Genomic DNA, 198,020 nt, shown 5'->3' on the forward strand with positions numbered 1-198,020 from the left:
GTCGTCCACCGCCTGCAGGAACGCAGGGTAATCCTGGGTCGGCGTGGCCACGCGCTGGCGGTGCTGCACGGCCAGCGTGGCGTCGCACGCCACCAGTTCGATCTTGGTGCCCCCGATGTCGATGCCGTACCAGGTGTGCATGCGTGCTCAGCCGTGGGAGTGGATGGTCACGCCCTGCACCACCCGGTTCACGGTGCCGTCCGGGAACGGATTGTCCGGGGTCAGGCCGAGCGCGGCGGAACGTTGCAGCGCGTAACACTGCGGCACCAGCAGCCACAGGGGCGCCAGCCACGGATCGGGCAGGTCGGCGACGTCGAGCACGAAGTCGCCCTCGGCGCGGTCGTCGCCGTCCGGTCCGATCGAGATCACCCGGCCGGCAATGCCGTCGCGGCGCAGCTCGTTCAGCAGGTCCTGCTCGTAACGGCGCGACAACGGTTGTGCGCTGCGCAGCATCACCACCAGCGTGTCGGCGTTGAGGGTGGACTTGGGACCGTGGCGGAACCCCAGCGGTGTATTGGCCAGGGCCAGCACGCGCCCGGCGGTGAGTTCGAGCACCTTCAGCGCGGCTTCGCGCGCGGTGGCTTCCAGCGGGCCGCTGCCGAGGTAGATCACACGGGTATACGGTGCCTGTGCCAGTGCTCCCACAGCGGCGTCCCACGCGTGCAGGGCCTGTCCGCCGTGCGCGGACAGCTGCCGCAGGCGCTGCAGCCGCTGCGGCCACGGCGCGCGATCGAACGCACTGAGGGCGGCCAGCAGCATGCAGGTCAGGCTGCTGGTCATGGCAAATGCACGGTCGCAACTGGCCGGCGGCATCAGCAGCGACAGGGTGTCGCTGCGGCCCTGGCCGCGCCGGGCCAGTTCGCCATCGGCGTTGCAGGTGATGTCCAGAAAGCGCGCCTCGTCCACCTGGCCGCGCACCAGGTCCACCACCGCTACGCTTTCCGGGCTGGAACCGCTGCGCCCGAACGACACCAGCAGTGTCGGGCGGTCGCGGCGCAGGTACAGCGCCGGATGGGTGAGCAGGCTGGTGGTATGGATCGCGCGGATCTCCGCCGGCCACTGCGCGTTGAGCTGGTCGGCCACCATCTCGGCGATGAAACCCGAGCTGCCGGCGCCGGTGAAGATCACCCGCTGATCGGCATGGCCCAGGCGTTCGCCAAGGAAGGCATCGATGTCGGTCTGGCGGCGATCGAGCAGATCGGCCAGCGCGGCCCACAGGCCGGGCTGCTGGGCGATTTCTTCCGCCGTGTGGGCGCCGCCGAGGCGCTGCCAGGCGGGCAAGTCAGGGAGCAGAGAAGCGTCCATTCGCAATTCCTGTTGGGCGACCGCACCTTCTGCGCTTTCTTTCGAAATGTCAAATATCGAAAGAAAAAGAAAAGCAGGGTGCGTCACAATTTTCGATCGGAATCGGTTGAAACTTGGCGCAGATGGCGCACTGCATCAAGGTTTCAGGCGATACAAACCCAGTATTCAGGTGGTGTTTGGAAAGTGTTGCTTTGCATCATCTTTCGTTTATGAGAAAATATCCTTCATTTTTCTTTGCAATTTATTGACATCTTTCGAGCCCCTGCCCTAGAGTCGGCCGCAATGGTTTCGGATACCCGCCGAACGCGGGCTTGGGGGCAAGGTGGAAACCCGTATACGTCATGCCGGTCTGTCGGTGGCTGTGGTCGCTGCCTTGGCGCTGGCCACCGCGCCGGCCATCGCCGAGCCGCTGGGCAATCTGCGTACGATCGCCGCCGCCCCCGCCCGGGACGGCAGCCCCGGCTGGGAGATCCGCACCGATACCGGCGCGACGCTGCGCGTGGACCTGCTGCGCACGGATCTGCTGCGCGTGCAGGCCGGTCGCAACGGCACGCTGCGCCCGGCGGGCGACAAGGCCGCACCGATCGTGGTGCCGCAACCGGCCGCGAACGTCGCCTTCAAGCTGGAAGAAGATGGCAACGAAGTGCGCATCCGCACCGACGCCCTGGTGCTGCATATCCAGCGGCAGCCGCTGCGGCTGGCGCTGGATCGACGTGACGGCGATCGCGACGTGGCGCTATGGCGCGAGCTGCAGCCGCTGGACCTGGACACCGCACAGAGCGTGCAGGTGCTCTCCAGCGAAGCCGGCGAGCACTTCTACGGCGGCGGCCAGCAGAACGGGCGCTTCGAGTTCAAGGGGCGCGAGCTGGAGGTGTCCTACTCCGGGGGCTGGGAAGAGGGCGACCGGCCCAACCCGGCGCCGATGCTGCTCAGCGCGCGTGGCTGGGGCATGCTGCGCAACACCTGGAGCGATGGCACCTACGACCTGCGCCAGGCCGACCAGGCCACCCTGCTGCACCGCGAAGACCGCTTCGACGCGTACTACTTCGTCGGGCCTGACCTGCACACGCTGCTGGACCGCTACACCGCGCTGACCGGCCGCGCCGCGCTGCTGCCGCGCTGGGCGTTTTCGTATGGCGATGCCGACTGCTACAACGACGGCGACAACCGCAGGAAGCCCGGCAGCGTGCCCGACGGCTGGAGCGACGGCCCGACCGGCACCACGCCGGACGTGGTGGACAGCGTGGCCCGGCAGTACCGCGAGCACGACATGCCCGGCGGCTGGATCCTGCCCAATGATGGTTACGGCTGCGGCTACACGAAGCTGCCCGAAACGGTGCAGGGCCTGGCGAAGTACGGCTTCAGGACTGGCCTGTGGACCGAAAACGGTGTCGACAAGATCGCCTGGGAAGTGGGCACCGCCGGCAGCCGCGTGCAGAAGCTGGACGTGGCCTGGACCGGCAAGGGCTACCAGTTCGCAATGGACGCCAACCAGTCCGCGTTCAACGGCATCCTGCACAATTCCGACTCCCGCCCGTTCCTGTGGACGGTGATGGGCTGGGGCGGCATCCAGCGTTATGCCGTGGCCTGGACCGGCGACCAGAGCAGCAGCTGGGACTACATCCGCTGGCACATCCCGACCCTGATCGGCTCGGGCCTGTCCGGCATGGCCTACGCCAGCGGCGACGTCGATGCGATCTTCGGCGGCAGCGCCGAAACCTTCACCCGCGACCTGCAGTGGAAGAGCTTCACGCCGGTGCTGATGGGCATGTCCGGCTGGTCGGGCAACGCGCGCAAGCATCCGTGGTGGTTCGATGAGCCCTACCGCAGCGTCAACCGCGACTACCTCAAGCTGAAAATGCGCATGACCCCGTACATGTACGGGCTGGCGCACGATGCGGCGACCACCGGCGCCCCGCTGCTGCGCGCGCTGATGTGGGACTACCCCGAGGACCCGCAGGCCTACACCGAAGCGCACAAATACCAGTTCCTGCTCGGCCGTGAGCTGCTGATCGCGCCTGTCTACCGAAGCCAGGCGGCCAGTCGTGGCTGGCGCCGCGACATCCACCTGCCGCCGGGTCGCTGGATCGACTACTGGGATGGCCGCCAGCTGCTGGCCGGTGCGCAGGGCCGTTCGCTGGACCGCCCGGTCGACCTGGCCACCATCCCGGTGTTCGTGCGTGCCGGCGCGATCATTCCGATGTACCCGGAGATGCTCTACGACGGGCAGAAGCCACTCGATGAAGTGACCTTCGATCTGTATCCACAGGGCACCTCGCAGTACACGCTGTACGAGGACGACGGTGCCACCCGTCGCTATGAAACGGGGGAGTCGAGCACGCAGGCGATCACGGTGCAGGCCCCGGCGCAGGGCAGCGGGCCGGTGCAGGTGCGCATCGATCCGGTGCAGGGCCGCTATGCCGGCCAGTTGCCGCAGCGCCGCTATGCGCTGCGCGTGCTCAGCCGTCAGCGACCGGCCGCGGTCACGCTGGACGGTCGTGCGCTGCCGAGGCTGGCAGACCTGGCCGCCTGGCAGGCAGCGGGCGAGGGCTGGTATTACGACGCGGCCGAACGCCGCGGCACCCTGCATGTGCGCACCGCGCCGGTCGACATCCGCCAGGCGCTTGCGCTGCAGCTGGATCTGCCCGCCACCGCCGCAGCCGCCGACGATGCCTTCCCGGCCGCCCCGGCACTGGGCCGCGCGCTGCCCTCCGACAGCCTGCTGGTGGTCAACCGTCCGGCCGAGGAACCCGGCTACGAGCTGGAGAAGGCGTTCGACGACGATCCGGCCACCTGGTTCCGCACGGTGCGCAATCAGGCGGTGAAGACCGGTGCGCACGAATGGGTGATCGGCTTCGGCGAACGCAGGCTGATCGACGGCATCGAACTGGCGCCGCGCAACGACCAACACTGGAAGCACGGCCAGGTGCGCGACTACGAGATCTACCTGGGTGACAGCAATGGTGAGTGGGGCGAGCCGATCAAGCGCGGCAGCCTGACCCTGCAGCAGGGCACGCAGCAGATCGACTTCCCTGCCCATGCCGGCCGCCTGCTGCGCTTCCGCGTGCTGGGCACGCAGAACCCGGACGGCGACGGCGCCAGCGGGGCCGACCCGATGGTCACCGCCGCGCAAGGCAGTGTGGCGCGCGCGGTCGATGCGCTGCAGCCCCGCGATGTCGGCCCGATCGTGCTGTCCACCTTCCGCGTGCTGGAACATCAGCAGACGGAGAAGCCCGCGCAGCAGCTGTACCTGTCCGCATTGCCGCTGCCGGCCGGACTGGCGTCGCAGGTCGCAAGCGACCACGCCTTCGGTGGCCAGGCCGACATGCGCATGAACGGCCTGCACTTCCGCCGCGGTCTGGGCGTGGGTGCGGCCAGCCGGATCGACCTGCAGCTCAAGGGCAACTGGCGCCTGCTGCGCGCCGACCTGGGCATCGACGACCAGTGCCGCGCCGCCGGCGGCATGCAGTTCCAGGTCTGGGGCGACGGTCGGCTGCTCTACGACAGCGGTCTGGTGAAAGCGCCTGGTGTGGTCAAACCGGAGCTGGACGTGCGCGGCCTGCAACGGCTGAGCCTGCGCACGCTCGGGGCGCAGGGCGACATGCCTGCGCAGGTCTGTGGCAACTGGGCCAACGCGGCCCTGATCGGACAGGAGGGCGATACCGCCAGCATCGTGTCGCCCTGACGCCGCACCCCGCGCGCGACCCACCCGTTTCTGAACTGCTCTCTCCGTTTCCCGTCTGCGGCCCTCCGGCCGCGGCACGGGGGACGTTTGCCTGACATCCACCCATCCACCGCCAGCCCCACGCTGCGGATCGAACAAGGAGACACAGATGTTGACCGAACGCCATCGCCATCGCTGCATCCCCGCCACGCCCTTGTCCATCGCACTGGGCCTGGCCCTGGCCGCCGCCGGCAGCGCCGCTGCGCAGGATGCCACGCCCGATCCCACGGCCACCGAGCTGTCGCGGATCGAAGTCACCGGCTCCAACATCCGCCGCAGCGATGTGGAAACCGCCTCGCCCGTGCAGGTGATCAGCAAACAGGACATCGAGAACATGGGCGCGCGCACCCTGTTGCAGGTGCTCGACAACCTGCCGGCCGCGCGGCCGGGCCAGCAGGATTCGCGCTCGCTGTTCACCGGCTCCGACGGTGCCTCGCAGGCCAACCTGCGTGGCCTGGGGGCACAGGGCACGCTGGTACTGCTGAACGGCCGACGCCTGTCGTACTACGGCGCACCGGCGGGTTTCCAGACCCAGTTCGTCAACATCGATGCGATCCCGGCGGCGGCGATCGAACGCATGGAAGTGCTCACCGACGGCGCCTCGGCCGTGTACGGTACCGACGCGGTGGCCGGCGTGATCAACGTGATCACCAAGCGCAACTATCAGGGGGCGGAAGTCAGCCTCACCACCGATACCTCTTCGCGCATCGATTCCTATGGCGAACACCAGGGCAGCATCACCGCCGGTTTCGGCGACCTGGACGAGGACCGCTACAACGTCTACGCCTCGGTCAACCTGTACCGGCGTGACGCGATTCCGCTGAGTGACTTCTACAACAAGCGGCCGCCGCAGTATTACGTCAACAACCCGAACTATATTCCCAACCTGCGACTGGGCACCGGCAGCAAGCCGGGCGAGTTCAATCCGGGCAGCTACTTCGCCTTCGACCCGGTCACCGGCCGGCGCGTGCAGGAAGCCGCACCGGGCTGCAACAACGTGCTCACCACCGAAGCGGCCGGCCCGCGGTGCATCTGGGAAACCTGGATGAACAACGAGATCGACGCCGGCGCCAAGTCCGAACGCAACACCGCCTACGTCAACGCGCACTTCCTGATCGGCGACAGCACCGAAGCCTTCGCCGAAGCGACCTACACCGACATCGACCTGACCGCCAACGGCGGCACGCCGCGCGCCTATGGCACCACCACCGGCAACCCCACCAGCTGGTTCTCCCGCAACACCGGCACCACGGTCAACCAGTTCCTGTACCCGTACCTGGGGCCCAACAACGAGTACAACCATGCCAGCCCCGAGCTGAAGGCATTGATGGGCGGTGTGGTGGGCCTGCAGTACCTGCTGCAGGACGTGGGCGCCAACCACTTTGGCCAGCGCAATACCGACCAGAGCTACCGCGTGGTCACGGGCCTGCGCGGCACCGCCGGCGACTGGAACTGGGAAACCGCTTTCGCCACCGCCGGTTCCCATTCGGTGACCTACCAGACCACCAACGTCAACCTGGCCGGGTTCCAGAAGGCCTTCGGCCCTTACACCATCGATCCGGGTACCGGCCGGGTGATCATCTCCGACCATCCCGCCTACAAATTCGGTGAGATCAGCGACGCCAACGCCGCACTGATCCGCGAGGCCTTCCCCACCTTCGACATCGAGTCCTGGACCCGCCTGCACACGCTGGACGGCAAGATCGAAGGCCCGCTGTTCACCCTCCCGGCCGGTGAAGTGCGCGCGGCCTTCGGCTTCAACGCCACCCGCGAAACGTTCTACACGCCGGGCAACCCCGACGCGGCCAATGGCCTGATCACCCAGCAGGGCGGCTCGTGGTTCGACGGCAGGCGCAACACGTACGCGCTGTTCGCCGAAACCGTGGCGCCGCTGACCGACAAGCTGGAACTGGAAGCCGCGCTGCGCGTGGACAAGTACCCCGACTTCAGCGCCAACCTCGCCCCGAAGCTCGGCCTGACCTACCAGATGTTCGACCAGCTGATGCTGCGCGGCACCTATTCCGAAGGCTTCCGCGCGCCGAGCCTGGCCGAAGCGGGTACCGGCGGCGTGTTCGCGCAGATCGGCGGCTACCGCGACGAACTGCGCTGCAACGAAACCAACGCGATCGCCAACCTGCTGCGCCGGTCCGCGCGCCCCGGCGATGTGGACCTGGGCAATTCACTGCTCAACAGCGACTGCAGCCGCAACGTCGCCCGCATGACCCAGCCCAACCAGGACCTCAAACCGGAAAAGGCCAAGATCGCCACCGCCGGCGTCGTGTTCGAACCGACCCAGTGGCTGTCGGTGTCGGCCGACTACTGGTTCATCTACCGCCGCAACGAGATCGCCGCACCGGACTACAGCAAGGCTGAAGACATCCAGTCGATGACGCGCTCGCCAATCACCGAGGCCGACCTGGCCAACCAGGCGGCGCTGGCGGCCATGTGCGCCGACCCGGCCAGCGGCGTGGCATGCCCGGCCACCCTGCCGGGCTACAGTGCAGGCAACGTGCTCAGCGTGGTCGGCCAGTACAAGAACCGCGGCCGCACCCTGATCGACGGCTTCGACATCGACGCGCGCACCCGCTTCACGCTGGGTGACTGGGGCACCCTGAACGTCGGTGTTGCCGCCACCATCCAGCGTCGCAAGGAGACCTACACCGACGACGAGCTCGGCTGGTACTACGGCAACACCATCGGCTACTACGGCAACCCGCGCCTGCGCGCGACGTTGAACGCCGACTGGAACTACCAGGCCTTCACCACCAGCTTCTTCATCAACTATGTCGGCGGCACCAAGTGGGCGTGGGACCGTATCGATGCCGAGGACAACAATCCCGAGACCTGCACCGGTGGCTACCTGGCACTCAATCCAGCCCAGTGCGACGGCGTGCCGTCGTGGTGGACCGCCAACCTGAGCGTGGCCTGGCGTCCCGACGCGCACTGGAACATCGGCTTCACGGTCAAGAACCTGTTCGATCGCATTCCGTTCTACGATCCGAACAGCTTCCTGGGCGACTCCAGCGATTACGCCACCATCTACGGCCGTGGCTACAGTCTCACCGTCGGCTACAAGTTCTGACGTTTCCACCGCGCCGGTGCCTGCCGGCGCGGTCTTTCGAGGAGGGTTTTTCATGCAACGTAGGGAATTCATTCTGGCCAGTGCCGCCGTGGCGGCCACCAGCCTGCTGCCGCAGACGCCGGCATGGGCGCGCGGTCGCAAGGTACGCCTGGGGGTGATCGGCACCGGCATGCGCGGTCAGGTCCTGCTGAAGGAACTGGTGCGCCGCGACGACGTGGAGGTGGTCGCGCTGTGCGACATCGAACCGATCATGCTCGGCCGTGCCGTGGAGATGGTGGCGAAGGCAGGCAAGCCTGCGCCGAAAACCTACGGCCAGAACGGCGACGTGAACGCCTGGAAGCGTCTGCTGGAACAGCGTGGCCTGGACGGTGTGATCATCGCGACCCCGTGGGAGTACCACGCGCCGATGGCCATCGCCGCGATGCAGGCCAAGGTCGCGGTCGGCTGCGAAGTGGTCGCCGGCATCACCCTGCAGGACCACTGGGACGTGCTCAAGACCCAGCTCGACACCGGCACGCCGTACATGCTGCTGGAGAACGTGTGTTACCGCCGCGATGTGATGGCGGTGCTGCAGATGGTACGCGCCGGCCTGTTCGGCGAACTGGTGCACCTGCAGGGTGGCTACCAGCACGACCTGCGCGGGGTGAAGTTCAACTCCGGCGATCCGTCCCAGCCTTACGACAGCGGTGTGGAGTTCGGCGCCAAGGGCTGGTCCGAGGCGCGCTGGCGTACCGAGCATTCCGTGCAGCGCAACGGTGAGCTCTACCCCAGCCACGGCATTGGCCCGTGCGCGATGTACACCGGCATCAACCGTGGCAACCGCTTCACCCACATCAACGCGTTCGCCAGCAAGGCACGCGGGCTGCACGAATACACCGTGGCCAAGAGTGGCGGCACCACTCATCCCAGCACCAAGGTGGCGTTCAAGCTGGGCGACATCGTCACCACCACGCTGGCCTGCGAGAACGGCGAGACCATCCTGCTGCAGCACGACACCTCACTGCCGCGTCCCTACTCGATGGGCTTCCGCGTGCAGGGCACCAAGGGCCTGTGGATGGACGTCAACCAGTCCATCCACATCGAAGGCCGCAGCCCGCCACACAAGTGGGAGCCGATCCAGGCCTACCAGGATCAGTACGAACACCCGCTGTGGAAGCAGCACGCCGCTACTGCCGCCAGCGCCGGCCACGGCGGCATGGACTGGTTTGTGATCCACGCCTTCGTCGAGGCGCTCAAAGCCAAGGCGCCGATGCCGATCGACATCTACGATGCCATCACCTGGAGCGCGATCACCCCGCTGTCCGAGCAGTCCATCGCCAACAGCTTCCAGACACTGGAGTTCCCGGACTTCACCGCCGGCCTGTGGAAGCAGCGCAAGCCGATCTTCGCCTTCGACGGCACCTACTGAGCCCGCGCCGTCACCGCGACGGCCACCACCAGAACCACAGCGCTGCCGCGCCGGTGCCCATTGCATGGTCGCCCCGGCCGGCGGCGATGTCGTTCACGCCCTGCCTGAGCAGGGCCAGGGCACCGGCGTTCAGACGCAGATGAGCCCGGTCGCCCTCGTGCTGCCACCCCCAGCCGTCCACAGTGGCGTCGTGTCCGATCCGGACCGAGACGGGTGCTTCCCACGCGGCACGGCGGTTGTTGGGGACGGCGAGCAGCGGCGGGGACGGCGGCGTCACCTGCACCGTGCGCGCCGCGCCGGTGCCATCGGCCAGTAACGCATCGATCAGCCTCTGCAACGACGCGCAGCCGGCCGCATCACAACTGAGGTGCCAGCCGGGGAAGTTGCGCTGATGACCGGTGTAGCGCCACAACGCGGTCGTGCCGTGCTGCTGCCAGGCGTGTGAGGTTCTCATTGGCGCATTCTGCCCCAGCGACCGGCCCACCGTGTCCGCGCGGACGCTCCCACTGGAGCGGGGTTGGAAACGAGCGTCCGTTGCTTTGTTCGGGCTGATTCGGAAAAACGCCTACCTGCAGCATGATCCATATATCACCGCTCCTTTCCTTAGGGCGAGTGAAAGCTGCTGTGAACTCATCTCCTTTTCAAGGCCTTTGATCTGCTGGACCGGTACCAACGATGGATCGGACAGTCGCACGGCCTCGAAATAGGCCCTGCTTGCAACAAGGTCCTCGTTCACCAGAACGCCGGCCTGATAAGCATTGCCAAGTTGCAACAGCGCGTCCGCACTCCCTTGCGAAGCCAGGCCTTCCAGGTAGCCTGTGGCCTTTCGCTTGCACTCCAGCGTGGCGTCTGGGTCGCGAAGCATCGCCGCTTCTCCGCCCAAGGCGGATGCAGGATCCATCGAATAAAAAAGCTGCGCTCCGATATTTCCCTGCTCAGCGGCCAGGCTCAGCCATTCTGTAGATGTGATTCCGTCGGCGGCCGAAAGCGCTTCGCATTGCTCAGCCGCGTCGTTGTCGCGAATCGGCAAGCCCTTTGCAGCGCGCATGTTGAGGGTGTTGCATTCGAACAACTTGAGGAAGATTGCGTAGGATGCCGCGCCGTCACCGGCCAGGGCCTGAGTTTTCAGCTGGGCAAGTACTTCGTTCACCGGCCCATTGGGGGCGGATCCGAAATCCCGGACTGCAAAGGCGCGCCCCGACAGGGGTTGAATCGTCACGTTCCTGTTGGCAGGCGAGGCGCGGGCGGAAGCGTTGCGGACTGCGGAGTCGCTCTCCGGCTCTGCGGCCAGCAACGTCTGCGCCGGCGCATCGGTGTGTTGCGGACGTTCCTGTTTGCATCCAGAGGCAAGCCACAACGTCGCCGCCAAAGGAAAAATCAGTATCCCTAATCTGTTCACGATCTGATTCAATTCAAAGAGCGCGCTTCCTGTCTCTCATGCACGTGGGACCCTGTCAATCAGCCTCCTGGATCTGCGTCACTCTGCAGGTGGTGGTGGAAGTCACCTCATCGGCTTCCAGCAACAGCTTTCAATCCGGCATGGCCACGGTCGGCTTCGATCTGTCTTCTCGACAGCTACACATCCAGCGGGTCCGATGGGACGAGCCAAGAAAGGCCGACATCCCGGACTGAAGGCAGGACCCGGTCATTCAAATGACGGTGTAGACGTTCAGATGGTGCGCCCGGAGGAAGTTACATAATCCTCGAAATCCATTGGCATTAAAGGGACTGAAGGTCAGCGGCTACCCGTATTACCGCCATAGTTGCCACCACGGTACAGGCGCCAGGTAGGTTGAGTCAGCATCAGCGCGGCCTTGGTGACGTGGAGAACTGCTCGACCAAGAGGCGAGGAAGCGGCACAGGACGCTGAGTCCCCATACAAGCGTGACGCCTACCGTCGCAAGCAGCAGGAGCGCGATGAGCGCGAAGATCAGGTGTTCCATAGGGGGCAATCTACCAGCGCCTGACGGCATACGGGGCATGCGCCCGCGTCTGCGGCTGGCGACGAGCATGGCGACCGTCCTGGGGCGATTCAGCCGGGCGAAATGGCATCAAGAACATTACGCCGTACCCCAGTTGCCTGCGAAGGATCTGCACCCGGCGCGCGCACTCGCTTCCCCGCCACGCGTGCGTTCTTCATGGAGTCTTCTGTGCACCATCTGCAAACACCGCAGTGCCGACGCAGCAACGCTATCGATGACACTGCAGGGGCATTCACCTACTTGGGAATCCCTGTGCCCAAGGCGTCACCGAGGATGCCAACCAAGTGCCAGGCGGACAGCTGAAAGCGGTGATCGGGAAGGAGCCGACGTCCCCCCACGATTCTGCGTCCATCGAAAATACTCTCGGCCGCCCATCCCCTGACCTTCGATGAATTCAGGCATGCTTTGGGTCAGCAGGGATGCAGCGGTGAAGGCCTAATGAGGCCGCGGCTAACGTCCCTGTGGGCGAAAGAAGCAAGACGAAGATGAACGGCGGATTGGAGCGTTGCAAATGATCAAGATGGTCGATGAGAACTTTCAGTATTTCTATCAAGAGAAGGGCTTTGGCCCTGCCATTGATTCGCGACCTGTTCCGCGTGCAAAAATTGAGTATTACCAAGGAAGATTGCCCAACAAGCTTCTGGAGTACTGGGATGCCTACGGATTCGGGGGATACGGCAACGGCCTGATCTGGATGACCGATCCGGATGAATATGCTGACGTTCTCAGCGCTTGGCTTTACCCGACCCGGCTCCACGCGACGGACAAGTTCTATGTGATTGGCCGCACTGCATTCGGCGAACTGATCGTTTGGGGCGCAAAGACCGGACCAAGCCTGACAATTCATTCGGTGCGGGGAATGATCTTTCCTTCTGATAAATCCCGCTGGATGAGTGAGGGCAAGGGCGACCTCTTGCTGGGCAACTGGATAGGGGGCATGCAGCGATCTCTCCTTGAGCAGAACGATGAAGGCGATAAGCCACTGTTTGATCGCGCACTAAAGGAGTTGGGTCCGCTGGGGCACGACGAAATGTATGGCTTCGTCCCCGCACTTGCGATGGGCGGGCCGTGCCGCCTCGATCATTTGAAGAAGGTCAAGGCCGTCGAACACCTGATGTTCCTGGCCCAGCTTGGAGAGCCTCAGATCATGCTGGACATCGTGAAGGAAACGAAGGACCGTGGGCTTTGGAAGTAACGGCTCTCTCGTTACTGTTGCCCGGCGTGGTGGAGGCTGCCCATCGGCTGCCAAGCAGCCGCCGTTGAGCGGCGGCGGTTAGCTACATCAGGATTGGACGCAAACAGACACAAAAAAAGCCGAAATCCTTGATGTGAAAGGAAAGTTCGGCCTTCATGGGATGGTGTAGACGTTCAGATGGTGCGCCCGGAGGGATTCGAACCCCCGACCAATGGCTTCGGAAGCCACTACTCTATCCGGCTGAGCTACGAGCGCGTTGTCTGCTGCTTCCCGCCGGGCAGCCCGTTGCGGGCGACCGGACCGTCGAGACGGCGCGGGAGTCGCATTCTAGCGGTAAACGCGGCGCAGGTCTCCCCCCTCTGCGATTGTGCCGTCCGGCAGCGCTCCGGGCGGGCCCAGGCGGTATCCTTTACCGATGGCTTACGAACGTTTTGAAACGCCCGGGCAGGCGGCACCGCCGCGCTGGCGGCACTACTGGAAACTGATGCGCGCCGATCGCCCGATCGGCACCCTGCTGCTGCTGTGGCCCACCTGGTGGGCGCTGTGGCTGGCCGCTGGTGGCCTGCCGCCGCTGTGGACCCTGTTCGTGTTCACTGCCGGCGTCTGGCTGACGCGTTCGGCCGGCTGCGTCATCAACGACTACGCCGACCGGTGGCTGGACCCGCACGTCAAACGCACCAAGGACCGTCCCCTGGCCAGTGGCGCCGTGTCCGGGCGCGCGGCGCTGGTGCTGTTCGCCGTACTGATGCTGGTGGCCTTCGCGCTGGTGCTGACCCTGAACGCGCTGACCATCGGGCTGAGTTTCATCGGCGTCTTTCTGGCCGCCAGCTACCCCTATCTGAAGCGTTACACCCACCTGCCGCAGGTCTATCTGGGCATGGCCTTCGGTTGGGGCATTCCGATGGCCTTCGCCGCCGTGCAGGGCGAAATTCCGGTGATCGGCTGGCTGCTGTATGGCGCCAACATCCTGTGGTCCACCGCGTACGACACCTGGTATGCGATGGTCGACCGCGACGACGACCTGAAGATGGGGTCGCATTCCACCGCGATCCTGTTCGGCGATCTCGATCTGGTCATCCAGGGCATCCTGTACGCGCTGTTCCTGGGCGCGATGGCGCTGGTCGGCGTACGTGCCGGGCTGGGGGTGGCCTACTGGGCGGGCGTGGCAGTGGCGGCCGGGCTGATCGCGTACGAATTCTGGATCGCCCGCAAGCGCGAGCGGGAGCCTTGCTTCAAGGCCTTCCTGCACAACAACTGGGTCGGCGCGGCCCTGTTTGCCGGTATCGCTGCGGCGTTGGCGCTGGGCTGAAGCCCCACCGGCCTAAGACCAATAGGCGACTGACAGCATCGCCGGCAGCGCCCAGAATCGGCGCCATTGAGACCTGGGAGGGTAACGATGGGTACCTCGACGACAGTGCAGGATGGGTGGATGGCGCGCGCGGCGCTGCGGTCGGCCGCATGGGCCGAGAAGTGGTTCCCCGATGCCTATGTGTTCGCCGTGCTCGGCGTGGTCATCGTGGCCGCCGCCGCGATCGGTTTCGGCGCCACCCCGCAGGCCACCGCCCGCGCTTTCGGCGACGGCTTCTGGAGCCTCATCCCGTTCACCATGCAGATGGCCTTCGTGGTGATCGGCGGCTATGCGCTGGCGACCGCGCCGGTGGTGGCGCGCTTCATCGACCTGCTGGCCCGGGTGCCGCGCACCGGTCGGGGGGCGGTGGTGTATGTCGGCTTGATCAGCATGCTGGCCTCGCTGCTCAGCTGGGGCTTCTCGCTGGTGTTTGGCGGTCTGCTGGTGCGCGCGCTGGCGCGCCGCGACGACCTGGCGATGGACTACCGCGCCGCCGGTGCCTCGGCCTACCTCGGACTCGGCGCGGTGTGGGCGATGGGGCTGAGCTCGTCGGCCGCGCAGCTGCAGGCCAACCCGGCCTCGATGCCGCCGGGGCTGGTGGAGATCACCGGCGTGCTGCCGTTCACCGACACCATCTTCCTGTGGCAGTCGATCGTGCTGACCGCCGCGCTGATCCTGGTCTCCCTGCTGATCGCGTGGCTGACCGCCCCCGGTGCGGCGACGGCCCGCACCGCAAAGGAATTCGAGGGCGCCGCCCAGGCCGAGGCGGTGCCGATGCAACCGCGCACGCGTCCGGGCGAATGGCTGGAGTACAGCCCGCTGCTGACGGTGCTGCTGTCGCTGCTCGCCTTCGGCTGGCTGTTCGGCGAATTCGCCAGCAAGCCGCTGGTCACCGCGATCGCCAACCTCAATACCTACAACTTCCTGTTCATTTCGCTGGGCCTGCTGCTGCACTGGCGGCCGCGCAGCTTCCTCAATGCAGTGGCCAAGGCGGTTCCGAGCACCACTGGCGTGCTCATCCAGTTTCCCCTCTACGGCGGCATCGCGATGATCCTCACCCATGCCACCGGGCATGGCGATGAAACCCTGGCGCATCGGCTTTCCAGCCTGTTCGTGCACGTGGCCACCACCGATACGTTCGCGCTGGTAATGGGCGTGTACTCGGCGGTGCTGGGCTTCTTCGTCCCCTCCGGCGGCGGCAAGTGGATCATCGAGGCGCCGTACGTGATGCAGGCCGCCAATGAGCTGAAGGCGCATCTGGGCTGGGCGGTGCAGGTCTACAACGCGGCCGAGGCGCTGCCGAACCTGATCAATCCGTTCTGGATGTTGCCGCTGCTGGGCGTGCTGGGCCTGAAGGCGCGCGACATCGTCGGCTTCACCTTCATCCAGCTGCTGGTGCACATCCCGCTGGTACTGGGCCTGCTGTGGTTGCTGGGCATGACCCTGACCTACGTGCCGCCGGTCATGCCGTGAGCCAGGCCGGCAGGCCGGTCATGGCGCCGCGTCGGCCGGCAGGGTGAGGGCCACCTCGATCAGGCCTGCCAGCACGGCGTCCGCCCCGACCGGGCCGACCAGATAGGTCACGCGCGCATGCAGGCACCGGTGCAGCGCCACCCGGAACAGGTGCGGCAGGCGCGGCAACTCACGGCGGACCTTCTGCACCACGGCGTCCAGTTCTTCGGCCAGCGCCAGCAGCGGGGCGGCTTCCGGATCGGCGATGGACTCTTCCAGGGCCAGCCTCAGCACGCCATAGCAGGCACGGACCCCGCGCGCGGGTGACAGCGCTGCGGGCAGATCGGGGCGCTCGTTCTGCGCCCAGGCCGCGGCGACGGCCAACAGCTCACCATAGGCCGAAGGACCCGACAGCGCCGTCGCCAACGCCGCATCCCACTGACGGCGCGCGAAGGGATCGCCGGCCAGTGCGACGTCGCCCTCGCGGAGCAGCCGCTGATACAGGGTGGCCACGGCGTCGCGCTCCGCCTCGGGCGGCGTGGCCGCCTGCTCCAGCTCGCGCAGGGTGGCGTAGTCCATCAAGGGTTCGCGGATTTCCGGTACGTGGTGGCGCGCCCAATGCCGGATGCGGATGTCCGCTGGTGTGTAGCCGGCATCGTCGGCAGCCGCGGCGTTGACGGCGTCGCGCAGCACCGAGCAGAAGTGCAGGTCGCGTGCGTAGCGCTGCGCACCGGTATCGTCGACGCCATCGGCATCGCCACGCGGACGAGGGGCAGACGTGCTCTGCGCGGCCTGCAGCGATTCGCCGAACCGGGTCACGCGTTCGTGGAACAGACGCCGTGACCGCGCGACGGCCGGGACGGGTGGCGCACCGGCAGGTGACGGCGCCAGACGGCGGCGCGCGGCATGGAAGTCTCGGCCGTTGTCGCCTGCCACTGGCGCGCACATGCGGGCGTGCAGCCGGGGCAGGCCGGCGCTGGCGGTGTCGGTGGACTGCAGGGGCCATACCCCCAGGGACGTGGCTGCCGCGACCAGCGGTTCGGCGTCCTTCGGCACGCCTTGATAGTCGATCACCACCGCGTGGTGCTTGTCCGCATGCGGCGCATTGATGGTGGAGATCGCAGCGGCGAGCGCCTGCGCCGACAGCATCGCATCCACATACAGCAGCGCCTGTCTGGCCCGCGCCGGCACGGTGGGCATGTGCGCGGCCACCAGCTCCACCCCGGCCTCTCCCACGGAACGGGGGCGGGTGTCGGGCACGATGCCGCGCACGTGCACGGCGCGCCGCAGCGCGGCCTGGTACGCCGACCGCTGTTCATCGCGCACGATCACGCGCGCCAGCAGATCGCGCTCGGCCCAGCGGGTCTGTTCGGCATGGTGCCGGGCAATGTCGTTGGCAATGCCAACGACGCGTGCGGTGCCTGCCGCAGCGCTGTCGCCCGCTGTTTCCGGCCACGCATCGGCGCGCGACGCATGGAACACCGGCACGGTTACCCCGTCATCCACTGCGTCGGCAGCGCTGTAGACGTACAGCAGCTGGTCCGAGGTGTCGCCGCCCACGGATGCCGCCACGGGCAGAGACGCCAGTGTCACCCAGGCCGAACGCGGCAGTGCGGCGCGCAACCGCGCGCGCGCTGCCGCTGTTGCCGACCAGAAACCGGAGTCCATCCACAGCACGATCGCGTGGCCGCCATCGTCGGCGGGCAGTTCGCGCTGCACCCGCAGCACCTGATGCAGGCTGGCACTGACCGGACCGGATTCATCGCCCAGCAGGAACCGCGCCAGGGTGGCCGAGCCCACCCGAGGTGGCACCGGCCAGGCGGCGCTTCGGTGCCGGTCGATGCGCACCGCAGGGCCGGTGGCCACATGCAGTACCCGGCACCCACGCAGCCGTGGGTCCTGCCGCAGTGCGTCCAGCAGCCAGTGCGCGGTCAAGCGCAGGCCGCTGCCGCTGGACAGACAGACCTGGCCACCGTTGCGGCGCCCGCCCGCATCGTGGGTGCGCAGCTGCGAGAGGACCGCCTGCACGGCGCCGAACTGGCCGGCGTGGGCGATATGCCGCTGCCCGTCAGGCCCGATGTGCGTGAAGCACCGCAACAGCGCCAGCAGCCGGGCTGGGGCCATCAGCCCGCGCAGCAGCCCCGCATGGGCGCCTCGCAGCACCGGATCACCGATGCCGTGCAGGCCATCGCGCGCGAGCGCCGCCTGCACGCTCGGGCGCACCACCAACCGCCCGGTACGCAATGGCCGCGCGGGGCGTTCCTGCCAGCGCCGCCAACCGGTTGCCGGCGTTCCCGCGGCGGCATAACGGCCGCCACGCCGATCCAGTGCAAGCAGCACCTGCGCGACGTCGTACAGCGCCCGGGTGGTGGCCCCCCGCTGGACGCCCAGGTGGCGTGCGATGGCGTCGTCATCGCGCGCCCATCGCCCCAAGGCATCGCGCCCACTGCAGGCCATCAGCGCCACCGGCACGCCGTTGATGTAGGCCACCAGGTCCAGCGACCGGGGGGCACCTGACGGTGACGAGCCGAGCGGCACGTTGGCACGGACATCGAAGCAGTTGGCGGTGACATCCTCCCAGTTCACGAGGGGCACGGCGACGTTGATGCGCTCGCCATCTGCAAGCGTGTCCTCCACGGTGAGGCCATGCAGGAGCCTCGGCATGTCGCCGGTGGCGGCGACCAGCACCGCCGCCACGACCTGCTCGATGGCGGCCTCCGACAACGGCCGGTCACCCGCGCCGTGGATGAAGCGGAACACCTGCAGGTAGCGGCGCAGCCGGTGCGTCAGCACGCTGCCGTCCTGCCGATGCCGGCGATCGTGCGGCAGATAGCGCCAGCCAAGGTGCAGCATCCAGCCCAATGCGGAGCGCTGCACCAGCGTGTCGAGGGAGTGGGAAGAAGGCGGCATTGACGCAGTGTGGACGACGCTGCGCCATGCCTGTTGTGTGCATCATTCCGATTCCTGCCGTCGCATCGCGCCGGTTCGAACTGGTTCCAGATTGATCTTCGCATCTTGATTGCATGCATCAATCCATACCCCCTCACCGCCGGCACGCGCCCCTTTGCCACCGCGCCCACGCAACGGTGTCACGGCCGGTCAGGTGCAAGCCCACGCAGGTCCGCGTCGATATGCTGGCCGATCTGCGACAGGGTGCGGCACAGTGCCCTGCGCTCGTCGCGCAGGGCAGCCGTGTCGGCCGGTGCGGTGTCCTGGGCGTCGGCGAGGTAGCGGGCGATGCTCAGCGAGCCCTCGTGCCGGACCAGTTCGTCGGGCGTTGCACGGTGGGAGAATCCCGGCAGCGATACCCGCTGCTGGCAGGTGCTGATGACCCGTGCCACAAGGTCGGCCGGCAGCTTCGGGCCACGCCGGCCGCGGCACGCGGCCCCACGTGCGTCGATGAACAGGACATCGGTGTCGTCGCGCGTTCGGCGCAGCACCAGCAGCGCCGTGGCCACCGGCTGCCCGGCGAACAGGCGGTCGGGAAGACCGATCACCGTCTCCAGCAGGTGGGCGTCGAGCAGGCGCTGGCGGATGGCGGCTTCTTCGCCACTGCGGAACAGCACGCCATGCGGGACGACGATCGCCATGCGTCCCTGCTGCGGGTCCAGCGCGTGCAGCATGTGCTGGATCCAGGCCAGGTGGCCGCGCTGACGTGGCGGAAGGCCGAAGGCGAATCGTCCGTGCGGGTCGCGCGCCGCGATCGTCGGGTTCCAAGAAAGGTCGAAGGCCGGCCGCGACAGGCAGACCTGGACACGTTGCGGACCACCGTCGCCCGCCAGCGGTTGCTCCAGCGGCTCGCCGCGGATGAGGCCGTGAGTGTCTTCTCCGTGCAGCATCAGCCGCATGCGGGCGCGGGCCCACTGGACCTGGTCGCGCTCCCGCCCGTACACCACGTGCCGACAGGCGCCGTGGTGCGTGCGCGCCCACTGTGCGCAGGCCAGCAGCAGTGCGCCGCTGCGGCTGCCGGGATCGCAGATCGTGTCGTCCTCGCCAGGGTCCAGCAATGCGGCCATCAGGTGCGCCAGCGGGTCGGGTACGTGCCCGTCGGACGTCTCGGCAGGCGAACTGGCGGTGCGGTCCAGAAGGCGATCCACCGCTGCGCCGATATCGCCGCGATGGCCACCGCGCAGGCATCGGAAGTCCAGCGCCGGCACCGCCATGCGACCCAGCAGGTGTGACAGGGCCGCCTCCTGGTGATCCTGACCGGGCGGCAGCGCGGCCTCCAGCCGCAGTGGGGTAAGGACGCCGGCCAGCGCAGCTGGATTGGCGGTTGCCAGGTCCTGCAGGGCAGCAAACAGCCGCTGGCGGTTACCGGCCACGAACCGTTGCCGATGCAGGCGTTCGAAGCGCGCGTTCGCGGGCACGTCGAGCTGCTGGGCACCGGGCGCCAGTGGGCTCCAGTCGAGCGGTGACAGCGCACTGGCGACCGGAGTGCTCGCCAGTGCCTGGTTGTCGCTGGCGATCTTGAGCATCAGCAGGGCCAGCACCAGGTGAACCGTGGCCTGCCTGTCCCTGGCGTCGCCAAGCGTGTCGCAGGCCGAGGTCAGGGCGGCAAGCGTGGCATGGGGACCTGCACCACGGGCAGCGGGGATCGCGTTCACGCGATCACGCCGGTCAGCACGTCCGCGGCGACGGCGGCGAACTGTTGCTGACGGTTGCGGATCAGGGCTTCCAGACACGCCTGTTCATCGCGTACACGGCGCGCCAGGGCAATGATCCGTTGTTGCTGGGGCAAGGGCGGCACCTGCACCGGCAACTGGTCCAGCACGCTGCGGCGGATGCTCCGCTGCCGCGACCCTGCCGACTGCCGGCGCAGATACTGTTGAGCCGGCGGCTGGTTGAGCTGCCAGGCCAGGAACGCCGGCAGCACCTGCTGCGGTTGCTCGACCCGGAGCACGTACAGATGGGGGCTGCACAGCGTGGCAGGAGGAGGATCACGCAGCAGCATGGCCAGCGGATGATTGCCTCGACCGGCAATCAGGATGTCCTGATCGCGCACCCAGTCCGGTGTCTTGCGGGCGCGCACTACGGTGCGCAGAAGCGGAACGCCGGGACGCAGTGCATCCACGGTGAGGTCCTTCAACTGGATCACCTGCACGTCGCCCTCCGCAATGGCACGGATGGCGCCGCGGAAGGGATGTCCCTGGCGGATGGTGGCGAGAGTGCCGAGCGGGTGGGGAGCGGTGACGGCGTGCATGTCGTGCACCATCGCGTGGCGCGTTCGATAGCGTCAACACGTGAAAGTGCAGCCTTTCGAATGGTGCAGAGTTGTAGCCACTCGAGCCTTGGAAGTGCGATGAAGCTCGCAGGAACGGGGCGTGATTTTCAACAGTTTCATCTCTTGATCTGTGCTTCACCCAATGCGGCATCAATTGAAATGACGCGACTGCGCAACGGCTGGTCCCTCACGCCGGTGCGGATCGGAGACCGCGGCCCTGTTCAGCACGTGTGCGGTCGCCGGGCATGACGACATGGCAAGGGGTGATCAGCCGTGGACACGCCTTGTGGCGCAAGGGTTCTTCGCGTTTCGTGGCGCGCAGGCAGGCGAATTGACGCCGTTGTATGAAAACGGCCACGCACCGTTAACCTCCCTCTGCACAGCATGGTCCCGACCGCGGCATTCCGCCTGCGGCACCCGGAGACCGGACATGGCACAGCAGCGCAATCAGACCCCGCAGCAGGACCAGGAACGCGGGCGCAATCAACAGCAGCAGCAACAGCAGGAACAGCAGCAGCGCAATCAGAACCAACAGCAGGGTGGGCAGGACGAAGAAGAGTGATGGCCTCCGGCCATGCTCGCCTGCGAAGCCCCGCATGACGCGGGGCTTCATGTTTCAGCGCGCCGTCACTCGCTGCGGAGCTGCCAGCCGAGCGCCGCGTCACCCAGCGTCGCGCCGGGTGTGATCCCGCCCAGATGCACCTGGATGCAATCCGCATTGGGCAGCGCGCGCTGTTCAGGGAACCAGCGGCGCGTGGCATCGACAATGATCAACAGGCCTTCGTCATCGCCCATCGGCGCGAAGTGCGGTGTAGGCGTAGAGAACGGTGCAAGACCGAACGTGGCCTCCACCTGGGCCTGCATGGCCTCCACGCTCAGCGCCGGCAGGCCGACCTCGCTGATGCAGGTCATTTCGCTGCCGTGGAAGATGCCGGTCCGCGCCGATGCGGGCAGGCGGCGGCGCGCGATCAGTTCCAGAATCAGCCCGTCCGGGCCGGTGAAATAGATCGACTCGGCATCCCAGCTGCCACCGAAGTCGAAGTGCTCGCGCCCCTCGGCGTCGCGCTGCCGCTGCGCGCGCGCGTCCAGCCAGGCGGTGGCCGCGACGAAGCGGTTGTGCGGCACGGTGAAGGCCAGATGCACGCCGCCCACCGGGCGATCCCCGGCGGGTTCGAGCTGGAGCGTGCTCCAGCCGATGCGGACCTGGTCCGCGTCGGTGTCCAGCTCCAGTACGGTGCTGAAGTAGCGGGCGACGGAGCCGGGGTCGGATACCGGCAGCAGGAGATGTTGGATGCGCATGCGGACAGGGTGCGACCGCGTTGCGCGCCTGTCCAGCGCAGGCGGCTACCGGCGGTCAAGAAATTGCAACAGGCTGCACCGTGACGCCTGCCCTGTGCTGCCACGCTGTGCCTGCCGTGCCTGCGTTGCGCAGTGCGGTGCAGGCGCGCGGTCTCCCCACCCCTTGAGGATGCCGCGCGACCTGCCTTGTCCACGGAGGAGGGAGCAGGATGGGCATCATCGATGGCAGGCCGCTGGGCCTGGCGGCGGAGGACGCCGCGCAGGCGCGGCTGGAATCGGACGTGATCTTCGGCTGCGTGTTTCTCGGCTTCCTGCATGACGCGCTGCGACAGGGCGTGGTGCTGTGCTGGGATGTGGACCCGGCCGATCCGCCCGCGCAGGTGGAGCAGGGCATCCAGGCACTGCAGGCGGTGCTGGAGCGGCTGGTGGCACTGACCGGCATCCACACCGATACGGTGCGCGTCGGCCAGAGCCCGCGCTACGAGCCGGCCCGCCACCAGATCGCGATCGCGGCCGTCTCGCGCCCGCACGGCGACGATGCAGCGCGGCAGGCCCGGCGCCAGATCCAGTGGACGCCCGAGGTGGAACAGCGCATCACCGAGCTGCTGGACAACGATCCGCTGATGGAACAGAACCTCGACGCCGAGTTCGGGGCGTACTACGGCATCGTCGATCATCCCGACAACACCAACCCCTTGGTGATCAGCTCGGTACGCCGGTTGATTCCGTATGCGGATGAAGGCGGTCGCTGGAACCGTCGCGTGCCCGGGCATGGCCTGATCCACTACGACGACCCGGCATGGACGCTGGAACAGGCCAGGCAACTGCCCAAGCAGGCCGGCTCGACCGAATCCGCGGCGCGCATCGCCACGTGGGACGGCAGCGGACACGTCTGCGGCTACTGCCACGGCATGGTCTGGGCGGTGGCCCAGGTGCGGTGCAACTTCCCCGATGGGCGTCCGTTCGAACTGGGGCTGGGCAGGAACACGCACAAGCTGGCGTCGTGCTTCGGCTGCAGCACGTTCCTGCACGCCAATGGCCTGGCTCCCAGTTCGATGCATCTGGGACGGTCGGATTCGTGGGTGCCGCTGCCCGAAGGGGAAGACGGCGTGGCCGTGTTCAACCTCGGGCTGGGCAACGAGGCGCGGCACCCCGGCATCGTTGCCGGGTTGAACGCGGCATGGGCGACGCACGTGGCCGGGTGGCTGGTGGCCGGTACGCGCATCGCCGCGCAGGACACCGCGCGGGTGCCTGCCGAGGTGCGTGCCGTGGCGCGCACGCTGCAGCGCGAGGCCATCGCGCGCGGGCGCGATACCCGTGCCGTGGCGAACCTGTTCCTGGATGCGCTGACGGTGCACCAGAAGGATCTGCATCGGCTGATGCGGTTTGTGGGATAGCGGGCCGTCCTCGGCATCATTGTGATCTTCTTCCCGCCCGGTATCGTGGCAACCATCCATCCATGCATGCCGCGTGTCGTCGCAGTTTCTGGCCGGCAACGTCGAGCGGGCCAATGCATCGTCGCGCAAGGCATTGCGCTGGTCGGTCGCCTCGCTGCTCACGATGCCGGCACTGCTGGTGGCGCTGGTTGCGTACGCGCTGCCGACGCGCGCATTCGCCTGAGCGCGCCGCATCACACACGCGCCCTGGCGGTCCGGCGGCCGGCATGGGGCAGGCCATCGGTGAGCGCCACTTGGATTCGCGCCCCCCTGTCTCACGTTCACGAGGAGAATGGCGTTATTCTCGGTCGCAGGACACAGGAGAATTCATCGGATGAAGAACAGACAACAGTACGTTGTGGTGGGCGTGGCAGCTCTCGCGTGGTGTCTGGTCGTCGGCGGCTACTGGGTGGGCAAGCGCCTGGCATTGGCCGAGAACTGTGACTCCGGCGCCAACGCGGTGGTCACGTGCCCGTCCCCTGCCGATCAAGCTGCCGGTAGCCGATAGCCTCGGCCAGGTGCGCGCGGCCGATGGCGGCGCTGCCCTCCAGATCGGCGAGAGTGCGCGCCACGCGCAGGATGCGATGCATTGAGCGTGCCGAGAGCTGCAGGCGCTCGACGGCGTCTTCGAGCAGATCCTGCTCCCTGCTGTCCAGCCGGCAGTGGATGGCGAGCAATGCCGGTGGCAGTTGTGCGTTGGGCATGCCGCCGCGCGCGAGCTGCACGGCGCGTGCGGCGATCACGCGCGCACGCACGCTGGCGCTGTCTTCGCCGGCCGGCGCGTCGTCGCGCATCGCGCGGGGTTCCAGTCGTGGCACATCCACGTGCAGGTCGATGCGGTCCAGCAGCGGGCCGGAAACGCGGCCGCGATAGCGGGCGATGGCATCGGCGCTGCAGCGACAGCGGCCACTGCGGTCCCCGGCCCAGCCGCAGGGGCAGGGATTCATCGCGGCGATCAGCTGGAAACGGGCAGGAAACGTCTCGCTGCGTGCGGCCCGGGTGACCACCACGTGCCCGGATTCCAGCGGCTCGCGCAGCACTTCCAGCGCATGGCGGCTCCACTCGGGCAGTTCGTCGAGGAAAAGAACGCCGTTGTGCGCGAGCGAGATTTCGCCGGGGCGCGGATGCGAGCCACCGCCCGCCAGTGACACCGCGCTCGCAGTATGGTGAGGCGCGCGGAACGGACGCTCGCGCCAGCGTGACGGATCGATGCCGTGGGCGCTGCACGAGGCCACGGTGGCGGTTTCCAGCGCATCGGCGTCGCTGGGCGGTGGCAGGATGCCGGGCAGCCGCGAGGCCAGCAGGGTTTTGCCGCAGCCGGGCGTGCCAAGCAGCAGCAGGTGGTGGGCGCCGGCGGCGGCGACCTCGAGCGCGCGGCGCGCCTGGTGCTGCCCGCGCACGTCACGCAGGTCGGCGCTGGCCGGTGCGGGCGCGAAGGCGAACGTCGCGGCGGGTAGCGACCGGCCATCGAGGCCGGCGCAGACCTCCAGCAGGGTGCGCGCGACGCGCACATCGGCATGCGCGGCGAGGGCGGCTTCGGCGGCGTTGGCCGGCGCAATCACCAGGGCGCGCTGCTCGGCAGCGGCGGCGAGCGCGGCGGGCAGCACGCCGTCCACGCCGCGCAGTTCCCCGGTCAGCGCGAGTTCGCCGAGGAACTCATGGCCGTCGAGCGTGCGTGGATCGATCTGCCCGCTGGCGGCGAGGATGCCCAACGCGATGGCGAGATCGAAACGTCCACCTTCCTTGGGCAGGTCGGCCGGTGCCAGGTTGATGGTGATGCGCCGCTGCGGGAACTCGAACTGGGCGCAGAGCAGCGCGGCGCGCACGCGGTCGCGCGATTCACGTACGGCAGCGGCCAGCCCGACGATCTGGGTGTGCGGCAGCCCACCGGTAAGCATCACTTCGATGCGCACCGCAGGCGCATTGACACCGGCACGGGCGCGACTGTGCACCAGTGCCAGGCTCATCTGCGTGCGTTCCAGTCATCGGCCATGCCGCCCACGATGGCGGGGCACGCCGGCATCGTCCATCAGCGCTTGCCGCGCCCGCGGGTAGGCAAGCGCGTCGGCTCAGGCGGTCGGCGGTGCCGGGTCGCGTGCTTCCAGCTCGGCCACGACTTTTTCCAGCGCTTCCAGCTTCTCGCGCGTTTTCAGCAGCACGGCGCGCTGGACGTCGAATTCCTCGCGGGTGACCAGGTCCAGCTTGCCCAGCCCGGCCTGCAGGGCGGTCTTGAACGTGGCCTGCAGTTCCTCGCGGGACTGGCGCAGGCCCGGCGGGACCATGTCGCTCAGGCGGCGGGCCAGGTCATCCAGATGGTTGAGGTCGATCATGCTGTGCTCCGCAGGGTATACGCTAAGGATAATCCGCCGCGACCGCGCCGGCACCGGTACGGGTGCATCGCGTTCACCGGCGGACAGGCGTTATCCTCGCTCGCCGGAAATACAGGAGCCCAGCAGATGAAGATGGTCATGGCGGTGGTCAAGCCGTTCAAGCTCGACGACGTGCGCGAAGCGCTGGCCGAGCGTGGCGTCACCGGGATCACAGTGACCGAAGTCAAAGGCTTCGGGCGGCAGAAGGGCCATACCGAGCTGTACCGCGGCGCGGAATACGTGGTCGACTTCCTGCCGAAGGTGAAGATCGAGGTGGCGGTCACTGACGGCCAGGTCGACGAGGTGGTCGAGGCCATCGTCAAGGCGGCCGGCACCGGCAAGATCGGCGACGGCAAGGTGTTCGTGTACGACCTCGGCAGCGTGGTGCGCATCCGCACCGGCGAGCTCGACGCCGACGCGCTGTAATGCCGGGCCCTGCCCGGCAGCTCATAACGCCAGACGCTGCCCGGCAACCGGCCCTCAGGCCGACTTGAACCAGCGATAGAAGCGCTTCCAGCCCACACGCAGGCTGGCCACCCAGCGCGGGTCGGCCACCAGCGCGGCCTGTGAGGGCGTGGGCTTCAGCCCGGTCAGACGCTGGCGCATTTTCAGCAGGTTCTTCATGTCGCTGCGGCGCAACTGGCGCGAGACCGGGTGCACCGGCAGCCAGCGCGGGCTGCGCCATGCCGAGGTGAAGTCGACCAGGACCGGCACGCCACCGCTGACCATCACATTGGTGCCGTGCAGGTCGTTGTGCGTGATGCCGGCCGCATGCAGGCGGCTGAGGGCGTACTGGAGCTGTTCGAACACCTCGACCCCCACCGACTGGGCGGCGCTGAGCGTCTGGCCGGGAATGAACTCCATGCCCAGGGCCAGGCCACCGATGGTGCCGAGCAGGGCCGGGGCGTGTTTCCAGCCGCTCAGGCGTTGCAGGATGCGCGCTTCGCGGCGCACCAGCAGGCGCGCCAGCAGCGACAGCGGGGTGCCGCGGTAACGGGTGTAGTCCTTGACCACCGCCGGCTGGCCGTTGAGGCAGGTGCGGTAGACGTCGGGTTCGAGAAGGCGTTCGCCGCGCTTGAGCAGCTCGGCGGGGGCGGTGTCATCGACACACGGGGAGACGAAATTGTTCATGGGGGTCTGGGCGACCCGGCGGTCGGCGCGATGCGTCAGGCGTACCGGTGCTGCTGTCTAAGGCGGGAACTAAAGATTTCGTTAATTTTAGTACTGGCGAGTACACCAATCCAGCGTTTGTCGGAGAAATGTCGTAGGCGGGCGTAGAACAGTTCGTCACGCAGACGCGGACAAAAATGTCTCAATTGGAAATAAATCGTTTGTGGATCAGCCGGTTGCAGCCTCCGCCCGCAGGGGGCATCGGGCGCGCGCCGGCCCGGCGCCGGATGCGGATCGGTGTCGGCAGCGCTGCACATCGGCCAAGTCCAGGGCGCTGTCGGCCCCCGGCACGCTGAACCGGAGGCGAGGCCCGCTTGACCCCGACGCAGGCGCTGCCGACCATACGCTGTTGATTGCGACATCGGCGGCCGCCCCTCTACGGCACGTCCCCGCCCCCTGCCGCCTTGCCGGTGCCGGATTCTCCCGTGCCCCGTCCCCCCATTTCAGGTCCGGCCCTGCCGGAGGAACACTGATGATCAAGATTGTGCTGGCCGTGCTGTTCATCGCCTGCGTGCTGTACATCCATTACCGCGGCAAGGTGCGTGCGCGCTGGTCGCGCCAGCTGCTGGACCATTCCAGCTTCATGGCTCCGATCAACGTGATCATGTACATGTTCTCCAAGGTCCCGACCACGCCGTTCCTGGACCCGGGCAAGGCGTTCCCGCAGCTCGAACCGCTGCGCGAGAACTGGCAGATGATCCGCGACGAAGCGCTGGCGCTGCGCGATGCGGACAAGATCGCTGCGTCGAGCACGTTCAACGATGCCGGCTTCAATTCGTTCTTCCGCCGCGGCTGGAAGCGTTTCTACCTGAAGTGGTACGGCCCGTCGCACCCGTCGGCCAGGACGCTGTGCCCGAAGACCACCGCCTTGCTGGAGTCGCTGCCGGACGTGCGCGCGGCGATGTTCGCCCAGCTGCCTTCGGGCAGCGAGCTGCGCCCGCACCGCGACCCCTTTGCCGGCTCGCTGCGCCTGCACCTGGGCCTGGCAACGCCGAACGATGACGCCTGCTACATCGAAGTGGACGGCATCAGGAAGAGCTGGCGCGACGGCGAGTGGATGATGTTCGATGAAACCTACATCCACCATGCGCACAATGAGACGCCGGACGACCGGGTGATCCTGTTCTGCGACATCGCCCGCCCGCTGCGCTTCGGCCTGCCGGGCCTGTTCAACCGTGCGGTGGCGTCCACGCTGCTGGCCGGTGGCGCCTCGCCGAACCTGCCGGGCGATCCTACCGGTGGCGTCAACAAGGCCTTTGGCGGCGTCTACAAGGTGCGCCTGAAGGCCAAGGCGCTGCGCGAGCGCAGTGTGGTGGCCTACCAGGTGATCAAGTGGGGCCTGGTGGTGGCGGTGATCGCGGGGATCTGGGCGATCTGAGGCCTTGCTGCCTGGGGGGCCGGTCAGCGGCCTGGCACTACCGGACACAGAAAACCCGCGCTGTTGCCAGCGCGGGTTTTTGTTGGGCCACAGGCCACCGGCAGAGCCGACCAACGGTCGGCGTCCAACGCATCAGCCCTTCAGGGCGGCCGCGACGAACGGCGGGGTGACCAGCACGCCGGTATGCAGCGCGGCGGTGTAGTACAGCGTATCGAACGACTTGGAGGCCGAATCGGCCTGGCGGAAGTCGAAGCTGCTCTGGCCCTTGCGCGCCAGCGTCACGCTCCACCAGCCGGTGGGGTAGCACGGCTGCGGGAAGGGCAGGGTCTTGAACGAACCGAAGCCGGCCTTGCCCATTTCGGTGCGCATTTCGTTGATCAGGTCCAGCTGCATCAGCGGCGACTCGGACTGCTGCACCAGGATGCCGTCGTCCTTGAGCGCCTTGAAGCAGCTCTCGTAGAAGGCCTTGTTGAACAGGCCTTCGCCCGGGCCGACCGGATCGGTGGAATCGACGATCACCACGTCCACGCTGCCGGCCGGGCAGTTGGCCATGTAGGCCACGCCGTCATCGAACATCAGCTCGGCGCGCGGGTCGTCGTTGGACTCGCACAGTTCCGGGAAGTGCTTGCGGGCCATCACGGTGACCTGCTCGTCGATGTCGCACTGGGTCACGCTCTCCACGCCCGGGTGCTTGAGCACCTCGCGCAGGGTGCCGCAGTCGCCGCCGCCGATGATCACCACGCGCTTGGGCGCGGCATGGGTGAACAGCACCGGGTGGCTGATCATCTCGTGATAGAAGAAGTTGTCCTTGCTGGTCAGCATGATGGCGCCATCGATGGTCATCAGGTTGCCCCAGTCGCTGGTCGCGAAGATCTCGATCTTCTGGAACGGCGACTGCACTTCGTCCAGCTTGCCGGTCAGGCGGTAGCCGATGGCCGAGCCGGTGCGCTCGAAGTGCTCGATGTACCAGTTGTTGTTGTCAGTCATGGAGAAACGGTCCTGTTCGGGGTGTTGGAGCCGGGCTGGCGGCGGAAGCCGCGTGGCACTAGCCACATCCGGACGGGTCGGCCCGTTCAGGTTCTGACCTGGGCACGGGCGCGGGCGCGCATGATAACGGAGCTGTCGCCATATAGGCGTTATCATGCACCCCCTTTTTTACCAACCAGGCCCACTGAAATGACCGATTGGTCCCTCGACCAAGCCCGCAAGACCTACTCGATTCCGCATTGGGCGGATGGTTACTTCGACGTGGATCAGGCAGGACACATGGTGGTGAGACCGACTGGCCAGGACGGCCCGGTGGTGTCCTTGCCGAAAATCGTCGACGCCGCCCGCGAGGCCGGCGCGAAGCTGCCGCTGCTGGTGCGTTTCCCGGACATCCTGGGCCAGCGGCTGGGCAAGCTGCAGGCGGCCTTCGCCCAGGCGCAGGCCGATTGGGAGTACCCGGGCGGTTACACCGCCGTGTACCCGATCAAGGTCAACCAGCACCGCGGCGTGGCGGGCACCCTGGCCAGCCACCACGGCGAGGGCTTCGGCCTGGAAGCGGGCAGCAAGCCGGAACTGATGGCCGTGCTGGCGCTGTCGCGCCCGGGTGGGCTGATCGTCTGCAACGGCTACAAGGACCGCGAGTACATCCGGCTGGCCCTGATCGGGCGCAAGCTGGGCCTGCAGACCTTCATCGTGATCGAAAAGCCATCCGAGCTGAAGCTGGTGCTGGAGGAATCCAAGGCGCTGGACGTCAAGCCGGGCCTGGGCGTGCGCATGCGGCTGGCCTCGCTGGGTGCGGGCAAGTGGCAGAACAGCGGCGGCGACAAGGCCAAGTTCGGTCTGTCCCCGCGCCAGCTGCTGGACCTGTGGAAGTCGCTGCGCGACACCGAATACGCCGACTGCCTGAGCCTGCTGCATTTCCATATGGGCTCGCAGATCTCCAACGTGCGTGACATCGCCAACGGCATGCGCGAGGCCACCCGCTACTTCGTGGAGCTGTCGCGCCTGGGCGCGAAGATCACCCACGTGGACGTGGGCGGTGGCCTGGGCGTGGATTACGAAGGCACCCGCTCGCGCAGCTTCTGCTCGATCAATTACGGGCTGAACTCCTACGCCAGCAACATCGTGCAGCCGCTGGCCAACGCCTGCGAGGAGCACGGCCTGACCCCGCCGCGCATCGTCACCGAATGCGGCCGCGCGATGACGGCGCACCATGCGGTGCTGATCGCCAACGTGTCCGAGGTGGAAGAGGCGCAGGAAGGCCGTGTGCCGGACCAGCACGATGACGAGCCGGCGGCGATCCGCCACCTGCGCGAGATCCATGCCGAGCTCGACGAGCGCCCGGCGGTGGAACTGTTCCAGGAAGCCCAGCATTTCCATGCCGAAGGCCTGTCCAGCTACGCGCTGGGCCAGATCGACCTGCCGCAGCGTGCGCGCATCGACGACCTGTTCTATGCCATTGCCCACGCCGTGCGCGCGCGCCTGAGCTATGACGAGAAGAGCCATCGCCCGGCGCTGGACGAGCTGAACGAGCGGCTGGTGGACAAGTACTTCGTCAACTTCAGCGTGTTCGAGTCGATCCCCGATGCATGGGCGATCGACCAGGTGTTCCCGATCGTCCCGATCGAGCGCCTGAACGAGCAGCCGGCACGCCGCGGCATCATCGCCGACATGACCTGCGATTCGGACGGCATGGTCAAGACCTATGTCGAAAACGAGAGCCTGGACAGCTCGCTGCCGCTGCACGCGATGAATCCGGGCGAGAGCTATCGCATCGGCTTCTTCATGGTCGGTGCGTACCAGGAGATTCTGGGCGACATCCACAACCTGTTCGGCGACACCGACGCGGTGGAAGTGCTGGCCGACGCCGATGGCTACGCCATCACCCAGCAGCGACGCGGCGATACCACCGATGTGATGCTGGACTACGTGGGCTACAGCCTGGCCGATCTGCGCGCGAGCTATGCCGCACGCGTGGCGGCGGCGAACCTGTCGCCGGCGCGTGCGCAGGAGCTGTCCGATGCGCTGGAAGCGGGTCTGACCGGCTACACCTACCTGTCCGACGAGCCGCTGGTCTGATCGGCGCGGTCCACCGCATCCGGGTCTGTGGCGCGGCGGCACGATGAGCAGCCGCGCCATCATTCACCTGTTGCTGCATGCCGCCGTGCCGGCGCTGCTGGCGTGGCTGTTCTGGCGCAAGCGGTTCGCCTCGGCATGGCTGTTGCTGCTGCTGGGCTGGATCATCGACCTGGACCACCTGCTGGCCGACCCGATCTACGCCCCCAACCGCTGCAGCATCGGCTTCCATCCGTTGCACACCGCGCCGGCAATCGCTGTGTATGCCGGGTTGTGCGTGCCGAAGAAGACGCGGTTGTTCGGCATCGGGTTGATCGTGCACATCGTGCTGGATGCCATCGACTGCTGGTGGATGCACGCAGGCAGGTGAGGGCAGCGCCGCCGTATCCCGTCGCTCAGCCTGCGGGCAGTGTCAACGTCGCGCGCAGGCCGGGATGTCCATTGCGCAGTACCAGCGTACCGCCGTAGCTCTCGGCGATATCGGCCACGATCGCCAGGCCCAGTCCGCTGCCGGGCATGCGTTCGTCCAGACGCACGCCACGGCCGAGCGCGCGCGCCAGATCGTCCTCGGGCAGGCCGCTGCCGTCGTCGTTCACGTCGATGCGCATGCGGTTGCCGATGTGCGCCACGGTCACCTCCACCCGATGCGCGGCCCATTTGCCGGCGTTGTCGAGCAGGTTGCCGAGCATTTCCTCCAGATCTTCGCGCGCGCCGGCGAACAGCCCCTGCGCGTCCGGATCGTAGTGGAAGGACACCTCGCGCCCGACGTGCACGCGCTGCATCAGCCCGCACAGGCTGGCCAGCACCGGCGCCACCGGCGTCCGCTGCTGGCTGTCCGCACCGATGCCGGCGGCCAGGTAGCGCTCGATGCTGGCCTGCATCCGCGCGGTTTCGCTGCGCAGGGTCTGCCGCCAGTCGCTGCCCTCGCTTTCGGCCTCGGTGGCGAGCACGGTCAACGGGGTCTTCAGGGCGTGGGCAAGATCCTCGGCACTGCGGCGCGCGCGCAGCACCATGCGTGCATGGTGGTCGAGCAGATCGTTGAGCTGCGCCGCCAGCGGGGCGACTTCCTTGACCAGACCCTGCTGCGGGAAGCGCACCTGTTCGCCGTTGCGCACCTGCCCGGCAATGCGGCCGAGCTCGGACAGCGGGCGCAGGCCGTAGTGCACCTGGGTGACCAGCACCGCGAACCACAGGGCGATCAGCACGGCCAGGGCCAGCGCGGTGCGCTTGCGGAACGCGCTGACCTGGGCGTCGAGTTCACTGCGGTCGGTGGCCACCACCACCTGCAGCGGTGTCGACATGCGCGGCAATGTCACCTGCTGCGCCAGGGCGCGCAGCGGCTGCTGCAGCGGCCCGGTGGTGTCGTAGGCCTGCGCTGGGCCGGTCCGCAGCGTGGCGGGTGTCAGCAGGGTGTCGTCCCACAGCGAACGCGACTGGCCCAGCGGCTGGCCCTTGGCATCCTGCACCTGCCAGTAGGTGCCGGAGAACACCCGCTGGTAGCGCTCGTCCGACAATGCCCGGCGCAGCTGCAGGCCGCCCTGCGCGTCGCTTTCGGCCAGTGCCAGCACCGCGATCAGTTCGTTGCCCAGGCGCTGGTCCATCGCTGCGCGCGCCGAGCGCTCGAACATCGCGCCCAGCCACCAGGTGGCCACGGCCGAAACCAGAATCAACCCCAGTCCGCCGGCGAGCAGCAGGCGGGTGCGCAGCGAGCCGCTGGTCATGGCGCGGCCGACAGCCGGAACCCCTGCCCGCGGTGGGTGTGGATCAGCTCGGCGCCGAGCTTGCGGCGGATCCGCCCGATCAGCACGTCCAGCGTGTTCGAATCGGGGTCGAAGCCCGCGTCGTAGACGTGTTCGCCCAGGCGCGACCGGCTGATCACGATGTCCGGGTGATGCATGAAGTAGCTGAGGATGCGGTGCTCCTGCGGGCTCAGGTGCAGCAGCTCGCCGCCCAGCTCGAAGCGGCCGGCATTGACGTCCAGCAGCAGCGGCCCGCACTGCAGGCGCGGGCTTGCGTGGCCGGCGCTGCGGCGGATCAGGGCGCGCAGGCGCAGCAGCAGCTCTTCGGGTTGGAACGGTTTGGTCAGGTAGTCATCGGCGCCGGCGTCGAAACCGGCCAGCTTGTCGTGCCAGCGGGCCCGCGCGGTCAGTACCAGCACCGGGAACCCCTGGCCGGCCTGGCGCCAGCGCTCGATCACGCTCAGGCCATCCAGGCCGGGCAGACCGAGATCGACCACCGCCGCGGCAATGTCCTCGATCTGCCCCAGTTCTTCCACCGCGCGGCCCTCGGCGCTGTGCAGGACGACGTAACCGGCGTCCTCCAGCAAACGCTGCAGGCGGCTGGCGAGCAGGGCGTCGTCCTCGGCAAGCAGGATCCGCATCAGTCTTCTTCCATCTTCAGCAGGCGCCCGCTGCGGGCATCATAGTCGAGCTCCATCACCACGCCGCTGGGACCGAGAATCTCGATCTCGTAGCGGTCATCGTCCAGCTCCACCTCCACCAGCGTGCCCGGATAGCGGCGCATCGCGTCGGCGACGACCTGCTCCAGGGGCACATACCGGCCCTGGCGGACCGCCTGGCGTACCGCGTCCTGCTGGCGCGCGCCGCCGTCGAGCACCCGTGCGGGGTCCTGCGGGGCGATACCAAGCAACAGCGGCAACAGCAGCGGGAGGGCGGACATGGTCAATGATCGTGGGCGGATGCATACGGTATACGGTGCACGTCTAAACGCTGCCTAACAACCGGCCTCATGGTGCGGTTAGGCCCGCTTGCCAGACTGGCGGTGCCGGAATCGCCCGGCCACCCCTGGAGCCTCCCATGAACATTCCGATGCTGACTGCCGCCCTGACGGCGGCGCTGTTCTCCGCCCCGGCTTTCGCCGCCGATCTGACCGCTGCCGATGTGCAGGCCAAGCTGCGTGCGGCCGGCTACACGCAGGTGCATGAGCTGGATCGCGAGGACGGCGTGTGGGAAGCCGACGTCACCCGCGCCGATGGCACCGTCGACGACGTGATCGTCGATCCGTCCAATGGCGAGATTTTCGATGCCCGCGGCGGGCGCCCCGTGCTCGATGCCGGGCAGATCCTGGCGCTGGCCGGCAAGGCCGGTTTCCGGAAGATCGAGTCGTTCGAACGCGACGGCGCCACCTGGACGCTGGACGCCCGCAATGCCCGCGACCAGCGCGTGGAGGTGCGCATGAGCGGTTACGACGGCCGCGTGCTGTCGAGCCGTCGCGACCGCTGGTGGGACTGACCGCGCACGGCGGAAACGAGAACGGCCGGGGTGCCCCGGCCGTGGATGCTGGTGTCGCTGGCCGGCTTACCAGCCGATCGGCGGCGGGTCCCAGTAGCCCGGGCCACGCCCGTAGCCATACCCGCCATACGGACCGAAGAAGCCCGGCCCCTTGCCTTCGCTGACCTGGATGTTGACATTGACCCCGCGGGTCTTGCCTTCATCGTTGGTGTAGTTCTTGCTGAGGTTGAGTTCGGCGGCGTTGAAATGCGTGTTGCCGTAGTTCTTCGCGTAGCCGATCCCGGTGGTGAAGCTGCCGTTGATGCGCAGCTTGTCGTCGGTGACCTCGGCGATGCCGTTGCCGGCGCGCTCGCTGACCCGGCGGCCGCTCTTGTCACCGTAGAAGGTGCCCGGCGGATCGCCGCGCAGCGACGGGTCGCCCAGATACTGCAGCGGCTGGTCGGGGATGGTCAGGTCCAGGCCGGTGGCCGACTGGGGGCCGGTGGCGCCTGCAGCGGACTGGGCCAACGCCACACCGGGCATGGACAGGCACAGCAGCAGGGCAAGCAGGCGGATCATGGGAAGCTCCGGGGCGGACAGGCGGGACGGCCGACAGCGCTGACGCTAGCAGCCGATTCTTGAATGATGCCTGTCATGCCGCCAGTTGCAAGGGGAACTCAGCCGAGGCGGTCGAATCCGAACAGCGCCGCCAGTGGATGCCCCCGGCGTTCGATCCGGGCCCGCAGCAGCCCGGCGCCGATCATCGAGTAGGTAATGCCGTTGCCGCCGTAAGCCATCGCGAACTGCACGCGCGGCCCCCACTGTTCATGCGGACCGAAGAACGGCAATCCGTCGGCGGTCTCGGCGAAGGTCCCGGCCCATGAGAATGCCGGCGTGGGGGCGAGCCGGGGGAACCAGTCCAGCAGCTGCTTCATGAGCTTGTCTGCCTTGCCTTCCACCCGCCGGTCGCGCCGTGCCGGAATGTCGATGGCATCGTCCAGCCCGCCCACCAGCAGGCGGCGGTCGCCGGTGGCACGCAGGTACAGATAGGGGCGTGCGCTTTCCCACACCATCGTGCGCTGCAGGGGACCCAGCACCGCGGCATCGACAGGATCGGTGATGAAGGCATAGCTGCTGCGGTTGCGTGCGACGCGCTGCCTGATCCAGCGCTGGTTGGCGTATCCCATCGCCAGCACCACATGGCCCGCGCGGATCGTCGCCCCGGATTCGGTCTGGGCCGTGACGCCCCGCGTGCCCGGCGTCAGCGTGTGCAGGACCGTGCGATCGTGAATGTGACCGCCGCGCCGGCGCACCCGCTTCAGCAGTCCATAGGTGAGGCAGTACGGGTCGACCCGCGCCGCCTGCCGGGTCAGCAATGCGCCGCCGGCATCCACATCGAAGCGCTCCGCCAGCGCCTCCGGGCCGAGCCAGCGGGCGTCCAGGCCGGCACTGCGACGTGCCTGGCCCTCAGCCATCAGGCGGGGTACGTCGCGGCGGCGACTGGCCAGGTACAGGCTGTCCATGCGCCGGAAGTCCACGTCCTTCAGGCCGCGCGCCACGTCGCCCAGTGCCGGGATCGCCTCGGCACAGGCGCGGTAGGCCAGCGTCGCCGCCTCGTGACCATAGCGCTCGGCCAGTTCCAGCAGATGGGTGTCGATCTCGTACTGCAGCAGCGCGGTGCTGGCGGCGGTGCTGCCCCAGCCGATGTCGCGCTGCTCGATCAGGGCGACCTCATGGCCGTGCCCTGACAGCTCATCGGCGATCAGCGCGCCGGTGATGCCGCCGCCGACCACCAGCACATCGCAGCGCAGGTCGCGCTCCAGCGGGGGAAATGCCTGGATCAGTCCGTTGCGTACAGCCCACCAGGGATAACCACTTTTCAGATCCATGCGCTGCCTTTTGCAGAGTTGGTTTCATCCATGTCGGCTGGCTGAGCGTCCACGCCTGCCAGCCCATCAGGCGGTGGGATGGCCGGTGTGCGGCGTGTGGATCAGGTCGGTGAGGTCGAAGCCCTGTTGACGTGCACAGGCCAGGTAATGGTCCTGCACGGTGCGGTCCAGCGTCGGCGTGCGCGAGAGCAGCCAGAGGAACTTGCGGTCCGGGCTGCCAACCAGCGACACGCTGTAGTCCGGGGCGATCTGGATCACCCAGTAGTCGCCCTTGGTGAATGGCAGCCAGCGCAGGCCCTTGGGCAGGAAACTGACCGCCAGCCGCGCGCTGTCGTCACCGGTCACGCTCGCCTCGCCGATGGCTTCCTCGACCTCACCATCCATCCGGCACCGATTGCGTACCTGCACGTTGCCGTTGTCCTGCAGCGTGTAATGCGCCGAGACGTCGGTGCAGCCCTCCGGCTCGTGCCGCATCGGCAATCGCGCGATTTCGTACCAGGTGCCCAGGTAGCGCGGCAGTTTCAGGTGGGGCACGGTCTTGAGGTCGTCGGAGGTGTTCATCGCGGCCAGAGAAGGGAAGAGGCCTCCACGATGCCCACGCCACCGCCACGGGCGGGTGAAGCCCGGGCGAGCGGGGCGTCGAGACAGTGCGTTGTCGCGGTGGGGTGCTGCGGCCTGGGGGGCGGCGCTATGCTGTGGATGGACCAGAGCGAGGGAGGTGCGGATGTATCAGGTGATTCTGCTCACGAGCGACAGCGGCTTCGTACGCGACCGCTGGGATACGGTGGACGACGTGGTCGAGCACCAGGGCATCAGCTATTCGCTGCGCGCCGGGCCGCGCCAGCCGCTGCCCACCGACCACGCCTGGGACCCGATCGCGGTGTACGCCCCGGAAGAGATCACCGAAGAGGAATTCCAGGACTGGTACGCCCGTCTGCAGCCGCAGGTGGAAGAGCTCCGGCTGAAGTACTGAGCCGCGCATACCCGGTCTGAACGACGCCGGGTTTATAGTTCGCGCAGGCGCGGTGGTCCGCGCGAAGCCCGTGGTGCGCCGGTTTGTCTTCCCGTTTCCCTTCTTTCCTGTCGCGGCCACTGGCGTGGTTGCTGCTGCTGGTCTGGCTCGGCATGGCGCCGGTGGCGCTGGCCCAGAACGACGACCCGGCCGAGCCCGACCCGATCGCGCAGCTGGCGCAGGCCGACAAGGACCTCAAGCAGATCCAGGCGTCGCTGGACGACGGCGATACCCTGGACACCCTCAAGACGCTGTCCGACCGCGCACTGGCGGTACAGCGTGATGCGAAGGCGGCGCGCGACGCGCTCGATCCGCAGCTCAAGCAGGTAGACGGACGGCTGGCGCAGCTGGGCGAGGTGCCCGAAGGGGCGACCGAAGCGCGCGACATCGCCCAGCAGCGCAAGGCCATGACCCAGCAGCGCGCCGATGTCGCCTCGGCCATCGCACGGGCCAACCTGCTTGCCGACAACGCCAAACAGCTGAGCGCGGACATCGAAAAGATGCGCGTGACCCAGTTCAGCGAGGAACTGGCGCGCAAGGTCAATTCACCGCTGTCGCCTTCGCTGTGGCGGCAGTTCGCCACCCATGTGCCGGCCGACATCCACCGTCTGGTGCTGCTGTACCGGCAGGGTGAGACCACCGCGCGCAAAGCCATCGCCCGGCACGGCTGGAGCGCACCGCTGACGGGGCTGGTGCTGGCGCTGCTGATGTTCTTCCCGCTGCGCCTGTGGTTGCGCGCGCTGGGCCGCCGCTATGCCGCGTCCGAGCGGGCGCCGGATGGCCGCCTGCGCCGCTCCGGGCTGGCGGTGTGGCTGCTGGCGGTGGGAACGCTGCTGCCGGGGTTCGCGGCAGTGGTGCTGGTGGCCTCGCTCGAGTCGATCGGCGCGATTCCGCCGCGCCTGCAGCAGTTGGCGCTGCACTTCCAGGTCGCCACCTTCGTTGCCGCCTTCATCACCGCGCTGAGCGCCTGCCTGCTGGTGCCCAAGCGACCCTCATGGCGGTTGTTGGCGCTCGACGACAGCGCCGCGTGGCGCCTGCGCAAGTACGCCTGGGGCGCGGCAGGGCTCACCTTCATCGGCATTCTGCTGGTGGAGATCAACCGCGCCTCGCGCACCAGCGAGATCACCACCGTTGCGGTGGATGGGCTGGTGGCCATCACCTACATGGCGCTGATCATCGCCATCCTGGTGTCGCTGGCGCGGTTGCACCGCCGCCAGGCCGCCGAGGCGGCCGCCAAGCTGGACGCGCAGGAAGGCGACGGCAAGCCCAAGGGCGTGCCGCGCCGGAGCGGCTGGATCGTGCTGGCGCGCGTGGCCGGGCATGTGGTGGTGGCCGCGGCCGTCATCGCGACCCTGCTGGGCTACCTCAACTTCGCGCTGTTCGTGGCCCAGCAGCTGGTCTGGGGGGCGGTGGTGCTGCTGGCGGCCTCGCTCCTGCTGAAATTCGCCGACGACCTGGCCACCACGATGCTCTCGCCCAACAGCCGGGTCGGGCAGACCATCGTACTGACCACCGGGCTGAGCGGTGCCCGGGTGGAGCAGGCCGGCGTGCTGCTCTCGGCGGTGCTGCGTATCGGCGTGATTCTGCTGGCGGTCCTCGCGCTGGCGGTGCCGTTCGGCAACCTCAATGCGTTCTACGGCGGGCTGGATGCGCTGTCGGGCGGATTGAAGATCGGTGAAACCACGCTCAAGCCCAGCAGCGTGGTATATGCGCTGCTGGTGTTCCTGGTGGTGTGGGCGGTCATGCAGGCGTTCCAGCGCTGGCTCACCGAGACCTACCTGCCGAAGACCGAGCTGGATGCCGGCGCGCGCAATTCCATCAGCACCGTCACCCGCTACCTCGGCATCATCGCCGCGGTGCTGTGGGGGCTGACCGCGCTGGGCATCGGGTTCGAGAAGCTGGCGCTGGTGGTCAGCGCGCTGTCGGTGGGCATCGGCTTCGGTCTGCAGGCGATCACCCAGAACTTCGTTTCGGGCCTGATCCTGCTGGCCGAGCGGCCGGTCAAGATCGGCGACTGGGTCAAGCTGGGCGACCAGGAAGGCGACATCAAGCGCATCAGCGTGCGCTCGACCGAAATCCAGGTCGGCGACAAATCCACCCTGATCGTGCCCAACTCGGAACTGATCACCAAGACCATCCGCAACATGACGATGGGCAATGCGCAGGGGCGCATCCAGATCCAGTTCTCGGTACCGCTGAGCACCGATGTGGCTGCAGTGCGGCAGATCCTGCTGGATACCTATGCCGCCCACGTGGCGGTCCTCGCCGATCCGGCGCCGTCGGTGTTCATCGATTCGATCGCCAACGGCCAGATCGCGATCAACAGTTTCGCCTACGTCTCCGGCCCGCGCGCGGTGTACGGCGTCCGCAGCGACCTGTACTTCAACATGCTGCAGAGCTTCGCCGCCGCCGGCATCGCGTTGTCCTCGCCGACGGACATCCACCTGGTCCGCGACCGGTAATGCCGGTCGCTGGCCGGCAACTTCCCACCGTCGCCGGGGTCCGTCAGCCGCGGTTGCCGCGGCGCGACGGCACCAGCGCGAAGGTATCCACGGCGAGCTTCTCGGCGTGGTTCAACCAGGCGCGGATCTCCAGGTCGTCCACTTCGTGATCCAGCCCGAACGGCACGTTGATACGGCCATCGGCATCGGGCTGCACCCACTGCTGGGCGACCACCACCTTGCGCTGCGATGACACCGCCTCGATCCAGAAGCCGCGGTCGGGCGACTGCCTGGCCACCATCTGCAGCATGTACTGGCCGGCGCGGGTGCGGCGGCCCTTCTGCGTGATCATGTGCGCCTGGCGGATGCTCGGGCGCGGGCCGGTGCTCGGGTCGAGCGGACCGTCCACGGCGATCCCGGTACGCAGCTGCTCATCGCGGAACAGTTTGATGCCCTTGTCCTGGTTGACCAGCATCGCGCACCAGTCACCATCGGCCGAGCCATCTTCGAAGGCGGTGCAACGATCCACATAGGCCAGGGTGTTGGCCGGGTCGGCCAGGTCGAACTGCTTGGAGGTGTTCTCCAGGTACACCGACTTCAGGTCCCACTGCTTGTCGTATTCCAGCAGCACCGGCGGTTGCACATGCTGCAGCCCGACCACGACCTGGTTGTCATCATCGATGCGCAGCTGACGGGTCTTGTCCCCCAGCCACAGCGAGCGTGAGAACGCCAGGTAACGCGGGTAGTCCCGTCCGTTGTCGCGGAAGGCCGCCGCGCTCGCACTGGCGCGGTCTGCCCGCTTGGGATCAAGCAGCGACCGGCCGAAACCGATGGCGTTGATCTGCGGTTCGAGCAGACTCAGCAGGGTGGCACCCGAATCCAGCGTGGAGGCATCGGTGGCGGCCAGCTGGCGCGGGGCGATGTCCTTGCCGAGGAACAGCAGCAGGTTCTCGCGCGACTGCCTGGCCAGCACATGGCTGAGATCGTTGGGCATGGCCAGGTGGTCCGAGGCGATCACGATCAGCGTGTCCTCGCCATACGGGCTGGCCTGGATGCGGTCGACCAGGCGGGAGATCAGCCCATCGGTGCACTTGAGGGCGTTGAGCAGGCCGATGTTGCCGTAGTCGCTCTGGTAGCGGGTGCGCTTGCAGGCCACCGGCAGGTGCCCGGCCGGGTGATGGGTATCCATCGTGAGGGTGGTCAGCATGAACGGCTCGCCCTTGCGGGAGAGCTGCATGAAGCGGTCGTAGGCCTTGTCCAGCAGCACGTCGTCATGCACGCCCCAGGTGGAGAAGTGCGCGCGTGCGATCTTCTGCTGTTTGAACCAGGCCAGGTCGTCGACCGCATCGAAACCGTGCGTGGCCAGGAACTGGCCCTTGCCGGCGAACTGGCCGTTGGCGCCACCGAGATAGTGGTTGGTGTAGCCCTGCTGCTTGAGGTAGTCGCCCAGGCACACCGCCTCGGGCAGGAAGCTGCCCATGCGGCCCATGCTGTTCTCATCGCCCTGCGCGGTGGTGAGTGGTACGCCGCACATCGACGACACCAGCCCGGCGATGGTCCAGCCGCCGCCTTCGGCCGAGGCCAGCCCGCGCACGTCCAGCGACTGCGCCGCCAGGCGGTTGAGGTTGGGCATCAGGCCGGGGAAGGTGGCCTCATCCAGATAGGTGCGCTCCAGACTCTCACCGTAGATCCACACGATGTTGCGCGGCTTGCGCAGCGGCTGCTGCGGCACGCGGTACTCCGGCGCGACCATGCTGTAATCGACCGGGCGCATCTGCTGATAGAGACGCTGGCCATCGTGATACAGCGGGCTGACCAGGATCGCGCCGAACCACACCACCACGAAGCCGCCGAAGATGGCGCCGCCGTGGCCGCTGCGCTGCCAGCGGCGGATCCGCGTCATCGCCAGTGGCAGCAGGGACACCAGCGCCAGCACGATGAAGCCGGCGATGTAGCGCTTGAAGTCGGCGATGCCTGCGCCCTCCATGTCCGCACCCAGGTGATACAGGGTGGCGGCATTGAGGCCGTCGCCGGAGAGCTTGTCGATCAGCCACCACGCGCTGAGTGCCAGCATCAGCAGTGACATCAGGCCGGCTTTCCACCACACCCACGTACGTGATGCGAGCAACAGCCAGGCGAGCAGCAACAGCGACAGCAGCAGGATCCAGAGCATAGGCACATTTGGCAGCGGAGACAGGTGGTGATGGACGTCATGACGACGTGATTCCCATCCGACCGGCTGTCCAACCACATGTGCATGACAGGCCGATGACCCGATCATGCCTGCACGAACCTGACTGAAATGTTTGTTTGGAACGACAGCAGATGTCGTTTATCGCACTGCCATCTGCGATGTAAAACACGCGTGAAAACGCGCGTCGCGTGCGGGTGCGCTGTCACGTCCAGTCGGGTGCCCACCGCAGGTGGGCAACACCTCAACGATGCCCGCGTTCTTCCCTGGAACGTGCGCGACGATCGAATATCAGCGCACTGAGGATGATGCCAAGCCCGAGGAACACGCCGATCAACATCAGCGTGAATGCGATGGCCGGGTAGCCGAACAGGTGCCAGCCGGTGTCCACCTTCATCATCATTGCCGCCGCCAGGATCAGTGCGGCGGTGACGATGCCGGCAGAGACCCGGTTGGCGATTTTCTGCAGGTTCTCCATCAACCGCGATTCTTCCAGCCCCGTCACTTTCATCTGCAGGCGGTTCTCGGCCAGCAGGGCGAGAATGTCGGTCATCTTGCGGGGGCCGTCGCGCAGCAGCTGCTGCAGCTCCATCGCCTCGCTGGCCAGGTTGGCCGCCGACAGCGACTTCTTCAGGCGTGCGCGCATCACGTGCTGCAGCTGGCGCTCGACGATGCGGCGTGTATCCAGATCCGGGGACAACAGCCGGCACACGGTTTCCAGGTTGAGCAGCGCCTTGCCGAGCAGGCTCAGTTCGGGCGGTGTGCGCAGGCCGCTGGCGGTGGCGATGCGGACCAGGTCGAGCACCACACGGCCTTCGGAGAAGCTGCTGTTGGCGGCGTAGCGGGCGATCACCTGGCCGGTTTCGCGCAGGTAGCGCTCTTCATCGAACGACTCCAGCCGCGTGCTGATGCCGATGATCTCGTCGGCCACTTCTTCACCGCGACCGTCGACCGCAGCAAACAGCAGCTTCAGCAGCCGCTCGCGCAGCCGCGGCGGCATGTGCGCCACCATGCCCAGGTCGAAGATGGCCAGACGTCCCTCCGGCGTAACGCGCAGGTTGCCTGGATGTGGATCGGCGTGGATCTCCCCATGCACGAAGATCTGGTCGACATAGCCGCGGATCAGCGCCGCCGCCAGCGGTGCCATCGGTTGTTCGGTCCGGCGCACATCAGGAATCATGTCCACGCGCACGCCCTGGGCCAGCTCCATCGTCAGCACGCGATGGCTGCAGTAGTCCCAGATCGGCTGTGGCACCCACAACGGTTTGAACGGACGCAGATGCTGGCCAAAGCGCTGCAGGTTCTCCGCTTCGGCCTGGTAGTCCAGTTCCTGCATCAGGGTCTTGGCAAACTCGTTGAGCCAGTCGCGAAGGCGCACCCGGCGCCCGACCTGGGTGAGATGATCGGCGGCCAGCGCGAAGCTGCGCAGCACCTCCAGGTCCGAGCGGAGCTGCGCGGCCACTTCCGGCTTCTGCACCTTGACCGCCACCTCGCGCCCGTCATGCAGCGCGGCGCGGTGCACCTGCGCGATCGAGGCACACCCCAGCGGCACCGGGTCGAATGAGGAAAACAGTTTGGACACCGAGGCGCCCAGTTCCTGCTCGATGATCGCGTAGATGCGCTCCACCGGGATCGGGGCGACCTTCTCCTGCATCCGCTCCAGTGCGGTGGCGAACTCCACCGGCACCATGTCGGGCCGGGTGGAGAGCATCTGGCCGAGCTTGACGAAGGTGGGGCCCAGCGCCTCCAGATCGGTCACGAACTGCTCCGGATTGCCTTCGGGCGGCAGGTCGTGCACGGCGCGGGCATCCAGGTTCATGCCCGAGAACACGCCGGAATGGCGGTAGCGAAGCAGCAGCCGCAGGATCTGGCTGCGGCGGCTCATGCCCTTTACCAGCGAGGGCGAACCGGGGGCGACAGGTGGCGTATTCAAGCAGGACTCCGGCAACGGCGATCCACCGCAGTGTGGCCGGGTCCCGGTGGTGGAGCGGTGAATCCGGCGGCATCTACCGCGAGCGGGGCTGGATAAGTCAGAATCGGCGCTTCGATCGATCCTTTGGAAGCCTCATGGCCGGTGCCAGTCTGTTCGCGTTGCTCGATGACATTGCGTCCCTGCTGGACGACGTGTCGGTGCTGACCAAGGTGGCGGCCAAGAAAACCGCCGGTGTGCTGGGCGACGATCTGGCGCTGAACGCGCAGCAGGTCACCGGCGTCAATGCCAACCGCGAACTGCCGGTGGTGTGGGCGGTGGCCAAGGGCTCGCTGGTCAACAAGGCGATCCTGGTGCCGGCCGCGCTGGCCATCAGCGCGCTGGAAGCCTGGCTGCGCGGCAAGGGCTTCCCGGTCCCGATCGTGGTGCCGCTGATGATGATCGGCGGCGCGTTCCTGTGCTTTGAAGGCGTGGAGAAGCTGGCGCACCGCTTTCTGCATTCCAAGGAAGAGGATGAGCAGAAGAAGGCCGAGCGGGTGAAGGCGCTGGCCGACGAGAAGGTGGACATGGTGGCGTGGGAGAACGACAAGGTGAAGGGCGCGATCCGCACCGACTTCATTCTCTCGGCCGAGATCATCGTGCTGTCGCTGGGCGTGGTCTCCGCTGCGCCGTTCCTCAACCAGGTGACCGCACTGGTGGTCATCGCGCTGGCGATGACCGTGTTCGTCTATGGCCTGGTGGCCGGCATTGTGAAGCTGGACGACCTCGGTCTGTACCTGTCGCGAAAGGGCGCGGCGCTGGCCGCGTTCGGCCGTGGCCTGCTGGTCGCTGCGCCGTGGCTGATGAAGTTCCTCTCGGTCGCCGGCACCGCCGCGATGTTCCTGGTGGGTGGCGGCATTCTGGTGCACAACGTGCCGGCGCTGCACCACCTGGTGCTGTCGCTCGGTGGCGAGGGCCAGTGGGGCTGGCTGGTCAACGCGCTGGGCAACATGGTCGTTGGCGTGATCGCCGGTGCGATCGTGCTGGCTGCAGTCACCGCCGTCCAGAAGCTGCGCGGCAGGCACGCCGCGCACTGATCCCCGCAGCGCGGGGTGGAACCCGGCGCTACGACCAGTCGCGCAGTCCGTCCAGCTCGGCGCGTGCCTGTGCCAATCGGCGCCCGGAAAGGGCGTCAACCGCGCGCTGCAGGCGAGGTGACTGGGGATCGCGGGCGAACCAGCGCCGCGCCAGAAGCAGCAGCGCCACCATCAGCGCCGTGCCGGCCACCAGTGACACCAGCAGCCAGCGCGCGGCATACACCGCCAGGTCCACGCCCCAGGCCTGCCAGGCCAGCAGTACCGGCACCGCCAGCCACAACCAGCACCAGGGCAGCCCCAGCAGCAGCTCGCCGAAGGCGGTGTGCATGCGCAGCGACGCCAGCACGCGCGACTGCTCCACCACGGGCTGGTCGGGCTGCAGTTGCCGGCGCAGGTGCAGCCGCGCGGCGCTGGCGATGATCACCGCCACGCTGTAGGCATGCAGCGCGAGCGCGCTGACCATCACCGCCAGCGGCGGCTGCTGCCACCACACGCTGCCGCAGTAGATCGCCAGCGCCAGCCAGAACAGCAGCTGCACGACCTGCAGTGTCCCGAAGGCCGACAGCTGGCGCTGCACGGCGTGCTGCCGGTGGCGGCGCCAGGCATCCATCGCGGCGGGGCCCTCGTTGCCGTCGGTGCCGGCGTACTGCTGCCAGAGATGCTGGAGCGGGTCGTTGTGCATGGTGGTGCCCTCAGAGAGTGGGGTCGAACCGCGCCCGCAGCTGCTGGCGCAGGCGGTGCAGGCGGGTGGAGACATTGGCGCTGCTGATGCCCAGGATCTCGGCGATCTGGCGGTGGTCGTGGTCATCCAGGTGCAGCAGCATCAGCGCCCGGTCCAGGGGCGGCAGCGCCCGGATCGCCGCCTCCAGCTGCCGCAGCGTCTGCCGGTGTTCAGCCGGCACACCGTCGTCGGCGGCCAATGCCGCCTCGTCCAGCACCGCGTGGTGGCGCTGGCGCAGCTGCCGGCGGCGCAACTGCGAGATGGCCACGTTCAACGCCACCCGGTACAGCCAGGTGGAGAAGCGGGCGCGCGCCGGATCGAAGCTGTCGAAAGCATCCCAGGCCTGCACGCTGATGTCCTGGATCAGGTCCAGCCGGTCCTCGTGGTGGGCGCAGTAGCCGCGGGCGATCTTCAGCACGATGCCGCGGTGCTGGGCCAGCAACGCGGCGAACTGGGCGCGGGGATCGGCAGGGGCGGTGGCAGTCATGTCCATACCCGGATGATTCGCAGGGACGCGGCCGATATCACACGGTGCGCTCAGCGCGGAGGATCGGCCGCCTGCACGCGGTTCTTGCCAACCCGCTTGGCCGCATAGAGGGCCGCATCGGCCCGGCGCAGCAGCGTGTCGGCGTCCTCGCCCGGCTGCCACTGCGCGATGCCGGCGCTGAAGTGCACCGGCACCCGCTGCTGGTCCAGAGGCAGCGGGTGCTGGGCCAGCGAGCGCTGCAGGCGCAGCAGGGTGGACATGCTGTCCGCACCCGGCGTTTCCGGCAGCAGCAGCACGAACTCATCGCCGCCCAGGCGCGCGATCGCATCGCTGCTGCGCAGGTGCAGCTGGCAGACCGCGACCAGGTGCCGCAGGACCGCATCGCCGCCGGCATGGCCGTGCGTATCGTTGGTCTGGTGGAAGTCGTCCAGGTCGATCAGGGCCAGCGCCAGCGGGTGGGCCTGCCGGGCGGCCCGGGCCAGTTCGCGCTCCAGCAGTTCATCGAAGCCACGGCGGTTGAGCGCGCCGGTCAGGGGATCGGTGCGGACCAGTCCGGAAACATCGCGCAGTTCCTGCTCCAGCTCGGCGATGCGCGCTTCGGCCTGTTCGACTTCGCGGCGTGCGTTGCCCAGGTGGTCGCGTGCCTGCAGGGCCTGTTCCTGGACCCGGCCGGTGTCCTGCAGCACATCCTGAAGCAGCAGGTTGAGGTCGGCGATGCTGCGTGCTTCCTTCAATGCCAGGGCATAGCTGCTGATCCGGTCGTGGTACTCGCCGGTACTGACCGCCATGCCGTCCAGGCGTTCGATGAAGCCTCCCATCAGGTGTTTCATGGCCGCCTTGGAGTCGCTGATGCCCTGCTTGAGCAGCCCCTGCTTGTAGATCACCTCGCGCAGGTTGGCGCGCGCCTGTTCCACCGAGTCGCGGTCCAGCGGGCCACCGATCAGGGCCCGCACCGCGTGCACCTGGCCGTGCAGCCAGCTGCTGTCGTCGAGCAGCTCGCCGATGTTGTCCAGCAGCAGGTCGAACAGGCTCAGCAGCAGCTCCTGCTGCTCCTGCCAGCCATCGCTGCGCACGCCGATCTGGTGGGTGAGCTCGCGCAGGCGCTGCTCGATCGGCTGCAGCGGCTGGCCGGGATGCCAATGGCGCAGGTCGCCGGCGATGCGCGCCGGTTCGTCCTTCAGCTCGGGCATGTTCTGCAGCAGGCTGGCCACCGTGACCCCGAGCGTGTGCCGCAGCAGCTCGCGCAGGCGCAGGCTGTCGGGCTGCCCGTCCGGGCTTTCCTGCTCGATGGTGCGGATGTACTTGTCGATCAGCTGGCGCATCGCGCGGCCGTAGCTGACCCAGTCGGCGCTGCGCTGCGCCGATTGCAGGCGCAGTCCCATGTCGCCCAGCTCGCCCGGCAGCGTGGACATGCCGTGGGCAAAGGCAGCCAGCAGCGGCTCGGGCTGCTCGGCCCCGGCGAACAGGCGCTGCAGCATCGCGCTGCTGCCGCCCTTGGGACCGGCGGCAGCGACGCCGGCCTCCTCGATCACGCGGGTGTCGACCTGGCGCCGCGACAGCAGCCGGCCCACGGCGGTACCGGGGCTGGGGGGAGCGTCGTGCGGGTCGGTCATGCGCAGGTCCTTGGCGGGTTTCCGGCGCGCGGGCCGGGCGGGTGGGAGGTTGGAACAGTATCGGCGCCGGGAACGCCGGCTTGAACCCACGGACCGGGCACGGCCGGTATGCCACGATGGTAGGCAATCGGAAAGCAGGAGCGTGCGATGAAGGTGATGCTGGCAGGGGCGACCGGGCTGGTCGGCGGGCAGGTCCTGCTGCAGCTGCTGGACGATGCGCGCTGCGATGCGGTGGTAGCGCCCACGCGCCGTCCGCTGGAGCAGAGCGACCCGGTCCTGGTCAATCCGGTGGTCGATTTCGAGCGGCTGCCCGTCGACGCGGACTGGTGGGCGGTGGATGCGGTGATCTGCGCGCTGGGCACCACCATCAAGCAGGCCGGGAGCAGCGAGGCATTCGCCCGCGTCGACCACGACTATCCGCTGCAGGTGGCCACCCTGGCGCAGGCGCATGGCGCCCACGCCTTTGTGTTGAATTCGGCGATGGGCGCCGACGCAGGCTCGCGGTTCTTCTACAACCGGGTCAAAGGCCGGCTGGAACAGGACCTGCGCGGCCTGGGATATCCGTCGCTGACGCTGGTGCGCCCAGGGTTGATCGGGGGCGAGCGCGCCGAGCGGAGGGCCGGCGAACACCTGGCCAGCATCGTGCTGGGCGCACTGGGCCCGGTCCTGCCGCGAGGCTGGCGGATCAACCCGGCGCACACCATCGCCGGAGAAATGCTGGAGGCGGCGCTGTCGCCGCGTCCGGGCGTCCACGTCATCGACTCGGCGCGGCTGGCGCCGCGCCGGTAGTGTCGGGCCGGGCTGACGCGATGAAAAAAAAAGCCGGGCAATGCCCGGCTTCTTCGTGGTACCGACCTGCGGCCGGTACCTCTTCCTACCTGTGGATCAACTGGCCAAGGCCAGGTCGTCCAGCATCGCGCGCAGGAAGCGGGCGGCTTCGCCGCCGGTGGCCGCGCGGTGGTCAAAGGTCACCGACAGCGGAATCACCTTGTGCGCTTCCACGCCACCCATCACCGGGGTCATCTGGTGGCGGGCACGGCCGGCACCGACGATGGCCACGCAGGGCGGCACGACGACCGGGGTCGCATAGCGGCCGGCGAACATGCCGAAGTTGGACAGCGAAATGGTGTAGCCACTCAGTTCGGAGGCGGCGATCGCGCGGGATTCCACCTGCTCGCGCAGGCGGTTGACGCCTTCGCGGATGCCGCGTGCGTCGAGCACGTCGGCATTGCGCAGCGCCGGCACGAACAGACCGTCGTCGGTGTCCACCGCGATGCCCACATCCACGTGCGCGTGCAACGTGCGGGTCAGGGCGTCGCCGTCGAACCAGGCGTTGAGCGCCGGCACCTTCTGGCAGCCGACCACGATCGCACGGACCAGGCGCGCGGTGACGTCGTTGCCCGGCACCCAGGCATGGATGTCGGCGTCGTCGTTCAACGTGGTCGGGACGACCTTGCTGTGCGCGTCGGCCATCACCCGCGCCATGTTGCGGCGCACGCCCTTGAGCTGTTCCGGCTGGCCCTTGGCGACAACGCCCGGCGGCTGGGTGCGCATCGGCTTGCCTGCCGCGGACAGCGGGGCGCGGGCCTCGCTCTGGCGGGCCACCGGTGCAGCGGCGGCAACCGGCGCGGCGGCGACCGGCGCCGGTGCGGCACCGACCTTGGCGCTGCCGTCGGCAGCAGCCTGCTTCACGTCGGCCATCGTCACCGCGCCATCGGCGCCGGTGGCGCGCACGCGGCTCAGGTCCACGCCCAGCTTGCGGGCGGTGGCGCGCACGGCCGGCACGGCCTTGACCCCGCCCACGGCCAGTGCCTGTTCGGCATGCACGGCGTTGGAACTCTGCATCGCACCGACCACGGTGCCGGCGTCATCACGCTCGGCGGCGGGCTTGGCGTCTTCCACCGCTGCCGCTGCCGGGATCGGCGGCGGAGTCGGGGCGGCGGCAGGTGCGGCATGCCCGTGGCTGTGGCCGGTGTCCTGGCCATCGGCGCGCTGCGGCAGGTTCGGGTCCAGCTGGAACTGCGCCAGCACGCTGCCGGTGGGGATGATGTCGCCCGCGCCGCCGGCCAGCTTCAGCACCGTGCCGGAAAACGGCGAGGGCACTTCGACGACGGCCTTGGCGGTCTCCATCGAGACCAGCGGCTCGTCCAGCTTGATCACATCGCCTTCCTTGACGAACCACTCGACGATGGTGGCGTCGGGCAGGCCTTCGCCGAGGTCGGGCAGGTGGAAATTCTTGTTCTCACTCATGTGCAGTTCTCTTCCAGCAGTTCGAGATCGCGGGCCGGCAGCCAGCCCGTCGCGCCGTTCGCGCGTTCGGACCACCACCAGCCACCGTGTTCGTGATGCAGTTTGACCAGTTCGCCGCTGTCCACGTCCAGTTCGCGGGCGTCATAGTCGCGCAGAGCCTCTGCGCGACCATCGTCCAGCCGCTGCAACCATGCCACCGGTGCCCACCCGGCACGCCCGTCATCGGTGCGTACCCAGGCGAACGCCGGCCATTCCTCGTCGCGGACGCCCAGTTCGACGATCTGGCCGGCGCGGAACCGGAGCGGGTTGGGATACTGGCTGCGGTACGGGCCTAGGAGGCGGGCCCGCATGTCAGCCCGCCGCAACCGCGCGTTTGGCCGCGCTCACGATCCGGTCCACGCTCGGCAGGTACTTCATTTCCAGGCGGAACAGCGGAATGTGGGTGTCATAACCGGTGACGCGTTCGACCGGTGCCAGCAGGTCGTACAGCGATTCCTCGGCCAGGCGCGCGGCGATTTCCGCGCCGAAGCCCGCCGTCTTCGGCGCTTCCTGCACGATCACGCAGCGGCCGGTCTTGGCCACCGATTCGGCGATGGTGGCGAAGTCGAGCGGACGCAGCGTGGCCACGTCGATCACTTCGGCGCTGATGCCTTCGCCGGCCAGTTTGTCGGCCGCTTCCAGCGCTTCCTTGACCTGTGCGCCCCAGGTGACCAGGGTGACATCGGTACCGTCGCGCAGCACGAAGCACACGTCCAGCGGCAGGGCTTCGCCGTCATCGACGACGACTTCCTTGTACTGGCGGTAGATGCGCTTGGGCTCCATGTAGATCACCGGATCCGGTTCGCGGATCGCGGCCAGCAGCAGGCCGTAGGCGCGTTGCGGCGACGACGGCAGCACCACGCGCAGGCCCGGCACGTTGGTGAAGATCGCTTCGTTGGCTTCGCTGTGGTGCTCCGGCGCACGGATGCCGCCGCCCCACGGCACGCGCAGCACCATCGGGCAGTGGAGGCGGCCACGGGTGCGGTAACGCAGGCGTGCGGCGTGGCAGACGATATGGTCCACCATCGGGTACATGAAGCCATCGAACTGCGCTTCGGCAACCGGCTTCATGCCCTGCGCGGCCAGGCCGATGGTCAGGCCGGCGATAGTGGTTTCGTCCAGCGGGGTGTCCAGGATGCGGTCGGCGCCGAAGCGCTGCTGCAGGCCGGCGGTGGCGCGGAACACGCCGCCGTTGACGCCCACGTCCTCGCCCAGCACCAGCACCGACTTGTCGTGCTCCAGCTCCCAGGCCAGCGCCTGGGTGATGGCTTCGATGAGGGTGATCGGGGTGGTGGTCATGTTCGGTTCTCCGCGCGCGATGGCGGCGCTGTCGGCGGCATTGGTCTGCGCGCCCGAGGCGCTGGTGTGCTTGATCTCATCCATGACGCTGCTCCAGGGCGATCGCCTGTGCGCGCTGGGCCAGCAGATCCTGCGGCGGATCGGCATAGAGGAAGTCGAACATCGCTTCGACCGGCTGCACCGGGGTGTTGAGGTACAGGTTGACCTCGTCGTCCACGCGCTTGCCGCAGTCGACGGTCCACGCCGCTTCCTCTTCCTCGCTCCACACACCGGCATTGATGAGGTACTTGCGCAGGCGCAGCATCGGCTCGCGCTGCCAGGCATCCTTCACCTCGGCGTCGTCGCGATAGCGGCGCGCGTCATCGGCGGTGGTGTGGTCGGACAGGCGGTAGGTCATCAGTTCCAGCACGGTGCCACCGTCGCCGGCCAGCGCGCGCTCGCGCGCCTGCAGCATGGCCGCCATCACCGCGATCAGGTCGTTGCCGTCCACCTGCAGGCAGTGCAGGCCACCGGCCAGACCCTTCTGTGCCAGCGTTTCGGCACCGGTCTGGGCCGAACGCGGGACCGAGATGGCCCAGCCGTTGTTGACGATGCACAGGATCAGCGGCAGCTTGTAGGCGCCGGCCGAATTCAGTGCGGCGTAGAAGTCGGTCTTGGAGCTGCCGCCGTCGCCGCATACGGCCACCGCGATCTGCTTCTCGTTGTTGAGCTTGAACTTCAGCGCAGCGCCGGCGGCATGCAGGCACTGGGTGGAAATCGGCACGCAGAACGGGAAGTCCCTGGCGGCATTGCCACCGTAGTCGTTGCCACGCTCGTCGCCGCCCCAGTACATGAGGACGTCGCGCGGGCGCACGCCACGCATGAACATGGCGCCGTACTCGCGGTAGGACGGCGCGAACACGTCGTCCTTCTGCATCGACGCGCCGATGCCCACGTGTGCCGCTTCGTGGCCCAGGCAGGCCGCGTAGGTGCCCAGCTTGCCGGTGCGCTGCAGTGCGATCGACTTGCCGTCGAACACGCGCACGAACAGCATCTGCTTGAACATCGGCAGCAGGGCGCGCGGATCGCGCAGGGCTTCGGGCAGGTCATCGCGGACGAGCGTGCCGTCCGTGTCCAGGTACTGCAGGTATTCGATCTTGAACTCAGCGGCAACCGTCATTGCGTACTGCACCTTCGACAGGAAGTTACAAATGATATGAATTGCCATGTTAAGGAAGGCGTACGAAAAAGCCGTCCTGCGGCGCAGCAAGTGTCCCGGTGGACAGCGCCCCGGTATACCGCAGACAGGTGACGCAATGCCAATGACTACAACGTATTCAGTTGCCGGAACCGGGCATGAGCGACCCCCGGCAGCGCCCCCGCCAGACCGGCCTCCGCGCGCGGACCGCGCAGAAAACCGCCCCCGGACGCCGGCGTAGGGAGTCCCCCGGGCGGGCGATGCGGCGGTGCGCTACCCTTTGTCCCCCTTCTGCGGCGCCCGCCATGTCTGTCGACAAGAACCAACGCGATCTCGAAGCCGGTATCCACACCGATCTGGAGGGGCGCCTGACCTACGGCGGCTACCTGCGGCTGGACCAGCTGCTGTCGGCGCAGCAGCCGCTGTCCAACCCGCCGCACCACGACGAGATGCTGTTCATCATCCAGCATCAGACCTCCGAGCTGTGGTTGAAGCTGCTGGCCCACGAACTGCGGGCGGCGATCGGTTTCCTGCAGCGCGACGAAGTCTGGCAGTGCCGCAAGGTGCTGGCGCGCAGCAAGCAGGTGCTGCGCCAGCTGACCGAGCAGTGGTCGGTGCTGGAAACCCTGACCCCGTCCGAGTACATGGGCTTCCGCGACGTGCTGGGCCCGTCTTCGGGCTTCCAGTCGCTGCAGTACCGCTACATCGAGTTCCTGCTGGGCAACAAGAACGCGCAGATGCTGCAGGTGTTCTCGCATGACCCGGCCGGCCAGGCGCAGCTGCAGCAGGTGCTGGACGCGCCCAGCCTGTACGAGGAATTCCTGCGCTACCTGGCCCGGTTCGGCCATCCCGTACCCGCCGCCTACCAGGGCCGCGACTGGCAGCAGCCGCACGTGGCCGACGATGCGCTGCACCCGGTGTTCGAGCGGATCTACCAGAACACCGACCGTTTCTGGCGCGAGTACTCGCTGTGCGAGGATCTGGTGGACCTGGAAACCGCCTTCCAGCTGTGGCGCTTCCGCCACATGCGCACGGTGATGCGGGTGATCGGCTTCAAGCGCGGCACCGGCGGTTCCAGCGGGGTGGGCTTCCTGCGGCAGGCGCTGGAGCTGACCTTCTTCCCGGAGCTGTTCCAGGTGCGCACCACCATCCGCAACGACGATCCGATGCCGCCGGACGCCTGATCCGGCTGGGCGCCCCGGGCGCCCATTCATCATGACGCGATGATGACCGCCGGCGCGGGCGCAGGCCCCGCCGTTGCTGCGCCGACCGTCCGCCCCGGGGTCCGGAGCGTGCAAGTTCAGCGAGCGCGCGGCGAGCTGCACGAATCGGCGTGTATTTGACGTGAACGTGGTTGGTCTGGGATTCTCCCGCGCTGTTTCGCACATCGGACGTGCATGTCATCCACCGAACCCAGGAATCCCGCATGAGCGTAGACGCCGCCGCGAAATCCGTTCCCGAACCGGCGCTGCCGGAGTTCAAGACCACGCTGGGCCATCCACGCCCGTTGTGGATGCTGTTCATGACCGAATTCTGGGAGCGCTTCGCGTTCTACGGCATCCGCTGGGCGCTGGTGCTGTACATCGTCTCGCAGTTCTTCCAGGGCGACGCGGCCGGCCAGGCGGCCGCCAGCCGTACCTACGGCGCCTACCTGGCGCTGGTCTATGCCGCTGCGATCTTCGGTGGCTACGTCGCCGACCGGGTGCTGGGCTACCAGCGGTCGATCCTGACCGGCGCGGTGATCATGGCCGCCGGCCTGTTCATGGTCGCCATGCCCAACAAGGAGATCTTCGAACTGGGTCTGGCCACGATCATCATCGGCAACGGCCTGTTCAAGCCCAACATCTCCACGATGGTCGGCAAGCTTTACGGCCTGAAGGATGAGCGCCGCGATTCGGGCTTCACCATCTTCTACATGGGCATCAACATCGGCGCGATGATCGCCCCCGTGCTGACCCAGTACCTGGCCGAAGCGGTCTTCGGTACCCAGGCGATGCCGTCCTACAAGATGGTCTTCATCGCGTCGGGCATCGGCATGCTGATCAGCCTGGCATGGTTCTACGTCGGCCGTGCCGGCCTGAAGGGCATCGGCGCTCCGCCGGCAGGTGCCGATGGGTTCGGCCGCATCATCATGGTGCTGGTCGGCTCGATCGTGGCCATCCCGGTCGCCTACTTCCTGCTCTCCACCGGCGCCACCGCGCTGGCCTGGATCCTCGGCGTGATGTTCGTGGCGCTGGGCGTGCTGCTGCTGGTCGAGGGCATCCGTGAGGGCAAGGTGCAGCGCGACCGCGTGATCGCGATGCTGATCATCTTCATCTTCAACGTGATGTTCTGGATGTTCTTCGAGCAGGCCGGCAGCTCCTTCACCTTCCTGGCCGACAACATCGTCAACCGCAACCTGGGCGGCTGGACCTTCCCGACCGCGTGGTTCCAGTCGGTCAACTCGGTGGCCATCATCACCCTGGCCCCGATCATCGCCTGGATCTGGATCAAGCTGGGCCGTGCCAATCCGTCGATTCCGCGCAAATTCGGCCTGGGCCTGCTGTTCAACGGCGCTGCCTTCGCCCTGCTGATGCTCGCGCTGTCGACGATGGTGGTGGACGGCAAGATCCCGTTCTGGACGCTGTTCATGGTCTACGTCATCCAGTCCGTGGGCGAGCTGTGCCTGTCGCCGATCGGCCTGTCGATGGTGACCAAGCTGGCCCCGGTGCGCCTGGTCGGCTTCGGCATGGGTGGCTGGTTCCTGTCCACCGGCATCGGCAACAACCTGTCGGGCATCTTTGCCGGCGTGGTCAGTGGCGAAGGCGGCATGACCGTCGAGTCGGCGCTGAAGGGCTACACCTTCGGCTTCTGGGCATTGATCGGCTCCGGCGCGGTGCTGTTCCTGATCGCCCCGCTGATCAACAAGCTGATGCACGGCGTCAAGTGAGGTCCGCGATGCGTACGACCCTGTGGTGGTCCCCGATGATCCTGGCCGGCCTGCTGGCCGCCTGTTCGCCATCGGCGCCCACTGCCGCGCCTGCGCAGCCGCTGGATACCTCCGAGCAGAAGCCGCCGGTCGCCGATCCCGGCGAGCCGGTGGCCTCGGGCAACACCCCGGCCGCCGCGGATATCGCCGCGGTCGCCGCGCTCAACGCTCAGTTCGACCCGGGCCGCGATCCGGTCGCGGACCTGGCCACGGCCAAGGTCGAAGCCCAGCGCGGCGGCAAGCGCATCGTGCTGGACGTGGGCGGGGAGTGGTGCTCCTGGTGCCACCTGATGGACGCCTTCATCGAGGGCGATGCGGAGATCCGCAGCTTCCGCGATGCCCACTTCGTGTGGATGAAGGTCAACTACAGCGAAGACAACGAGAACACGGCGTTCCTGTCGCAGTTCCCGGCGATCAAGGGCTATCCGCACCTGTTCGTGCTCGACGCGGACGGCACGCTGCTGCACTCGCAGTTCACCGGCGAGCTGGAGGCTGACAAGGGCCAGCCGAAGGGCTATGACCGCACGCGGTTCTTCGCCTTCATGAAGGACTGGGCGCCGCCGAAGGCGCCATGATCGACAAGGCCGCGGATTCCGCGGCCTTTTTTGTTGCCGGTGGCGCGTCGCCTGCTGCCGGCCCTACAGGTTTCAGCCGGGCTGCCGTTACCTCCAAGGACGACATGCCGCGCAGTTCGTGGCGCGCACCCAACGGATTGAAACGCATGCAGCCGGGCACCAGCGACAGCAGTTCCGATATCTCCCCCGACGGACCGGCCGGCGTGAGCCTGCCGCCTGTCGATGTCCTGCTCGACGATCACGGCACGCTGGACACCCCGGACGCCGAGGCCGATACCCCTGCGCCCGGTGCGATACGTTACCGCCTGCCGCTGGTCGCGGTGCCCGACAATGTGCTGCTCAAAGCCGCGGTGCAGAAGCTGGTGGAGCAGAAGGCCCAGCTCGATGCGCTGGCCCGCAACCCGGCGCTGGCCGGGCTGCTGCCGGCCGAGTGGCTGGGCAGCGGGCTGCGCGCAGTCGATCTGCAGGGCTTCGTGCTCTCGGTGCTGCCGTTTCTGCACAACGCGGCCAAGGCCGAGACCGCACCGGCGCGGCTGCCGCTCAAGCACGTGCTGGGCGACGCCGGGCGCTGGGACCGCGACGATGTGGCCGAGCCCAAGTCGCTGGCGTTCTTCCTGGCCAGCGACGACCGCGCCAGTGCGGGCGTGAAGGATCCGGCGGAGGCCTACCTGGTCGGGGCGCTGGGGTTGGCGTGGGCCCACGAAGGACGCACCCGGCCAGGCTTCCTGCGCCAGATGGGCTACGACAGCATGGCGGCGCGGGTCAGCATGCTGGCCTACCCCGAACCGGGGCAGATGGCGCTGTACAGCGTGACCGCCCACGGTGTCAGCCAGATCTGGTGCGTGCTGGACCGGCGCAAGTTGCGGCCGCTGCTGGCGCCCTGGATCAGCGTGCCGCTGCTGACCGCCTACGGCGTGGCCGCACCCGTCGCCTGGCCCACGTCGTTCCCGGCGGTGGACGAAGTGGCGCAGATGCTGGCCACGGCACGCACCGGCAAGGGGCCGGTGGAAGTGGACCTGGGCAAGGTCGCGGCCAAGATCGCGCAGGACGCCTCGGCGGAAACCTGGATGCCGGTCAGCCTGCTGCAGGTGGGCACCTGGGCACCGCGCTGGCGTTACTTCATGGCCACCTTCATCGGCCTGCCCTCGCTGCTGCTGGTGGTGGCCGCCCTGGCGCTTCCCGGCGCCATCGAAGCGGCGGCGGTCGCCGCCTCACTCGGCTTCGCTGGCGGCGCCATCGGGGCACTGGCGGCCCCGTGGGTGCATGCGCGCCGCAAGCACCTGAGCTAGCAGAGCCCGGCTCTACCCTTCGTCCATGCGCTGCAGGCCTTCCCCGGCCAGGCGCAGGATCAGCGTTTCCAGCATCTGCTCCTCCTCCTCGCTGAGCACGGACATCAGCTTGCGGGTGATCTCGATCACCAGCGGCGCGATGGTCTCGTAGACCTCGAACCCGGCCGCCGACAGCGCCAGCACCGAACGACGGCGGTCGTCGCCGTGGGTTTCACGCTTGATGAAGCCCCGTTCGAGCAGTCTGGCCACGGCGCGGCTGACGGCCACCTTGTCCATCGCGGTGCGATCGGACACCTCGCTCGCCGACGACCCCGGGTACAGGGCCAGGATGGTGATGACCCGCCATTCCGGGATCGCCAGACCATACCGGTCCCCATACAGCTTGGCGATGTTGCCGCTGACCCGGTTGGACAGCACGCTGAGCCGATACGGCAGAAACTGCTCCAGATCGAGCAGGGCGTGCGAGGCGCGGATGCTGTGGCTGGTGGGATCGGGCGGGCTCATGCTGCGGTGCACCTTGATGGTGGTTTCATGTGAAACTATAAACCTTCAGTCCGGACTCCGCATTCTCGCGGGTCTGCCTTCCTCCCGCACCTGGTTTTTTCCGATGCGGACTTGCTTTGGAGCCACATCATGAGCAGCCAACTGAGCACCGCGTCCCACGCACCCAACCCGGGCATGCAGGTCACCACCTTCGAAAACCCGATGGGCATCGACGGTTTCGAGTTCGTCGAATTCGCCGCACCGGCCGGCCGTGGCGCCGAACTGCACGCCTATTTCCGCAAGATGGGCTTCTCCGCGGTGCTGCGCCACAAGCAGCGCGCGATCACCGTCTACCGCCAGGGCGACGTCAACTTCCTGGTCAACGAGGAGCCGGATTCGTTCGCTGCCGACTTCGCCGAAAAGCATGGCCCGTGCGCCTGCGGCTTCGCCATCCGCTTCCAGAAGCCGGGCGAGGAGGTGTTCCAGATGGCGCTTGGCAATGGTGCCGAGGCGATCGACTTCAAGCCGGAGACCAAGGCGGTGCCGGCACCGGTGATCAAGGGCATCGGCGACTGCATGCTGTATCTGGTGGATCGCTACGGCGCCAACGGCAGCATCTTCGATACCGACTACGCGCCGATCGACGGTGCCGAGCAGCGTCCGGTCGGGTTCGGCCTGACCTTCATCGACCACCTGACCCACAACCTGTATTTCGGCAACATGCAGCAGTGGTCGGACTACTACGAGCGCCTGTTCAACTTCCGCGAGATCCGCTACTTCGACATCAAGGGCCTCAAGACCGGCCTGGTGTCCAAGGCGATGACCGCGCCGGACGGCATTGTGCGCATTCCGCTCAACGAATCCTCCGATCCGAAGAGCCAGATCAACGAGTACCTCGATGCCTACAAGGGCGAAGGCATCCAGCACATCGCCTGCTTCACCGAGAACATCTACGAGACCGTCGAAGCGATGCGCGCGCAGGGCGTGGAGTTCCTCGATACGCCGGAGACCTACTTCGACGTGATCGACATGCGCGTGCCCGGTCATGGCGAAGACGTGGCGCGCCTGGCCAAAAACAAGATCCTGATCGACGCCGATCCGGAAACCAAGCAGCGCAAACTGCTGCAGATCTTCACCACCAACTGCATCGGTCCGATCTTCTTCGAGATCATCCAGCGCAAGGGCAACGAAGGCTTCGGCGAAGGCAACTTCACCGCGCTGTTCGAGAGCATCGAGCGCGACCAGATGAAGCGCGGCGTACTGTAACGTGGAACGGGGCGACCCGGTCGCCCCACCGCCGCCGCACCGGGCAGCCGAGCGCGTCGCAACGCGCCGGGCTGCCGACGTGCACGAATGAACATACCGCCGGGAGCCGCCCGGCACCATGAGAGCCCGACCATGTCCACCTCCATCGCATCACGCGGCTACCAGACCGGCTTCGGCAACGAGTTCGCCACCGAAGCGGTACCCGGCGCCTTGCCGGTCGGGCGCAACTCGCCGCAGCGGGTCGCGCACGGGCTGTATGCCGAGCAGTTGTCCGGTACGGCCTTTACCGCGCCCCGTGGCAGCAACCGTCGCAGCTGGGTCTACCGGATCCGCCCGGCGGTGACCCACGGCGAGTTCACCGCCTACGCACAGCCGCATCTGCACAGCGACTTCGCCCACGGTGCGGTCTCGCCCAACCAGCTGCGCTGGAACCCGCTGCCGCTGCCGACCACGCCCACCGACTTCATCGACGGCCTGTACACGATGGGGGGCAACGGCGCGCCGGATGCGCATCACGGCGTGGGCATCCACCTGTACGCGGCCAATGCGGACATGCAGGGCCGCTACTTCTACAACGCCGACGGCGAGCTGCTGATCGTGCCGGAGCTCGGCCGCCTGCGCCTGCTCACCGAACTGGGCGTGATCGAGATCGAGCCGCAGCAGATCGCGGTGATGCCGCGCGGCGTCCGCTTCCGGGTCGAGCTGCCCGACGGGCAGGCACGCGGCTATATCTGCGAGAACTTCGGCGCGCTGCTGAAGCTGCCCGACCTGGGGCCGATCGGTTCCAACGGCCTGGCCAACCCGCGCGATTTTGAAACTCCGCATGCCGCCTTTGAAGACATCGACGGGGCGTTCGAGCTGATCGCCAAGTTCGGCGGACAGCTGTGGCGCGCGGACATCGATCATTCGCCGCTGGATGTGGTCGCCTGGCACGGCAACTACGCCCCGTACCGCTACGACCTGCGCCGCTTCAACACGATCGGTTCGATCAGCCATGACCATCCGGACCCGTCGATCTTCCTGGTGCTGCATTCGCCCAGCGACACGCCCGGGACCAGCAACATGGACTTCGCGATCTTCCCGCCGCGCTGGCTGGTGGCCCAGGACACCTTCCGCCCGCCGTGGTTCCACCGCAACATCGCCAGTGAATTCATGGGCCTGATCCACGGTGCCTACGATGCCAAGGCCGAAGGCTTCGTGCCGGGTGGTGCATCGCTGCACAACTGCATGAGCGGCCACGGCCCGGATGCGGCCACCTTCGACAAGGCCTCGGCAGCGGACCTGAGCAGGCCGGACGTGATCAAGGACACGATGGCCTTCATGTTCGAGACCCGTGGGGTGATCCGCCCCACCGCGCAGGCAATGGACGCTGCGCACCGGCAGCGCGACTATCAGCACTGCTGGCAGGGGTTGAAGGCCAACTTCCCCCGGCAGTAACCGCACGCGCCTCCACGCCGGTGTACGCCGTGGAGGCCCAATGAAGCCCGCGCCGCGCAGGTGACGGTCATGCGTTCCTAGCGTTTCTCGCCTTCCGCGACGGCATCGCGGGGTTACGCCAGACCGTGCTCGAAGCCGCCCGCGTGCGCCGCCGGCAGTACTTCCAGCAGGCGCTGCCGCACCCGTTCGGCGTAGCCGGGCGAGGTCAGTGCCGGTAGCGCCTGAAGAGCGCCGTGCAGCCCCTCGATCACGCCTTCATCGCTGCGTGCCTGCTGCAGGGCGTGGAACAGCGCTGCCGCGCGTGGATGACGCTGCAGTTCCAGAATGCCGAGCAGATAGATGCGCGCGGCCACCAGCGAGCGGCGGCGCTCGACCGGGGCTGCCGCCCCGGTGCCGCGCGGCGCGGCGTTGGTGGAAGCCGGCACCGGTGCAGCCGCCGCAGGTGTGGAGACCAGGTACCCGGCCTGGATCAGCTGGATCACCATCGCCGCTGCCTCTGCGCCGACCAGGGCGGTCAGCTGCGGCAGGTCGCGCTGGCCGTCGCACAGGATCAGCAGGCGGCGCTGGCGCATGTCCAGGGGCGCACGGTGGGCCTGCAGGGCGGTGCGGGCGAGGTCGGTCTTGCGCGGTTGCATGGGCGAGGGGGTCGATGCGGTGCAGGCCGAGCCTGAACGCGGCAGGTGAAACGGCGATGACAGCCCTGCGCCCGCATGCAGCCACTGCACGGCGATCGCGCTAGGCTGCCCGACATCGACCGGAGGACACCGCATGAAGCAGCTGGGAAGCGTTCTGGCCCTGGGCCTGGTACTGGCCGTGGGGGCCTGCGGGCGAACCGCGGATTCCACCCCCACCAGCCCCATCGCTGCACCGGCGGCCGTGCCTGCCCCCGCGGCCGGGCCGGCGCGCCTTGACGGCTATGGCCCGGTGAGCCTGGACAGCACGCTGGACCAGGTGCGTACGGCCTGGAAGGAACCCCTGGACGGCGCGGTCCCCGATGACTACTGCCACTCGCTGCGGCCACAGGGCGCGCAGGCCGACGACGTGGTGTTCATGATCGAGGGCCGGCGCCTGGTCCGCTACGACGTGCACAACGACCGTATCGTCGCTCCGGGGGGTGGCAAAGTCGGGATGTCGCTGGGCGAGCTGCAGACGCTCTATCCGGACCGCGGCGACGTCACCCCGCACAAGTACGACGAGCAGGGCCACAACCTGCGCGTGCGCCCGGCCACCGAGGGCGGCGCGCTGATCAACTTCGAAATCGACCGCAACGGCACCGTCACCGACTGGCGGGTGGGGCTGCCGCCGCAGGTCGATTACGTGGAAGGCTGCCTGTAGGCCCGCCGTGGCTCTAGAATCGGCCCACGCCTGCCACCGGGGGATTTACCGATGATCGCTGCTGCCACATGGTTCGTACTGGGTCTGGTGCTGCTCGCGCTGGGCGGCGATTCGATCGTCAAGGCGGCCTCCGGGCTGGCGCAGCGCTTCGGCGCCTCGCCGTTCGTGGCTGGGTTGCTGCTGGTTGCCTTCGGCACTTCGCTGCCCGAACTGGTGGTCAACGCACGCGCGTTCGTGGTCGGTGCCGAGGCGCTGGCGCTGGGCAACGCCGTGGGCAGCAACATCGTCAACGTCGGCCTGACCCTGGGCATGGCCGCCCTCGCGGCGCCGCTGCTGGTGCGTGCACGGCTGCTCTCGCCGCTGCTGGTGCTGCTGGCGGTCTCCAGCCTGGCCCTGATCGTGTTCGGGCTGGATGGCGTGATCGCACGCTGGGAAGGCGCGGTGCTGCTGCTGGGCTTCGTGGCGGTGCTGGTATTTGTGCTGCGCCGCGCGCCGCACGAGTCCGAGCCTGTCCGCGAGGCGATTGCCGGCTACGCGATGACCCGTACCGGCCTGTTTCTCAACGTGCTGCGCGTGGTGTTCGCGGTGGTCTGCCTGTACTACGGCGCGCGCTGGATCGTGCAGGCGGCGCCGGTGTTCGGCGCGGGCCTGGGCTGGTCGCCGTTGCTGGTTGGCCTGCTGCCGGTCGCCATCGGCACCGCGCTGCCGGAAGTTGCCGCCGCCATTGCGGCCGCGCGCCGCGGGCAGGGCGACATGGTGCTGGGCCACGTCATCGGCTCGAGCCTGTTCAACCTGCTGGTGGTGGTGGGCGGCATGGCCGCGCTGCGACCACTGGCACTGCCCGAGTCGTTCGTGAAGCTGGAGCTGCCGGCGGCGATCGCCTTCGTGCTGGTGCTGTACCCGATGCTGCGCGGCGACCTGACCATCAGCCGCCGCGAAGGCGGCGTGCTGCTGGTGGCGTTCCTGGGCTGGGTCGCGTTGGAGCTGGCGCTGGCCACCGCGGGCTGACAGCGCGCGGCCACGGCCCTTTCACTGCGGTGTCAGGGGGTCTCGTCGCGGCGTGGTTCCGGCGGCGGCAGCGCTTCTTCCTTGGCCGTTTCATCGCCCGGCAGAGTGGGGCGCTTTTCCATCATCAGCGACAACGCGGCCTTGGCCATCATGTGCGCGCTGATCGGCGCGGTGATGAACAGGAACACGGTGATCAGCAGCTCGCGCGGCTGCGGGTCTTCGCCAAGGAAGATGTGGTAACACACCGAACCGACCAGCACGCAGCCCACGCCCAGCGTGCTGGCCTTGGTGGGGGCATGCAGACGCTTGAAGAAACTCGACAGTTTCACCAGGCCCAGCGCGCCGACCAGGATGAAGAAGCAGCCGAACAGCAGCAGGAGCGACAGCACGATCTGGATGAAGGTGATCATTCGACGATGTCCCGGCGCAGCACGAACTTGCTCAGCACCACCGTGCTGCCGAACCCGAGCATGGCAATGATCAGCGCCGCTTCGAAGTACACCGCCGAATTGAGGTACATGCCGAACAGCATCAGCTCGGCGATCGCCGTCACCGACAGGGTGTCCAGCGCGAGGATGCGATCAGGCACGGTCGGGCCGCGCAGCAGGCGCCAGGTGGCCAGCAGCATGGCCACGCCGACCACGTGCATGCACACCACCATCGTGGTCTGGATGAACATGTATCCGGTCATGGGAAAATCTCCATCAGCGGGGCTTCGTAGCGGGTCTTGATCTGCCGGATCAGCGCGTCCGGGTCGTCCAGGTGCAGTACATGCACCAGCAGGTAGCGGCGGTCGTCCGACAGCGCGGCCGAGACGGTGCCGGGGGTCAGCGTGATCATGCTGGTCAGCGCGGCGATGCCGTGGATGTTGGCGATGTCCAGCGGCAGCCAGATGAAGCCGGGGTGGATGCGTCGCTCCGGCCCCAGCACCTGGATCGCCACGCGGATGTTGGAGACCAGGATGTCCCACAGGGTCACCATCACCAGCTTTGGCAGCGGCCGCAGCGACCCGATGCGGGCGAACTCGCGGTCCAGCCGCGCCGCGAACAGCGGCACCACCAGACCCAGGAACATGCCGAGCACGAACTGGCCCACGGTGAAGCTGTCGGACATCAGCAGCCAGAACGCCACCACCATCACGCTCAGCGAGGGCGAGGGCAGCACGCGCTTGTACAGCGAAGGACGGGCGCTCATGGCTGGCGGATCTCCGGCGGGGTCGCGCGCAGGCCGTTCACATACTCCTGCGGCTGAAGCAGTTGGGTCGCCATCGCGTCGGTGTGCTGCATCAGCGGGCCAGCGAACAGGCTCATCGCGATGCCGTAGCTCAACAGCAGGGCCGCAGCGATGAGTTCGACGGTACGGGTGGGCGCCTTGCGCGCGGGCGGCGCGCCGTCCTCGGCTGCCGGCACGCGCCAGAACAGGCGGATGCCGGCGCGGGTCAGACCGACGATCACCATCAGGCTGCTGCCCAGCACTGCCGTCCACACCACGCCGGTGTAGGCGGGGGGCATGCCGGCCAGCAGCGCGGCCTTGGCCAGGAAGCCGGACAGTGGCGGCAGGCCGGCCACGGCCACCGCGCCGATCAGGAACAGCACCGCCGGGGTCTGCTTGCCCGGCATTGGCGCGATGATCTCCTTGCGGTCGCTGGCGCCGCCTCGACGGCGTCGGATCAGGTCCGCCACCAGGAACAGTGCTGCGGCGACGAAGGTGCTGTGCGGCAGGTAGTACAACCCGGCCGACAGCACCTGCGGGGTGCGCACGGCGAAGGCGATGAACAGCGTGGCCGCCGACACCACCACCAGGTAGGAGACCAGCACCCGCAACCGTGCCGCTGCCATCACGCCCAGTCCGCCGAGGACCAGGGTGGCCACGCCGGCCCACAGCAGCCAGTCGCTGCCGTAGCCGGCCATCGCGCCGGCATCGTCGCCGAACCACAGCGTGCTCACCCGCAGCACCGCATACAGCCCAACCTTGGTCATGATCGCAAACAGCGCCGCCACTGCGGCCGGCGCGCGCGCATAGGCCTCGGGCAGCCACAGGTACAGCGGCATCAGTGCGGCCTTGCTGCAGAACACCAGCAGCAGCAGGCCCATCGTGGCCTTGACCAGCAGCAGGTGCGAAGGGGGCACCTCGGCGATGCGCTGGGACAGCTCGGCCATGTTGAGCGAGCCGAGCGAGGCGTACAGCAGGCCCAGCGCAATCAGGAACAGGGTCGAGGCGGTGACGTTGAACACCACATAGTGCAGGCCGATGCGCATGCGCAGGCCGCGCCCGCCACTGAGCAGCAGGCCGTACGAGGCGATCAGCATCACCTCGAAAAACACGAACAGATTGAAGATGTCGCCGGTCAGGAAGGCGCCGTTGAGGCCGACCAGCTGGAACTGGAACAGCGCGTGGAAGTGCGGCGCGCGACGGTCCCAGCCCGAGCAGGCGTGCATCAGGCAGGGAATGGCCAGCAGCAGCGTGGTGACCAGCATCCACGCCGACAGGCGGTCGGCGACCAGCGCGATACCCAGCCGTGAGGGCCAGTCGCCGAGCAGGTACACCGCGATGCTGCCATCGGCGGTCTGTGCGAACAGCAGTGCGACCGCCGCTGCCAGTGCCGTCAGCGTGATCCATGCCACGCTGCGCTGGACCTTGGGCCCGAAGCGGCGGTGCTCCACGAACAGCGAGCAGGCCGCGCCGAACAGGGGAATCAGGATCGGCAGGATCACCGCATGGTTCATGCGTCACCCTCCCGGCCAGACGCGGTATCGGTCGGCCCGCTGTCGGCGTCGTCTTCGTGCGCATCGACGTGGTCGCTATGGTTGTCGCTGCGGCTGCGCATGGCCAGCACGATGCTGACGGCGGTCATCGCGAAGGCGATCACGATCGCGGTCAACACCAGCGCCTGCGGCAGCGGATCGGTGTAGTTGCCCAGATCGCTGTCGATGCCCTCGCGCAGCACCGGCGCCTTGCCCGTGACCAGGCGTCCACCGGCGAAGATCAGCAGGTTGGTGGCGTAGGAGAGGAAGGTCATGCCGAGGATGACGTCGAAGCTGCGCGCACGCAGCAGCAGGTAAATGCCTATCGCGGCCAACACACCGATCGCGCTTGCCAGGGCCAGTTCCATCAGTGCATCTCCCCGGTTTTTGCCGAACGACGGTTGGGATCGATCTCGCCCTTGCGGGCGCTGCGGGTGCGTGACGGCTTGATGGTGCCCATCATCGACAGCATCAGCATCGCCCCGCCGAACACCACCAGGTACACGCCGGTATCGAACCCGATCGCGCTGGCCAGCGGCACCTCGCCGATCAGCGGGAGGTGCAGGTCCAGGTGGCCGCTGGTCAGGAACGGCACGCCGAACAGCATCGATGCGCTGCCGCTGATGATGGCGATCAGCAGGCCGGCACCGATGCAGCGGATGTAGTCGAAGCCGAAGCGCGATTCCACCGACGCGGTGCCCTGGATCACGTACTGGATCAGCAGCGGCACGGCCAGCACCAGGCCGGCGATGAAGCCGCCCCCCGGCGCGTTGTGGCCGCGCAGGAACAGGAAGATCGAGACGGTCATGGTCAGCGGGAACATGATCTGGGCCAGATCGGCCGGCACCGGCAGTTTCATCGGCGGCCCGGGCATGATCTGCTCCGGGGCCATCCGCGAACGCCGCAGCATCGCGTGCACCACCAGCGCAGCGATGCCGAACACGGTGATCTCGCCGAAGGTATCGAAACCGCGGAAGTCCACCAGGATCACGTTGACCACATTCTGGCCGTACGCTTCCGGCAGAGCGCGGGCGAGCAGCTCGCCGGCCATCGTATTGGGCGGCAGGGTCATCGCCGTATAGGCCAGCGCCGCCAGGCCGCCGCCACCGAGCACCGCGATCAGCACGTCTCGACCCTTGCGCCAGCGCGAGCGCTCCCGTGGCGACTGCGCCGGCAGGTAGTTCATGCCCAGCAGCATCAGCACCAGCGTGACCATCTCCACCAGCAGCTGGGTCAGGGCCAGGTCGGGGGCGGACAGGAACACGAAGGTCAGCGACACGATCAGGCCCACGCCACCGACCAGCAGCACGGCCAGCAGGCGCTGGCGGTACTTGGCCAGCGCACCGAACGCGCAGGCCATCATCACCAGCCACAACCCCCAGCCCAGCAGCGGCAGCGGCTGCGGCGAAGGCCAGTTGGGCGAGACCGGCGTGGCCACGAACGGGGCCGCTGCGACGATGATCGCCACGACCACCAGCCCCAGCAGCATGCGCTGCAGGCTGCCGTTGGCCAGCGCCTGGGTCAGGCGATGGGCGAAGCCGAACACCAGATCCAGCTGCTTGTGGAACAGGTTGCGGCCGGTGGCGCGGGTGACCACCCCATGCAGATTGATCAGGCGGCGCAGGCCGAAATACAGGGCGATACCGCCCAGCACGCCAACCGCGCTCATCGCCAGCGGCAGATTGAAGCCATGCCACACCGACAGACTGTAGGCCGGCATTGCCGGGCCGAGGATGGAGGCGGCGGCCGCATGCAGCACCGGTGCGACGGTGATGGCGGGGGCGACGCCGACCGCCACGCAGATCACCACCAGGATTTCCACCGGCACCTTCATCCAGCGCGGCGGCTCGTGCGGCACGCGGTCCAGATCGTGCGGCCCCTTGCCGAAGAAGGTGTCGTGCACGAAGCGCAGGCTGTAGGCCACGCCGAACACGCCGGCCAGCAGCGCGGCGACCGACATGGCGACCCGCATCGCTTCCGGTCCTTCGGTGGTCAGCGCTTCGGCAAACAGCATTTCCTTGGACAGGAAGCCGTTGAGCAGCGGAATGCCGGCCATCGCCAGCGAGGCGATGATCGCCAGCGCGCTGGTGAAGGGCATCAGACGGCGTAGTCCGCCGAGCTTGCGCATGTCGCGGGTGCCGGTTTCATGGTCGATGATGCCGGCGGCCATGAACAGCGAGGCTTTGAAGGTGGCGTGGTTGAGGATGTGGAACACGCCGGCGACCACCGCCATCGGGGCCGACAACCCGAACAGCATCGTGATCAGGCCCAGATGGGAGATCGTCGAGTACGCCAGCAGGCCTTTGAGGTCGTGCTGGAAGATCGCGTTCCAGGCGCCGATCAGCAGGGTGATCGCGCCGATGCCGCTGACCGTATAGAAGAAGAGGTCGGTGCCGGACAGGGCCGGGTGCAGCCGCGCCAGCAGGAACACGCCGGCTTTGACCATCGTGGCCGAGTGCAGGTAGGCCGACACCGGCGTCGGCGCGGCCATCGCGTGCGGCAGCCAGAAATGGAACGGGAACTGCGCGCTCTTGGTGAAGATGCCGGCCAGCACCAGGAAGAGCGCATAGGGGTAGAGCGCACTGGCCCGGATGGCATCGCCGGCCGCCAGCACCACATCCAGCTCGAAGCTGCCCACGATCCGGCCGATCAGCAGCACGCCGCCGAGCAGGGCCAGGCCGCCGCCGCCGGTCACCACCAGTGCCATCCGCGCGCCCTCGCGCGCATCCTGGCGGTGCGACCAGAACCCGATCAGCAGGAACGAGCTGATGCTGGTCATTTCCCAGAACACCATCAGCAGCAGCAGGTTTCCCGACAGCACCATGCCGAGCATGGCGCCCATGAACAGCAGCAGGTAGCAGTAGAAGCGGTGGGCGCTGTCGCGGGCGCTGAGGTAGTAATGGGCGTACATCACCACCAAGGCGCCGATGGCCAGCACCAGGCCGGCGAACATCCAGGCCAGCCCGTCCAGCCGCAGCGAGAACGCCAGCCCGATCTGCGGCAGCCACTGCCCGAAACTGCGGACAACGCCGCCGCCGAGGATCTCGGGGGTCAGGGTCGCCAGCACGGCCAGCCCACCCAGCGGAGCGGCCGCGGCCAACCAGGCGGCCGTGGAGCGGGAGGTACGTCGGAATGAAGCGACCGCCACGGCCATCAGGAAGGGCAGGGCGAGCAGCAGGAGCAGACTGGGATTCATGCAGGGAATGCGGGATTCACGAGCAGGCCGTTCAGTCTAACAGGCAGGCAATTGTCGCCGATACTCCCGAATACGCATCGAACTGCATGTAACGTGCGGTGATTCATTTTTTCAGCCTCGTCAGTGGGTCCATCCGGGACCGTCGTGGGCCGTATGGAACAGGTAGAGCGGCTTTGCCGAACGTGGCCGGTCGCAGGGGGGGCCGGGCGGGTTCCGGCCAGCAATGGCAGGGCCTGCGGAAGACAGCGGACGGTCACGGAGCTGAACGCCACCGTACCCGGGTGGGGGGCTGAAGGGGATGCTGGACGCCGACGCGTGGACCGCCGGTGAGCCTGTCGCGTCGTTCAGGAAAGTGCGTTCAGAAGCGCCAGTTCAAGCGACGGTAGACCTTGGCCATCACCCAGGCCGGGCCGATCAACAGGTAGACCAGATCGGTGAGGAAGCTGGGCTTGCGGCCCTCGAACGTGTGGCCGATGAACTGCGCCACCCAGGCCACGGCGAATACGCCCAGGCCCAGCCAGAACAGGCCGCGCAGGCCGATCTCGGCCTCCAGCAGGCGGCACAGGCAGGCGCTGACGAAGAACAGCGCCAGCATGCCGTAGCCCAGCCGGCGCGACAGACGGTTGTAGTAGCACCAGGCGGCGAACATCGCCAGGCCGGCCCATACCCCGGACTGGAACCAGGTGATCAGCGGCGGCAGGCACCACAGCAGTGCGATCACCGACCACAGGATCGCCGGCACCGCGATCACGTGGATGCGCTGGTTGATCGCATTGCGGTGGTCGTCGGAATAGCTGGCGAAGTAGCGGTCGATGGGCCGCACAAGCTGGGTCGTCGTGGACATTGAGCCTCCGGAGTGGGCACAGGATACTCCCGGAGCCCGCCCATCGCGGCGTCGCGTGTCCCCGCCCACCCACGGTCGACGTCCCCCGTCGCCCGTTGCGGCGACGGGGGGCATGCATCAATCGACCGAGATGCCGGCCAGGCGCTGCAGCGCCTCGGCATACTTGGCGCGGGTGCGCTCGATGATCTCCGCCGGGATGCTCGGGCCCGGAGCGGTCTTGCCCCAGTCCAGCGTTTCCAGGTAATCGCGCACGAACTGCTTGTCGTAACTCGGCGGGCTGGTGCCCACCTCGTACTCGTCGGCGGGCCAGTAACGCGAGGAATCCGGCGTCAGCATCTCATCCATGATGTAGAGGCGGCCATCGGCATCGGTACCGAACTCGAACTTGGTATCGGCCAGGATGATGCCGCGTTCGCGCGCGTAGTCGGCGGCGAACTTGTAGATGCGCAGGGTGGCGTCGCGCACGCGCTCGGCCAGGTCCGCACCGACCGCCTTCACCATCGCATCGAAATCGATGTTCTCGTCATGGTCGCCCACGGCGGCCTTGGTCGAGGGAGTGAAGATCGGTTCGGGCAGCTGCTCGGCCTGGCGCAGGCCGTCGGGCAGATCGATGCCGCTGATCTTGCCGGTGCGCTGGTAATCCTTCCAGCCGCTGCCGATCAGGTACCCGCGGGCGATTGCTTCCACCGGCACCGGCTTGAGCTTGCGGGTGACCACCGCGCGCCTGGCGTACAGCGCCGGGTCAACGCCCTCGGGCAGCACGCTGGCCACGTCGATGCCGGTCAGGTGGTTGGGCATCAGGTGCGCGGTCTTGGCGAACCAGAAGTTGGACACCTGGCAGAGCATTTCGCCCTTGCCGGGAATCGGATCGGGCAGCACCACGTCGAAGGCCGACAGACGGTCGGTAGCGACCATCAGCAGGTAGTCCCCCGGCGGAGTGCCGGCGGGCAGCCGGTCGCGCGGAATGTCGAAAACATCACGCACCTTGCCGCGATGGCGCAAGGGCAGGCCGGGGAGATCGGATTGCAACAACGTGGTCGGCACGGGCACTCCTGAGGCTTCGTCAAGACAGCTGTCCAGGGGACCCGGAGGGCCCGCACAGACAGCGGGCGGCCTAGTGTAAAGCGGGTTGGGCCCGCTGTGACGTAAAATGAGGCTCCTTTGTCGACCCGGCCGCCCCCACGACCATGCGCTGGTACGGAAAACTGCTCGGATTCATCGCCGGCGCCCTGCTTTTCAGGCCCAATCCGCTGTTCGGGGCCGTGGTCGGCCTGCTGATCGGGCATGCCTTCGACGCCGACTGGTTCCGCCTGAACAGGGAGAACCCCTACCGCGAGCTGGGGCTGACCTCCGAGGCGACCGATGCCGAGGTCGATCTGGCCTACCGCCGGCTGATCTCCCAGTACCACCCCGACAAGGTCGTCGGCGCCGCCCCGGAGCTGCGCCAGCAGGCCGAGCGCAAGTCGCGCCTGCTCAACGCCGCCTACGACCGCATCAAGACCCTGCGCAAGCGCTGACCCCGCGCGGCGCCTCCCCGTCCACGTCCTGAAGGCCCCGGCCATGTCCAACTGCATCATCGCCCCCTCCATCCTGTCCGCGAACTTCGCCCGCCTGGGCGAGGAAGTGGACAACGTGCTCGCCGCCGGTGCGGACTGGGTGCATTTCGATGTGATGGACAACCATTACGTGCCCAACCTGACCATCGGCCCGATGGTCTGCCAGGCGCTGCGCAAGCACGGCGTCACCGCGCCGATCGACGTGCACCTGATGGTGGAGCCGGTGGACCGCATCATTCCGGACTTCGCCGAGGCCGGTGCCACCTACATCAGCTTCCACCCGGAGGCCTCCCGCCACGTCCACCGCACCATCCAGCTGATCCGTTCGCTGGGCTGCAAGCCGGGCATCGTGCTCAACCCGGCCACCCCGGTGGACATCCTGGACTGGGTGCTGGACGAGCTGGACCTGGTGCTGCTGATGTCGGTCAACCCGGGCTTCGGCGGCCAGGCGTTCATTCCCTCGGCGCTGGACAAGCTGCGCGTCGTGCGCCAGAAGATCGATGCCAGCGGCCGCGACGTGCGCCTGGAGATCGACGGCGGCGTCAAAGCTGACAACATCGGCGCGATCGCCGCCGCCGGTGCCGATGCCTTCGTGGCCGGCTCGGCGATCTTCAACGCCAAGACCAGCTACCAGGACGTGATCGCGCAGATGCGCCACAACGTTGCCCAGGCGAGGGGCTGAGCCATGCCGGTGGCCACTGTGAGCATCCGCATGGCCACCGCCGACGATGCGGCGCTGATCCTGCGCTTCATCCGCGAGCTGGCGATCTATGAAAAGGCCGAGTCGTCGGTGCAGACCGACGAAGCCGGCATCCGCGCCAGCCTGTTCGGCGCCGATGCCAAGGCGCACGCGCTGATCTGCGAGGCCGGTGGCGAGGCCATCGGCTACGCCGTGTACTTCTACAACTACTCCACCTGGCTGGGCCGCAACGGCATCTACCTGGAAGACCTGTACGTCAGCCCGCAGCAGCGCGGCAGCGGTGCCGGCAAGGCGCTGCTGCAGCACATCGCGCGTATCGCGGTCGCCGAAGGCTGTGGCCGTTTCGAATGGTCGGTGCTGGACTGGAATGAACCGGCGATCCGGTTCTATGAAGCCGCCGGTGCGAAACCGCAGAGCGAGTGGACGGTGTACCGCATGGAAGGCGATGCGCTGCGGGAATTCGCCGCCGGCTGATGCAAAAAAAAGACCGCACCCTCTCGGATGCGGCCCTGGGAATATTCGGAGGCTGATCCTGCCTCCATCCGTCGTCCCTGCTATGGCCTTCCATTCTCCGGGCGCGCGATGACGCTTTGATGACGCATTCCCCGCTGCGTGCAGACGACGCAGAATCCTGTACCGCGGCGTCTATGTCGAAAGCGACAGCGCCACTCGCCCGCGCCGTGCTGGGCCACGCAGGCCATGCATGCACCGGCAACTGCGTGCATCCACGCGGCGTGCAGCGCATCGAGGCACGTCCACACGTTCCCGCTGCGGTTCGCGGGTACTCGTGTGAAAGGGGCGCGCCCTGTGCCATTTCAGCAGCGACGTCGCACTATCGAGAAAAGCAATCAACGGGCTTCAGAAGACGGCCTGACGGGCTGCTACAAGGGAGAGGCGACCGGCGAACGTCCGCCGTTTGCTTCACTGCCACACAAGGAGATCAACATGACGCTTCGGACTGCGATGGTATCTGTGGTACTAGGAGGGGTGCTTGCCACGGCACCGGTTGCCGTATTGGCGCAACGCGCTGACCACCCTGTCAGCATCACCACGAAAACGACCTATCCGGCGGGGTCGGTTGACGCGGCATCCTGGCTCGACTGGATCGCGGCACGCTCGCCGGCCTACGCGCCGGTGTCCAGGCGCGGCACGGTCCAGGTGCTCACGACACGAGCAGGCTTGACCGGATCGAGCGTCGCGCGCGCGCCCAGCGCAGGCCCGCCCACGCCGCTGCCGAACGGCGGCAACCAAGGCGACGGGATGACCGTTACCTCCCGGGACGCGGCAGTAAGTACCGAAACCTGGGGCTACACCTTCCACAACGGCGCGTGGACACTGGTGGAGTACCACTACAAATCCGTCACCGTCGGCAAAGAGGATGCGCCGGAAAACCCAGGCGGCTGAATCGACGGTGTCCGGTTTCGTCGACACAGGGTGGCCCCGTGGGGCCGCTTTCCCACGCGTGATCGCGGCGTTCACCGCCCCCGACACAGCGCACTGCTAGCCTGCGCCTCCCTGATCCGTGGAAGTGCTGCATGCGTGGCAAGCGATGGCGTCTGATCCTGAACGGCAAGTCCACCGGCAATGCCGAGCTGCGCGAGGCGGTGCACGCGCTGCGTGAGCGCGGGGCCACGCTGGAAGTGCGGGTGACCTGGGAAGAGGGCGATGCCGAGCGCTATGTGGCCGAGGCGATCGCGCACGGCGTGGACACCATCATTGCCGCCGGCGGCGATGGCACGCTCAGTGAAGTGGCCGAAACGCTGGCGCACCGGGACGAGGATGCCGATGCGCTGCCGTCGCTGGGTCTGGTGCCGCTGGGCACCGCCAATGACTTCGCCACTGCGGCGGAGATTCCCGACGACCCCGAACAGGCGCTGGCACTGATCGAGCATGAGCCGCCGCGCCCGGTGGACCTGTTGCGCATCGACGCCGACGGCGAGCGCTGGTGGTGCGCCAACGTGGCCAGTGGCGGCTTCGGTACCGAGGTCACCGTGGATACCGACGAGGGCCTGAAGAAGATGCTGGGCGGCCTGGCGTACCTGGTCACCGGCATTTCGCGGCTGGGCCGCATCGAGCCGATCCAGGCGCGGGTCCGCGCGCCCGGCTTCGACTGGGAAGGGGGCTTCATTGCGCTGGGGGTCGGCAACGGTCGCCAGGCCGGGGGCGGGCAGGTGCTGTGTCCGGACGCGCACATCGACGATGGCCTGCTGGACCTCACCCTGATTCCCGAGCTCAGCGGCGAAGTCGCGTCCACCTTCACCGCGCTGGTCACGGGCGGCAAGCGTGGCGCGCTGGAACAGGTGGCCGAACGCGTCCAGGCCCCCTGGGTGGAGATCGAGGCGGCCCAGCCGCTGACCCTGAACCTGGATGGCGAGCCGGTCCGTGCCCGCCGCTTCCGCATCGACTGCGTGCCGGGCCGGGTCCGGCTGCACCTGCCGCTGGACAGCCCGCTGCTGTCGCGGCGCTGACCTTCATGGCGGCGCCGGGTTCCATCCGGTGCCGCCAATGCGGTACAGTCGCCGCGTGTCCATTCTGACGACCCCGCATTCCCTTTCTTCCGCTCGCCGCTGGTGGCGATGGTGGCCTGTTGCCGTCGTCCGTCCCGCCACCGCCGTTTCCCGGAAGGAAAGTCGTCTTGATCACGCTCGAGCAGTTCCAGCAGCAGGCCGCTGAAGGCCACACCCGCATCCCCGTCGTCCGCGAAGTGCTGTCCGACCTGGACACGCCGCTCTCGGTCTATCTGAAGCTCGCCGACGGCCCGCATACCTACCTGTTCGAATCGGTCGAAGGCGGCGAACGCTTCGGGCGCTACTCCATCATCGGCCTGCCGGCGCGCCGGGTGTATGCCTTCCACGGCCACACCCTGACCGTCAGTGAGGCCGGCCAGGTCGTGGAAACCCGCGAAGTCGCCGACCCGTTCACCGAGGTCGAGGCGCTGCGCAGCGCCCACTCGGTGCCCAAGCTGGCGGGCCTGCCGGGCTTCACCGGTGGCCTGGTCGGCTGGTTCGGCTTCGAGTGCATCGGCTACATCGAACCGCGCCTGGCACCGCCGCGCGGCCGCGACGAGCTGGGCACCCCGGACATCCTGCTGCTGCATTCCGAAGACCTGGCGGTGTTCGACAATCTCAAGGGCCGTCTGTACCTCATCGTGCACGCCGACCCGGGCCAGCCCGGGGCGTGGGACGACGCACAGGCCCGGCTGGATGCGCTGGTGGCCAAGCTGCGCGCGCCCGGCGCGGGCTATCCCGCGCCGATCACCCGCGACGTGCTCGACGAGAACGATTTCGTGTCCGGCTTCACCCGCGACGGCTTCATTGCCGCGGTCGACAAATCCAAGGAATACATCCGCGCCGGCGACATCTTCCAGGTGGTGCTGAGCCAGCGCCTGAGCGTGCCGTTCAAGGCGCGCCCGGTGGATGTGTACCGCGCGCTGCGGGCGCTCAATCCGTCGCCGTACATGTACTTCCTGGATACCGGCGATGTGCAGGTGGTGGGCTCCTCGCCTGAAATCCTGGTCCGTCTCCAGGACGGCGAAGTCACCGTGCGCCCCATTGCCGGTACGCGCCCGCGTGGCGCCACCGTGGAAGAAGACAACGCGCTGGAAGCCGAACTGCTGGCCGATCCGAAGGAACGTGCCGAGCACCTGATGCTGATCGACCTTGGCCGCAACGATGCCGGTCGCGTTTCCCGGGCAGGCACGGTGGAAGTGGGCGAGCAGTTCGTGATCGAACGCTACAGCCATGTCATGCACATCGTCAGCGAAGTCACCGGCCAGCTGCAGCCCGGCCTGAGCTACGCCGACGTACTGCGAGCGACCTTCCCGGCCGGCACCGTCAGCGGGGCGCCGAAGATCCGCGCGCTGGAAGTGATCCGCGAGCTGGAGCCGATCAAGCGCAACGTGTATGCCGGCAGCATCGGTTACATCGGCTGGCACGGCGACGCCGATACCGCGATCGCGATCCGTACCGCCGTGATCAAGGACGGCCGCCTGCACGTGCAGGCCGGCGCCGGCATCGTCTACGACTCCGATCCGGGCAAGGAGTGGGACGAGACCATGAACAAGGGCCGCGCGCTGTTCCGCGCCGTTGCGCAGGCTGCCAAGGGCCTGTGAGTTCCTCTGCCGTGGCGCATGCCACGGCGTCCGCTGCATCATCCAGACAAGGAATACCGCATGAAGCTGCTGAGCGCATTGCTGTTGTCGACGACACTGGCCGCCGTCGCCCCTGCGTGGGGCCAGGCCAACACCATTCCGTCGCAGCCGCATCTGCTGGTGAAGGGCAGCGCCACCCGCACGGTGATGCCGGACCGCTTCACGGTGAAGGTCGAACTGGAGTCGGTCGACATGCAGACCGATGTCGCCCGTGCCCGCGTGCAGGCCAATGCCGAACGCGTGCTGCAGCTGTTCGCCCGGCACGGTGCCATCGAGGGCACCGTGAGCGCCGCCAATCTGCGCATTGCCCCCTCCACGCGCTATCGCAACGATGAGGAGGTGTACAACGGCACCGCCGCCAGTCGCGACCTGAAGGCGGAATTCGCCGATGCGCAGGCGCTGAAAGCCTTTCTCGGCGATCTGAAAGCCAGCCGCGAGGTGCAGGTCAGCACCGCTGAACCGACCTACTCGGGCGAAAGCCGCCTGCGGGGTGAACTGAAGGCCGAAGCCGCCGCGCAGACGCGCGAATCGGCCAAGGGCCTGGCCGGCGCGTACGGCACGAAGATCACCGGCCTGTACAGCATTTCCGACGTCGCACCGAACTTCGCCTATGGCGTGCAGGCCGGCACCTGGGGCACGGCCGTCCGCGATGGGTTCGGCGGCGGCGAAAGCACAACGCTGGACAAAATAGCCGTGACCGGATCGCGCTACCGCGCGGCGTCGGGCGGCGAGCTGCTCACCGCCGCGCCCATCACGTACACCGAGAACGTGTACGCCATTTTCCTCATCCAAGACGGACCCTGACCATGTTGTTGATGCTCGACAACTACGACAGCTTCACCTACAACCTCGTGCAGTACCTGCAGACGCTGGGCGCCGAGGTCAAGGTGGTGCGCAACGACGCGCTGAGCGTCGATGAGATCGCCGCGCTTGCCCCCGAGCGCATTGTGATCTCGCCCGGCCCGTGCACGCCCAACGAGGCGGGCGTGTCGCTGGAACTGATCCGCCGGCTGGGCCCGACCACGCCGATCCTCGGCGTCTGCCTGGGCCACCAGAGCATCGGCCAGGTGTACGGCGGTGATGTGATCCGCGCCGGCACCATCATGCATGGCAAGACCTCGCCGATCCGGCATGAAGGCAAGGGCGTGTTCGCCGGCCTGCCGGACCGCTACCAGGCCACGCGCTACCACTCGCTGGTGGTGGACAAGACAACGTTGCCGGCATGCCTGGAAGTGACCGCGTGGACCGAGAACGAGGATGGCACGGTCGAGGAAATCATGGGCCTGCGGCATCGCGAGCACCCGGTTGAAGGTGTGCAGTTCCACCCCGAGTCCATCCTCACCGAGCACGGCCACGCCCTGCTGAAGAATTTCCTGCAGCGCTGAGCGCGCCGCCCCCGCACCGCAAAGGACCCCACATGACCTTCTCCCCCCAGGAAGCCCTGCAGCGCACCATCGAGCACCGCGAAATCTTCTTCGACGAAATGGTCGATCTGATGCGCCAGGTGATGCGTGGCGAGGTGTCGCCGGTGATGACCGCGGCGATCCTCACCGGCCTGCGGGTCAAGAAGGAAACCGTCGGTGAGATCGCCGGTGCGGCCACGGTGATGCGCGAGCTGGCACTGGCGGTGCCGGTCGAGGACCGCACCCACCTGATCGACATCGTCGGGACCGGCGGCGACGGCTCGCACACGTTCAACATCTCCACCTGCGCGATGTTCGTGGTGGCCGCCGCCGGGGCCAAGGTGGCCAAGCACGGCAACCGCAGCGTGTCGTCCAAGTCCGGCAGCGCAGACGCGGTCGAGGCGCTGGGCGCGATCATCGAACTGCGCCCGGAAGAAGTGGCCCGTGCGATCAGCGATACCGGCATCGGCTTCATGTTCGCGCCGATGCACCATCCGGCGATGAAGGTGGTCGCCCCGGTGCGCCGCGAAATGGGCGTCCGCACCATCTTCAACATCCTCGGTCCGCTGACCAACCCGGTGGGCGCCACCAATGTGCTGATGGGCGTGTTCCACCCCGACCTGGTCGGCATCCAGGCGCGCGTCCTGCGCGAGCTGGGGGCCGAGCGCGCGCTGGTGGTGTGGGGCCGCGACAACATGGACGAGATCTCGCTCGGTGCCGGCACGCTGGTGGGCGAGCTGCGCGACGGCAAGGTGCGCGAGTACGAGATCCATCCCGAAGACTTCGGCATCGCCATGTCGGCCAGCCGCAACCTCAAGGTGGCCGACCCGGCCGAATCGATCGCGATGCTGCGCGGGGTACTGGACAACCAGCCGGGCCCGGCGCTGGACATCGTGGCGCTCAATGCCGGTGCGGCGCTGTACGTGGCCGGCGTGGCCAACAGCATCGCCGATGGCCTGGCCCGCGCGCGGGCGGTCATTGCCGATGGCAGTGCGCGGCTGCGCATGCAGCAGTACGTCGAGGCCACCCACCGCATCCGCGCCGGCGGCTGAGCCGTTTTCGCTCCCTGTTTCACGCATTGCCCGCGCCTGGCCGATAATGGCCGGCCTGAAGGACCCCGACCGACATGAGCGACAAGAGCGACATCCTCGACACCATCCTGGCCCGCAAGGCCGACGAAGTCGCCGCGCGCCGTGCCCAGGTGCCGCTGGAGGCGCTGATCGCCCGGCTTGAGCAGGCCCCGCCGGTGCGCGGCTTCGCCGATGCCCTGCGTGCCTCGATCGCCGCGGGCAACCCGGCGGTGATCGCCGAGGTCAAGAAGGCCAGCCCCTCCAAGGGCGTGATCCGCCCGGACTTCCATCCGGCCGACATCGCGGTGAGCTACGAGTTCGGCGGTGCCAGCTGCCTGTCGGTCTTGACCGATGTGGACTTCTTCCAGGGTGCCGACGCCTACCTGCAGCAGGCCCGTGAGGCCTGCACGCTGCCGGTGCTGCGCAAGGACTTCGTGATCGACCCCTACCAGGTGTACGAGGCGCGCGTGCTCGGCGCCGACTGCATCCTGCTGATCGTGGCCGCGCTGGACGACCGCCAGCTGGCCGAGCTGTCCGACCTGGCCATGCAGCTGGGCATGGATGTGCTGGTTGAAGTGCACGACATCGATGAACTCGAGCGCGCCCTCCAGGTGCCGGTGCCGCTGGTGGGCATCAACAACCGCAATCTGCGCACCTTTGAGGTGTCGCTGCAGACCACCCTGGACATGCGCCAGGCCGTGCCGCGCGACCGCCTGCTGGTCACCGAGAGCGGCATTCTCGGCACGGATGACGTGCGGGTGATGCGCGAGGCGGGTATCCACGCCTTCCTGGTCGGCGAAGCCTTCATGCGCGTCGAAGAGCCCGGCGAGGGCCTGCGTCAGCTATTCTTCAGCGCATGACTGCGATCTACCCAACGCCGCGCGACGACGCCCCGCTGGTGGTCTTCGATTTCGATCACACCCTGTACGACGGCGATTCGGGCAGCCACCTGTTCGCCTCGCTGATCAAGCGCAACCCGCTGCGGCTGCTGGCCGCGCTGCTGGTCACGCCGATCGCCGGGCCGCTGGTGGCGATGCTGCCGACCCGGCGCGCCGGCATCTCGGTGTATGTGTGGATCGCCACGTTCGGCCTGCACCGCGCGCGCGAATTCAACCGCGTGATCGACGCCTACGTGCTCAAGCATGAGCCCGAACTGCGCGCCAAGCTGCTGCCGAAGGCGCTGGACGTGTTCGCCCGGCACCGTGCCAATGGCGATCGCGTGGTGGTGGCCACCGGCGCCCCACCGGAACTGGCGCGCGCGATCCTGGCCTTCGTCGCCCACCAGGGCGTGCCGGTGATCGGCAGCGAAGTCGGGCCGCGCCTGGGCGCGGTAGGTGCCACCCGCCACTGCCACAACGAAGAGAAGATGCGCATGCTGCGCGAGCGCGGCTATGGCGACATCGACATCGCCTACTCGGACAGCACCGCCGACCTGCCGCTGCTGCTGGCGGCCAAGGCGCCGGTGGTGGTCAATCCGAAGGTGTCGCGCGTGGCGTATTTCCGCCAGGTGCTCAAGCCCGGCACGCCGATCCTCAACTGGGGCTGCGAGGACCGCGGCGGCGACCGGTAGGGCGCATCGACCAACGGTCGACACCTGCCCGTGCTGCGTCGGTCGCTTACGCTCCCAGCCACCCGTGCACGGCGTGGCCGATCTGGAACAGGCTGATCGCCAGCACCAGCACGCCCACCGCCACCAGCACCCAGCGCTCCTTGACCTTCTTCACCAGCAGCGCCGCGACTGGCGCGGCCATCATGCCGCCGACCAGCAGGCCGGCGACGATGTTCAGGTACTGCAGGCCCATCGAGAGCAGGAAGGTGATCGACACCGCCAGGGTGACCACGAACTCGGCCGCGTTGACCGTGCCGATCGTGGTGCGGGCCTGGCCCCCGCGGGCCAGCAGGGTGGAGGTGGCCACCGGCCCCCAGCCGCCGCCGCCGCTGGCATCCAGCAGGCCGGCCACAAAGCCCAGCACCGGCACGCGCTTGACCTCCCGTGTCGGCATCAGCCGCCCGGCTGCGCGCAGCAGGATGAAGACCGCCAACACCAGCAGGTAGGCATAGATGAACGGGCGGATCACGTCTCCGGGGAGCTGGGTCAGCACATAGGCACCGAGCACGCCGCCGACCGCACCGGGCAGCGCCAGGCGCAGGAACAGCCGGCGATCCACGTTGCCTGCCACCAGGTGGGAGACCCCGGAGGCCCCGGTGGTGAAGACTTCGGCGGTATGGATGCTGGCGCTGACCGCAGCCGGTGGCAGGCCCATGCTGAGCAGGACCGAGGAGGACACCAGCCCGAAGGCCATGCCCAGGGCGCCGTCGACCAGCTGCGCGCCGAGGCCGATCAGGATGAACCAATAGAATTCGCTGCCAGGCTCCATCCGCCCAGCCTAGCCTGAACGGGTGAAAGGTGCGGTAGTGCCGGCTGCGGGCCGGCACCCAGCGTCTGCCGGGCTCATCGGGTGCCGTAGAGGACGACCGTCTTGCCGCGGGCGTGAAGGAGCCCGTCGCTCTGCAGCTTCTTGAGCACGCGGCCGGCCATTTCACGCGAGCAGCCGACCAGGCGTGCCAGTTCCTGGCGCGAGACGCGCAGCTGGGTGCCTTGCGGGTGGCTCATGGCCTCCGGCTCGCGGGACAGGTCGTGAAGGGTGCGCACGATGCGGTCGGTGACGTCCAGGAACGCCAGGCGGCTGGCCTTGCGGCTGGTGTCGAGCAGGCGCTTGGAGATCTGCTGGCCGATGGCATACAGCAGCCGCGGCGCATCGGTGGACAGCGGGCCCAGGAACAGCTGGTGGAGGCGCTCGTAGCTGATTTCGGCCAGTTCGCACGGGGTCCGGGTGCGCAGGATGACCTCGCGCCGGTCCGATTCCACGAACAGGCCCATTTCCCCCACGAACTCCCCGGAGCCGAAATAGCCCAGGACCAGCTCACGGTCGTCATCTTCCTCGGCAATTATAGAAACAGAGCCGCTGATCACGTAATAAAGGGTGCCTGCGGGGTCCCCCGGCCGGAAGACGTCCGTGCGGGCAGGGTAGCGACGGCGATGGCTGTGGGCCAGAAAGCGGTCGATGGTGGCGATATCCAGGGCCAATGGACTTGTGGCAAGGCGCACAGATGACACGTTACGGCGCTCCCTTTGCTCATGAACAATTCACGGCTATGTCCCGGCAGCTTAACGATCACAATTGTTAAGGGCAAACAAAGCACAGGCAAACCTTTCAATGCAAGTTTCGCCCCCGATCACTTTGCCCCATAATTGTTCCTTTCCCACCACACACAGGATCGACCGCCGTGGTCAAGCCGTTGCCTCGCCTGAGGTTGCAGGGTTTCAACAACCTCACCAAGGCGCTGAGCTTCAACATCTATGACGTGTGTTACGCGCGCACCGAAGAAGAGCGTCAGCGTTACATCGAATACATTGATGAAGAGTACAACGCCGATAGGCTTACTCAGATCTTGACCGATGTCGCCGAGATCATCGGCGCCAACATCCTCAACGTCGCGCGCCAGGACTACGATCCGCAGGGCGCGTCGGTGACGATCCTGATCTCCGAAGAACCGGTGATCGACAAGAAGCTGGCCGGCAAGGAGCTGATCTCCGACGCCGTGGTCGCGCATATGGACAAGAGCCACATCACCGTCCATACGTACCCGGAAACGCATCCGCAGGAGGGCATCGCCACGTTCCGCGCGGACATCGATGTGGCTACCTGTGGCGTGATTTCGCCGCTGAAGGCGCTGAACTACCTGATCGAGAGTCTGGAATCGGACATCGTGATCATGGACTACCGCGTGCGTGGCTTCACCCGTGACGTGAAGGGCAAGAAGCACTACATCGATCACAAGATCAACTCGATCCAGAACTTCCTGGCCAAGAACATCAAGTCGCGTTACGAGATGTTCGACGTCAACGTCTACCAGGAAAACATCTTCCACACGAAGATGCACCTGAAGGACTTCGACCTGGACCAGTACCTGTTCGAGGAAAAGGCCAAGAACATCTCGTTCAAGGAACGCATGAAGATCGAAGCGCTGCTCAAGCGCGAGATCGAAGAGCTGTTCCACGGCCGCAATCTGTCCGAGTAAGACCCAGCGACCGCGTCCGGGGAGTCCCCGGACGCGCCGCAGAAGGCGGGACGGCCCGCCCTGTGGAACATCCGGATCTGCGCAGATTCGTGTTCCACGGATGCAACCCGACGACGGTCCGGTGTGAAAACACCGGGCCGTTGTGCGTTTTTACGGCCGCCTCGCGGGGCGACCGGTATCTGTTCTGTTCATGATGAGGAGTACCCCCATGCCCTGGATCTATCTGCTGCTGGCCGGCCTGTTTGAAATCGGGTTCGCCCTGGGCCTGAAGTACAGCGATGGCTTCACCAAGCCCTGGCCGACCGTGGCCACCATCATTTCGGCGGCGATCAGCCTGTATCTGCTGACCCAGGCACTGCGGACCATCCCGGTCGGCACCGGCTATGCGATCTGGACCGGCATCGGCGCGCTGGGCGTGGCCACGCTGGGTATTTTCCTGTTCGGCGACAGCGCGTCGCTGCCGCGCCTGGCCTGCATCGGCCTGATCGTGGCCGGCGTGATCGGCCTGAAGCTCGTTTCCGGCTGAGGTTGCCCCACCGGCGCCAGGCCGCTGCCGAGGGGCCTTACAGCCGGTAGGCGATGGTCTTCATGACCTTGGATGCCAGCGCCATCACGCCCGGAATCGGCGGGGGCAGCGTGCGGGCGCCGGCATGCTCGGCGTGGTCGGCATGGCGGGCCTCGTCGATTTTCATCACCTTGAGGATCTCGCGGCTGCGCAGGTCTGCCGGCGGCAGGGTGTCCAGGTGTTCGTCCAGGTGCGCTTCCACCTGGCGCTCGGTCTCCACCACGAAGCCCAGGTTCCAGCCGTCCCCACGCAGGCCGGCCAGGGTGCCGATGGTGTAGCTGCCGGCGTACCAGATCGGGTTGAACAGGCTGGGACGACTGTCCAGCTCGCGCAGGCGCTGCGCGCACCAGGCCAGGTGGTCGGTCTCTTCCTGGGCGGCGTCCAGCAGGTGGGCGCGGGTCTGCGCCTCGCGGGCGACGGCCGCCTGGCCGAAATACAGGCCCTGGGCGCAGACCTCGCCGACATGGTTGATCCGCATCAGGCCGGCGGCATGCCGGCGCTCGCGGTCGTCCATCTGCACGTCCGGGGTCGCCGCGGCCGGATACGGGCGGCTGGCCGGCGGATTGCCGAACACCGTGTCCAGCGCGCGTTGGGCTTCGGTGAGCAGGTGGTCGAGCGGGGTGGTCTGGCGGATCGCGGTCATGCGGGGGAGAGGCGTCGCGGCGGGGGTGGTTGATTCTCGCCCCCTGGGGCCGATGTGCCAAGCCGCGTGGCGGGGCGGCTTGCATGTGGCAGGAAGGGCCAGTACAATCCCGCCTCTTCACAACGCGTGGCAGAGTTCCGGCCGTTCAGCGCCGCAATGAGCCCGACCTACTTGAGTTCTTTCATGAGCACTTTCACTGCAAAGTCCGAGACCGTCCAGCGCGACTGGTATCTCGTCGACGCTTCCGGCAAGACGCTTGGCCGTCTGTCCACCGAACTGGCCCGCCGTCTGCGCGGCAAGCACAAGCCGGTTTACACCCCTCACGTTGATACCGGTGATTACCTGGTTGTCATCAATGCAGAAAAGATTGCCGTCACCGGCAACAAGCTGCAGGACAAGCTGTACCACCGCTTCACTGGCTACATCGGCAACCTGAAGACCGAAACTCTGGCCCAGGCGCTGGAGCGCCACCCGGAGCGTGTCATCGAGACCGCCGTCAAGGGCATGCTGCCGAAGGGCCCGCTGGGCCGCGCCATGTACCGCAAGCTCAAGGTGTACTCGGGTTCCGAGCACCCGCACGCCGCTCAGCAGCCTCAGGTTCTGGATATCTAATCATGGCTATCACGCAAAACTACGGCACCGGCCGCCGCAAGTCCTCCACCGCCCGCGTGTTCCTGCGCAAGGGCGCCGGCAACATCACCGTCAATGGCCGTCCGCTGGACGAGTTCTTTGGCCGTGAGACTGCACGCATGATCGTGCGTCAGCCGCTGGAACTGACCAAGAACACCGAATCGTTCGACATCATGGTCACCGCCGCTGGCGGCGGCACCACCGGCCAGGCCGGTGCGATCCGCCTGGGCATCGCCCGCGCGCTGGTCGAGTACGACGAAACCCTGAAGTCCGAGCTGCGCAAGGCTGGCTTCATGACCCGTGACGCCCGTGAAGTCGAGCGTAAGAAGGTCGGCCTGCACAAGGCACGTCGCGCCACCCAGTTCTCCAAGCGCTGATCCATCGCGCCTGGTGTGGGATCCCTCGGGATCCCCCTGGGAAAAGCAAAAGCCCGGCTTCGGCCGGGCTTTTGTCGTTCTGGATGACGGGGGGTTGCGGGTCGCTGGCCGGCCACCAGGGGTTGCCTTCGATGTCCATGATGCGCCGGTCGCGGGCGGCAACCGGAACGTGCTGCCGATATTGCCCATTCAATGCGCACAAAACAAAAGGCCTGATCTTTCGATCAGGCCTTTTGTCATATTTGGCTGCCCCGGATGGATTCGAACCACCGAATGCCTGAGTCAGAGTCAGGTGCCTTACCGCTTGGCGACGGGGCAATATGTGCGTGCAAGTATTGCACTTTTTCCCTACAAAACCAAGCAGAACTTGGTGGCTATGGGTGGACTCGAACCACCGACCCCAGCATTATGAGTGCTGTGCTCTAACCGGCTGAGCTACATAGCCTAGGGAGCCGGTAATTCTGGAGATGTATTCGGAATCTGTCAACACTTTTTCACCGTGCTTGTGAGTGGGCAGCCACCGTGGCACAGTCCCGGCCAGTAGATTTTTCTAGGAGTCCGCATCGTGATCGATCCGGACGGCTATCGACCGAACGTCGGCATCGTGCTGATGCGGCAGGACGGGCAGGTGTTCTGGGCACGACGTGTGCGCCGGGATGGCTGGCAGTTCCCGCAGGGCGGCATGAATACCGATGAGACGCCGGTGGAAGCCATGTATCGCGAGTTGCAGGAAGAAACCGGGTTGTTGCCCGAGCACGTCGAAGTGCTTGGTGCCACGCCAGGGTGGCTTCGCTATCGGTTGCCGGCACGGGCCATCCGCCGCAATGAACGTCAGGTCTGCATCGGCCAGAAGCAGGTCTGGTTCCTGCTGCGCCTGGCCGGCGACGAATCCCATGTGAAGCTGGACCACACCGACAGCCCCGAGTTCGATCAGTGGCGGTGGGTGGATTTCTGGTACCCGGTCGAGCACGTGGTGATGTTCAAGCGGGGCGTCTATGCGCGCGCGCTGCGGCACCTGGCGCCCCTCGCGCGGGGAGTGGCAGGGACCGGGGTGGAATCGATGCCCAAGACCGCACAGGAGGCCTGGATGCCGGGCAATGCGGCGGGCCATGACCGGCCCCGCAAGCGGTTGCCGAAGCGGGGCTACTGGCCGCGCAAGGCCAAGGGCGAGCCCGGGGCCTGACCCGGTACACTGAACCGTATCGAGAATGATTCAGCTTCGAAATTGACAACCATTCTCGTTTCGATTGGAATGGCGGCAGGCCATCCCGGCCTGCCTGCCGAGTCCGCACGTGTACGTCTGCATCTGCAATGGGGTAACCGACCACCAGATCCGCGAAGCCGCCCATAGCGGTGTCGCCAGCGTGTCCGAACTGACCATGCGCACTGGCTGCGGCGCCACCTGCGGTTCCTGCCTGGACATGGCGGCGGACCTGCTGGCCAAGGCCCGGGCCACCCACGACCTGCCGCTGCCGGTACTGGGTCTGGCGCAGGTCGCCTGACCGCGTCCGCCAGGCCGCGGCCTGGCTCCTCACGCACCTTCTCCACGCCGCACACACGCCCGCGCAACTGGGGTTGATTCGCGTTCCTTCATGAGTCGCCGCGAAGCGCTACAGTGCGCGCGTTTCCACGCAGCAGGAGCACGCTCATGAAGGGCGACGCCAAGGTCATCGAATTCCTCAACAAGGTCCTCTACAACGAGCTGACCGCGATCAACCAGTACTTTCTGCACGCCAAGATGCTGAAGAACTGGGGCCTGAAGGAGCTGGCCGACCACGAGTACAAGGAATCGATCGAAGAGATGAAGCACGCGGACATCCTGTCCGACCGCATCCTCTTCCTCGAAGGGCTGCCGAACTTCCAGGCGCTGGGCAAGCTGCGCATCGGCGAGAACCCGCGCGAGATCCTGCAGTGCGACCTGGCGCTGGAGCGCGATGGCGTGGTCACGCTGCGCGAGGCGGTGGCGTATGCCGATTCGATCGCCGACTACGTGAGCCGCCAACTGTTCGTGAAGATCCTCGAATCCGAGGAAGAGCACATCGACTGGCTGGAAACCCAGCTGGATCTGATTGACCGTATTGGTGAGCCGAACTACCTGCTGACCAAGATCGAGGACTGAGCTGCCGGCGGCACGCGCCTCAGTGACCCTGGGGAGCGTGCAGGCGGGCCAGATACCCGCCCAGCGCGATGCGGGCGCGGGCGAATTCCGCGATGAGCAGCGCCACGGCCACGGCCGGGCGCTCCAGCGTGCCGGCGCGTGCGTCGTGTTCGATCCGGCGCGCGGCCGCCGACAGCGCCAGTGCACCCACATTGGCGCTGGCCGACTTGAGGCTGTGCGCGAGCGCGCGCAGTTCGGGCAGGTCGGCTGCCACCGAGGCTTCCTGCAACTGGCGGATCAGTGGCGGCGTATCGTCGAGGAAGACGCCGATGATCTGCGCAGTGCCGGCGCCGATCACCTCCAGCAACTCATCCAGCACCTGGGCATCAAGGACGGGCAGGGCGGCGGACTCTTCGGCCGGATCGGCCGCGATGGCCGACAACAGCGCCGCGTCATCTTCCCAGGCCTGGGGCACGTCGGCCGGCGGCGCGATGGCGACGACGGCGTCCCCGAGCGATGCACGCGGCGCGTGCCAGCGCAGCAGGCAGGCCTGCAATGACTCGCGCTGGATGGGCTTGGAGAGATAGTCATCCATCCCGGCCTGCAGGCAGCGCTCGCGGTCGCCGGCCATCGCGTTGGCGGTCATCGCCACGATCGGCAGGCGCGCGGCATGGCTGCCGGCTTCATGTTCGCGCCAGCGCCGGGTTGCGGTGTACCCGTCCAGCACCGGCATCTGGCAATCCATCAGCACGATATCCACGGCATGCGCGTGCAGGTGGCGCAGCGCCTGTTCGCCGTCCTGGGCGGTGCTGACCTCGCAGCCCAGCACCTGCAACAATCGCTGCGCGACCAGCAGGTTGACCGTGTTGTCCTCCACCAGCAGCACGCGCAGGCCGAGCGGCGACTCGCTGGGCGTGGCCGGGGCCGGCGCGGCATCGGCCAGCAGCGGCGCCGGGCGTGCCGAGGCGGCCTGGGGGCGCAGCAGCGCATGCAGGGCGGTGTCGGCGGCCTCACGTGGCAGGGCGTGTGCCTGGACCATCAACGCGGCGCCGGGTGGCTCCTGACCGTGCAACCACAGCAGCTTCACGGGGGGCGTACGCACACCGTGGACCACTTCGCGATGCAGCGCCGCCGCACTGTGGCGCACCGCGTCGAGATCGGCGATTACCCATGCGAGGGTCGGGTCGATGCCCGGGCGCTGCGGCGCGCGCAATGCGTCCACTGCATCGGCGGCTGATTCCATCGCGTGCAGGCGGATGTCGTGGTGCTCGAGCACGCGCTCCAGCCGCTGGCGCTGCAGCGGGTCGCGACCGACCAGCAGGGCACGGGTGACGGTGATGCCTGCGGCGGGCAGGTCGCCCAGCACCTTGAGCAGGGGAATCTCGCACCAGAACGTGGCGCCGCGCCCGGGCGTCGAGCTGACCCCGATGCGGCCGTGCATCAGGTCGATGATGCGCTTGCAGATCGCCAGCCCCAATCCGGTGCCGCCGTACAGACGGGTGGTGGAGGCATCGGCCTGGCTGAAGGACTGGAACAGCCGCGCCTGCAGGGCTTCGTCGATGCCGATGCCGCTGTCCACGACCTCGAAGCGCAACTGGTGCTGGGCGTTGGTTTCGCCCTGCCGCAGGACGCGCAGCCGGATCTGGCCGCGCTCGGTGAACTTGATGGCGTTGACCAGCAGATTGCTCAGCACCTGCCGCAGCCGCACCGGATCGCCGCGTACCGACAGGCGCACTGCCGGGTCCAGCTCCAGCGAGACGCGCAGGCCTTTGGGCTCGGCCGCGCGCTGCATCAGCTGCACCAGCCCGTCCAGCAGCTCGCGCAGGTTGAAGGTGGTGATCTCCAGGTCCAGGCCGTTGGCCTCCAGCCGGGAGTAATCGAGGATGTCGTCGACGATGCGCAGCAGCTGCTGTGAGCTGGCCGTGGCGGTCTGCAGCATCTGCCGCTGGTCGCTGCCGAGCTGGCCACGCGCGATCAGGTCCAGCATCGGCAGAATGCCGTTGAGCGGGGTGCGGATCTCATGGCTCATCGTGGCCAGGAACTCGCCCTTGGCCAGGGCGGCGGCTTCGGCGGCCTGTTTGGCGGCGAGCAGCTCCTGCTCCAGCAGCTCCTGCTGCTGCATCCGCTGCTGGATACGGTCGCGCTCCTCGCCCAGTGCGTCGCTCTGGCGCTGCAACCGGGCAAGGCGGTCCTGCGCATCGCGCCAGCGATGGACGCCGACGATGGCCGCACCCAGCGTCAGCGCGGCGGTGGCGGCTGCGATGGCGGCCCACGGGCCGTTGGCACCGGCCACGGTCATCGCACTGGCGGTGGCCGACAGGGCCGCGGACATCGCGGCGATCCACAGGGCCACCGGCACCTGCAATGGCGTTGCCCGTCCGTGGGGCGCCATGATCACAACGCCGCGTTGTGGAAGTCGAAGTTCAGGTCGCTGCCCGCCGACTGCACCATGTTGCCCTGGATGAAGTCCACGCCGCCCATCCACATCGCGGCGGCGGCCTGCGGGTCTTCGATCTGCTGGCCGATGATCTGCAGGCCGGCACGGTGCGCCATCTCGATCGCCGCCCGCAGTTCGTCACGGGTCGTCTGGTTGGCGTGGCTGCTGGAGAAGCGCGCGGCCATGCGCACGAACGCGATCGGCAGCTGGGTAAGCAGCGCATTGGCCTCGCTGCCAGGCTCGAACTGGCTCAGGCAGAAGCGCACGCCGGCCGCGCTCAGGCGCAGGCAGAACTGCTGCAGGGTGACGGTGTGGATCAGGGCATCGGGCAGGCGCACATCGATCACCACCGCATGGCCCGGGAGCTGGCGCTGCGCCAGCGATTCGAGCAGCCAGTCGGCGAAGGCGTCGCGCGCCAGCGTACGCAGCGACTGCGACACGAACAGGTGCAGCGGCTGGGTGGCATGGCGGTACAGATCGAGCAGGCCCAGCGCATGGTCGAGCACCTGCTGGTCGAGGTCGGCGATGCGCCCGGCCGCTTCGGCCGCCGGGATCACCTGGCCGGCGGCCAGAACGGTGCCGTCGGCCTGGCGCAGGCGCAGCAGCACCTGGTACTGCGCGGTGTTGCCCCCGGCCACGGCCACGATCGGCTGGTAGGCCAGTTCCAGCTGGCCCTCGAGCAGGGCCAGGTGCTCCTGTGCGGCAACGTCCTCGCGACGCACGTAGGCGGCGATGCCGGCGCTGAGCAGGCGGGCCTGCAGCGTGGTGCGCTCGACCGCTTCCAGTGCGCTGCCCGCATCGGCGAAACCGGGCGAGAGCTGGGCGTGGCCGACCACGCCGCGCAGGTGCACCGACTCGTCGTCGCGGATCACGAACGCGCGGGCCGACAACTGCTCGCGCAACGCGTGGGCCAGGCTGTCCAGATCGTCTTCATCGATGCCGCGTGCGAGGACCAGGAAGCTGTTGTCGTTCAGGCGTGCCAGCAGGTGCGGTTGGGCGGCATCGGCCAGGCGTTGTCCGGCCTGCACCATCAGGCGCTCGAACGCGGCATAGCCATAGCGCTCGCGCAGGCCCAGCGCGCTGGCGATTTCAATGAAGTACAGGCCGCCACGGTCGCGGTGCGACAGCGACGCCGCCAACTGCTGCATCACGTGGTGGCGCGTGGGCAGGCCGGTCTCGGGGTTGTTCATGGCCGGCGCGCCGTGCGCACCCGGCAGCGTGGCGGCCTGTGCCCTCGCGCGGCGGATGCGGTTGGACACCGCCGCGATCAGATGACGTGGCCGGATCGGCTTGCTGAGGAAATCGTCGGCGCCGCTGTCCAGCACCTCGAACTGGCGCTCCGGGTCGGGATCGCCACTGAGGAAGACGATCGGCAGCAGCTGCTGGCCAGGCTGCTGGCGGATCAGCGCGGTCAGGCGCATGCCGTCCAGGCCGGGCAGGTGGAGGTCCATCAGGATCAGGTCGGGGCGGTGTTCGGCGATGGCCTGCTGCACGCCTTCCGCATCGGCGTGGACCAGTGCTTCCATGCCCGCGCCATGCAGCACGCTCTGCGCGAAGAGCGCCTGCGAACGGTCGTCCTCGACAATCAGCACGCGGTAGGGAGCCTCGGCGGCCAGCGGCAGTGCGTCGGGTTCGACCGGGTGCAGCGGCGGCGTCGCTGCGCCCGGCCCGCCGGCAGGCATCAACGGCACCACGTTGCTGGGCAACGGTGGGGGTGCCGAAGCGCCCGGCGCATCGACCCAGCGCTGCCAGTGATCGGCGGGCGGGGTTTCGGCGCGCGTGGCGCGGGCGGATGCAGCGTTGTCGTTGACGGCCATCGGTACTCCCAGTGTGCGTCGCAATTATGCGACGAACCATCGCGTTGGTTGCGCGTCGCCCTGGCCGTCAGCCACCTGGCCCCGGGGGCAATACGCCGGGATGTGCGCTGCTGCCCGTTTTGTCGGCGGGCTGACCGAGCAGCCAGCGCATGCCACGCCACAGGGCGCGCCACACCCACCACACGATCAGCGCCCCGATCAGACTGCAGGCGATCACCACGATCAGCGCCAGCCACGGATGCGCCAGGGCCAGTGCAAGGCCGCCCACCACCACGGTGTCTTCTGCCGCCGAGGCGATCCAGTTGCTGGCCGGCTCGGGCGAGGTGTTCAGCAGGGCGCGGGTGCCGGCCTTCAGGCCGTGGCTGGCCAGCGCGACCCCGGCACCGGCGGCCAGGGCGGTGCCGCTCAGCTCACCGTTGGGCGAGAGCGTCGCGGCGGCCAGGAAGGCGCCCGCCGGCACCCTGGCCAGGGTCTGGACCAGGTCCCAGGCCGAATCCACCCCGGGAATCTTGTCGGCGAAGAACTCGGCGATGGCCAGGGTCGCCGAGGTCCCCAGCACCCAGTACGACTCGGTGGCCTGCAGCGCGGGGGGCAGTTCCACCCACCCGAGCAGCCCGGCCAGGCCGACGCCGAACACGGTCAGGTACACCCGGATGCCGGCCAGCCAGGCCAGCAGGATGCCGATCACAAACAGATGGGCGTCGGTCACGGCACGTGCTCCCGCTGCGAAATGTGCACAGGGCCACACTATCGTGGATGACGACGATGAACGCCACCGCCGCCTGTCCCGCCGGGTGGGGGAATTGGCGGCGTCCTGACTTACACTAGCCCGTCGATCGTTCCAACAGGGGCCGTGGCGGTGTCGCCGGACAGGCGGCGCAGCGGAAACAGCCATGAACAACCGCACACCTTCCCGTATCCAGATCCGACTGCCGGGCCGTCCGCCCGTGCAGGACCGCAAGCGCCTGCTGGTGCTGGGCGGCATCTGGCTGCTCAGCCTGGTCCTGGCCGTGCTGGCCGGCCGCTGGCTGGGCGCGCCGCATGGCGATCCCGGTCGCCAGCTCGATGCCGCCGAGGCGCGAGCCGAGACGCTGCAGAAGCAGGTGGTGGAGCTGCAGCAGCGGCAGGCCACGCTGCAGGCGTCCGACCGCATCAGCCGCGCGGCCAACACCGAAGTACAGGCCTCGCTGGCCGAGCGCGACGAAGAGATTGCCGGCCTGCGCGCCGATGTGGCGTTCTACGAGCGCCTGGTGGGCGCCACCAGCCAGCGCAAGGGCCTGAACACCCACTCCATTGAATTTTCCCCGGAAGCCGGCGGCACCTGGCAGTACGCCGTGGTGCTGACCCAGAACCTCAACCGGGGCGCCATCAGCCAGGGCCAGATGCGGTTCTCGGTGGAAGGCGTGAAGGGCGGAAAGCTGACCACGGTCAGCTGGGACGAGCTGCACCAGCGCACCAAGGTGCCGGGCCAGGACTATTCCTTCCGGTACTTCCAGCAGCTCACCGGCAGTGTGATCCTGCCGAAGGACTTCACCCCGCAACGTGTGCGGGTCACGCTGGGCAGCGCGGGGGGCGTTACCCAGGTATTCGATTGGAAGCAGGCGGGGACGCCGGCGAAAGGGGAGTAAGCATTCATGTTCGGAAGCAACAAATCCAACCGCGATGGTCATCTGGTGGTGGACGCCCTGATCGGCGCCCAGGTGGTGATCCGCGGTGACGTCGAGTTCAGCGGTGGCCTGTATGTGGAAGGCACCATCCTGGGCAAGGTGATCGCCCAGGACGGCGCGGCCAACGCCACCCTGACCGTGGCCGAGCACGGCACGATCGAGGGCGAGATCCGCGCCCAGGTGGTGGTCATCAGCGGCCGCCTGGACGGCGATGTGCATGCCACCGAGCGGGTCGAGCTGACCCCGACCGCCCGGGTCACCGGCAACATCCACTATCAGGTGGTGGAAATGAACGCCGGCGCGCAGCTGACCGGCCGCCTGATCCACGCCAGCGCGCCGCAGATGGCCCTGCCGCCCCCGGCCGACGAGGCCCCGGCCGGCAACGGCAAGGACGGCAGCGCCCGCAGGAAGCTGGCCGAGGCGATGGCCTGAAGGGCCTGCGCTTGAAACCGTGCTCATGCACCCCCATGCTGGTGGCATGAGCACGCTTGTTTCCCTGCCCGGCGCCCCCGCCGCCGCGCCGAACTACCAGTCGCTGGACCGTCCGATGAACTTCACCGAAGCCGCCGCGGCCAAGGTCAAGGAACTCATCCAGGACGAGGACAACGCATCGTTGGCCCTGCGGGTGTACATCCAGGGCGGCGGCTGTTCCGGGTTCCAGTACGGGTTCGAGTTCGACGAGAACCGCGCCGACGACGATCTGGCCGTGCAGACCAACGGCGTTACGCTGCTGGTGGATCCGTTGAGCCTGCAGTATCTGATGGGCGCCGAGGTGGACTACACCGAAAGCCTCACCGGTGCGCAGTTCGTTATCCGCAATCCGAACGCGAAAACCACCTGCGGGTGCGGCAGCAGCTTCAGCATGTAATCCGCGCCCGGGTGCCGATGCCGCTTGCCAGTATCGGCGAATGTGGGCAGGCTCTTCGGATGTCCAGACTTCCTTCGCAGCTTTCCGGTTTCGCCTTTGTGAGCGAACCGTTGGAGCGCGCCGATCCGCTGCGCGATGACGCCGATGCGTTGTCGCGGCTGTGGCCGGACGCGCGCATTCTCGTGCTCGACCAGGACGGCACCGCGCTGGCCGGCGATGACGGCCAACCCCTCGCGCTGACCGGTGCGCAGGTCGGTGGTGGCCCCGGCACGGCGATCTTCCTCGGCCTGCGCGGGCAACAGGCCTGGTTCTCGATGGAAGCGGCGGCGGTGGATGTCACCGCGCCGCAGCGCGTTGACCTGCGCCAGTCGGCCGTGACCTGGTCGGCCGCCGATGCCAGCGCGTTCTGCTATGCCCGCGGCATGTCCTATTGGCAGTCGCGCACGCGCTTCTGCGGCGTGTGCGGCGGCGGCATCACCTTCTCGCGCAGCGGCTTCATCGGCCGTTGCGGCCAATGCAGCACTGAGCATTACCCGCGGGTGGACCCGGCGGTGATCGTGGCGGTGGAAAACCAGGGCCGCCTGCTGTTGGGCCGGCAGGCCAACTGGGCGCCGCGCCGCTATTCGGTGCTGGCCGGCTTCGTCGAGCCGGGCGAGTCGCTGGAGCAGACGGTGGTGCGCGAAGTGTTCGAGGAAAGCCGCGTGCGCGTGCGCGACTGCCGTTACCTGGGCACCCAGCCGTGGCCGTTCCCTGGCGCCTTGATGCTGGGCTTCAGCGCAACCGCCGAGGACGACGTACCGACCGTGGACGGCGAGCTGGAGGACGCGCGCTGGTTCACGGCCGAGGAAGTGGGGGCGGCCCTGGCGCGCGACGTGCACGACGATGGCGAGGGCATCCGCCTGTCGCCGCCGATTTCCATTTCGCGCAGTCTGATCGAGCACTGGTACCGGCAGCAGGTGGCCTGATCCCGCCGGGCGTTGCCGCTGGCTGAACACGTGCCGGCGTACATTACCAACGGCCCGGGGAATTCCCCGGGCGCAGGGCATAGTAGCGGCGCGTTCCAGAACCCGAGCCGGAGGCTTACATGTTCACCACCCTGGTAGCCGTGCTGGTTGCGTTGGCGCTGGGCCACGTCGCGCCTTCGGCGGCGGTTGCGCTGCGCCGGTTCGGCCTGTTCCGGCGCTGGCTGCAATGGCTGGATGCGCATGCCGCCGACGGCGGCGTCTGGCGTGGCCGCTACGGCGCCATCGTCGCGCTGCTGCCGTTCGTGCTGGCGTTGGGGCTGCTGCAGTGGCTGCTGCACGACCGCCTGTTCGGCCTGCCCTCGCTGCTGTTGGGGGTGCTGGTCCTGGTGGTGTGCTGGGGCCCGCGTGACCTGGACCGGGACGTGGAAGCGGTGATCGACGCAGACGATGCGCACACCCGCCATGCGGCGATCGCGCAGTTGCAGGCCGCCGGAGGCAGCCTGCAGGAGGATGTGTCTTCGCTGGTCGAAGCGACCGTGGTGAACGCGCTGCGGCGCTGGTTCGCGGTGCTGTTCTGGTTCCTGCTGCTGGGGCCGGTCGGGCCACTGCTGTATCGCCTGCTGGCCCTGATCGCGGTGGGGCCGATGCGGTCGCTGGCCAGTGCCGAGAGCGTGGCCGGCGCGCGCGTGGCGCTGTCGTGGCTGGAATGGCCGGTGGCGCAGCTGATGTCGCTGTCGATGGCGCTGGTCGGCAACTTCGATACCGCCTTCAAGGCCTGGCGCAGCGCGCACGGCCATCAATGGACGCTGTCCACCGTGTTCCTCGGAGCGGTGGCGCGCGCCAGCGTCAGTGCCGAGCTGCGCGAGGATGCGCATGACTACAGCGATGCGGGCATGGTGCCGGTGTGGCGCCGCCTGCCGGAGCTGCGCGATGCGATGAGCCTGGTGTGGCGGATGCTGCTGCTGTGGATGGTGGTGCTGGCGCTGCTGGTGATGGCCGGCTGGGTGACATGAGCCGTACCCACCGTAGCGCCGGGCTCTGCCCGGCTAGCTGATCGGCGCAAGCGCGGTGAACGGTGCCCACGGCAGGTTGCGCAGCACGGCATAGCCGATCAGCAGCACCAGCCAGAACATCGGGCTGGCGAGGACGCGCATCAGCGGGTCCAGCGCACGCATGCGCACACCGGCACCGTTGAGCAGCATCAGCAGCAGGAACGGCAGCGAAATCACCAGCAGGGGATTCATTGCCATCGCGCCCTGCCAATCCAGGTGCACCAGCGAATAGAGGCAGCGGGTACTGCCGCAGCCCGGGCAGTACAGGCCGGTCAACGCGTACAGCGGGCAACCGGGCAGCGGGCTGTTGCTCGCGTACGGGCTGACGTGGCGCAGCACGACGGCCGCACCGGTGGCCAGGCTGGCGGAGATCGCCAGCGGCGCCCAGCGGATCAGGCGGGACCGGGAAAGGGATGGGGACATCGGAAACGGCATCCTGCAAAGACGAACGGCCCGGTCCGGGCACCCTGCGGTGCACGGAACCGGGCCGTTGCGACCACGATCAGTAGCTCGAGCCGCTCAGCGCGCCCAGGCCGCCCATCGCCATGATGAAGCCGAAGTACAGCACCATGCCGACGACGGCGATGATGGCCGACCACATGGCCCACTTCTTGGCCTTGTCCGACGATTCACGGGCACCGGCGATGTCGCCAGCGGCCAGTTTGCCGTTGACCTGGGCGGCATACACGATCGACACAATGCCGGCCGGCAGGCAGCAGAACAGCGTGGTCAGGATGGCCTAGACGAGGTTGTTGGGTACTTGGGGTGAGGTGGCATTCATGGGTGAAACTCCATTTTTCTTGGGTGGGTTGAGCGAGGGTGGATCACAGGTCGGAAAGAGCGCCCAGCGCGGCCATGCCGCCGAACAGCCCGAACCACAACAACAGCAGTACCGGCGCGACAAGTGCGGACGCCAATGCCCACCACCCCGCCTTGCGGGATGCGTCGTAGGCGCCTTCCAGATCGCCGACCGCACGACGGCCGTCCACCTGTGAGGCGTACACGATCGACACCACACCCAACGGCAGGCAGCAGAACAGCGTCGTCAGGATCGCCCAGACCAGATAGTTGGGGACCACGACGGCCGGTGGGGTCAGTGGTGGCGGGTGGTTCAAGTGCTACTCCATTCCTTTGGTAGTCCGGCAACATCACCAAATGCCGTCCGGACACCCCCTATAGGGGGGTAATCTACCCGATGTTGCGACGCGATGTATGCGTTTACAGCGACGCCGATGCGCGGCACGTCGACCGGGGCCGTGCCGCAGACGGCACGCTCGCGGATTTTGCCGGCATTTGCGTCGCGATCCGGGCGCGTTGCGCACGTCCCGGCGGCCGGTCGTCAGCCCTGGTTGGCGCGCAGGACACGCACCTGCGCTTCCAGCTGTTCGGCGCTGGCGCTGGCGCCGTCTACCGGGGGGCCGGCAACGACCTCGACATGGGCGCGGAACCGGCGCGGCACCCGCATCCGGCCCAGCCGCGTGTCGCGACGGCTCCACATGCTGGCCCACATGCCCCGCAACGCCATCGGCACCACCGGCACCGGGCGCCGTTCGAGGATCTTCTCGACGCCGGATTTGAACGCGGCCATCTCCCCGTCCCGGGTCAGCGCCCCTTCGGGGAAGATGCAGACCAGCTCGCCCCCGGCCAGCGCGTTGTCCACCTCGTCGAAGGCCGCCTGCATCAGCGCGGGATCTTCGCGGGCGCCGGCAATCGGAATCGCTTTGGCGGTCCGGAAGATCCAGCGCATGACCGGAATGTTGAAGATCCTGTAGTACATGACGAAACGCACCGGACGCGGAATCGTCGCCGAGAGGATCAGCGCGTCCATGTAGCTGACGTGGTTGCACACGATCAGTGCCGCGCCGTCGTCGGGGACGTTGGCCTCGATGCCGTGCAGGCGCAGCCGGTACAGGGTGCGCACCATGACCCAGCTGAGGAAGCGCATCAGGAATTCGGGGACGATGGTGAAGATGTAGATCGCCACCACGGCATTGGCGATTGCCAGGGCCAGGAACAGTTGCGGAATGGTCCAGTGCAGGAACTTCTGCGTGACCAGCGCGATCATCGCCGCCGCCACGATGAACCCGGAGTTCTGGATGTTCAGCGCCGCGAACACGCGCGACATCTCCGACTTCGGCGTGCGGCTCTGGATCAGGGCGAACAGCGGCACCACAAAGAAACCGGTGAACAGGCCGATGCCGATCAGGTCGATGATGATGCGCACACTGCCCGGTTGCGCGGCGAACTCGGCCACCCCGAGGCCCGCCGCCGTGGCGGTGCCGGCACGGGCGAAGTACAGGTCGAGCATGAAAGCGGTCATGCCGAACGCGCCGAGCGGCACCAGGCCGATCTCCACTGTGCGGCCGGACAGCTTCTCGCACAGCAGCGAGCCTGCGCCGGTGCCCACCGAGAACAGTGCCAGCGCGAAGATGTACAGGGTCGGCTCGCCGCCCAGGTTGACCACCGCGTAGGTGGGCAGTTGCGAAGTGAGCATGGTGCCCACGAACCAGAACCACGACACCCCGAGAATGGCGTTGCGCACGGCCTTCTGCTTCCTGGCCAGACGCAGCACGGCCAGTGATTCGGGCAGTGGGTTCCAGTTGATCCTGAGGTCGGGAGCGCCGGCATCGACCTTGGGGATCATCCGTGCGGTGACGTTTCCTGCCACCGCCAGCGCGATCACCGCGGTGGCCGCCACTACCGGCCCGTAGCTGCCGGCCAGGGTGAAGATGATGCCGCCGCTGATCATGCCGGTCAGGATCGACATCGAGGTGCCCATCTCGACCAGCCCGTTGCCACCGGTGAGCTCCTCGGGCCTGAGCACGGACGGCAGCACCGAGTATTTCACCGGCCCGAACAGCGTGGACTGCAGGCCGGTGCAGAACAGCGCCACCAGCAGCACCGGCATGCTCTGGGTCAGGAACCCGACCGCCGCCAGCGACATGATCGCGATCTCCATCGTGGTGGTGATCACGATCAGGCGCGACTTCTCCAGCTTCTCCGCGATCTGGCCGGCCAGCGCCGAGAACAGGAAGTAGGGCAGGATGAAGATGGCCGGCGCCAGCGTGGTGTACAGCGACTGTTCGGCCTGGCTGACGCCGAGGTAGAACAACAGGCCGATGATGGCCTGCCGGTACACGTTGTCGTTGAATGCGCCCAGCGACTGGACGATGAAGAACGGCAGGAAACGACGCTGCCGGAGCAGGGCGAACTGGCTATGGCCGGACATGGGGACTCCTTGCGAACCGGCAGACTACCATTCCACGGCGCAGCCATGACATCGGCACGGCGCCGGTCCATGTGCCGCCGCCGCGCTCAGCGCAGCGTGCGTTCGGCCTCGTTGGCGGCGCCACGCAGCTTGGGCAGCAGGCGCAGCATCAATCCCATCTGGGTGCGGATGAGCTGCAGCTTGGGCGGCATCTCCTCGCCGATCTGCTCCAGCTGTTCGGCCAGGGCGCGGTCGCCGTCGTTGTCGTTCTCGGCCACCGGCTGGCGCTGCTCGAGCGCGGCAGCGATCTGCTGCATGGCCTGCTCCACGCGCTCGCCGCCGGCCAGGGCCAGCGGGTCCTGCCCGTAGCTGTCCAACTGCGCGCGGTGCGCGCCCAGCGCCGAGAGATGGCCGAGCAGGGTGTTGGACAGCGCCAGGAAGCGGAAACCCGCATCCAGGTTGCGGCGGACGTGGCCGGGCTCGCGCAGCATGTTCGACAGCGCGGTGGACAGGGCGGCATCGGCGTTGTGCATGTCACGCCGTGCGATCCGGTACGCCAGGTCGTCCTGCATGCCACTGCCGTACTGGCCGAGCACGGCATGCAGGTAGCGTGCGCAGTTGGACAGCACCCGCGCCATCACTTCGTTGAGGCGCCGGCCCTGCCAGTCGGGCAGGATCAGGAACGCGGCCGCCGCGGCAATGCCGCAGCCGATCAGGGTATCCACCAGGCGCGGCCAGATCAGCAGGAAGCCGTCGCCAATCAGGTTGAAGCAGGTCAGGGCCATGACGGTGATCGCCGCCGAGGCCACCAGGTAGCGATCGCTGCGGGTAAAGAAGAACAGCAGCGCCGACAGCAGGGCGATCAGCAGTTCGATGCGCAGGTCCTGGAAAAGCTGCATCAGCGCCCAGGTCAGCACCAGCCCGATCAGTGTGCCGGCGATACGCTGGGCCAGCCGCTGGCGGGTCGCGCCGAAATGCGGGCGGCACACGAACACGATGGTGAGCAGCACCCACGAGCCGTTCTGCGCGTTGAACAGGCGGATGGCGGCAAAGCCCACCACCAGCGCCAGGGCCATGCGCAGGCCGTGACGGAACAGCACCGACCCCGGCGTGAGCTGCTGGCGGATGCGCACGAGCATTTCGCGCAACGTATGCGGGTTGGTGTCGCGCAGGCGGGTGTCGACGTTGTCCAGCGTGGATTCGGACTGCGCCGCTTCCGACAGCCGGCGCTCGATGCTCTGCAGGTTGTGGCCAAGCAGGTCCAGCGAGGACAGCAGGCGCTGCCACTGAGGGTTGTGCTGCGCCCGCAGCCAGGCAAGCGAATCGGTGAGGTCGGCATTGGCCTGGCGGGTCCGCTCGCCATACTCGAACGGGCGGCGCATGCGGATGGCCTGGCCAAGCTGGGCGCAGGCTTCGCCCTGCAGCGCCAGCAGGCGCTGGCAGCGGTACAGGACATCGCTGTGGAAGAAGGCGTCGGTGAGCGCGCCATAGGGGTAGTGGGAGGAGCTGGCGCGCTCGTGGAAATCCTGCGCCATGTAGTACAGGCGCAGGTACAGTCCCGACTGCACGCCGGGCCGGCCGGAGCGGCCAAACCGCGCAAGGATGGCGACCTTGGCGATGTTCAGCGCTTCGACCACGCGCCGGTTCTGTTCGGCCAGGGCAAGCTGGCGCTGCTGCAGGTCGGCATCGCGCACGGGTTCGAACAGGTCGGCCTTGAGCTGCAGGTAGCGGCCGAGTTCGACGAACAGGCGGGCCAGGCGTTCGCGCACCGGACGGTTGGCGAACAGGGCGGTCCACAGGATGGACAGCAGGCCATACCAGACGGCACCGGCGAGCAGGTGGCTGACGGCGGCGATGGCCTGGGCACGGTCGCTGGCGCCATGCTGTTCCAGGCCGATCATGGTGTAGATGGCCAGGGTGACGGTGGCCTGCGCGATGGAGGCGTAGCGCTCCCCCAGCGCGCCGAGCAGGGTCAGCCCGAAGGTGGAGATGGCCAGGGCAGTGATGAACAGCCACGGCCACGGGAACAGTTCCACCACCGCGGCGGCGGCGATGACGAAGCAGAGCAGCGAGAGCGCGACCGATTTGGTGCGGCCCCACCAGTTGTCGTCGGTTTCGGCAATGGCGCTGGCGATGATGCCCAGGAACACGCCGGGCAGCGCGGGCAGCTGGTCCAGAGACCAGCACAGCCCCATCGCCGCCGACAGCGCGATGAATACCCGCAGCCCATAGCTGGCTTTCTCATGGGCCCAGAGGCGGCTGAGGCGGGATTCTCGGACGGACATGCGGACTCGTGGCGCGGGGGCGCCTCATTATTGCGTCATTGCAGTGAATGCTGCATCCCGGCGCCGTCACGCCCTTCGATTACCGATCGAACCGCACGCTGACGGCGACGCTGCGCGGCAACCCGACACCGGCGTTGGACCAGTACGTCCTGTTGGTCAGGTTTTCCACGCCCGCGCGCCAGGTGACCGGATGTCCGTTGGCCTGCATGCGGTAGCCGATACCGGCATTGAACAGGGTGTAGTCGGGCAGCTTCAAGGTGTTCTCGACGTTGTAGTAGACATCGCCGTAGTAGCGGGCCAGTGCGTACAGGCTCAGGCCATCGATCTGCGGCACGCTGTAGTCGGCGTGCACGACGCCGTTCCAGCGTGCCGCACCACTGGCACGGTTGCCTTGGTTGGCGGCATTGTCGGGCGAGAGCCTGTCGTAGATCGGGTCGAGCCACGTGACGCCGCCGCCGACGGTGAGGGCATCGCTCAGGCGCACGGTGCCGCTCACTTCCACCCCTTCGTACAGGGTGACACCGTCCTGCACCAGCTGCTTGCCGGCGCCGGTGAGCCGGTCGATGGTGGCGCCGCGCTCAAGGCGGAAGGCCGCTGCGTTTGCGTTCCAGCGCGGGGTCTCGATCTTGGCGCCGAACTCGAACTGCCTGCTGAGGGTGGGGTCGAGCACCTCGCCGGCGTTGATGTAGTCCGAACCGACCCGGCTGCCTGCTTCCAGCGATTCCACGTAACTGGCGTACAGGGTGACGGCGTCGGCCGGCTTGTACATCACTGCGTAGGTCGGGGTGACCGGGTAGGTGTGGTAGGCGCCCTTGTTGTGGAAGTCGTTGTAGCGCGCACCGGCCAGCACCGACCAGCCGCGGCCGAGTGCCACGGTGTCGCTGACGAACACGGCCTGCTGCACGGTTTCGCTGCCGCGGGTCAGCACGCGCGAGCCGACCGGGTCATGGCGCAGGGTGGGGCGCTGGTAGAGGTTGCCGCGGCCAATGGTGTTCCATTCGTACGGGCGATCCCAGCCCAGGCTGGTCTGGTGCGACATACCGGCCACCAGCTGGTGCGACAGCGGTCCCGTGCGGAAGCGGCCCTGCACGATCGCCTGGGCCTGTTTCCACTCGCTCCTGCCGCCAAGCTCGTAGGTGTTGACGTTGTAGTCACCGTTCACGTCGTCGATGTAGGCGAAGACCTTGTTGACGTCGTTCCAGGAGGTGGTCACGCCGTAATTCAGGCTGGCCTTCCAGTCGCTGTTGATCTGCCAGTCCAGGCCGGTCGACAGCAGGCTGGAGCGGGTGTCGTAGTAGGTCCCGTCGATGCTGTTGTCGACGTCGCCGGCGATCGGGCGCGGCAGGGTGGTCAAGCCGATGAAGTAGTACTGCGGCGATTCGTTGCCGAGGTCGCGCTGCTGGAACACGCCGTCGAAGGTCCAGGTGAGCCGGTCGCTCAGGCGGGCATCCAGCGACACTGCACCGACCTTGCGGTCCACCTCGCCACCGTTGAAGGTTTCGCCCTTCTCCTGGTAGGCATTGAAGCGATAGCCGAACATGTCGTCGTTGCCACCGCGGCCGCCGATATCGATCTGCCCGCTGACGATGCCCTGCTCACGCCACCCCAACTGGGCGGCGAAGGTCGGGGTATCGGTGGGCTTTTTGGTCACATAGTTGACGATGCCGCCTGGCTGGCCGAAGCCGTACATGAAACCGCCCGGACCCTTGAGCAGTTCGACCTGGTCCATCACTTCCAGCGGCCACTCCGTGCCCCACGACGAGACCTGCAGGCCGTTGACCCGGTAGCTGTCGTAGCTGAGGTCGATGCCACGGTTGCGGACCGGCGAGCTCCAGCCGCTGGCATAGGCGCTGACCTGGGTGACCACGGACGGATCGGTCAGGAAAGCTTCGCCGAGCGCGACCACCTGACGCTTTTCGAGGTCGTCGCGGCCCACAACCGAGATCGCAAAGGGGGTATCGCGCACGGGGCGGTCGCCCAGTGCGCCGGTGGCGGTGTGGGTGCGCTCGGCGGTGACCCTGATCGCGTCCAGGTCGGTGGCCGAGCGTACGCGCGGAGCGCTGTCGGGAGTGGATTGCGCGTGGGCGGCGCAGGCAGCGGACAGGGCCACGGCCAGGGCGACCAGACGGGGCAGGGGAGCGGACAGCATCGTTTTTTCCTTGGCGGACAGCACAGGACCGTCCGCGATCATGGGATGGCGGGAGAGGGGGTCGATGGCTGGATCGCGCAGGCTGGCCGCAGAGGGGCAGCGGGTGCATCGCCGAGGGATGCAGGACCGTGGCTGGAGGCGAATTGTTGTTGTTTGGCTACCCCGGCGTCAAACCACCAGGGTTCATGCAGCGCTGCCGGCCCGAGGCCGGCAGCGGGTCAGGCGGGTCTGGCCCGCTTGAGCAGCTTCTTCTCGCGGCGGCGTTCGCGGCGCGCGACCCAGCGCTCGCGCAGGCACGAGAAGATCACGTACAGCGCCGGCGTGCTGAGCAGGGTCAGGCTCTGCGAGAACAACAGGCCGCCGATCATGGCGATGCCCAGCGGGCGTCGCAGTTCGGAACCTTCGCCCAGCCCGATCGCCAGCGGTACGGCGGCCAGGATGGCCACCATCGTGGTCATCATGATCGGCCGGAAGCGCACGATGCTGGCCTCGCGCACCGCATCGCGCGGGCTCATCCCGCGTTCGCGCTGGGCCACCACGGCGAAGTCGATCATCATGATCGCGTTTTTCTTGACGATGCCGATCAACAGCACCAGCGCGATCATCGAGATCACCGACAGCTCGGTGTTGGTCACAAAAAGCGCCAGCAGCGCACCCACGCCCGCCGCCGGCAGGGTGGACAGGATCGTCACCGGGTGCACCAGGCTTTCGTACAGCATGCCCAGCACCAGATACACGGTGATGATCGCGGCCAGCACGAGGATCAGCATCGAGTTGGGGTTGAGCTGCACGTTGAAGCCGCCCCCGTCGCTGATGCGGATGTCGCCGGGCAGGCGCAGCCCGTCCACGGTGGCCTTGACGATCGCCTCGCCCTCGCCGGTGCTGACGCCCGGTGCGAGGTTGTAGCTCAGGTCCATCGTGGTGTACTGGTTCTGGTGGGTGATCTGCGGCGGTGCCAGCCCCGGGACCTGGTGCGCCACTGCGGTCAGCGGAATCATCTCGCCATTGCCGGCGCGCACGTGGATTTCGTCCAGAGCCCGCGGGGTGGCCGTCTGCTCGGGCAGCGCGTTGACCACCACGCTGTACTGGTTGATGTCCGAGTAGATGGTCGAGATCTGGCGCTGGCCGAACGCGCCGTACAACGCGCCATCGATCGCGCCCACCGACACGCCCAGGCGCGCGGCCTTGGCGCGGTCGATCTGGATGTTCTGGCGCAGGCCCGCCGTATCCACATCGGTTCCAACGTCGCGCAGCTTGGGGTTCTTCTTCAGCGCGGCCTGCACCTTGGGCAGCCATTCCTGCAGCTGGGCCAGGTCGTTGCCCTGCAGGGACACGCGGTACTGCGCGCCCTGGCTGTTGCCGCCGCCGCCGTCGCTGGGCAGGTCCTGGATGGCGCGCAGGCGCAGCTGCAGGTCCGGATAGCGGTCGGCCTTGGCGCTCAACCGCGCCAGTGCCACGGCCGTGGTTTCCTTGCGGCCTTCCTTGCGCGTTTTCAGTTCGATGTTGAACTGCGCGCTGGAGCCCTGGCGGCCGCTGCCCAGGCGCACGCCGACGGTCTTCACTGCCGGATCGGCCATCAGCATGTCGGTGATGCGGCGCTGGCGGTTGACCATGTCCTCGAAGGAAACCGTGGCGCTGGAGTTGGCGCGGCCCCAGATCAGGCCGGTGTCCTGCGCCGGGAACGAGCCCTTCTTGACCGCGCCGCCAAGCATGACGGTGGCCACGATCAGCAGGATCGGGGTCAGCGCCAGCAGCAGCGCGTGCCGCAGCGAGAAGTCTAGGCAGACGGTGTAGAGGCGCAGCATGCGGTCGTGCATGCCATCCAGGAAGCGGCCGACCCGCGACGGCGTCTCCGGCGCGGCGTGCGCGCTCAGGAAGCGGCTGCACAGCGCGGGGGTGAGGGTCAGCGAGACGATCATCGAGACCACGATCGCCGCCACCAGGGTGATCGTGAATTCGCGGAAGAACGCCCCGACCATGCCGCTGGCGAACAGCAGCGGGATGAACACCGCGACCAGCGAGGCGGTGATGGAGACGATGGTGAAGCCGATCTCGTGCGCGCCGGTCAACGCCGCCTGCATGCGAGGCATGCCCTCGTCGAGATGGCGCATGACGTTCTCGATCACCACGATCGCATCGTCGACCACAAAGCCGATCGCGATCACCAGCGCCAGCAGGCTGAGGTTGTTCAGGGTGAAGCCGAACACGTACATCACCAGCGCCGCACCGGCCAGCGACAGCGGCACGGTCACCGCGGCGATCAGGGTCGGTGCCAGCCGGCGCAGGAACAGCGCCATCGTCAGGATCACCATCGCCAGGCTGATCAGCAGGGTGATCTGCACTTCATGCAGCGACGACCGGATGGTCGGCGTCCGGTCGAAGTACGGGGTCATCGTGGTGCCCGGCTGCAGGTAGTCGCGCAGCATCGGGATCTGCGCCTTGACCCGGTCCACCGTCTCCACGATGTTGGCGCCGGCACGGGTGAACACGTACATCACCACCGCCGGTTTGTGGTCGAACCAGGCGGCCTGGTAGGCATCCTGCTGACCATCGTAGACGTTGGCCACGTCCTTGAGCCGGATCACGCGGCCATCGTCCTGGGTCTTGATGACCAGGTTGGCAAAGTCGGCGGCACGCGCCACCGAGTCGTTGGCGATGATCGCGGTGGTGGTGTTGCCGTCGGTGAGGAAGCCGGTCGGGGAGGTCACATTGGCCGCGCGCACGGCGTTGCGCAGGTCGTCCGGGGTCAGGTTGAGTGCGTTGAGCAGGCGCAGGTTGACGTCCACGCGCACCGCCGGGGTGGAGGCACCGGCGATGTCGACCGAGGACACCCCGCCGATCTGACGCAGCCGCTGGGCCAGCAGCGTATCGGCCACGTTGTACAGCTCGTCGGCCGACTGGGTCTGCGAGGTCAGCGCGATGGCGATCACCGGATCGTCGTTCGGGTTGGCCTTCTGGAACATCGGCGAACCCAACCCGGAGGGCAGGTCGGACTGGGCCGAGTTGATGGCGGTCTGCACGTCCAGTGCCGCCGAGTCGATGTCCACGCCACTCTGGAAGATCATGAAGACCAGCGAGCTGCCTTCCGAACTCGATGAGCGCATCTGGTCCACGCCCGGCAGCTGGCCGAGGTGCCGCTCCAGCGGCGCGGTGACCGTCGAGGCCATCGTGGTCGCGTCCGCGCCGGACTGGCTGGCGTGGACGAAGATCACCGGAATCTGGATGTTCGGCAGCGCCGACACGCCCAGCTTCAGGTAGCAGAACAACCCGACCACGAACAGGCCGATGGCCAGCAGCGCGGTGCCGATCGGGCGACGGATGAACGGCCCGGAGATGTTCATGCGCGCCCCTCCAGAGCGTCGGACGGCAGGCGGCTCATGCGCGGTCCCGGGCGCTGGCGTGGCGCAGCGCGCGCTGTTCGCGGCGCTCGCGCAGCCATTCGGAGAAGCGTTCCATGTACAGGTAGATCACCGGCGTGGTGTACAGCGTGACCAGCTGGGACAGCAGCAGGCCACCGACGATGGCGATGCCCAGCGGGCGGCGCAGCTCCGAGCCGATGCCGGTGCCCAGCGCCAGCGGCAGCGCGCCGAGCATGGCGGCGGCGGTGGTCATCATGATCGGGCGGAAGCGCAGCAGGCAGGCGCGGCGGATCGCGTCGTGGGCGTTGGCCCCGGCACGGCGGGCCTCGATGGCGAAGTCCACCATCATGATGCCGTTCTTCTTGACGATGCCGATCAGCAGCACGATGCCGACGATGCCATCCACCGACAGGCTCAGGCCACACACCATCAGCGCCAGCAGCGCGCCGACGCCGGCCGGCGGCAGGGTCGAGATGATGGTGATGGGGTGGATGTAGCTTTCGTACAGCACGCCCAGCACGATGTAGATCAGCACCAGCGAGGCCAGCAGCAGCCAGATCACGTCGGTCTGGCTGCCGGTGAACTCGGCGGCCTTGCCGATGAACTGGGCATGCACCTGCGAGGGCATGTCCAGGCTGTCCCTGGTCTCTTCGATCGCCTTGACCGCATCGGACAGCGAATAGCCCGGCGCGATGTTGAACGAGACGGTCACCGCCGGCAGCTGCTGCTGGTGGCTGACCACCAGCGGGGTGCTGGTGATGCGGCCTTCGGCCAGCGCGGCGAGCGGGATGATGTTGCCGGCACCGACCGTAATGCCGGTGTTCTGCGCGCCGATGCCGGTGGCGGTGGAGGAGTTGGACGAGGAGACCTGGCCGAAGTTGGTGGCGTTGCTGCCGGTCAGCGCACCGGCGCCATTGGAGGCCACCGCCAGCTGGTTCATCAGCGCGGTGCTGGTGCGGAACTCCGGCGCCACTTCCAGCACGACCCGGTACTGGTTGAGCTCGGTGAAGATGGTGGAGATCTGGCGCTGGCCGAAGGCGTCGTACAGGGTGTCGTCGATGGTCTGCATCGGTACGCCGAGCACGCTGGCCTTGTCGCGGTCGATGGTCAGCTCCAGTGCGCGGCCCTGGTTGGACAGGTTGTTGTCCACGTCGGCCAGTTCCGGGCGCTGGCGCAGCGCTTCGGTCAGGCGCGTGGCCTGCAGCGCGACCTGGGCGCCGTCCACGTCCGACAGCGAGTACTGGTACTCGGTAGCCGCCACGCGCGTATCCAGGGTCACATCCTGCACCGGCTTGAGGTACAGCGCCACGCCGGGAATGCCGGCCACGGCGTCCTGCAGGCGCGGCAGGATCTCATCGAGCCCGTCGCGGTCGCCGCGGGCCTTGAGCACGATCGACAGCTGGCCCTGGTTGAGGGTGGGATTCATGCTGCCGGCGCCGATGAAGGCCGACACGCCGGTCACCGCCGGGTCCTTGCGCAGCGCTTCGGCTACGGCCTTGGTGCGCTCTTCCATCTGCGGGAAGGCGATGTTCTGGTCGGCCTGGACCACGCCGGTGATCAGGCCGGTGTCCTGTTCTGGCAGCAGGCCCTTGGGGATGACGATGTACAGCACCACGGTCAGCACCAGCGCGCCGGCGGCCACGGCAAGCGTCATGCGCTGGTGGTCCAGCACCCAGTCCAGGCTGCGCTCGTACGCCCCCACGGTGCGCGTCCACAGGTTCTCCTTGCCGGCCGCCGCGGCGCGCTCGTGCGCGTCTTCGCCTTCGGGCAGGGCGTCGGGCTTGAGCAGGTAGGCGCACATCATCGGGGTGAGCGTCAGCGAGATCAGCATCGACAGCACCACTGCGATGCTCAGCACCCAGGCGAACTCATGGAACAGGCGGCCGGTGACGCCGGGCATCAGCAGCAGCGGCAGGAATACCGCCACCAGCGAGATGGTCAGCGACAGCACCGTGAAGCCGATCTGGCGCGCGCCGATCTCGGCCGCTTCCGGGCCGCTCTTGCCCTGTTCGATGTAGCGCACGATGTTCTCGATCATCACGATCGCATCGTCGACCACGAAGCCGGTGGCCACCACCAGCGCCATCAGCGACAGGTTGTCCAGCGACATCCCGGCAAAGGCCATGACCCCGAAGGTGCCGGCCAGCGACAGCGGTACGGCCACCGAGGGAATGATGGTCGCCCACAGGCGGCGCAGGAACACGAAGATCACCGCCACCACCAGACCGATGGTCAGGATCAGGGTGAACTGCACTTCGTGCACCGAGGCGCGGATGGTTTCGGTACGGTCGGAGAAGATCTCCAGGTGCACGTCGGCCGGCAGCACGTTCTGCAGCTGCGGCAGCAGGCTGCGGATGCGCTCCACGGTCTGCACGATGTTGGCGCCCGGCTGGCGGCGCACTTCCAGCAGCACCGCCGGCTTGCCATCGGCCCAGGCGGCGAGCTGGTCGTTTTCCACCCCGTCGACCACGTTGGCGACGTCCGAGAGGCGGACCGGGCGGCCGTTCCTGTAGCTGATGATGGTGTCGCGGTACTCGGCGGCGCTGGTCAGCTGGTCATTGGTGCCGATCGAGTAGGACTGGGTCTTGCCGTTGAGCGAGCCCTTGGGCGCATTGACGTTGGCCTGGGTCAGCGCGCTGCGCAGTTCTTCCAGGGTCAGGCCCATGTTGGACAGCTGCGCCGGGTTGACCTGGATGCGCACGGCCGGGCGCACGTTGCCGGCGATGGAGACCAGGCCCACACCCTGCACCTGTGACAGGCGCTGGGCCAGGATCGAGTCGGCGTAGTTGTTGACCTCGCGCAGCGGGCGCGTGTCGGAGGTGAGCTTGAGGGTGACGATGGCCGCGTCGGCCGGGTTCACCCGGTTGTAGACCGGCTGGTAGGGCAGCGAGGAGGGCAGGGTGGCCTGGCGGATCGCGGCCTGCACGTCCTGTGCGGCGATGTCGATGTCGCGGTCCATCGAGAACTGCAGGATGATCGTGGACAGGCCGGCCGAGGAGTCGGAGGTCATGATCTCCAGCCCGGAAATCTGCCCGAACTGGCGCTCCAGCGGGGTGGTGACCAGGGAGGCCATCGTGGTCGCGTTGGCACCCGGGTACTGGGTGGTGACCACCAGGCTGGGCGCGTCGATCTCCGGCAGCGCCGACACCGGCAACTGGCGGTAGCCGAGGATGCCGAGCAGCAGCAGGCCCGCCATCAGCAGCGAGGTGGCGATCGGGCGGCGGATGAAGATCGTCGAAAAGCCCACGGGCAGATCCTTGCTGTTACGTCATGCGGCGTTGAAGCGGGCGAACGCCGGCCAAGCGGCCGGCGTCAGGAACGGGAGACGGCCGCGATCAGCGCGGGCCGCCACCGCGGCGGCCACCGCCGCCCTGCTGCTGGGCGGCAGCCTTGAGTTCGGCGTCGGTCGGCGGGGCCGGGGTTTCGCCCGGCTTGAGTGCGGTGACCTTGCTGCCAGGCTTGAGCCGGAACTGGCCTTCGCTGACCACGCGCTCGCCGCCCTTGAGGCCTTCGGTGATCTGCACGTTGCTGTCGCCCACTTCCACGCCGCTCTTGACCGTCTGCATGGCCACGGTGTTGTCCGGCTTGACGATATAGACGTACTCGCCGTCCGGGCCGCGCATCACCGCCTGGGTGGGGATCACCACGCCACCGGCAATGGTGCGCAGCTGCATCCGCACGTTGACGAACTGGCCTGGCCACAGCAGGTTGTCGGCGTTGTCGAACACGGCGCGGGCGCGGAAGGTGCCGCTGTCGCTGCTGATCTGGTTGTCGACCACGTCCAGCCTGCCGCCATCGGTGAGTACATGCGAATCGTTGCGGTCCAGTGCGGCGATCGTCACCGGGCCGGCCTGCTGGGCCTGGCGCACGTCGGGCAGCTGGCGCTCGGGCAGGTTGAACACCACGTGGATCGGGTGGATCTGGGTCAGGGTGACCAGCGCGGTGCCGGCGCTGACCACGTTGCCGGCATCCACCGCGCGGATACCGGCGATACCGGAAATCGGGGCGGTGACGCGGGTGTACTGCAGCTGCACCTGGGCCGCGCGCATGCTGGCTTCGTTGGCGGCCACCGCACTTTCATACTGCGCCACCTGGTTGCGCTGGGTGTCCAGGTCGGTTTTGGCCACGTACTGGCGGTACTCGGGCGAGTTGGAGCGCTGGAAGTTCGAGCGTGCGGTGGCCAGCTGCGCCTGGTTCTGGCGCTTGGCCGCGGCGGCCTCGTCGTAACTGGCCTGCAGGGTGCGCGGATCGATCTGCGCCAGCAGGTCGCCCTTCTTCACTTCCTGGCCTTCCTTGAAGTTCAGGCTGATCAGCTGGCCGCCGACCTGCGGGCTGACGGTCACGGTGTTCATCGCGGCCACCGTGCCCAGCGCGCTGGCATAGACCGGCACGTCCTGGCGGGCCGCCTCGACCACGGTCACCGGCACCGGCCCGGCATTGCGCTCTTCCCCGCCGCCCCGTCCGGCGGCGGCGGCGGGCTTGCCCGCCTCGCCCTTGGGTTTGCCGCCGCCGAGCATGCGCATGCCGATGAAGGCCACCACCAGCACTGCGACCACCAGCAGCACGATCTTCCAGAAACGCGACATTCAAAACTCCTGAGGCTGGCGGAGGGCGGGGGGCCCGGTTGGCTAGGCGCAAAGCATACCCGTCGCCTGCGCGCTTTCATCCATGACGGATGGGACGGGCGATCAGACCGGACGTGACCGACCGGGTTCCGTGAATCAACGCCTGCGGGGGCAGAAAGTTACAGCGCCGGGCCCGCTGATGGCCTACATTCAGGTTCGTCCGTCCCTTGCCCCTCGTGGAGATCCGCAATGCCCCGTCTGTCGCTGCTGTTGTCCGCCCTGCTGCTGGCCTGCCCCGCGCTGGCCGCCGCCACGCCCGCCGAACGCCCGGAAGTGACCGCCGCGGCGACCCGCCTGAACGCCAGGGTGATCGACTGGCGGCGCGACTTCCACCAGCACCCGGAGCTGTCCAACCGCGAGGAGCGCACCGCCGCCAAGGTGGCCGAGCAGCTGCGCGCGATGGGCCTGAAGCCGAAAACCGGGATCGCCCACCACGGGGTGGTGGCGATCATCAAGGGCGCCAAGCCCGGCCCGCGGATCGCACTGCGCGCGGACATGGATGCGCTGCCGGTGACCGAGCAGACCGGCTTGCCGTTCGCCTCCAAGGCCACCAGCACCTACCGCGGCGAGACGGTGGGGGTGATGCATGCCTGCGGCCACGACGCCCACACCGCCACGCTGCTCGGTGTGGCCGACGCGCTGGTGAAGATGCGCGAGAACCTGCCCGGTGAAGTGATGCTGATCTTCCAGCCTGCCGAAGAAGGCGCGCCGCCGCCGGAGGAGGGCGGTGCCGCGCTGATGCTCAAGGAAGGCCTGTTCGCGGACTTCAAGCCGGAGGCGGTGTTCGGGCTGCATGTGTTTTCCAGCGTGCCTGCCGGCCAGATCGCGGTACGTGGGGGACCCTTGATGGCGGCGTCGGACCGTTTCGGGATCAAGGTGATCGGCCGCCAGACGCACGGTTCGGCGCCGTGGAACGGGGTCGATCCGATCGTGGCCACCGCCGACCTGGTCGGCACCGCGCAGACCATCGTCAGCCGACGCGCCAACCTGTCCAAGCAGCCGGCGGTGCTGACCTTCGGCGCGATCAAGGGCGGCATCCGCTACAACATCATTCCCGACGAGGTGGAGATGGTGGGCACCATCCGCACCTTTGACGAGGGCATGCGCCAGCAGATCTTCGCGGACCTGCGCAACGTGGCCGAACACACCGCCGCCGCGCACGGGGCCAAGGCGCAGACCGAGATCTACGAGTCGGAAGGCAACCCGGCCACGGTCAACGATCCGGCGCTGACCGCGCGCATGCTGCCCAGCCTGCAGGCGGTGGTGGGCGAAGCGAATGTCTACGAGCCGCCGCTGCAGATGGGCGCGGAGGACTTCTCGCTGTATGCCAAGGAGGTACCGGGCCTGTTCTTCTTCGTTGGCGCCACCGGCGAGGGGATCGATCCGGCCACCGCGCCGGCCAACCACTCGCCGAAATTCCTGCTCGACGAGAAGGCGCTGGACGTGGGCCTGCGCGCGCTGCTGCAGGTCAGCCTGGACTACCTCAACGGGGCGAAGGCCCCGGCGGGCTGAGGCCGGGCTCTGCCGGATGCCGGACGCCCTCCGTGGCGTCCGGCCGTTCTGCCCACCCCGCCCGGTTCCCCAGGCCTGCGGAACGGGGACGAGCGACGCCCGCCGGCGTAAAATGGCCGGATGAATACCCCCCAGGACTCCAGCCTCGGTCGTGAGGTTGCTTACCCGTCGCAGTACGATCCCGCGCTGCTGTTTCCCATTCCGCGCCGTGGCGCGCGCGAGGAGATCGGCCTGGACGAGGCGGCGCTGCCGTTCGTCGGCCATGACCGCTGGCAGGCCTATGAGCTGAGCTGGCTGGACCGGCGCGGCAAGCCGCGGATCGCGGTGGCCACCATCGGCGTTCCGTGCACCTCGCCGAACCTGATCGAATCCAAGTCGTTCAAGCTGTACCTCAATTCGCTCAACAGCACCCGCTTCGACGACGACGAGGCCGCGCGGCAGCGCATGGTCACCGATCTGTCGGCCTGCGCCGGCGCGGGGGTGACCGTGCAGTTCGGCGTGCCGCCGCTGGTGGAGGAGGGCGAGGGCGAGTCGCTGGACGAACGTGATGTCGCGATCGACCGCTATGGTCCGCCGGCCCCGGAGTACCTGTCCGCCGATGCGGACGCGGTGGTCACCGAAACCTTGGGCTCGGCCCTGCTCAAATCCAACTGCCCGGTCACCGGCCAGCCGGACTGGGCCAGCGTGAGCATCCGCTACCACGGTCCGAAGATCGACCGCGACGGTCTGCTCAGATACCTGGTCAGCTACCGGGAGCATGCCGAGTTCCACGAGCAGTGCGTGGAGCGCATCTTCAGCGAGATCAGCCAGCGCTGCCGGCCCGAGTGGCTCGAGGTGGAGGCCCGCTACACCCGTCGCGGCGGGCTGGACATCAACCCGTGGCGCGCCAGCCCGGGCATCGCGCAGCCCGCGCGCACCGTGCGCGACCTGCGCCAGTAACCAGGCTGGCGGCTGCGGCCGCCCTGCCCGGTGCGTGCCGACCGTGGGTCGGCACGCCGGGGTCCGGCCCCGTCTTCACATCCACGCCATGCGCCATTAACAAGGGCTGTGACACCGTGCGTTCCATGTCGTCAATGAAGACGGGAGTGTGTGGATGAGTACCGATAAGAAAGCCGATTTCTCCGGTGTCAAAACCAGCATCGACACCACTGCCGAGAAGGTCGAGAAGGCCGATTTCTCCGGCGTGTCCACGTCGATCGATACCACCGCCGAGGTGGTGGGTGGCAGCTACACCGTGCAGAAGGGCGACTCGCTGTCGAAGATCGCCAAGCAGGAACTGGGCGATGCCAACGCCTGGAAGAAGATTTTCGACGCCAATCGCGACGTGCTGGACGACCCGGACAAGATTTTCCCGGGACAGGTCCTGAAGTTGCCGCCCAAAGGCTGAGTCGCTCCGTCACTACCCATTCCAAGGGAGGAATTCCATGAAGAAGTCGTCCATCAGCACCGCTGTACTCGCCGGTCTCCTGGCCACTGTGGCCCTGGCTGGCTGCAAGAAGAAAGAAGACACTGCCGACAACAACGCCCAGCCGGCGGCGATGACCCCCGCGCCGACCCCGGCACCGGCACCCGAGCCGATGGCGGCCGCAGCGGCGGTGAATGTCTCCAGCGTCACCGTGGGCAAGACGGCCGCCGCCGACAAGACGGTTGCCCCGGCGGCACTGTTCGCGCCGAAGGATGAAATCCTGGTGTCGGTGCGTACCGACGGCACGGCCAACAACGTCACCCTGGCGGCCAAGCTGACCTACCAGGACGGCCAGGTGGCCGGTGAGCAGACCCACACGCTCAACACCACCGGCGCTGAAACCTCCAACCTGAAATTCACGAATGCCAATGGCTGGCCGGCGGGCAAGTACCGTGCGGAAGTCATGGTAGATGGCAAGGCGGCAGGAACGCCGCAGGAGTTCGAGGTCAAGTAAGCCCACGCCGACTCTCTCCCGGCAACAGGCTCACGATGGACGCAGCCGCGAGGCTGCGTCTTTTTTATGTCCGCCAGCTAGCGTTGACTCTATGGTAGAAAATCCCTTTCCGCCGAATGAAAGACGGTTCGATAAATATCGACTTTCCCAGTAAATTCACTGGCGATGCTTCTACGCCAGAGAACATTGCTGCCTTCAAGGAGCAGGTCTCCGCGATGTCCGGAACATACAGAGTAGATGGTAAGGAGACTCGCGTCACAGTTGGTGTTTCTGAGATAACCAAGAAGACGCCACGCGCCGCTCGAAATGAGATCAAGCTTGTCGAGGGAGAGACATCTCATCCGTCTGGCAGGAGTTTCGCTGAACTTGGAGGGAAACGAAGTGAGATCAACGTCTTTGATCGATTCACTCGGGGTGTAGTTCCTCATGAAGTAGGACATCTCGGCGGCGTGAATGATCTCTACGACAAAAGGACAGGACGACCAGATCCGACCAAGGGAAACGGCATGATGAATAGAGTGCCAGGCATTGTTGACGACTTCTTGATCAACGGAATGATTGACGCCAGTTCAAACATTCAGCGACGGGAGAGATAGACATGAAGGATCTGCGCCGCTACTTCTGCTTTGCCGCTGCCCTCATTCCATTGCCGTCGTTGGCCCAGGAGTCAAATCTCTGGTCTTACAGTTGCGACCACTTTCTTCATGGTTCCTGTCTGCGGATTCCCCACGGGATGTCGGTGACCTATGAGGCCCCGGCGGATTTTGGGCTCCACAGGGTGCACAGCGACGGGAGAGAGGTGGTGATGGTGTACGAGGGCGATGCGCCCAGTCGGCCGCCGGCAGGCGTTCCCGATGTGACGCTGGGCATGTCCGGTCATCTTCTTCACGCTTTCAAAGTGCGCGAGGCAGGTGGCGTCCGCTACGATCTGCATGTGTCATCGTCGGTGTCCGACGCGATGTCCTTGCATCTGACTGGGCAAACGACCAATGCAGCGGAGCAGGCCGCGCTTGCGGCGGTGCTTGGCGGATTCCGCATATGCAGTTTCAAACGTAACCGCACCGCCCAGCGGCTTGTTTGCCCCAGGCGCAGCGCGTGGGGTCAAGCACTCTCCACCTGGGTCGCAGATGAGGTCGTAGAGAAGCCACTGGCAGAGTGACTGACTCTCCGTGGACCGTCCGTGGCATGCCCCTGTCGTGTCCATTCAGGTTTGGCGGTCCCGCGATGCGCAGCGGTCTCTTCCAGGGGGGCCGGAGGGCAGTCGAAGCTTGTCCTGACCTGCCAAGGGGGAGCGGCAGGACGGGGACGTCGCCACGTCGTCGCACGAAAGCCCCCGTCCTTCCGCGCTGTCCTGACGGGCGCAGGGGCCGGCGAGCCTGGCTGAGTTTCAGACGTTACCGATCAACCCACAGGCGGGTGGCCACGATCCAGTACGTTTGCGTATGGCGCCGCTTTGCTCCGGGGGGCTGAAAACGCGACAATGCGGAGGTTTCCCGCAGCGCGCGCCATGCGGCGCGATCCACGGGAAAAGTGCGGACCCCGCCCGGCGCGGCCTGCACGCGACACGGTTGCACGCGGCCCGGCATTGCCGACGGCCATCACTCCTCAGATCCGCAAGAGAGCATCAGTCCCCCATGTCGAATACGCCCAAGATTCTCTACACGCTCACCGATGAAGCCCCGTTCCTGGCCACCCAGTCGCTGCTGCCGATCGTCGAGGCGTACACCGCCACCGCCGGCATCGCCGTCGAAACGCGCGACATTTCGCTCTCCGGCCGCATCCTGGCGCTGTTCCCGGATTACCTGAAGGACGCGCAGAAGGAAGCCGACCACCTGGCCGAACTGGGCCAGCTGGCGACCACGCCGGATGCCAACATCATCAAACTGCCCAACATCAGCGCCTCGGTGCCGCAGCTGAAAGCCGCGATCAAGGAACTGCAGGACCAGGGCTATGCGCTGCCGAACTACCCCGACGTGCCGACCGACGACGTTTCGCGCGACATCAAGGCGCGCTATGACAAGGTCAAGGGCAGCGCGGTGAACCCGGTGCTGCGCGAAGGCAACTCGGACCGTCGCGCGCCGCTGTCGGTCAAGAACTATGCACGCAAGCACCCGCACCGCATGGGCAAGTGGTCCACCGAGTCCAAGTCGCATGTGGCGCACATGGACGGCGGCGATTTCTACGGCAGCGAAAAGTCGGCCACGCTGGCCACGGCTGGCAGCCTGAAGATCGAACTGCAGCAGGCCGACGGCACCACCGTGGTGCTGAAGGAAAAGACCGCGGTCAAGGCCGGTGAGATCGTCGATGCCGCCGTGATGAGCCGCAGCGCGCTGGCGGCCTTCGTGCAGGCCCAGATCGCCGATGCCAAGGCCAAGGGCGTGCTGTTCTCGCTGCATCTGAAGGCCACCATGATGAAGGTCTCCGACCCGATCATGTTCGGCGTGGTCGTTGAAGAGTTCTACAAGGACGTGCTGGCCAAGCACGCCGACGTGCTCAAGCAGGCCGGCTTCGATCCCAACAACGGCATCGGCGACCTGTACGCACGCCTGCCGCAGCTGCCGGAAGCCACCCAGGAGGCGATCAAGGCCGACCTGGCTGCCGAGTACGGCAAGCGCCCGGGCCTGGCGATGGTCAACTCGGACAAGGGCATCACCAACCTGCACGTGCCCAGCGACGTGATCGTGGACGCCTCGATGCCGGCCATGATCCGCGACTCGGGCGGCATGTGGAACGCCGAGGGCAAGCTGCAGGACACCAAGGCCGTCATCCCCGACCGCTGCTACGCCGGTGTGTACCAGGCCGTCATCGATGACTGCCGTACCCACGGTGCGTTCGATCCGGCCACGATGGGCTCGGTGCCCAACGTCGGTCTGATGGCGCAGAAGGCCGAGGAGTACGGCTCGCACGACAAGACCTTCCAGATTCCGGCCGACGGCACGGTGCGCGTCACCGACGATGCCGGCGCGGTGATCTTCGAGCATGCCGTGCAGACCGGCGACATCTGGCGCATGTGCCAGACCAAGGATGCCCCGATCCAGGACTGGGTGAAGCTGGCCGTCAACCGCGCCCGCCTCAGCAGCACCCCCGCCGTGTTCTGGCTGGACGCTGCGCGTGCGCACGACGCGCAGGTGATCGCCAAGGTCCAGACCTATCTCAAGGACCACGACACCACCGGCCTGGACATCCGCATCCTGGCGCCGGTGGAAGCCACCGCGTTCTCGCTGGACCGCATCCGCAAGGGTGAGGACACCATCTCGGTGACCGGCAACGTGCTGCGCGACTACCTGACCGACCTGTTCCCGATCATGGAGCTGGGCACCAGCGCCAAGATGCTCTCCATCGTGCCGCTGATGGCCGGTGGCGGCCTGTTCGAGACCGGTGCCGGTGGTTCGGCGCCCAAGCACGTGCAGCAGTTCGTGGAAGAGGACTACCTGCGCTGGGATTCGCTCGGCGAGTTCCTGGCCTTGGCCGCGTCGCTGGAGCACCTGGGCAACCGTTACGACAACGCGGGTGCTGCCGTGCTGGCCAGGACCCTGGACCAGGCCAACGGCCAGTTCCTGGACAACGACAAGTCGCCGTCGCGCAAGCTGGGTGGCATCGACAACCGTGGCAGCCACTTCTACATCGCGCTGTACTGGGCCCAGGCCCTGGCCGCGCAGAACGACGATGCCACACTGAAGGCCCGCTTCGCCCCGCTGGCCAAGGCACTGGCCGACAACGAGCAGACCATCGTCGATGAGCTGATCGCCGTGCAGGGCAAGCCGGTCGATATCGGCGGCTACTACCGTCCGGACGTGGCCAAGGCGAGCAAGGCGATGCGCCCGAGCGCCACCTTCAACGGCGCGTTGGCCGCGCTGTAAACCACGCTCGGCGTCAACACCGCTTCAACGGAAAACCCGCACCTCGGTGCGGGTTTTTTTCTGTGGAGGCCACTCCCTGCAAGGCGCTGTCACAGGTGACCCCCGTGTCGATGGAAATGTGACCTCTGTCGGCCGCCGTTTTCATCCCGCGCCCGCGTCCAATCTCGTCAAGAGGGCATGAAACTTGCCTGCGTCCCGTGCAACGGGCAGGGCGTCTCTCGCCCCTCAATCTGTGCAATCCATCACGATCGGCCCGATATCGATGGCATAGCCTAGCCACGGTCGTATCCGCAGCAGTGGTGGTCCTTCAGAACGCAGGGGAAGGCAATGGCCCGGGTGCTGGTAGTGGGATCGGATATCCAAGGGGAGCACGCCCTGCTGCAGCGGCTGCGCTCGGCGGCCGCGTTGCCGGGTGAGAGCGTGCGCAGTTGCCGCGATCTTGACGAGTGCGATCTGCTGGTGATCAAGGACACCCCCGCACTGCGCAATGCGGCGCTGCGGATGGTGCGCGAACGGCCGCAGATCCAGTTCTGGATCGAGGACCAGCAGGGGCGCCTGCGCCCCGGTCAGGGCCACGATCATGCGGTGCTGGACGACGAGGCGATCGAGCGCGCGCTGCGGCACATGCCGGCCGCGCCGGCACCAATCGATGAACCCTGTGCGGCGCGCGGGGCCAAGGCGATCACCCGCGCCCTGCGCGAACGCCTGCAGTCCCGTCAGGGGCACGCCGTGCTGGTGGCCGATGGCCTGCCCTGGCTGCTGCTGGATTTCGAACAGGATCAGATGGTCCTTCCCGACGGCGGCGCCAGCGTGGCGCAGCGGCTGTCGGACAACTTCGAGCGCCTTGCCCTGCACGGCATCGCATCCCGGCGCTACCAGCAGTTGGCCGGCGACCTGCCGCGGCAGCCGTTGCGGCCGCTGTTGTGGCAGTGGGGGCAGCAGCCTGCACACTGGCAGGACCTGGACGCACGGCTGCAGCGGCACGCGCGGGTCACGCTTCTGCGCTGGCCCGATTTCCGCGTGCTCGGCCACCAGCACGACAGCTTCCGGCTGTGCTCGCTGCTGCTCAAGCGCGCCTGCAGCGTGGACGAGTGCAGCCACCTGCTGGACATGCCGGCCGAGGCAGTACGTGCCTTCGTGCACCCGGCCTATCTGTGCGGCTATGCCGCGCTGGAGCCAGCCCCCGCCGAGCCCGTCGCGACGCGGGCGCCCGGCACGCCCGGCGGCTCGCTGCTGGCCCGGATGTGGCGCAGCGTGCGCCAGCGCGCTGGAGGCTGACGGTGCGCGAACACAAGATCGTGGTGCTCGGGGCGATGGGCAGCGGCAAGTCCACTCTGGTGCGTGCCATCGCCGCCGGCGCGGTGGTGGACACCGACGTGCACAACAGCGACCGCGCCGGTGCCGACAAAGCGTCCACCACGGTCGCGATGGACTATGCGGACATCGACCTGCCCAACGGCGATCGCCTGCGTCTGTACGGTACGCCGGGGCAGCAGCGGTTCGACTTCCTGTGGCCGATCCTGCTGCAGGGTGCCAGCGGCGTGGTGCTGCTGCTCGACGCCACCGACCCGGCGGCCGCCACCGCACTGGGCGCCTATCTTGACGTGCTGCAGCAGCATGCCGCGCAGGTCCCGGCAGTGGTCGGGCTGACCCGCCTGGATCTGGCCCCGGCGTGGGAGCTGGACACCTGCGCGCTGCAGGCCGGCCGCGGCGGACGCCTCCTGCCGGTGGTGCCGGTGGACGCGCGCGACCGCGAGGACGGCCTGCGCCTGATGGATGTGCTGATGAGCGAAATGGAAGCCTGCGAACTGGTGGCCGCGCATGCCTGACGGTCGCGACGTCCACCCCGTGGATGCACGCCAGCGCGAGGCGCTCGGCTGCCACCTGCAGGCCTTCTGCAACGATATCGACGGCGTACGCAGTGTGGTGCTGGCCAGCGTGGATGGCTTCGCCGTGGTTCCGGGCGCCGGCACCCACGGCAACGGCGAACGGCTGGCCGCCATGACCAGCGCGATGCTGGCGCTGGCCGGTGCGGTGGGCCGCGAGCTGGCGCTGGGGGAACTGGAAGTGCTGATGCTTGAAGCGGGGGGCGGCAAGGTGCTGATGCTGGCGTTGCCCAGCCAACCGGCGCCCCTGTTGCTGATGACCGCCTGCGACCAGCGCTGCGTGGTCGGCAAGGTGCTTTGGCGCGCCAAGGAATGTGGCCGCAACATCGTGGCCGAACTCAGCGGATCACGAGCCGATCCGCAGGGGCACATGGGGCTCGACAACCAACGGGGTGCAACATGGCAGGACTCGATCAGACCTTGAGCGCGCTGATGACCATTGATGGCGCGCAGGCGGTGGCACTGGTGGACTACGAAAGCGGCATGCTGCTGGGCGAGGCCGGCACCGGTGTGGACATGGAGGTGGCAGCGGCCGGCAATACCGAGGTGATCCGCGCCAAGATGAAGACCGCCGCCTCGCTCAACCTCAACGACACGATCGAGGACATCCTGATCTCGCTGGGCCGCGCGTATCACATCCTGCGCCCGGTCGCGAAGCAGCAGGGGTTGTTCATCTACCTGGTGCTCGACCGCGGCAAATCCAACCTGGCTCTGGCCCGGCGCAAGGTACAGGACGTGGAAAGCCAGCTCGCGCTCTGAGTTCCCTCCGCCGCCGGCCGGGGCAGTACAGCGGCCGGCGGCGCTTCGCGTCGCACCCGCCGCGTGTCGTGCTCCTTCGCCGCCCACCATGCATTCCGCGCAGGCCTGCCGTAAGGTAGACGGCAGACCACCGGGGTGTGCCTGCATGTGCAACGCTGTCCGTCCTTGCCCTGCCGCGTCGCGATGAACGTGCCGGCATCGGCCTTGGCTGTCCTCATCCGCGACGGCTTCGAGGCCTATCACGCGCGCTTTGCGACGATCACCCGGCGCGCGCGCAGCCGCTTCGAGCAGCGCGACTGGACCGGCGCACGCCAGGACGCTGTTGAACGCATCGGCCTGTACGACATCTGCATCGCCGAGACGATGGCTGCACTGCGACGTGCCGCCGGAGAGGCTGTCGGGACCCGGGCCGTGTGGCTGGAGGTGCGGCAGGCCTATGCGTTGCTGGTGGATGGGCTGATCGACGCCGAGCTGTACAAGACCTTCTACAACACCCTGGCCCGGCGCCTGTTCGCCACCGAAGGCGTGGACGCGGCGATCGAGTTCATGGCGATGGATGTGGAGCCGTCCGACGCGATTACCCATCCGGTCGCGCGCCACAGCTACACGCTGTCGCCCACGCGCCCGGCCGAGGCGATCCTGCGGGTGCTCGGCGACTACCCCTTCCAGGTGCCCTATGCGCACCAGCTGCGCTGTGCAGCGGCCATCGCGGTGCGCCTGCAGGATGACCTGGCCCACTGGGGTGACTATCCGGTGCGCAGCATCGAGCTGCTCGACACCGTGTTCTACCGCGAGCGCCGCGCGTATCTGGTCGGCCGTGTGTTCGGCGAGCACCGCTTTTCGCCCTGCGTGATCGCACTGGTCAACGACGGCCAGGGGCTGCGTGCCGAAGCGGTGCTTACCCGTCGGCGCGATGTGGCCCACCTGTTCGGGGTCTCGCGCAGCTACTTCCAGGCCGATCTCGCCACGGTCGGCGATGCGGTGGTGTTCCTGCGCAGCCTGCTGCCGGCCAAACCCATCGACGAGATCTACACCGTGCTTGGCCGCGCCAAGCAGGGCAAGACCGAGCGTTACCGGACCTTCCAGCGGCACTTCCAGGAGCACCCGGAGGAGTACCTGTTACATGCCGATGGCACCCCCGGCATGGTCATGTCGGTGTTCACCCTGCCCAGCTATCCGCTGGTGTTCAAGCTGATCCGCGACCGCTTTGCCTGGCCCAAAACACTTACCCGGCACCAGGTTGAAGAGAAGTACGCGCTGGTATTCAACCTGGATCGGGTGGGGCGCCTGCTCGACGCACAACCCTACCGCCATCTGCGCTTCCCGCGTGCGCGGTTCTCGCCGGCATTGCGCGAGGAACTGCTAACCCAGTGCGCAGGCAGCGTGCACGAGGACGGCGATGCGCTGGTGATTGCGCTGTGCTACGTACAGCGGCGCTTCCGCCCGCTCAATCTGTACCTGCGCGAGCAGCCGGCCGACGCGCGTCGCGCCGCCGCACTGGACTACGCGCAGGCCATCACCGACATGGCCCGCAACAACATCTTCCCCGGCGATATGCTGCCGAAGAACTTCGGCGTTTCCCGGCATGGCCGCGCGGTGTTCTACGACTACGACGAGGTCTGCCTGGTCAGCGACTGCCACTTCCGCCACTGGCCGGCGCCGCGCAACGCCGAGGAGGCGATGGCGGACGAACCGTGGTTCCACATCGCGCCCAACGATGTGTTCCCCGAGCGCTTCTGGATGTTCATGGGCCTGGCCGCCCCGGAGCTCGCGGCGGTGCGCGAACACCATGCGCACCTGTTCGATCCGGCGTGGTGGCAGGGCCTGCAGCAGCGCTTCGCGCAGAACGACTATCCGGATACACCGCCCTACGCGGCCGCATTGCGGCTGGCGTGAGCGGCGGTGTCACCAGACGCCGGCACGGGTTGCAGGGCTCTTATCCCGCCTCCGCGTGGTGCGCTGTCCCGGCCAAGTGAAGCGCGCCGGTGGAACTGGGCATGCGCATCAACGGTGAGGTCGATGTCGCTGCCGATGGGCGTATCGCCGGATTGCGGATCGACGATGAGAAGAAGGTCTCACCGACCGTGCTGGGCAGGGTGCGCTGCCTCCGCCCCGCTGCTTGAGCCGGATGGCACGGTGCGCGAGGCGATGGTCGAGCAGGTCAATCTGCGGCTGGTCGGGGGCGAACGGGAGATGCGCGAGGTGCGCGAGACGTTCGCCAAGGCGGCGCTGCCGGCCACGCGGCCTGGATGGCGGTGTGCAGGGGCAGATTGCTGCCGCGCGCATCGGCTGGGCCGCAGTGCGCATCCGTGTGCGGTGCGGTAGGCTTCGGCCCATGTCTGGGACAGGGAGTCGCGCACATGTGGAATCCGCATCGTGGAGGGCGCTGCCCGCGCCTGCTGTGGCTGGTACTGCTGGTGGGAGGGCTGTGCACGGGTACCGCACCCGCCGCGCCGTCGACGCCACCCGCGGGCGAACAGCTGGAAGTCAGCATGCTGCTGCGCGGCGCGTTGGATGTCAGCGCCAGCGGCGCGGTGGAAGCACTGCACCTGGGCGATGAGCGCCAAGTGCCGCCGGTAGTGGCCGGGTTCGTCCGCCGTGCGGTCGCCGGCTGGCGGTTTGATCCCTATCTGCAGGAGGGCCAGCCCCGTGCGATCCGGGTACCGCTGATCCTGCGGGTGGTCGGCACGCCGCTGGACGACGGCAACCTGCAGATCGCCCTGCGCAGCGCCAGTTTCCAGAACTACGACCCCAACGACCCGACCCGGCTTACGTGGCAGAACGCCGCTCCGCCGCTGTATCCCGGCGGCGCCGGCATGTTTGGCGTCAATGGCGATGCGTATGTGCTGATGCGGGTGGGGCGCGACGGCCGCGTCCAGGACGCGATCGTGGAGCAGGTGAACATGCGCGTACGAGCCTCGCCGCGTCGCCTCGCCGCCTACCGCAAGCAGTTCTCGCGCAATGCGCTGGTGGCCGCGCGCACCTGGTCGTTCCGGGTGCCTACCGAGGGCGAATCCCGGGATGCGCCGTACTGGCTGGTGCGGGTGGGCGTGCGTTACGACGTCAAGGGCGAAGGCGAGCAGTTCGCACGCTGGTATCCCTACCTGCCGGGTCCGCGCCACCGCCCCACGTGGACCGATCCGGCCACGCTGCTGCTGGCCGCCGACGCACCGGATGCGTTGCCTGCCGATGGCAGCCTGTACCAGGCCGGCCAGCGCGGACCGGTGCTGCGTACGCCGCTGGGCGGCGGCTGAGGCCGCCGCGGAGCCTCAGGCACCCCGGCCGTCGGGGTGCACCACGGTACGGTCGCGGCCCTGTTCCTTGGCCATGTACAGCGCCTTGTCGGCCAGACGCAGGGCCTGCAGCGGGTCTTCGTGGAAGGTCGGGTAATGGGCCACCCCGAGCGAGACGGTCACCGAGCCGACGTGCTCGAACACCTCGGCGGCAATCCGCCGACGCAGGCGCTCGGCGAACTGCGCGGCGGCAGCGGTGTCGATGCCCGGCAGCAGGATCAGGAACTCCTCGCCGCCGTTGCGGCACAGCAGGTCGGTCTCGCGCGAATCGGTGCGCATGAGCTGGGCGATGCGCAGGATCACCGCATCGCCTGCCGCGTGCCCGAACCGGTCGTTGATCGTCTTGAAGCGGTCGATGTCCATCGCGATGATCGCGAACGACTGCCCGCGCAGCTGCCAGTCCTCCAGCCCCTGCTGCAGCCCACGGCGGTTCTGCAGGCCGGTGAGCGGGTCGGTCATGCTGGCGCGGCTGAGCTTGCCGATGCGGTCCTGCAGCAGGTTGAAACTGGAGAGCAGCGCGGCCTTGAGCTGCGCGACCTCGTAATACCAGGCGCGGATGCCGGTAACGTGGCGGATGGCGATGCCGGTGTCGCGGTTCTGCACGTTGCGCGCGAGCTGCCACAGCGGCAGCGAAATGCGCCGCGCGAACCACCAGGTGATCAGCAGTGAGAGCACGCCCAGCGGGATCGCATTCCAGATCACCGAGGTCATCAGGCGCGACAGCGGTGCCAGGGTGGCCTCGGCAGGCCGCTGCGCCACCACCCCCCAGCCCACGATCGGGACCGGCGCGTAACCGGCCAGCATCGCCACACCGTGGCTGTTGCGCACCTGCTGCGCGCCCGAGTGGCCCTTGCTCACCGCGTGCACCACCGGGTTCTCCAGCGCGAACTGGCCGACCCGGCCGGGTTCGACGTGGTACAGGATGCGGCCATTGCGATCGACCACATACAGGTAGGAGCCGTCGCGGTAGTGGTGCTTGCCCAGCAGAGTCTGCAGGATGCTGCGCTGGCGCAGGTAGATGGTGCCGCTGACGTAGCCCTGGTAGTGTCCCTGCGCGTTGAAGATGGGGTGGGAAATGGCGACCAGCAGGCGTCCGGTGGCGGACTGGTAGGGATCACTGATGAAGGGCTCGCGCCGTGCCAGTGCTTCCTTGTTGCCCGGACTGCGCAGCAGCACGCCCTGCAGCGCCAGGCTCTGCGGCGAGGTGGCCAGCACGGTGCCGGCAGCGTCGACGATCAGCACCGAGTTGAAGGAATTGGTCTGCAGCTGCAACCGTGCGGCTTCGGCTTCCAGTGCGCTGCGGTCGTGCGGTTGCTGGCCCAGCGTGGTGGCGCTGTAGGCCAACTGCTGCTGCGCGGACTGGATGAAGTTCTGGGTGGTTTCCGCCAGCTTGCTGGCATATACCCGGTTGGCCTCCAGGGTATTGCCGATCAGCTGGTCGCGCTGCACGCGGTAGCTGGCATGCAGGGTATTGGCCAGCGCGATCAGCGCACTGAGCAGGGCCAGGGCGAGGATCAGCTTGCCGAGGTTCAGGCGGGTGGACAGCGGGCGCATTCGTTACATGGAAACCGGCAGGTGCTGCACCTACCCGGATTACGGAAGGAACGGCAACGATGAAGCGGTCAGGAGCGCAGCTCTGCCCCCGGGCGGCAAACAGATCACGGCGCGGATTATCACGGATTCCCCGCCGATGTGGGTGAAGCGGTGCTGGACCTGACGCCGGTGGCGGGCAACGCCTGAGGCGCGGCTAGCGCTCCAGACGTCGACGCAGCACGTTGCGCACCGCCTCGGCGGTGGCCGGATCGAGCTCGCCGAGCACACCGCGTACCGCCGCCGGGATGTGGGCGGTCGTCGCTTCGTCGGCATCGAATACGTAGTGGTCGAACAGAGCGCGCCAGTGCGCGCGCTGCGCCGGTGGCAGTGGGCGCACCGCCAGCAGCGCCAGCATCAGCGCGTTCATCGGCGCATCCGTCCACGCCGGTACGGGCCGCCACCAGCTGTTGACCAGCACGTTGAACGCGTCCAGCCCTTCCATGTGGTGCCACCACAGCGAGGGGATGTACACCGCATCGCCTGGTGCCAGTTCGGCGACCTGGGCATGCGCCATTGCATCGGCGAAGCGCGGAAAGCGGCCCAGGTCCGGTGCGGCGAAATCCACCAGGCTGACCGCCTGGCCCGCGGGAGTGAAATCCAGCGGGCCGATGTAGAGATTGTCTACCTGGTCAGGCGGGAACAGAGTAACGCGACGGCGGCCGGCGGCCACGCAGGCCAGGTTGTCGGGCACGTCCTGGTGGGCGGCGATGCGCGAGCGGTTGCCGATCCAGATGCTGGCCAGTGGATCGTCCACGCCCAGTGCCAGCGGGTTGTCGGCGGCAAAGCCGGGCAGGAAGGTATCCAGCGTGGTCGATGCGACGTAGATCGACGGCGGCGCGGGATCAGGCAGGTACTTGAGCAGGGTGTCCAGCACCACGCGCAGGGGAATCTGTTCGCGGCGGAAATTGAAGCCGCTCATGTCGGCGTTGTAGAAGATCCGGCCGCCTTCCGACGGTGCCGCGGTGGTGGCCGTCACTGCCAGCCGGCCGTGGTCGAACCGCTTGAGGTAGGCCACCGCCGCCGTTGCCGATTGGCGTGCGGCGGCCACCATCGGCCAGTGCGCGACCAGTCCGCGCAGCACCTTCGGCGTGGTCCAGCCGGCCAGCCGCGCCGGCAGCTGGTCCGGCGCGACATCGTGCAGTTCCTCGATCAGGCCGTGGGCAACGGGCATGCGCGGCGGGGGTCCGGGGTCAGAACTTGTAGCGTACCCCGAACATGTAGCGCGGGCCGGTCTGGGTGGCGTAACGCAGCATGTTGGTGTGGCGCGAGTACGTGCGCATGGTTTCGTCGGTCAGGTTGATCGCTTCCAGGCTCAGGGTGAGCTGGTCACTGACCGCGTAGCTGATGTTGAGGTCGAGCTGCCCATACGCGTCGGTGTAGTTCGGGTTCGGGCCCTGCCCACCGATGCCGTTGAGGAACGTGTCGCGCCAGTTGTAGGCCGCACGCACCTGCCAGTTGTACTTCTCGTAGAACAGCACCAGGTTGGCCGAGTCGCTCAGGCCGATCATCGGGTACTGGTCACCCAGACTCAGGTTGTTGAAGGTCAGGCCGGATCTGACCTTGGTGTAGTTGGCGGCCAGGCCGAAGCCGGTCTGCCCGAACACCTGCTGCACGCTCAGTTCCCAGCCATCGAGATGGTCCGAGCGCTGGTTGGCCGGCAGGGTGATGTCGAACCCGGCGACCGGGTCGCCGGGCTGGCCGACGATGGTGCCGGTGAGCTGGCCGGCCGAGTTGGTGCCGGTGGCGGTCACGCCGGGATCGCCGTTGTGGTGGGTGAAAATGTAGTCGCGGATGCAGGGCATGTCGGTGACCCCGCAGCCCGCGGCCAGCGCCTCGTTCCAGTAGGTGCCGCCGACCGGCGTGTGCAGCCCCGCGCTGTCGTCGCGCACGATGGTGTTGCTGATGAAGTTCTTGATGTTCTTGCGGAAGAAACCGAGCGAGGCGTAGCTGGACTCGCCGTAGTACCACTCCAGCGACAGGTCGAAGTTGTCCGACAGCAGCGGTTCCAGGCCTGGATTGCCGCGCGACCCGGTGCCACCCTGGGTGCGCACGATGTTGTCGAAGCGGCGGCCGCTGTCGATCTGGGTCCAGCCCGGGCGACCGATGCTGCGGCTGTAGCTGCCGCGCAGCGCCAACGTGTCGCTCATGTCCAGCTTGAGGTCCACATTGGGCAGCACGTAGTCGTACTTGCCCTTGCCGCCGATGAAGGTGCCTTCGGCGGCATAGCCCAGATTGAACTCGTTGGCCGAGCCCCAGTTGATGCTGGTCGGCACGCGCACCAGCGCGGTCGACTCCACCTCGGTCTGCTCGTAACGTACGCCGGCCGCCACATGCAGCGGCATCGACCCGTCGAAGGTGGTGCGGTACTGCAGGTAGGCGCTCCTGGAGGTTTCGGTGGTGCGGATGTCTTCGGTGTACTCGGTGGGCGCCAGGTAGCAGGTGGGGCAGGGCGGCTCGCCGTTGGCCGCGATCTGGCCGGCGCGCTCGCGGAGGCGATCGAAGTCGAACACCAGGAACTGTCCGGTCAGGCGCGGATCGCGGTGGCCGGAGAACGCATTGAAGTACCGGGCCATGTCATCGGCGTACCAGATGCTGTCGTCGTAGTCGGCCGGGCTGCCCAGGCCACCCCAGCTGTCGCGCTGCATGATCGCCGAGGCCGAGCGGTTCTCCACCCGGGTGTGGCCCACGCCGAAGTCCAGTGCGGAATAGTCGGCGAACCTGAACGTACCGCGCCCCTGGTACTGCTGCACCTTGGACTTGTTGTAACTGTTCTGGAACACCGAGCCGGTCACCAGCGCGTCGGACGCCTGGACGCCGCCAGGCGGCAGCGCGATGTTGATGATCGGCAGATCACCGCTGTAGTCCACCGTGGTCTTGCCGCGCACGAAAGCGGCCACGCCGAGCACGCCGGCCGAGCCGTAGGGGCTGTCGGGCTTGGACTCGGCGGTGGAGTTGTGGACATCGAAGGACAGGTCCAGCGCGTCGTTGACTGCCCAGTCAACGTTGAAGCCGAGCGAATCCATCGCGTTCTTCGTGGCCAGCTTCATGCCGCCCATCGACACGTCCGAGTTGACCATGTCCTCGCTGTAGATGATCGGTGCCGACACCGGGCCATTGGTCCACGTACTGTCGCCGGGCCCGTAGTTGAACCACACCGACAGCTCGCTGCGCTGCTGCTGCACCTTGTTCTCGACATGGGTGTAGTCCAGCGTGGTGGTGATGTTGTCGGCCGGTTTCCACTGCAGGGTGGCCTGCCCGTTGGTGCGCTGGCGCTGCACCCCGTTGACGTTGTAGGCGGTGTTCTGCGGGCGTGCATACACGTCGGTTGGGCCCGGCCGGTTCTGGATGCGGTCCGAATAGCCCTGGCCTGGCTGCGGCAATGCGCGCCAGTCGGTGCTCTCGTTGCCGTAGAACGTGGCCCAGCCCTCGGCCACGGTGGCCTGGTTGAAGCCTGAATCGCGCTCCTGGTGGCTGGCGCTCAGCGCCACGCCGAAGCGCCCGTCGGCGTATGTCTGGCTGAAGATGCCTGACAGCTCGCCAGTCACGTTGGCGCCCTGCAGGGTGCGCGGCAGGTTGTCGTTGGAGCTGTCGTTGACGGCCTTCAGGCCCAGGCTGATCACCGGCTCGGATTCGAGCGGGCGCATCGTTTTGATGTTGATGGTGGCACCGATGCCGCCGGTCGGGTTGTCGGCGCGGGTGGTCTTGTAGACCTCCACCGCCGAAATCGACTCGGAGGCGATGTTGGCGAAATCGAACGACCGCGAACCGGACAGACCACCGCCGCCGTTGCCGAGGTTGGAGGACGGCATCTGGCGGCCGTTGAGCAGCACCAGATTGAAGTCCGGCCCGATGCCGCGCACGGTCACCTTGGAGCCCTCGCCGCTGGAAGTGCGGTCGATCGACACACCGCTGATGCGCTGCAGCGATTCGGCCAGGTTGGTGTCGGGGAATTTGCCGATGTCCTCTGCGACGATGCCATCGACCACGCCCTGGCTGTCACGTTTGAGATTCATTGACGAGGTGAGGCTGCCGCGGATACCGGTGACCTGCACGGTGTCCAGCGTGGTCGGATCCACATCATCGGCGGCGGCGCGCTGGCGGTCGGGCGGGTCCTGCGCCCAGGCCGGGCCGGCCAGGGCCGCGAGCAGCGCGGACGTGAGCATCGCTTTGCGGGGTACGGCCTTGTACGTCTTCATTGGAAGCTCCCTCCCCAGGGAATCGGTAATGGCGGTCTGACGGCGTCTTGCACGGTTCAACGGCACACCCGGCCGGATTGGAGCCACGGTTGACAGCGTTGTCAACAAACGGACGCATCCGCCGCACCGCCGGCCGCATCCGTGCCGCTCCCGGGCTTGCTGCATTCAGCGCGACGCAAGGGCGTAAAACATGGCAGTGCAGGCCGATAGCTGCATATTTCGCAGGACGTGTCGCGCTGGATTCAACGGGAGCGGATTGTGGTGCAGTGCAGAATGAAACTGCGCGGGGCACGCGCAGACCGCTGATCGCACGTCCGGCCGGATGACTGACCGGTTGTCTGACAGCGCTGGACATCCTTGACCGGACCATGTTCCATGTGTGGCCGCCGCGTGGCCGGCGTTCCCAACCTGGAAGGACATGCAATGGACACTTCTGCTGCCGTTCGTGGGCAACATGTGCAACGCAATGGCGTAGCACTGGCGGTCGTGACCGCCATCTTCTTCATGTGGGGTTTCCTCACCTGCCTCAATGACATCCTGATCCCGCACCTCAAGGCCGCCTTCGCGCTGACCTGGGTGCAGGCGATGCTGGTGCAGTTCACCTTCTTCGGTGCGTATTTCCTGATGTCGCTGCCAGCCGGCCGCCTGGTGGCCGCCGTCGGCTACAAGCGCGGCATTGTGGCTGGCCTGGCCATTGCCGGGCTGGGCGCCCTGCTGTTCTGGCCGGCTGCGCATGCCCACGTCTACGGTCTGTTCCTGGGGGCGCTGTTCGTCCTGGCCACGGGCATCACGGTGCTGCAGGTAGCGGCCAATCCGTACGTGGCGCTGCTGGGCCCGGAACGCACCAGTTCCAGCCGGCTGACCCTGGCGCAATCGATGAACGCGCTGGGCACCACGCTGGCGCCGCTGTTTGGCGGGCTGCTGATCCTGTCGGCCGAGCCGCGCACCGACGCGCAGCTGGCGCTGCTGCCGCAGGCCGAAGCACTGGCCTACCGCGTTGCCGAGGCGCAGTCAGTGCAGGTGCCGTACTTCGGGCTGGCGGTGGCGCTGTTCGTCCTGGCCGCCGCCATCTGGATGTTCCGACTGCCCACCATTCCCGGTGTGGAGGAGGGGGCGGGCCAGGGCCGGCTGCGCGATGCGCTGCGCCATCCGCACCTGCGCTACGGCGTGCTGGCGATCTTCTTCTACGTCGGCGCCGAAGTCTCCATCGGCAGCGTGCTGGTCAACTTCCTGTCCATGCCCGGCATCGGCGAAGGGCTGACCGAGCAGGAAGCCACCCGTTACGTGTCGCTGTACTGGGGCGGTGCGCTGGTCGGGCGGCTGGTAGGCACGGTGCTGCTGGCGCAGATCGATCCGCGCCGCCTGCTGGGGCTGTTCGCGCTCGTGGTGATGGGGCTGCTGGGAGTCACCATGCTGGCCGGCGGCGGGCTGGCCAAGTGGGCGGTGGTGAGCATCGGTCTGTTCAACTCGATCATGTTCCCGACCATCTTCGCGCTGGCCATCGCGCGCCTGGGTGCATTGACCGGTCAGGGGTCGAGCCTGCTGGTGATGGCCATCGTGGGCGGCGCGGTGGTGCCGCTCGCGGTGGGCTGGGTGGCCGACCACCACGGCCTGCAGCTGTCGTTCCTGCTGCCGCTGCTGTGCTACCTGTACATCCTGTTCTACGCCTGGCGTGGGTCGCGGCTCACCGCGTGATCCCGCTCAGCGCCGTCGCGGCGCACGGGTCGATTCGCGGATCAGCACCGCATGGTCCACCGTGACCATGCGGCCGCCTTCGGGCGAGCGGATGCGTTCGATGAGCTGTTCGGTGGCGAGCTGGCCCATCGCCGAGGTCGGCTGCCGCACGGTGGTCAATGCCGGGTAGATGTGACCAGCGATGGGCGTGTCGTCGAAGCCGCAGACCGACAGGTCGCGCGGAATGCGCAGGCCGCGCTGGCCGGCCACACGGAATACCGCAGCGGCCATGTCGTCGTTGGCGGCGAAGATCGCGGTGGGCGGCGGGTCCAGATCAAGCAGCGCATTGGCCGCCACCACGCCGGACTCGAACGAGAACTCGCCATTCACCACCAGCGTGGGGTCGTAGGCGATGCCGGCATCCTTGAGCGCCTTGCGATAGCCGGCATGCCGCCACTGGCAGGCGCCATGCGCGCGCGGCCCTTTGATGTGCGCGATGCGCCGATGGCCCTGTGCGACCAGATGGCCGATCAGCTCGACCACGGCGGTGGTTTCGTCCATGCGCACGCCGATGCGGCCGTCCGGGTGGCGCGGTGCGATGCTGGTGAAGGGAATCTCGTGCTCTTCCAGATAGGACAGCACCACCGCGTCGTCGGTCAGCGGCGGGATCAGCACCACGCCATCCGGTCGCGAGTTCTCGAACAGCGCGGCCAGGTCGGGCAGGGTCGTCCGGCCGGTGCCGACCGGCCCCAGGATCAGGTTGTAGTGATGGGCGTGGCACGCCTCCAGCATGCCGTTCTGGATCTCCATCAGGTAGTTGCGCGACGGATTGTTGTAGACCAGCGCCAGCGCATACGAGCGCTGCCCCGCCAGGCTGCGTGCCGACAGATTGGGCTTGTAGCCCAGCCGCGCGACGGCCGCCAGCACGCGGTCACGTGTTTCCACGCGCACGTTCGGCTCGTTGTTGAGCACGCGGGACACGGTCTTGATCGAAACGCCCGCAACCGCGGCGACATCCTCGATACGACTACGCATGGTGCGGGAGATCCTGTTGGGGGGCGGGTCGACGGATGCCGATGGTAGTGCGCCGGGGCGACCACCGTGTTGCTGATGCAGGCGGATGTTGCCACGACGCGATGGTGTTTGGCGCCCCCGTCAATCCGTGCGGCAATGCAGCACCCCGGGCGGGCGAGGAACATGCACGGTGGACCGCGATCCCCGTCACTGCAGGCGCGGCCCTGCGCAACGCGTCGCGGGCGGTTGACAGCGTTGCCGCGGCTTTGTATGACAGCGCTGTCAGACAGGGGCGCTGACCCGCACGATTCCACTGCAACGACGACAACGCGCACCGCGCGTGGTCGTCGGTGACGGCGGTGCCCATACCGATCTCGAGCCATTCCCACTGGAGGTAGATGTCGTGAACAGCCCCACCAAGACCCTGCTCGGCACCTGCCTGCTGCTGGCCCTGGCCAGCCCGGCGCTGGCCGCTCCTGCCAGGGGTGAAACGCTGAAGGATTGGCCGCGTGTGACCAGCGCGATCGTGCCGGACCCGGCCCTCGAAGCACGGGTCCAGCAGATCCTCGCGCAGATGACGCTGGCGCAGAAGATCGGGCAGATGACCCAGCCCGAGATCAAGACGATCAGCCCCGAGCAGGTGCGGCAGTACTACATCGGCTCGGTGCTCAACGGCGGCGGCTCGTGGCCGGGCATGGACAAGCATGCCTCGGTGGCGGACTGGCTGCGTCTTGCCGATGCCTACCGCGCAGCGTCGCTGGCCACGGATGCGAAGACCCCCATCCCGGTGATCTGGGGCACCGATGCGGTGCACGGGCACAACAACGTCTACGGCGCCACGCTGTTCCCGCACAACATCGGCCTCGGTGCGGCCGGTGATGCCGAACTGATCGAGCGCATCGGCGAGGCGACCGCGCGCGCCACCCGCGCGACGGGCATCGACTGGGTATTTGCACCGACCCTGGCCGTGGCCCACGACCCGCGCTGGGGCCGCACCTACGAGAGCTTCTCGTCCGATCCGGCGCGCGTGCGCGAGTATGCGCGGGCCTACGTCAGGGGCGCGCAGGGCCGCTTTGCCGACGACGGCAACGTGGTGGCCACCGCCAAGCACTACATCGGCGATGGCGCCACCGAGCACGGCCGCGACCAGGGCGAGGCGCTGGTCGGCAAGGCCGCGATGATCAACGTGCACGGCCAGGGCTACTACGGTGCGCTGGGCGAGGGCGTGCAGACGGTGATGGCCTCGTTCAACAGCTGGAACGACCGCACCGCCGGCATGGATTACGGCAAGATGCACGGCAGCAAGGCACTGCTGACCGATGCGCTGAAGCACAAAATGGGCTTCGACGGCTTCGTGGTGTCCGACTGGAACGGCATCGCCCAGGTGCCCGGCTGCCGCAACGACAGCTGTGCGCAGGCGATCAATGCCGGCATCGATATGGTGATGGTGCCCGATGACTGGAAGGCTTTCATCGCCAACACCATCGCCCAGGTGGAAAGCTGCGAGATCCCGATGGCGCGCATCGATGATGCGGTTGCCCGCATCCTGCGGGTCAAGCTGCGTGCCGGCCTGTTCAACCACGCACCTTCCGACAGCCGTTACGCTGGCGACAGCAAGGCGGTGCTGCATCGCGACCTGGCCCGGCGCGCCGTGCGCGAGTCGCTGGTTCTGCTGAAGAACGAGAGCAGCGTGCTGCCGCTGCGCCGCGATGCGCGGGTGCTGGTGGTCGGCAAGAGTGCCGACAGCCTGTCCGACCAGGCCGGCGGCTGGTCGCTGACGTGGCAGGGCACCGACAACACCAATGCCGATTACCCGCAGGCCGACTCGGTGCTGGGGGCGCTGCGCGCGGAACTGGGGGCGCGGCAGGTGACCTACAGCGCCGATGGCGCCGGCGTCGATGCGGGACAGTTCGACGTGGTGGTGGCCGTGGTCGGCGAGACGCCCTACGCCGAAACCAACGGCGACATCCTGCATTCGGACAGCGTCAGCCACAGCCGTACCTATCCGCAGGACCTGGCGGTGCTGCGTGCCGCGCAGGCGACCGGCAAGCCGGTGGTCACGGTGTACTTCTCCGGGCGGCCGATGTACACCAACGACCTGCTCAACCTGTCGCAGGCGTTCGTGGCAGCGTGGCTGCCGGGCACCGAGGGCAAGGGCATCACCGATGTGCTGGTCGCCGGCAGGGACGGCAGGCCCGCGCAGGATTTCCGCGGCCGCCTGAGCTTCCCGTGGCCGGGTGTCCCGTGTCCGGCGCCGATCGACCAGCCCGACCCCAAGCGTCCGCCGCTGTTCGCGCTCGGCTATGGCCTGCGCTATGCGGCACCGGGCAGCGTGGGCCGCCTGCCCGAAGCCAACCCGGACAACTGCGGCGCGGTCACCACGCTGCCGGTCTTCAACCGTGCCGATACTCCGCCGTTCGCACTGCACGTGGCCGCTGCCGGCGCCACCCAGCCGCTCGGCAACGACCTCAATGCCACCCTGCGTTGGCCCACGACCGCGCCGGTGGTCCAGGTGCGCACCGTGCAGGTGAACACCCAGCAGGACGCCAAGGAGGTGACCTGGCTGGCTCCCGCACAGCTGGTCGCACGCAGCAGCTCGCGCCGCAATCTCGGCGCGCTGGCGCGTACCGACGGCGCGCTGCAGTTCGACGTGCAGCTGGTGCAGCGCCCGACGTCAGCGGTGAAGGTGACCATGCAGTGTGGCAGCGGCTGCGAAGGCGGCGTGGACATCGCCCCGCAGCTGGTCGCGCTGGCGCCCGGGCAGAAGCAGACGGTGACCGTGCCATTGGCCTGCTTTGCAAAGCACGGCGTGGACGTGGGCGCGGTGGAAGCACCGTTTGTGGTCAGCGCCGACACGCCGTTCGCCGCGGCCTTCACCCAGGTCAGGCTCACGGCCAACACGGCCACCGCCGAAGGCGCGGTGGCCTGCCCGTAACCGAAGGTAGCGCCGGGCCATGCCCGGCGTGTCGCTCGTACACTCTGCAACTTGTTGCATGTCCAAGGACGGCCCGTGCAAGGAGGATGGATGACTTTGTCCAAAGTCATCGATCATGCGACGCCTTCTCCAGACCCTGCGGATCAGTCCCTGTGCGACGCACCGGCCGCACTTCATCGAACCACATCTTTCGCGGGCGCTGGGCGCGCTCAAGAACGGCGAATTTGCCTCGCTCGACGCTTGGGTAGCAACACTGCCGGCTGAAACCTACGAGCACCTCGTGTGGCGCCTGGCATTGCCCCGCTATCCGCGTGGATGGCTGCAGGCATGGTCAGACGCCATCCCCGCGTCCTGCCATCCACAATTGATTGCTGCCTACGGCGATGTAAACGACGCCTGGGCAGTGCGCGGGGAAACCTTCGTAAACGCCATTCCTTTCCTGCGTCGGCGCCGGTATCCGAAGATCATGGCGAAGGCTCATGAAAAGTTTGTCCGTATCGTCGAACAGAACCCTGCCGATCCGATGGCACTGGCTGGGCTGATCCACTGCGACGTGGTGGCCGGTGTGGGCGAGGGAAGGCGGATCGAATGGCTGAATCAGGTGCTGGCGACCAGTGGCTTCCACGGCCCCACCATCCGTCAGTATGCGCGTGGCACGCTGTCGCGGTGGGGAGGGGAGCATGGTGAACATGTCCGGTTCGCCGGCTGGGTCGTGCAGAACGCGCCTGCCGGCAGCTGCGCACTTGTCGTGGCCGCACAGGCGGTTCTGGATGATGCGTTCACCGCGTCCGAGGATATCTACGACGCAGGAATGATCCGGCGGCATCTGGCCGAGGATGCAGGCGCGGATTGGATACGCAACGCCATCATGAAATGGGCCGATGCCACGCCCGGGACCTTGGATGTGCGTGTGCGTGAGATCGCGGACGGGCAGATCGACAGCTATCACGCCATCTGTCTGGAGTCGTTCGCCCTGGCAGCGTATTTCCTAGGCGCGGATGACGAGGCACGGTTGCTGTTGCAGGTACTGGGTGGCAGTCTGCAATCGGATGTCTGGGACGATTTCATCGCGCCGTTGCCCGTGTGGTTGTATGTCATCAGCTCCAACCGGCGCGGCGCTAGGCGCGTGCACGACCGCGTCTGTCGCGACCTCGGCCTGGACCCGCGCGAGATCTGCCGGTAGACCCACGCCCTACGTGGATGCGCCGTTCCCGAGCCAGAATGAGCGAAGTATCCTTGGAGGCCGGGGGCATGTGAGAGGCGTGCAGGTGAACACCCAGCAGGACGCCAGGGAGGTGACCTGGCTGGCCCCGGCGCAGCTGATCGCACGCAGCACGTCGCGCCGCAATCTCGGCGCGCTGGCGCGTACCGACGGCGCGCTGCAGTTCGACGTGCAGCTGGTGCAGCGCCCGACGTCAGCGGTGAAGGTGACCATGCAGTGCGGCACCGGCTGCGAAGGCGGCGTGGATATCGCACCGGTCCTGGCCCGGATGTCACCGGGGCAGAAGCAGACCGTCACCGTGCCACTGGCCTGCTTCGCCAGACAGGGCGTGGACCTGGGCGCGGTGGAAGCGCCGTGGGTGGTGAGTGCGGACAGGCCGTTCGCCGCGGCCTTCACCCAGGTGCGGGTATCGGTGGATGCGGCCAAGGCGGCCGGGGCGGTGCGCTGCCCGTAAGGTCCCGTGCATTGCCGGGAGCCGGCCGGCGGCCGGCACTACCGGGTAGTGGTCGCGGTGCCGTGCACCGGGAATCTGAAATGCCGCGCCGTCTCCACGTCGGGCCGCGGCTCCAGCAGCAATATCCGGACGCGGTTGCGGCGGCATTGTACGGTTCCCCCGTAGGCCAGCGTGCGGCCGGTGAGGCGCTCAAGCGCGAGGGTCATGGTGACATCTGACAGATGGCGCCGGGTGTCCAGCAGTGCCACGGCCACCAGAATGCCCCGGTCGCGCCGGAACCTGCCGCATCGCGCGCTGATGTGGATCTGACCGGGCTCGTGCTGCAGCAGCAGTGAGACGGCCTCGGCGATGCTCCGGTACGTCGCCAGCTGAAGGCCGATGCTCAGCTGGCACGGATCACCGCCAAGCCGGTGCAGCATCAGCCGATCGGTGTTCTTCCATGCCTCGTGGATCCCGCCGGTCTGCAGTGCCAGATACAGACCGACATGCTCCAGCGACGTGGGATACACCATCGTGATCTGCTCGCGGAACTTTCGTGAATGCACTGCCGATACACTGCGGAGACTGCTGGCGAGGTCCTGATGGCCCTGCATGTCGAGCCAGTCTGAAAGGTCGTCCAGCGAGTGCTCCAGACCGTCGCCCAGCTTTCTGATATCGAGCGCACGTGTGCGTAGATCCATCTCGGTGGCGATGTGCGTGATGCGTGCCAGCGAGGCGGCGTTTCTGCCGTCCTGATCGGTGGACCGATACCGACGGTAGTAGTAAGACAGGCATGATCCGACAGCCAGAAGTGCGATACCCACCACCGCCAGATTCTGTTGCACGGAGAATGCTGCTGGATCAAATGATTCTGCTACACCTGTGGACGGCATCGTCAGGCGCACAATTACGCTCCAGAGTGGGACGCTGATGGCGGCGCCCCGCCAGCCATGCATGCAGGTCAATGCGACGGCAGGAAGTGCCATCAACAGCAGCAGATCCGTCTTCGCCGCCGCCGAATCAAGGGGGATAAGGTGCGCAAGAAGGCCCAGCATGATCATCAGGATGAGACAGGCGGAGGTCAGAAGCACGTGTCCGCTCATCAATGTTGATTCGGTCTGTGATTCGCTATGCCGCTTGCTCCACAGCAAGGCAAGCGGGGCGATGGTCAGGATCCCGATGAAGTCACCGACGAGGAAACGTGTCAGCTTGGTGTCAAGATCCGTGACGGGCGGGGAAGGCCATAGGGCATGTGAGATGCCAAGATTGAGTGATGTGACAGCCATCGTTGAGGCGGCTGCGACAGAGATCAGCCATATGTCGGTCTTTGAGCTCATCAGCTTGCGATGCAGGTGGACGATTCCCATCACGGTCGGCATCAACAGAGCAGATCCAAGCACGACCCATGCCATGCCGTACTTTTCGATCATGGAGTAGCGCGCGGACGCGAAGTAGCAATATTCGCCCAAAAGCAGGTAGGGCCAATACCTGTACGGACAGATTAAAAGTGCTGCTATACGGACGCCTGCAGGGAGAAAGAACTGGTCTACAGACACTTCTCGCGCGGCCCAGTACGCGAGTGCGTACATCAGCGCTACGGCGAACCCAAATGGGTAGATGCGAAAGCTGAGTTCACAGGCATCCTTCCACCGCTCCAGTCGCATTCGCTCCTCCTTCTCATTGCGCTCGGCCTCACGCTTCCGGCGCGAGTCCAGGCAGTGTCGGCTTACCACCGTATGCGCAATCCGTGAGGCGGGTTATCGGAATATGACGAAAGTGCGCGCTGGATGATTCATGCGGCTTCAAGCCTGGTGTGTCGTGATCCGCCGTCCTGTCTGGTGTTTCGTAGCATTCCTAATGTCTTGCGGGATACGCATGCATACGATGCTTGGTGGCGCTGTCGCCGTTCGAATCAGGAGGGTGAGGTGAAGTCCATTAAAATCTACTGTGCAATGTCGATGCTTGCATTGTCGTCAATACCGATGCAGGGGAATGCACAGCTCAGCGACGATCATGGAATGAAGTTGGCGGCGCACGGATTGGGGCAGACGCATCCCTCGGCAATCAGCATGAGCCATGATCCGAACTGGGTGGTGTACGGGTTCGAACGAGATGGAATTTCCTACTATCAGGTGAACGATCTCGCCGGGCGTGTTCATGTCGTCGTAGGCCGCGCTGGCGATACGTTCTGGGCCTTGCCTGCGGGCGATGTGCCTTTTCGCGCATCCCTGCCCTCCCGTCGGGTGAGCTTGCCGGAAGGTGCGACGCGCTCGGTCGTTCTGCGTCAACCAGCGTTCTCGATTCTGCGGTATGAGGTCGATGGCGATGCCGTGTGGTCAATCGAAGTGCCGGGCGAGGTCCGATAGGCGAAGTCGCCGCTGGGTGCTGTTCAAGCGCAACGCTGGTGGGCATCTCATAAGTTGACTGAGACACAGGAGACGCCGGGAGCCGGCCGGCGGCCGGCACTACCGGGTAGTGGTCGCGGTGCCGTTGAAGACGCCAATAAAAAAGGCCCCGCGATGCGGGGCCTTTTCTGTTCGTCCGAAACGCGGATCAGCGCTTCATCGAACCGAAGAACTCGTCGTTGGACTTGGTGTTCTTCATCTTGTCGAGCAGGAACTCCATCGCGGCGATTTCGTCCATCGGGTGCAGCAGCTTGCGCAGGATCCAGATCTTCTGCAGCAGCTCCGGTTCGATGAGCAGGTCTTCGCGGCGGGTGCCCGAGCGGTTGATGTCGATTGCCGGGTACACGCGCTTTTCGGCGATACGACGGTTCAGGTGCACTTCGCTGTTGCCGGTGCCCTTGAACTCTTCGTAGATCACTTCGTCCATCTTGCTGCCGGTGTCCACCAGCGCCGTGGCGATGATGGTCAGGCTGCCGCCTTCCTCGACGTTGCGCGCGGCACCGAAGAAGCGCTTCGGGCGGTGCAGGGCGTTGGCGTCCACACCACCGGTGAGCACTTTGCCGGAGCTGGGCACCACGTTGTTGTAGGCGCGTGCCAGGCGGGTGATGGAGTCGAGCAGGATCACCACGTCCTTCTTGTGCTCGACCAGGCGCTTGGCCCGTTCGATCACCATTTCGGCAACCTGGACGTGGCGCGCGGCCGGTTCGTCGAAGGTGGAGCTGATGACTTCGCCGCGCACGGTGCGCTGCATTTCAGTTACTTCTTCCGGACGCTCGTCGATGAGCAGCACGATCATGTGCACGTCCGGATGGTTGGTGGTGATCGCCGTGGCCACCTGCTGCATCAGCATCGTCTTGCCGGCCTTGGGCGGGGAGACGATCAGCGCGCGCTGGCCTTTGCCCTGCGGCGCCATCAGATCCATGATGCGGCCGGTGATGTCTTCGGACGACCCGTTGCCGCGTTCCAGGGTAAAGCGCTTGCGCGGGAACAGGGGAGTCAGGTTCTCGAACAGCACCTTGTTCTTGGACGCTTCCAGCGGCTCACCGTTGATGGTGTCCACGATCGACAGCGCGAAGTAGCGTTCGCCGTCCTTCGGGAAGCGGATGCGGCCGGACAGGTGGTCGCCGGTGCGCAGGTTGAAGCGGCGGATCTGGCTGGGCGAGATGTAGGTGTCATCCGGGCCGGCCAGATAGCTGGCTTCGGCGGCACGCAGGAAACCAAAGCCGTCCGGCAGGATTTCCAGCACGCCGTCGGCGGCAACGCCGTCGCCGTGGCGGGTCAGCACCTTCAGCAGGGCGAAGATCACGTCCTGCTTGCGGGCACGTGCCACGCCTTCGGAGATCTGCAGCTGCTCGGCAATCTCCAGCAGCTTCTGCGCCGGCATGCGCTTGAGGTCGCTCAGCGAGTAGACCGGGAAGCCTTCGGGCACGTTGGCCTGCTGGCTGCGCACGAACGGCTGCTGCGGTTCGTTGTTGTCCTGCGGCATGCCGTCATCGTTGTAGCGATCGCCACCGCGGTTGCGGTCGCGGCGATTGCGGAAACGGTCGCGGCGGTTGCCTTGGCCTTGGCCCTGACCGTGGCCCTGGTTCTGGCCCTGGTTCTGACCCTGACCCTGCTGGTACGGGTTCTGCCCGCCCTGCTGGTTCTGGTGGCGGCCATTCTGATTGCGCTGGCCACCGTCGCCGGTGTCCTGCTGACCACCGCCCTGCGCGGGCGATGCGTCGCCACCGGCAGACGCTGCCGGGGCCGATGCCTGCGGGGCTGCCGGAGCGGCAGCGGCCGGCGCCGGCGCGTCAGGCGCGGCAGCCAGGGGCAGGACGGGTTGTGCGGGGGGGGAACCGGCGTCGGTCGCGGTGGCGGCCTTGGCAACACGCGGCTTGCGCACGCGCTTCTCGGCGGGCGCGTCAGCGCTCCCGGGTTCGGAAGTAGTGATATCGGACAAGTGCTGGATTCCTCGCTAGAAGGTGCGAGCGCCCGGCAGGGCGGCGAACGTTGGGAAAGGATCTGGAAGAAACCGCGTCCAGAAGATGCGGCGCGCGAATGCGGCCGGATATGCCGACACTAACACCGGCTCGCGGCGGCGCGCAAGCCGGGTGGGGCAGGGTCATTCATGCGGGCGACGGGCCCGCGGGGCAGCCGGCTCGACCGGCTGCCTGCTGCGATCAGGCCAGGGCCTTGTCGAGCATGCCGGCCAGCTGGGCCTTGCCGACCGCGCCGATCTGCTGGGCCTGGACTTCGCCGTCCTTGAACACCAGCAGCATCGGAATCGAGCGCACGTGGTACTTGGCGGCCAGCGCACGGTTCTGGTCCACATTGACCTTGGCGATCTTGGCGCGGCCGTTGTAGGCGTCGGCCAGTTCGTCCAGGGCGGGGGCGATCATCTTGCAGGGACCACACCACTCGGCCCAGAAATCGACCAGGACCGGCTCCTTGGAATTCAGCACGGTGCTATCGAAGTCGGCGTCGCCGACATGTACAACCTTGTCGCTCATCTTGGTTTCTCGTCTGGAAATGCACCCGGCCAGGCCGGAGGAGGTTGAACCTGGACGACGCCTGGTGGGCGCCTTCCCCGTCTGCTGCCTCGTGGCCGCGTGGGCGGCCAGCGGTGCGTCAGGCCGGTTGCCTGGACGCGCACGGCGGGCAGTGTACCCCTATCGTCGCGAGCCGACAGGCGCGGGTTGGAAAGAAGCATCCCGTGACTGTCATCTCACTCTGCCGGGGCTGGCCTCTCAGATATGCGGGCCGGGAGGGCGCCTTCCAGCCCCCACCGGGGGGCTTGTTCAACTGGCGTCAGGGGCGATGAAGGCGGTGTCCTTTCTGGCGTCTCGCAGGCGCCTGCGACGGTTGAGCCCGGTTTGGCGCCGACATTGCGCTAAACTGCGCCATTGTGCGGCGCCCCAGGACCCCCGGTCCGGCCCCGCCACCTCCCGGCGCAGGGGCCGCAATGGCGACGGTGCCCTCCAAGAATGCTGCAAGCCAGCCGCACCTCTGCCGGCTGGCCTTACCAAGACGGACTCATGAGCGACAAACCGCTGACCGATTTGACCTTCTCCTCCTTCGAGCTGCACCCGGCCCTGCAGGCTGGCCTTGAAGGCGCTGGTTTCACCCGCTGCACCCCGATCCAGGCACTGACCCTGCCGGTGGCTCTGCCCGGTGGCGATGTCGCCGGCCAGGCCCAGACCGGTACCGGCAAGACCCTGGCGTTCCTGGTCGCGGTGGTCAACCGCCTGCTGACCCGCCCGGCGCTGGCCGACCGCAAGCCGGAAGACCCCCGCGCGCTGATCCTGGCGCCGACCCGTGAGCTGGCCATCCAGATCCACAAGGATGCGGTCAAGTTCGGTTCGGACCTGGGCCTGCGCTTCGCGCTGGTCTACGGCGGCGTGGATTACGACAAGCAGCGCGAGATCCTGCAGCAGGGCGTGGACGTGATCATCGCCACCCCGGGCCGCCTGATCGACTACGTCAAGCAGCACAAGGTGGTCTCGCTGCACGCCTGCGAAATCTGCGTGCTCGACGAAGCAGACCGCATGTTCGACCTGGGCTTCATCAAGGACATCCGCTTCCTGCTGCGCCGGATGCCCGAGCGCACCACGCGCCAGACCCTGCTGTTCAGCGCCACGCTCAGCCACCGCGTGCTGGAACTGGCCTATGAGCACATGAACGAGCCGCAGAAGCTGGTGGTGGAAAGCGAGTCGATCACCGCCGCGCGCGTGCGCCAGCGCATCTACTTCCCGGCCGACGAAGAGAAGATTCCGCTGCTGCTGGGCCTGCTCTCGCGCAGCGAAGGCGCGCGCACGATGGTCTTCGTCAACACCAAGGTGTTCGTCGAGCGCGTGGCGCGTTCGCTGGAGCGCGCCGGCTACCGCGTCGGCGTGCTGTCCGGCGACGTGCCGCAGAAGAAGCGCGAGAGCCTGCTCAACCGCTTCCAGAAGGGTCAGCTGGAAATTCTGGTGGCCACCGATGTGGCCGCGCGCGGCCTGCACATCGACGGCATCAAGTACGTCTACAACTACGATCTGCCCTTCGACGCGGAAGACTACGTGCACCGCATCGGCCGTACCGCCCGCCTGGGCGAGGAAGGCGATGCGATCAGCTTCGCCTGCGAGCGCTACGCGATGGGCCTGCCGGACATCGAAGCCTATATCGAGCAGAAGATTCCGGTTGAAGCGGTCACCAGCGAGATCCTGACCGCCCTGCCGCGTCCGGAACGCGCACCGCTGCCCGAGGGCGAAGCGGACGGCGACGAGAATGAAAGCGTCGGCCAGATCTTCCGCGAGGCGCGCGAAGCGCGTGCCGCCGAAGAGCAGCGCCGTGGCGGTGGCAGCAGCCGCGGCGGCAAGCCGTCCGGTGGCCGTGGCGAACGCCGCGGTCCGGGCGAGCGCAGTGCCGATGGCAAGCCGCGCCGCGAACGCAAGCCGCGTGTGGAAGGCGAGCAGCCGGCCGCCGAGGGCGTGTCCGCCGCGCCGCGTCCGGCGCAGGCCCCGGTCCAGGCCGATGGCCCGTCGGCGGCGACCAGCCCGGCGGTCGAAGGCGAGCGCGCACCGCGCAAGCGCCGTCGCCGCCGTCATGGCCGCCCGGTGGAAGGGACTGCCGAAGGCGGCGCCGCCCAGCCGGTGACCCCGGTGCAGGTGACTGCCAAGCCGATGCGCGCATCCGCACCGGCCGCTGATGCGGGCGCGTCGTTCCTGACCCGCATTGGTCGCAAGATCCGCCGGATGCTGTCGGGGTCGTAAGCCCCGGCGACGGTGACAGGGCCGGCCACTGGCCGGCGCTCCCGACCTCTACCCCCACCTGCACGCTGCCATCCTCGTCCTGCATAATCAGGGGATGAGCGTCCTGCGTTTTGACAATGTCAGCAAACAATATGCCGGCGGCCACCAGGCACTGGTGGACGTCAGCTTCGATGTCGCCCCCGGCGAGATGCTGTTCGTTACCGGTCACTCCGGTGCGGGCAAGAGCACGCTGCTGAAGTTGATCCACCTTGACGAGCGGCCCAGCCGCGGCGCGGTGCTGTTCGACGAACGCAACCTGCTCAAGGTGCGCGGCGGCAACATCCCGCGGCACCGCCGCGAGGTGGGCGCGGTCTACCAGGACCACCGCCTGCTGATGGACCGCAGCATCGCCGAGAACGTCGCGCTGCCGCTGATCCTGCGCGGTACACGCCGTGCCGAGATCGGCAAGCGGGTGCGCTCGGTGCTCGAACGCATGGGCCTGGGCCATCGCGAGAAGGCGCTGCCGTCGCAGCTGTCGGCCGGTGAGCAGCAGCGCGTCGGCATTGCCCGTGCCATCGTTGGCGAGCCCAAGCTGCTGGTCGCCGACGAACCGACCGGCAACCTCGATCCCACCCTCGCTGCGGAAATCATGGCGTTGTTCGCCGAGTTGCCCGAACGCGGCACCAGCGTGCTGGTGGTCAGCCACGATCTGGCCCTGCTGCGGCACATGCGCAAGCGCGTGCTGATCCTGGACCACGGTCGGCTGATCGACGACATCTCACCGCAGGACCTGGCCGAATGAGCGCACCGACCAACAAAGAAGCCGCGGCACCGTCGCGCCTCGGCGTGTGGCTGCATCACCACGGCCACAGCGTGGTGTTCAGCCTGGGCCGCGCCTGGCGCAAGCCGTGGGCGACGCTGCTCACGGTGATGGTCATGGCGCTCGCCCTGGCACTGCCGCTGGGCCTGTCGATCGCGCTGGACAACCTCAAGCACTTCGCCGGCAGCGTGCAGCAGTCGCGCGACATCAATCTGTTCCTGAAGACGTCCGTGGATGCCGCCGGCGCCAGCCAGGTGGCCGAGTCGCTGCGCGGGCGCGCCGATGTGTCGGCCGTGGCGCTGCGCACCCCGGCCGATGGCCTCGCCGAGCTGCGCGACAGCGCCGGGCTGGGCGAGGCCATCGACGCGCTCAACGACAATCCGCTGCCGACGCTGCTGATCGTGACGCCGGTGGCAGGCGCCGATGACGCGCGACTGGCGCAGTCGCTGGAAGGGCTGCCGCAGGCCGACCTGGTGCAGCACGACGCGCTGTGGCGCAAACGCCTGGATGCGTGGCTGGGCTTCGGCACCCGCCTGGTGCAGGTGCTGTCGGTGCTGCTGGGGCTGGGCGCGGCGCTGGTGGTCGGCAACACGGTGCGGCTGGACATCCAGGCGCGCCGCGACGAGATCGGCGTGCTGCAGCTGCTGGGCGCCAGCGATGGTTTCATCCGCCGCCCGTTCCTGTACCTGGGCGCGTGGTACGGCCTGGGCGCCGGTGCGATCGCGCTCGGCCTGATCGGCGTGGCCGGGCTGGCGTTGCGCCCGCCGCTGAGCGCGCTGTCGCAGAGCTACGGCAGCCCGTTTGTGCTGCATGGGCTGGACCTGTTGCATTCTTCGCTCGTGCTGGCCGGCACCGTGGTGCTGGGCTGGCTGGGCGCGTGGCTGGTGACGGGGCATTTCCTGCGCCAGACCCGTCCGACCGAAACCTGAGGCCCGCATGCGCCCGCAAGCCCTGAAGCACCTGGTCGACGACGCACCGCGCGTGATGGTCGTCGACGGCTCCAAGCTGGTCCGCAAACTGATCGCCGATGTGCTGCAGCGCGAGCTGCCGGCGGTGGACGTGGTGGGCTGCGCCAGCATCGAAGAGGCGCGCGCGGCATTGGCAGCCGGCCCGGTCAGTCTGGTCACCACCTCGCTGACGCTCAGCGACGGCGATGGGCTGGCACTGGCGCGGCTGGTACGCGAAACCGCGGGCCAGGCCTACGTGCCGGTGATCGTGGTGTCCGGTGACGCGCAGCAGCACCTGGAACAGCGCCGCTTCACCGAGTACGTCACCGACTATTTCGACAAGGCGTTGGGCCATGAGGCCTTGGCCACTTTCATCCGTGGCTACGTGCAGCCGGAGACGATTCCCGGCGCGACGATCCTGTACGTGGAAGACAGCCGGGTGGTCGCCGAGGCGACCAAGCGCATGCTGGAACGGCAGGGCCTGAACGTACTGCACGTGCTGACCGCCGAGGAAGCCTTTGCGCTGCTCACCGCCGAATCGCTGGGCCGCAGCAGCCACCGCATCGACCTGGTGCTGACCGACGTGACCCTCAAGGGCGAACTGAGCGGGCGCGATGTGGTGCAGCGCGTGCGGGTGGACTTTGGCTACGGCAAGCGCCGCCTGCCGGTGCTGGTGATGACCGGCGATGGCAATCCGCTCAACCAGTCCGGCCTGCTCCAGGCCGGTGCCAACGACCTGGTGCAGAAGCCGATCGAAGAACGGCTGCTGATCACCAAGGTGCTGTTCCAGCTGCGGCTGGCCCGACTCAACGAAAAACCCCTGGTGCGATGAACGACGACGTACAACCGAGCATCCAGCTCGAGCCGAGCTGGAAGGCGCGGGTCGGGGAGTGGCTGCTGCGACCGGAGATGCGCGAGCTGTCCGGCTTCCTGCGCCAGCGCAAGGCCGCCGGGGCACGGGTGTTCCCGCCCGGCCCGCAGATCTTCGCCGCGTTTGACGCCACGCCGTTCGAGCAGGTCAAGGTGGTCATCCTCGGCCAGGACCCGTACCACGGCGCCGGGCAGGCGCACGGCCTGAGCTTCTCGGTAATGCCGGGGGTGCCGGTGCCGCCGTCGCTGCTGAACATCTACAAGGAAATCGAGGCCGATCTCGGCCTGCCGCGTCCGGACCACGGCTGCCTGCTGCCGTGGGCGCAGCGTGGCGTGCTGCTGCTCAACGCCGTGCTGACGGTGGAGGAGGGCCATGCCGGCGCCCACCAGCGACGTGGCTGGGAAGGTTTCACCGACCATGTGGTGGAGACGCTCAACCGCGAGCGCGAGGGTCTGGTGTTCGTGCTGTGGGGCGCCTACGCGCAACAGAAGGGCAAGGTGATCGACACGGGCCGGCACCGCGTGCTCAAGGCACCGCACCCCTCGCCGCTGTCGGCCCACCGTGGCTTCCTCGGCTGCCGGCATTTCTCGGCTGCCAACGAGTACCTGCGCCGGCGCGGGCACGGTGCCATCGACTGGTCGCTGCCGCCGCGCGCGCAGCTCGGGCTGGACTGAGCCAGTCGTTCAGCATTTCGATGATCGCGAGCGCCACCTGGCGTTTGCGCATGGGCATGCGACGCCACAACGACAGACTCCCGGGTTCCTGCGCAGCGCGCCGGATCAGGGGCAGGCGATGCGGCCAATGGCAGGTCGGTGCCGTCCTCGGGTCGCCCCGGTCACTGCCCGGCGGTTGATGAACGATGGGCAACCTTTTTTCAGATGAATGGGCGTGGTCCCGCGGGTCGTTCAGGCAAAAACGACGCCGTTCGCCGGTGTTTTCATGGCAACGTGTTGAAATAAAAGCAATATTCTGTTGATTCGATGCCACTCGCCACTGTCATCATTTCGCGGTACGTTATCCGGGTTATCGGTGCCATCGTTGCATGAACGGAACGCTGGAACTTCTTTCTCCTTTAGCAGTCCAAGTTTCCGACTGCTAAGATGCCCCTTATGAGCCAGAACATGTCTACTGCCCTTGTGGCAAACAATCTCCCGATTCCCAGTGCGCTCGGTTCGCTGGACGCCTACATCGGTGCCGTGCACCAGATTCCGGTGCTGTCGGTCGATGACGAGCAGGACCTGGCCCGCCGCTTCCGCGACGAGCAGGACCTGGACGCCGCGCGCGAGCTGGTCCATTCCCATCTACGCTTCGTGGTGCACGTGGCCCGTGGCTACAACGGCTACGGCCTGGCGCTGGGCGACCTGATCCAGGAAGGCAACATCGGCCTGATGAAGGCGGTGAAGCGCTTCGACCCGGACATGGGCGTGCGCCTGGTGTCCTTCGCGGTGCACTGGATCCGTGCGGAAATGCACGAGTTCATCCTGAAGAACTGGCGCATCGTCAAGGTCGCCACGACCAAGGCGCAGCGCAAGCTGTTCTTCAACCTGCGCAAGTCCAAGACGCGCCTGGGCTGGATGAACGCGGCCGAAGTCAGCGCGGTCGCCAAGGACCTGAACGTGTCCGAGCGCGAAGTGCTGGAAATGGAATCGCGCCTGTCCGGTCGCGACATCGGTTTCGACGCGTCCAGCGATGACGACGACGACCATGCGCCGCCGTCGCCGGCCGCGTATCTGATGGCCAATGACGAAGATCCGTCGATGGCCTACGAGCGCGCCGACAGCGAAGACAACCAGCTGCAGCTGCTGCGCGAAGGCCTGGCCGAGCTGGATGCACGTTCGCGCGACATCATCCGCCGTCGCTGGCTGGACGCGGACAGCAAGGTGACGCTGCAGGAACTGGCTGACGAATACGGCGTTTCCGCCGAACGTATCCGTCAGGTCGAAGCAAACGCGCTGAAGAAGATGAAGGCGCTGTTTACCGCGTAACGCGGGCTGCACGGTGTTGCATTGAAAAGCCCGGCCAATGCCGGGCTTTTTTGTGTACTGGCCTTTCCAGCATCAAAGCGCAGAGCGCCTCAACCGCGTTCGCGCACCACGGCGCGCCAGCCGATGTCGTTGCGATGGAACTCGTTGGCCCACGTCACCGCCGCCACACCTGCGTAGGCATTGGCCTGCGCGTCGCCCACGCTGTCGCCCAGCGCCGCCACGCAGAGCACCCGGCCGCCCGCGCTGAGCACCTGGCCCTGCGCGTCAAGCGTCGTGCCGGCATGGAACACCTTGGCCGTCGAAGGCACCTGATCCAGCCCGTGGATCACATCGCCGGTGATCGGTGCCTCGGGGTAGGGCGCAGCCGCCATCACCACGCCCAGCGACGGGCGCGGGTCCCACTGGGCCTGCACGGCGTCCAGGCGCGCATCGATGGCCGCTTCGACCAGATCCACCAGGTCCGACTGCAGGCGCAGCATCACCGGCTGCGTTTCCGGATCGCCGAAGCGGACGTTGAATTCGATCACCTTCGGCGCGCCGCCGGCATCGATCATCAGCCCGGCATAGAGGAAGCCGGTGAACGGAATGCCGTCGGTGATCATGCCCTGTACGGTCGGGTTGACCACCTCGCGCATCACCCGCGCATGCACCTCGTCGGTGACCACCGGTGCCGGCGAATAGGCACCCATGCCGCCGGTGTTCGGGCCGGTATCGCCGTCGCCCACGCGCTTGTGGTCCTGCGAGGTGGCCATCGGCAATGCGGTGCGGCCGTCCACCATCGAGATGAAGCTGGCTTCCTCGCCATCGAGGAACTCCTCGATCACCACGCGGGCACCGGCATCGCCGAAGGCGTTGCCCGAGAGCATGTCGCGCACCGCGTCTTCGGCCTCGGCCAGGGTCATCGCCACGATCACGCCCTTGCCGGCGGCCAAGCCGTCGGCCTTGACCACGATCGGCGCGCCCTTTTCGCGGAGATAGGCCAGGGCCGGCTCCACCTCGGTGTGCACCGCATAGAAGGAGGTCGGAATGCCGTGGCGGGCCAGGAAGTCCTTGGCGTACGCCTTGCTGCCTTCCAGCTGCGCGGCGGCGGCGGTGGGCCCGAAGATGCGGTGACCCGCCGCGCGGAAGCGGTCGACCACGCCGGCCACGAGCGGTACTTCGGGGCCGACCACGGTCAGCGCCACGCCCTCGGCGGCGGCCAGCGCGAGCAGGCCGTCCAGGTCGGTGACCTTGACCGGCACGTTGCGGCACTTGGTTTCGGTGGCGGTACCGGCATTGCCGGGGGCGACCAGCACTTCGGTCACCTTCGTCGACTGGGCCAGCTTCCAGGCCAGGGCGTGTTCACGGCCGCCAGCGCCGATGACCAGGATCTTCAATGCACTTCTCGCGTAAGGGGGGGCAGACCGGCGATTTTACGCGGTGCCGGTGCCGGGTGCATGGCACGGTCGCCCGGACACGCGCCGGTCAGCTGCCGCCGCAGTCGTTCCGCTGCAGCGCCTCGGGCACCTGGTAGGCCCGCGTTGCCGGGTCGAACATCAACTGGTGGAACTCATGCGCCGCCCCGGCGCAGTCCTGGCCGCGGCCACGCACGGTGATCGGCCAGTAGCCGTCCACGGGCGCCTGCTGCTCCACCGTCGTGTTGAAGTCGATGTTGAAGACCGTGCCGTCGCAGTCGTCCGGATCGCTGTCGCAGTCGTAGCGGGTCAGGTTGTCGAGATGGTCGCGGTAGCGGGCCACCTCGCGCAGGCGGTTGCTGTGCAGGGCGACGTAGCTGCGGTCGACCAGCGAACCGCCGCGGCCATTCCAGCGCTGGGTGAGGTGGAAGGCGGGGCGCTGCGGCCCCAGCGTTGCGACCTGCACCGTACCGGGAACGCCATCGCTGCCGGCGTTGACCTGCAGGCGCTGGTCCACCACCAGCAGCGGCCACGGCTGGCTGTCGCCGGCGACGCCGCGCTCGCCGTCGCGCAGTACGAACAGGTCGACCCGTCCCGGTTCGACGGTCGCCGCATCCTCGATGGTCTGGCAGACCGCCAGCAGGGTGTGGGCCTGGTCATCGACCGTCACGTTGTGGCGGGCGCAGACCGCGCGCTCCACCGGCCGCATCGCCACCACCTCGGTGTCTTCCCAGCGGTCCTTCCAGGCGCCGTCCAGGCGCGCCCTGGCGCCATAGCGCTGGTGCAGGAAGGTCAGCAGGCGCGCGTCGGCATCGCCGCCGGCCATCACCGTCTCCACGATCGGGGCGGTGGTATCCAGCCGGGGTTTCGCCGTTTCCTGCACGGCCGGCACCTCCTTGCCGCACCCGGCCAGCAGGGCCACCGCCAGCGCGATGCAGGCGGGTGGAGCAGTGCGGTGGATGCCGGTTGTTGTCATGGTCATGGTGACGTCATCAGGAGAGGGCGCTGCCCTGCAGCGTAGTACCTACTCGCGGCAGTGTTCGCGCAGCAACGCGTCCGGGATCGGGTAGGCGCCTTTGGCCGGGTCGTACACCAGGCGGTAGTGCTCGTCGGTGGGGCCGGTGCATTCGGGTCCCTGGCCACGCACATCCAGCGCCGCGTAGCCGTCCTGCAGTGCCTGCATGTCCGCCGTCACGCTGAAATCGATGTTGAACAGCCGGTTGCCGCAGGCGGTCGGGTCTTCGTCGCAGTCGTACGCGCTGTCGTTGTCGATGTGGTCGCGGAAGCTGGCGACCGGGGTGAGGCGGGTGTCGTGCAGGGCGACGTAGGTGCGCGATACCAGCGAATAGCCCTGCCCGTACCAGCCATCGGTGATGCGGAACGCCGGCCGCTCGGGCCCCAGCGTATCGATCGCCACGGTGCCGGGCATGCCGCGCATGCCCGAGTACATCAACAGGTGCTCGGCCACCCGCACCAGCGGGCGGGAAGCGGTACCAGGCGCCGCCTCGCCATCGCGCAGGACGTACAGGTCGATCCGTCCCGGTTCGACGCTGGCCGCGTCTTCGAGGGTCTGGCAGACCGCCACGAGATGATGCGGCTGCCCGGTCACTGCCACCGTCTGCCGGGCGCACAGGCGACGCTCCACCGGGCGCGTGGCGTCCTGGTCGGGGTCGTCCCACTGGTCCTTCCACGCCGTGTCCAGCGTGGCCTTGGGGCCGTAGCGGTCGTGCAGGAAGGCGAGCAGGCGTTGATCGTCGTCGACCGGCTCGGCAGGCGCCGGTGTGGCCGCTGCGTGGCTGTCGAGCCGACGCGCCGGTTTGCCCGGATCGGCCGGCGTGGCATCACCACAGCCGGCCAGCAGTACCGTCAGCGCCGCACCCAGCCAGGGGCGGGGGGCGCGGCGGTCGACATTCCCTGTCGTGGTCATCGTGACGTCAGTGGCGGAAGTGGCGCACGCCGGTGAACACCATCGCCAGGCCGTGCTCGTCGGCTGCGGCGATCACCTCGTTGTCGCGCATCGAGCCGCCCGGCTGGATCACCGCCTTGATGCCGGCGGCCGCAGCGGCATCGATGCCGTCGCGGAACGGGAAGAAGGCATCGGAGGCCATCACCGACCCGTCCACCACCAGGTTCGCATCGGCCGCCTTGATGCCGGCGATGCGGGCCGAGTAGACCCGGCTCATCTGGCCGGCGCCGACACCGATGGTGCGGTTGTCCTTGGCGTAGACGATGGCGTTGGACTTGACGAACTTGGCCACCTTCCAGGCAAACAGCAGGTCGGCAAACTGCTTGTCGGTGGGCGCGAGCTTGCTGACCACGGTCAGCTCATCGCGCGCCATGCCGCGGTTGTCGGCGCTCTGCACCAGCAGGCCCGAGCCGATGCGCTTGGTGTCGTAGTTGTTGCGGCCATCGCCATGCGGAATGCGCAGCACGCGCACGTTGGCCTTCTTCTGCGCGTACTCGAGCGCGGCCGGTTCGTAGTCCGGGGCGATCAGCACTTCGACGAACTGGCGGTCCAGGATCACCTTGGCAGTGGCAGCGTCGAGCGGTCGGTTGAAGGCGATGATGCCGCCGAACGCGCTGGTCGGATCGGTCGCGTAGGCCAGCTCGTAGGCATCGCCGTTGCCGGCGCCCACAGCCACGCCGCACGGGTTGGCGTGCTTGACGATCACGCAGGCCGGCGCGTCGAACTGACGCACGCATTCCCACGCGGCATCGGCATCGGCCAGGTTGTTGTAGCTCAGTTCCTTGCCCTGCAGCTGCTGGAAGGTGGCCAGCGTGCCCGGCACCGGGTGCAGGTCGCGGTAGAACGCGCCGCTCTGGTGCGGATTCTCGCCGTAGCGCAGGTCCATCACCTTCACGAAACTGCTGTTCATCTGCGCCGGGAACTCGGTGCGCACCGGCACGGCCGCCTCGGTGCTGGCCACGGCGGACAGATAGTTGCTGATGGCCGCATCGTACTGGGCCACGCGGTTGAACGCGGCTACGGACAAGGCAAAACGCTTGCCGGCCGACAACCGGCCTTCGTGGGCGTCCAGCTCGGCAAGCAGCTCGGCGTACTGCGACGGATCGGTCGCCACCGCGACGCGCGCGAAGTTCTTGGCTGCCGAACGCAGCATCGCCGGGCCACCGATGTCGATGTTCTCCACCGCCTCGTCGAGCGTGCAGCCGGCCTTGGCGGTCACCGCCTCGAACGGATACAGGTTCAACACCAGCAGGTCGATCGCGTCGATGCCGTGTTCGGCCATCACGGCCTCGTCCAGCCCGGCGCGGCCGAGCAGGCCGCCGTGGACCCGCGGATGCAGGGTCTTGACCCGGCCATCCATCATTTCCGGGAAGCCGGTGACATCGGCCACGTCCTTGACGGCCAGGCCGGCGTCGCGGATCGCCTTGGCGGTGCCGCCGGTCGACAGCAGCTCGACGTTGCGGGCGGCGAGGGCGCGGGCCAGGTCGATCAGGCCGGTTTTGTCGGAAACGGACAGCAGGGCCCGGCGCACGGGCAGCAGATCGGAACTCATGGGGGCAGGAGATCGAAGCGGAGCGGGTGCATATTGTAGGCTCCCCGGCATCCGCCATGAACCACAGGACAGGGAATCGTGTCGATCTATGCGTTGAAGGGACGCTTCCAGGCCCTGCTGCGGCCCGCCGTAGCCGGCCTGTACCGGGCCGGGGTCACCGCCAACGTGGTCACGCTGGCGGCGGCGGTGGTCTCGCTGGCCGTGGCCGCCGCCGTGTACGTGTGGGGCCCGTCGCAGCCAATGGGGTATCTGGCGCTGCCGGTGTGGATGCTGCTGCGCATGGCGCTCAATGCCGTGGATGGCATGCTTGCCCGCGAATTCGGGCAGCAGTCGCGGCTGGGTGCCTATCTCAATGAACTCTGCGACGTCATCGCCGACGCGGCGCTGTATCTGTCGCTGCTGAGTCTGCCCGGGGTAGCCTCCGCTGCCCTGTGGACATTGGCGTGGCTGGCGGCGGTTTGCGAGTACGCTGGCGTCCTGGGCCTGATGGTGGGGGCAAGCCGTCGCTATGACGGTCCAATGGGCAAAAGCGATCGCGCGTTCGTGATCGGCATGACAGGATTGTTGTTGGCCCTGGGCTGGATCGCAGCGCCAGGGGTGACCTGGATCGCGTGGGCAGCGGCCGCCTTGTGCGCGTGGACCACGCTGCGCCGGGTAAGGACAGGATTGGCGGAGGCCGGCTGACCCAGCCGGCAGCCGATCAACGGCGGATTCCGCCGGATGCACAACGGAGTGATGCATGCGCGCACAGCAACACCTGCAGTTCCACAGTTTCGATGCACAGCCGCTGTTCTACCGGCATTGGCCCGCCACCGACCCGACTCCGGCCTCACCCCGGCGCGCGCTGGTGCTGCTGCATCGCGGGCACGAGCATTCCGGGCGCGTGGCGCACCTGGTGGACGAGCTGGACCTGCCCGGGATGGACGTCTTCGCCTGGGATGCCCGCGGCAACGGCCAGTCGCCTGGTGCACGCGGCGATGCGCCCGGCTTCGACGCGCTGGTGCGTGACCTGGACAGCTTCATCGCGCACCTGCACGACCATCACGGCATCGCCGTGGAAGACATCGCCATCATCGCCCAGAGCGTGGGCGCGGTCGTCGCCGCGACCTGGGTTCACGACCATGCGCCGCCGCTGCGTGCGCTGGTGCTCGCCTCGCCGGCATTCAAGGTGAAGCTGTACGTGCCGTTCGCGCGCCCCGGGCTGGCGCTGATGCAGAAACTGCGCGGCAACTTCTTCGTCAACAGTTACGTCAAGCCGCAGTGGCTCACCCACGATCCGGAACGGGTGGCCAGCTACCGCACCGACCCGCTGATCACCCGGCCGATTTCGGTGCGCGTGCTGCTGGGGCTCTACGAAGCGGCCGACCGCGTGGTCGGCGACGCACAGGCAATCACCGTGCCGACCCAGCTGCTGGTTTCGGGCGCGGATTTCGTGGTCCATCGCGCGCCGCAGGACCGCTTCTACGAGCGCCTGCGTTCACCGATCAAAGAGCGCCACCTGCTGCCCGGCTTCTTCCATGACACCCTCGGCGAGCGCGACCGCGCCCCGGCCGTGGCCGCCATCCGCCGCTTCATCGGCGAGCGCTTCGCCGCGCCGCTGGTACGGCCCAGCCTGCGCAACGCGCATCGCCACGGCCCCACCTTCGATGAGGCCGAGGTGCTGGCGTGGCCCCCGCAGCGCAACAGCCTGAAGGATCTGTACTGGCGCTTCACCCGCGCCGGCCTGCGCGTTGGCGGGCGCCTGTCCGAGGGCATCGCGCTGGGCCTGGAGACCGGCTTCGATTCGGGCAGCACGCTGGACTACATCTACCGCGACCAGGCACGCGGGCGCGGTCCGCTGGGCCGGTTCGTGGATCGCAACTACCTCGACGCCATCGGCTGGCGCGGCATCCGCGTGCGCCGCACCCACGTGCGCGAGCTGCTGCAGCTGGCGGCGCTGCGCCTGCGTGGCGAAGGCCGGCCGGTGCGCGTGCTCGACGTGGCCGCCGGCCACGGGCGCTATGATCTGGATGCACTGGCCCAGGGCGAACAGCGCGCCGATGCGATCCTGCTGCGCGATTTCAGCGAGCGAAACGTGGTTGAAGGCCGCGCGCTGATCGAGGCGTTCGGCGCGGCCGACATCGCCCGCTTCGAGCAGGGCGATGCCTTCGATGCCGATGCGCTGGCCGCGCTGCCGGACACGCCGACGCTGTCGATCGTGTCGGGCCTGTATGAACTGTTCGCCGACAACGACGCGGTGGCGCGCTCGCTGCAGGGCATCGCTGCCGCCATGCGCGAGGGCGGCTACCTCGTGTACACCGGTCAGCCGTGGCACCCGCAACTGGAGTTCATCGCCCGCGCGCTGACCAGCCACCGTGCAGGCGCGGCCTGGGTGATGCGCCGCCGCACCCAGCAGGAGATGGACGAACTGGTGCGCCTGGCCGGATTCGAGAAGGTCACCCAGCGCATCGACCGCTTCGGCATCTTCACCGTGTCGCTGGCGCGCCGGGTGGGCCATGACTGAGGGCGGGCGTCCCTGGCGGCGCGCGCTGCTGTGGCTGGCCCTGCTGGGGCCGTTCTTCTTCCTCAGCTATGGCTTCGCCAATGCGATGGCCGCGCGCCTGCCGTTCGTGCCGTCGATCGTGTTCGACTGGGAAGCGCGCATTCCGTTCCAGGCCTGGACCATCGTCCCCTACTGGTCCATCGACCTGTTCTACGTGGCGTCCTTCTTCGTCTGCACCCAGCGCGCCGAGCTGGACGCGCACGCGCGCCGGCTGCTGACCGCGCAGCTGCTGTCGGTGGCGTGCTTCCTGCTGTGGCCCCTGCGCTTCAGCCTGGAGCGGCCCGACACCGGTGGCGTGTTCGGCTGGTTGTTCGATGTGCTGCTGGGCTTTGACAAGCCGTTCAACCAGGCGCCGTCGCTGCACATCGTGCTGCTGGTGGTGCTGTGGGTTCGCTTCCAGCAGCACCTGCACGGTCTGTGGCGGACCGCGCTGCATGTCTGGTTCGCATTGATCGGGCTGTCGGTGCTGACCACCTGGCAGCATCACTTCATCGACGTGCCCACCGGCGTGGCGGTGGGCTGGCTGTGCGTGTGGCTGTGGCCGCTGCAGGGGGCGTCACCGCTGCGGCACTGGCAGTGGGCACGCGAGCCCACGCGCTGGCGGCTGGCCGTGCTGTACCTGGCCGGCAGCGCCGGCTGTGCGGCCCTGGCGTGGGCCGTGGGCGGGTGGGCGATGTGGCTGGCGTGGCCGGCCCTGTCGCTGCTGCTGGTGGCGCTGGCGTACGCCGGCCTGGGGATCGCCGTGTTCCAGAAGCAGGAGGACGGGCGGCTGAGCATGGCCGCGACCTGGCTGCTGGCGCCGTACCTGGGTGCCGCCTGGCTCAATGCGCGCTGGTGGACACGACGCGCGCCGCAGCCACAGCTGGTGATCGACGGGGTGTGGCTGGGCCGGCTGCCGGACGCGGATGCCACGCTGACGGTGGCAACCGTGGTGGATGTGTGCGCCGAGCTGCCGTTCCGCACGCGGGTGCGGCATTACCGCAGCGTGCCGATGCTCGATCTGGCCACGCCATCGCCGGCCGCGCTGCGTCAGGCCGCCGATGCCATCGCGCATGGCCGCCGGCGCGGCGAGGTGCTGGTGTGCTGCGCACTGGGCTATTCGCGCAGCGCCGCTGCCGTGGCCACCTGGCTGTGCCGCAGCGGCCATACCGCCAGCGCCGATGCCGCCATCACCCTGCTGGCACAGGACTGCCCGCGGATCGTGCTGCACGCACGCCACCGCCGGGCGATTGAACAGGCGGTGCGCGAGGGCGCCGCCAATGGGCAGACACAGGTGAATGCATGAGCATGCTGTTCCAACTGCGGGTGATGACCGCCGTACTGCGCCAGGCACGCCTGGCGGCGGTGATATCCACCCTGCTGGCTGCCGCCGCGCTGCTGCTGGCAAGCGTGTCGTCGGCCCCTGGCCTGGTGGCCATGACACTGGCGCTGGCCTCGCTGCTGGCTGCGGGGGTGCAGGCGTATTACGCCGCCCGCGTCGGTTTCGATGCGGCGCTGCTGGAGGCCATGCAGGCCTGCCATCCGGATGCCGCCCCCGGTGTGATCGACGATGTCCTGCAGAAGCTGGGCCTGCGTGACGCGTCGGCGACCAGCCGCGGCTGGCAGGCACGCTGGCAGGGCATGCGCCGGCTGATGCGCTGGCAGCTGCTCGCGCTCGGCGCGCAGGCGGTGCTGCTGCTGGCGGCACACCTGTGCCGGTGGGTGCCGTGGTGATCGCCGACCTGATCGCCCGCGGCTGCAGTGGCGCGATCCGCACGCTGACCGGCGCGCGGGCGTTGTGGCAGGGCTGTGCGCCGTCGAGCGACCACCGCGTGTACTACGGCAACCACGCCAGTCACGGTGACTTCGTGCTGATCTGGTCGGCGCTGCCGATCACGCTGCGCCGCCAGGTGCGGCCGGTGGCCGCGGCCGACTACTGGCAGCGCGATGCCCTGCGCCGCTACCTGATCCATGCCGTGTTCAACGGCGTGCTGATCGAGCGCGATGCGGCCAAGCGCGAGCACGACCCCATCGCCTGTCTGTGCCAGGCGGTGGACGAGGGCAACTCGCTGATCCTGTTCCCCGAGGGTACCCGCAACACCGACGAGGGCGTGCTGCCGTTCAAGAGCGGCATCTACCATCTGGCGCGGCAACGCCCGGAGCTGGAGTTCGTGCCGGTGTGGATCGACAACCTCAAGCGGGTGATGCCCAAGGGCCGCTGGCTGCCGTTGCCGCTGCTGTGCACCACTACGTTCGGCGAACCGCTGCGGCTGAAGGCCGACGAAGACAAGGACCGCTTCCTGGAGCGGGCCCGGCTGTCGCTGCTCGCGTTGGACCCGCAGCCACGCAGGCACCGCGCATGACCGTGTTCCAGGTGTTGTCCACCGACGTGGCCCAGCTGTCCACGCACGCGCAGACCCGGCTGCTGTTTGCCGGCATCGCCGCCGTGCTGGTGGTGGCCACGGTGATCGCCGAGACCCTGCGCTGGCGTGCGCGGCATGCGCCCAGCCCGGTGCTGGCCAACCTGGTCTCGCGCATCCGCGCCTGGTGGGTGATGGCCGCCGTGGTGGCGCTGGCGTTCTTCTTCGGGCGTACCGGCGTGGTGGTGCTGTTCGCGGTGGTGTCGCTGTTCGCCCTGCGCGAGTTCATCACCCTTACGCCGACCCGGGCCGGCGACTACTACGCGCTGCTGGCGGCGTTCTACATCGTGCTGCCTTGGCAGTACTGGCTGGTGTGGACCGACTGGTACGGCCTGTACACGCTGCTGATCCCGGTCTATGCGTTCCTGTTCCTGCCGATCCTGGCCACCATCGGTGGCGACACCACCGACTACCTGGAGCGCACGTCCAAGGTGCAGTGGGGCCTGATGATCTGCGTGTTCTGCATTTCCCACGTGCCGGCGCTGCTGAACCTGCGCCTGGCCGGTGTGGAACCGGCGCGCAACCTGCTGCTGTTCGCCTTCCTGGTGATCGTGGTGCAGTCCTCGGATGTGCTGCAGTACGTGTGGGGCAAGCTGATCGGGCGGCGGTTGATCGCGCCGAAGCTGTCGCCGTCCAAGACCGTGGAGGGGTTCATCGGCGGGGTACTGTCGGCCAGCGCGCTGGGCGCGGCACTGTGCTGGCTGACCCCGTTCACGCCGTGGCAGGCGTTCGGCATGTCGCTGGTGGTCAACCTGATGGGCTTCTGGGGCGGCCTGGTGATGTCGGCGATCAAACGCGACCGCGGCATCAAGGACTGGGGCCACATGATCGAGGGCCACGGCGGCATGCTCGACCGGCTGGATTCGGTGTGCTTCGCCGCGCCGGTGTTCTTCCACCTGGTGCGGTACTTCTGGAGCGGTTGATCCGCGTACCGGCCACGGGTCGGTATCCGCCGCGAGAGACGGATCGACACCGGCTCAGGTGGTGATGCCGTATTCCTTGAGCTTCTTGCGCAGTGTGGCGCGGTGGATGCCCAGCATCGCAGCGGCGCGGCTCTGGTTGCCTTCGCAGTGGTTGAGCACCTCCACGAACAGCGGAATCTCCATTTCACGCAGGACGATCTCGTAGACATCGTCGGCATCACAGCCATCCAGGTCCCGCAGGTACCGCCTCACCGACTGGGCTACATGTTCGCGCAGCGGTGGCTTGGGAGCGCCACGACTGGTGTCAGGACGAGGAAGGACAGCGTTCAAGGAGGATCCCGATGCAGGAGCCGGGGCGGACAACAGCCCTCGGCGGAATGATGATGGGGCCAGTCTACCGTGTGCGCCCGCAGGCTGCCACGCCGAACCGGACGAACGGCAGGGTCACAGGAACTCGAATGTGAATGCGACGGTCGATGCCGCAGGCTCGCGGACACGGAAGGCGATGCGCGCGCTCTGTCCCGGCTCCAGCACGTGGCCGCTGGCGTTGGCGGCGCCCAGGTAGTCGGCCGGCGCGAACTCGCCGGTGCCGATCAGGCGGCCATCGGCATCGGACAGCGACAGACGCAGCGCAGGCCATGCCTGTGCCCAGCGCGCATCGTTGCGGAAGCTGGCCTGCACCTGCAGCGCACCCGGTTGTCCGGGTACAGGGCGGACATCGCGGCTGATCATGCTGAACGCTGCCGGTTCGCGCCACGCCGGCAACGTACAGCGCAGCACGCTGCACAGGCCGGCGATCCACGGGCGCGTACCGGCATCGGCGGCCAACCGGGCGCGGTCGGCCACCGCGATCTGCAACAGCAGCAGCACACCAAGGCCGGCGACCAGGCCCCATTGCCAGCGCGGCGTACGCAGGCGCGCACGGGGCGCCTGCAGGAAGCTCGGTGCGGTGGCGAGCGGCGCATCGTCGGCGCTCGCACCGGCCGTCAGCGCGTCGTCAGCCGGTGTCGCATCGGCCTCAACAACGGGCTCCGCGTCGGTCTCCGCATCGACCTCGGCGGGCGGTATCGCGATCTGCGGCAATGCGTCGCCCCACGGCGTGTCGCCGGTGCTGGCGGCGGTGTCGTCATCGGCACGACCATCAGCCGGCGCCGGCGGAAGGCGGTCGTCCACGGGCGCGGCGTCCTGCGCAGGGCGCAGGAAGGTGGCAAGCGGACGTCGCGGAGGCTGCGTGGGCTCGGACATGGGCGCGGGACCGGGCGAAGGACGCCTTATTCAAGCACGGCGGGTGCCGGTGATGCGCATCCAGTCCTCGTCCTGGGCCACTTCCAGCGCCTCGAACCACGGCGCGTAACGCTCCAGCAGTTCGCCTTCCTGGCCGTGCAGGATGCCCGACAGCGCAATGCGGCCACCGGGCGCGACGCGCGCAGCCAGCACCTCGGCCAGGGCGTCCAGTGCCGAGGCCAGAATGTTGGCCACCACCACCGGGTAGGTGGCCGGCGGTTCGTCGGCCGGCAGGTACACCGCGATGCGGTCCTGGAGGCCGTTGCGCTCGGCGTTGTCGCCGGTGGCGATCACGGCCTGCGGATCGTTGTCCACGCCCACGGCGCGGGCGGCGCCGAGTTTCAGTGCGGCCAGCGCTAGGATCCCCGAGCCGCAGCCGAAGTCGAGCACGGTCTGGCCATCCAGCGCGCCCTCGGCGGCCAGACCGTCGAGCCAACGCAGGCACAGCGCGGTGGTCGGGTGGGTGCCCGAGCCGAAGGCCAGGCCCGGGTCCAGCCGCACCACGGCCGCGTCGTCGGCCTGCGCCGCCTCGGGCAGGTCATGGTTCCAGGGCACGATCCAGGTGCGCTCGCCGAACGCCATCGGCTGGAACTGGTCCAGCCAGGCGCGTTCCCAGTCTTCGTCCTGGACCGCACGGAAGCTGGCGTTGCCCCAGTCCAGACCCGGGTCGAACGCATCCAGCGCGGCCAGCAGGGCCAGCGCGTTGGTATCGGCCGGGAACAGCGCGGTCAGCACCAGGTCGTTCCACAGCGGGGTCTCGCCCACGCCGGGTTCCAGGATGGCCTGCTCGTTGCTGGTGTCGGCGTCGGCATCGAGCAGGGTCACCGCCAGCGCACCGACGTCGTCCAGCGCATTCTCATAGCGGGGCTGCGTGGTTTCGGTGCAGCGGAGGGTGAGTTCCAGGAAGGGCATGGGGGCGAGGCCTGCGGAAAACCGTGCATGCTAGACCATTGCGCGCGGGCGGTCCCGGCGTGCCGATCGCGACGTCGTCTCCCGAGTGGCTGAGATGCTGGCCGGGTGCCGGTTCAGACAGCCGCCAATGCGCTTGCTAAACTGGTCATTCCGTTGTCGGCCACTGGCAGTCCCGGCGTTCGTTCATGGCGCTTGTTCCTACCCTGAAAACCTGGCTGCTGGTCGTGCCTGCCCTGGCGCTGCTCGGGGTGGTGGGCTATCGCGCGGGCGATCGGGTGCGGCATGCCGACCGTCCCGGCGCGGACATGATCGATGCGTCCGCATCGGCGTCGCCGTCGATCCCTGTCGAAGCGCGGCAGCTGGCGCGCCGCTTGCTGGTGAACGAACGCGGCAACGCGATCGCCTCCGGGCTGCCGCTGGACATCCGCGCCGACATCGAAGGCGATACCGATCTGTACGCCTACGCCCAGCGCCTGCAGCTGCAGGCCGCCAACGGCAACGCCGAGGCGGCATGGATGGTCAGCCGGGTGTACGACTACTGCGCGCTGTATGCGATGGACCCCGGCGGTTACCAGCTGGACAACACCGTGCTGTCCGGGCTGGGCATGAAGGCCTCTGTCGGCATGGTGCAGGCGCGCGAACGCGTGGCACGCCGCTGCACGGGCTTTGTCAGCAGCGACAATCTCGGGCGCCAGTTGATTCTTGCCCAGCGCATGCGGGCGGCCAAGGCCGGCAACCTGGCTGCCGAAGCCTCGCTGTTCTCCGAAGGCAAGGCGCTGGATGATTCGCCGGGCTATCGGCGCGGGCTGGTCGAGCGGGTGCTCGATTCGCGCGACCCGGAAGCCTACATGGCCCTGGCCTCGGGCATGGGCCAACGTGCCAGCGGCGACGCGGCGCTGCAGGGCCTGGTGGCCGGGGACCAGTTCAGCGAACTGGCCTGGCGCCTGGCAGCCTGCGAGCTGGGCATGGCGTGCGGGCCGGACAGTGTGTTGATGAACAATTTCTGCGCGAACGGAGGGATTTGTTCGCAGGACGGTGGGCAGGACTTTGCCACTTTCGTGTATGACGCCGCGGTATCGCGGCAAGGTGCGGGGAAAATGAAAGCGTTGGTGGAACAGCTGATCAAGCAGAGGAAAGGGCGATGAACTACCGTCGATTCCTGCATGGCGCCAAGTTCTGGTTCTGGGTGGTGTTGTTTGTCGCCTACTCGGCTGGCGCAGTGGGCCTGGTGATGATCGATACCTACGATGATCGATACCGGAGCCTGTCCAAGGTGCAGTTGACCTCGGTGAAGGCCGACGCCGACGTGCGTCGCGCCGGTGCCAGCCAGGTGGCCGCGGTGTACCGCGCGCAGAGCGGCATGCCGTTCGCGTCGCTGCCGGCCGGCAGCACCTTCCAGGTGGTGTGGCCGGACGGCTCCACCGAAACGATGGTGATCATGGACCCGACCTCCTCGTTGGGCGTGGAACCGGTCAGGAACACCCAGATCACGGCCGCAGACCGCAGCCGTTGATGCCTGAGGGCGAGGGCGCGCCACGCCAGGGCGCCCAGCGTGTACACGCGCGCCTGGTGGTGCTGCCGGGCCTGGATGCCACCGGTACCCAGCACGGCGCGTTCACCGCTGCGATGCAGCGGCACGGCATCGACACCACGGTGATCGCCTATCCGGTGGATCGCGCGGTGGGCTACGACGTACTGGCCGATATCGTGCAGGCGGCTCTGCCCCGGGACGAGGACTATGTGCTGCTCGGCGAGTCGTTCTCCGGCCCGTTGGCCCTGAGGCTCGCCGCTGCACATCCGGCGCGTCTGCGCGGCCTGGTTCTTTCCACGACGTTCGCGCGCTCGCCCTGGTATGCGTGGCGTCGTCTGCAATCGCTTCTGTACTGGGCACCGGTACGCACGCTGCCGATGGGCGCGCTGTCCTGGCTGCTGCTGGGGCGCTGGAGCAGTGCCGCGCTGCGCGAAGCGCTGCGGGCTGCCCTGTCCCGCGTCCAGGCCGATGTGCTGCGCACGCGCGCGGTGGCCGCCCTGGGGGTCGATGTCGGCGCCTGCGCCGCTGCACTGCGCATACCAGCGCTGTGCCTGCATGCCGTTGATGACCGCCTGCTGCCGTCACGCTGCCAGCGCCACCTGTCCGCGCTGCTGCCGGCGCAGGACACCGTCTGGCTGGAGGGCCCGCACCTGCTGCTGCAGGCGCGCCCGGATGCCGCTGCCGAGGCGATCGCCACGTTCGTCGCCACCGTGTCCTGACGCGACGTTCTCCCGCGGCGCTCGGGTATCTGACGCATCGACGCGCCGCCTGCGGGGGGGGCTGCGGTGTTCTGGGCGGCGATCTTTGCCGGACGTTCAACCGCATGGACCCGGCCGATATGCAGACCCGTCTGCGCGCTGCACTGGAGAAGGCCGAGGCAGAGGCCAGGGCAGGCCGCCGACGATGCCTGCAGGCAACGGCGCACGCCGCGCTGTGGCGGCGGCCCGGAGACCAGGCAAACAAAAAGGCGGGGAGATCCCCGCCCTTCTGTGGTGTTGCATGACGCCGTCGATCAGGTCAACGCGATCGACTTGTTCTTGCGTTCGGCCAGGCGCTTTTCCAGATAGTGGATGTTCTGGCCACCGGCCTGGAAGCCCTTGTCGCGCATGATGCGCTGCTGCAGCGCGACGTTGGTCTTGATGCCGTCCACGACCAGTTCGCTCAGCGCCACGCGCATGCGCGCGATCGCGGTCTCGCGATCCGGGCCGTGCACGATCAGCTTGCCGATCATCGAGTCGTAGTTCGGCGGCACGCGGTAGCCACTGTAGATGTGGGTATCCACGCGCACGCCGGGGCCACCCGGCGGATGGAAGGCGGTGATCTGGCCCGGGCTCGGCACGAAGGTTTCGGCGTCTTCGGCGTTGATGCGGCACTCGATCGCGTGGCCGGTCAGCACCACGTCGCTCTGCTTGATGCTCAGCTTCTGGCCGGCGGCGATGCGCAGCTGCTCGCAGACCAGGTCGATGCCGGTCACCATCTCCGTCACCGGATGTTCCACCTGCACGCGGGTGTTCATTTCGATGAAGTAGAAACGGCCGTCTTCGTACAGGAACTCGAAGGTGCCCGCGCCGCGGTAGCCGATACGGATGCAGGCTTCCACGCAGACCTTGCCGATCTGCTCGCGCAGTTCAGTGGTGATGCCCGGTGCCGGTGCTTCTTCCACCACCTTCTGGTGGCGGCGCTGCATCGAGCAGTCGCGCTCGCCGAGGTGGATGGCGTTGCCCTGGCCATCGGCCAGCACCTGGATCTCCACGTGGCGCGGATTCTCCAGGAACTTCTCCATGTACACCTGGTCGTTGCTGAAAGCGGCCTTGGCTTCGGACTTGGTGGTCTCGATGGCGGCCTTCAACGAGGCCTCGGCATGCACCACGCGCATGCCGCGACCGCCACCGCCACCGGCTGCCTTGATGATGACCGGGTAGCCGATCTCACGGGCAATCTTGGTGTTGGCCACGATGTCGTCGCCCAGCGGGCCGCCCGAACCGGGCACGCACGGCACGCCGGCGGCCTTCATCGCGCGGATCGCTTCGACCTTGTCGCCCATCAGGCGGATGGTGTCGGCCTTGGGGCCGATGAAAATGAAGCCGGACTCTTCCACGCGCTCGGCAAAGTCGGCGTTCTCCGACAGGAAGCCGTAGCCCGGGTGGATGGCCTGGGCATCGGTGACTTCCGCCGCGGCGATCAGGGCCGGAATGTTGAGGTAGCTCTCCGAGGACGGCGCCGGACCGATGCAGACCGACTCGTCGGCCATCGCCACGTGCTTGAGATTGCGGTCGACCGTGGAATGCACGGCCACCGTGCGGATGCCCAGGGTGTGGCACGCGCGCAGGATGCGCAGCGCGATTTCCCCTCGGTTGGCAATAACGACTTTGTCGAGCATGGACGGATCCTTAGCCGATCACGAACAGCGGCTGGTCGAATTCGACCGGCTGGCCGTTTTCGCCCAGGATGGCGACGATGGTGCCGGAGACATCGGCCTCGATCGGGTTGAACATCTTCATCGCTTCGATGATGGCCAGCGTTTCGCCGGCCTTGACCTGCTGGCCGACGGTGACGAAGGCCGGCTTGTCCGGGGACGAGGAGGCGTAGAAGGTGCCGACCATCGGCGCGCGCAGCACGTGGCCGTCCGGCAGGGCGTTGCCCGGCTTGGCGGTGCCGCCGGTGGAGGCTTCGGTGGGCGACTGCATCGGCATGGCCGGCGCGGTCTGCTGGGCCGGGGCCTGGGCAGGCGCCATCATCATCTGCGGCTGGGCCTGGACCATGCCGTAGCCGGAGACCGGGGCGCGCGACAGACGCACGGACTCTTCGCCTTCCTTGATTTCGATTTCGGCGAGGTTCGACTCTTCCAGCAGGTCGATCAGCTTTTTGATTTTGCGGAGATCCATAGGGGCCTCTTGGTTCTTGATGTCAGGGGAGTGGGAAGCGCGGCGCGCTCGGGTCAAAGCAGTTCGTAGAAGTCGCGCAGCTGCCGGGTGCGGTCGCGCGCGTGAGTGGTCAGGCAGCGCAACTGCGCACCGTTGCGGGCGCTGCCGTCGGAATTGAGCGCGTACACCGCCTGGCAGTCGTGGTCGCGCAGCTGCACCCACGCCCGCTGTGCCACCACCAGCTGCTGCTCGGCGGTGCCACAGTAGCTGCAGGTGCCGCCGTTTTCGGGGGTGCGCAGCTGGCGGCGCGCCTGCGCGTATACCGAGTTGAGCGTGACGTCGGCGGCGGCCGCCACGTCCGAGGCGCACAGGTCGTGCTCCATCGTGGTGACCGGGTGCGCGCAGTCGATGCCTTCGTCCTCGCGGTCGGCGGCGGCGGCACCGGCGCACAGGCCGGCTGACAGCGCCACACAGGCAAGAGCGCGCAGCGGCAGCATCAGGCGCCGGCGTCCTGCAGCCGCACCAGCGCCGCATCCATCGCATAGCGATAGCTGTCCGCGCCGAACCCGCAGATCACCCCGACCGCCTTGTCGCTGAAATAGCTGTGCTGGCGGAACGGCTCGCGGGCATGCGGGTTGGACAGGTGGATCTCGATGAACGGCACGTCCACCGCCGCCAGCGCATCGCGCAGGGCGACCGAGGTATGCGTGAACGCGGCCGGGTTGATCAGGATGAAGGCGGTGCCATCGGTACGGGCGGCCTGCATCCGGTCCACCAGCACGTGCTCGGCATTGGACTGCAGGGCATCCAGCGCGTGCCCGGCGGCCTGCGCCTGGGCCAGCAGGGCCTGGTCGATCTGCGCCAGCGTGGTGTGCCCATACACCCCCGGCTCGCGGGTACCGAGCAGGTTGAGGTTGGGGCCATGCAGGACCAGCAGTTTCGCCATGAGTGCCGAACGACGGGAAAGGGCGGCAGTCTGGCGGAACCGGCTGATCGTGTCCAGTTCGGCGAAGTTGCGCGTGTTTCAATCGAGCGTTTGAATTACGCGGAGAGGATTGGCCGGCGGGAGATCGGACACCTGAACCTTTTGAAACGCGTGACAGGCCGCAGGCGGTAAACGGCAACGGCCGGCTCAACGGGCCAGCGCCAGCGAGCCGATCAGGAACGCCGCCCAGACCGGGGCGATGCCGACTGCCCAGGCCAGCACCCGGCGTGGCGTGGCATGCCGGCTTGCCGCCACCGCCAGTGCGAATGGCGGCAGCAGCACGCCCAGTTCAATGATCAGGTTGCGCCACAGGTAGTAGTTGCCCGCGGACAGTGCGCCGGCGCTGGGGAGCACGCCAACCGGTACGGCGACCTGCGCGCCAATGGGCCAGAGCAGGGGCACCGGGTGCGCCCCGACCAGCAGGTCCATGAGCGGATGGGACAGACTGGCGGCCAGCAGCCAGGCGATGGGCAGGCGGGCGGATGGCGGCCGGCGCGTGAGCCGGTGCACCAGCAGGCTGGCCACCAGCGCGAAGAGCAGGCTGTGCGTGATCCGTGGCGAGGCGGCGTAGCCGAGGAGCCACACCGCCAGGTAGTCCAGATCGGGGCAGACGGCCAGAAAAGCGAACGGGACCACTGCCCAGCGCGACGGCGCGCACGCCCAGCGGTTGCAGCACAGATAGGCGGTGATGCCGGCGGCCGCGTGGCCCGCGATGGAAGACACAGAAACCCCTCCGAGGTGCAGGCGCCCAGACTGCACCCGGCGCATGAGGCCACGATGGGGAGCATGTGTGGCGGGGATGAAGCCGCGCGACGGAAACAGCGTTCCGCTGACAGCACTGGTCCCGTGCAGGTCCGATGTTACGTTTGGTAGGTAACGTCATCCAAGGATTACTCCCATGCACAGCCTTATCGTCGTCGCCCACCCCAACCCTCATTCACTCACCCATGCCGTGGCCAGCCGCATCGGCGATGCCGTTCTTGCAGCCGGCACCGGCCATACCGTGGAAATCGCCGATCTTGCCGCGGAGGGTTTCGACCCCCGCTTCAATCCGGCCGACAACGCGCTCTTCCATCAGACGGCGGCCGCGCCGGCCGATGTGGCCGCCGAACATGCGCGCCTTGATCGCGCCGACGTGCTGGTGCTGGTCTATCCGCTGTACTGGTGGTCGTTCCCGGCGCTGCTGAAGGGCTGGGTCGACCGTGTGTTCACCCAGGGCTGGGCTTACGCCGACACCCCCGATGGCAAGGTGACCAAGAAGCTGCAGCGTCTGCAGGTGCATCTGGTGGGGCTGGGCGGTGCCGGTGCGGAGATGATCGAGCGACGCGGTTACGGGGCGGCGATGAAGACGCAGATCGACATGGGCATCTTCGACTACTGCGGCGCGCAGGTGCTGTCGTCCACGCTGCTGCTCGAGTCCGACAGCGGCGCCGCCGAGGCGCACCTGCGTACTGCGGCCGACATCGGACGTACCATTGGGGTGTCCGCCGCCGCCTGAACCCCCACCGCGATGCCTGCACGCCCTGAGCCCCGCCGCCGCCTGCCGCGTGAACAACGCGCCCGCCAGCTGCTCGACGTGGCGTGGGCACTGGTTGGCGCCGAAGGCACCGATGCGCTCTCGCTGGGGCGGTTGGCCGAGGCGGCGGGCGTCACCAAGCCGGTGGCGTACGACCACTTCGTGACGCGCAATGGTCTGCTGGCCGCGCTCTACCAGGACTACGACGTGCGCCAGACCGCCGTTTTCGACGAGCGCATCGGCGCGGCGAAGGTGCAGTTGAAGGACCGCGCGCATGCCATTGCGGGTGGCTACATCGATTGCGTGCTGTCACAGGGCAGCGAAATCCAGGGCATTCTCGCCGCGCTGGCCGGCTCGCCGGAACTGCTGCAGGTGAAGCGGCGCTACCAGCAGGACTTCATTGCCAAGTGCGCGGGGTGGCTCGGCGGCTTCGCGCCCGAGGGGAGCGTGCCGGAAGCCGGTTTCTGGGCCATCCTGGGCGCCGCCGAGTCGCTGTCCGACGCGGTTGTGGCCGGGCGGGTGGCGCAGCCGGCCGCCGAAGCAGAGCTGGAGCATCTGATCGTCGCCACGGTGCGACGCGGGCGCTAGCGCCGCGTTGTGCCGGTGTGGCACCCCCGCGCGCGCTGAACTACCCTGAGCCGCAGCACCATCCATCACGTTTTCAGGGAGATGCGCGCGGATCATGGCAAGGATGTCGAGCGTAGGCCGGTCAGGAAAGCGCGCGCGTCATCGGTATGCGGGCATGGTATGCGCTGCCGCCGTCCTTGCCGGGCTGGGCGTGCCTGCGTTCCCGGCCCGCGCACAGGTTCCACCCAGCGGGATCGAGGTGGCCGTGCAACGTATCGCGGCGATCGCGGATGCACCGGCAGCGGCGCGCGCCGCCCGGCGGCTGTGGGGCGTGCCGCTGGATGCGCCAGTGATCGTGCATGACCGGACCTCGGCCACGAGCTGGCGTCGCGACCCGGCGACAGGCGCGCTCGTGCCCATCGCGCTGCGCCGGGATCAACCCCCGGCCAATACCTGCATCGAGATCGAGGGCACACCGACCGTGCTGCTGCTTCTGCCGCTGCCGGCGGACGGCGACGGCCTGGCGACGCTCTACTGGCACGAGCAGTGGCATTGCGTGCAGGCCGCGCTGGGGCTGCCGTCGTCCGAAGGTGATACGGCGCATCTGGACAGTGAGGCTGGCCGCACCTGGCTGCGTCTGGAACTGCGCGCGCTGGCACAGGCGCTCGCTACGACCGACGACGCGGATGCGCGGCGACATGCGGCCGCTGCCGTGGCATTCCGGGACCAGCGTTCGGGCGCGGCGGCGCCCGGCGGCGATGCGCGGGCTGAAGAGGCGCGCGTGGAACGCAACGAGGGCCTGGCCGAGTACACCGGTCGCGTGCTGGCTGCGGCGGCAGGCAAGGGCGATGCCGCTCCTGACGTGGTGGCGGCATTGCGCAAGGCCGATACAACCGCGAGCTTCGTCCGCTCCGCCGCGTATGCAACGGGGCCGGCGTACGGGCTGCTGCTGGACCGCTGGTCGCCACAGTGGCGCGGCGGGCTGTCGGCCGATGCGGTCCGTCTGCCGCTGCGTGCACCGTCGGTGTCGTTCGATCCGCGCACGCTGTTCCCGCTGGACGACATCGGCACGGTCTACCTGCCGATCACCGTGCGCGATGCGTGGGGTGAACTGACTGCGCCTGCCGGCGCACTGCTGTTGAAAGAGTGGTAGCTGGCCAGGGTGCAGGGCGGCGTGGTGGAAGGCTGTGGCACCGCATGGAAGGGGCCGGGCTGGACGCTCACCCTCAACGAAGGCTGGCGACTGGAGCGGCAGGCGGTGGGGTGGCAGCTGACGCCCGGGGCCGCACTGCCCTGCAGTACGCAAGGACGCGACGGAGAATGACATGCGACTGATGATTGCGATCTGCATCGTGCTGTTGCCCACGCTGCTGGCAGCGCAGTTTCCTGGGATCTCCGTGCAGGCCAGAACCGGAGGGCCGCTGCAGATGGCCGATCTGTGGGCGGGGCTGCTGGGGTTCGCGTTGTGCCTGTGCGGCGGTGCAGTCGCACGCCGATACGCGTTCGTGGGCGTGGCGGTGGCGCTCCACGCCGTCTACTGGGGGGGAGCGTTCGGTTTCCTGCATCGCGTGTCGCCCGAAGTGACCCTGGGCGAGCTGGTGCGCTGGAATGCTGCCCCGGTGGCCTGTTCGATCTTCAGCGCGCTGGCCGGCGCCTGGCTGGGGGTGCGCATCGGCCTGGGCCGGACAACGCCCGCGCGGCGTTGACCGGGCGGGCACGAGCGATGGCGCTCACGCCAGCGCGAGTTCTCCGCGCAGGGTGGCCACGTGCGCGCGCCCTACCGGGAGTTCCGCACCATCGTTGAGCACCAGCCAGTAGCGGCTGCCCGAGCCGGCATGCAGCGTGCGCACGTGACGCAGATTGACCAGATAGGAGCGGTGGCAGCGCACGAAATCCGGCGGCAGCACGGCGGTCAGGCTGGCCAGGGATTTGTCGTGCAGTTCGCTGCGGCCGTTGGCCAGGCGCAGTTCGCTGTAATCGCCATCGGCACGGATCCACTGCACCTCGGCCAGCTCGACCAGTGCGGTGCCCTGTGCGCGCCAGATGCCGAGATAGCGGGCGCCGCCGGCGCGGTAGCGGCCAACGTCCAGCAGGCGTTCCAGCGCCTGGCCCAGGCGCTCGCGTGAAAACGGCTTGGGCACGAAATCCAGTACACCGTGCTCGAACGCCTGCAGCGCGCGGTCGCGGTGGGCCGACACCACCACGCAGTGGTATCGCCCGGCGACCGCGCGGCGCAGCAGGTCGAAGCCGTCCTCGCCGCCGAGGTTGAGGTCCAGGAGCAGGCCGTCGTAGACGCTGCGCGCGAGGCGATCGCCGGCCGCGTCCAGATCGGCCACCGCGTCGAACCGCGCCCGTGCGCCGGCCAGCTCGGTGCACAGGCGCAGCAGGCGCTGGCGCACCAGCAGTTCGTCCTCGACGATCAGGATGCGCATGTCAGCTCCATCCGGCCGTACCACTCGTCACCCTCGGCACCCTGCACGAAGCGCCATCCGCCCGGGCAGGCAGCCGCGAGGCTGGCTTCGATGTAGCGCGTGCCGGTGCCGTGGCCGCGATGCGGGGCCGAACCGCGCGCGCTGCGCAGATCCAGCGTCCAGCGCTGGCCATCGCGCTGCACGCGCAGGCGGAACGGATGCTGCGCGCATGCAACCGCACCGGCATGGGTCAGCGCGTTCTCGACCTGCGCATGCAGCACGCCGGGCGGGAGCCACGGCGTGCCCGGACCGGCATCCACCTCGAAGCGGATGTGGCGGTCCATCGCCTGCCCCACGATGTCCAGGTGGTTGCGGCACAGCGCCAGTTCCTCCTCCAGCGGCACGGTCTGTCGGGTGCTGCTCTCGCGCAGGCGATCGAACTGTTCGGCCAGCGACTCGACCAGCCGGCTGGCGCGCATCGGCGCCTGCTCGATCAACTCCTGCAGGCAGGTCAGGGTGTTCATCAGCCAGTGCGGCTGGATGCCCCGCTGCAGCAGCTGCAGCGACAGACGCGCGCGCTCTTCGCGCAGCTGTGCGTTGTGCTGGTCCAGCGTCCGCAGCTGGGCGGCATGGCGCAGCAGCAGGAAGCCCATCAGCACCGCCAGGAACAGGAAGTAGGGCCCGTCGAGGAAGGCGCCGCCCAGCAGCGGAATGGCCAGCGCGCCGGCCAGCACCAGGGTCAGGATCGGCCCGCGTTCGTCGGGCTCGCCACGGGCGCGCAGCAGCAGGGCGGTCGCGCTGAGCAGGCTCAGCAGCAACAGCGCCGCTCCACGGCCATCGAAGCCGGGCACGAATGCGATCACGGCCACCAGTGTGGCCAGGTAAGCGAGGCGTACGCCGACCGGTACCGCCACAGCGAAGCGCCGTGCGAGGTAGGCGGGCAGCAGGACCGCGCCGGCCAGGTGCAGCGCCTGCAGCGCCAGCAGGCGCGGCGCGTGCCACGGGTAGGGGTAACCGAACAGGGGGCGCCAGGCTTCGATCACCGGCAAGGCCAGTCCCACCAAGCCAAGCGCGAGCAGCAGGCGGGCGCCGGGAACGCGCGGCCGTCCGCGCTGCGCCGCCAGAAAATACAGGCACGACGCAGCGAGCGCGCCGGTGGCCAGTGCTGCGATCAGCCACGGGGCAACAGGATGGCCGTACAGCGACGCGACCGGTCCCACGGCAATGAAGGCATCGGCGCTGTGCAGCCGCCACCCGGGACGCTGGCTGGAGGCGAGCACCACCAGCGTGTCGCCTCCGGTGCCCGAGGCGGGCGGCAGCACGCGCAGAACGTCGACGCGGCCGGGCCGCTCTTCTGCGGCGGTGCGCCCGACCACGCCATTGGCGACCAGGGGCCTTCCGTTCCAGTACGGCTGGCTGGCGGCGCGCAGGGACAGGCGCAGCGCCCGGTCGGGGGCGTCCGCCGCAGTGGCCGGCACGTCCCAGCGCAGCCAGTACGGACCGCGCCAGCCGGCCAGTACGCGTTGATCGAGCGGGCGCCAGTCCAGACCATCCGGCGGTGATGCCGGCATGTGTCCCGACGCGGCCACCGTCGCCGGTGCCATCGCGGCGGGCGGCAGGAACACGGTCTGCGGCGGCGGGCCCGCGGCCGACAACCATGCGGCGACGGCAGCGAGCAGGACGACGAAGGCGGTCAGGGTGCGGGCGATGTGCATGCGTCCATCGTATCGGGTGCGTGGAGACACTGGGCCCCCGCTTGGAGACGTTGGACCGACGGTGCCGCCCGGACCGGCACCCGGGACGCGATGCTGGCGTCGAACCCATCCACCCATCCCGGAGTCCGCCATGCGTACTGTTCCGATGTTCCTGTCCTGCCTGCGTCGCCGTGCCCCGTTCGCGGCCACCGCGGCACCGGCCGCCCGCCTGGCGGCGCTGTGCCTGGCCCTCGCTGCCGCACTGCCCGCAATGGCCGGAGATGCGCCGACGTCGCTGGTGTTCGAGCCCTACGAACTGGTCACCCAGGGGCATGGCACCATCGCCGCCGAAGCCACCTACCTGGAGGTGCCGCGTCATCACGATCAGCCGCAGGGACCGCGCATGCGGCTGCGCGTGGTGCGGCTGCGCGCGACCGGCGGCGACGGCAGCGCCGCACCGGTGGTGTACCTGGCCGGCGGTCCCGGCGGCTCGGGGATCGGCACCGCGCGTGGGCCGCGCTGGCCGGTGTTCGACCAGATGCGGCGTGAAGCCGACGTACTGCTGCTCGACCAGCGCGGCGCGGGGGCGTCAGAGCCGCCGCCGGAGTGCCCGTACCAGGACCGCTTCGACGATGCCAGGCCGTTGCAGCGCGAGGCCATGCTGGCCACGCTGCATGCCACCACGGCCCGTTGTGTTGCGTACTGGCGCGAGGCCGGCGTGGATCTGGCCGCGTACACCACCGTGGAGAGCGCGGGCGACCTGGACGCGCTTCGCCAGGCACTCGGCGTACCCCGGATCAGCCTGTGGGGGATGAGCTATGGCACCCATCTGGCGTTGGCCACGATGCGCCTGCACGGCGACGGACTGGAGCGCGTGGTGCTGATGGGCGTCGAAGGGCCGGACGATACGTTGAAGCTGCCGCTGGCGGCCGACGCACTGCTCGGTGAGCTGGCAACGGTGGCCAGGCCGGCCGGCGTCGAGGATCTGCAGGGATCGGCGGTGCGCGTGCTGGCGGCGCTGCGCGAACAGCCGCGCCAGGGGACCAGCCGCATGCAGGGCGGACGCACCGTCATGATCGGCGCGTTCGATGGCCAGCTGGCCATCGCTCTGTCGCTGGGCCAGCGCATGACCCAGCAATGGTTGCCGATGGTGCTGCGCGAGGCCGAGCAGGGCAACTACGATCCGCTGGCCGACCTGGTGCTGCTGCTGCGCAGCCAGTACGGCGCGTCCAACGCGATGTCGCTGGCGATGGACGTGGCGTCCGGGCAGAGTCCGCAGCGCCGCGCACTGGCCGAGGCACAGGCGCGCCAGAGTCTGTTCGGCGATGCCATGAACGTTCCGTTCCCGTCGCTGGGCGATGGGCTGGGCCTGGTCGATCTGGGCGAGGGCTTCCGCGCACCGGTGCGCAGTGACGTGCCGGTCCTGCTGATCAGCGGCACGCTGGACGGGCGCACCCCGCCGGTCAATGCCGAGGCCCTGCGCCCCGGGCTGTCCAACCACCGCTCGCTGCTGGTGCGCAACGCCGCGCACGACAATGAGATGTGGGTGGGCAACCCGGCCATCGCCCGCAGCATCGTCGACTTCCTGGCGGGCCGCCCCGTGGGCGATGCGGTGGTGGACGCCACGCCGCTGACGTTCGCCCGGAGCGCGGCCGACATGGTCGATCCGCGCCGCCGGTAAGCCGGGCGCAACACCGTGAGGCTTGCCACGGCACCGGACCCGATGGGTTCGGTGCCGTGGTGCCGTTCGGCCGTGACGGCGGCCGGACAGTGGCGCCGGCACCGTGCGATGCGCATGATGGGCGCCAACCGAATGGACAGGGACAGCCGATGTGCGGACGATAGGGTGCGGTATGCACTGGCTTGAGACCCGTATCCCGCCGCCCATCGTGATGCTGCTGCTCGGGCTGGCCGCGTTGGGTGTGGCGCGCTGCGCGCCGGCATTCGCCGTCGATGTTCCGCTGCAGACCGCGCTTGCCATCGTGGTCGCCATGCTCGGCCTTGTCCTGAACCTGCTGCCCAAGCGCGCGTTCCGGCGCGCTGGCACCACGGTCAACCCGCTGCGTCCTGCCGCATCCACGCAGCTGGTGACCTTGGGCATCTACCGCTACACACGCAACCCGATGTATCTGGGGCATGCATTGATCCTGGCCGGGTGGACGCTCCATCTCGGCAATGCGCTCGCCATGATCGCCCTGCCGGCCTTTGTGCTGTTCGTGACCCGTTTCCAGATCCAGCCGGAGGAGCGTGCGCTGGCGCAGCGCTTCCCGGACTATGCGTCCTACTGCCGGCGGGTGCGGCGGTGGCTATGATCCCGCGTCCGAAGCCCTCGGCCGATAGCGCGCGGTTGGCAGGCGTGGCGCCAGCACGGGTACTCGTGGCTGTCTGCGCGCTGGCACTGGCGTGTGCGGTGGCAATGGCATGGCCGCTGCTTGCCGGGCGCATCCCCAATCACGATGCGGGGCAGTCGGTGCGGGGGGTTGACGATGCGATGCAGGCCGACCTGGTCCGCACTTATCTGGCGCACGTCCTGCGTCGCACGCCGCAGGCGATTGCCGGCCGCCCGGTCGATGAGGTGATCTACTTCGACACTCTGTCAGCCGCATTCTGCGCCATCGACGCTGGCGGGCCGTGCGATGCGCAGGAGTATCTGGCCGTGGAGCGGGAGGGCGCACTGGTGGATGCTGCCGACCCTCGCCTGCCACTGGCGCTGCAGCAGGCACTCGATCGCCAGACGCGACAGCGCACGTACAACCGCGATCCGCATGTCCCGGGCGTCACCCGCCTGGACGCGACGGCCGGCAGTGCATTCGCCGACGCGTGCGCGCTGCCCTCTGCGCGCATGGGGCACCTGATCCGCATCAGCCGCGGCGTCGTCCAGGCGCCAGACGGCCCGGTGCTGGCGATGGTGCTGGATCGCTACTGCGACCGCAGCGGTGGCATGCGCGTGATCCGCTTTGATCGCCAGGGCACACGGTGGGTGGTGGCGTCGGGCGGCTGAGCGACGCGCTCACCCCCGCGCGGCGAACGTGCCGTGGAAGCCCAGCGGCACTGCGTACGGCAGCCACGCCTGCGCCACCGGGCCCTCGTCGATGCGTTGGGCGTCCAGCACGGCGATGCCGCTGCGCTGGTTGGCCGCGTCGAGCAGCGTGCCGACCAGCCAGCCGTCGTCGGCGTTGCGGCTGCCCGGGCGCGGCACGAACACGTGTTCTTCGGCGAGGATGTCGCGGCCATAGCGGTGTATCTCGCGGCGCCCCCGCGCCACGTCGTAGCCGGCCACCGCATTGAAGTACGGCGCAGTCGTCTCGCCCTGCATGGCCGGGGCGTACAGCCGTGCGCCGCGGTTGCCGGCACTGCGGGTGTCGAACAGCGGGAACTCGATGCCCTGGATGCCGGTGTCTTCCCAATGCGCTTTGCCGGTGCGCAGGTCCAGGTGCAGCTCGCGCAGCGACGCGTTGGAGTTGACGGCGTGCGCGGCATCGCCGGCCATTGCTTCACGCATGGGCGAACGCGCTTCGTCGATGTTGTCGTGGCGCACGGTACGCATCACGATGCGGCCGTTGCGCTGGAAGGCATCGCCGAAGTGATAGGCGGCCGTGAACGCTGCCTCGAACCACTGCGCGGTGTCCGGAGCGGCCTTGGGCACTACCGCGATGCGGCACGCGCGGTCCGGGGCGAAGCGGAGGCGCTCGAAGAATGCGCCGCCGTCTTCCTTGTAGTCGAACGGCATCAGCATGAACACCAGATGCGTGTCGGTCATGGCGAAGGCGTGCGGGTAGCCCATGAACGGCGTGTCGACCACACTGGCTGAGCGCAGCTGGCCGTCCGCGCCGATCATCCAGATCAGCAGGCCGGTGCCGCCCAGCAGCGACAGCGAGCCGAAATTCCACACGGTGCCGTCGCGGTCCACCAGCGGGTGTGCCGAGAACGGCACGGTGGCCAGATCGGCGCGCCAGGTGGTCGGGCCGAGTGTGGTGAGATCATCCGGGTCCAGCTCGAACGCCGAGCCGGCCTCGCACAGCGCGAACAGACGGCCGTTGATGCGGATCACCGAGGTGTTGGCGGCGTTGGCATCGTCGTTGTTGCGTACCGGCTGCACGTCCGGCACCACGGTGCCGGCGGCCGGATACAGGAAGCGCCCGGCCTTCTGCTCGCGGGTGAACTTGGGTGTGGCCACCATGCGCGCACGGTGGGTCAGTGTGCCGTCGCCGTTGAACTGCCAGCCGTGAACCATGCCATCGCCGTCGAACCAGTGGTCGTAGCGGAAGCCGTCGCGCTCGGTCCAGGCCGGGCCGTTGCGGTACAGCGTGCCGGCCAGCCCCTGCGGCAGGCGGCCCTGCAACGGCACCGTGGCCGGACCCAGCGTTTCGGTAGTGACACTGCGCCAGCCGGTCAGCCACGGGTGCTGGTCGCGGGCGGCGGCGAACTGCGCGGCATCGCCGGCGAAGGCGGGCAGGCTGCGCAGTGCACTGGCGCCGATCACGGCAGTGGTGGTGGCCGAGAGCAGCGAGCGGAGGAAGCGGCGGCGGTCCATGCGGGGGCCTCAGGTTCAGTAGGCGGGCGAGGGCGGGGTCAAGGATCAGCGCAGCGCGATGGTGATGGATGCACCGTTGGCTGGCACATGCACGCGGGCCTCATCGAAGGTGGGCTTGCGCTGCACCTGGGGATTGTTGCTGAAGCCATAGCCTTCCACCGGAATGCCGACCACGTTGGTGTCGAGCTTGCCGTTGTCGTTCTCGTCGTGGGTGACCAGCACCGCGTAGTCGCCTGCTGGCAGGTTCCTGAACACCACGTGCGCAGCATCGGCGACGGGCACCAGAGTCTGCCCCTGTACCGGGGCGGCCTTGCCGTCCCACCCGGCGGCGCTGTCCACCAGCGCCAGGCGGACGGTGCCGGTGTGGGTACGGATACCCTGCAGGTCGATCTGCAGGTCGCCGGCCGAGGCGGAGGTAGCCAGCAGCAGGGCGGCGAACGGAAGGCAGAACAGGGCGGTGCGGATCATGGCGGCAGCTCCGGTGGGTGTGGAGCCAGTCTGCCGGGCGGACGGCGGCCGCCCCATGCCCAGTGGTCATCGATCCGCAGTGCCGGAAGTCACTTTCTGCGCGCGGCCCATTGCCGTTCGGGGCGCTGGGCGGCAGCATGCGGCATGCCTGCTTTCCTGCGCACCCTCGTCAGCCCGCTGTCTCTGGCCGGCCTGCTCACCCTCCTGGGGGTGGGGCTGTCGCTGGGCCTCCCGTCCGACGCCAACGGCGCGCTGCGCTGGGGTGTGCTGGGTGCGTTCATCGCGCTGTTCCTGGCCTACGACCACCTGCCGGCGCGCTCGCCGCTGCGCCTGGCCAGCGATGTGCTGCAGGCGCTGCTGGCACTCTGGCTGGCCTGGTTGGAGCCGCGCGTGGGGACCGTGCCGGTGCTGCTGGTGGTCCTGGTGGCGCACCTGGCCGAGCATTGGCCGCCGCGCCCGGTGCTCGCCGCCACGCTGCTGCTCAACATCAGCCTGTATGCGGTGCTGCGCCACAGTGGTTTCAGCCACCCGCTGCTGATTGTGACGATCTACGCCGGTTTCCAGGCGTTCGCCGCACTGACCGCGCACTACGCGCGCAGCGCCGGGCAGGCGCGTGATGCGCTGGCCCGGGTCAACGCAGACCTGCTCGCCACGCGTGCGCTGCTGGCCGATGGCGCCCGCGATGCCGAGCGGCTTCGGCTGGCACGCGAGCTGCACGATGTCGCCGGACACAAGCTCACGGCGATGCGGCTGAACCTGCGCGCGCTGGCCACCGAGCCGCTGCTGGCCCATCGCGAACCGCTGCTGCTGGCCGAACGCCTGTCCGGCGAGCTGCTCGGCGACATCCGTCAGGTGGTGCAGTCCATGCGCGATGATCGTGGCCTGGATCTGGCCACGGCGTTGCAGGCGCTGGCGGCACCGTTCCCGCGCCCAGGCCTGCGCCTGCGCATCGCCGAGCAGGTGCGCATCACCAACCCGCTGGTGGCCGACGCCGTGGTGCGGTTGGCCCAGGAAGCGCTCACCAATGCGGCCCGTCACGGCGATGCGTCGACCGTCTGGCTGGACATCAACAAGGAAGACCACTGCGTGCGTATCGACATCCGCGACGACGGCCAGCGCCCCGAGCGCATCCGCGAGGGCAATGGCATCACCGGCATGCGTGAGCGTCTGGCGGACCTGCAGGGGCAGCTGGAGCTGGCCCGGACAGATGCCGGCGGCATGCACCTCACCGCGCGGTTGCCGGCATGAGCGCCGCGATCGCGGTGCGTGTGGCCCTGGCTGACGACCAGGCGCTGGTCCGCGCCGGGCTGCGTGCGCTGCTGCAGGGCCTGGGGGTGCAGGTGGTGCTCGAAGCCGCGGACGGCCAGGCGTTGCTGGACGGACTGCAGACCCAGCCGGTGGACGTGGTGCTCAGCGATATCCGCATGCCCGGCATGGACGGCATCCAGGCGCTGCAGCACCTGCGCGCACGTGGCGACCGTACGCCGTGGCTGCTGCTGACCACCTTCGATGAGAGCGACCTGCTGCTGCGCGCCAGCGAGGCCGGCGCGCAGGGATTCATGCTCAAGGATGCCGCGCCCGACGATCTGTACGAGGCGATCACGCGGGTAGCGCGGGGCGACACCCTGCTGCTGCCGGTCAGCACCGATCCTGTGCGCGCACGCTACCGCTTCCACGATGAGGCGCCGCCCAGCGACACCTTCGGCGATAAGGAAGTGGCGATTCTGCGCCTGCTGGCCGGTGGCTACTCGAACAAGGAAATCGCGCGCAGCCTGTTCCTGGCCGAGGGCACGGTGAAAAATTACGTCTCCACCATTCTGGACAAGCTGGGCACGCGCGACCGCACCCGCGCCGTGCTCAAGGCGATCACGCTGCGGGTGATCTGACCGCGCGCGCGGTGCATCGCAGGGTCAGGTGAGGCGCGGCAAAGCTCCGGTCACAGTGTGTCGCGGAAGAAGCGCGTGGCCGCGTCGATGGTGGTCGCATGGGTCTGCGTCCTGGGCACGGCCACTTCGCACAGCGGCCCGAGGCGCTGCCGGCCCAGCGGGGTGCAGTCGGACAGGAAGTCGTAATGGCCCACGCCGGGCAGTGTCAGCCGCGTCGCGTGCGGGATCGACGCGGCGGCGACATCGGCATTGGTGGGCGGCGCGGCAACGGTATCGCGCTCGCCGGCCACGATGCCCACCGGCTGCACCACCTGCTCCAGCTCGGCCGGTGCAAATGCCTGCACGATGGCGGGGGCCATCAGGAACACCGCGCGCACGCCGGGGATGGCGTGATCGTCGCCGGCCTGGCGCACGTATGGCTGCAGGGCCGGGGTGGCGGCGGCGTCCAGGCGCGCCTGCAGAGTGAGCGTGGGGAACTCGGCCTGCGGCTGGCAGACGCCGTCCTGCGGCTGGGCACGGCAGAAGTCGAGCAGGCGTTGCAGATCCATGCGCGCGCCGGCGGCGAGCAGCGCGGTGAACCCGCCCGCGGAGTAGCCGGCCACGCCCAGGCGCGCCATGTCCAGGTGTGCCGACAGCGCCGGATCGGCGTGCACGGCGGCCAGCGCGGCCTTGAGGTCGCCCGCGCGCTCCCAGGTCAGCGTGCTGCCGGCCACGGTCATGGCGTCCACGCCATTGTTGCCGGGATGGTCCACGGCGATCACCAGGAAGCCGGCACGTGCCATCGCGGTGCCGAACCAGCCCATCATCCGCGCGCTGCCACCGTTGCCGTGCGACAGCAGCAGCACCGGCCACGTCCCCGCCGCCGGCACGGCATCGTCGGCGGCGCGGCCCACCTCGAACAGCGGTGCCTGCGGAGGGCCGATCTGAAGGGCGCGTTCGTGGCTGCCGGCCTGTGCCGGGTACCACACGGTGTAGCGCACGTGCTCGCGCTGCTCGGCGTCGCGCACGCCGGCGCCGGGGCGCAAGGCCTGGCCGTGGCGCTCGCCGACTGCCGTGACGGGACCCTCGGCAAGCGCGGGCGTCGACCACAGGGCCAGTGACAGGAGCAGGGGCATCATGCGCATGGGGGGCGTTCCTTCAGCGTGTCCAGGGGCAGCCAGATTTCCACGCCGCCGTGGCCGGTGTGGTCGTTGAAGCGGGCATCGTAGCGTTCCAGGTCAGGCGCGTCGGCCAGCTGCAGGCCGGAGGCCGGCAGGTGCACGTCCAGCAGCCAGCGCCACGTGGCGCGGATGGTCGAGATGTGCCCGGCGTGCCAGGCGACCAGATAGTCGCGCGGGGCGATGTCCAGCGTGTGCCAGCCCTGCGGCGTCGGGTGGCCGGGCTGGCACGGGATGCCCGCCAGATAGTCGAAGTGGCCGTCTGCGTCGCCGTTGTGGCAGATGCCGAAGCTCACCGCCGACGGCACAGGGTGCGCCAGCGCCAGGCGCTGCCACTGCGCCGGAATGCCGGCCACGGTCGCTGTGCTGTAGCGCGCGTTGATGCCTGCGACCCGCAGGGGACCGGCCCGCATCACCCGGGGCGGCACCGCGCAGGGCAGAGCGGTGTCGTCGAGCTTGATGGCGTCCACCAGCGCGATGCCGTCCAGCCCACACGCACGGACCCGCTCCGGGGTCTGCCCGAACTGCTCGGCAAAGGCGCGGGTGAAGCTGCCATGCGAGGCGTAGCCGGCTGCCAGCGCGACGGCGAGGATGTCGCCGGCGCCTTGGGCGAGCTGTCGCGCCGCCTCGCTCAGCCGGCGTCCGCGCAGGTAGCGCACGATGGATGTGCCGGTGCCGGCCTGGAACAGCCGCGACAGGTGGAACGGCGAGAGTCCCACCGCGTGCGCGATGTCGGCCAGCGCCAGCGGGGTGGCGTAATGGCTTTCGATGTACCACAGCGCCCTGGCGGTCGCCCCCATGCCTGCACGGCTCCTTGTGATGGTCCGGTGCGGAGGGTAGCGCACGGGCATCCCCGGCGTTTCGCCGTTCTTGCTGCGCCGACACTTGAGGTTGCGCCCCCCAGCGCACAGCATGCGGGTTCACCCCTCTGATGGATGTTGTCGATGACCCGGATGACGTCGTTGCATCGTGCCGTTCTGTCGCTCGCGCTGGTACCGGTCGCCCCGCTGGCCGCCGCCGAGGCCGGTTCCCCGCCGAAACGGCCGTCGCTGGAGACCCTGCAGCGCATCATCGCCGACCGCGCGCCACAGACGCGGGTGGAGGCGGTCGATCACGAGCGGATCACGGCCAGACGCATCGACATCGTGGGTGAGGACGGCACCATCCGCATGACGCTGTCGGCGAACACCCCGCCGCCGATCATCGATGGCATCCAGTACAAGCGCGCCTTCGATGTGGCAGGGATGATCCTGTACGACGACACGGGCAGCGAGCGCGGGGGATTCGGCGTGGCCGACACGCCCGCCGGCACCGCGGCGGTGCTCGCGCTGGATCATCCGGCGATGGATGCGGCGGGCTGGCGGGTGTCGCCGGACGGCTCGGTGATGTTCGTGATCAACCAGGCGCCACCGTTGATCCGCGAGGCCGGGCTCGGCAATCGCCTGGTCCCCGGTGTGGAAGCGCCCACGCGGGTGAAGCTCAGTGTTGCCGCCGACGGCACGCCGATGGTGGCGCTGGCCGATGCCGGCAATCAGCCGCGGGTGCGGATGACCGTGACCCCGGAAGGCTACGGTGCGATCGAGTTTCTGGATGCGGCGGGCACGGTGGTTCACGTGATGGCACCGGAGCGCGACCTCAAACGCTAGCGCGTGGCAATCAGGAACTGGCGCCCAGGAAGGTGCGCCGGTAGGCGCCAGGCGACACGCCGTAGGCGGCACTGAAGTGGCTGCGCAGGGACGCCGTCGAGCCGAAGCCGGCCTGGCCGGCGATGCGCTCCAGCGCGGTGTCACTGGTTTCCAGCAGGCGTTGTGCGCGGGCCAGGCGCTGGTCGAGCAGCCACTGGTTGAAGGTGGTGCCGGTCAGACTGCGGAAGTGCCGGGTGAAGGTGCGCCGGCTCATGCTGGCGCGCGCGGCCAGGGCATCGATCCCGATCGGCTCGGCGAGGTGGAACAGCGCCCATTCCAGCACCCCGGCCAGACGGTCGTCGCCGAACGTGGCCGGCAGCGGCTGTTCGATGTACTGCGCCTGGCCGCCCTGGCGGTGCGGGGCGACCACCATGCGTCTTGCGACGCGGCTGGCGATCTCTGCGCCGTGGTCCTGGCGCAACAGATGCAGGCAGCAGTCGATGGCCGCCGCGGTACCGGCCGAGGTCAGCAGGGTGCCGTCCTGCACGTAGAGCACATCGCGCTGCAGCTGCACCTGCGGGTGCAGTGCGGCCACATCGTCCATGAACACCCAGTGGGTCGAGGCGCGGCGCCCGTCGAGCAGTCCGGCCTGGGCGAGCACCACCGCGCCCAGGCACAGCCCGACCAGGCGCGCGCCGCGCGCGTGGGCCGCGCGCAGGGCGTCCAGCAGCGCGGGCGGTGCCGGCTCGGCCGGGTCGCGCCAGGCCGGCACCACGATGGTATCGGCGTCGGCCAGCGCCTCCAGCCCCTGCGCAACGTCGATGCTGAAGCCGGCCGGGGTCCGCAGTGGCCCGGGCTCGGCGGCGCACACGCTCAACCGGTAGCGGGGCGCGCCGAGGCGGAGCAGGTCCTCACCGAACACCATGCACGGCACGGCGAGATGAAAAGGGCTGATCTGCTGGTAGGCCACCACGGCGACGTGGTGCGGAGCGGGGTCGGTCAACATGGCCCGATCCTAGCAGTGAATGGCATCCGGGCCACTGTTGGCGCGAACAGGGGGGCGGAACAATGGTGGCCGTCGGCGCACCGCCGCCCGCCCCCCGTCACTGCCCCGGAGTTCCCCACATGAAAGCTCTCATTCTTCCCCTCGTCGCCGGTATGACCCTGGCCGCTGCCAGCGGCGCTGCGACGGCCGCCGATGCACCCACGCTGCGCACCCTCGGGGGCGCCACTGCACCGCAGCAGCTGCACGCCGACAGCACCGCGCTGCTGGTGATCGATTTCCAGAATGAGTATTACACCGGCCGGCTGCCGATCCCCGACGGCGACGCCGCGCTGGCCAACAGCCAGCGGCTGGTACGCATGGCCGACGCCAACGGCATCGCCGTGTTCCACGTACAGCACGTCAACCCGGCTGCTGCACCCGTGTTTGCCGAGGGCAGCGTGGGCGTGCAGCTGGTTCCCGGCATGCAGCCGGCGGCCCACCACGCGCTCGTCAGGAAGACCACGGTGAGTTCGTTCGCCAGCACCGACCTGGACGCGCAGTTGAAGGCCCGTGGCATCCGCACGCTGATCATCGCAGGGCTGATGACGCATGTCTGCGTGGCCACCACTGCCCGCGATGCGGTGCCGCTGGGCTATGAGGTGATCGTGCCGTCCGATGCAGTCGCCACCCGCAGCGTGCAGGCGTACGACGGCAACGGGGTGGTGGGCGCCGACGCGCTGCACCGCGCCGCGCTGACCGGAATCGCCGACGCGTTCGGCAGCGTCCTGTCCACCGCCGCCGTGCTGGCCCTGCCGGTACAACGTTGACGTCGACGGTGCCGCATCGTCAGGCCGCGCCGCGCAGCCACGCGGCGATTGCGTCGCGCAGGCGTGGGTGCGTGGGTGGGGTGATGCCGAAGTCCTCGCGCAGCACCTGCAGCACATCGTCCACGTCGACCAGCGCGCGCCGCTCACTCGGCTGCCCGTGGCGATGCACTGCATAACGGCCGGCGCCGAGGGTGCGCCGCCAGCCGGGGCCGCTCAGTGCCGCGCGCAGCTGGCCGGGGAAGGACGACGCCGGATGCGTGCAGACATACCAGTTGCCGACGATGTGATCCACGGCTTCCTGCACCTGCAGGTCGAAGCGGTACAGCGGTCGCCACTCGCCCCCCACGTCTACCCGCAGTAGATACGCATCCTCGTACCGGTCCATCCGGTAGCGCTCGTGGGGCGTTGCCTGCGGGAAGCGCTGGTCCAGCCGCAGCGGCCCGGTCGGCGTATTGCCACCGAAACCGACATCCACGCTGTAGGCCACCCCGTCAATGACCACCAGCACCAGCATGTGGGTACGCGCGGTGGGTGAATCGTCGCTGGCGTCCATCACCACCCGCGCGGCCAGCGCGCGGGCCTGGAAGCCGAGGTGCTGCAGCAGCGCCAGGAACAGGCCGTTGAGCTCATAGCAGTACCCGCCGCGCCCTTCGTGCAGCAGCTTGTGCGCCACGCTGGGGAGGTCGATGGCGACGGCATCGCGCAGCAGGCAGGTGAGCGTCTCGAACGGGAACGTGGCGTTGTGCCGCTGCTGCAGCCGGGCCAGTGTCGCCAGCGTGGGAGGTGGTGGCGTGGGTTCGCCGAGTCGTTGCAGGTACGCGTGAAGGTCGTGCGGGGTCATGGGCAGCCCACCACCGGGGAAGGTGACGCCACTGTCGCGGCTCAACCGTGGTTGAGGTCAAGCCGGCGGTACGGGCGCGCCTGGAACGCTGCGTCGCGCGGTGGTGGGCGGCGTGCGGCCGTCATCTTGGCGTCGCCTGCGCCGGGTACAACGGGCGCAGCGGCGAGCGCTGGCCGATCGGGATGAAAAAAAGCCTACAGTCTCCCGGCGTGCAGCCGATACCGATGCGTCATTCCGCCTGGAGTACGTGATGTCGGCCATCCCCCGCCGCCTGTTTCCCTCGTTCGCCCGTTCCGGCGGACGCGCATCGCCCCTCTTTCCCATCGGCCACGCCCGCGGGCTGCTGCAGCGGCTCAGTGTCGCACGCAAACTGAAGGCCAGCCTGGTGGTCTGCGGCATCGGCCTGCTGGTGGTGGCCCTGGTCTACGCCGGCACCCGCTACAGCAGCGAACGGGCGGCGGCGACGTTCGCCGCGCACCAGCAGGATGCCGCGCTGGCCGCCGCGCTGGCTGCGCAGGTGGCCGACGCACGGCGGCTGCAGACGCGTTACGCGTTCACGTTCGACGACACCGACCGCCGCGCGCTGCAGCAGGCACAGCACCGTCTGCAGGCAACGCTGGCGCAACTGCAGCGCGACCCGCACGACCCGGGCACGGCCGAGGCGCTGCATGCGTTGGCCGCACGCGCCGGCGAGTTTGCCGAGGGCATTGCCGCACTCAATGCCCGTGCCGATGAAATGGGCCGCGGCGACGCGGGCCTGCGCGCGCAGCTGGAAGCGGCGGCCGCGGCCGTGGCCACCGTGCTGGACACCACCGCGGCGCCGCTGCTGCAGGCGCAGTGGCAGGGCATGCGCCGCGAAGAAGCGCTGCTGCTGCTCAGCGGCGATGCCACCCATACCGACCGCGCCAGCGAAGCGCGCCTGCCGTTCGAGCTGGCGCTGCCGGGCGCGGGCCTGCCCGGCGCCACGCAGGACGCGCTGCGCGCACGCATGGACGCCTATCAGGGCGCGCTGCTGGCCTACACCGCCGCACGGGTCGGGCTGGACGTGGAAGCGCAGTCGCTGGCCGACACCGCTGAGCAGATCGCGCCGGCGCTGCAGCAGCTGGAGCAGGCACAGGGGGCGGCGCTGGATGCCGCCCGCCAGCGTCAGCAGGCGCAGGACCGCGCGATGACGGTGGGGTTTGCGCTGACGCTGGCGCTCGTGGCACTGGTGCTGATCGCCACGCTGCTGCTGGTGCTGCGCGCCGTGCGCCGGCCCATTGCCGATACGCTGCGCTTTGCCGAGGACATCGCCGAGGATCGCCTGGACACGGTGCTGGCCGTGCACAACCCGTACGACGAGATCGGCCAGCTCGCGCAGCGCCTGGTGCACATGCAGCAGCGGTTGCGTGAACGGATCGAGGCCGAACGCGCAGCCGCGCGCGACAATGCGCGTGCGCGGCAGGCGCTGGACAGCGCACAGACCGGCCTGATGGTGCTGGACCCGCATGGCGGGGTGAGCCTGCTCAACCGCGCGCTGCAGGCCGAACTCGGCACCGACGAGCTGGCCTGGCGCGGACGTTCCGCGCAGGAGCTGCACCCGGTGTTCGCCACCGTCGTGCAGACGTTGCACGGCCCCGACAGCGCCTGCCACGAGATCGTGCACGCCGGTACCCGATACCAGCTGGTGGTCAACCCGATCACCGATCACGGCCAACTGCTGGGCGCGGCGGTGGAGTGGCGCAGCCGCGCGCTGGAGACCACGGTGGAAACCGAAGTCGCCGCGCTGGTCGATGCCGCCGCGCAGGGCGACCTGAACGGTCGCATCGACGTGGCCGGCAAAGAGGGCTTCGTCCTGACCCTGGCGGTGAGCATCAACCGCCTGCTGGATACCTTCCAGGGCAATCTCTCCGGTCTGCAGGCGCTGCTGTCGGCGCTGGCCCAGGGCGACCTGCGGGTGCGCATGCGCGGTGACTTCCAGGGCGTATTCGCGCAGATGCGCGACGACGCCAATGCCACCGTGCAGCAGCTCACCGACATCGTCGCGCGGATCCAGCAGGCGTCGGTGGCGATCAACGGCGCCGCCGGCGAGATCGTCAGCGGCAACCATGACCTGGCCGATCGTACCGAGCGCCAGGCCGCGCACCTGGAGGAGACCGCATCGTCGATGGAGGAACTCACCGCCACGGTGCACCAGAACGCCGAGTCCGCCCAGGAGGCCAACCGCCTGGCGATCGAGGCAGCCGACATCGCCGTCCGCGGTGGCGATTCGGTGGGGCAGGTGGTGGCGAGCATGCGCGACATCGCCCAGGCGTCGCATCGCATCGCCGACATCACCAGCGTGATCGACGGCATCGCCTTCCAGACCAGCATCCTGGCGCTGAATGCCGCCGTGGAGGCCGCGCGTGCCGGCGAGCAGGGACGCAGCTTCGCCGTGGTCGCCAGCGAGGTGCGGCTGCTGGCCCAGCGCAGTGCCGATGCCGCGCGCCAGATCAAGGGTCTGATCGAGGCCTCGGTGGACACCGTCGCCGCGGGCACGCGCCAGGTGGATCAGGCCGGCGCGACCATGCAGCAGATCGTCGGCGGCGTGCAGCAGGTGACCGCGATCATGGCCGGCATCTCGGCCGCGTCGCAGCAGCAGAGCGTGGGTATCGCGCTGGTGGGCAGGACGCTGCTGCAGATGGACGGCAGCACCCAGCAGAACGCCACACTGGTGGAAGAAGCCTCGGCGTCGGCGCAGGCGCTGCAGCGCCAGGCCAGGCATCTCACCCAGGCGGTGGCCGCCTTCGAGGTGGAGCCGCCGCAGGCCCCGCGCAGCGCCCGTCTGGCGCACGCCTGACACGGGCCGATCGTTCCCGCACGCGCCTTCACTGGCCGCGTGCGGGGGTGGTCTCTATCCTGCTGGCATGAGCACACGAAAGAAGCCGGCAGCACCGGCGCAGCCCGGCGCATTCGTCCGTGTACGCGGCGCGCGCGAGCACAATCTCAGGAATGTCGACGTGGACATGCCGCGCGACGCGCTGGTGGTGTTCTCGGGCATCTCCGGCTCGGGCAAGTCCTCGCTGGCCTTCGGCACGCTGTACGCCGAGGCGCAGCGGCGCTACCTGGAATCGTTGTCACCTTACGCACGGCGACTGATCGACCAGGTCGGCGTACCGGACGTGGATGCGATCGACGGCCTGCCGCCGGCGGTGGCGCTGCAGCAGCAGCGCGGCACTGCCAGCGTGCGGTCCAGCGTGGGCAGCGTCACCACGCTGTCCAGCCTGCTGCGCATGCTGTACTCGCGCGCCGGCACCTATCCGGCCGCGCAGCCGATGCTGTATGCCGAGGACTTTTCGCCCAATACACCGCAGGGCGCCTGCCCGAACTGCCACGGGCTGGGGTATGTGTACGAAGTGACCGAGCAGTCGATGGTGCCCGATCCGTCGCTGAGCATCCGTGAGCGCGCGATAGCTGCGTGGCCGCCGGCGTGGCACGGACAGAACCAGCGCGACATCCTGGTCACGCTCGGCTACGACGTGGACATCCCCTGGCGTGAGCTGCCGAAGAAGCAGCGCGACTGGATTCTGTTCACTGAGGAGCAACCGGTGGCGCCGGTCTACGCGGGCTTCACGCCGGCCGAAACCCGCGCTGCGCTGCGCCGGAAAGAAGAGCCCAGTTACATGGGCACTTTCACCGGTGCCCGCCGCTACGTGCTGCATACCTTCGCCACCACGCAGAGCGCGATGATGAAGAAGCGCGTGGCACGTTACATGATCGGCGCGACCTGTCCGGTGTGCGAAGGCAAGCGCCTCAAACGCGAGGCGCTGTCGGTCACTTTCGCCGGTCTGGACATCGGCGCGCTGTCGCAGCTGTCGCTCGCGGCGATGGCGCAGGTGCTGCGTCCGGCCGCCGAGGGGCGTTTCGACGTGCCGGTGGCGAGCGCCACGCGCAGCCGCGCGGCAGGCCGCAAGGCCACGGCCCGGCGGGTGGCTGCCGGTGGCAACGCACATGCCGGCGGCAGCGATGTGCGGCGCACCCCTGACCTGTCGGAAGAAAAGCGCATCGCCGCCCAGCGCATCGCGCGTGATCTGGTCGATCGCATCGGCACCCTGGAGGATCTCGGCCTGGGCTATCTGTCGATGGATCGCGCCACGCCCACGCTGTCGCCGGGCGAGCTGCAGCGGCTGCGCCTGGCCACGCAGATCCGCTCCAGCCTGTTCGGCGTGGTCTACGTGCTCGACGAGCCCACCGCCGGCCTGCACCCCGCGGACGGGGAAGCGCTGCATCGTGCGCTGGACCAGCTCAAGGCCGCCGGCAACACGTTGTTCGTGGTGGAACACGACCTGGAGATGCTGCGCCGTGCCGACTGGCTGGTCGATGTCGGCCCCGGCGCGGGCGAGCAGGGCGGGCAGGTGCTGTACAGCGGGCCGCCGGACGGGCTGCGCACGGTCGCCGCGTCGGTGACGGCGGCGTACCTGTTCGAGGATCGCGCGGCGCCACGCCGCACGCCGCGACCACCATCGGGCTGGCTGGCGCTGCGCGGGCTGCATCGCAACAATCTGCATGGGCTGGACGCGCGTTTCCCGCTGGGTGCGTTCACCGCAGTGACCGGCGTGTCCGGGTCCGGCAAGTCCAGCCTGGTCAGCCAGGCGCTGGTGGAGCTGGTTGGCGAGCACCTCGGCCATGAGCCGGCGGTGGAGGAGAGCGACGGCGATCTGCCCCAGCCGAGCGCGCTCGTGCGCACGCGCGGGCGGCTGCAGGGTGACACCGATGCGGTCACCCGGCTGGTCAACGTGGACCAGAAGCCGATCGGGCGCACGCCCCGTTCCAACCTGGCCACCTACACCGGCCTGTTCGACCACGTGCGCCGCCTGTTCGCGGGGACGCGCATGGCCAAGGCGCGCCGCTACGGTGCCGGGCGCTTCTCGTTCAACGTCGCCCAGGGCCGCTGCGACACCTGCGAGGGCGAGGGGTTCGTGCATGTGGAACTGCTGTTCATGCCCAGCGTGTATGCGCCGTGCCCGACCTGCCACGGGCAGCGTTACAACGCCCGCACGCTGGAGGTGCAGTGGAACGGCCGCAACATCGCGCAGGTACTGGCGATGACCGTGGCGGAAGCGCTCGCGTTCTTTGCCGATGAGCCAGCCGTGCAGCGCCCGCTGCAGCTGCTGCGCGATATCGGGTTGGGCTACCTGCGCCTGGGCCAGCCCGCCACCGAGCTGTCCGGGGGCGAGGCGCAGCGCATCAAGCTGGCCACCGAGCTGCAGCGCAGCCAGCGCGGCAGCACGCTGTACGTGCTCGATGAGCCGACCACCGGCCTGCATCCGGCCGATGTGGACAAGCTGATGGCGCAACTGCACGGGTTGGTGGATGCAGGCAACACCGTGGTGGTGGTTGAACACGACCTGCGCGTGGTCGCTGGTGCCGACTGGGTGATCGACATCGGCCCGGGGGCGGGCGAGGCGGGCGGCACGATCGTGGCCGAGGGCACGCCCGCGCAGGTCAGTCGCGCCCGCCACGGTGCGACCGCGCGCTACCTGCGCCGCTGGTTCGAGTGATCCGGGCACACCGCCCGCCGCCGCAGCCATGCAACCGGACTGGAGGGCCATGAACAGCCAGCCCGGTCAAGGCTGGGCCCATCCCTCGATCTCGCCGGGGGCGAAGGGTCCGAGCTTCTGTTTGACGATGCGTCCGCGTGCATCCACCAGCACCGTGTAGGGCAGCAGCCCCTTGGCATTGCCGAGCTGCACGCTGGCGTCGGCCGGGCCGGGGGTATCGAGCACGATCGGGTAGTCCACCGGCACCTGCGCCAGGAACCCGCGCACACCCTCGACGGTATCCAGCGCCAGCCCCAGCACCTGCACGCCGTCGGCGGGTTGGCTGGCGGCAAAGGCCGCCAGCGCCGGCATTTCCTCCACACAGGGGCCGCACCAGCTGGCCCATACGTTGATCAGCAGCGGTCGCCCGGCAAACTGCGACAGGTCCACCGGGCGGCCGTCCAGATCCGGCAGGGTGATCGCCGGCAGGCGATCGCCGGGGCCGGCCACCGGCGCCGGCGGCGATGGGGCCGGAACAACGTCCGGCGGCGTGCCATGCAGCCAGGTACCGGCGGCAATGCCGGCCGCGGCGGCTACGGCCGCCACCACCAGGTACCGGCGTGGCAGCCGCATGCTCATCGCGCGGTGCGCAGCAGGGCTTCTTCGACGATGGCCTGGGTCAGCACGGTCGGCAGCACGGTCGGCGGAGCGCCGGGGCCGTAGACCACATACAACGGCACGCCCACGGCCTTGTGTTCGTTGAGGAAGGCGGTGAGCTGCTCGTCCACGTTGGTGTAGTCGCCGCGCATGTACACCGCGTTGGTGCGGCGCAGGGTGTCCTCGAACGCATGGGTGGCCAGCACCGTGCGCTCGTTGGCCTTGCAGGTGACGCACCAGTCGGCGGTGATGTTGACGAACACCACGCGGTTGTCCTGGCGCAGGCGGTCGAGCATCTGCGGGGAGTAGGCCACCACGTTGTCGCTGGCCACCTGCGCGGCCTTGGCCGGCGGCGCCAGGCGGGTGACGCCCCACACCGGATAGAGCGCGGCGACGATCAGCAGCGTGGCCAGCAGGCCGGCCACGCGCTGGCTGCGCCAGCGGCTGCGCTCGAACCACCACAGCGCCAACGCCAGTACCACCAGGCCGCCCAGCACCAGGGTCATCGCATCCACGCCGCGCTGCTGGCCCAGTACCCACAGCAGCCAGATCGCGGTGCCGTACATCGGGAAGGCCAGCACGTGCTTGAGCGTTTCCATCCACGCCCCCGGGCGCGGCAGGCGACGTGCCAGCGACGGCACGAAGCCGATCAGCAGGAACGGCAGCGCCAAGCCCAGGCCCAGTGCCAGGAACACCAGCATCGCCTGCGGTGCCGGCGCGGTGAAGGCAAATCCCAGAGCCGGGCCCATGAACGGGGCCACGCACGGGCTGGCGACCACGCAGGCCAGCACGCCGGTGAAGAAATCGCCCACCGGCCCGCTGCGCGAGGCCAGCGACTGGCCGATCCCGCCCAGGCTGCCGCCCAAGGTGAACACCCCGGACAGACTCAGGCCAACGGCGAACATCAGGTAGACCAGTGCGGCGATGAACCACGGATGCTGCAGCTGGAAGCCCCAGCCTGCGGCCTGGCCTGCCGCGCGCAGGGCCAGCACCAGTCCGCCGATCGCGGCGAAGGCGACCAGTACGCCGGCGGTGTACCACAGCGCATGGCTACGCGCGCGCTGGCGGCTTTCCCCGCTCTGCGCCACGCCCAGCACCTTCAAGGACAGGATCGGCAGGACACACGGCATCAGGTTGAGGATCAGTCCGCCCAGCAGGGACAGCAGCAGCGCCACCACCAGGCTGGTCGGTGTGGTGTCGTTGCTGCCCGGCGGCGGCGTGCGCAGCGCGTTGTCGGCACTGGCGTCGGGGGCGGCCTGCTCGGCCACCGGCAGCACCGGTTCGTTGGGGCGGATCAGCATCGGCTGGGTGGCGATGCCGCTGTCGGCACGGTCGCGCGCCTGCGCACGCTTGTCACGGCTGGGCAGCGGTGCGATCACTTCCTGCTTGACGCTGGCATCGCTGCTGGTGCCGTTGACCTTGCCTGCCGGCAGCGACAGCTTCACCCGCCGCGTCATCGGCGGGTAGCAGATACCGTCGGTCTGGCAGCCCTGGAAGGTGATCACCAGGGTGGCATCGGCCGCGTCGGGACGGCTGCGGTGCAGCGGCAGCGGCACGTCGATCTGGTCGAAATACACCGCCACGTCGCCGAAATGCTCGTCACGGTGCGAGCGGGCGGCCGGCCACCGGGGCTTGTCGGCACGGATGCCGGCGGCGCCTTCGAGCTTCAGCGAGGTGCGGTCGCGATACAGGTAGTAGCCCGGCGCGGGGCTGAAGCGCAGCAGCACGGTGTTGCCGTCGCCAACGATCGCATCGAAGCCGAAGGCCTTTTCCGAGGGCAGCGGCAGCGCCTGGCTGGCGGCCATGCCGGGCAGGCGCAGGCCGCCGGACAGTGGGGTGTTGAAGGACGCCGCTGGCGCGGCGGCAGGCAGCGCGGCCGGAGCATCGGTGCGGGTCGCTGTGGCGCCCGGCAGCTTCACCTGCAGCGTGCGCTTCTGGGGCGGATAGCAGACGCCGGCGTCTGCGCAGCCCTGATAACGCACTTCCAGGGTGACGGTATCGGCGCCATCGGCGGCCTTGCCGGGCAGCACCGCGATCAGACGTTCGCGGTAGGTTTCCACTTCACCGAAGAAGTCATCGTGGTGCTTCTTGCCGGCCGGCATCTGCAATGCATCGGCGACGAAGCCGGCCTCCGGCTTGACCGTGGTGCGGTGGCGGTACAGGTAGTAGCCCGGGGCGATGGACCAGCGCACTTCGATGCGGTCGCGGTCACGCGCCTGCGCGGTCAGCCCGAACGCCTCATCCACCGGAAGCAGGTCTTTCTCACTGACGGCCCAGGCGGGCAGGGACAGCACCAGCAGCGCGCACAGCGCGGCAACACGACAAAGCAGCGTCATCAATCACTTTCCTCACGGGTCTGCGCCCGAATCCAATCCAGGTACGCCGGTAGACCGGCGCGGGTTTCGACCGCAATGCACTCGGGGAGTTCATACGGGTGCAGGGCCTGCACGCGGGCGATGGTCGCGTCCAGGCGGGCGCCGGTGGTTTTGATCAGCAGCTGGACCTCGGGGTCCTCGCTGATCCGGCCCTGCCAGCGGTACGTCGAGTGCGCGCCTTCCAGGCGGGTCACGCAGGCGGCCAGCCGTTCCTCCACCAACGCGTGTGCCAGCCGCGTGGCGCAGGCCACGTCGGGGCAGGTGGTGAACAACAGAAAGATGGGATCGGCGGTCGACATGACCCGCAAGTATAGGGCCGTGACCGGCCGGTCCCGGCGGGACCGGCCGGCAGCGCTCAAACCCGGTCGTGCCGGCCGCTGGCCGGCAATGCCGGATACGTCAATTCGCCAGCTGGCAGGTCGCCGGCCTGGCCGAGGTGAACAGGGCCGGGGTGGCCCACTCGGGGTGGTCGATGAAGGGGTTGCGGTTGCCCTGGAAGCTGTAGATCACCTCGTTGCGGGCGCGTTCGGCCGCATCCGGCGGGTCGGACAGGTGCCAGTCGATCAGGGTCGAGAGCAGGCCCATGTACGCCGGCGAAGCGGAGGTCTTGACGATCCTGCTGCGGTCGTCGGTCAGCTCCAGGTCCGGCTCGGACTGGCCGGTCTTGGCGTCCTTGCCACCCTCATAGCGGATCGCCATGTACATCACCGCCCGCGCCATGTCGCCCTTGCGGTGGCCCCACACCTCGAAGGTGCCGCCATTGCCGTCGGGTGTGCGCACCCAGTTGGAGTTGCCCGGGTAGCCGCCGCTGCCGCCGCCAAAGCCGTTGTTGGACTCGGTCGCGCGCTCGCCGCAGCTGCTGTCGCACTTGCCGAACGGCTTGTTGCCGCGGTCGGCGTTCCACTGCGCATCGGTCAGGTACAGCATGTGGGTGTCGGTGTAGGGCGCATACGGCAGCCCCTTGTCACCGGTGGTGCTGGCAAAGCCGAGCGAGTTGGGCCAGGTGTGCTCGCGGTTGTAGGTCAGCCCGCTGCCCGTGCCCGCGCGGCCGCTGACCTTGGTGTAGCTGCGATTGCGGTAGGCGTCCAGGATCCTGCCGCTGTTGTTGGGATCTTCGTCGGCGATTTCCAGGATGGTCCAGGTGCTGGTGCCTGAACCGCTGTACGGATAGGCGGTATGGCCCTTGATGGTTTCATGCAGCGAGCAGCGCAGCTGGCTCGGGGTGGAGGTGTTCACCCGCGAGTAGTACGTGCCTGGCGTGCCAGGGTCCGGATTGCCCGGGTCGGGGTTGCCGGTCGTGGTGGCAACGGTGAACGCGATGCGGGTGTCCGCTGCCGGGCGGGCGCCCTGGGCATCGGTGATGCGGGTGGCGCGGATGTCGAAGCGGCACGCCTCGCCGGCCACCAGTGCCGTGTTGGTGGACAGCGTGAAGCGCGAGCCGCTGCTGGCGTGGCTCAACGGCACGGTGCCGGACTGGCCGCAGCTGAGCACGAACGCGCCGCTGGCCAGGGTGACCGGCTCGCTGAACGTCACGCTGAGGTCGGCGGCCGCCGGGAAGGTGCTGGCGCCCTGTTCCGGCGTGGTGGCGCGTACCGACGGCGGGGTGTTCGGCCCGGTGCTGCCGCCGCCGCTGAAGGTCTGGCCGTTGTTGCAGGCGCCAAAGGTCTGCGTCGCCGAGGCGGCCCAGGTGAAGTGGGCGTACTGGCTGCCGCTGCCGGTGAGCTGCAGGGAGGTGCCGGGGGCGGTGCTGTTGGTCTCGCTGACCGGAATGTTCTGACTGGTCAGGCCGGCCGCCGGGCCGCCGGAGGCGGTGATGGTGCCCTCGTAGCTGATGAACTGCACCACCTTGCCGCTGGCGTCCACCAGCGCGATCCCGTCGTTGGCACCGTTCTGCAGGCCGTTGCTGGGGTAGGTGACCGTGGCCAGGGTGGCGCTGCCGCAGCCGGCGGCGGTGCCTGCCGGTACCGGATTGTTGGCGTAGACCGTGGCTGCCGACGGGGTGCTGCCGTTGTACAGGTACAGCCGGTAGTCGGCCAGGTTCTCCCCGGCGGTGGCAACGACTTCGATGGCCTCGCCGACATCGCCGGCGGGGGTACTGTCGTCGTAATGCAGTTCATTGATGAACACATCGGCCCGGGCGGTGCCGGCGGCGAGCGCCAGCAGACAGCCCAGGGACAGCGGGGTGAGCAACCTCATCTACGGCTCCTTGTGATTGGGAATTGCTGGCCGAATCTAACCAATCCAAATGACACATTTATCTAATGTGTCGCATTCGGCCCCCACTTATGGGACGTGCGTCAAGAATCGAAATTTACGCGCGACCCCCCTTGAAAGGGCGGTGGGCAGCACCATCTCTGCCCTGTCCCGCACTGTCGGGTTTTTTCGTGAGCGGTGCTGGCAGTCGCCCTGCGCGAGTGCTAACATCGCCAGACTTTTCCAGACCAATCAATAACTTAAGAGGTCTCATATGAGCATCAAGCCGCTTCACGACCGCGTTGTGGTCAAGCCGATCGAAGCCGACGAAATCTCCGCCGGCGGCATTGTGATTCCCGATTCCGCCAAGGAAAAGTCCACCAAGGGTGAAGTCGTGGCCGTGGGCCCGGGCAAGCCGCTGGACAACGGCAGCGTCCGCGCGCCGTCGCTGAAGGTCGGCGACAAGGTCATCTACGGCCAGTACGCCGGCAGCAGCTACAAGTCCGAAGGCGTCGAATTCAAGGTCCTGCGCGAAGACGACATCCTCGCCATCGTTGGCTGAGTGCGTCGCGCCCGTTCCTTCTGATCCAACCCAATCATTCGAGGTAAGAGCTAATGGCTGCCAAAGATATCCGTTTCGGTGAAGACGCCCGTTCGCGCATGGTGCGCGGCGTCAACGTGCTCGCCAATGCCGTCAAGGCCACCCTGGGCCCGAAGGGCCGCAACGTCGTGCTCGAGAAGAGCTTCGGCGCCCCGACC

The 198,020-nt window shown here is 68.0% G+C and carries 178 protein-coding genes, 3 tRNA genes and 2 pseudogenes (1 of these 183 cut by a window edge); 97 read left to right on the forward strand and 86 right to left on the reverse strand.

Annotated elements, in window-relative coordinates; translation table 11 throughout:
- Together ACPEH1_RS00485 and ACPEH1_RS00490 are read right to left on the reverse strand one after the other, a co-directional pair.
- Positions 1-141, reverse strand: the beginning of a protein-coding gene (locus ACPEH1_RS00485; RefSeq protein ID WP_262072137.1) for an ROK family protein. Its footprint begins 786 nt before the window's first position; 141 of the gene's 927 nt are visible here — the first part of the coding sequence; the start codon lies at positions 139-141; its stop codon lies off the left edge, out of view.
- A gap of 6 nt (positions 142-147) precedes the next feature.
- Positions 148-1,305: an SIS domain-containing protein gene (locus ACPEH1_RS00490; protein WP_136005981.1), complete on the reverse strand. Its 1,158-nt coding sequence runs from the start codon at positions 1,303-1,305 to the stop codon at positions 148-150.
- 322 nt (positions 1,306-1,627) lie between these two features.
- Here ACPEH1_RS00490 and ACPEH1_RS00495 point away from each other — a divergent pair, with 322 nt between their 5' ends.
- From ACPEH1_RS00495 to ACPEH1_RS00505, 3 genes are all read left to right on the forward strand, one after another.
- Positions 1,628-4,990 carry a TIM-barrel domain-containing protein gene (locus ACPEH1_RS00495; protein ID WP_423715055.1) on the forward strand — a complete coding sequence of 1,121 codons (3,363 nt, stop codon included), beginning with the start codon at positions 1,628-1,630 and terminating at the stop codon, positions 4,988-4,990.
- Positions 4,991-5,138: 148 nt separating this feature from the next.
- Complete coding sequence (locus ACPEH1_RS00500) at positions 5,139-8,111, forward strand: TonB-dependent receptor domain-containing protein (protein WP_017355729.1); 2,973 nt, start codon at positions 5,139-5,141, stop codon at positions 8,109-8,111.
- A gap of 52 nt (positions 8,112-8,163) precedes the next feature.
- Positions 8,164-9,519 carry a Gfo/Idh/MocA family protein gene (locus tag ACPEH1_RS00505; RefSeq protein WP_017355728.1) on the forward strand — a complete coding sequence of 452 codons (1,356 nt, stop codon included), beginning with the start codon at positions 8,164-8,166 and terminating at the stop codon, positions 9,517-9,519.
- A gap of 10 nt (positions 9,520-9,529) precedes the next feature.
- Here the strand turns inward: ACPEH1_RS00505 and ACPEH1_RS00510 are convergent, their stop codons facing one another.
- Together ACPEH1_RS00510 and ACPEH1_RS00515 are read right to left on the reverse strand one after the other, a co-directional pair.
- Entirely contained in the window at positions 9,530-9,973 is a 444-nt protein-coding gene (locus tag ACPEH1_RS00510; protein ID WP_017355727.1) for a hypothetical protein, read from the reverse strand.
- Between the two features lie 111 nt (positions 9,974-10,084).
- Positions 10,085-10,930 (reverse strand): hypothetical protein, encoded by an 846-nt coding sequence (locus ACPEH1_RS00515; RefSeq protein WP_037591087.1) that lies wholly within the window; start codon positions 10,928-10,930, stop codon positions 10,085-10,087.
- A 1,082-nt stretch (positions 10,931-12,012) separates the two neighbouring features.
- Here ACPEH1_RS00515 and ACPEH1_RS00520 point away from each other — a divergent pair.
- Positions 12,013-12,696 carry a GAD-like domain-containing protein gene (locus ACPEH1_RS00520; RefSeq protein ID WP_423715056.1) on the forward strand — a complete coding sequence of 228 codons (684 nt, stop codon included), beginning with the start codon at positions 12,013-12,015 and terminating at the stop codon, positions 12,694-12,696.
- 178 nt (positions 12,697-12,874) lie between these two features.
- Here the strand turns inward: ACPEH1_RS00520 and ACPEH1_RS00525 are convergent.
- Positions 12,875-12,951 (reverse strand) — tRNA-Arg (locus tag ACPEH1_RS00525).
- A gap of 160 nt (positions 12,952-13,111) precedes the next feature.
- On the opposite strand from ACPEH1_RS00525, the gene ubiA reads away from it, so the two are divergent.
- Positions 13,112-14,005, forward strand: coding sequence for a 4-hydroxybenzoate octaprenyltransferase (gene ubiA / locus ACPEH1_RS00530; RefSeq protein ID WP_017355723.1), 894 nt, complete (start codon positions 13,112-13,114; stop codon positions 14,003-14,005).
- Positions 14,006-14,125: 120 nt separating this feature from the next.
- Positions 14,126-15,517: a short-chain fatty acid transporter gene (locus ACPEH1_RS00535; protein ID WP_037591086.1), complete on the forward strand. Its 1,392-nt coding sequence runs from the start codon at positions 14,126-14,128 to the stop codon at positions 15,515-15,517.
- Positions 15,518-15,535: 18 nt separating this feature from the next.
- On the opposite strand, the gene ACPEH1_RS00540 is transcribed toward ACPEH1_RS00535, so the two are convergent.
- From ACPEH1_RS00540 to ACPEH1_RS00550, 3 genes are all read right to left on the reverse strand, one after another.
- Positions 15,536-18,406 (reverse strand): type I restriction endonuclease, encoded by a 2,871-nt coding sequence (locus ACPEH1_RS00540; protein WP_423715057.1) that lies wholly within the window; start codon positions 18,404-18,406, stop codon positions 15,536-15,538.
- Positions 18,407-18,585: 179 nt separating this feature from the next.
- Positions 18,586-20,100, reverse strand: coding sequence for an HsdM family class I SAM-dependent methyltransferase (locus tag ACPEH1_RS00545; protein ID WP_423715058.1), 1,515 nt, complete (start codon positions 20,098-20,100; stop codon positions 18,586-18,588).
- Positions 20,097-20,696: a restriction endonuclease subunit S gene (locus tag ACPEH1_RS00550; RefSeq protein ID WP_136004659.1), complete on the reverse strand. Its 600-nt coding sequence runs from the start codon at positions 20,694-20,696 to the stop codon at positions 20,097-20,099. Before ACPEH1_RS00550 ends, ACPEH1_RS00545 begins: the two co-directional genes overlap by 4 nt.
- A 451-nt stretch (positions 20,697-21,147) precedes the next feature.
- Here ACPEH1_RS00550 and ACPEH1_RS00555 point away from each other — a divergent pair, with 451 nt between their 5' ends.
- Complete coding sequence (locus tag ACPEH1_RS00555) at positions 21,148-21,279, forward strand: hypothetical protein (RefSeq protein ID WP_017355718.1); 132 nt, start codon at positions 21,148-21,150, stop codon at positions 21,277-21,279.
- Positions 21,280-21,344: 65 nt separating this feature from the next.
- On the opposite strand, the gene ACPEH1_RS00560 is transcribed toward ACPEH1_RS00555, so the two are convergent.
- Entirely contained in the window at positions 21,345-22,016 is a 672-nt protein-coding gene (locus ACPEH1_RS00560; RefSeq protein ID WP_423715059.1) for a VOC family protein, read from the reverse strand.
- Between the two features lie 209 nt (positions 22,017-22,225).
- Between ACPEH1_RS00560 and ACPEH1_RS00565 the strand changes: the two genes are divergently transcribed.
- The gene (locus ACPEH1_RS00565) at positions 22,226-23,413 is read left to right on the forward strand and encodes a hypothetical protein (RefSeq protein WP_423715060.1); all 1,188 of its coding nucleotides are present in this window, start codon (positions 22,226-22,228) and stop codon (positions 23,411-23,413) included.
- Positions 23,414-23,486: 73 nt separating this feature from the next.
- Complete coding sequence (locus ACPEH1_RS00570) at positions 23,487-23,636, forward strand: hypothetical protein (protein WP_262072151.1); 150 nt, start codon at positions 23,487-23,489, stop codon at positions 23,634-23,636.
- Between the two features lie 280 nt (positions 23,637-23,916).
- Here the strand turns inward: ACPEH1_RS00570 and ACPEH1_RS00575 are convergent, their stop codons facing one another.
- Together ACPEH1_RS00575 and ubiK are read right to left on the reverse strand one after the other, a co-directional pair.
- Positions 23,917-25,419, reverse strand: a complete 1,503-nt coding sequence (locus ACPEH1_RS00575; RefSeq protein WP_423715061.1) for a YifB family Mg chelatase-like AAA ATPase — start codon at positions 25,417-25,419, stop codon at positions 23,917-23,919.
- A gap of 102 nt (positions 25,420-25,521) precedes the next feature.
- The gene (gene ubiK, locus ACPEH1_RS00580) at positions 25,522-25,782 is read right to left on the reverse strand and encodes a ubiquinone biosynthesis accessory factor UbiK (RefSeq protein WP_017355127.1); all 261 of its coding nucleotides are present in this window, start codon (positions 25,780-25,782) and stop codon (positions 25,522-25,524) included.
- Between the two features lie 126 nt (positions 25,783-25,908).
- Between ubiK and ACPEH1_RS00585 the strand changes: the two genes are divergently transcribed.
- Positions 25,909-26,247, forward strand: coding sequence for a P-II family nitrogen regulator (locus ACPEH1_RS00585; RefSeq protein WP_017355128.1), 339 nt, complete (start codon positions 25,909-25,911; stop codon positions 26,245-26,247).
- 54 nt (positions 26,248-26,301) lie between these two features.
- Here ACPEH1_RS00585 and ACPEH1_RS00590 read toward each other — a convergent pair whose 3' ends face one another.
- Entirely contained in the window at positions 26,302-26,952 is a 651-nt protein-coding gene (locus tag ACPEH1_RS00590; RefSeq protein WP_017355129.1) for an RIO1 family regulatory kinase/ATPase, read from the reverse strand.
- A gap of 511 nt (positions 26,953-27,463) precedes the next feature.
- Between ACPEH1_RS00590 and ACPEH1_RS00595 the strand changes: the two genes are divergently transcribed.
- Entirely contained in the window at positions 27,464-28,369 is a 906-nt protein-coding gene (locus ACPEH1_RS00595) for an aspartyl/asparaginyl beta-hydroxylase domain-containing protein (protein ID WP_165699813.1), read from the forward strand.
- A gap of 132 nt (positions 28,370-28,501) precedes the next feature.
- On the opposite strand, the gene speE is transcribed toward ACPEH1_RS00595, so the two are convergent.
- Complete coding sequence (speE, locus tag ACPEH1_RS00600) at positions 28,502-29,356, reverse strand: polyamine aminopropyltransferase (RefSeq protein ID WP_017355131.1); 855 nt, start codon at positions 29,354-29,356, stop codon at positions 28,502-28,504.
- Positions 29,357-29,545: 189 nt separating this feature from the next.
- On the opposite strand from speE, the gene speA reads away from it, so the two are divergent.
- Both speA and ACPEH1_RS00610 read left to right on the forward strand, forming a co-directional pair.
- Positions 29,546-31,435, forward strand: coding sequence for an arginine decarboxylase (speA, locus tag ACPEH1_RS00605; RefSeq protein ID WP_017355132.1), 1,890 nt, complete (start codon positions 29,546-29,548; stop codon positions 31,433-31,435).
- Between the two features lie 43 nt (positions 31,436-31,478).
- Complete coding sequence (locus tag ACPEH1_RS00610) at positions 31,479-31,802, forward strand: DUF6122 family protein (protein WP_017355133.1); 324 nt, start codon at positions 31,479-31,481, stop codon at positions 31,800-31,802.
- 25 nt (positions 31,803-31,827) lie between these two features.
- Here the strand turns inward: ACPEH1_RS00610 and ACPEH1_RS00615 are convergent, their stop codons facing one another.
- The 3 genes from ACPEH1_RS00615 to ACPEH1_RS00625 are packed head-to-tail and all read right to left on the reverse strand — an operon-like array spanning position 31,828 to position 34,111.
- A complete protein-coding gene (locus ACPEH1_RS00615) occupies positions 31,828-33,153 on the reverse strand; it encodes a sensor histidine kinase (RefSeq protein WP_017355134.1) in 1,326 nt (441 codons plus the stop codon).
- On the reverse strand, positions 33,150-33,812 hold the full coding sequence (locus ACPEH1_RS00620; RefSeq protein ID WP_017355135.1) for a response regulator transcription factor: 663 nt from the start codon (positions 33,810-33,812) through the stop codon (positions 33,150-33,152). Before ACPEH1_RS00620 ends, ACPEH1_RS00615 begins: the two co-directional genes overlap by 4 nt.
- A complete protein-coding gene (locus ACPEH1_RS00625) occupies positions 33,812-34,111 on the reverse strand; it encodes a PepSY domain-containing protein (protein WP_017355136.1) in 300 nt (99 codons plus the stop codon). The genes ACPEH1_RS00620 and ACPEH1_RS00625 overlap by 1 nt, the downstream gene beginning before the upstream one ends.
- Positions 34,112-34,248: 137 nt before the next feature.
- On the opposite strand from ACPEH1_RS00625, the gene ACPEH1_RS00630 reads away from it, so the two are divergent.
- On the forward strand, positions 34,249-34,683 hold the full coding sequence (locus ACPEH1_RS00630; protein WP_017355137.1) for a PepSY domain-containing protein: 435 nt from the start codon (positions 34,249-34,251) through the stop codon (positions 34,681-34,683).
- A 66-nt stretch (positions 34,684-34,749) separates the two neighbouring features.
- Here ACPEH1_RS00630 and ACPEH1_RS00635 read toward each other — a convergent pair whose 3' ends face one another.
- From ACPEH1_RS00635 to ACPEH1_RS00645, 3 genes are all read right to left on the reverse strand, one after another.
- Complete coding sequence (locus ACPEH1_RS00635; protein ID WP_153165061.1) at positions 34,750-35,241, reverse strand: hypothetical protein; 492 nt, start codon at positions 35,239-35,241, stop codon at positions 34,750-34,752.
- A 98-nt stretch (positions 35,242-35,339) separates the two neighbouring features.
- Complete coding sequence (locus ACPEH1_RS00640) at positions 35,340-36,551, reverse strand: NAD(P)/FAD-dependent oxidoreductase (protein WP_017355139.1); 1,212 nt, start codon at positions 36,549-36,551, stop codon at positions 35,340-35,342.
- A 66-nt stretch (positions 36,552-36,617) separates the two neighbouring features.
- Positions 36,618-37,112, reverse strand: a complete 495-nt coding sequence (locus ACPEH1_RS00645; protein WP_423666727.1) for a lipocalin family protein — start codon at positions 37,110-37,112, stop codon at positions 36,618-36,620.
- A gap of 163 nt (positions 37,113-37,275) precedes the next feature.
- Here ACPEH1_RS00645 and ACPEH1_RS00650 point away from each other — a divergent pair, with 163 nt between their 5' ends.
- Both ACPEH1_RS00650 and ACPEH1_RS00655 read left to right on the forward strand, forming a co-directional pair.
- Complete coding sequence (locus tag ACPEH1_RS00650; RefSeq protein WP_017355141.1) at positions 37,276-37,524, forward strand: hypothetical protein; 249 nt, start codon at positions 37,276-37,278, stop codon at positions 37,522-37,524.
- A gap of 83 nt (positions 37,525-37,607) precedes the next feature.
- Entirely contained in the window at positions 37,608-40,025 is a 2,418-nt protein-coding gene (locus ACPEH1_RS00655) for a mechanosensitive ion channel family protein (RefSeq protein ID WP_017355142.1), read from the forward strand.
- A gap of 43 nt (positions 40,026-40,068) precedes the next feature.
- Here ACPEH1_RS00655 and ACPEH1_RS00660 read toward each other — a convergent pair whose 3' ends face one another.
- Together ACPEH1_RS00660 and ACPEH1_RS00665 are read right to left on the reverse strand one after the other, a co-directional pair.
- The gene (locus tag ACPEH1_RS00660) at positions 40,069-42,177 is read right to left on the reverse strand and encodes a phosphoglycerol transferase I (protein ID WP_166473531.1); all 2,109 of its coding nucleotides are present in this window, start codon (positions 42,175-42,177) and stop codon (positions 40,069-40,071) included.
- 262 nt (positions 42,178-42,439) lie between these two features.
- Positions 42,440-44,086 (reverse strand): annotated as a pseudogene (locus ACPEH1_RS00665) (ABC1 kinase family protein); the annotation flags it as partial.
- A 176-nt stretch (positions 44,087-44,262) separates the two neighbouring features.
- Between ACPEH1_RS00665 and ACPEH1_RS00670 the strand changes: the two are divergent.
- The gene (locus ACPEH1_RS00670) at positions 44,263-45,201 is read left to right on the forward strand and encodes a DUF808 domain-containing protein (protein ID WP_017355145.1); all 939 of its coding nucleotides are present in this window, start codon (positions 44,263-44,265) and stop codon (positions 45,199-45,201) included.
- A 28-nt stretch (positions 45,202-45,229) separates the two neighbouring features.
- On the opposite strand, the gene ACPEH1_RS00675 is transcribed toward ACPEH1_RS00670, so the two are convergent.
- The 3 genes from ACPEH1_RS00675 to ACPEH1_RS00685 are packed head-to-tail and all read right to left on the reverse strand — an operon-like array spanning position 45,230 to position 48,022.
- Positions 45,230-45,883 (reverse strand): hypothetical protein, encoded by a 654-nt coding sequence (locus ACPEH1_RS00675; protein WP_017355146.1) that lies wholly within the window; start codon positions 45,881-45,883, stop codon positions 45,230-45,232.
- Between the two features lie 10 nt (positions 45,884-45,893).
- On the reverse strand, positions 45,894-46,409 hold the full coding sequence (locus tag ACPEH1_RS00680) for a sigma-70 family RNA polymerase sigma factor (RefSeq protein WP_017355147.1): 516 nt from the start codon (positions 46,407-46,409) through the stop codon (positions 45,894-45,896).
- A 50-nt stretch (positions 46,410-46,459) separates the two neighbouring features.
- Positions 46,460-48,022: a GGDEF domain-containing protein gene (locus tag ACPEH1_RS00685; RefSeq protein ID WP_423715063.1), complete on the reverse strand. Its 1,563-nt coding sequence runs from the start codon at positions 48,020-48,022 to the stop codon at positions 46,460-46,462.
- 147 nt (positions 48,023-48,169) lie between these two features.
- Between ACPEH1_RS00685 and ACPEH1_RS00690 the strand changes: the two genes are divergently transcribed.
- Positions 48,170-48,811: an NAD-dependent dehydratase gene (locus tag ACPEH1_RS00690; protein ID WP_312710258.1), complete on the forward strand. Its 642-nt coding sequence runs from the start codon at positions 48,170-48,172 to the stop codon at positions 48,809-48,811.
- 96 nt (positions 48,812-48,907) lie between these two features.
- Here the strand turns inward: ACPEH1_RS00690 and ACPEH1_RS00695 are convergent, their stop codons facing one another.
- From ACPEH1_RS00695 to pdhA, 4 genes are read right to left on the reverse strand one after another with little or no spacing between them, the layout of a single operon-like run.
- Entirely contained in the window at positions 48,908-50,272 is a 1,365-nt protein-coding gene (locus tag ACPEH1_RS00695) for a dihydrolipoamide acetyltransferase family protein (RefSeq protein WP_136004636.1), read from the reverse strand.
- The gene (locus ACPEH1_RS00700) at positions 50,269-50,622 is read right to left on the reverse strand and encodes an SH3 domain-containing protein (RefSeq protein ID WP_136004635.1); all 354 of its coding nucleotides are present in this window, start codon (positions 50,620-50,622) and stop codon (positions 50,269-50,271) included. The genes ACPEH1_RS00695 and ACPEH1_RS00700 overlap by 4 nt, the downstream gene beginning before the upstream one ends.
- Before the next feature lies 1 nt (position 50,623).
- Positions 50,624-51,694, reverse strand: a complete 1,071-nt coding sequence (locus ACPEH1_RS00705) for an alpha-ketoacid dehydrogenase subunit beta (RefSeq protein ID WP_136004633.1) — start codon at positions 51,692-51,694, stop codon at positions 50,624-50,626.
- Positions 51,687-52,769: a pyruvate dehydrogenase (acetyl-transferring) E1 component subunit alpha gene (gene pdhA / locus ACPEH1_RS00710; protein WP_017354863.1), complete on the reverse strand. Its 1,083-nt coding sequence runs from the start codon at positions 52,767-52,769 to the stop codon at positions 51,687-51,689. The genes ACPEH1_RS00705 and pdhA overlap by 8 nt, the downstream gene beginning before the upstream one ends.
- A 323-nt stretch (positions 52,770-53,092) precedes the next feature.
- Here pdhA and ACPEH1_RS00715 point away from each other — a divergent pair, with 323 nt between their 5' ends.
- The 4 genes from ACPEH1_RS00715 (at position 53,093) to ACPEH1_RS00730 (ending at position 57,619) form a co-directional block, all read left to right on the forward strand.
- The gene (locus ACPEH1_RS00715; protein WP_017354862.1) at positions 53,093-53,971 is read left to right on the forward strand and encodes a tryptophan 2,3-dioxygenase; all 879 of its coding nucleotides are present in this window, start codon (positions 53,093-53,095) and stop codon (positions 53,969-53,971) included.
- A 242-nt stretch (positions 53,972-54,213) separates the two neighbouring features.
- Complete coding sequence (locus ACPEH1_RS00720; RefSeq protein WP_423715065.1) at positions 54,214-55,716, forward strand: peptide MFS transporter; 1,503 nt, start codon at positions 54,214-54,216, stop codon at positions 55,714-55,716.
- An 8-nt stretch (positions 55,717-55,724) separates the two neighbouring features.
- Entirely contained in the window at positions 55,725-56,330 is a 606-nt protein-coding gene (locus tag ACPEH1_RS00725; RefSeq protein WP_017354860.1) for a thioredoxin family protein, read from the forward strand.
- A 146-nt stretch (positions 56,331-56,476) separates the two neighbouring features.
- Positions 56,477-57,619 (forward strand): hypothetical protein, encoded by a 1,143-nt coding sequence (locus ACPEH1_RS00730; protein ID WP_423715066.1) that lies wholly within the window; start codon positions 56,477-56,479, stop codon positions 57,617-57,619.
- Between the two features lie 12 nt (positions 57,620-57,631).
- On the opposite strand, the gene ACPEH1_RS00735 is transcribed toward ACPEH1_RS00730, so the two are convergent.
- Positions 57,632-58,123, reverse strand: coding sequence for a MarR family winged helix-turn-helix transcriptional regulator (locus ACPEH1_RS00735; protein ID WP_051008562.1), 492 nt, complete (start codon positions 58,121-58,123; stop codon positions 57,632-57,634).
- Between the two features lie 174 nt (positions 58,124-58,297).
- On the opposite strand from ACPEH1_RS00735, the gene hppD reads away from it, so the two are divergent.
- Positions 58,298-59,368, forward strand: a complete 1,071-nt coding sequence (gene hppD / locus ACPEH1_RS00740; protein ID WP_423666842.1) for a 4-hydroxyphenylpyruvate dioxygenase — start codon at positions 58,298-58,300, stop codon at positions 59,366-59,368.
- Between the two features lie 132 nt (positions 59,369-59,500).
- Positions 59,501-60,805, forward strand: a complete 1,305-nt coding sequence (gene hmgA / locus ACPEH1_RS00745; protein ID WP_136004631.1) for a homogentisate 1,2-dioxygenase — start codon at positions 59,501-59,503, stop codon at positions 60,803-60,805.
- Between the two features lie 113 nt (positions 60,806-60,918).
- On the opposite strand, the gene ACPEH1_RS00750 is transcribed toward hmgA, so the two are convergent.
- Positions 60,919-61,440, reverse strand: coding sequence for a hypothetical protein (locus ACPEH1_RS00750; protein WP_423715067.1), 522 nt, complete (start codon positions 61,438-61,440; stop codon positions 60,919-60,921).
- Positions 61,441-61,573: 133 nt separating this feature from the next.
- Between ACPEH1_RS00750 and ACPEH1_RS00755 the strand changes: the two genes are divergently transcribed.
- Together ACPEH1_RS00755 and ACPEH1_RS00760 are read left to right on the forward strand one after the other, a co-directional pair.
- Positions 61,574-62,140 (forward strand): hypothetical protein, encoded by a 567-nt coding sequence (locus tag ACPEH1_RS00755; protein WP_136004627.1) that lies wholly within the window; start codon positions 61,574-61,576, stop codon positions 62,138-62,140.
- Between the two features lie 51 nt (positions 62,141-62,191).
- Positions 62,192-63,148, forward strand: coding sequence for a sodium:calcium antiporter (locus ACPEH1_RS00760; RefSeq protein WP_136004625.1), 957 nt, complete (start codon positions 62,192-62,194; stop codon positions 63,146-63,148).
- A gap of 32 nt (positions 63,149-63,180) precedes the next feature.
- On the opposite strand, the gene ACPEH1_RS00765 is transcribed toward ACPEH1_RS00760, so the two are convergent.
- The 8 genes from ACPEH1_RS00765 to ACPEH1_RS00800 all read right to left on the reverse strand — a co-directional run bounded on the left by ACPEH1_RS00765 (position 63,181) and on the right by ACPEH1_RS00800 (position 70,976).
- Positions 63,181-63,558, reverse strand: a complete 378-nt coding sequence (locus tag ACPEH1_RS00765) for a Na+/H+ antiporter subunit G (protein ID WP_017354522.1) — start codon at positions 63,556-63,558, stop codon at positions 63,181-63,183.
- The gene (locus ACPEH1_RS00770; protein ID WP_017354523.1) at positions 63,555-63,839 is read right to left on the reverse strand and encodes a K+/H+ antiporter subunit F; all 285 of its coding nucleotides are present in this window, start codon (positions 63,837-63,839) and stop codon (positions 63,555-63,557) included. Before ACPEH1_RS00770 ends, ACPEH1_RS00765 begins: the two co-directional genes overlap by 4 nt.
- Positions 63,836-64,342 carry a Na+/H+ antiporter subunit E gene (locus ACPEH1_RS00775; RefSeq protein ID WP_017354524.1) on the reverse strand — a complete coding sequence of 169 codons (507 nt, stop codon included), beginning with the start codon at positions 64,340-64,342 and terminating at the stop codon, positions 63,836-63,838. Before ACPEH1_RS00775 ends, ACPEH1_RS00770 begins: the two co-directional genes overlap by 4 nt.
- Positions 64,339-65,874: a monovalent cation/H+ antiporter subunit D gene (locus ACPEH1_RS00780; RefSeq protein ID WP_017354525.1), complete on the reverse strand. Its 1,536-nt coding sequence runs from the start codon at positions 65,872-65,874 to the stop codon at positions 64,339-64,341. The genes ACPEH1_RS00775 and ACPEH1_RS00780 overlap by 4 nt, the downstream gene beginning before the upstream one ends.
- On the reverse strand, positions 65,871-66,260 hold the full coding sequence (locus ACPEH1_RS00785) for a Na+/H+ antiporter subunit C (protein ID WP_017354526.1): 390 nt from the start codon (positions 66,258-66,260) through the stop codon (positions 65,871-65,873). The genes ACPEH1_RS00780 and ACPEH1_RS00785 overlap by 4 nt, the downstream gene beginning before the upstream one ends.
- Positions 66,260-69,088, reverse strand: coding sequence for a monovalent cation/H+ antiporter subunit A (locus ACPEH1_RS00790; protein WP_313241612.1), 2,829 nt, complete (start codon positions 69,086-69,088; stop codon positions 66,260-66,262). Before ACPEH1_RS00790 ends, ACPEH1_RS00785 begins: the two co-directional genes overlap by 1 nt.
- Before the next feature lie 358 nt (positions 69,089-69,446).
- Positions 69,447-69,932: an Mpo1-like protein gene (locus ACPEH1_RS00795; RefSeq protein ID WP_017354528.1), complete on the reverse strand. Its 486-nt coding sequence runs from the start codon at positions 69,930-69,932 to the stop codon at positions 69,447-69,449.
- 117 nt (positions 69,933-70,049) lie between these two features.
- Entirely contained in the window at positions 70,050-70,976 is a 927-nt protein-coding gene (locus ACPEH1_RS00800) for a phosphoribosylaminoimidazolesuccinocarboxamide synthase (protein ID WP_026070523.1), read from the reverse strand.
- Positions 70,977-71,119: 143 nt separating this feature from the next.
- Here ACPEH1_RS00800 and ACPEH1_RS00805 point away from each other — a divergent pair, with 143 nt between their 5' ends.
- The 11 genes from ACPEH1_RS00805 (at position 71,120) to ACPEH1_RS00855 (ending at position 80,381) form a co-directional block, all read left to right on the forward strand.
- Entirely contained in the window at positions 71,120-71,449 is a 330-nt protein-coding gene (locus tag ACPEH1_RS00805; protein ID WP_017354530.1) for a J domain-containing protein, read from the forward strand.
- A gap of 43 nt (positions 71,450-71,492) precedes the next feature.
- A complete protein-coding gene (rpe, locus tag ACPEH1_RS00810; protein WP_017354531.1) occupies positions 71,493-72,170 on the forward strand; it encodes a ribulose-phosphate 3-epimerase in 678 nt (225 codons plus the stop codon).
- A 9-nt stretch (positions 72,171-72,179) separates the two neighbouring features.
- Complete coding sequence (locus ACPEH1_RS00815; RefSeq protein WP_313218515.1) at positions 72,180-72,662, forward strand: GNAT family N-acetyltransferase; 483 nt, start codon at positions 72,180-72,182, stop codon at positions 72,660-72,662.
- Positions 72,663-73,133: 471 nt separating this feature from the next.
- Positions 73,134-73,592, forward strand: a complete 459-nt coding sequence (locus tag ACPEH1_RS00820; protein ID WP_423715069.1) for a hypothetical protein — start codon at positions 73,134-73,136, stop codon at positions 73,590-73,592.
- Positions 73,593-73,723: 131 nt separating this feature from the next.
- Positions 73,724-74,656: a lipid kinase YegS gene (gene yegS, locus ACPEH1_RS00825; protein ID WP_136004612.1), complete on the forward strand. Its 933-nt coding sequence runs from the start codon at positions 73,724-73,726 to the stop codon at positions 74,654-74,656.
- A 167-nt stretch (positions 74,657-74,823) separates the two neighbouring features.
- Positions 74,824-76,299, forward strand: coding sequence for an anthranilate synthase component I (gene trpE, locus ACPEH1_RS00830; RefSeq protein WP_312710092.1), 1,476 nt, complete (start codon positions 74,824-74,826; stop codon positions 76,297-76,299).
- 60 nt (positions 76,300-76,359) lie between these two features.
- Entirely contained in the window at positions 76,360-77,142 is a 783-nt protein-coding gene (locus tag ACPEH1_RS00835) for an SIMPL domain-containing protein (protein ID WP_423715071.1), read from the forward strand.
- Between the two features lie 2 nt (positions 77,143-77,144).
- Positions 77,145-77,723: an anthranilate synthase component II gene (locus ACPEH1_RS00840; RefSeq protein WP_017354538.1), complete on the forward strand. Its 579-nt coding sequence runs from the start codon at positions 77,145-77,147 to the stop codon at positions 77,721-77,723.
- Between the two features lie 32 nt (positions 77,724-77,755).
- Entirely contained in the window at positions 77,756-78,793 is a 1,038-nt protein-coding gene (gene trpD / locus ACPEH1_RS00845) for an anthranilate phosphoribosyltransferase (protein WP_017354539.1), read from the forward strand.
- Between the two features lie 74 nt (positions 78,794-78,867).
- Complete coding sequence (gene trpC / locus ACPEH1_RS00850; RefSeq protein WP_017354540.1) at positions 78,868-79,671, forward strand: indole-3-glycerol phosphate synthase TrpC; 804 nt, start codon at positions 78,868-78,870, stop codon at positions 79,669-79,671.
- Positions 79,668-80,381, forward strand: a complete 714-nt coding sequence (locus tag ACPEH1_RS00855) for a haloacid dehalogenase-like hydrolase (RefSeq protein WP_017354541.1) — start codon at positions 79,668-79,670, stop codon at positions 80,379-80,381. The genes trpC and ACPEH1_RS00855 overlap by 4 nt, the downstream gene beginning before the upstream one ends.
- A gap of 46 nt (positions 80,382-80,427) precedes the next feature.
- Here the strand turns inward: ACPEH1_RS00855 and ACPEH1_RS00860 are convergent, their stop codons facing one another.
- Positions 80,428-81,189 (reverse strand): sulfite exporter TauE/SafE family protein, encoded by a 762-nt coding sequence (locus ACPEH1_RS00860; protein WP_136004603.1) that lies wholly within the window; start codon positions 81,187-81,189, stop codon positions 80,428-80,430.
- Between the two features lie 74 nt (positions 81,190-81,263).
- Positions 81,264-81,929 carry a cAMP-activated global transcriptional regulator CRP gene (gene crp, locus ACPEH1_RS00865; protein WP_017354543.1) on the reverse strand — a complete coding sequence of 222 codons (666 nt, stop codon included), beginning with the start codon at positions 81,927-81,929 and terminating at the stop codon, positions 81,264-81,266.
- 170 nt (positions 81,930-82,099) lie between these two features.
- Here crp and speD point away from each other — a divergent pair, with 170 nt between their 5' ends.
- Both speD and ACPEH1_RS00875 read left to right on the forward strand, forming a co-directional pair.
- The gene (gene speD / locus ACPEH1_RS00870) at positions 82,100-82,894 is read left to right on the forward strand and encodes an adenosylmethionine decarboxylase (RefSeq protein ID WP_017354544.1); all 795 of its coding nucleotides are present in this window, start codon (positions 82,100-82,102) and stop codon (positions 82,892-82,894) included.
- Between the two features lie 208 nt (positions 82,895-83,102).
- Entirely contained in the window at positions 83,103-83,420 is a 318-nt protein-coding gene (locus tag ACPEH1_RS00875) for a DMT family transporter (RefSeq protein WP_136004601.1), read from the forward strand.
- Positions 83,421-83,457: 37 nt separating this feature from the next.
- Here ACPEH1_RS00875 and coq7 read toward each other — a convergent pair whose 3' ends face one another.
- A complete protein-coding gene (coq7, locus tag ACPEH1_RS00880) occupies positions 83,458-84,102 on the reverse strand; it encodes a 2-polyprenyl-3-methyl-6-methoxy-1,4-benzoquinone monooxygenase (protein WP_017354547.1) in 645 nt (214 codons plus the stop codon).
- 183 nt (positions 84,103-84,285) lie between these two features.
- Between coq7 and rplM the strand changes: the two genes are divergently transcribed.
- On the forward strand, positions 84,286-84,714 hold the full coding sequence (gene rplM, locus ACPEH1_RS00885) for a 50S ribosomal protein L13 (RefSeq protein WP_017354548.1): 429 nt from the start codon (positions 84,286-84,288) through the stop codon (positions 84,712-84,714).
- Between the two features lie 2 nt (positions 84,715-84,716).
- Complete coding sequence (gene rpsI, locus ACPEH1_RS00890) at positions 84,717-85,109, forward strand: 30S ribosomal protein S9 (protein ID WP_017354549.1); 393 nt, start codon at positions 84,717-84,719, stop codon at positions 85,107-85,109.
- Between the two features lie 243 nt (positions 85,110-85,352).
- Here the strand turns inward: rpsI and ACPEH1_RS00895 are convergent.
- Both ACPEH1_RS00895 and ACPEH1_RS00900 read right to left on the reverse strand, forming a co-directional pair.
- Positions 85,353-85,427: transfer RNA gene (locus tag ACPEH1_RS00895), tRNA-Gln, on the reverse strand.
- Positions 85,428-85,477: 50 nt separating this feature from the next.
- A tRNA-Met gene (locus ACPEH1_RS00900) sits at positions 85,478-85,554 on the reverse strand.
- A gap of 120 nt (positions 85,555-85,674) precedes the next feature.
- On the opposite strand from ACPEH1_RS00900, the gene ACPEH1_RS00905 reads away from it, so the two are divergent.
- The 3 genes from ACPEH1_RS00905 to bfr all read left to right on the forward strand — a co-directional run bounded on the left by ACPEH1_RS00905 (position 85,675) and on the right by bfr (position 87,228).
- Positions 85,675-86,292: an RNA pyrophosphohydrolase gene (locus tag ACPEH1_RS00905; protein ID WP_017354550.1), complete on the forward strand. Its 618-nt coding sequence runs from the start codon at positions 85,675-85,677 to the stop codon at positions 86,290-86,292.
- A 109-nt stretch (positions 86,293-86,401) separates the two neighbouring features.
- The gene (locus tag ACPEH1_RS00910; RefSeq protein WP_026070525.1) at positions 86,402-86,611 is read left to right on the forward strand and encodes a (2Fe-2S)-binding protein; all 210 of its coding nucleotides are present in this window, start codon (positions 86,402-86,404) and stop codon (positions 86,609-86,611) included.
- A gap of 146 nt (positions 86,612-86,757) precedes the next feature.
- The gene (gene bfr, locus ACPEH1_RS00915; RefSeq protein ID WP_017354552.1) at positions 86,758-87,228 is read left to right on the forward strand and encodes a bacterioferritin; all 471 of its coding nucleotides are present in this window, start codon (positions 86,758-86,760) and stop codon (positions 87,226-87,228) included.
- A gap of 19 nt (positions 87,229-87,247) precedes the next feature.
- Here the strand turns inward: bfr and ACPEH1_RS00920 are convergent, their stop codons facing one another.
- The 3 genes from ACPEH1_RS00920 to ACPEH1_RS00930 form a co-directional block, all read right to left on the reverse strand.
- Positions 87,248-89,548, reverse strand: coding sequence for an ATP-binding protein (locus ACPEH1_RS00920; protein ID WP_423715105.1), 2,301 nt, complete (start codon positions 89,546-89,548; stop codon positions 87,248-87,250).
- Positions 89,549-89,601: 53 nt separating this feature from the next.
- Entirely contained in the window at positions 89,602-91,461 is a 1,860-nt protein-coding gene (locus ACPEH1_RS00925) for an EAL domain-containing protein (protein WP_017354554.1), read from the reverse strand.
- A gap of 67 nt (positions 91,462-91,528) precedes the next feature.
- Positions 91,529-92,170, reverse strand: coding sequence for a DUF4126 domain-containing protein (locus ACPEH1_RS00930; RefSeq protein WP_017354555.1), 642 nt, complete (start codon positions 92,168-92,170; stop codon positions 91,529-91,531).
- A 184-nt stretch (positions 92,171-92,354) separates the two neighbouring features.
- Between ACPEH1_RS00930 and ACPEH1_RS00935 the strand changes: the two genes are divergently transcribed.
- The 5 genes from ACPEH1_RS00935 to ampE all read left to right on the forward strand — a co-directional run bounded on the left by ACPEH1_RS00935 (position 92,355) and on the right by ampE (position 95,974).
- Entirely contained in the window at positions 92,355-93,089 is a 735-nt protein-coding gene (locus ACPEH1_RS00935; protein WP_017354556.1) for a DUF6776 family protein, read from the forward strand.
- 6 nt (positions 93,090-93,095) lie between these two features.
- Positions 93,096-93,560 (forward strand): bactofilin family protein, encoded by a 465-nt coding sequence (locus ACPEH1_RS00940; protein ID WP_017354557.1) that lies wholly within the window; start codon positions 93,096-93,098, stop codon positions 93,558-93,560.
- A gap of 46 nt (positions 93,561-93,606) precedes the next feature.
- Positions 93,607-93,996: an iron-sulfur cluster insertion protein ErpA gene (gene erpA, locus ACPEH1_RS00945; RefSeq protein ID WP_017354558.1), complete on the forward strand. Its 390-nt coding sequence runs from the start codon at positions 93,607-93,609 to the stop codon at positions 93,994-93,996.
- Between the two features lie 59 nt (positions 93,997-94,055).
- Positions 94,056-94,961 (forward strand): NAD(+) diphosphatase, encoded by a 906-nt coding sequence (nudC, locus tag ACPEH1_RS00950; protein ID WP_017354559.1) that lies wholly within the window; start codon positions 94,056-94,058, stop codon positions 94,959-94,961.
- A 119-nt stretch (positions 94,962-95,080) separates the two neighbouring features.
- The gene (ampE, locus tag ACPEH1_RS00955; RefSeq protein WP_017354560.1) at positions 95,081-95,974 is read left to right on the forward strand and encodes a regulatory signaling modulator protein AmpE; all 894 of its coding nucleotides are present in this window, start codon (positions 95,081-95,083) and stop codon (positions 95,972-95,974) included.
- A gap of 33 nt (positions 95,975-96,007) precedes the next feature.
- Here ampE and ACPEH1_RS00960 read toward each other — a convergent pair whose 3' ends face one another.
- From ACPEH1_RS00960 to ACPEH1_RS01000, 9 genes are all read right to left on the reverse strand, one after another.
- Positions 96,008-96,436 (reverse strand): DUF2752 domain-containing protein, encoded by a 429-nt coding sequence (locus tag ACPEH1_RS00960; protein WP_423715073.1) that lies wholly within the window; start codon positions 96,434-96,436, stop codon positions 96,008-96,010.
- 79 nt (positions 96,437-96,515) lie between these two features.
- Positions 96,516-96,749, reverse strand: a complete 234-nt coding sequence (locus tag ACPEH1_RS00965; protein ID WP_423715107.1) for a CD225/dispanin family protein — start codon at positions 96,747-96,749, stop codon at positions 96,516-96,518.
- Between the two features lie 88 nt (positions 96,750-96,837).
- The gene (locus tag ACPEH1_RS00970; protein WP_026070528.1) at positions 96,838-97,128 is read right to left on the reverse strand and encodes a CD225/dispanin family protein; all 291 of its coding nucleotides are present in this window, start codon (positions 97,126-97,128) and stop codon (positions 96,838-96,840) included.
- Between the two features lie 224 nt (positions 97,129-97,352).
- Complete coding sequence (locus ACPEH1_RS00975; RefSeq protein WP_017354564.1) at positions 97,353-99,242, reverse strand: MFS transporter; 1,890 nt, start codon at positions 99,240-99,242, stop codon at positions 97,353-97,355.
- An 86-nt stretch (positions 99,243-99,328) separates the two neighbouring features.
- Positions 99,329-101,506 (reverse strand): YccS family putative transporter, encoded by a 2,178-nt coding sequence (gene yccS / locus ACPEH1_RS00980; protein ID WP_313241602.1) that lies wholly within the window; start codon positions 101,504-101,506, stop codon positions 99,329-99,331.
- A gap of 79 nt (positions 101,507-101,585) precedes the next feature.
- Positions 101,586-103,655: a TonB-dependent siderophore receptor gene (locus ACPEH1_RS00985; RefSeq protein WP_423715075.1), complete on the reverse strand. Its 2,070-nt coding sequence runs from the start codon at positions 103,653-103,655 to the stop codon at positions 101,586-101,588.
- Positions 103,656-103,873: 218 nt separating this feature from the next.
- Entirely contained in the window at positions 103,874-106,996 is a 3,123-nt protein-coding gene (locus ACPEH1_RS00990; protein ID WP_017354567.1) for an efflux RND transporter permease subunit, read from the reverse strand.
- A gap of 34 nt (positions 106,997-107,030) precedes the next feature.
- Positions 107,031-110,261: an efflux RND transporter permease subunit gene (locus ACPEH1_RS00995; protein ID WP_136004595.1), complete on the reverse strand. Its 3,231-nt coding sequence runs from the start codon at positions 110,259-110,261 to the stop codon at positions 107,031-107,033.
- An 88-nt stretch (positions 110,262-110,349) separates the two neighbouring features.
- A complete protein-coding gene (locus ACPEH1_RS01000) occupies positions 110,350-111,600 on the reverse strand; it encodes an efflux RND transporter periplasmic adaptor subunit (protein ID WP_136004593.1) in 1,251 nt (416 codons plus the stop codon).
- A 228-nt stretch (positions 111,601-111,828) separates the two neighbouring features.
- Here ACPEH1_RS01000 and ACPEH1_RS01005 point away from each other — a divergent pair, with 228 nt between their 5' ends.
- The 14 genes and pseudogenes from ACPEH1_RS01005 (at position 111,829) to ACPEH1_RS01070 (ending at position 124,829) form a co-directional block, all read left to right on the forward strand.
- The gene (locus tag ACPEH1_RS01005) at positions 111,829-113,151 is read left to right on the forward strand and encodes a M20 family metallopeptidase (RefSeq protein WP_017354570.1); all 1,323 of its coding nucleotides are present in this window, start codon (positions 111,829-111,831) and stop codon (positions 113,149-113,151) included.
- A 120-nt stretch (positions 113,152-113,271) separates the two neighbouring features.
- Positions 113,272-114,090, forward strand: a complete 819-nt coding sequence (gene queF, locus ACPEH1_RS01010) for an NADPH-dependent 7-cyano-7-deazaguanine reductase QueF (protein ID WP_017354571.1) — start codon at positions 113,272-113,274, stop codon at positions 114,088-114,090.
- 154 nt (positions 114,091-114,244) lie between these two features.
- The gene (locus ACPEH1_RS01015; RefSeq protein ID WP_017354572.1) at positions 114,245-114,538 is read left to right on the forward strand and encodes a LysM peptidoglycan-binding domain-containing protein; all 294 of its coding nucleotides are present in this window, start codon (positions 114,245-114,247) and stop codon (positions 114,536-114,538) included.
- Positions 114,539-114,575: 37 nt separating this feature from the next.
- Positions 114,576-115,070, forward strand: a complete 495-nt coding sequence (locus tag ACPEH1_RS01020; protein WP_017354573.1) for a hypothetical protein — start codon at positions 114,576-114,578, stop codon at positions 115,068-115,070.
- Positions 115,071-115,186: 116 nt separating this feature from the next.
- Entirely contained in the window at positions 115,187-115,666 is a 480-nt protein-coding gene (locus ACPEH1_RS01025; protein WP_423715076.1) for a hypothetical protein, read from the forward strand.
- 2 nt (positions 115,667-115,668) lie between these two features.
- The gene (locus tag ACPEH1_RS01030) at positions 115,669-116,229 is read left to right on the forward strand and encodes a hypothetical protein (RefSeq protein ID WP_312707717.1); all 561 of its coding nucleotides are present in this window, start codon (positions 115,669-115,671) and stop codon (positions 116,227-116,229) included.
- A gap of 475 nt (positions 116,230-116,704) precedes the next feature.
- Positions 116,705-118,930, forward strand: coding sequence for an NADP-dependent isocitrate dehydrogenase (locus tag ACPEH1_RS01035; RefSeq protein ID WP_423715077.1), 2,226 nt, complete (start codon positions 116,705-116,707; stop codon positions 118,928-118,930).
- A gap of 327 nt (positions 118,931-119,257) precedes the next feature.
- The gene (locus ACPEH1_RS01040) at positions 119,258-120,208 is read left to right on the forward strand and encodes a hypothetical protein (RefSeq protein ID WP_017354576.1); all 951 of its coding nucleotides are present in this window, start codon (positions 119,258-119,260) and stop codon (positions 120,206-120,208) included.
- Positions 120,209-120,210: 2 nt separating this feature from the next.
- The gene (locus ACPEH1_RS01045; protein WP_026070530.1) at positions 120,211-120,759 is read left to right on the forward strand and encodes a GTP-binding protein; all 549 of its coding nucleotides are present in this window, start codon (positions 120,211-120,213) and stop codon (positions 120,757-120,759) included.
- Positions 120,752-121,165, forward strand: a pseudogene (locus ACPEH1_RS01050) (roadblock/LC7 domain-containing protein); the annotation flags it as partial. The gene ACPEH1_RS01045 and the pseudogene ACPEH1_RS01050, both read left to right, overlap by 8 nt.
- Before the next feature lie 50 nt (positions 121,166-121,215).
- Entirely contained in the window at positions 121,216-121,575 is a 360-nt protein-coding gene (locus ACPEH1_RS01055) for a hypothetical protein (RefSeq protein WP_017354579.1), read from the forward strand.
- Positions 121,576-121,758: 183 nt separating this feature from the next.
- Complete coding sequence (gene aceK, locus ACPEH1_RS01060) at positions 121,759-123,471, forward strand: bifunctional isocitrate dehydrogenase kinase/phosphatase (RefSeq protein WP_423715078.1); 1,713 nt, start codon at positions 121,759-121,761, stop codon at positions 123,469-123,471.
- 101 nt (positions 123,472-123,572) lie between these two features.
- Positions 123,573-123,698, forward strand: coding sequence for a hypothetical protein (locus ACPEH1_RS01065; RefSeq protein WP_267873512.1), 126 nt, complete (start codon positions 123,573-123,575; stop codon positions 123,696-123,698).
- A 237-nt stretch (positions 123,699-123,935) separates the two neighbouring features.
- Positions 123,936-124,829, forward strand: coding sequence for a protein tonB (locus ACPEH1_RS01070; RefSeq protein ID WP_423715080.1), 894 nt, complete (start codon positions 123,936-123,938; stop codon positions 124,827-124,829).
- 15 nt (positions 124,830-124,844) lie between these two features.
- On the opposite strand, the gene ACPEH1_RS01075 is transcribed toward ACPEH1_RS01070, so the two are convergent.
- From ACPEH1_RS01075 to ACPEH1_RS01085, 3 genes are all read right to left on the reverse strand, one after another.
- Positions 124,845-126,422, reverse strand: a complete 1,578-nt coding sequence (locus ACPEH1_RS01075; protein WP_136004584.1) for a sensor domain-containing diguanylate cyclase — start codon at positions 126,420-126,422, stop codon at positions 124,845-124,847.
- Positions 126,423-126,615: 193 nt separating this feature from the next.
- Positions 126,616-127,632, reverse strand: coding sequence for a cupin-like domain-containing protein (locus ACPEH1_RS01080; protein ID WP_136004582.1), 1,017 nt, complete (start codon positions 127,630-127,632; stop codon positions 126,616-126,618).
- 19 nt (positions 127,633-127,651) lie between these two features.
- Positions 127,652-130,657, reverse strand: a complete 3,006-nt coding sequence (locus ACPEH1_RS01085; protein ID WP_017354585.1) for a TonB-dependent receptor — start codon at positions 130,655-130,657, stop codon at positions 127,652-127,654.
- Positions 130,658-131,080: 423 nt separating this feature from the next.
- On the opposite strand from ACPEH1_RS01085, the gene ACPEH1_RS01090 reads away from it, so the two are divergent.
- Positions 131,081-132,352: a sugar MFS transporter gene (locus tag ACPEH1_RS01090; RefSeq protein WP_051008551.1), complete on the forward strand. Its 1,272-nt coding sequence runs from the start codon at positions 131,081-131,083 to the stop codon at positions 132,350-132,352.
- Between the two features lie 6 nt (positions 132,353-132,358).
- Here ACPEH1_RS01090 and ACPEH1_RS01095 read toward each other — a convergent pair whose 3' ends face one another.
- Positions 132,359-133,366, reverse strand: coding sequence for a LacI family DNA-binding transcriptional regulator (locus tag ACPEH1_RS01095; RefSeq protein ID WP_017354587.1), 1,008 nt, complete (start codon positions 133,364-133,366; stop codon positions 132,359-132,361).
- Between the two features lie 382 nt (positions 133,367-133,748).
- On the opposite strand from ACPEH1_RS01095, the gene ACPEH1_RS01100 reads away from it, so the two are divergent.
- The 3 genes from ACPEH1_RS01100 (at position 133,749) to ACPEH1_RS01110 (ending at position 137,956) form a co-directional block, all read left to right on the forward strand.
- A complete protein-coding gene (locus tag ACPEH1_RS01100) occupies positions 133,749-136,280 on the forward strand; it encodes a glycoside hydrolase family 3 N-terminal domain-containing protein (RefSeq protein WP_423715081.1) in 2,532 nt (843 codons plus the stop codon).
- Positions 136,281-136,395: 115 nt separating this feature from the next.
- On the forward strand, positions 136,396-137,463 hold the full coding sequence (locus ACPEH1_RS01105) for a hypothetical protein (RefSeq protein WP_423715082.1): 1,068 nt from the start codon (positions 136,396-136,398) through the stop codon (positions 137,461-137,463).
- Between the two features lie 79 nt (positions 137,464-137,542).
- Positions 137,543-137,956 (forward strand): putative glycoside hydrolase, encoded by a 414-nt coding sequence (locus ACPEH1_RS01110; protein ID WP_423715083.1) that lies wholly within the window; start codon positions 137,543-137,545, stop codon positions 137,954-137,956.
- 38 nt (positions 137,957-137,994) lie between these two features.
- Here the strand turns inward: ACPEH1_RS01110 and ACPEH1_RS01115 are convergent, their stop codons facing one another.
- Positions 137,995-139,599 carry an MASE1 domain-containing protein gene (locus ACPEH1_RS01115; RefSeq protein WP_423715085.1) on the reverse strand — a complete coding sequence of 535 codons (1,605 nt, stop codon included), beginning with the start codon at positions 139,597-139,599 and terminating at the stop codon, positions 137,995-137,997.
- Positions 139,600-139,860: 261 nt separating this feature from the next.
- Here ACPEH1_RS01115 and ACPEH1_RS01120 point away from each other — a divergent pair, with 261 nt between their 5' ends.
- Positions 139,861-140,301, forward strand: a complete 441-nt coding sequence (locus ACPEH1_RS01120) for a hypothetical protein (protein WP_423715086.1) — start codon at positions 139,861-139,863, stop codon at positions 140,299-140,301.
- A 187-nt stretch (positions 140,302-140,488) separates the two neighbouring features.
- On the opposite strand, the gene rho is transcribed toward ACPEH1_RS01120, so the two are convergent.
- Positions 140,489-142,282: a transcription termination factor Rho gene (rho, locus tag ACPEH1_RS01125; RefSeq protein ID WP_262071269.1), complete on the reverse strand. Its 1,794-nt coding sequence runs from the start codon at positions 142,280-142,282 to the stop codon at positions 140,489-140,491.
- Between the two features lie 220 nt (positions 142,283-142,502).
- Positions 142,503-142,832, reverse strand: coding sequence for a thioredoxin TrxA (trxA, locus tag ACPEH1_RS01130; protein WP_136004572.1), 330 nt, complete (start codon positions 142,830-142,832; stop codon positions 142,503-142,505).
- Positions 142,833-143,357: 525 nt separating this feature from the next.
- On the opposite strand from trxA, the gene rhlB reads away from it, so the two are divergent.
- The 6 genes from rhlB (at position 143,358) to rpoH (ending at position 149,675) form a co-directional block, all read left to right on the forward strand.
- Complete coding sequence (gene rhlB / locus ACPEH1_RS01135) at positions 143,358-145,073, forward strand: ATP-dependent RNA helicase RhlB (protein WP_423715087.1); 1,716 nt, start codon at positions 143,358-143,360, stop codon at positions 145,071-145,073.
- A 94-nt stretch (positions 145,074-145,167) separates the two neighbouring features.
- Positions 145,168-145,854 (forward strand): cell division ATP-binding protein FtsE, encoded by a 687-nt coding sequence (gene ftsE, locus ACPEH1_RS01140; protein ID WP_017354631.1) that lies wholly within the window; start codon positions 145,168-145,170, stop codon positions 145,852-145,854.
- The gene (ftsX, locus tag ACPEH1_RS01145) at positions 145,851-146,801 is read left to right on the forward strand and encodes a permease-like cell division protein FtsX (RefSeq protein WP_136004569.1); all 951 of its coding nucleotides are present in this window, start codon (positions 145,851-145,853) and stop codon (positions 146,799-146,801) included. Before ftsE ends, ftsX begins: the two co-directional genes overlap by 4 nt.
- Before the next feature lie 7 nt (positions 146,802-146,808).
- On the forward strand, positions 146,809-147,651 hold the full coding sequence (locus ACPEH1_RS01150; protein WP_017354633.1) for a response regulator: 843 nt from the start codon (positions 146,809-146,811) through the stop codon (positions 147,649-147,651).
- The gene (gene ung, locus ACPEH1_RS01155) at positions 147,648-148,364 is read left to right on the forward strand and encodes a uracil-DNA glycosylase (RefSeq protein WP_313241589.1); all 717 of its coding nucleotides are present in this window, start codon (positions 147,648-147,650) and stop codon (positions 148,362-148,364) included. The genes ACPEH1_RS01150 and ung overlap by 4 nt, the downstream gene beginning before the upstream one ends.
- A 435-nt stretch (positions 148,365-148,799) precedes the next feature.
- On the forward strand, positions 148,800-149,675 hold the full coding sequence (rpoH, locus tag ACPEH1_RS01160) for an RNA polymerase sigma factor RpoH (RefSeq protein ID WP_017354635.1): 876 nt from the start codon (positions 148,800-148,802) through the stop codon (positions 149,673-149,675).
- 89 nt (positions 149,676-149,764) lie between these two features.
- Here the strand turns inward: rpoH and purD are convergent, their stop codons facing one another.
- From purD to purH, 4 genes are all read right to left on the reverse strand, one after another.
- Positions 149,765-151,051, reverse strand: a complete 1,287-nt coding sequence (gene purD / locus ACPEH1_RS01165) for a phosphoribosylamine--glycine ligase (protein ID WP_423715088.1) — start codon at positions 151,049-151,051, stop codon at positions 149,765-149,767.
- Positions 151,052-151,139: 88 nt separating this feature from the next.
- Positions 151,140-152,051, reverse strand: a complete 912-nt coding sequence (locus tag ACPEH1_RS01170; RefSeq protein WP_423715089.1) for a hypothetical protein — start codon at positions 152,049-152,051, stop codon at positions 151,140-151,142.
- Between the two features lie 42 nt (positions 152,052-152,093).
- Positions 152,094-152,996: a hypothetical protein gene (locus ACPEH1_RS01175; RefSeq protein ID WP_017354638.1), complete on the reverse strand. Its 903-nt coding sequence runs from the start codon at positions 152,994-152,996 to the stop codon at positions 152,094-152,096.
- 7 nt (positions 152,997-153,003) lie between these two features.
- On the reverse strand, positions 153,004-154,587 hold the full coding sequence (gene purH / locus ACPEH1_RS01180; RefSeq protein WP_017354639.1) for a bifunctional phosphoribosylaminoimidazolecarboxamide formyltransferase/IMP cyclohydrolase: 1,584 nt from the start codon (positions 154,585-154,587) through the stop codon (positions 153,004-153,006).
- 75 nt (positions 154,588-154,662) lie between these two features.
- On the opposite strand from purH, the gene ACPEH1_RS01185 reads away from it, so the two are divergent.
- The 6 genes from ACPEH1_RS01185 to ACPEH1_RS01210 are packed head-to-tail and all read left to right on the forward strand — an operon-like array spanning position 154,663 to position 160,451.
- Entirely contained in the window at positions 154,663-155,271 is a 609-nt protein-coding gene (locus ACPEH1_RS01185; protein ID WP_423715109.1) for a CDP-alcohol phosphatidyltransferase family protein, read from the forward strand.
- Between the two features lie 55 nt (positions 155,272-155,326).
- Positions 155,327-157,090: a bifunctional alpha/beta hydrolase/class I SAM-dependent methyltransferase gene (locus tag ACPEH1_RS01190; protein WP_423715091.1), complete on the forward strand. Its 1,764-nt coding sequence runs from the start codon at positions 155,327-155,329 to the stop codon at positions 157,088-157,090.
- Positions 157,083-158,414 carry a phosphatase PAP2/dual specificity phosphatase family protein gene (locus ACPEH1_RS01195; protein WP_166473510.1) on the forward strand — a complete coding sequence of 444 codons (1,332 nt, stop codon included), beginning with the start codon at positions 157,083-157,085 and terminating at the stop codon, positions 158,412-158,414. The genes ACPEH1_RS01190 and ACPEH1_RS01195 overlap by 8 nt, the downstream gene beginning before the upstream one ends.
- Entirely contained in the window at positions 158,411-158,842 is a 432-nt protein-coding gene (locus tag ACPEH1_RS01200) for a hypothetical protein (protein WP_136004555.1), read from the forward strand. The genes ACPEH1_RS01195 and ACPEH1_RS01200 overlap by 4 nt, the downstream gene beginning before the upstream one ends.
- Positions 158,839-159,471, forward strand: coding sequence for a lysophospholipid acyltransferase family protein (locus tag ACPEH1_RS01205; RefSeq protein WP_026071037.1), 633 nt, complete (start codon positions 158,839-158,841; stop codon positions 159,469-159,471). The genes ACPEH1_RS01200 and ACPEH1_RS01205 overlap by 4 nt, the downstream gene beginning before the upstream one ends.
- Positions 159,468-160,451, forward strand: coding sequence for a phosphatidate cytidylyltransferase (locus ACPEH1_RS01210; RefSeq protein WP_017357620.1), 984 nt, complete (start codon positions 159,468-159,470; stop codon positions 160,449-160,451). The genes ACPEH1_RS01205 and ACPEH1_RS01210 overlap by 4 nt, the downstream gene beginning before the upstream one ends.
- A gap of 54 nt (positions 160,452-160,505) precedes the next feature.
- Here ACPEH1_RS01210 and fis read toward each other — a convergent pair whose 3' ends face one another.
- From fis to prmA, 3 genes are all read right to left on the reverse strand, one after another.
- Complete coding sequence (fis, locus tag ACPEH1_RS01215; RefSeq protein WP_026071038.1) at positions 160,506-160,781, reverse strand: DNA-binding transcriptional regulator Fis; 276 nt, start codon at positions 160,779-160,781, stop codon at positions 160,506-160,508.
- A gap of 114 nt (positions 160,782-160,895) precedes the next feature.
- Complete coding sequence (locus ACPEH1_RS01220) at positions 160,896-161,696, reverse strand: DUF3426 domain-containing protein (RefSeq protein ID WP_017357622.1); 801 nt, start codon at positions 161,694-161,696, stop codon at positions 160,896-160,898.
- Positions 161,697-161,726: 30 nt separating this feature from the next.
- The gene (gene prmA / locus ACPEH1_RS01225; RefSeq protein WP_153165026.1) at positions 161,727-162,647 is read right to left on the reverse strand and encodes a 50S ribosomal protein L11 methyltransferase; all 921 of its coding nucleotides are present in this window, start codon (positions 162,645-162,647) and stop codon (positions 161,727-161,729) included.
- Between the two features lie 185 nt (positions 162,648-162,832).
- Here prmA and ACPEH1_RS01230 point away from each other — a divergent pair, with 185 nt between their 5' ends.
- The 3 genes from ACPEH1_RS01230 to ACPEH1_RS01240 are packed head-to-tail and all read left to right on the forward strand — an operon-like array spanning position 162,833 to position 164,897.
- On the forward strand, positions 162,833-163,792 hold the full coding sequence (locus ACPEH1_RS01230; RefSeq protein ID WP_136004549.1) for a hypothetical protein: 960 nt from the start codon (positions 162,833-162,835) through the stop codon (positions 163,790-163,792).
- Positions 163,789-164,160: a hypothetical protein gene (locus tag ACPEH1_RS01235; protein ID WP_017356889.1), complete on the forward strand. Its 372-nt coding sequence runs from the start codon at positions 163,789-163,791 to the stop codon at positions 164,158-164,160. The genes ACPEH1_RS01230 and ACPEH1_RS01235 overlap by 4 nt, the downstream gene beginning before the upstream one ends.
- Positions 164,160-164,897, forward strand: coding sequence for an alpha/beta fold hydrolase (locus tag ACPEH1_RS01240; protein ID WP_166473508.1), 738 nt, complete (start codon positions 164,160-164,162; stop codon positions 164,895-164,897). Before ACPEH1_RS01235 ends, ACPEH1_RS01240 begins: the two co-directional genes overlap by 1 nt.
- Before the next feature lie 293 nt (positions 164,898-165,190).
- Here the strand turns inward: ACPEH1_RS01240 and accC are convergent, their stop codons facing one another.
- The 5 genes from accC to ACPEH1_RS01265 form a co-directional block, all read right to left on the reverse strand.
- Complete coding sequence (gene accC / locus ACPEH1_RS01245) at positions 165,191-166,558, reverse strand: acetyl-CoA carboxylase biotin carboxylase subunit (protein WP_312707472.1); 1,368 nt, start codon at positions 166,556-166,558, stop codon at positions 165,191-165,193.
- A 10-nt stretch (positions 166,559-166,568) separates the two neighbouring features.
- Complete coding sequence (accB, locus tag ACPEH1_RS01250; protein ID WP_423715092.1) at positions 166,569-167,063, reverse strand: acetyl-CoA carboxylase biotin carboxyl carrier protein; 495 nt, start codon at positions 167,061-167,063, stop codon at positions 166,569-166,571.
- A 53-nt stretch (positions 167,064-167,116) separates the two neighbouring features.
- Positions 167,117-167,539, reverse strand: a complete 423-nt coding sequence (locus ACPEH1_RS01255) for a lysozyme inhibitor LprI family protein (RefSeq protein ID WP_017356885.1) — start codon at positions 167,537-167,539, stop codon at positions 167,117-167,119.
- Positions 167,539-167,988 carry a type II 3-dehydroquinate dehydratase gene (gene aroQ / locus ACPEH1_RS01260; RefSeq protein WP_423715093.1) on the reverse strand — a complete coding sequence of 150 codons (450 nt, stop codon included), beginning with the start codon at positions 167,986-167,988 and terminating at the stop codon, positions 167,539-167,541. The genes ACPEH1_RS01255 and aroQ overlap by 1 nt, the downstream gene beginning before the upstream one ends.
- 186 nt (positions 167,989-168,174) lie before the next feature.
- Positions 168,175-168,750, reverse strand: a complete 576-nt coding sequence (locus tag ACPEH1_RS01265) for a metal-dependent hydrolase (protein ID WP_017356883.1) — start codon at positions 168,748-168,750, stop codon at positions 168,175-168,177.
- 175 nt (positions 168,751-168,925) lie between these two features.
- Between ACPEH1_RS01265 and ACPEH1_RS01270 the strand changes: the two genes are divergently transcribed.
- From ACPEH1_RS01270 to ACPEH1_RS01285, 4 genes are all read left to right on the forward strand, one after another.
- Positions 168,926-169,525 (forward strand): NAD(P)H-dependent oxidoreductase, encoded by a 600-nt coding sequence (locus ACPEH1_RS01270; protein WP_153164858.1) that lies wholly within the window; start codon positions 168,926-168,928, stop codon positions 169,523-169,525.
- Between the two features lie 12 nt (positions 169,526-169,537).
- The gene (locus tag ACPEH1_RS01275; protein WP_423666783.1) at positions 169,538-170,131 is read left to right on the forward strand and encodes a TetR/AcrR family transcriptional regulator; all 594 of its coding nucleotides are present in this window, start codon (positions 169,538-169,540) and stop codon (positions 170,129-170,131) included.
- 244 nt (positions 170,132-170,375) lie between these two features.
- The gene (locus tag ACPEH1_RS01280; RefSeq protein ID WP_423715096.1) at positions 170,376-171,263 is read left to right on the forward strand and encodes a hypothetical protein; all 888 of its coding nucleotides are present in this window, start codon (positions 170,376-170,378) and stop codon (positions 171,261-171,263) included.
- A 172-nt stretch (positions 171,264-171,435) separates the two neighbouring features.
- Positions 171,436-171,816: a hypothetical protein gene (locus ACPEH1_RS01285; protein WP_423715097.1), complete on the forward strand. Its 381-nt coding sequence runs from the start codon at positions 171,436-171,438 to the stop codon at positions 171,814-171,816.
- Between the two features lie 24 nt (positions 171,817-171,840).
- On the opposite strand, the gene ACPEH1_RS01290 is transcribed toward ACPEH1_RS01285, so the two are convergent.
- Together ACPEH1_RS01290 and ACPEH1_RS01295 are read right to left on the reverse strand one after the other, a co-directional pair.
- Complete coding sequence (locus ACPEH1_RS01290; protein WP_287249606.1) at positions 171,841-172,542, reverse strand: response regulator transcription factor; 702 nt, start codon at positions 172,540-172,542, stop codon at positions 171,841-171,843.
- Positions 172,530-174,236: a histidine kinase gene (locus ACPEH1_RS01295; protein ID WP_423715099.1), complete on the reverse strand. Its 1,707-nt coding sequence runs from the start codon at positions 174,234-174,236 to the stop codon at positions 172,530-172,532. Before ACPEH1_RS01295 ends, ACPEH1_RS01290 begins: the two co-directional genes overlap by 13 nt.
- A 130-nt stretch (positions 174,237-174,366) precedes the next feature.
- Between ACPEH1_RS01295 and ACPEH1_RS01300 the strand changes: the two genes are divergently transcribed.
- The 3 genes from ACPEH1_RS01300 (at position 174,367) to ACPEH1_RS01310 (ending at position 177,216) form a co-directional block, all read left to right on the forward strand.
- Entirely contained in the window at positions 174,367-175,896 is a 1,530-nt protein-coding gene (locus ACPEH1_RS01300; protein ID WP_423715101.1) for an alpha/beta hydrolase, read from the forward strand.
- Between the two features lie 172 nt (positions 175,897-176,068).
- On the forward strand, positions 176,069-176,527 hold the full coding sequence (locus ACPEH1_RS01305; RefSeq protein ID WP_287249598.1) for a methyltransferase family protein: 459 nt from the start codon (positions 176,069-176,071) through the stop codon (positions 176,525-176,527).
- Positions 176,524-177,216, forward strand: a complete 693-nt coding sequence (locus ACPEH1_RS01310) for a hypothetical protein (RefSeq protein WP_166473501.1) — start codon at positions 176,524-176,526, stop codon at positions 177,214-177,216. Before ACPEH1_RS01305 ends, ACPEH1_RS01310 begins: the two co-directional genes overlap by 4 nt.
- A 9-nt stretch (positions 177,217-177,225) precedes the next feature.
- On the opposite strand, the gene ACPEH1_RS01315 is transcribed toward ACPEH1_RS01310, so the two are convergent.
- On the reverse strand, positions 177,226-178,749 hold the full coding sequence (locus tag ACPEH1_RS01315; RefSeq protein ID WP_423715102.1) for a carotenoid oxygenase family protein: 1,524 nt from the start codon (positions 178,747-178,749) through the stop codon (positions 177,226-177,228).
- A 45-nt stretch (positions 178,750-178,794) separates the two neighbouring features.
- Complete coding sequence (locus tag ACPEH1_RS01320) at positions 178,795-179,217, reverse strand: DUF2141 domain-containing protein (RefSeq protein WP_017357176.1); 423 nt, start codon at positions 179,215-179,217, stop codon at positions 178,795-178,797.
- Between the two features lie 144 nt (positions 179,218-179,361).
- On the opposite strand from ACPEH1_RS01320, the gene ACPEH1_RS01325 reads away from it, so the two are divergent.
- Positions 179,362-180,465, forward strand: a complete 1,104-nt coding sequence (locus tag ACPEH1_RS01325; protein WP_136004531.1) for a sensor histidine kinase — start codon at positions 179,362-179,364, stop codon at positions 180,463-180,465.
- The gene (locus ACPEH1_RS01330; RefSeq protein ID WP_313241577.1) at positions 180,462-181,103 is read left to right on the forward strand and encodes a response regulator transcription factor; all 642 of its coding nucleotides are present in this window, start codon (positions 180,462-180,464) and stop codon (positions 181,101-181,103) included. The genes ACPEH1_RS01325 and ACPEH1_RS01330 overlap by 4 nt, the downstream gene beginning before the upstream one ends.
- Positions 181,104-181,153: 50 nt before the next feature.
- On the opposite strand, the gene ACPEH1_RS01335 is transcribed toward ACPEH1_RS01330, so the two are convergent.
- Positions 181,154-182,227 (reverse strand): alpha/beta hydrolase family protein, encoded by a 1,074-nt coding sequence (locus ACPEH1_RS01335; protein ID WP_153164848.1) that lies wholly within the window; start codon positions 182,225-182,227, stop codon positions 181,154-181,156.
- Entirely contained in the window at positions 182,218-183,060 is an 843-nt protein-coding gene (locus ACPEH1_RS01340; protein ID WP_153164847.1) for an AraC family transcriptional regulator, read from the reverse strand. The genes ACPEH1_RS01335 and ACPEH1_RS01340 overlap by 10 nt, the downstream gene beginning before the upstream one ends.
- A 144-nt stretch (positions 183,061-183,204) precedes the next feature.
- Between ACPEH1_RS01340 and ACPEH1_RS01345 the strand changes: the two genes are divergently transcribed.
- Positions 183,205-183,906 carry a hypothetical protein gene (locus ACPEH1_RS01345; RefSeq protein ID WP_313241576.1) on the forward strand — a complete coding sequence of 234 codons (702 nt, stop codon included), beginning with the start codon at positions 183,205-183,207 and terminating at the stop codon, positions 183,904-183,906.
- A 10-nt stretch (positions 183,907-183,916) separates the two neighbouring features.
- Here the strand turns inward: ACPEH1_RS01345 and ACPEH1_RS01350 are convergent, their stop codons facing one another.
- Positions 183,917-184,891 carry a helix-turn-helix domain-containing protein gene (locus ACPEH1_RS01350; protein WP_166473496.1) on the reverse strand — a complete coding sequence of 325 codons (975 nt, stop codon included), beginning with the start codon at positions 184,889-184,891 and terminating at the stop codon, positions 183,917-183,919.
- A 119-nt stretch (positions 184,892-185,010) separates the two neighbouring features.
- Between ACPEH1_RS01350 and ACPEH1_RS01355 the strand changes: the two genes are divergently transcribed.
- The gene (locus ACPEH1_RS01355) at positions 185,011-185,697 is read left to right on the forward strand and encodes a cysteine hydrolase family protein (protein WP_136004522.1); all 687 of its coding nucleotides are present in this window, start codon (positions 185,011-185,013) and stop codon (positions 185,695-185,697) included.
- Positions 185,698-185,716: 19 nt separating this feature from the next.
- On the opposite strand, the gene ACPEH1_RS01360 is transcribed toward ACPEH1_RS01355, so the two are convergent.
- Complete coding sequence (locus ACPEH1_RS01360) at positions 185,717-186,538, reverse strand: arylamine N-acetyltransferase family protein (RefSeq protein ID WP_136004520.1); 822 nt, start codon at positions 186,536-186,538, stop codon at positions 185,717-185,719.
- A 250-nt stretch (positions 186,539-186,788) separates the two neighbouring features.
- Between ACPEH1_RS01360 and ACPEH1_RS01365 the strand changes: the two genes are divergently transcribed.
- Both ACPEH1_RS01365 and ACPEH1_RS01370 read left to right on the forward strand, forming a co-directional pair.
- Positions 186,789-189,356, forward strand: coding sequence for a methyl-accepting chemotaxis protein (locus tag ACPEH1_RS01365; protein ID WP_423715104.1), 2,568 nt, complete (start codon positions 186,789-186,791; stop codon positions 189,354-189,356).
- 67 nt (positions 189,357-189,423) lie between these two features.
- Positions 189,424-192,057 (forward strand): excinuclease ABC subunit UvrA, encoded by a 2,634-nt coding sequence (locus tag ACPEH1_RS01370; protein ID WP_136004516.1) that lies wholly within the window; start codon positions 189,424-189,426, stop codon positions 192,055-192,057.
- Positions 192,058-192,123: 66 nt separating this feature from the next.
- On the opposite strand, the gene ACPEH1_RS01375 is transcribed toward ACPEH1_RS01370, so the two are convergent.
- From ACPEH1_RS01375 to ACPEH1_RS01390, 4 genes are all read right to left on the reverse strand, one after another.
- Entirely contained in the window at positions 192,124-192,669 is a 546-nt protein-coding gene (locus ACPEH1_RS01375; RefSeq protein ID WP_136004681.1) for a TlpA disulfide reductase family protein, read from the reverse strand.
- 2 nt (positions 192,670-192,671) lie between these two features.
- On the reverse strand, positions 192,672-195,029 hold the full coding sequence (locus ACPEH1_RS01380) for a protein-disulfide reductase DsbD family protein (protein ID WP_206147328.1): 2,358 nt from the start codon (positions 195,027-195,029) through the stop codon (positions 192,672-192,674).
- On the reverse strand, positions 195,029-195,367 hold the full coding sequence (gene cutA / locus ACPEH1_RS01385) for a divalent-cation tolerance protein CutA (RefSeq protein WP_017356762.1): 339 nt from the start codon (positions 195,365-195,367) through the stop codon (positions 195,029-195,031). The genes ACPEH1_RS01380 and cutA overlap by 1 nt, the downstream gene beginning before the upstream one ends.
- Positions 195,368-195,467: 100 nt before the next feature.
- Positions 195,468-197,264, reverse strand: a complete 1,797-nt coding sequence (locus ACPEH1_RS01390; protein WP_017356761.1) for an endonuclease — start codon at positions 197,262-197,264, stop codon at positions 195,468-195,470.
- Positions 197,265-197,535: 271 nt separating this feature from the next.
- Between ACPEH1_RS01390 and ACPEH1_RS01395 the strand changes: the two genes are divergently transcribed.
- Entirely contained in the window at positions 197,536-197,823 is a 288-nt protein-coding gene (locus ACPEH1_RS01395; protein ID WP_017356760.1) for a co-chaperone GroES, read from the forward strand.
- Positions 197,824-198,020: the final 197 nt, after the last annotated feature.

Source organism: Stenotrophomonas sp. NPDC077421 (genome assembly GCF_049545505.1).
Classification (GTDB): Bacteria; Pseudomonadota; Gammaproteobacteria; order Xanthomonadales; family Xanthomonadaceae; genus Stenotrophomonas; species Stenotrophomonas nematodicola.

Coding starts and splice junctions, on each gene's coding strand:
- ACPEH1_RS01320 (WP_017357176.1), bottom strand. CDS start 179,217: ATGATCCGCACCGCCCTGTTCTGCCTTCCGTTCGCCGCCCTGCTGCTG.
- ACPEH1_RS00695 (WP_136004636.1), bottom strand. CDS start 50,272: ATGAGTGAGAACAAGAATTTCCACCTGCCCGACCTCGGCGAAGGCCTG.
- accC (WP_312707472.1), bottom strand. CDS start 166,558: ATGCTCGACAAAGTCGTTATTGCCAACCGAGGGGAAATCGCGCTGCGC.
- ACPEH1_RS01270 (WP_153164858.1), top strand. CDS start 168,926: ATGCACAGCCTTATCGTCGTCGCCCACCCCAACCCTCATTCACTCACC.
- ACPEH1_RS01075 (WP_136004584.1), bottom strand. CDS start 126,422: ATGCGCCCGCTGTCCACCCGCCTGAACCTCGGCAAGCTGATCCTCGCC.
- ACPEH1_RS00700 (WP_136004635.1), bottom strand. CDS start 50,622: ATGCGGGCCCGCCTCCTAGGCCCGTACCGCAGCCAGTATCCCAACCCG.
- ACPEH1_RS01070 (WP_423715080.1), top strand. CDS start 123,936: ATGTGGAATCCGCATCGTGGAGGGCGCTGCCCGCGCCTGCTGTGGCTG.
- aceK (WP_423715078.1), top strand. CDS start 121,759: ATGAACGTGCCGGCATCGGCCTTGGCTGTCCTCATCCGCGACGGCTTC.
- rhlB (WP_423715087.1), top strand. CDS start 143,358: ATGAGCGACAAACCGCTGACCGATTTGACCTTCTCCTCCTTCGAGCTG.
- yccS (WP_313241602.1), bottom strand. CDS start 101,506: ATGTCCGTCCGAGAATCCCGCCTCAGCCGCCTCTGGGCCCATGAGAAA.
- ACPEH1_RS01275 (WP_423666783.1), top strand. CDS start 169,538: ATGCCTGCACGCCCTGAGCCCCGCCGCCGCCTGCCGCGTGAACAACGC.
- ACPEH1_RS00625 (WP_017355136.1), bottom strand. CDS start 34,111: ATGTCCGCCCTCCCGCTGCTGTTGCCGCTGTTGCTTGGTATCGCCCCG.
- ACPEH1_RS00805 (WP_017354530.1), top strand. CDS start 71,120: ATGCGCTGGTACGGAAAACTGCTCGGATTCATCGCCGGCGCCCTGCTT.
- ACPEH1_RS00540 (WP_423715057.1), bottom strand. CDS start 18,406: ATGCCGCCTTCTTCCCACTCCCTCGACACGCTGGTGCAGCGCTCCGCA.
- ACPEH1_RS00680 (WP_017355147.1), bottom strand. CDS start 46,409: ATGACTGCCACCGCCCCTGCCGATCCCCGCGCCCAGTTCGCCGCGTTG.
- ACPEH1_RS01310 (WP_166473501.1), top strand. CDS start 176,524: ATGATCCCGCGTCCGAAGCCCTCGGCCGATAGCGCGCGGTTGGCAGGC.
- ACPEH1_RS01305 (WP_287249598.1), top strand. CDS start 176,069: ATGCACTGGCTTGAGACCCGTATCCCGCCGCCCATCGTGATGCTGCTG.
- ACPEH1_RS01340 (WP_153164847.1), bottom strand. CDS start 183,060: ATGGGGGCGACCGCCAGGGCGCTGTGGTACATCGAAAGCCATTACGCC.
- ftsX (WP_136004569.1), top strand. CDS start 145,851: ATGAGCGCACCGACCAACAAAGAAGCCGCGGCACCGTCGCGCCTCGGC.
- ACPEH1_RS01095 (WP_017354587.1), bottom strand. CDS start 133,366: ATGCGTAGTCGTATCGAGGATGTCGCCGCGGTTGCGGGCGTTTCGATC.
- ACPEH1_RS01285 (WP_423715097.1), top strand. CDS start 171,436: ATGCGACTGATGATTGCGATCTGCATCGTGCTGTTGCCCACGCTGCTG.
- ACPEH1_RS00820 (WP_423715069.1), top strand. CDS start 73,134: ATGACGCTTCGGACTGCGATGGTATCTGTGGTACTAGGAGGGGTGCTT.
- accB (WP_423715092.1), bottom strand. CDS start 167,063: ATGGATCTCCGCAAAATCAAAAAGCTGATCGACCTGCTGGAAGAGTCG.
- ACPEH1_RS00630 (WP_017355137.1), top strand. CDS start 34,249: ATGAACATTCCGATGCTGACTGCCGCCCTGACGGCGGCGCTGTTCTCC.
- ACPEH1_RS00490 (WP_136005981.1), bottom strand. CDS start 1,305: ATGGACGCTTCTCTGCTCCCTGACTTGCCCGCCTGGCAGCGCCTCGGC.
- ACPEH1_RS00730 (WP_423715066.1), top strand. CDS start 56,477: ATGCAGCCGGGCACCAGCGACAGCAGTTCCGATATCTCCCCCGACGGA.
- ACPEH1_RS01015 (WP_017354572.1), top strand. CDS start 114,245: ATGAGTACCGATAAGAAAGCCGATTTCTCCGGTGTCAAAACCAGCATC.
- ACPEH1_RS00670 (WP_017355145.1), top strand. CDS start 44,263: ATGGCCGGTGCCAGTCTGTTCGCGTTGCTCGATGACATTGCGTCCCTG.
- ACPEH1_RS01380 (WP_206147328.1), bottom strand. CDS start 195,029: ATGACGCTGCTTTGTCGTGTTGCCGCGCTGTGCGCGCTGCTGGTGCTG.
- ACPEH1_RS00555 (WP_017355718.1), top strand. CDS start 21,148: ATGGCACAGCAGCGCAATCAGACCCCGCAGCAGGACCAGGAACGCGGG.
- ACPEH1_RS01090 (WP_051008551.1), top strand. CDS start 131,081: ATGGACACTTCTGCTGCCGTTCGTGGGCAACATGTGCAACGCAATGGC.
- aroQ (WP_423715093.1), bottom strand. CDS start 167,988: ATGGCGAAACTGCTGGTCCTGCATGGCCCCAACCTCAACCTGCTCGGT.
- ACPEH1_RS01375 (WP_136004681.1), bottom strand. CDS start 192,669: ATGCGGCTGCCACGCCGGTACCTGGTGGTGGCGGCCGTAGCCGCCGCG.
- ACPEH1_RS01230 (WP_136004549.1), top strand. CDS start 162,833: ATGGCGCTTGTTCCTACCCTGAAAACCTGGCTGCTGGTCGTGCCTGCC.
- erpA (WP_017354558.1), top strand. CDS start 93,607: ATGAGCACGCTTGTTTCCCTGCCCGGCGCCCCCGCCGCCGCGCCGAAC.
- ACPEH1_RS00620 (WP_017355135.1), bottom strand. CDS start 33,812: ATGCGGATCCTGCTTGCCGAGGACGACGCCCTGCTCGCCAGCCGCCTG.
- ACPEH1_RS00575 (WP_423715061.1), bottom strand. CDS start 25,419: ATGAGCCTGGCACTGGTGCACAGTCGCGCCCGTGCCGGTGTCAATGCG.
- ACPEH1_RS01365 (WP_423715104.1), top strand. CDS start 186,789: ATGTCGGCCATCCCCCGCCGCCTGTTTCCCTCGTTCGCCCGTTCCGGC.
- ACPEH1_RS00750 (WP_423715067.1), bottom strand. CDS start 61,440: ATGCAACCGCGCAAGACCGACCTCGCCCGCACCGCCCTGCAGGCCCAC.
- ACPEH1_RS01210 (WP_017357620.1), top strand. CDS start 159,468: ATGACCGTGTTCCAGGTGTTGTCCACCGACGTGGCCCAGCTGTCCACG.
- ACPEH1_RS00990 (WP_017354567.1), bottom strand. CDS start 106,996: ATGAACATCTCCGGGCCGTTCATCCGTCGCCCGATCGGCACCGCGCTG.
- ACPEH1_RS00690 (WP_312710258.1), top strand. CDS start 48,170: ATGAAGGTGATGCTGGCAGGGGCGACCGGGCTGGTCGGCGGGCAGGTC.
- ACPEH1_RS00550 (WP_136004659.1), bottom strand. CDS start 20,696: ATGCACGCCGTCACCGCTCCCCACCCGCTCGGCACTCTCGCCACCATC.
- ACPEH1_RS00610 (WP_017355133.1), top strand. CDS start 31,479: ATGAGCAGCCGCGCCATCATTCACCTGTTGCTGCATGCCGCCGTGCCG.
- ACPEH1_RS00770 (WP_017354523.1), bottom strand. CDS start 63,839: ATGACCGGATACATGTTCATCCAGACCACGATGGTGGTGTGCATGCAC.
- ACPEH1_RS01235 (WP_017356889.1), top strand. CDS start 163,789: ATGAACTACCGTCGATTCCTGCATGGCGCCAAGTTCTGGTTCTGGGTG.
- ACPEH1_RS00585 (WP_017355128.1), top strand. CDS start 25,909: ATGAAGATGGTCATGGCGGTGGTCAAGCCGTTCAAGCTCGACGACGTG.
- ACPEH1_RS00760 (WP_136004625.1), top strand. CDS start 62,192: ATGATCGCTGCTGCCACATGGTTCGTACTGGGTCTGGTGCTGCTCGCG.
- ACPEH1_RS00860 (WP_136004603.1), bottom strand. CDS start 81,189: ATGGAGCCTGGCAGCGAATTCTATTGGTTCATCCTGATCGGCCTCGGC.
- ACPEH1_RS01220 (WP_017357622.1), bottom strand. CDS start 161,696: ATGTCCGAGCCCACGCAGCCTCCGCGACGTCCGCTTGCCACCTTCCTG.
- rpe (WP_017354531.1), top strand. CDS start 71,493: ATGTCCAACTGCATCATCGCCCCCTCCATCCTGTCCGCGAACTTCGCC.
- ACPEH1_RS00875 (WP_136004601.1), top strand. CDS start 83,103: ATGCCCTGGATCTATCTGCTGCTGGCCGGCCTGTTTGAAATCGGGTTC.
- ACPEH1_RS01395 (WP_017356760.1), top strand. CDS start 197,536: ATGAGCATCAAGCCGCTTCACGACCGCGTTGTGGTCAAGCCGATCGAA.
- ACPEH1_RS01005 (WP_017354570.1), top strand. CDS start 111,829: ATGCCCCGTCTGTCGCTGCTGTTGTCCGCCCTGCTGCTGGCCTGCCCC.
- ACPEH1_RS01330 (WP_313241577.1), top strand. CDS start 180,462: ATGAGCGCCGCGATCGCGGTGCGTGTGGCCCTGGCTGACGACCAGGCG.
- ACPEH1_RS00640 (WP_017355139.1), bottom strand. CDS start 36,551: ATGGATCTGAAAAGTGGTTATCCCTGGTGGGCTGTACGCAACGGACTG.
- ACPEH1_RS00735 (WP_051008562.1), bottom strand. CDS start 58,123: ATGAGCCCGCCCGATCCCACCAGCCACAGCATCCGCGCCTCGCACGCC.
- ACPEH1_RS01065 (WP_267873512.1), top strand. CDS start 123,573: ATGCGCATCAACGGTGAGGTCGATGTCGCTGCCGATGGGCGTATCGCC.
- trpC (WP_017354540.1), top strand. CDS start 78,868: ATGAGCGACAAGAGCGACATCCTCGACACCATCCTGGCCCGCAAGGCC.
- ACPEH1_RS01295 (WP_423715099.1), bottom strand. CDS start 174,236: ATGCACATCGCCCGCACCCTGACCGCCTTCGTCGTCCTGCTCGCTGCC.
- prmA (WP_153165026.1), bottom strand. CDS start 162,647: ATGCCCTTCCTGGAACTCACCCTCCGCTGCACCGAAACCACGCAGCCC.
- ACPEH1_RS00840 (WP_017354538.1), top strand. CDS start 77,145: ATGTTGTTGATGCTCGACAACTACGACAGCTTCACCTACAACCTCGTG.
- ACPEH1_RS00500 (WP_017355729.1), top strand. CDS start 5,139: ATGTTGACCGAACGCCATCGCCATCGCTGCATCCCCGCCACGCCCTTG.
- ACPEH1_RS01105 (WP_423715082.1), top strand. CDS start 136,396: ATGCGACGCCTTCTCCAGACCCTGCGGATCAGTCCCTGTGCGACGCAC.
- ACPEH1_RS00725 (WP_017354860.1), top strand. CDS start 55,725: ATGCGTACGACCCTGTGGTGGTCCCCGATGATCCTGGCCGGCCTGCTG.
- ACPEH1_RS01370 (WP_136004516.1), top strand. CDS start 189,424: ATGAGCACACGAAAGAAGCCGGCAGCACCGGCGCAGCCCGGCGCATTC.
- ACPEH1_RS00635 (WP_153165061.1), bottom strand. CDS start 35,241: ATGATCCGCCTGCTTGCCCTGCTGCTGTGCCTGTCCATGCCCGGTGTG.
- ACPEH1_RS00650 (WP_017355141.1), top strand. CDS start 37,276: ATGTATCAGGTGATTCTGCTCACGAGCGACAGCGGCTTCGTACGCGAC.
- trxA (WP_136004572.1), bottom strand. CDS start 142,832: ATGAGCGACAAGGTTGTACATGTCGGCGACGCCGACTTCGATAGCACC.
- ACPEH1_RS00675 (WP_017355146.1), bottom strand. CDS start 45,883: ATGCACAACGACCCGCTCCAGCATCTCTGGCAGCAGTACGCCGGCACC.
- ACPEH1_RS00615 (WP_017355134.1), bottom strand. CDS start 33,153: ATGACCAGCGGCTCGCTGCGCACCCGCCTGCTGCTCGCCGGCGGACTG.
- ftsE (WP_017354631.1), top strand. CDS start 145,168: ATGAGCGTCCTGCGTTTTGACAATGTCAGCAAACAATATGCCGGCGGC.
- ACPEH1_RS00935 (WP_017354556.1), top strand. CDS start 92,355: ATGAACAACCGCACACCTTCCCGTATCCAGATCCGACTGCCGGGCCGT.
- ACPEH1_RS01000 (WP_136004593.1), bottom strand. CDS start 111,600: ATGTCGCGTTTCTGGAAGATCGTGCTGCTGGTGGTCGCAGTGCTGGTG.
- ACPEH1_RS01190 (WP_423715091.1), top strand. CDS start 155,327: ATGCGCGCACAGCAACACCTGCAGTTCCACAGTTTCGATGCACAGCCG.
- rpoH (WP_017354635.1), top strand. CDS start 148,800: ATGAGCCAGAACATGTCTACTGCCCTTGTGGCAAACAATCTCCCGATT.
- ACPEH1_RS00535 (WP_037591086.1), top strand. CDS start 14,126: ATGGCGCGCGCGGCGCTGCGGTCGGCCGCATGGGCCGAGAAGTGGTTC.
- ACPEH1_RS00790 (WP_313241612.1), bottom strand. CDS start 69,088: ATGAATCCCAGTCTGCTCCTGCTGCTCGCCCTGCCCTTCCTGATGGCC.
- ACPEH1_RS01040 (WP_017354576.1), top strand. CDS start 119,258: ATGGCCCGGGTGCTGGTAGTGGGATCGGATATCCAAGGGGAGCACGCC.
- ACPEH1_RS00940 (WP_017354557.1), top strand. CDS start 93,096: ATGTTCGGAAGCAACAAATCCAACCGCGATGGTCATCTGGTGGTGGAC.
- ACPEH1_RS01200 (WP_136004555.1), top strand. CDS start 158,411: ATGAGCATGCTGTTCCAACTGCGGGTGATGACCGCCGTACTGCGCCAG.
- hmgA (WP_136004631.1), top strand. CDS start 59,501: ATGTCCACCTCCATCGCATCACGCGGCTACCAGACCGGCTTCGGCAAC.
- ACPEH1_RS01115 (WP_423715085.1), bottom strand. CDS start 139,599: ATGCGACTGGAGCGGTGGAAGGATGCCTGTGAACTCAGCTTTCGCATC.
- ACPEH1_RS00960 (WP_423715073.1), bottom strand. CDS start 96,436: ATGTCCCCATCCCTTTCCCGGTCCCGCCTGATCCGCTGGGCGCCGCTG.
- ACPEH1_RS00795 (WP_017354528.1), bottom strand. CDS start 69,932: ATGTCCACGACGACCCAGCTTGTGCGGCCCATCGACCGCTACTTCGCC.
- ACPEH1_RS01175 (WP_017354638.1), bottom strand. CDS start 152,996: ATGACCACGACAGGGAATGTCGACCGCCGCGCCCCCCGCCCCTGGCTG.
- ACPEH1_RS01170 (WP_423715089.1), bottom strand. CDS start 152,051: ATGACCATGACAACAACCGGCATCCACCGCACTGCTCCACCCGCCTGC.
- ACPEH1_RS01290 (WP_287249606.1), bottom strand. CDS start 172,542: ATGCGCATCCTGATCGTCGAGGACGAACTGCTGGTGCGCCAGCGCCTG.
- ubiK (WP_017355127.1), bottom strand. CDS start 25,782: ATGATCGACCTCAACCATCTGGATGACCTGGCCCGCCGCCTGAGCGAC.
- ACPEH1_RS00775 (WP_017354524.1), bottom strand. CDS start 64,342: ATGAGCGCCCGTCCTTCGCTGTACAAGCGCGTGCTGCCCTCGCCCTCG.
- ampE (WP_017354560.1), top strand. CDS start 95,081: ATGTTCACCACCCTGGTAGCCGTGCTGGTTGCGTTGGCGCTGGGCCAC.
- ACPEH1_RS00985 (WP_423715075.1), bottom strand. CDS start 103,655: ATGCTGTCCGCTCCCCTGCCCCGTCTGGTCGCCCTGGCCGTGGCCCTG.
- nudC (WP_017354559.1), top strand. CDS start 94,056: ATGTCCAGACTTCCTTCGCAGCTTTCCGGTTTCGCCTTTGTGAGCGAA.
- ACPEH1_RS01055 (WP_017354579.1), top strand. CDS start 121,216: ATGGCAGGACTCGATCAGACCTTGAGCGCGCTGATGACCATTGATGGC.
- ACPEH1_RS00590 (WP_017355129.1), bottom strand. CDS start 26,952: ATGAACAATTTCGTCTCCCCGTGTGTCGATGACACCGCCCCCGCCGAG.
- ACPEH1_RS00520 (WP_423715056.1), top strand. CDS start 12,013: ATGATCAAGATGGTCGATGAGAACTTTCAGTATTTCTATCAAGAGAAG.
- ACPEH1_RS01255 (WP_017356885.1), bottom strand. CDS start 167,539: ATGCTGCCGCTGCGCGCTCTTGCCTGTGTGGCGCTGTCAGCCGGCCTG.
- ACPEH1_RS00765 (WP_017354522.1), bottom strand. CDS start 63,558: ATGATCACCTTCATCCAGATCGTGCTGTCGCTCCTGCTGCTGTTCGGC.
- trpD (WP_017354539.1), top strand. CDS start 77,756: ATGACCTTCTCCCCCCAGGAAGCCCTGCAGCGCACCATCGAGCACCGC.
- ACPEH1_RS01195 (WP_166473510.1), top strand. CDS start 157,083: ATGACTGAGGGCGGGCGTCCCTGGCGGCGCGCGCTGCTGTGGCTGGCC.
- ung (WP_313241589.1), top strand. CDS start 147,648: ATGAACGACGACGTACAACCGAGCATCCAGCTCGAGCCGAGCTGGAAG.
- pdhA (WP_017354863.1), bottom strand. CDS start 52,769: ATGACGGTTGCCGCTGAGTTCAAGATCGAATACCTGCAGTACCTGGAC.
- ACPEH1_RS00975 (WP_017354564.1), bottom strand. CDS start 99,242: ATGTCCGGCCATAGCCAGTTCGCCCTGCTCCGGCAGCGTCGTTTCCTG.
- ACPEH1_RS01085 (WP_017354585.1), bottom strand. CDS start 130,657: ATGAAGACGTACAAGGCCGTACCCCGCAAAGCGATGCTCACGTCCGCG.
- ACPEH1_RS01315 (WP_423715102.1), bottom strand. CDS start 178,749: ATGGACCGCCGCCGCTTCCTCCGCTCGCTGCTCTCGGCCACCACCACT.
- ACPEH1_RS01150 (WP_017354633.1), top strand. CDS start 146,809: ATGCGCCCGCAAGCCCTGAAGCACCTGGTCGACGACGCACCGCGCGTG.
- ACPEH1_RS01325 (WP_136004531.1), top strand. CDS start 179,362: ATGCCTGCTTTCCTGCGCACCCTCGTCAGCCCGCTGTCTCTGGCCGGC.
- ACPEH1_RS01390 (WP_017356761.1), bottom strand. CDS start 197,264: ATGAGGTTGCTCACCCCGCTGTCCCTGGGCTGTCTGCTGGCGCTCGCC.
- ACPEH1_RS00685 (WP_423715063.1), bottom strand. CDS start 48,022: ATGACCGACCCGCACGACGCTCCCCCCAGCCCCGGTACCGCCGTGGGC.
- cutA (WP_017356762.1), bottom strand. CDS start 195,367: ATGTCGACCGCCGATCCCATCTTTCTGTTGTTCACCACCTGCCCCGAC.
- ACPEH1_RS01355 (WP_136004522.1), top strand. CDS start 185,011: ATGAAAGCTCTCATTCTTCCCCTCGTCGCCGGTATGACCCTGGCCGCT.
- ACPEH1_RS01350 (WP_166473496.1), bottom strand. CDS start 184,891: ATGTTGACCGACCCCGCTCCGCACCACGTCGCCGTGGTGGCCTACCAG.
- ACPEH1_RS00720 (WP_423715065.1), top strand. CDS start 54,214: ATGAGCGTAGACGCCGCCGCGAAATCCGTTCCCGAACCGGCGCTGCCG.
- ACPEH1_RS00785 (WP_017354526.1), bottom strand. CDS start 66,260: ATGGAACTGGCCCTGGCAAGCGCGATCGGTGTGTTGGCCGCGATAGGC.
- ACPEH1_RS00715 (WP_017354862.1), top strand. CDS start 53,093: ATGTCTGTCGACAAGAACCAACGCGATCTCGAAGCCGGTATCCACACC.
- coq7 (WP_017354547.1), bottom strand. CDS start 84,102: ATGACCGCGATCCGCCAGACCACCCCGCTCGACCACCTGCTCACCGAA.
- speA (WP_017355132.1), top strand. CDS start 29,546: ATGACCGATTGGTCCCTCGACCAAGCCCGCAAGACCTACTCGATTCCG.
- ACPEH1_RS00835 (WP_423715071.1), top strand. CDS start 76,360: ATGAAGCTGCTGAGCGCATTGCTGTTGTCGACGACACTGGCCGCCGTC.
- ACPEH1_RS00645 (WP_423666727.1), bottom strand. CDS start 37,112: ATGAACACCTCCGACGACCTCAAGACCGTGCCCCACCTGAAACTGCCG.
- purH (WP_017354639.1), bottom strand. CDS start 154,587: ATGAGTTCCGATCTGCTGCCCGTGCGCCGGGCCCTGCTGTCCGTTTCC.
- ACPEH1_RS00925 (WP_017354554.1), bottom strand. CDS start 91,461: ATGGCCGTCAACGACAACGCTGCATCCGCCCGCGCCACGCGCGCCGAA.
- ubiA (WP_017355723.1), top strand. CDS start 13,112: ATGGCTTACGAACGTTTTGAAACGCCCGGGCAGGCGGCACCGCCGCGC.
- ACPEH1_RS01080 (WP_136004582.1), bottom strand. CDS start 127,632: ATGCCCGTTGCCCACGGCCTGATCGAGGAACTGCACGATGTCGCGCCG.
- ACPEH1_RS01020 (WP_017354573.1), top strand. CDS start 114,576: ATGAAGAAGTCGTCCATCAGCACCGCTGTACTCGCCGGTCTCCTGGCC.
- ACPEH1_RS01030 (WP_312707717.1), top strand. CDS start 115,669: ATGAAGGATCTGCGCCGCTACTTCTGCTTTGCCGCTGCCCTCATTCCA.
- ACPEH1_RS00705 (WP_136004633.1), bottom strand. CDS start 51,694: ATGGATGAGATCAAGCACACCAGCGCCTCGGGCGCGCAGACCAATGCC.
- hppD (WP_423666842.1), top strand. CDS start 58,298: ATGCAGGTCACCACCTTCGAAAACCCGATGGGCATCGACGGTTTCGAG.
- ACPEH1_RS00505 (WP_017355728.1), top strand. CDS start 8,164: ATGCAACGTAGGGAATTCATTCTGGCCAGTGCCGCCGTGGCGGCCACC.
- ACPEH1_RS01345 (WP_313241576.1), top strand. CDS start 183,205: ATGACCCGGATGACGTCGTTGCATCGTGCCGTTCTGTCGCTCGCGCTG.
- rpsI (WP_017354549.1), top strand. CDS start 84,717: ATGGCTATCACGCAAAACTACGGCACCGGCCGCCGCAAGTCCTCCACC.
- ACPEH1_RS01300 (WP_423715101.1), top strand. CDS start 174,367: ATGCGTACTGTTCCGATGTTCCTGTCCTGCCTGCGTCGCCGTGCCCCG.
- ACPEH1_RS00660 (WP_166473531.1), bottom strand. CDS start 42,177: ATGCTCTGGATCCTGCTGCTGTCGCTGTTGCTGCTCGCCTGGCTGTTG.
- bfr (WP_017354552.1), top strand. CDS start 86,758: ATGAAGGGCGACGCCAAGGTCATCGAATTCCTCAACAAGGTCCTCTAC.
- ACPEH1_RS00565 (WP_423715060.1), top strand. CDS start 22,226: ATGGGCATCATCGATGGCAGGCCGCTGGGCCTGGCGGCGGAGGACGCC.
- ACPEH1_RS00510 (WP_017355727.1), bottom strand. CDS start 9,973: ATGAGAACCTCACACGCCTGGCAGCAGCACGGCACGACCGCGTTGTGG.
- ACPEH1_RS00755 (WP_136004627.1), top strand. CDS start 61,574: ATGAAGCAGCTGGGAAGCGTTCTGGCCCTGGGCCTGGTACTGGCCGTG.
- queF (WP_017354571.1), top strand. CDS start 113,272: ATGAATACCCCCCAGGACTCCAGCCTCGGTCGTGAGGTTGCTTACCCG.
- yegS (WP_136004612.1), top strand. CDS start 73,724: ATGCGTGGCAAGCGATGGCGTCTGATCCTGAACGGCAAGTCCACCGGC.
- ACPEH1_RS01335 (WP_153164848.1), bottom strand. CDS start 182,227: ATGCGCATGATGCCCCTGCTCCTGTCACTGGCCCTGTGGTCGACGCCC.
- ACPEH1_RS00780 (WP_017354525.1), bottom strand. CDS start 65,874: ATGAACCATGCGGTGATCCTGCCGATCCTGATTCCCCTGTTCGGCGCG.
- ACPEH1_RS01035 (WP_423715077.1), top strand. CDS start 116,705: ATGTCGAATACGCCCAAGATTCTCTACACGCTCACCGATGAAGCCCCG.
- ACPEH1_RS00560 (WP_423715059.1), bottom strand. CDS start 22,016: ATGCGCATCCAACATCTCCTGCTGCCGGTATCCGACCCCGGCTCCGTC.
- ACPEH1_RS01025 (WP_423715076.1), top strand. CDS start 115,187: ATGAAAGACGGTTCGATAAATATCGACTTTCCCAGTAAATTCACTGGC.
- ACPEH1_RS00855 (WP_017354541.1), top strand. CDS start 79,668: ATGACTGCGATCTACCCAACGCCGCGCGACGACGCCCCGCTGGTGGTC.
- rplM (WP_017354548.1), top strand. CDS start 84,286: ATGAGCACTTTCACTGCAAAGTCCGAGACCGTCCAGCGCGACTGGTAT.
- speE (WP_017355131.1), bottom strand. CDS start 29,356: ATGACTGACAACAACAACTGGTACATCGAGCACTTCGAGCGCACCGGC.
- ACPEH1_RS01240 (WP_166473508.1), top strand. CDS start 164,160: ATGCCTGAGGGCGAGGGCGCGCCACGCCAGGGCGCCCAGCGTGTACAC.
- ACPEH1_RS01360 (WP_136004520.1), bottom strand. CDS start 186,538: ATGACCCCGCACGACCTTCACGCGTACCTGCAACGACTCGGCGAACCC.
- ACPEH1_RS00595 (WP_165699813.1), top strand. CDS start 27,464: ATGATCAAGATTGTGCTGGCCGTGCTGTTCATCGCCTGCGTGCTGTAC.